At 45.0% G+C, this 230,686-nt stretch carries 181 protein-coding genes, 3 tRNA genes, 1 pseudogene and 1 CRISPR repeat array (2 of these 186 running past the window's edge); of the genes and pseudogenes, 95 read left to right on the top strand and 90 right to left on the bottom strand.

Annotated features, from left to right (window positions below):
- Nucleotides 1-1,930: the 5' portion of a TonB-dependent receptor family protein gene (locus tag HMPREF0663_RS07380; protein WP_187115886.1), read on the bottom strand. It extends 326 nt beyond the left edge of the window; 1,930 of the gene's 2,256 nt are visible here — the first part of the coding sequence; the start codon lies at nucleotides 1,928-1,930; the stop codon falls past the left edge of the window.
- A gap of 423 nt (nucleotides 1,931-2,353) precedes the next feature.
- On the opposite strand from HMPREF0663_RS07380, the gene HMPREF0663_RS07385 reads away from it, so the two are divergent.
- From HMPREF0663_RS07385 to HMPREF0663_RS07395, 3 genes are all read left to right on the top strand, one after another.
- Nucleotides 2,354-3,235 (top strand): hypothetical protein, encoded by an 882-nt coding sequence (locus tag HMPREF0663_RS07385; RefSeq protein ID WP_016665269.1) that lies wholly within the window; start codon nucleotides 2,354-2,356, stop codon nucleotides 3,233-3,235.
- Between the two features lie 5 nt (nucleotides 3,236-3,240).
- On the top strand, nucleotides 3,241-3,975 hold the full coding sequence (locus HMPREF0663_RS07390) for a hypothetical protein (protein ID WP_004369752.1): 735 nt from the start codon (nucleotides 3,241-3,243) through the stop codon (nucleotides 3,973-3,975).
- Between the two features lie 296 nt (nucleotides 3,976-4,271).
- Nucleotides 4,272-4,853 carry a DNA-methyltransferase gene (locus HMPREF0663_RS07395; RefSeq protein ID WP_004369753.1) on the top strand — a complete coding sequence of 194 codons (582 nt, stop codon included), beginning with the start codon at nucleotides 4,272-4,274 and terminating at the stop codon, nucleotides 4,851-4,853.
- Between the two features lie 92 nt (nucleotides 4,854-4,945).
- Here the strand turns inward: HMPREF0663_RS07395 and HMPREF0663_RS11930 are convergent, their stop codons facing one another.
- Nucleotides 4,946-5,107 carry a hypothetical protein gene (locus HMPREF0663_RS11930; RefSeq protein WP_004369754.1) on the bottom strand — a complete coding sequence of 54 codons (162 nt, stop codon included), beginning with the start codon at nucleotides 5,105-5,107 and terminating at the stop codon, nucleotides 4,946-4,948.
- Nucleotides 5,108-5,444: 337 nt separating this feature from the next.
- Here HMPREF0663_RS11930 and HMPREF0663_RS12200 point away from each other — a divergent pair, with 337 nt between their 5' ends.
- The 7 genes from HMPREF0663_RS12200 to HMPREF0663_RS07435 all read left to right on the top strand — a co-directional run bounded on the left by HMPREF0663_RS12200 (nucleotide 5,445) and on the right by HMPREF0663_RS07435 (nucleotide 18,335).
- On the top strand, nucleotides 5,445-5,651 hold the full coding sequence (locus HMPREF0663_RS12200) for a hypothetical protein (protein WP_231375153.1): 207 nt from the start codon (nucleotides 5,445-5,447) through the stop codon (nucleotides 5,649-5,651).
- 2 nt (nucleotides 5,652-5,653) lie between these two features.
- A complete protein-coding gene (locus HMPREF0663_RS07410; protein WP_004369756.1) occupies nucleotides 5,654-7,753 on the top strand; it encodes a hypothetical protein in 2,100 nt (699 codons plus the stop codon).
- 50 nt (nucleotides 7,754-7,803) lie between these two features.
- Complete coding sequence (locus tag HMPREF0663_RS07415) at nucleotides 7,804-9,660, top strand: hypothetical protein (protein WP_004369757.1); 1,857 nt, start codon at nucleotides 7,804-7,806, stop codon at nucleotides 9,658-9,660.
- Nucleotide 9,661: 1 nt separating this feature from the next.
- The gene (locus tag HMPREF0663_RS07420; RefSeq protein ID WP_004369758.1) at nucleotides 9,662-11,770 is read left to right on the top strand and encodes a hypothetical protein; all 2,109 of its coding nucleotides are present in this window, start codon (nucleotides 9,662-9,664) and stop codon (nucleotides 11,768-11,770) included.
- Between the two features lie 74 nt (nucleotides 11,771-11,844).
- Nucleotides 11,845-14,664: a hypothetical protein gene (locus HMPREF0663_RS07425; RefSeq protein ID WP_004369759.1), complete on the top strand. Its 2,820-nt coding sequence runs from the start codon at nucleotides 11,845-11,847 to the stop codon at nucleotides 14,662-14,664.
- A 58-nt stretch (nucleotides 14,665-14,722) separates the two neighbouring features.
- Nucleotides 14,723-15,880 carry a hypothetical protein gene (locus HMPREF0663_RS07430; protein WP_004369760.1) on the top strand — a complete coding sequence of 386 codons (1,158 nt, stop codon included), beginning with the start codon at nucleotides 14,723-14,725 and terminating at the stop codon, nucleotides 15,878-15,880.
- Nucleotides 15,881-15,956: 76 nt separating this feature from the next.
- Complete coding sequence (locus HMPREF0663_RS07435; RefSeq protein ID WP_004369761.1) at nucleotides 15,957-18,335, top strand: hypothetical protein; 2,379 nt, start codon at nucleotides 15,957-15,959, stop codon at nucleotides 18,333-18,335.
- Nucleotides 18,336-18,364: 29 nt separating this feature from the next.
- On the opposite strand, the gene HMPREF0663_RS07440 is transcribed toward HMPREF0663_RS07435, so the two are convergent.
- The 3 genes from HMPREF0663_RS07440 to HMPREF0663_RS07450 all read right to left on the bottom strand — a co-directional run bounded on the left by HMPREF0663_RS07440 (nucleotide 18,365) and on the right by HMPREF0663_RS07450 (nucleotide 19,875).
- Nucleotides 18,365-18,994, bottom strand: a complete 630-nt coding sequence (locus tag HMPREF0663_RS07440) for a hypothetical protein (RefSeq protein WP_016665264.1) — start codon at nucleotides 18,992-18,994, stop codon at nucleotides 18,365-18,367.
- A gap of 229 nt (nucleotides 18,995-19,223) precedes the next feature.
- Nucleotides 19,224-19,634: a type II toxin-antitoxin system HicB family antitoxin gene (locus HMPREF0663_RS07445; protein WP_004369763.1), complete on the bottom strand. Its 411-nt coding sequence runs from the start codon at nucleotides 19,632-19,634 to the stop codon at nucleotides 19,224-19,226.
- A 46-nt stretch (nucleotides 19,635-19,680) separates the two neighbouring features.
- The gene (locus HMPREF0663_RS07450; RefSeq protein ID WP_004369764.1) at nucleotides 19,681-19,875 is read right to left on the bottom strand and encodes a type II toxin-antitoxin system HicA family toxin; all 195 of its coding nucleotides are present in this window, start codon (nucleotides 19,873-19,875) and stop codon (nucleotides 19,681-19,683) included.
- A 218-nt stretch (nucleotides 19,876-20,093) separates the two neighbouring features.
- On the opposite strand from HMPREF0663_RS07450, the gene HMPREF0663_RS07455 reads away from it, so the two are divergent.
- Nucleotides 20,094-21,182 carry a type I restriction endonuclease gene (locus HMPREF0663_RS07455; protein ID WP_004369765.1) on the top strand — a complete coding sequence of 363 codons (1,089 nt, stop codon included), beginning with the start codon at nucleotides 20,094-20,096 and terminating at the stop codon, nucleotides 21,180-21,182.
- 251 nt (nucleotides 21,183-21,433) lie between these two features.
- Here the strand turns inward: HMPREF0663_RS07455 and HMPREF0663_RS07460 are convergent, their stop codons facing one another.
- Nucleotides 21,434-22,624, bottom strand: coding sequence for a tyrosine-type recombinase/integrase (locus HMPREF0663_RS07460; protein ID WP_004369766.1), 1,191 nt, complete (start codon nucleotides 22,622-22,624; stop codon nucleotides 21,434-21,436).
- A gap of 134 nt (nucleotides 22,625-22,758) precedes the next feature.
- A tRNA-Pro gene (locus HMPREF0663_RS07465) sits at nucleotides 22,759-22,834 on the bottom strand.
- Between the two features lie 418 nt (nucleotides 22,835-23,252).
- Between HMPREF0663_RS07465 and HMPREF0663_RS07470 the strand changes: the two genes are divergently transcribed.
- The 11 genes from HMPREF0663_RS07470 to HMPREF0663_RS07520 all read left to right on the top strand — a co-directional run bounded on the left by HMPREF0663_RS07470 (nucleotide 23,253) and on the right by HMPREF0663_RS07520 (nucleotide 38,187).
- Nucleotides 23,253-24,425 (top strand): zinc-dependent metalloproteinase lipoprotein, encoded by a 1,173-nt coding sequence (locus HMPREF0663_RS07470; RefSeq protein WP_004369767.1) that lies wholly within the window; start codon nucleotides 23,253-23,255, stop codon nucleotides 24,423-24,425.
- Nucleotides 24,426-24,444: 19 nt separating this feature from the next.
- A complete protein-coding gene (locus HMPREF0663_RS07475; protein WP_004369768.1) occupies nucleotides 24,445-25,689 on the top strand; it encodes a 3-phosphoshikimate 1-carboxyvinyltransferase in 1,245 nt (414 codons plus the stop codon).
- 4 nt (nucleotides 25,690-25,693) lie between these two features.
- Complete coding sequence (locus HMPREF0663_RS07480; RefSeq protein ID WP_004369769.1) at nucleotides 25,694-26,086, top strand: hypothetical protein; 393 nt, start codon at nucleotides 25,694-25,696, stop codon at nucleotides 26,084-26,086.
- Between the two features lies 1 nt (nucleotide 26,087).
- The gene (locus HMPREF0663_RS07485) at nucleotides 26,088-26,912 is read left to right on the top strand and encodes a metal ABC transporter permease (RefSeq protein ID WP_004369770.1); all 825 of its coding nucleotides are present in this window, start codon (nucleotides 26,088-26,090) and stop codon (nucleotides 26,910-26,912) included.
- Complete coding sequence (gene porW, locus HMPREF0663_RS07490) at nucleotides 26,899-30,342, top strand: type IX secretion system periplasmic lipoprotein PorW/SprE (protein ID WP_004369771.1); 3,444 nt, start codon at nucleotides 26,899-26,901, stop codon at nucleotides 30,340-30,342. Before HMPREF0663_RS07485 ends, porW begins: the two co-directional genes overlap by 14 nt.
- 3 nt (nucleotides 30,343-30,345) lie before the next feature.
- Nucleotides 30,346-31,899 (top strand): T9SS response regulator signal transducer PorX, encoded by a 1,554-nt coding sequence (gene porX, locus HMPREF0663_RS07495; protein ID WP_004369772.1) that lies wholly within the window; start codon nucleotides 30,346-30,348, stop codon nucleotides 31,897-31,899.
- A 9-nt stretch (nucleotides 31,900-31,908) separates the two neighbouring features.
- The gene (locus tag HMPREF0663_RS07500) at nucleotides 31,909-32,700 is read left to right on the top strand and encodes a hypothetical protein (protein ID WP_004369773.1); all 792 of its coding nucleotides are present in this window, start codon (nucleotides 31,909-31,911) and stop codon (nucleotides 32,698-32,700) included.
- Between the two features lie 18 nt (nucleotides 32,701-32,718).
- The gene (gene tsaE / locus HMPREF0663_RS07505; RefSeq protein ID WP_004369774.1) at nucleotides 32,719-33,132 is read left to right on the top strand and encodes a tRNA (adenosine(37)-N6)-threonylcarbamoyltransferase complex ATPase subunit type 1 TsaE; all 414 of its coding nucleotides are present in this window, start codon (nucleotides 32,719-32,721) and stop codon (nucleotides 33,130-33,132) included.
- Between the two features lie 1,396 nt (nucleotides 33,133-34,528).
- Entirely contained in the window at nucleotides 34,529-35,398 is an 870-nt protein-coding gene (locus HMPREF0663_RS07510) for an electron transfer flavoprotein subunit beta/FixA family protein (protein ID WP_004369777.1), read from the top strand.
- 33 nt (nucleotides 35,399-35,431) lie between these two features.
- Nucleotides 35,432-36,454, top strand: a complete 1,023-nt coding sequence (locus HMPREF0663_RS07515; protein ID WP_004369778.1) for an electron transfer flavoprotein subunit alpha/FixB family protein — start codon at nucleotides 35,432-35,434, stop codon at nucleotides 36,452-36,454.
- Nucleotides 36,455-36,459: 5 nt separating this feature from the next.
- The gene (locus HMPREF0663_RS07520; RefSeq protein WP_004369779.1) at nucleotides 36,460-38,187 is read left to right on the top strand and encodes an acyl-CoA dehydrogenase family protein; all 1,728 of its coding nucleotides are present in this window, start codon (nucleotides 36,460-36,462) and stop codon (nucleotides 38,185-38,187) included.
- A gap of 72 nt (nucleotides 38,188-38,259) precedes the next feature.
- Here HMPREF0663_RS07520 and HMPREF0663_RS11740 read toward each other — a convergent pair whose 3' ends face one another.
- Nucleotides 38,260-38,415 (bottom strand): DUF4357 domain-containing protein, encoded by a 156-nt coding sequence (locus HMPREF0663_RS11740; protein WP_081456984.1) that lies wholly within the window; start codon nucleotides 38,413-38,415, stop codon nucleotides 38,260-38,262.
- Nucleotides 38,416-38,445: 30 nt separating this feature from the next.
- Entirely contained in the window at nucleotides 38,446-38,604 is a 159-nt protein-coding gene (locus tag HMPREF0663_RS11935) for a hypothetical protein (protein ID WP_155802184.1), read from the bottom strand.
- Nucleotides 38,605-38,997: 393 nt separating this feature from the next.
- On the opposite strand from HMPREF0663_RS11935, the gene HMPREF0663_RS07525 reads away from it, so the two are divergent.
- Nucleotides 38,998-40,089, top strand: a complete 1,092-nt coding sequence (locus HMPREF0663_RS07525) for a metallophosphoesterase (protein ID WP_016665259.1) — start codon at nucleotides 38,998-39,000, stop codon at nucleotides 40,087-40,089.
- On the opposite strand, the gene HMPREF0663_RS11940 is transcribed toward HMPREF0663_RS07525, so the two are convergent.
- The 4 genes from HMPREF0663_RS11940 to cas9 all read right to left on the bottom strand — a co-directional run bounded on the left by HMPREF0663_RS11940 (nucleotide 39,976) and on the right by cas9 (nucleotide 48,310).
- Nucleotides 39,976-40,590 carry a hypothetical protein gene (locus tag HMPREF0663_RS11940; protein ID WP_004369783.1) on the bottom strand — a complete coding sequence of 205 codons (615 nt, stop codon included), beginning with the start codon at nucleotides 40,588-40,590 and terminating at the stop codon, nucleotides 39,976-39,978. The two genes, HMPREF0663_RS07525 and HMPREF0663_RS11940, sit on opposite strands and share 114 nt — an antisense overlap.
- A 35-nt stretch (nucleotides 40,591-40,625) precedes the next feature.
- Nucleotides 40,626-42,743: a CRISPR direct-repeat array (repeat unit 47 nt; unit sequence GTTGTGATTTGCTTTAAAATTACTATCTTTGCAATATCGGAAACATC).
- 111 nt (nucleotides 42,744-42,854) lie between these two features.
- Nucleotides 42,855-43,187 (bottom strand): CRISPR-associated endonuclease Cas2, encoded by a 333-nt coding sequence (gene cas2, locus HMPREF0663_RS07530; RefSeq protein WP_004369787.1) that lies wholly within the window; start codon nucleotides 43,185-43,187, stop codon nucleotides 42,855-42,857.
- Complete coding sequence (cas1, locus tag HMPREF0663_RS07535) at nucleotides 43,187-44,122, bottom strand: type II CRISPR-associated endonuclease Cas1 (protein WP_004369788.1); 936 nt, start codon at nucleotides 44,120-44,122, stop codon at nucleotides 43,187-43,189. The genes cas2 and cas1 overlap by 1 nt, the downstream gene beginning before the upstream one ends.
- Nucleotides 44,123-44,134: 12 nt before the next feature.
- Nucleotides 44,135-48,310 carry a type II CRISPR RNA-guided endonuclease Cas9 gene (gene cas9 / locus HMPREF0663_RS07540; RefSeq protein WP_004369789.1) on the bottom strand — a complete coding sequence of 1,392 codons (4,176 nt, stop codon included), beginning with the start codon at nucleotides 48,308-48,310 and terminating at the stop codon, nucleotides 44,135-44,137.
- A 217-nt stretch (nucleotides 48,311-48,527) separates the two neighbouring features.
- On the opposite strand from cas9, the gene HMPREF0663_RS07545 reads away from it, so the two are divergent.
- Nucleotides 48,528-49,175, top strand: coding sequence for a SprT-like domain-containing protein (locus HMPREF0663_RS07545; RefSeq protein ID WP_040560298.1), 648 nt, complete (start codon nucleotides 48,528-48,530; stop codon nucleotides 49,173-49,175).
- Between the two features lie 43 nt (nucleotides 49,176-49,218).
- Here HMPREF0663_RS07545 and HMPREF0663_RS07550 read toward each other — a convergent pair whose 3' ends face one another.
- A complete protein-coding gene (locus HMPREF0663_RS07550; RefSeq protein WP_016665257.1) occupies nucleotides 49,219-49,821 on the bottom strand; it encodes a glutathione peroxidase in 603 nt (200 codons plus the stop codon).
- Between the two features lie 436 nt (nucleotides 49,822-50,257).
- On the opposite strand from HMPREF0663_RS07550, the gene rbr reads away from it, so the two are divergent.
- The 4 genes from rbr to HMPREF0663_RS07565 all read left to right on the top strand — a co-directional run bounded on the left by rbr (nucleotide 50,258) and on the right by HMPREF0663_RS07565 (nucleotide 53,848).
- Nucleotides 50,258-50,911 (top strand): rubrerythrin, encoded by a 654-nt coding sequence (gene rbr / locus HMPREF0663_RS07555; RefSeq protein ID WP_004369792.1) that lies wholly within the window; start codon nucleotides 50,258-50,260, stop codon nucleotides 50,909-50,911.
- A 314-nt stretch (nucleotides 50,912-51,225) separates the two neighbouring features.
- Nucleotides 51,226-51,348, top strand: a complete 123-nt coding sequence (locus tag HMPREF0663_RS12265) for a hypothetical protein (RefSeq protein WP_016665256.1) — start codon at nucleotides 51,226-51,228, stop codon at nucleotides 51,346-51,348.
- A gap of 134 nt (nucleotides 51,349-51,482) precedes the next feature.
- Nucleotides 51,483-51,857 (top strand): hypothetical protein, encoded by a 375-nt coding sequence (locus HMPREF0663_RS07560; RefSeq protein ID WP_016665255.1) that lies wholly within the window; start codon nucleotides 51,483-51,485, stop codon nucleotides 51,855-51,857.
- Nucleotides 51,858-52,360: 503 nt separating this feature from the next.
- Nucleotides 52,361-53,848 (top strand): subtype B tannase, encoded by a 1,488-nt coding sequence (locus HMPREF0663_RS07565; protein WP_004369794.1) that lies wholly within the window; start codon nucleotides 52,361-52,363, stop codon nucleotides 53,846-53,848.
- Nucleotides 53,849-54,118: 270 nt separating this feature from the next.
- Here the strand turns inward: HMPREF0663_RS07565 and alaS are convergent, their stop codons facing one another.
- Nucleotides 54,119-56,740 carry an alanine--tRNA ligase gene (gene alaS, locus HMPREF0663_RS07570; RefSeq protein ID WP_004369795.1) on the bottom strand — a complete coding sequence of 874 codons (2,622 nt, stop codon included), beginning with the start codon at nucleotides 56,738-56,740 and terminating at the stop codon, nucleotides 54,119-54,121.
- A gap of 99 nt (nucleotides 56,741-56,839) precedes the next feature.
- Between alaS and HMPREF0663_RS07575 the strand changes: the two genes are divergently transcribed.
- Nucleotides 56,840-57,190, top strand: coding sequence for a MerR family transcriptional regulator (locus HMPREF0663_RS07575; protein WP_004369796.1), 351 nt, complete (start codon nucleotides 56,840-56,842; stop codon nucleotides 57,188-57,190).
- Nucleotides 57,191-57,867: 677 nt separating this feature from the next.
- On the top strand, nucleotides 57,868-60,222 hold the full coding sequence (locus HMPREF0663_RS07580) for a TonB-dependent receptor (RefSeq protein WP_004369797.1): 2,355 nt from the start codon (nucleotides 57,868-57,870) through the stop codon (nucleotides 60,220-60,222).
- A 73-nt stretch (nucleotides 60,223-60,295) separates the two neighbouring features.
- Here HMPREF0663_RS07580 and HMPREF0663_RS07585 read toward each other — a convergent pair whose 3' ends face one another.
- From HMPREF0663_RS07585 to rsfS, 3 genes are read right to left on the bottom strand one after another with little or no spacing between them, the layout of a single operon-like run.
- Nucleotides 60,296-61,162, bottom strand: coding sequence for a phosphatidate cytidylyltransferase (locus HMPREF0663_RS07585; protein WP_004369799.1), 867 nt, complete (start codon nucleotides 61,160-61,162; stop codon nucleotides 60,296-60,298).
- Between the two features lies 1 nt (nucleotide 61,163).
- A complete protein-coding gene (gene ftsH, locus HMPREF0663_RS07590; protein ID WP_004369800.1) occupies nucleotides 61,164-63,200 on the bottom strand; it encodes an ATP-dependent zinc metalloprotease FtsH in 2,037 nt (678 codons plus the stop codon).
- Between the two features lie 56 nt (nucleotides 63,201-63,256).
- The gene (rsfS, locus tag HMPREF0663_RS07595) at nucleotides 63,257-63,619 is read right to left on the bottom strand and encodes a ribosome silencing factor (protein WP_004369802.1); all 363 of its coding nucleotides are present in this window, start codon (nucleotides 63,617-63,619) and stop codon (nucleotides 63,257-63,259) included.
- A 175-nt stretch (nucleotides 63,620-63,794) separates the two neighbouring features.
- Here rsfS and HMPREF0663_RS07600 point away from each other — a divergent pair.
- A tRNA-Gln gene (locus HMPREF0663_RS07600) sits at nucleotides 63,795-63,865 on the top strand.
- A gap of 109 nt (nucleotides 63,866-63,974) precedes the next feature.
- On the opposite strand, the gene HMPREF0663_RS07605 is transcribed toward HMPREF0663_RS07600, so the two are convergent.
- The 7 genes from HMPREF0663_RS07605 to HMPREF0663_RS07635 form a co-directional block, all read right to left on the bottom strand.
- Nucleotides 63,975-65,843: a DUF349 domain-containing protein gene (locus tag HMPREF0663_RS07605; protein ID WP_004369804.1), complete on the bottom strand. Its 1,869-nt coding sequence runs from the start codon at nucleotides 65,841-65,843 to the stop codon at nucleotides 63,975-63,977.
- Between the two features lie 118 nt (nucleotides 65,844-65,961).
- Nucleotides 65,962-66,888 (bottom strand): magnesium transporter CorA family protein, encoded by a 927-nt coding sequence (locus HMPREF0663_RS07610; RefSeq protein ID WP_004369806.1) that lies wholly within the window; start codon nucleotides 66,886-66,888, stop codon nucleotides 65,962-65,964.
- 210 nt (nucleotides 66,889-67,098) lie between these two features.
- Nucleotides 67,099-69,612, bottom strand: coding sequence for a carboxypeptidase-like regulatory domain-containing protein (locus tag HMPREF0663_RS07615; protein WP_004369808.1), 2,514 nt, complete (start codon nucleotides 69,610-69,612; stop codon nucleotides 67,099-67,101).
- Between the two features lie 11 nt (nucleotides 69,613-69,623).
- Entirely contained in the window at nucleotides 69,624-70,262 is a 639-nt protein-coding gene (locus HMPREF0663_RS07620; protein ID WP_004369810.1) for a DUF4974 domain-containing protein, read from the bottom strand.
- Nucleotides 70,246-70,755: a sigma-70 family RNA polymerase sigma factor gene (locus HMPREF0663_RS07625; protein WP_004369812.1), complete on the bottom strand. Its 510-nt coding sequence runs from the start codon at nucleotides 70,753-70,755 to the stop codon at nucleotides 70,246-70,248. Before HMPREF0663_RS07625 ends, HMPREF0663_RS07620 begins: the two co-directional genes overlap by 17 nt.
- Before the next feature lie 248 nt (nucleotides 70,756-71,003).
- Nucleotides 71,004-72,461: an aminoacyl-histidine dipeptidase gene (locus HMPREF0663_RS07630; RefSeq protein WP_004369815.1), complete on the bottom strand. Its 1,458-nt coding sequence runs from the start codon at nucleotides 72,459-72,461 to the stop codon at nucleotides 71,004-71,006.
- A gap of 147 nt (nucleotides 72,462-72,608) precedes the next feature.
- Nucleotides 72,609-73,613: a lysylphosphatidylglycerol synthase transmembrane domain-containing protein gene (locus HMPREF0663_RS07635; RefSeq protein WP_004369817.1), complete on the bottom strand. Its 1,005-nt coding sequence runs from the start codon at nucleotides 73,611-73,613 to the stop codon at nucleotides 72,609-72,611.
- A gap of 448 nt (nucleotides 73,614-74,061) precedes the next feature.
- Here HMPREF0663_RS07635 and rsmA point away from each other — a divergent pair, with 448 nt between their 5' ends.
- From rsmA to rsgA, 4 genes are all read left to right on the top strand, one after another.
- On the top strand, nucleotides 74,062-74,871 hold the full coding sequence (rsmA, locus tag HMPREF0663_RS07640; RefSeq protein WP_004369819.1) for a 16S rRNA (adenine(1518)-N(6)/adenine(1519)-N(6))-dimethyltransferase RsmA: 810 nt from the start codon (nucleotides 74,062-74,064) through the stop codon (nucleotides 74,869-74,871).
- A gap of 124 nt (nucleotides 74,872-74,995) precedes the next feature.
- Nucleotides 74,996-75,469: a free L-methionine (R)-S-oxide reductase MsrC gene (msrC, locus tag HMPREF0663_RS07645; protein ID WP_004369820.1), complete on the top strand. Its 474-nt coding sequence runs from the start codon at nucleotides 74,996-74,998 to the stop codon at nucleotides 75,467-75,469.
- Between the two features lie 94 nt (nucleotides 75,470-75,563).
- Nucleotides 75,564-76,124, top strand: a complete 561-nt coding sequence (frr, locus tag HMPREF0663_RS07650; protein ID WP_004369821.1) for a ribosome recycling factor — start codon at nucleotides 75,564-75,566, stop codon at nucleotides 76,122-76,124.
- Between the two features lie 113 nt (nucleotides 76,125-76,237).
- Nucleotides 76,238-77,170: a ribosome small subunit-dependent GTPase A gene (gene rsgA / locus HMPREF0663_RS07655; RefSeq protein WP_004369822.1), complete on the top strand. Its 933-nt coding sequence runs from the start codon at nucleotides 76,238-76,240 to the stop codon at nucleotides 77,168-77,170.
- Nucleotides 77,171-77,219: 49 nt separating this feature from the next.
- Here the strand turns inward: rsgA and HMPREF0663_RS07660 are convergent, their stop codons facing one another.
- On the bottom strand, nucleotides 77,220-78,839 hold the full coding sequence (locus HMPREF0663_RS07660; protein WP_004369823.1) for a sialidase family protein: 1,620 nt from the start codon (nucleotides 78,837-78,839) through the stop codon (nucleotides 77,220-77,222).
- Nucleotides 78,840-79,150: 311 nt separating this feature from the next.
- On the opposite strand from HMPREF0663_RS07660, the gene HMPREF0663_RS07665 reads away from it, so the two are divergent.
- Complete coding sequence (locus tag HMPREF0663_RS07665) at nucleotides 79,151-84,760, top strand: alpha-2-macroglobulin family protein (protein ID WP_231375152.1); 5,610 nt, start codon at nucleotides 79,151-79,153, stop codon at nucleotides 84,758-84,760.
- 12 nt (nucleotides 84,761-84,772) lie between these two features.
- Here HMPREF0663_RS07665 and HMPREF0663_RS07670 read toward each other — a convergent pair whose 3' ends face one another.
- Complete coding sequence (locus HMPREF0663_RS07670; RefSeq protein WP_016665248.1) at nucleotides 84,773-85,699, bottom strand: hydrogen peroxide-inducible genes activator; 927 nt, start codon at nucleotides 85,697-85,699, stop codon at nucleotides 84,773-84,775.
- Nucleotides 85,700-86,090: 391 nt separating this feature from the next.
- Between HMPREF0663_RS07670 and HMPREF0663_RS07675 the strand changes: the two genes are divergently transcribed.
- The 9 genes from HMPREF0663_RS07675 to HMPREF0663_RS07715 all read left to right on the top strand — a co-directional run bounded on the left by HMPREF0663_RS07675 (nucleotide 86,091) and on the right by HMPREF0663_RS07715 (nucleotide 94,779).
- On the top strand, nucleotides 86,091-86,792 hold the full coding sequence (locus HMPREF0663_RS07675; protein WP_004369826.1) for a superoxide dismutase: 702 nt from the start codon (nucleotides 86,091-86,093) through the stop codon (nucleotides 86,790-86,792).
- A 56-nt stretch (nucleotides 86,793-86,848) separates the two neighbouring features.
- Nucleotides 86,849-87,415 carry an alkyl hydroperoxide reductase subunit C gene (gene ahpC, locus HMPREF0663_RS07680; RefSeq protein ID WP_004369827.1) on the top strand — a complete coding sequence of 189 codons (567 nt, stop codon included), beginning with the start codon at nucleotides 86,849-86,851 and terminating at the stop codon, nucleotides 87,413-87,415.
- 170 nt (nucleotides 87,416-87,585) lie between these two features.
- Nucleotides 87,586-89,145: an alkyl hydroperoxide reductase subunit F gene (gene ahpF, locus HMPREF0663_RS07685; protein WP_004369828.1), complete on the top strand. Its 1,560-nt coding sequence runs from the start codon at nucleotides 87,586-87,588 to the stop codon at nucleotides 89,143-89,145.
- 265 nt (nucleotides 89,146-89,410) lie between these two features.
- On the top strand, nucleotides 89,411-89,893 hold the full coding sequence (locus tag HMPREF0663_RS07690; RefSeq protein WP_016665246.1) for a Dps family protein: 483 nt from the start codon (nucleotides 89,411-89,413) through the stop codon (nucleotides 89,891-89,893).
- 304 nt (nucleotides 89,894-90,197) lie between these two features.
- Nucleotides 90,198-90,482 carry a hypothetical protein gene (locus HMPREF0663_RS07695; protein WP_234955600.1) on the top strand — a complete coding sequence of 95 codons (285 nt, stop codon included), beginning with the start codon at nucleotides 90,198-90,200 and terminating at the stop codon, nucleotides 90,480-90,482.
- Between the two features lie 230 nt (nucleotides 90,483-90,712).
- Nucleotides 90,713-92,887 (top strand): TonB-dependent receptor, encoded by a 2,175-nt coding sequence (locus HMPREF0663_RS07700; RefSeq protein WP_016665245.1) that lies wholly within the window; start codon nucleotides 90,713-90,715, stop codon nucleotides 92,885-92,887.
- 55 nt (nucleotides 92,888-92,942) lie between these two features.
- Nucleotides 92,943-93,698 (top strand): DUF4625 domain-containing protein, encoded by a 756-nt coding sequence (locus HMPREF0663_RS07705; protein WP_004369833.1) that lies wholly within the window; start codon nucleotides 92,943-92,945, stop codon nucleotides 93,696-93,698.
- 36 nt (nucleotides 93,699-93,734) lie between these two features.
- On the top strand, nucleotides 93,735-94,223 hold the full coding sequence (locus tag HMPREF0663_RS07710) for a DUF4625 domain-containing protein (protein WP_004369834.1): 489 nt from the start codon (nucleotides 93,735-93,737) through the stop codon (nucleotides 94,221-94,223).
- Nucleotides 94,224-94,320: 97 nt separating this feature from the next.
- Nucleotides 94,321-94,779, top strand: coding sequence for a copper resistance protein NlpE N-terminal domain-containing protein (locus HMPREF0663_RS07715; protein WP_004369835.1), 459 nt, complete (start codon nucleotides 94,321-94,323; stop codon nucleotides 94,777-94,779).
- A 162-nt stretch (nucleotides 94,780-94,941) separates the two neighbouring features.
- On the opposite strand, the gene HMPREF0663_RS07720 is transcribed toward HMPREF0663_RS07715, so the two are convergent.
- From HMPREF0663_RS07720 to HMPREF0663_RS07730, 3 genes are all read right to left on the bottom strand, one after another.
- Nucleotides 94,942-95,442, bottom strand: a complete 501-nt coding sequence (locus HMPREF0663_RS07720; protein ID WP_004369836.1) for a DUF1648 domain-containing protein — start codon at nucleotides 95,440-95,442, stop codon at nucleotides 94,942-94,944.
- A gap of 21 nt (nucleotides 95,443-95,463) precedes the next feature.
- Nucleotides 95,464-95,661, bottom strand: a complete 198-nt coding sequence (locus HMPREF0663_RS07725; RefSeq protein ID WP_004369837.1) for a type II toxin-antitoxin system antitoxin — start codon at nucleotides 95,659-95,661, stop codon at nucleotides 95,464-95,466.
- A gap of 63 nt (nucleotides 95,662-95,724) precedes the next feature.
- A complete protein-coding gene (locus HMPREF0663_RS07730) occupies nucleotides 95,725-96,663 on the bottom strand; it encodes an SPFH domain-containing protein (RefSeq protein WP_016665242.1) in 939 nt (312 codons plus the stop codon).
- A 494-nt stretch (nucleotides 96,664-97,157) separates the two neighbouring features.
- Between HMPREF0663_RS07730 and mnmA the strand changes: the two genes are divergently transcribed.
- Together mnmA and HMPREF0663_RS07740 are read left to right on the top strand one after the other, a co-directional pair.
- Nucleotides 97,158-98,237, top strand: coding sequence for a tRNA 2-thiouridine(34) synthase MnmA (gene mnmA / locus HMPREF0663_RS07735; protein WP_004369840.1), 1,080 nt, complete (start codon nucleotides 97,158-97,160; stop codon nucleotides 98,235-98,237).
- Nucleotides 98,238-98,341: 104 nt separating this feature from the next.
- On the top strand, nucleotides 98,342-98,719 hold the full coding sequence (locus tag HMPREF0663_RS07740; RefSeq protein ID WP_004369841.1) for a rhodanese-like domain-containing protein: 378 nt from the start codon (nucleotides 98,342-98,344) through the stop codon (nucleotides 98,717-98,719).
- Here the strand turns inward: HMPREF0663_RS07740 and HMPREF0663_RS07745 are convergent, their stop codons facing one another.
- Nucleotides 98,720-99,568: a patatin-like phospholipase family protein gene (locus HMPREF0663_RS07745; protein ID WP_004369842.1), complete on the bottom strand. Its 849-nt coding sequence runs from the start codon at nucleotides 99,566-99,568 to the stop codon at nucleotides 98,720-98,722.
- A gap of 101 nt (nucleotides 99,569-99,669) precedes the next feature.
- Between HMPREF0663_RS07745 and HMPREF0663_RS07750 the strand changes: the two genes are divergently transcribed.
- Complete coding sequence (locus tag HMPREF0663_RS07750) at nucleotides 99,670-99,987, top strand: heavy metal-binding domain-containing protein (protein ID WP_016665240.1); 318 nt, start codon at nucleotides 99,670-99,672, stop codon at nucleotides 99,985-99,987.
- A 215-nt stretch (nucleotides 99,988-100,202) separates the two neighbouring features.
- Here HMPREF0663_RS07750 and HMPREF0663_RS07755 read toward each other — a convergent pair whose 3' ends face one another.
- A complete protein-coding gene (locus tag HMPREF0663_RS07755) occupies nucleotides 100,203-101,030 on the bottom strand; it encodes a hypothetical protein (RefSeq protein ID WP_004369844.1) in 828 nt (275 codons plus the stop codon).
- A 253-nt stretch (nucleotides 101,031-101,283) separates the two neighbouring features.
- Between HMPREF0663_RS07755 and HMPREF0663_RS07760 the strand changes: the two genes are divergently transcribed.
- Complete coding sequence (locus tag HMPREF0663_RS07760) at nucleotides 101,284-102,579, top strand: retropepsin-like aspartic protease (RefSeq protein WP_004369845.1); 1,296 nt, start codon at nucleotides 101,284-101,286, stop codon at nucleotides 102,577-102,579.
- A gap of 58 nt (nucleotides 102,580-102,637) precedes the next feature.
- Here HMPREF0663_RS07760 and HMPREF0663_RS07765 read toward each other — a convergent pair whose 3' ends face one another.
- From HMPREF0663_RS07765 to lysS, 5 genes are all read right to left on the bottom strand, one after another.
- Nucleotides 102,638-103,492: a GYF domain-containing protein gene (locus HMPREF0663_RS07765; RefSeq protein ID WP_004369846.1), complete on the bottom strand. Its 855-nt coding sequence runs from the start codon at nucleotides 103,490-103,492 to the stop codon at nucleotides 102,638-102,640.
- A gap of 193 nt (nucleotides 103,493-103,685) precedes the next feature.
- Entirely contained in the window at nucleotides 103,686-104,423 is a 738-nt protein-coding gene (locus HMPREF0663_RS07770) for an inorganic diphosphatase (RefSeq protein ID WP_004369847.1), read from the bottom strand.
- A gap of 13 nt (nucleotides 104,424-104,436) precedes the next feature.
- On the bottom strand, nucleotides 104,437-105,792 hold the full coding sequence (locus HMPREF0663_RS07775) for a glucose-6-phosphate isomerase (protein ID WP_004369848.1): 1,356 nt from the start codon (nucleotides 105,790-105,792) through the stop codon (nucleotides 104,437-104,439).
- A gap of 60 nt (nucleotides 105,793-105,852) precedes the next feature.
- On the bottom strand, nucleotides 105,853-106,848 hold the full coding sequence (locus tag HMPREF0663_RS07780; protein ID WP_004369849.1) for an NAD(P)H-dependent glycerol-3-phosphate dehydrogenase: 996 nt from the start codon (nucleotides 106,846-106,848) through the stop codon (nucleotides 105,853-105,855).
- Between the two features lie 203 nt (nucleotides 106,849-107,051).
- Entirely contained in the window at nucleotides 107,052-108,788 is a 1,737-nt protein-coding gene (gene lysS / locus HMPREF0663_RS07785; RefSeq protein ID WP_004369850.1) for a lysine--tRNA ligase, read from the bottom strand.
- Nucleotides 108,789-109,056: 268 nt separating this feature from the next.
- Between lysS and HMPREF0663_RS07790 the strand changes: the two genes are divergently transcribed.
- Complete coding sequence (locus HMPREF0663_RS07790; RefSeq protein WP_004369852.1) at nucleotides 109,057-109,992, top strand: DMT family transporter; 936 nt, start codon at nucleotides 109,057-109,059, stop codon at nucleotides 109,990-109,992.
- 25 nt (nucleotides 109,993-110,017) lie between these two features.
- On the opposite strand, the gene HMPREF0663_RS07795 is transcribed toward HMPREF0663_RS07790, so the two are convergent.
- From HMPREF0663_RS07795 to HMPREF0663_RS07810, 4 genes are all read right to left on the bottom strand, one after another.
- Entirely contained in the window at nucleotides 110,018-110,302 is a 285-nt protein-coding gene (locus HMPREF0663_RS07795) for a hypothetical protein (protein ID WP_004369853.1), read from the bottom strand.
- 180 nt (nucleotides 110,303-110,482) lie between these two features.
- Nucleotides 110,483-111,025, bottom strand: coding sequence for an NUDIX hydrolase (locus HMPREF0663_RS07800; protein WP_004369854.1), 543 nt, complete (start codon nucleotides 111,023-111,025; stop codon nucleotides 110,483-110,485).
- Between the two features lie 19 nt (nucleotides 111,026-111,044).
- On the bottom strand, nucleotides 111,045-112,172 hold the full coding sequence (locus HMPREF0663_RS07805) for an AAA family ATPase (protein WP_036875454.1): 1,128 nt from the start codon (nucleotides 112,170-112,172) through the stop codon (nucleotides 111,045-111,047).
- A gap of 154 nt (nucleotides 112,173-112,326) precedes the next feature.
- Nucleotides 112,327-113,604: a BaiN/RdsA family NAD(P)/FAD-dependent oxidoreductase gene (locus HMPREF0663_RS07810; protein WP_004369856.1), complete on the bottom strand. Its 1,278-nt coding sequence runs from the start codon at nucleotides 113,602-113,604 to the stop codon at nucleotides 112,327-112,329.
- 324 nt (nucleotides 113,605-113,928) lie between these two features.
- Between HMPREF0663_RS07810 and HMPREF0663_RS07815 the strand changes: the two genes are divergently transcribed.
- From HMPREF0663_RS07815 to HMPREF0663_RS07840, 6 genes are all read left to right on the top strand, one after another.
- Nucleotides 113,929-114,348 carry a PaaI family thioesterase gene (locus HMPREF0663_RS07815; RefSeq protein WP_004369857.1) on the top strand — a complete coding sequence of 140 codons (420 nt, stop codon included), beginning with the start codon at nucleotides 113,929-113,931 and terminating at the stop codon, nucleotides 114,346-114,348.
- Nucleotides 114,341-115,387, top strand: a complete 1,047-nt coding sequence (locus tag HMPREF0663_RS07820) for a chorismate-binding protein (protein WP_004369858.1) — start codon at nucleotides 114,341-114,343, stop codon at nucleotides 115,385-115,387. Before HMPREF0663_RS07815 ends, HMPREF0663_RS07820 begins: the two co-directional genes overlap by 8 nt.
- Nucleotides 115,380-117,026 (top strand): 2-succinyl-5-enolpyruvyl-6-hydroxy-3-cyclohexene-1-carboxylic-acid synthase, encoded by a 1,647-nt coding sequence (gene menD / locus HMPREF0663_RS07825; protein ID WP_004369859.1) that lies wholly within the window; start codon nucleotides 115,380-115,382, stop codon nucleotides 117,024-117,026. The genes HMPREF0663_RS07820 and menD overlap by 8 nt, the downstream gene beginning before the upstream one ends.
- 74 nt (nucleotides 117,027-117,100) lie before the next feature.
- Entirely contained in the window at nucleotides 117,101-117,928 is an 828-nt protein-coding gene (gene menB / locus HMPREF0663_RS07830; protein ID WP_004369860.1) for a 1,4-dihydroxy-2-naphthoyl-CoA synthase, read from the top strand.
- A 34-nt stretch (nucleotides 117,929-117,962) separates the two neighbouring features.
- Nucleotides 117,963-119,000 (top strand): o-succinylbenzoate synthase, encoded by a 1,038-nt coding sequence (locus HMPREF0663_RS07835; protein WP_016665238.1) that lies wholly within the window; start codon nucleotides 117,963-117,965, stop codon nucleotides 118,998-119,000.
- Nucleotides 118,979-119,965, top strand: coding sequence for an AMP-binding protein (locus HMPREF0663_RS07840; RefSeq protein WP_004369862.1), 987 nt, complete (start codon nucleotides 118,979-118,981; stop codon nucleotides 119,963-119,965). The genes HMPREF0663_RS07835 and HMPREF0663_RS07840 overlap by 22 nt, the downstream gene beginning before the upstream one ends.
- 168 nt (nucleotides 119,966-120,133) lie before the next feature.
- On the opposite strand, the gene aroB is transcribed toward HMPREF0663_RS07840, so the two are convergent.
- Complete coding sequence (gene aroB / locus HMPREF0663_RS07845; protein ID WP_004369863.1) at nucleotides 120,134-121,183, bottom strand: 3-dehydroquinate synthase; 1,050 nt, start codon at nucleotides 121,181-121,183, stop codon at nucleotides 120,134-120,136.
- 240 nt (nucleotides 121,184-121,423) lie between these two features.
- Between aroB and HMPREF0663_RS07850 the strand changes: the two genes are divergently transcribed.
- Complete coding sequence (locus HMPREF0663_RS07850; RefSeq protein WP_004369865.1) at nucleotides 121,424-124,387, top strand: TonB-dependent receptor; 2,964 nt, start codon at nucleotides 121,424-121,426, stop codon at nucleotides 124,385-124,387.
- A 202-nt stretch (nucleotides 124,388-124,589) separates the two neighbouring features.
- Here HMPREF0663_RS07850 and HMPREF0663_RS07855 read toward each other — a convergent pair whose 3' ends face one another.
- The 4 genes from HMPREF0663_RS07855 to HMPREF0663_RS07870 form a co-directional block, all read right to left on the bottom strand.
- The gene (locus tag HMPREF0663_RS07855; RefSeq protein WP_016665237.1) at nucleotides 124,590-125,192 is read right to left on the bottom strand and encodes a porin family protein; all 603 of its coding nucleotides are present in this window, start codon (nucleotides 125,190-125,192) and stop codon (nucleotides 124,590-124,592) included.
- Nucleotides 125,193-125,319: 127 nt separating this feature from the next.
- Nucleotides 125,320-125,754 carry an RNA-binding S4 domain-containing protein gene (locus tag HMPREF0663_RS07860; protein WP_004369867.1) on the bottom strand — a complete coding sequence of 145 codons (435 nt, stop codon included), beginning with the start codon at nucleotides 125,752-125,754 and terminating at the stop codon, nucleotides 125,320-125,322.
- Complete coding sequence (gene pth / locus HMPREF0663_RS07865) at nucleotides 125,751-126,326, bottom strand: aminoacyl-tRNA hydrolase (protein WP_004369868.1); 576 nt, start codon at nucleotides 126,324-126,326, stop codon at nucleotides 125,751-125,753. The genes HMPREF0663_RS07860 and pth overlap by 4 nt, the downstream gene beginning before the upstream one ends.
- 65 nt (nucleotides 126,327-126,391) lie before the next feature.
- Nucleotides 126,392-127,021, bottom strand: coding sequence for a 50S ribosomal protein L25/general stress protein Ctc (locus tag HMPREF0663_RS07870; protein ID WP_004369869.1), 630 nt, complete (start codon nucleotides 127,019-127,021; stop codon nucleotides 126,392-126,394).
- 235 nt (nucleotides 127,022-127,256) lie between these two features.
- Here HMPREF0663_RS07870 and nusB point away from each other — a divergent pair, with 235 nt between their 5' ends.
- Genes nusB through HMPREF0663_RS12070 form a run of 5 tightly spaced genes read left to right on the top strand, consistent with a single transcriptional unit; the run spans nucleotide 127,257 to nucleotide 130,671 of the window.
- Nucleotides 127,257-128,246, top strand: a complete 990-nt coding sequence (gene nusB, locus HMPREF0663_RS07875) for a transcription antitermination factor NusB (protein ID WP_004369870.1) — start codon at nucleotides 127,257-127,259, stop codon at nucleotides 128,244-128,246.
- Between the two features lie 19 nt (nucleotides 128,247-128,265).
- Entirely contained in the window at nucleotides 128,266-128,589 is a 324-nt protein-coding gene (gene yajC / locus HMPREF0663_RS07880; protein WP_004369871.1) for a preprotein translocase subunit YajC, read from the top strand.
- Nucleotides 128,590-128,597: 8 nt separating this feature from the next.
- A complete protein-coding gene (locus HMPREF0663_RS07885; RefSeq protein WP_004369872.1) occupies nucleotides 128,598-129,581 on the top strand; it encodes a CdaR family protein in 984 nt (327 codons plus the stop codon).
- Between the two features lie 53 nt (nucleotides 129,582-129,634).
- Nucleotides 129,635-130,219, top strand: coding sequence for a dephospho-CoA kinase (gene coaE / locus HMPREF0663_RS12065; RefSeq protein WP_004369873.1), 585 nt, complete (start codon nucleotides 129,635-129,637; stop codon nucleotides 130,217-130,219).
- Between the two features lie 2 nt (nucleotides 130,220-130,221).
- Complete coding sequence (locus tag HMPREF0663_RS12070) at nucleotides 130,222-130,671, top strand: DUF5606 family protein (RefSeq protein WP_004369874.1); 450 nt, start codon at nucleotides 130,222-130,224, stop codon at nucleotides 130,669-130,671.
- A gap of 122 nt (nucleotides 130,672-130,793) precedes the next feature.
- Here the strand turns inward: HMPREF0663_RS12070 and HMPREF0663_RS07900 are convergent, their stop codons facing one another.
- Nucleotides 130,794-131,075, bottom strand: coding sequence for a hypothetical protein (locus HMPREF0663_RS07900; protein ID WP_004369875.1), 282 nt, complete (start codon nucleotides 131,073-131,075; stop codon nucleotides 130,794-130,796).
- A gap of 150 nt (nucleotides 131,076-131,225) precedes the next feature.
- Nucleotides 131,226-131,672: a NanQ anomerase/TabA/YiaL family protein gene (locus HMPREF0663_RS07905; protein WP_016665235.1), complete on the bottom strand. Its 447-nt coding sequence runs from the start codon at nucleotides 131,670-131,672 to the stop codon at nucleotides 131,226-131,228.
- 128 nt (nucleotides 131,673-131,800) lie between these two features.
- On the opposite strand from HMPREF0663_RS07905, the gene HMPREF0663_RS07910 reads away from it, so the two are divergent.
- The gene (locus HMPREF0663_RS07910; protein WP_004369877.1) at nucleotides 131,801-132,727 is read left to right on the top strand and encodes a calcium/sodium antiporter; all 927 of its coding nucleotides are present in this window, start codon (nucleotides 131,801-131,803) and stop codon (nucleotides 132,725-132,727) included.
- Nucleotides 132,728-133,037: 310 nt separating this feature from the next.
- On the opposite strand, the gene HMPREF0663_RS07915 is transcribed toward HMPREF0663_RS07910, so the two are convergent.
- A complete protein-coding gene (locus HMPREF0663_RS07915) occupies nucleotides 133,038-134,123 on the bottom strand; it encodes a TlpA disulfide reductase family protein (RefSeq protein ID WP_004369878.1) in 1,086 nt (361 codons plus the stop codon).
- A 139-nt stretch (nucleotides 134,124-134,262) separates the two neighbouring features.
- On the opposite strand from HMPREF0663_RS07915, the gene HMPREF0663_RS07920 reads away from it, so the two are divergent.
- From HMPREF0663_RS07920 to HMPREF0663_RS07945, 6 genes are all read left to right on the top strand, one after another.
- On the top strand, nucleotides 134,263-134,952 hold the full coding sequence (locus tag HMPREF0663_RS07920) for a queuosine precursor transporter (protein ID WP_004369879.1): 690 nt from the start codon (nucleotides 134,263-134,265) through the stop codon (nucleotides 134,950-134,952).
- 6 nt (nucleotides 134,953-134,958) lie between these two features.
- Nucleotides 134,959-135,429, top strand: a complete 471-nt coding sequence (queF, locus tag HMPREF0663_RS07925; RefSeq protein WP_004369880.1) for a preQ(1) synthase — start codon at nucleotides 134,959-134,961, stop codon at nucleotides 135,427-135,429.
- 80 nt (nucleotides 135,430-135,509) lie between these two features.
- Complete coding sequence (locus HMPREF0663_RS07930; protein ID WP_004369881.1) at nucleotides 135,510-137,741, top strand: patatin-like phospholipase family protein; 2,232 nt, start codon at nucleotides 135,510-135,512, stop codon at nucleotides 137,739-137,741.
- Between the two features lie 548 nt (nucleotides 137,742-138,289).
- Nucleotides 138,290-140,065, top strand: a complete 1,776-nt coding sequence (locus HMPREF0663_RS07935) for a hydroxymethylglutaryl-CoA lyase-like TIM-barrel protein (RefSeq protein ID WP_004369885.1) — start codon at nucleotides 138,290-138,292, stop codon at nucleotides 140,063-140,065.
- Nucleotides 140,066-140,154: 89 nt separating this feature from the next.
- Nucleotides 140,155-140,691 carry an HDIG domain-containing metalloprotein gene (locus tag HMPREF0663_RS07940; RefSeq protein WP_004369886.1) on the top strand — a complete coding sequence of 179 codons (537 nt, stop codon included), beginning with the start codon at nucleotides 140,155-140,157 and terminating at the stop codon, nucleotides 140,689-140,691.
- 110 nt (nucleotides 140,692-140,801) lie between these two features.
- Nucleotides 140,802-143,630 (top strand): putative LPS assembly protein LptD, encoded by a 2,829-nt coding sequence (locus tag HMPREF0663_RS07945; RefSeq protein WP_004369887.1) that lies wholly within the window; start codon nucleotides 140,802-140,804, stop codon nucleotides 143,628-143,630.
- A 45-nt stretch (nucleotides 143,631-143,675) separates the two neighbouring features.
- Here the strand turns inward: HMPREF0663_RS07945 and HMPREF0663_RS07950 are convergent, their stop codons facing one another.
- From HMPREF0663_RS07950 to HMPREF0663_RS07965, 5 genes are all read right to left on the bottom strand, one after another.
- Nucleotides 143,676-145,928, bottom strand: a complete 2,253-nt coding sequence (locus HMPREF0663_RS07950) for a cation:proton antiporter (RefSeq protein ID WP_004369889.1) — start codon at nucleotides 145,926-145,928, stop codon at nucleotides 143,676-143,678.
- A 105-nt stretch (nucleotides 145,929-146,033) separates the two neighbouring features.
- The gene (gene pepT, locus HMPREF0663_RS07955; RefSeq protein WP_004369892.1) at nucleotides 146,034-147,257 is read right to left on the bottom strand and encodes a peptidase T; all 1,224 of its coding nucleotides are present in this window, start codon (nucleotides 147,255-147,257) and stop codon (nucleotides 146,034-146,036) included.
- A gap of 38 nt (nucleotides 147,258-147,295) precedes the next feature.
- A tRNA-Arg gene (locus HMPREF0663_RS07960) sits at nucleotides 147,296-147,369 on the bottom strand.
- Nucleotides 147,370-147,470: 101 nt separating this feature from the next.
- Nucleotides 147,471-147,653: a hypothetical protein gene (locus HMPREF0663_RS11945; RefSeq protein WP_143150394.1), complete on the bottom strand. Its 183-nt coding sequence runs from the start codon at nucleotides 147,651-147,653 to the stop codon at nucleotides 147,471-147,473.
- Entirely contained in the window at nucleotides 147,650-149,164 is a 1,515-nt protein-coding gene (locus tag HMPREF0663_RS07965; RefSeq protein ID WP_004369894.1) for a M1 family aminopeptidase, read from the bottom strand. The genes HMPREF0663_RS11945 and HMPREF0663_RS07965 overlap by 4 nt, the downstream gene beginning before the upstream one ends.
- Nucleotides 149,165-149,582: 418 nt before the next feature.
- Here HMPREF0663_RS07965 and asnA point away from each other — a divergent pair, with 418 nt between their 5' ends.
- The gene (gene asnA, locus HMPREF0663_RS07970; protein ID WP_004369896.1) at nucleotides 149,583-150,620 is read left to right on the top strand and encodes an aspartate--ammonia ligase; all 1,038 of its coding nucleotides are present in this window, start codon (nucleotides 149,583-149,585) and stop codon (nucleotides 150,618-150,620) included.
- 56 nt (nucleotides 150,621-150,676) lie between these two features.
- On the opposite strand, the gene HMPREF0663_RS07975 is transcribed toward asnA, so the two are convergent.
- Nucleotides 150,677-152,470 (bottom strand): DNA polymerase III subunit gamma/tau, encoded by a 1,794-nt coding sequence (locus HMPREF0663_RS07975; RefSeq protein ID WP_004369899.1) that lies wholly within the window; start codon nucleotides 152,468-152,470, stop codon nucleotides 150,677-150,679.
- 154 nt (nucleotides 152,471-152,624) lie between these two features.
- Between HMPREF0663_RS07975 and HMPREF0663_RS07980 the strand changes: the two genes are divergently transcribed.
- The 9 genes from HMPREF0663_RS07980 to mfd all read left to right on the top strand — a co-directional run bounded on the left by HMPREF0663_RS07980 (nucleotide 152,625) and on the right by mfd (nucleotide 162,895).
- On the top strand, nucleotides 152,625-152,963 hold the full coding sequence (locus tag HMPREF0663_RS07980) for an FtsB family cell division protein (RefSeq protein ID WP_231375151.1): 339 nt from the start codon (nucleotides 152,625-152,627) through the stop codon (nucleotides 152,961-152,963).
- Entirely contained in the window at nucleotides 152,947-153,399 is a 453-nt protein-coding gene (locus HMPREF0663_RS07985) for a C-type lectin-like domain-containing protein (RefSeq protein ID WP_004369902.1), read from the top strand. The genes HMPREF0663_RS07980 and HMPREF0663_RS07985 overlap by 17 nt, the downstream gene beginning before the upstream one ends.
- A 68-nt stretch (nucleotides 153,400-153,467) precedes the next feature.
- Nucleotides 153,468-154,235, top strand: coding sequence for a DUF4369 domain-containing protein (locus HMPREF0663_RS07990; protein ID WP_036859035.1), 768 nt, complete (start codon nucleotides 153,468-153,470; stop codon nucleotides 154,233-154,235).
- Nucleotides 154,236-154,247: 12 nt separating this feature from the next.
- On the top strand, nucleotides 154,248-155,582 hold the full coding sequence (locus HMPREF0663_RS07995; RefSeq protein ID WP_004369904.1) for a dihydroorotase: 1,335 nt from the start codon (nucleotides 154,248-154,250) through the stop codon (nucleotides 155,580-155,582).
- On the top strand, nucleotides 155,579-156,391 hold the full coding sequence (locus HMPREF0663_RS08000) for a vitamin B12 dependent-methionine synthase activation domain-containing protein (protein WP_004369905.1): 813 nt from the start codon (nucleotides 155,579-155,581) through the stop codon (nucleotides 156,389-156,391). Before HMPREF0663_RS07995 ends, HMPREF0663_RS08000 begins: the two co-directional genes overlap by 4 nt.
- Nucleotides 156,388-157,560: a metallophosphoesterase gene (locus HMPREF0663_RS08005; RefSeq protein WP_004369906.1), complete on the top strand. Its 1,173-nt coding sequence runs from the start codon at nucleotides 156,388-156,390 to the stop codon at nucleotides 157,558-157,560. Before HMPREF0663_RS08000 ends, HMPREF0663_RS08005 begins: the two co-directional genes overlap by 4 nt.
- Nucleotides 157,557-158,315, top strand: coding sequence for a lysophospholipid acyltransferase family protein (locus tag HMPREF0663_RS08010; protein WP_004369907.1), 759 nt, complete (start codon nucleotides 157,557-157,559; stop codon nucleotides 158,313-158,315). The genes HMPREF0663_RS08005 and HMPREF0663_RS08010 overlap by 4 nt, the downstream gene beginning before the upstream one ends.
- A 140-nt stretch (nucleotides 158,316-158,455) precedes the next feature.
- Entirely contained in the window at nucleotides 158,456-159,253 is a 798-nt protein-coding gene (locus HMPREF0663_RS08015) for a polyprenol monophosphomannose synthase (RefSeq protein WP_004369908.1), read from the top strand.
- A gap of 108 nt (nucleotides 159,254-159,361) precedes the next feature.
- On the top strand, nucleotides 159,362-162,895 hold the full coding sequence (gene mfd / locus HMPREF0663_RS08020) for a transcription-repair coupling factor (RefSeq protein ID WP_004369909.1): 3,534 nt from the start codon (nucleotides 159,362-159,364) through the stop codon (nucleotides 162,893-162,895).
- Nucleotides 162,896-163,084: 189 nt separating this feature from the next.
- Here the strand turns inward: mfd and HMPREF0663_RS08025 are convergent, their stop codons facing one another.
- The 3 genes from HMPREF0663_RS08025 to HMPREF0663_RS08040 all read right to left on the bottom strand — a co-directional run bounded on the left by HMPREF0663_RS08025 (nucleotide 163,085) and on the right by HMPREF0663_RS08040 (nucleotide 168,633).
- Nucleotides 163,085-165,529 carry a DUF2339 domain-containing protein gene (locus HMPREF0663_RS08025; protein ID WP_004369911.1) on the bottom strand — a complete coding sequence of 815 codons (2,445 nt, stop codon included), beginning with the start codon at nucleotides 165,527-165,529 and terminating at the stop codon, nucleotides 163,085-163,087.
- A 194-nt stretch (nucleotides 165,530-165,723) separates the two neighbouring features.
- Nucleotides 165,724-166,611 carry a YwqG family protein gene (locus HMPREF0663_RS08030; RefSeq protein WP_004369912.1) on the bottom strand — a complete coding sequence of 296 codons (888 nt, stop codon included), beginning with the start codon at nucleotides 166,609-166,611 and terminating at the stop codon, nucleotides 165,724-165,726.
- 657 nt (nucleotides 166,612-167,268) lie between these two features.
- Nucleotides 167,269-168,633: a TrpB-like pyridoxal phosphate-dependent enzyme gene (locus HMPREF0663_RS08040; RefSeq protein ID WP_004369915.1), complete on the bottom strand. Its 1,365-nt coding sequence runs from the start codon at nucleotides 168,631-168,633 to the stop codon at nucleotides 167,269-167,271.
- A gap of 100 nt (nucleotides 168,634-168,733) precedes the next feature.
- Between HMPREF0663_RS08040 and HMPREF0663_RS08045 the strand changes: the two genes are divergently transcribed.
- Nucleotides 168,734-170,170 carry a sodium:solute symporter gene (locus HMPREF0663_RS08045; RefSeq protein ID WP_016665230.1) on the top strand — a complete coding sequence of 479 codons (1,437 nt, stop codon included), beginning with the start codon at nucleotides 168,734-168,736 and terminating at the stop codon, nucleotides 170,168-170,170.
- Between the two features lie 60 nt (nucleotides 170,171-170,230).
- On the opposite strand, the gene trxB is transcribed toward HMPREF0663_RS08045, so the two are convergent.
- Together trxB and HMPREF0663_RS08055 are read right to left on the bottom strand one after the other, a co-directional pair.
- Nucleotides 170,231-171,178, bottom strand: a complete 948-nt coding sequence (gene trxB / locus HMPREF0663_RS08050; protein ID WP_004369917.1) for a thioredoxin-disulfide reductase — start codon at nucleotides 171,176-171,178, stop codon at nucleotides 170,231-170,233.
- 249 nt (nucleotides 171,179-171,427) lie between these two features.
- On the bottom strand, nucleotides 171,428-171,979 hold the full coding sequence (locus HMPREF0663_RS08055; RefSeq protein ID WP_004369918.1) for a glutathione peroxidase: 552 nt from the start codon (nucleotides 171,977-171,979) through the stop codon (nucleotides 171,428-171,430).
- 319 nt (nucleotides 171,980-172,298) lie between these two features.
- Between HMPREF0663_RS08055 and HMPREF0663_RS08060 the strand changes: the two genes are divergently transcribed.
- A complete protein-coding gene (locus HMPREF0663_RS08060; protein WP_016665229.1) occupies nucleotides 172,299-172,925 on the top strand; it encodes a hypothetical protein in 627 nt (208 codons plus the stop codon).
- Between the two features lie 446 nt (nucleotides 172,926-173,371).
- Here the strand turns inward: HMPREF0663_RS08060 and HMPREF0663_RS08065 are convergent, their stop codons facing one another.
- The 5 genes from HMPREF0663_RS08065 to HMPREF0663_RS08085 all read right to left on the bottom strand — a co-directional run bounded on the left by HMPREF0663_RS08065 (nucleotide 173,372) and on the right by HMPREF0663_RS08085 (nucleotide 180,083).
- Nucleotides 173,372-174,298 (bottom strand): DNA/RNA non-specific endonuclease, encoded by a 927-nt coding sequence (locus HMPREF0663_RS08065; protein ID WP_004369922.1) that lies wholly within the window; start codon nucleotides 174,296-174,298, stop codon nucleotides 173,372-173,374.
- Nucleotides 174,299-174,394: 96 nt separating this feature from the next.
- On the bottom strand, nucleotides 174,395-174,646 hold the full coding sequence (locus HMPREF0663_RS08070) for a type B 50S ribosomal protein L31 (RefSeq protein WP_004369923.1): 252 nt from the start codon (nucleotides 174,644-174,646) through the stop codon (nucleotides 174,395-174,397).
- Between the two features lie 79 nt (nucleotides 174,647-174,725).
- On the bottom strand, nucleotides 174,726-176,144 hold the full coding sequence (locus tag HMPREF0663_RS08075; protein WP_004369924.1) for a DUF6359 domain-containing protein: 1,419 nt from the start codon (nucleotides 176,142-176,144) through the stop codon (nucleotides 174,726-174,728).
- A gap of 24 nt (nucleotides 176,145-176,168) precedes the next feature.
- A complete protein-coding gene (locus HMPREF0663_RS08080; RefSeq protein WP_004369925.1) occupies nucleotides 176,169-177,512 on the bottom strand; it encodes a DUF5689 domain-containing protein in 1,344 nt (447 codons plus the stop codon).
- A 12-nt stretch (nucleotides 177,513-177,524) separates the two neighbouring features.
- On the bottom strand, nucleotides 177,525-180,083 hold the full coding sequence (locus HMPREF0663_RS08085) for a TonB-dependent receptor (RefSeq protein WP_004369926.1): 2,559 nt from the start codon (nucleotides 180,081-180,083) through the stop codon (nucleotides 177,525-177,527).
- A gap of 191 nt (nucleotides 180,084-180,274) precedes the next feature.
- On the opposite strand from HMPREF0663_RS08085, the gene HMPREF0663_RS08090 reads away from it, so the two are divergent.
- The 4 genes from HMPREF0663_RS08090 to HMPREF0663_RS08105 all read left to right on the top strand — a co-directional run bounded on the left by HMPREF0663_RS08090 (nucleotide 180,275) and on the right by HMPREF0663_RS08105 (nucleotide 183,105).
- Entirely contained in the window at nucleotides 180,275-181,321 is a 1,047-nt protein-coding gene (locus HMPREF0663_RS08090; RefSeq protein WP_004369927.1) for an endonuclease/exonuclease/phosphatase family protein, read from the top strand.
- A complete protein-coding gene (locus tag HMPREF0663_RS08095) occupies nucleotides 181,318-181,893 on the top strand; it encodes a uracil-DNA glycosylase family protein (protein ID WP_004369928.1) in 576 nt (191 codons plus the stop codon). The genes HMPREF0663_RS08090 and HMPREF0663_RS08095 overlap by 4 nt, the downstream gene beginning before the upstream one ends.
- A gap of 8 nt (nucleotides 181,894-181,901) precedes the next feature.
- Nucleotides 181,902-182,540, top strand: a complete 639-nt coding sequence (gene udk / locus HMPREF0663_RS08100; protein WP_004369929.1) for a uridine kinase — start codon at nucleotides 181,902-181,904, stop codon at nucleotides 182,538-182,540.
- Nucleotides 182,541-182,682: 142 nt separating this feature from the next.
- Nucleotides 182,683-183,105 (top strand): hypothetical protein, encoded by a 423-nt coding sequence (locus HMPREF0663_RS08105; RefSeq protein ID WP_004369930.1) that lies wholly within the window; start codon nucleotides 182,683-182,685, stop codon nucleotides 183,103-183,105.
- Between the two features lie 322 nt (nucleotides 183,106-183,427).
- Here HMPREF0663_RS08105 and HMPREF0663_RS08110 read toward each other — a convergent pair whose 3' ends face one another.
- The 3 genes from HMPREF0663_RS08110 to HMPREF0663_RS08120 all read right to left on the bottom strand — a co-directional run bounded on the left by HMPREF0663_RS08110 (nucleotide 183,428) and on the right by HMPREF0663_RS08120 (nucleotide 188,584).
- Nucleotides 183,428-184,159: a nitroreductase family protein gene (locus HMPREF0663_RS08110; RefSeq protein WP_016665228.1), complete on the bottom strand. Its 732-nt coding sequence runs from the start codon at nucleotides 184,157-184,159 to the stop codon at nucleotides 183,428-183,430.
- 39 nt (nucleotides 184,160-184,198) lie between these two features.
- Complete coding sequence (locus tag HMPREF0663_RS08115; protein WP_004369932.1) at nucleotides 184,199-184,798, bottom strand: HdeD family acid-resistance protein; 600 nt, start codon at nucleotides 184,796-184,798, stop codon at nucleotides 184,199-184,201.
- Nucleotides 184,799-185,059: 261 nt separating this feature from the next.
- Entirely contained in the window at nucleotides 185,060-188,584 is a 3,525-nt protein-coding gene (locus HMPREF0663_RS08120) for a DEAD/DEAH box helicase (protein ID WP_004369933.1), read from the bottom strand.
- Between the two features lie 206 nt (nucleotides 188,585-188,790).
- Between HMPREF0663_RS08120 and HMPREF0663_RS08125 the strand changes: the two genes are divergently transcribed.
- Nucleotides 188,791-189,297, top strand: coding sequence for a histidine phosphatase family protein (locus HMPREF0663_RS08125; protein ID WP_004369935.1), 507 nt, complete (start codon nucleotides 188,791-188,793; stop codon nucleotides 189,295-189,297).
- Between the two features lie 167 nt (nucleotides 189,298-189,464).
- On the opposite strand, the gene HMPREF0663_RS08130 is transcribed toward HMPREF0663_RS08125, so the two are convergent.
- Together HMPREF0663_RS08130 and HMPREF0663_RS11955 are read right to left on the bottom strand one after the other, a co-directional pair.
- A complete protein-coding gene (locus HMPREF0663_RS08130; RefSeq protein ID WP_004369936.1) occupies nucleotides 189,465-190,691 on the bottom strand; it encodes a hypothetical protein in 1,227 nt (408 codons plus the stop codon).
- Between the two features lie 306 nt (nucleotides 190,692-190,997).
- Nucleotides 190,998-191,144 carry a hypothetical protein gene (locus HMPREF0663_RS11955; protein WP_155811932.1) on the bottom strand — a complete coding sequence of 49 codons (147 nt, stop codon included), beginning with the start codon at nucleotides 191,142-191,144 and terminating at the stop codon, nucleotides 190,998-191,000.
- 527 nt (nucleotides 191,145-191,671) lie between these two features.
- On the opposite strand from HMPREF0663_RS11955, the gene HMPREF0663_RS08135 reads away from it, so the two are divergent.
- Nucleotides 191,672-193,234, top strand: a complete 1,563-nt coding sequence (locus HMPREF0663_RS08135; protein ID WP_004369937.1) for a capsule assembly Wzi family protein — start codon at nucleotides 191,672-191,674, stop codon at nucleotides 193,232-193,234.
- 66 nt (nucleotides 193,235-193,300) lie between these two features.
- The gene (locus HMPREF0663_RS08140) at nucleotides 193,301-193,762 is read left to right on the top strand and encodes a lipocalin-like domain-containing protein (protein ID WP_004369938.1); all 462 of its coding nucleotides are present in this window, start codon (nucleotides 193,301-193,303) and stop codon (nucleotides 193,760-193,762) included.
- Between the two features lie 23 nt (nucleotides 193,763-193,785).
- On the opposite strand, the gene HMPREF0663_RS08145 is transcribed toward HMPREF0663_RS08140, so the two are convergent.
- From HMPREF0663_RS08145 to HMPREF0663_RS08235, 19 genes are all read right to left on the bottom strand, one after another.
- Nucleotides 193,786-194,361: a sugar transferase gene (locus tag HMPREF0663_RS08145; protein ID WP_004369939.1), complete on the bottom strand. Its 576-nt coding sequence runs from the start codon at nucleotides 194,359-194,361 to the stop codon at nucleotides 193,786-193,788.
- Entirely contained in the window at nucleotides 194,358-195,464 is a 1,107-nt protein-coding gene (locus HMPREF0663_RS08150) for an MraY family glycosyltransferase (protein WP_004369940.1), read from the bottom strand. Before HMPREF0663_RS08150 ends, HMPREF0663_RS08145 begins: the two co-directional genes overlap by 4 nt.
- A 199-nt stretch (nucleotides 195,465-195,663) precedes the next feature.
- A complete protein-coding gene (locus HMPREF0663_RS08155) occupies nucleotides 195,664-196,485 on the bottom strand; it encodes a glycosyltransferase (protein WP_004369941.1) in 822 nt (273 codons plus the stop codon).
- Nucleotides 196,469-197,041 carry an SIS domain-containing protein gene (locus HMPREF0663_RS08160; RefSeq protein ID WP_016665226.1) on the bottom strand — a complete coding sequence of 191 codons (573 nt, stop codon included), beginning with the start codon at nucleotides 197,039-197,041 and terminating at the stop codon, nucleotides 196,469-196,471. The genes HMPREF0663_RS08155 and HMPREF0663_RS08160 overlap by 17 nt, the downstream gene beginning before the upstream one ends.
- Before the next feature lie 10 nt (nucleotides 197,042-197,051).
- Complete coding sequence (locus HMPREF0663_RS08165; protein ID WP_004369943.1) at nucleotides 197,052-198,038, bottom strand: GHMP family kinase ATP-binding protein; 987 nt, start codon at nucleotides 198,036-198,038, stop codon at nucleotides 197,052-197,054.
- A 3-nt stretch (nucleotides 198,039-198,041) separates the two neighbouring features.
- On the bottom strand, nucleotides 198,042-199,292 hold the full coding sequence (gene gmhB / locus HMPREF0663_RS08170) for a D-glycero-beta-D-manno-heptose 1,7-bisphosphate 7-phosphatase (protein ID WP_004369944.1): 1,251 nt from the start codon (nucleotides 199,290-199,292) through the stop codon (nucleotides 198,042-198,044).
- Nucleotides 199,289-200,224 (bottom strand): NAD-dependent epimerase/dehydratase family protein, encoded by a 936-nt coding sequence (locus tag HMPREF0663_RS08175; protein ID WP_004369945.1) that lies wholly within the window; start codon nucleotides 200,222-200,224, stop codon nucleotides 199,289-199,291. Before HMPREF0663_RS08175 ends, gmhB begins: the two co-directional genes overlap by 4 nt.
- A 2-nt stretch (nucleotides 200,225-200,226) precedes the next feature.
- Entirely contained in the window at nucleotides 200,227-201,081 is an 855-nt protein-coding gene (locus tag HMPREF0663_RS08180) for a glycosyltransferase (protein WP_004369946.1), read from the bottom strand.
- Between the two features lie 54 nt (nucleotides 201,082-201,135).
- A complete protein-coding gene (locus HMPREF0663_RS08185) occupies nucleotides 201,136-202,341 on the bottom strand; it encodes an O-antigen polymerase (protein WP_004369947.1) in 1,206 nt (401 codons plus the stop codon).
- A 10-nt stretch (nucleotides 202,342-202,351) separates the two neighbouring features.
- Nucleotides 202,352-203,347: a GumC domain-containing protein gene (locus HMPREF0663_RS08190; protein ID WP_016665225.1), complete on the bottom strand. Its 996-nt coding sequence runs from the start codon at nucleotides 203,345-203,347 to the stop codon at nucleotides 202,352-202,354.
- Between the two features lie 13 nt (nucleotides 203,348-203,360).
- On the bottom strand, nucleotides 203,361-204,434 hold the full coding sequence (locus tag HMPREF0663_RS08195; protein ID WP_004369949.1) for a GumC domain-containing protein: 1,074 nt from the start codon (nucleotides 204,432-204,434) through the stop codon (nucleotides 203,361-203,363).
- A 16-nt stretch (nucleotides 204,435-204,450) separates the two neighbouring features.
- On the bottom strand, nucleotides 204,451-205,221 hold the full coding sequence (locus tag HMPREF0663_RS08200; protein ID WP_004369950.1) for a glycosyltransferase: 771 nt from the start codon (nucleotides 205,219-205,221) through the stop codon (nucleotides 204,451-204,453).
- The gene (locus tag HMPREF0663_RS08205; RefSeq protein ID WP_016665224.1) at nucleotides 205,209-206,507 is read right to left on the bottom strand and encodes an MATE family efflux transporter; all 1,299 of its coding nucleotides are present in this window, start codon (nucleotides 206,505-206,507) and stop codon (nucleotides 205,209-205,211) included. Before HMPREF0663_RS08205 ends, HMPREF0663_RS08200 begins: the two co-directional genes overlap by 13 nt.
- Before the next feature lie 162 nt (nucleotides 206,508-206,669).
- Nucleotides 206,670-209,207, bottom strand: coding sequence for an SLBB domain-containing protein (locus tag HMPREF0663_RS08210; protein ID WP_187115885.1), 2,538 nt, complete (start codon nucleotides 209,205-209,207; stop codon nucleotides 206,670-206,672).
- Between the two features lie 450 nt (nucleotides 209,208-209,657).
- Entirely contained in the window at nucleotides 209,658-211,727 is a 2,070-nt protein-coding gene (locus tag HMPREF0663_RS08215; RefSeq protein WP_004369954.1) for a glycoside hydrolase family protein, read from the bottom strand.
- A 158-nt stretch (nucleotides 211,728-211,885) separates the two neighbouring features.
- Nucleotides 211,886-214,444, bottom strand: a complete 2,559-nt coding sequence (locus HMPREF0663_RS08220; protein ID WP_004369955.1) for a TonB-dependent receptor domain-containing protein — start codon at nucleotides 214,442-214,444, stop codon at nucleotides 211,886-211,888.
- A gap of 14 nt (nucleotides 214,445-214,458) precedes the next feature.
- Nucleotides 214,459-215,064: a DUF4974 domain-containing protein gene (locus HMPREF0663_RS08225; protein WP_004369956.1), complete on the bottom strand. Its 606-nt coding sequence runs from the start codon at nucleotides 215,062-215,064 to the stop codon at nucleotides 214,459-214,461.
- A gap of 3 nt (nucleotides 215,065-215,067) precedes the next feature.
- Nucleotides 215,068-215,559 carry an RNA polymerase sigma factor gene (locus tag HMPREF0663_RS08230; protein WP_004369957.1) on the bottom strand — a complete coding sequence of 164 codons (492 nt, stop codon included), beginning with the start codon at nucleotides 215,557-215,559 and terminating at the stop codon, nucleotides 215,068-215,070.
- A gap of 167 nt (nucleotides 215,560-215,726) precedes the next feature.
- A complete protein-coding gene (locus HMPREF0663_RS08235; RefSeq protein WP_004369958.1) occupies nucleotides 215,727-216,620 on the bottom strand; it encodes a DUF6562 domain-containing protein in 894 nt (297 codons plus the stop codon).
- Between the two features lie 166 nt (nucleotides 216,621-216,786).
- Between HMPREF0663_RS08235 and HMPREF0663_RS08240 the strand changes: the two genes are divergently transcribed.
- Together HMPREF0663_RS08240 and HMPREF0663_RS08245 are read left to right on the top strand one after the other, a co-directional pair.
- Nucleotides 216,787-217,086 (top strand): hypothetical protein, encoded by a 300-nt coding sequence (locus HMPREF0663_RS08240; RefSeq protein ID WP_016665223.1) that lies wholly within the window; start codon nucleotides 216,787-216,789, stop codon nucleotides 217,084-217,086.
- A 123-nt stretch (nucleotides 217,087-217,209) separates the two neighbouring features.
- A pseudogene (locus HMPREF0663_RS08245) lies at nucleotides 217,210-217,740 on the top strand (hypothetical protein); the annotation flags it as partial.
- Nucleotides 217,741-218,148: 408 nt separating this feature from the next.
- Here the strand turns inward: HMPREF0663_RS08245 and HMPREF0663_RS08250 are convergent.
- Nucleotides 218,149-218,949 carry an alpha/beta hydrolase fold domain-containing protein gene (locus HMPREF0663_RS08250; RefSeq protein WP_004369961.1) on the bottom strand — a complete coding sequence of 267 codons (801 nt, stop codon included), beginning with the start codon at nucleotides 218,947-218,949 and terminating at the stop codon, nucleotides 218,149-218,151.
- A 357-nt stretch (nucleotides 218,950-219,306) separates the two neighbouring features.
- Between HMPREF0663_RS08250 and HMPREF0663_RS08255 the strand changes: the two genes are divergently transcribed.
- The 5 genes from HMPREF0663_RS08255 to HMPREF0663_RS08275 all read left to right on the top strand — a co-directional run.
- On the top strand, nucleotides 219,307-220,719 hold the full coding sequence (locus HMPREF0663_RS08255; protein WP_374188040.1) for a glycoside hydrolase family 125 protein: 1,413 nt from the start codon (nucleotides 219,307-219,309) through the stop codon (nucleotides 220,717-220,719).
- A 453-nt stretch (nucleotides 220,720-221,172) separates the two neighbouring features.
- The gene (locus tag HMPREF0663_RS08260; RefSeq protein WP_004369964.1) at nucleotides 221,173-223,683 is read left to right on the top strand and encodes a glutaminase family protein; all 2,511 of its coding nucleotides are present in this window, start codon (nucleotides 221,173-221,175) and stop codon (nucleotides 223,681-223,683) included.
- A 30-nt stretch (nucleotides 223,684-223,713) separates the two neighbouring features.
- On the top strand, nucleotides 223,714-225,393 hold the full coding sequence (locus HMPREF0663_RS08265; protein ID WP_004369965.1) for an IPT/TIG domain-containing protein: 1,680 nt from the start codon (nucleotides 223,714-223,716) through the stop codon (nucleotides 225,391-225,393).
- Nucleotides 225,394-225,412: 19 nt separating this feature from the next.
- Nucleotides 225,413-228,562, top strand: coding sequence for a SusC/RagA family TonB-linked outer membrane protein (locus HMPREF0663_RS08270; protein ID WP_004369966.1), 3,150 nt, complete (start codon nucleotides 225,413-225,415; stop codon nucleotides 228,560-228,562).
- A 13-nt stretch (nucleotides 228,563-228,575) separates the two neighbouring features.
- A protein-coding gene (locus HMPREF0663_RS08275; protein WP_016665221.1) for a RagB/SusD family nutrient uptake outer membrane protein crosses the window boundary here: on the top strand, nucleotides 228,576-230,686 show its 5' portion. The gene runs 37 nt beyond the window's last position; the window shows 2,111 of its 2,148 coding nt (coding positions 1-2,111); its start codon is at nucleotides 228,576-228,578; its stop codon lies off the right edge, out of view.

A 230,686-nucleotide genomic window follows, 5' to 3' on the forward strand; every position in this document is an offset into this window, starting at 1 on the left:
AAGCAACGTTACCCCATGCCGAACTTGTGAAAGCGTTCTTCATCTTGGTGTTGGTATAAGTATAAGAGAGTTGTATAGGAAGTTGCACCGCGAAACGCTTGGGTAATGGCAGATAATGCAACATCAATTCCAAACCGTTTACAACAGCTTTGCCCACATTAAACTGGTCAAGTGTGCCTTGACCGCCCTGTGCAGCCAAGTCGCTTCCCAACATATTGGAGTAATTGTTATTGAATATTATCGCTTCAAACTTCAACTTCTGCATCGTGAGGCGCAATCCGGTTTCCACGTTCACACTACTTTCGGCCTTTTGGTTGAGCGTGGCGCTGGGCGGGGCGAACCCTTTATGAATACCGCCGAATACTGAAAAGATGGGTAGCAGCCTCATATTGATGCCCAAACCCGGCAAAAGTGCCCGTGCATGATTAGGTGTTTCTATGCGTACTTTGCCTGTACGACGGGGATCGGCCTTGGTATAATCGCGTTTCAACAGCTTTACGTCTTCGTAACGCATGCCGGCCGTTACGGTAAAAATGCCTTTCGACCACTTTCCTAACCAATAACCAGACCAAGCATGAGCAGTGGTTATGCGGTTTGCATTACTGCCCGGAAGCCCTGCTAAGAACAGGCTCATACGGCCGTTTTGTATAGAATAACCGTCGTCTTGCTGAAATCTGTCTTCACTGTCGGCATGATATCGCACTCCTAACTCTGCAGTGAAATAGCCGCCGCCTAACATTGTACGGTATTCACCTTTCGACTGTACGCCACGCGAATGGTACACGCGATGGTTGGCACGCAACATCAGAGCCTCGCCAATATAATCTTTTTTACCCGTAACAATATCGAAATAATCTTTATTGGTTTCCGGATCAGCGAGCACATCATCAATCGATCGGCGCTCTGCCTTGGTAATGCCGGCGCGTACTTCGTTAAGTTTATACCAATTACGGAAGAAGTAATTGTAATATAGGTTTGTGGTTATTTTCAATTTGTTGCCGGCTTCAATCAGGTAAGTGGCAACCCATTGGGCGTGTCGAGTTCGAAGATTGTCTTTTTGAGCGCCTGCATAACGGAAGTAGGGGCGTGCAGCAAAATCGTTTTCCGATAGTCCTAAGTAAGTTTCATCGGAATTTTCGTTGGCAAAACCGAACTTCAATTCAAACAAGTGGTTTACTCCTTCAGTTTTGTTGGTTTGTGCTGAGAGTTTTACGATAAGGTCATTGCGTTTGAATCCTGTGCGTTCGTTTGGCTCATCCTTGCGGAATCCATCCGATTGATAGCGCAGATATTCTACTAAAAATCCCACATACTTGAATTTGTTTCCTACGCTTAAATATGATTTGAGCGTATTGTAGCTGCCGTAAGATGTGTTAAGTTTGGCAGTAAACTTATTAGGAATTGGCGTCGATACCATATTAATGGCGCCTCCGGTAGTAAACGGACCGTATTGCACCTGACTGCTTCCTTTCAATACCTCAATGGCATACATGCGTCCGGCATTAGGAAAATAATAGGCTGCCGGTGCAGCATAAGGGGCCGGAGCGGCTAACACGCCGTCTTCCATCAGCGAGATACGTTCGCTTCGTTCTGCTTTCGTGCCGCGTAAACTGATATTCGGGCGTAAGCCGAAGCCGTCTTCTTCATAGACATTTACGCCCGGTACGCTCTTTAGCATACGGTTGATATCGGTATAACCGAACCTTCCTATTTCTTGTGGAGAGATATAATAAGCCGATCCCGTGCGGTTACGAGCCTCGAACTTACTACCTAACATCTGATTGGAACGTACCACCACCTCAGTTATCCTGTGTACCGAATCTGTCATGGCGTTCTTTCTTTCGTCTTTTGAGCCTTCCTGTAATTGTGCATACATGCCTAATGGTGTCAGTGCAATGAGCAGGGGCAGCATTTTCATTCTATAACGCATAATCAAAAAAATCAAACTTATATGGCCTCTTTCCCGTCATCATACCCACGCCGGTACGATTGTTACAAACAAATAACGTTTGTCATAAAGCGAATAAGTTCACTCTTAAATAAATTATAAATTTCGCGGCAAAGGTAATTATTTTTGTTTATCTTCGCAATCATCATTTCTTAGTATTTTGTAAAAACACGCTATATTGACCGAGAGATACTTATTCTTTAGAGCCTTTCTCTTTTGTTATTATATCACTGTATGTTCTTTTCGTGTGGCTGTTTTTCTACATATTTTGTTTAATTACAATTTACTTTGCCGTTACATTGCCTATGTCTATCCGTTTTAGAAATACCGAATATAAAAAATATCTCTACCGTTTGTATGATATACATATATTGTCTACCTTTGTACCAAGTTAAAAATACCGCAATGAAGAGGTTTGCTTATTTACTGGGAATAGCTTTCTTGGCCGTTTCGTTTGCCGGTCTATGGTGGTTCGGAATGCAGCTTCCCTTGGGTTTTAATCCTCATAGTTTGGCCGATCTGGGCCGGATGGAGGTGGATGTAGATAGCTTTGTTACGAAAAGGATGCATGGAATACGCGAAATTCTTTATTTCGGACAACCGGAATGGGCCAATGTCAACATCGTTATTCGTACCACCGACGATCAGGAGAAATGCCGGATCACATACCCGAAAGACTTGATTAAGGTTACGAGAGTGGGCGGCATGCTGCGCTGTACCGTCACCAAGAAAGGCGCAGCCCTTGATACAAACGAGAAACATAAGCTCGTTCATAAGTATTCGGATGAAGATCTGCGTATATTGAGAGGATGGGACGAGGAGCATCCCCTCTATTCCCTTGACGACGAAAGAGAAATGCAAGAAGACTCAGGTGGGAATCTTTTCGTTTACATAACGGTGATGAACTCGCTTTGGGCCATAGAGATAGATGATAATTGTTCGGTGTATTTCATAGATGCCAAGCTGAAAAGTCTGGGGTGCTATAACAATGGAAATGTGCGATTTTACGGCAATACACAAATCGATTACCTCTATTCGTCATGGTATGGCTTTGATCTGGGACGGGCGCATATCAAGAAGATGGAAGTAGAGGCGAACGGATATGTGAGATTTGGCGATAGTCGGTGCAGGGTGGATAGTATGCTCTTTACCGGAAAAGGTAATATAGAAGAACTTACTTTCGCTTCTTACGGTAAGATAAAAGTCAAAGAGAAAGCCTATGGCGACCTGACCTATGGGGAAGACAGTCTTCCCCTTGCAAAAGTAATCAGGAACAAATATAAGTAAAGACGATGGAAATACAATATGATAATACATTCAACGTGTGCTTTGCGTCGTTGTGGAACACGCTGAAAAAGTTCAGAATAGCGTTTACGATCTGTGTGTTTATAGTGTTCTTTTTGGTCGATCTTTTCATAACGGCTATAAGTGGAATGGGCTCGCCCACGGGAAATTCCGGTCGCAGTGGGAGAGAAGTTGCCCTTTACCTTTTCCCCGTATTGTTGTTTGCCGGCACCGTTATCGCCTCTTTGGCAATGTGGGATGCCGGCGATGAGCACGGGGAGAACGGTCTGCATCGCAAAGTAAGCGTATTCATGGAATGGTTTGTGCGGTGGCTTATTTATGTGTTGCTGCCGTTTCTGTTCATGATATTCGGCATTTATTTTATGGATGCTTTCATTGCAGGCCGGTCCAACGAGTGTATAGCGATCGAAGGGTTCGGCTTCGATGATATGAGTAAGGCCTACGGTTTTCCTACCTACCTCTTCGTGGTGTCGCTTTACTTCCTTGGAGCCACCTATTTTAAAAGGTACGCCATTGTCGCTGTATCGCTGATTGCGGGTGTTTTAGGTTTCATATTATTACAGATATTGCCCAATAGAATATGGTACACTTCCGAACCGACCGTGCCTTCGTATGGCTTCATCGCCTTTCTTATCGGCATGTCGATATGTGCTTTCGTACTTTCTTATGTAAACCTAAGAATTTTACGGAGGCAAAATAGCGACAAACAAGTTGGTTCGTAAGGGCAGAAAGCAAACCGAAGTATGTTTGGAAAAGCCGAGTTTGCCTTATGCAGATGGCTTTATAAATATTGTTAGCGATTTAAAATGATCTGATACCAAACGTATACATTCAATAATGTATGCAAGATAAAATATACTTTATTTGGTATTTTAAAACGATAACAATTTAAGTATTTCTTTAGTTTTTGGAATGAAATACCCTGTAATTGGTAATTAACTATGCAATAAAATACTCCACCGACTTTTTATCGATTACCTTACTACCGATAAATAATTACCGACTGCAAGAAAAGGACATGATCGGTATTCCTTGGATGCTGGCCTTTTCTCTTCGCCCTCTCGGGTGTTATCTCCGGCAGGATATCATCTGGAACAAAACGAATGCTATGCCCGAATCCGTAAAGGACCGCTGCACGAGAAGCCATGAATATATATTTCTGCTATCGAAATCGAAAACGTATTATTTCGACCACGAGGCGATGCGGGAGCCGGCTGTTTATGGTCCGAAAGACAGTAAAAATATACTTTCGGCAAGATATGGAGGCAAAAAATACACGGCTATGCCGGAAAAGTTCTACCGAACCAAAGGCAAAAACGCTTACGCTTACACCGGTTATAAAAACAAGCGCGATGTATGGACGGTGAGCGTCCGTCCGTTCAGTAGCGCACATTTTGCGACTTTTCCCGAGAAGCTCATCACCCCCTGCATTCTTGCCGGCTGCCCCGAGGGCGGCATCGTCCTCGATCCTTTCATGGGCTCCGGCACGACGGCGAAAGTAGCCTTGGAACATAATCGTAATTTCATCGGCTTCGAGCTCAATCCATCTTACATTGACATTGCGAAAGAAAGACTGAGAGATAAAATACTCTTGAAATAATTTGTAAATGTCATTCGTAAATTTTATATTTGTAACGATTTAAATAAAAAATAATTATGCTACTTTTTTATCTTGTATATGCCGTATTTCTGTTACTCCTCTCCCCACGTATGGTTTCCGGTACGGGATGTACAGGTTTTCTGCTTTATTTTGTCGTAAGCATTGCGGTTCCATTTTTGGGTTGTATCGCATGGGCCTACCTCTTTGCTCCCAATAATCGTTCGCAAGCCTTTCGTGTAGCTTTTGCGAGCCATATACTTTTTGCTTCTCTCATTCTTATATATTTCCTTTCTCTCGCCTAAAGGCGTTTTCGCCCTGTCCTTTCATTACTTCTCCTCTCTTATTATATTTGCATCATTAATTTGCAAATATGATAACAGACAACCTTATTCGTAACAAATTCATTCACGAGACAGTTAAACGCGGAATAAACAAGATTTATTCCATCCAAGAGCAGGTTGTGCGTGACAATTATGAGTTGCGAACGGGACGTCTGATTGCATCTTTGTCTTCCCACACTTTCAGCGCTTCCGAGCAAGGTTTTACGCGCGTTTTTTTGTCCGAATTCTTCCTTATCTCCGCTTTCTCGATATGGCTTACAGGTTACGCAACGACCGAATCTCAAAGCATAGGCGTGCCAACCTTGCTCTCTATAATAGGGTTGTCTGGGGCGTTCTTTATCATGAGGTGTTCCCCGAACTTTCCTATGGCTTTACGGACGAAGTAAGAAATCAGGTTGGGAGAGAACTTAGAGATATTTTTGAAACGGACGTACGAACTCACTTTAAGGTTAATTGATTATGGCAAACAAACATCTCTCTGAAGACGAAATAAAATATGTCATCAGCGCCGAGACTTCAAAAGCGCAACAAGAGATACACAAACTCGGAAAAGAAACCGCCTCTTTACGCAAGGAGGAGAAAGCACGTCGGCAGGCAATGATTGAACTTGAAGCTGCCGGCAAGAAAAACTCCGAACAATACATCAAACTTAAGGAAGAATGTAAGGCTTATACCAAAGAAATTGCTGAGAACGAGAAAAAAATGAAAGATCTTAGATCCTCTCTCGATGTCTCGGTCTTGACTATGAATCAGCTCAAAAAGTACGCCAAGGAACTGAGAACTGAACTCGACAATACTTCAAAGGCGGCCAATCCCAAACAATATGCCGAGCTCGAAACTCGACTACAAGGCGTAGGTTCCCGAATGGAAGAATTAAAAGTCAATTCCAAAAGTTTGAGAGAAACTTTTATCAATGCCACCTCACTCAGCGTTATGGTCGGCAATGTCATGACAAAACTCGGCGAGCTTTTCGGATCGTGGCTTCATAAAATTTCCGGTTATATTTCCGACACAGTTTCCAAAAGTGTCGAACTGGCAGAATCTGCCGACGGTATCACTCATGCTTTTGAGAAGATAGATCGTCCCGGGTATCTCGAGAGTTTGCGAAAAGCTACTAAGGGAACGGTATCCGATATCGAGCTGATGAAAGCTGCTGTCAAGGCGAAAGATTTTCGTATTCCACTCGAAGACCTTGGCAAGTATCTTGCTTTCGCGCAGCTCAAGGCTCAGCAGACCGGTCAATCTCTTGACTATATGGTCGATTCTATCGTTACCGGACTTGGGCGGAAATCGCCCTTGATTCTCGACAATCTCGGTCTTTCGGCCGCCGAGATAGGAGAGAAAACCAAAAAGACGGGTGATTTTATGAAAGGTGTCGCCTCTATCGTTGAAAACCAACTGGCTGCCGCCGGCGAGACATATATCTCGGCTGCTGATCGTGCTGCGCAGCGTACTGTCGCCTTAAAAAATGCGCAAAAGTCTCTTGGCGATGCCCTTCTTCCGTTGCAAGAAGAATTTTCCGATCTTTACGGAAGAATTCAGTTGTCCATTATCAATGTTATCAAATATCTTGTACAGCATCGCGATACTTTGATTGCACTCGGCAAAGGCGTCGCCGTTCTTACAGCAACTTATCTCGCCTATGTCGCAGGGCAAAAAATGTCTTATTTATGGGGGCTTCGTGTCGTAGCTGTCAGTAAACTTAAAGCAGCCGCTGTTGCCGTCGAGAATGTCGTGCTCGAGCTTTCCGTTCTGCGTCACTCCGTACTCAATAAGACGATGACAAAGTCTATTGCCTTACAAAAAGCATTTAATGTCGTTCTTAAACTTAGTCCTTGGGGACTTATTCTCGGCAGCATCACGCTCGTTGTCGGTGCGCTGCTCATGTTCAATAAGCGTACTGATGCGGCCACTGTGGCACAGAAGAAACTCAAGGACATTCAGTCAGAAGCCAGTCGAAAGGTGGAGGAAGAGCGCATTAAGATAGAGATGCTCACCAAGCGCATCCATGACAATTCACTTTCCCTTGCCGAGCGTCAGGACGCTATTGCTGCCTTACAGAAGATAGTCCCCGATTACACGGCCAAACTTACTCGTGAAGGAAAAGTCTACGACGAAAACACACGCGCCTTGACACGTTATCTCAATGCCCTCAAAGAAAAGGCTTTGTTGGAGGGAGCGCAGTCTGCCATCAAAGACTTAGGCAAGCAAAAGGCAGAATTGATTATCAAACAGCGCCAACAGCAAAAAGAACTGGATGACCTTAAGAAGGAACAGTCCAACTTTGCGAAAAATAATGCCGGTCGTCCACAGACTTCTGGTGGTGCCGTTGCTCCTGGTTATGTCAATGCTGCAATTAGCTATTCAGGCAACGTATCAGCGATGTCACGTCAATTGCAAGATACAGCGGATAAAATAAAAGTCATAGACACCTCCCTTGATATTATTGGGAAGGAGTTTGGCAAAAAGCTATTTACAGCAGATGATGAAGGTAGTGGCAACTCCAGTACCAATATTGGCACGATCGGAGCTGCTCTCGATGCCATTAAAAAAAGATAGAAGCCCTGAAATCCAAAAGACTTACCATCAAGATTGGCGATACCAAGGGCTTGAAGGCTATCGATAGGCAGATTGCCCAACTGGAAGACAGGAAGGCTCGACTGGAGTATAAATCAGGGGGAGGCAAGAACAAGAAGAATAAAACATCCACCCCCGATGATACCGCTGCAAAACAATTCTCTCATGACCGCGAACAGGATTTGAGTGATGCCAAACGTGCTTATCAAGAAGACTTGAATGCCTTGCAGAAGGCGCTTGCCGAAAAGAAACTCACGCAACAGCAGTATAACGCTTTTGTTTCGGCACTTGCCATTGAGCATCAGAACAATCTTCTTGCCATTGAAACATCCTATCAGGAGCGCTCGCAAAACATACAGATAAAGGACGCTTCCAAAAAGAAATCCCTGCAGGAAAGTCAGGACAAGGCTGTCCTCGATCAGAAGCAGGCTGCAGCGAGCGCATACATAGAAGCGGAGAAACAGTATTATGGAAATCTGGATAAAATCAGGGAGATGTCAAAATCTTCCCAACCGCAGACGCTGCAGCAGGAACTCGATGCCAAGCTGCTCATCCTCGACGGATATTACAAGGCTTCTCTGCAATTGGCCAAGGATGACGGCGAGCGGCAGAAGCAGATAACGGAAGCCTACGAAAAGGCGAAGGCGCAAATCGTATCGGAATGGACGACGAAGACCGAAGAACATAAGTATCAAGTCCGTCAGCAATATGGTCTAACGACTTTTGATGAATATATTGCCAAAGAGAAACAAAGAAGGAAGAACGATTACGATAACGGTTCTCTCTCCGAGCAGCAGTATAAACAATCTGTTGTGAATCTCGAAAAGGATGCCGAGGAACACCGCCTCCAAATTCGCCAGCAGTACGGACTTGCGTCACAAAAGGAACTCTATAATGCGGAGCTTGCCCAGCTCAAGCAGCATCTCGATAACAAGGAGATATCCGAAGAAGAATATGAAGAAGCTGTCAAGCAGATGAAGATCGCCAAGTACAAAGAGATATTCGATTATTACAGCAATCTCTTCGGCGGGGCCATCCAGTCTCTCCAAGATGCCGAGGCAGCCAATGTCGATGCCAAATACGATGCGGAAATAGAGGCTGCCAAGAATGCCGGCAAGGATACTACCGAGCTGGAAAAGAAAAAGGCGAATGAAAAATTGAAGATACAAAAGAAGTATGCGGATGTCAACTTTGCTATCAAGGCGTCGCAGATTATCTCCGATACTGCCGTGTCGATCATGAAGGCTTACGGAGAGCTCGGTCCTATCGCCGGTTCGGTGGCGGCTGCTCTGATGGGCGTCACGGGCGCCGCACAACTCAAGGCTGCCAATGCCGAACGGCAGAAAGTCAAAAAAATGACGCTGAATGGTGCAGGGGGCTCTCAAACCGCCGCTCGTGTCGCCACGGGATTGGAGAGTGGCGGCAGCATCGATGTCGAGCGCGAGCAGGATGGCAAGCGCTTCCATGCAGCTTACGAGCCTATGAAGCGTGGTTTTGTGGATAAGCCTACCGTCATCGTCGGCGAAGGGGCGTACGGCCGAAGCCGTGAATGGGTTGCCTCCAATGCCGCCGTCGAGAACCCCACCGTTGCCCCGCTCATCGATATTATCGACCGTGCCCAGCGTGCCGGCACCATCCGCACGCTCGACATGAACAAATGGCTCATCCAGCAAGCGCAGGGACGCGTTTCCGGCGGTTTCGTCGGCGCGTCCTCTCCCATTGCAGGGCAGGGGCAAGGGAATGAATCTCGAAACGATAAGCTCCTTGCCCGCCTTGCCGACGCCATCGACCGGCTTTCCAATGATGGTATCCCTGCCTACGTAGGTATCGACGAGCTGGATGCCAAACAGAAAATCCGTGAACGATACCGTAATATAGGACGAAAGTAAGATGAAAATAACGAATCTTAAAAAAGGAGAGGATTACCAGCTCTCCGCCGATGCCAAGCTGGAAGTGGAGCGTGTCAATCCGTTTTTTAACGATTGGGGAGAAATGACGGTCCCTATGGATATGCCCGCCTCGGAGCATAACCGCCGCCTGCTCGACTACCCCGACATGTTCGGCCGGCGTGAAAAAATGATTGTGGCGGAAACGAGTATTCAGGATGGCGAGTACCACGCCCAGTGCCGGCAGGTCGTTATCTCCGCTACGCGCAAAGGAAGCATCTCTACATCTTTTTATATCAATGACGGCTCTTTCTATTCCCGTATCCGGAATGTCAAGCTGAAGGATATCTTCAAGAACGAATTCGTTCCGGACGTAGACACGGTGGAACAGGGCATAGAGTTCTGCCGTAAGCTGCGTGACGGCAGCCATCCGCGGTATGCGATATTCCCCGTGCTGGTCGACGATGATTCGGGCATCGACGGAGGGATGAACTACAAGGTTATCAATGCCTATGGCAAAGAAGATATATTGAAAAAACGGGAGGTGCAAATACCGGGCGGGGGTACCGGCTATTTCATCCTCGCACAGGCATTCTTTCCCAACGAGACGGGGGAAGGGTGCGACTTTTACAACGCCGTCGGGCGCACGGAATATGTCAACCAGATACCCGTCACGCTGCCGGCAGGGTATTATATAACCCCGTTCGTCAGGGCCAACTATGTATTGGAGCGTATCTTCCGATATTTCGGATATACGCTGAAAGATAATTTTTTCACGAAGACCGATCCTTTCAGGGACATGGTTATCCTTAACAACGTCATCGACGTGCTTGCAAACGGCAAGATTAAAGTTGCAGATCTGGTACCGGATATAACCTGCACGGACTTTCTTTCCGTTTTCCGTAAGAAATTCTGTTGCGAGTTCACTTCCGATGAAGGCTCGCGCACTGCCGATGTCATATTCCTGCGCGAGGCGCTTGGCAGCCGCCCTGTCGCCGATCTCACCCGCTCTTTGGTGGAAGAACCTACTATTTCATACAAGTCTTCCAAGGATTTTAAACGCATAGTATTGTCTTCCAAAGATGCCGTGTCACCCGAATCCACTGACAACTATGACGATCTGGGCGATATGTCGAAGTCGGCGCCCGACGCATACCTCGACATGGCAACCGGCGCTTTTTACAAAGACGGCTTTTCCGGCGACTACCGTGTCGTTACTAAAATCGGCGAGGCGTCGCAGTCTTACAATACGGGCGAAGATATGGATACGCAGGAAATAGAAGTGCCCGACTGTATCCCCGAGTTCCGCACGCTACAGTATTCGGGTCAGGTCGATGATACCGATTACATCTACACGATGGGCACGTTGCTTTATATCGGCAGTTACAGCACACTCAACTCCAAGATGGTAGTCGCGGAGGTGGACAATCAGGAGGCTTCCGATAAAACCGGCAAGCTCCTTCCCATGCTGGCGTTTGCGTATATGTCGGCAAGCGGCAAGCCGGCCGGCACCATATCGCCTTGCGACCTGCAGCTTGCCCACCACCCGCGTATTTTTGATTACGCCCTTTATTACAACGGCACCTACGGCATTTTTGAGAAATTCTACCGAGACTACGACACGCTGCTTCGTAACGCTTTGCAGGAAATGAAGATGAAGTTGCTGCTTTCGCAGTCGGAGAAACAGAACCTGCCGGCTCATGCCAAAGTAATCGTAAGAGGCGTACCTTTCTTTTTTAATAAACTGAAGTTCACCCTCGGCGGTAAGAACGAACCTATGGAGAGCGATCTGCGCACTGTCACGCTCTCTGAGCCCGTAGTAAGCTCTCCGTATATAAGCGATATCTTTCCGGCGATGTCTGCGGGTTACCAATGGGTGGGAAAGATCAGGCAGACGGAAGTCGGCAGTGGCGATTATGACAGTGCGGGCATCGATAAGGATAGAACCTTCCGCACCGTCTATCCTCCTATACCCTCTGCAAGCTGGGTGGGAAAACAATACGGAAAGCAGGTGTCCTACACATCGCAGCAGCTCAAGCACAGAACTTTCTTCCGACATTCGAAGTGGAAGTACACCAAGACGGAGGTATGGCTGGAGTGCGAAGCCAAGTAGTGTCCTTTTTCGATGCCTTCCGAATGCTTACTTTTGTATTGAAAGCCAATTATTAAGAATCATGAATTGATGATATGGATATATTGAAAAGTCCCGACGCTCTTAGTCTGTGCGGAAATATAAAACATTTTGTCATATCTTCCGAGCGGGAGGTATATTTTGCGCTGAAAGATATGTCGACGGGCGGCACGATCGTCGAGCATACTTATACGCCGAGCAACATCGGACGTATCGAAGTCGATGTGAGAGATATCATACTGCCGCTGCTGTCTTTCGATTTGCGGAACGTCTTGGAGCCGTATCGCCAGCCCGACATCGTCAGGACATTCGAGGTAGTCATTCAGGCTGCCGGCCTGTCCGCCCCGCAAGAACAGCCGTACCGCAAGGAATTTACCGTCATCAGGAGCGGTGTCGATGAACTTGCCGAGACGGCCGACAGCTTTTTAAAGCAAAATTTTCTCACTTGGCAGCCCAACGTGAAAGCGGTTACGTATTATACTCCGGAATATCTCACTTACTACGCCATCGCCGCCGTAACGGTAAAATGCAAGGCTCATCTCGATACGGAAGATAAAGAAATCGTGCTGGCGCAGTTCGGCGGGGGAGAATGCTGGACCATCCCCGTGCAGTATGCGGTTATTTCGGGCAAGGTCGGCGCGTTGCCCCAATATTACGATATATGGGTGGAAAACGCCGCCGGAGAGAGGCTGACGTATATCCAGAGGTATTATGCTTCCGACATGCGCTCGGAAGCGGAAGCGTGGATACTCTTCGAAAATTCCCTTGGCGGCATCGACACATTTCGTGCCTATGGGGAGAGCGAGAATACCGCCGAGCATACGCATAACGTGGCGGAGATAGAAGAGGTCGCTGAAGAATACCGTGTCGACACTACGCGAAAGTTCAAAAAGAATACGGGGTTTCTCGACAAAAAAGAACGTATATGGCTGCTGGATTTTTTCCCGTCGCTTGCCAAATACATATACACGGCATCCCATCTGCGGCGCATCGTCGTGACGGAAAGCGACGTCGATTATCAGGCGCTGGAGCTTCCCACCAATTACAATTTTACATATAAGTATGCCGATGCGAAACCGTATCTGAATATACCGCGTATCGACAAACCGTTAGAGGCTCTCTCCATTAAAGTGCCGGATGTCGGCTCTTTTACGGTCGCCCCTCGCTTGGCTGAGTTTCCCGCACTCCCGCTGAGCGAAGGGGCGCTCTTTCCTGTTCAGGATCCTTATTCGGAGGCATGGAATACGACTACCGCCGGCGCCTTGGCTTCGTTCATCGTAAAAATAATCGCCTCGGCTTATAAGGGAGGCGGGGCGATAGGGCATACTCATCCGAACATGAGCGTGCTCGACGCCCTGAGCTTCATGGGCGACTACCTGCTCAAAAATGCGAAAAAGATATCTGCAGGTTTCGCTGACACGGCGGGGACGGCCGATACGCTCGCCGCACTGAGCGATGACTGGAAGAAAATCCTGCGTAAAGATATTCCGGATGCCGCATTGAAGTTGATTACCTTTCTTGAAGGCGTCGGCTTCGGTGACAATGGACGGTATTCCATCGACGGGCAGGGCATCGCCGATCTTGCCGGCGCTGTCGTTTCGGATTTTTTAAAGTCATCGAATTACAACGCTTCCGCTCAGAAAGGATTCGGTTTCGATGCGGATGGACGCGGCGGCTACCGCCTTTCTTTAAAAGATTTGTTGGTGTGGGGCAAGGCGACTTTTCATAATCTGGAGCTTCGCACGATGTCGTATGTCGCAGGCAACTACCGTATTTCGGGCGCCGGATCGAAAATCGCATACGTGCGGTGGATGGATAAAAACGGGAAGACCACACAGGACGTTTCGCAGACGGTTGCTTTCCGTTGCTACATCCTTGCCGATGACGGTACCATGGCCACGCGTAATTTTTGGGAGGTGGACGATCAGGCGAAGGCGGAAGAATTCAATATTGAGCCGGGCGTCTATCAGGATGTTGCCAACCGGCAATATTGGCGCAAGGTGATAGCTGTATCTGCTGACAATGCAGCGATTATGAGCGACGAAGGTGCCGACCTGTTTCCCGGCAAGAAATTCGCATGGATAGACTTGAGCAAAGGTGACTGCACGGACATGGTCCGTAAGGCGGACGATCCTGTTCGTGACGATTATCCGAAAGCCGGCGACAGCATCGTGCAGTCGGGTAACCGCACCAAGCCGTCGCGGCAGGGATTTATCGATATCAATTCTACCGGCGAACATGGCGCCGGCATCGTCATCTACAAGGATGTCAATTCTTACACTTTGGATGGTAAGATTGTCGGCGACATGAGCAAGGACGGCTTTCTTTTCGAATCAAGATTTTTCAGACTCATCACATCCGGTGGCACCGTGCCTCTTCCTGTTGACCTTGGAGAATGGTACAGGGGAATGAAATGCGAATATTACAACCGCGTGTCGCATCTCGGTTCCCTTTGGCTGTGCATCGCCCCCGAAGGCGTTGTCGTTACCGAAGAGCCGAAAGACGGTTCTGCGGTATGGCAAAAGCAGGTGTCGCGCGGGGAGAAAGGCGATAAGGGCGATGCTGCCATCGAACTGCACCTCGACATTGTCAGGGGCGACATGTTTTACCGCGAGGGGCAGGGCTTTGTTGCCGAGCTCAAGGCGACCGTCATCCAAGGCGGCAAGGACCTCACGCCTACGCTGCACGCCTCGCAGATGGTATGGACACGCGAGAGCGAAGACGCTGCGGGCGACGAAGAGTGGAACGCCCGCCACCGCGGCATCGGCGACAGCGTCACCATTACGACGGATGACCTGACGGAGGTCACTGCCGTTGTGCTCACGCTTTATAACAAGGACGGTACCCTGTCGGCATCCGAAGCGGTGACGTTCTGACGGCATTCGAATAATAATAAAACAGCAATAAAATAACATTCAAATCAAAAAAATCATTATGGCAGAAGTAAGAGCTAAAAACAGAGTGGTATTCAAGCGCATCGTCGACGGGCGCACGTTGAATTTCGTGCTGAATCCTGACCGGTCGACAACGCAGGTGGTCTCCAAGGACCCCAAGGCTTTCAATCCCGATTTTTCGCAGCCGTCCACGCCGCTGTTTATCGCACCGGTACTCACCGTGAGCGGCGGTGGCGGAACGAACCAAGTGAAAGGCACGTGCAGCTGGTATGCCAACGGGGCGAAAATCACATCGGGACAGAACGGCTACACCGTCGAAACGAGCGGGCAGTACCGCCTGAAGCTGTCGGCCAACCCCTCTGTACCTACGACGCTCATCCGCTGCGAGTACGTCTACCGTGCCGCCGACAGCGGACTGGAAACCACCGTCAGCGCGAGCATCACCCTGCAGCAGGTAGAGAATGCCGGCACGGTAATCATGGCAGCTATCGACGCGCCGTCGCTCATTTTTCAGACAACCAATAACGAGGTGAAGAACCTTGCTTTCAAGGGACGCATGCTGCGCGGGGCGACCGACGATACGACGAACGTCGAATACCGGTGGGAGATTACCGGTGCGAACGGCAACTTTTATCCCATCGTCGCAGCCACGGCGCCGGCCGGCAGCGGGCTGCCCGCGGGCAACCTGTTCGGCGGGGTGAATACCCAGACGCTCACGGTGAGCTCGAAGGCCGTACTGAACGTGGCCACGATACGCCTGACAGTGAAAGATACCGACGCGTCGAGCTCCACGTTCGGCAAGACGGCGCAGGCGGTGGTAAGCGTGCTCGATGCCACCGATCCCTTCGAACTCAACATGGATTTGCCGCAGGGCGATGCCATGAGCAACGGCAGCGCCGGCCTGCCGATGATTTTCTCTCTGTGGCAGGGCGGCAAGGAGGTCGCCGACGCTTTCTATACAGGCAAGACCATCCGGTTCTGGCGCTGCACTGAAGCCGGTGCGAAAGATGCGACGTTTGCCCCTCCGGCAGGCGACTTCCCCGGATGGACGGTCGGCACGGCGGCAGCGGCCGGAGAAATATCGCAGAGCTTTGCTGCCGGCAAGTCGGCAAAGGCAAACCGTACTGTAACCATAAAGCCTGCGCACCTGCTTGCAGGGCAGCTGACGGCATTCGAGGCACAGGCGGAGTTCGATTAGGGATCAGGGATTAGAGATTAGGGATTAGGGATTAGAGATTAGAGATTAGAGTAAAACGATTAATGATAATTGAAAAATGAAAGTGCAGGCTAAAAGCAGGGTTGTTATCCGGCGGGCGCCGAAAGACGGCGAGGCGGGCATGACCTTGCAGCTCGTCCCCGACAGGCTCTTACTCGATACGGACACGGACGGCATCGTAAAAGATTTTACGAATGCCGCGTGTCTCGTGCAGGTGGTACAGGGCACTACGGTGTTGACACCGGCGGTCTTAAAAACACTGCAGGTACACTGTGCGGCGCTCGTAACGAATAACACCGTAAAGATAACGGGCATATCCGTAGATCCGGAAACAAATTATTCTTTTGGCAGCGGCTATGTCGATATCGTCGCCATAGTAAATGGAAAGTTTCTCAAAGGACGGCTGAACGTAGAGATTAACATCCATCGGGCGGTTGCTAAGTTGGAAAAATCCAGCAAGGAAATTGTTGCCGAAGTGGACACGCTCGATAAAAAGGTAACATCCCACAAGGAGAGTATCGCTCGGTTGGCTGTCAGGCAAGGAGAGATAGACCTGTCGGTAAAGGAGGCATCGGCACCGCGCAACCTGCTTACAGGCACGGCGTTTAGATTTGATAAAGACTTTGCGCAGAACAACGTGGATTACCCTTGCCATGTCAGCGAGACCGAAAGATACAAGGGTACCAATTCTGTAGTTATAGACATCAACGAAGCGAATGCCGTTTACAGCGGTATCATTCTAAAAAGCCTCGTGATTTCTCACGGAATATCATATACATTTTCTTTTTTGTCAAAAACGGTCGCTGGACACGAGCCAGATGTGTTCTATTATGAAGTCCAAGCGTTCAAAAAAGATGGATCGCAATCTGTAAAATATAGGCTTGCAGGAGGAAATATTCATAAATCGGAAGAGTGGGCGCGTACGACATCAACATTTGTTACTGCGGAAGATGTAAACTATATAAAAGTAATTATTTTTGTTAACAAATCTGGCAAGGCGTACATCGCTCGCCCGATGCTCGAGGAGGGAGACAAGTATACGGGGTGGACGCTATCCCCGAACGACGATATAAAGGCTATGCAAGGTGCCGGTGTAAACGTCAATAAGGAGCGCATAGAGCTCAACGGCAAGACGGTGTTTAAAAATGGCAATGCGTCGGAGGTACCCCTGTTTAACGAAGATGGGAAAGTAAATCCCAATCTCTCGGCGGCACAGTATCTGATGGAGATACTCAAAAGCATGGAGACGGTGATCGACGGAGGGCTCGTGATGGCGGGACTTATCGCCGCCAAAGACGGCGATGGCAACGTGACTTCGTACCTCAATGGGCTGCAGCAGAAGATGTACGCCTTGGCAGCCGGCGTAAAGAACTTTGGTAAAACAGACGAGACGAGTATGTCGCACATCGGCTTCGACGGCTCGGCCAAGTTCGGGCACCTCGGCATCGCTTCCGACGGCCGCGTGAGTATCATAGACAAAGACAGTAAGCCGCGTATCAACATCACGCCCGACGAGCTGCCGGAAGATGCCTCGCTGCTCAAAACGGCCGACAGCGACAGAGACTGGGCGCTGCCGAATATAACCATGCAGGAGGCAGAAAATTGGGACGGCAGAAAAATCGGTGGCTTTTTCGAGACGTATCACGATCACTGTGCCGTAACGCTGACAGGCGCGCTGCGGATGACAAGTATTATAAACAGCGACCTCGGTTACGGCATTGCGCAAAATGTAGCCTGTGCACTTAAAATCATGACGGACGTCACGTATTCGGCAGAGTATTACCTGCGGTATTACGGAGGCGGCAGCGTAGTTGTGTTCAATGGGCAGGCGCAGAACTCCGATTTTGCCTCGGGAAGCTATATCACCGAGCAGGCGGAGGTGTCGGTTACCGTTATCCTGCCGGCAGGGAGATGGCGGCTTGTGATGGAGCCGGATGGTGGGCGGTTCGTCGGTTACCGGAATATCGTGCTTTCCAACGTCAACATGCATGTATCTTACAAAAGCGGCATGCAGGCGCTGCACCTCGCGCACAATGGCATCGCCTCCGTGCAGAGCGCCGCGCAGGCGGCATACATCAGGAATGGGAAGCTCTGTGCCTTCGGCACAATGAACATTCCGGGGATATTGCTCGCAGGAACGGTGAGCAGGTATGGGCAGCTAAGCAATGCGTGGGGAGAGTTTGCGGCAGGAGCGGGTTTGATATATACTTCGTCCGGAGGTTTGCAGGTCATTCGGCTGACATTCAAAAACGCACTTCCTTGCGGTGCCAATTACGTGGCCATTGTCAACCCCAATGATGATACATCGCCGTACGGATGTATGCCGGTGGTTCGGAAGAAGACGGCAACCTATTGCGATTTCCGCGTGGTCAACGATAGTGGTGGCGATGTAACCAATGTTGGTTTAGACTTTATGATTATCGGGCGAAACAAATAAAAAAGCCCGCCGAATGGGCGGGCCTGTATTTAGTTCTTGTTTTCGGCTTTGAGTTTGCGCCACTGGGCGCCGGTGATGGGGATAAAGGTGTAGGCCTTTTCGAGTATTTGATAGCACTGGTCGTACTCTCCTCTTTCATAGGCTGCTCGCACGAGCTTCTCGGCAGCTTCGAGCTGCGCATTGGGCACATAGGCAATAGTGTCCATTACATTAGCGTAATGTGTAACGCCGCTGTAATCTTTGGCATATCCGCAGAAAGTGGTATCGCCATTCTCTATATGAAGACCACGCTCGAATACCACATCGCGGAGCGTCAGGAAGAAAGTCTCCAAGCGCGGCTTCTCCTCCTTGTAGACGGTGAAGATAACATCTTTCATGAGCAACTTAAGCGCAGGGTTAACGGTGTCACGCATCTCGGCGGAGAATAACTTTCCTCCTCCCTGCGTCGGTGAACCGTCAGGATAGATGCCTTTCATGCCCCAAGTCTGTTTTACCACGTCCTTGCCGGAGAGCAGGTTGCCATGAACATAAGCACGCGAGCCGGCAGCGGCGCGGATGGGTACAGGACGCAGAGCATCATAAGTAGAAGAATTGTCATCTTTCGAACAGGCGATGAATGCCACCGCCGCAACGAACAAAAGTAAAAATATCTTTTTCATAAGCAATAAGAATTTGATTTTTAATTGATTGCAAATATATAAAAACGTATTGATAAATACAAGGATATAAGCAAAATATCTTGAAAGAAAAGGTATTAATATTAATTTTGCTATAAAGACGATGCCACATAAATATCGTTCAGGCAGTTTTCGAATGACGTTAAAATACAAAAAAGGCCGGAGCATCATTGCCCCGGTCTACCATTGAAATTCTGTTGTCAAACAATAACTATACAACGGCTATAAGTTTCCTGCCAATTTCATGCAGCCCCTCCACAATACGCTTACGTTGCTGTGGTCGTGGCTTCTTGATGCCGTTGGCATAATGGCTCAGCTGCCGCTCGTTCACGCCCGATGCACGCGAAATAGCGGCGAGGCTTGCATACTGTTCGCACGAGCGGATAAGGGCTGCCGTATCGAGATGATAATCAAACTCGTATTCGCCATCCCGCAGCCATGCCGGTACGTCGTCGCCGTCGGCGATCATTCCTTCGACATGAAAACGCAACGTTTCGGGTATTTCTTTCATCAGTTCGTCGTATGTCTTGGCGGTAAGTGCCACTGCACCGGGCACGTTGTCGCCGAGGCAAGCTCCGAAATTGTGGTCATACCATTCAATATCTACTCTTATTTGCTCCATAACTATAATATTTAGATGTTTATATTTTGTGGAAAAGGGAGGATGATCATTTCCACCCTGCCTGCTTCCAAATGCTATTTAATAAAAACTGGCTCAAATCCTCGTTCTTGTGTCCTCTTACGGTCACCTTTCCGGGCTTCGTAGGATGCTTGAATTGTCGGTGGTCTCCGTTTATCGCCAGAAGTCTCCAACCGTCGGCTTCCAGCATTTTAATAACTTCCTTTACTTTGTATCTTTTCATCTGTTGTATATTATTATTGTTTGACGTTACAAAGGTAGTAAAAGTAATACTATCTATCAAGTGTTTAAATAATAAAAAGTAGTAATTTAAATACCTTTAACTATTTTACTCTTCGAAATATGAAGCGTCGGAAATTTTTTATATTATGCAGTGTAAATATTTTTACGTTATTTCATATATTTTTTATATCTTTGCGAAAACCTTAAACTTTATATAGTATGGACTTTAAAGATTCAATCAAACAACTTGCCGAAAAGGTGGCCCAACTAAAAGACGGTATTCTTACAGAGGAAGCTACCAAGAATGCGTTTATCATGCCTTTCATTAATGCATTGGGGTACGATGTGTTTAATCCGCTGGAAGTAATTCCCGAAATGGATTGCGATCTCGTCAAAAAGAAAGGAGAAAAGATCGACTATGCCATCATGAGAGATGGTGCACCTATCATTCTCATAGAATGTAAGCATTGGCAGCAAGATTTATCCCTACACGACACGCAGCTCAAAAAGTATTTTGTAGCATCGAAGGCTAAGTTTGGACTTTTGACAAATGGTATAAGATACCTCTTCTATACCGACCTCGAAGATCAGAACATTATGGACGATAAACCGTTTCTCGAGCTCGACATTACGGATGTTAAGGATTATCAACTCGAAGAATTGAAGAAGTTCCACAAATCCTATTTCGACATAGATAATATTCTTAACTCTGCCAGTGAACTTAAATACTCTAATGAATTGAAGAAAATTTTTGCGGAGGAAATAGTCAATCCGACACCTGAGATAGTGAAGTATTTCACGAAGAAAGTCTATAATGGTATCATCACGTCCAAGGTGCAGGAACAGTTCTCCGAGCTCGTCAAGCGATCCATTAGCAGCTATATAAATGAACTCATCTCTAAGCGACTGAAAACGGCACTGAGTTCCGAAGAACAGCGTGAAGCATCAGAAGTCGCTTCCGTGGGAGCTGATGGTGAGATAGGTGAAATACCGCCCGTCGATGAAGATGGTATTGTTACTACACAGGAGGAACTCGACGGCTTTAATATAGTAAAAGCCGTGGTTCGCAAGTCAGTCGATGTTTCCCGTATTGTTTATCGAGACGCTCTTTCTTATTTCGCTATCCTACTTGACGATAACAATCGTAAACCAATATGTCGGCTGTATTTTAACGGAAAAACAAAAAAGTATATTTCAACTTTCGATCGGGATAAAAAAGAAACTAAACATGAGATCGACGATCTCAATGACATCTTTAATTTCGAGAGTGAGTTGTGTGAAATTATTAAAGTGTATGATGAAAAATAATAAACAATGTCTCTCCCTATAGGGGAGGGAAGGGATGAAACCTCTCTCATCCCGATATAAGCATCTACGTGGACGCTCTGCGTAAGACTTTTCTGCTCTCCTGTCGGGGAGAGAAGAAGTTATTTTGAACATTTCTCAAATTTTTTATAGTTGGATGTTGCGCCGTGAGGCGCGGTATCCTTTTTTTCGTTACCAATTTTGTAGGATTGTAGGACTGTAGGACGCCAAAATACGAAAAAAGAATATAAGAATTAAAGAATTCCTTGGTAGTTCAGTATCAATTTATTTGCCTCTTTGATATCTTTGGGGGTATATATGTCCGTTATCAGAATAGATGAGTGTCGCGCTTGGTCTCTCACTGAAAGAATATCGGTATTCGCGCGGAGCATATTGGTAATACCGGTATCTTTTAATGAGTAGAATTTATAACGTTCCGTCATCTTTAGATTCTTTCTGACGCAACGTGTCCAGTAGTCCCTGAACTTCTTCTCACTTTTTCTTTCCGCCCCCGGCGCAAAATTATCGCTGAAAAGATAATAATCGCTTGGGCTGTCGAATATACGAAGGTCGATCATGAGTTTGAGTACATGGTCGGGCACTGTCAGTACTGCGTCATTATGATTTTTGGTATTGGTGCCATGAAGAACCAGTGTCTTTTTTCTGATGGAAAAGTCTCCTACCTTCAGGAAACTCATCTCCCTCGGCCGTACAAATAAATAATGTAAGATATAGCATGCCAGCAGATAATGCTTATTGTTTACTTCAAGCCACTCTTTAAGCTCTTTCAGCGCATCATCGGGGATGACGCCTCTGTTTTTAAGCTCGCCTTTGCGGTGTACGCAAGAGTATCCCTCCGTCGGATCGTGCGGAACGTACCCGCGTTCCAAAAGGTATTTACTGAAAGTCTTCAACCATGCCAAGTAATTATTCCTCGTTCTTATCGCATTATTTCGATCGATGAATACGTAATCGAGAAATTGTCCGACAACCTTACTGTTAAACTGGTAACTGTAAAACAAGTTGATGTTTTCTTCTTTTTTCCATTTCTTTAGCATGTGCAAGCGGCTGACGTAAGAGGTAATCGTTTCGTCCCTCATGTTGTTTTCCCGCAGCAGTTTAAACAGATATTCTTCATACTTCTGGCAAACTTCGTCGAAAGAGGAGTATTCGAGCGGCTGTGTGATTTCTATCCAAGGGTTCCACCCCTGCATCAATTTTTCAGTAAGTCTTTTTACGAGATCTTCTCCGTAGGATTTTTGATTTCGCTTACCTTTGATATGCCCGAGCATGATTTTTTTAAGACGCAGCTTTCCTGCTTCCGGATCGAATGCGGAAAAAGATACATAACATTCTGACGCCTGATGAAACTTAGGCGTTTTCCAACTGACAATCTCTTGAATTGCCGTTCTTCGTTTTTGAGAGGTAAAATTTTTTTTGGACATGTCTCCAAATTTTTGAGAGAAATGCCCTATTGTTAATAATTAAGTTTGTGGTGAAAAACTTCACCGATTTTTCGCCGACCATTTTACCCGCGACCACGCGAAAGTAATTGTAAATCAGCTTGTTGGCTTTGAAATGGTCGGGATTACTGGACTCGAACCAGCGACCTCGCGCCCCCCAGACGTGTGCGCTACCAACTGCGCCAAATCCCGAATATTGCCTTTCAGCGATTGCAAAGGTACATACTCTGCTGCAATCTACCAAATTTAACCGATACTTTTTACCTATTAAATCATATTTTTAAGGATGTAAGCCGGTCGGATGATGGAAACAAACTGTATAAACATGCTTTCTGTCGGCCGTACATTTATGTTGTATAAGGCATACACACTCATTGTATGAAAGATAAATATCGCTTTCTGTGGTCGGAAAAAGGTGTCCTGACAGAAGATTATTGTCATGCTTCCATACTCTGGATAATTATATTAGAATGATAACCAATTATTTATAAAGGTGCTGGTATATGTCAGAAAAAAGATAAATATTTGTTTTATTATATTCTTTTATTCCAAAATATCGTATAATCTATATTATTTCGTAACTTTGCATCATTAATTATAATGTAGAAAAATGAAGATATATCTGTATTTGTTATTAGCAACAACGTTGTTGGTTGCTTCTTGTAAAAGCGATGACAATCTCGAGGACGAAAAACAAGTACACAATACTGAATACGATCAGGATGAGGATAACACTACCCAAGAGATCAACGACAGCTATGTGTACAAGCTTCCTGTATTATTCCATGTAATTTATAACAATAGAACAAACTCTAAACAATACGTCTCGCAAAGCAGACTGGCAACCATTCTTTCTCGTGTGAACGAACTTTATAAAGGAAATATTTACGGAAAGAGCGAGAATATAAATGTTGAGTTTCAGCTTGCCACAAACGATGAGAAAGGAAATAAACTTGCGTCACCGGGTGTTGAATACATCGAATGGGATGAAGATTATCCAATCGATCCGTACAAAATCATGGGAAGCAAGGGAAGAGCATACACGAAATATATTTGGGATCCGAACGAATATATTAATATAATGGTGTACAATTTTGCTACAGATGAAGATACCGATGGCATTACTTTGGGCATCAGTCATATGCCTTATGTCATAAAGAATGATTCGGCTTTGGCCGGTTTGAGCGTTGTTAATCAGACTACACTGTCTAAGGAAAATCTGGGATACGCCTATTGCTCCTCCATCAATAGTCTGTATATCGACGAAGAGTCTACAAGATACGATGCCGATAAGGGAAAAAATTCTTATAATTACAATTCGTCTGACGTGATTGTTACGCTGGCTCATGAGCTAGGACATTACTTAGGACTCCATCATACATTCACACAACGAACCCAAGACCAAAGCTATGAAATGGTTGACTCGTGCGGAGATACCGATTTTTGTAAGGATACTCCAAGCTACAACCGTATTGCTTATCAAAGAGAATTGAAGAATTATCTGGCTTATTCTAAAGATGATATTGATATAAGATATCTTTTAAGAAGGAGCAATTGTAATGGTAGTGATTTCTATTCGGAAAATCTGATGGATTATTCCATCAGCTATAGCTTCAGTTTTTCGCCGGAGCAAAAGCAAAGAATTAGAAAAGTGTTGTATTACAGTCCGCTTATACCCGGCCCGAAACTACAGCCCGGCACCAATAGACGGCTGGTTACAACAAAGGGAACCGGTAAAGAAACCGACAAAGTGCTTGATTTGCCCATCGTATTCGTAAAATAGATTTATATTATTCGCAGATATGCAATATTCTATTTATGCTCCCGAATGTATTGACACCATTATTAAACTTCCTGCATCCAAAAGTATCAGTAATCGTGCGCTGATTATTTATGCGCTGACAGGTGGCAGTTTGTTGCCCGAAAACATCTCGGACTGCGACGATACGTCTGTGATTGTTCATGCATTGCGATATATGCCCGAAGTAATAGACATAAAAGCAGCCGGCACCGCTATGCGTTTCCTTACGGCTTATCTGGCAGCAACGGATGGGCATCATATCATAACCGGAACCGATCGCATGCAGCAGCGGCCTATCAAAATATTGGTGGAAGCGCTGAGATATCTGGGAGCCGATATCACTTATTTAGGCAAAGAAGGCTATCCGCCACTTGAAATAAAAGGGAGACAGCTCGATGGGGGGCACTTAGAGATAGCGGGCGACGTAAGTTCACAATATATTTCGGCATTGTTGATGATTGGTCCGGCATTGAAGAACGGGCTGGAATTGAAACTTAATGGCGAGATTGCTTCGCGTCCGTATATAGAACTAACGCTTTGGATGATGAAAGAATTCGGTGCTGATGCGGAGTGGAGTGATATCGATACTATCACTATTATGCCGAAATCCTACCAGAGCAGACCTTATACAATCGAAAGCGACTGGAGCGGGGCCTCGTATTGGTACGAGATAATGGCATTGGGTAACAAGGATGCAAAGATTAGATTGAGAGGCTTGACCGACGGCTCGAAACAAGGAGATTCCGTGGTGAAATATCTTTTCTCGCTGCTTGGTGTCAAGACAACCTTTGAAAATAGGAAAGAGAACCGTGCCTCCGATGTCATATTAACAAGACATGAAGGTGCCGTACCAAGATTAGATTACGATTTCATTAATTCTCCTGACCTCGCACAAACCTTTGTCGTATGCTGTGCACTTATGGAAATTCCGTTTCATTTTACAGGCCTTGCCAGCCTACGCATTAAGGAAACAGATCGTATAGAGGCGCTACGGAAAGAACTGAAAAAACTCGGATATTTAGTAAAGGAGAGTAACGGGAGTGAGTTGATATGGGCTGGTGAACACTGCACACCAACGCCGGAATCGATAGATACTTACGAAGATCACCGCATGGCACTGTCGTTTGCTCCGGCTGCGTATAGGTTTCCCGGTATAACGATTAACCATCCGCAGGTGGTAACCAAATCTTATCCCGCTTTTTGGAATGATATAAAAAGTGCCGGTTTCTCCATTCTCGAAAAATAAGAAGATGATCTATCTCGTTATCTCGTTGGTTGTGCTTGGCGTTATTTGCATACTCGCAGAGGTTCTTTCCAAACATAAAAATGGAAATGAAGAGAAAGTAATACCGTCGGTGCCTACCTGTGCTACTTGTACAGGAGAAGATGAGCGATGCGAACAGGAATGTATGATGGAGGCATCGCTGAAAGATATAGAATATTATAACGACGAAGAACTCGATATTTTTAAAGGTCGACCGTCTGATAGTTATACGGAGAAAGAGGTAGAACAATTTGCGGATGTACTTTACACAATGCGTCAAGACGAGGTGAAAGGATGGAATCGAAGTCTCATACTTCGTGGTATCAACCTGCCTAACCAACTGAAAGATGAGGTTATCATGATTATAGACAACAATTAAAATGGAGATATTGCAATATACTTTTTTCCAAAATGCGATCATAGGTTCGCTGTTGGCAAGCATTCTTTGCGGCTTTATAGGAACCTATATCGTTACAAGACGCTTGGTGTTCATAAGCGGTGGCATTACTCATGCATCGTTTGGAGGCATCGGCATTGGCGTGTTGTGCGGCATTAACCCCATCGCATCGGCTCTTATTTATGCCATCCTCAGCGCTTGCGGCATACAATGGATGTCACATAGAGGTAATGTTCGTGAAGATTCGGCCATAGCTCTATTCTGGACATTCGGTATGAGTATCGGTATTATATGTTGCTTTCTTACTCCCGGGTTTATGCCCGATCTTCCCTCATTCCTTTTCGGAAGCATTCTTACAATTACGCATCAAGACCTTTGGTTGCTCGCTGTAATAACGCTGCTCGTGATATTAACGTTCGTTCTGTTGTTCAGAACCATTCTTTGTATCGCTTTTGATAGCTGTTTTGCCCAGTCGCAGAGATTACCTGTAACGGTTGTGGAATATCTGATGATGATCCTCATAGCCATGACAATTGTTGCTACACTACGAATGGTAGGTATCGTGTTGGCCATTAGTCTGCTTACTATTCCCCACATGACTGCCAACATATTTACCGATAGTTTTAAAAGCATGATATTGATAAGCATACAGATAGGATGGATAGACTGTTTGTGCGGACTCGCCATCAGTTATTGGCTGAATGTGCCATCCGGTGCTGCAATCATCTTTATAAGTATCATCATTTATGCTTTGGCTAAGGCAATAAAAACAATACAAATGAAGTTTTATAAGAGTGAGATTGCTTGATAAGCAACATATAATCCCCCTGTTCCTATCTGTAGCCGTAATAATATTGCTGATAGGATGTTCTACGCAGAGAAATACTGCTAAAAATCGTTGGTGGCATTCTTTCAATGCACGGTATAATATATACTATAATGGTTCGCTTGCCTATATCGACGGTTCGCTTGAAAAGGAAAAAGGAAATAAAGATAACTTTACTGAATTGATCCCTCTCTATACTGTAGGAAATAAGAATAGTATAGGGTTAGGCAAGGGAAACTTTGATAGAACCATTGAAAAATGTGAGAAAGCAATCAAACTCCACAGTATTAAAAAGCGACCGGAATGGACAAAAAACAGACGAAAAACAGAGAGAGACATCGAATGGTTGAACCGCAAAGAGTATAATCCCTTTCTATGGAAAGCATGGCTTCTTATGGGACGTTCGCAATTTCATCAAGGTAAATTCGATGAAGCTGCTTCCACCTTTTCTTATATGAGTCGCCTCTATCAAACGCAACCGGCCATTTATGGTCGGGCACGTGCATGGCTTGCCAAGAGTTATATCGAACAAGGATGGCTGTACGATGCCGAAGATGTTATTCGAAACATGGAACGTGACTCCATTCATTGGCGTGCTCAAAAGGAATGGGACTATACCTATGCCGACTATTACATCCATACCGGCAACTACGAAAAAGCCATTCCTTATCTTCGGAAAGTGATCAGACATGAGATGCGAAGAAAGCAAAAAGCACGCGAATGGTATCTCATGGGACAGCTTGAGAATGCATTAGGACACCGAGAACTTGCTTATAAAGCATATAAACATGTCATCAGACTGGCTCCACCTTACGAGGTGGAGTTCAATGCCCGTATTGCCATGACCGAAGTAATGGCAGGTAGTCGGTCGAAACAGATGATCAATCGTCTGAAACGTATGGCTGTTTCAGACAATAACAAAGACTATCTCGACCAAGTATATTATGCTATAGGAAATATCTATCTGGCACAGAAAGATACTTCTAATGCTATATCTGCCTATGAAAAAGGCAATATAAAATCTACTCGTAATAGTATTGAGAAAGGTGTACTGCTACTGAAGTTGGGCGATCTGTATTGGATAAAAGAAAAGTTCAGCGATGCCCAACGCTGCTATAATACTGCTATTGGGCTGCTCGATAAGGAGAGAGACGATTACGAACAGTTGGAGAAGCGCTCTAAGGTGCTCGATAAATTGGTGCCGTATACCGATGCGGTGCATTTACAAGACTCATTGCAGGTTCTTGCAAAGATGAACGAGCATGATCGTAATGCCGCCATTGACCGAGTGATCGAGGCTTTAAAAAAGAAAGAAAAGGAAGAAGCCAATAGGTTGGCAGAGCAAAATTCGCAAGCAGTGCAGGCAGCCAATAGCGGTATGGGAGATATAAATAATCCGCAGAACAATACCAATCCATCGACACTCGGCATCAATAGTCAAAACGGAGAATGGTATTTCTATAATCAAATGGCGGTAAATCAGGGGAAAATCGCTTTTCAAAAGCTTTGGGGAAAGCGCGAAAATATCGATAATTGGCAACGCATTAACAAAACAGTTGTTGCTCATACCGGAGAAGTTGATGCCATGACGGATGCCATTCGTGACTCTCTAGCACGACAAGCTGAAATAGAAGACTCGTTGAAACAGTTGACAAACGATGCACAGAACGATCCTCATAAACGAGAATATTACCTTGCACAGATACCTTTTACCCAAGAACAGCTTCAGGCGAGTAACCTGATTATAGAAGATGGTCTTTACAATTCGGGCGTTATCTTTAAAGATTATCTTGATAATCTGAAGCTAAGTGAGAGAGCGTTGCGGCGACTTACCGAATCATATCCCGACTATGAACATACGGATAATGCTTATTATCACTTGTTCCTGCTATATTCGAGGCTTAATATGCCTTCATTGGCAGAAAGCTACATTCAGAAATTAAGGCAGCAATATCCCAAAAGCGAATGGACTGCCATACTTACCGATCCTTATTTCAAAGAAAATGCAGTTTTGGGAAAGCATATCGAAGACTCTCTTTACGCAGCTACCTATGCTGCTTTCAAAGCAGATCGATATTCGGAAGTAAGCGGAAATACACATATATCCGAAACGCGTTTCCCGCTTGGAAAGAACCGTGATAAGTTTATTTTTATCGATGGATTGAGCAAACTCAACAACGGGAATGCGAACGGATGTCTTGACAACATGAAAACAATCATAGAAAAATATCCTGAAAGTAAGTTGAGCGAGATGGCCGGCATGATTGTAAACGGTGTGAATGCAGGGAAGAAACTTCGGGGAGGCAGGTTCGATATCGACAACGTATGGCAGCGTCGTGTAGCCGTACTTAGCGACAGTGATTCCATTGCTGCACGCAAATTCTCCAACGAGCGTAATGCTGATTTTGTTTTCATGCTCGTGTATAATCCCGATTCTGTTAACGAGCATCAGCTTCTTTACGAAATTGCAAAGTACAATTTTACGAGCTATATGGTTAGAAGTTTCGGTATCGAAATAGAAGATGCCGACGGCCTGCATCGCATGCTGGTATCGGGTTTCCGCAGTTATGATGAGGCATTGCAGTACGGCAGGCAGCTGTCTAAACAGAAAGGTATTACCCAACGGCTGGGTAAAAGTCGTATGGTAATCATCAGCAATAAGAACCTTGAACTGCTGGGCGGACAATATAGCTATGATGATTACGATGCTTTCTACAACAAACACTTTGCTCCATTGAAAGTAAGTACTTTCCGGTTACTTTCTGAACCTGAGGAAATCGTGACAGAGAAGGAGCCGGCGAACAATGTACCTACGCAGCGTGACATTGATAATATGCTCGACGATGGTATTTTTATTGATAACGGACTTGATGTATCTCCTTCCGGCAACAGTTCGATTGTTATTCCCGATGAAGAAAAAGAAACACTTCCTGCAAACTCGGGCACGACAGTTATTCCTGATGAACCGCAAAATAATACGAGTACACAAAGGCAATCGGGAACTGTTGTTGTAAAAGAACCGGAGAGTAACAAGAAAGAACAAACGAACACGACTGTTGTTGAAGAAGGAACTATTGTTAAGCCGCAACCGGAGTCTGTAACTAAAATAAAGACTGATAACAGCCAGTCGGAAGCCTCCTCTGCTAATGTGCCGACTATACAGACAAACCCATCGACGACGGTGCCTGTTGCGCCGGTTAAACCGCAACCTAAGAAACAGCCGCAGAGTATATCGCATAAGAAAGAAGACACCGGCATATATTTCGACGACGGTTTGAGAACAAAGAACCGCAAGGACGGAACAAAAGATGCGAATAATAAGAAAAACAACGCGGAAAAAGAAGATAAGAAGCAAGATAAGAAAAAGCAATTCGATCTTGAAGACGAATATTATGATTTAGATGGATTTTAGAATATGAGCAACGGATTATTACTTTGGGTAGACGATGAGATAGAACTCTTGAAAAGTCATATTATCTTTTTAGAGAAGAAGGGATACGATGTAACGACGGTAAGCAATGGGACTGATGCCATTGAACAGTGTATGCAACGCACTTATGACCTCGTTCTATTAGACGAGATGATGCCCGGCCTCTCCGGATTGGAAACGTTGCAGCGCATTAAAGAAATCAGTCCGGCAACGCCCGTGGTAATGGTTACCAAGAGCGAGGAAGAGAATATCATGGATCAGGCTATTGGTTCTAAAATAGCCGATTACCTGATTAAACCCGTCAACCCTAACCAAATTCTGCTTACATTAAAGAAAAATATCCATCGTAAGGAGATAGTTACGGAGGTTACACAAAGCGGTTATCAACAGAATTTTCAAGATATTGCAACGAAAATAATGACCTGTCGATCTTTTCAAGATTGGGTAGATGTGTATAAACGTCTTGTGCATTGGGAACTCGAACTTAGTTCTGCCGACAGCAATATGACCGAAATGCTTAAGATGCAAAAAGAAGAAGCCAACAATGGATTTGCCAAATATATCAAACATAATTATTTGGATTGGGTGGATGAGGCGACACAAGAGCGTCCTTTAATGAGTCCCGACATCTTTAAGAAGAAGATTTTTCCATTGCTCAATGCCGGTAATAAGGTCTTTCTCATCGTTATCGACAACTTTCGCTACGACCAGTGGAGAATGCTTGCACAGGAAATTGGCGATATGTTCGATATCGAAGAAGATATCTACATGAGTATTCTTCCCACTGCAACCCAATATGCTCGTAATGCCATCTTTAGCGGATTGATGCCGAATAAAATAGCAGAGATGTTTTCTGACCTGTGGGTTGACGAAGATGAAGAAGAAGGTAAAAATCTCAACGAGGGCCCACTTATACAAACGCAGATAGAGCGTTTCAGGCGTCATGATACTTATAGTTATCACAAAGTCAACGATTCTACGGGGGCCGAAAAGTTCATGGAAAAACTGAATACCTTACAAAAAAATGATCTGAATGTATTGGTGATCAATTTTATAGACATGCTCTCTCATGCACGTACAGAATCTAAAATGGTACGCGAGCTGGCTAATAACGAATCTGCCTATCGCAGCATTACGCTCAGTTGGTTCCGTCATTCCGTGCTGTCGGAACTTTTTAAACAACTTTCACAATCCGACTACAAGATTATTATTACCACTGATCATGGCAGCATCAGAGTATCTAAGCCCATCAAGATTATAGGCGACCGTAACACTAATACCAACCTAAGATATAAATTGGGCAAAAATCTCAACTACGATTCTAAAGATGTCTTTACTATTAAGGAACCAAAGAAAGCGCAACTGCCGGCACCCAATCTCAGTACATCGTATGTATTCGCCTCGGGCGATATGTTCTTTGCTTACCCGAACAACTACAACTATTACGTTTCTTACTACAAAGACACTTTCCAGCACGGCGGTATCAGTATGGAAGAAATGCTCATTCCGTTGATAACAGTTACGCCGAGGAAGAGATAAATAAAACTGATGACATCGAATACTCTTATCGTTTTCTTTGCAGTAATCATAGAATTGCTGATTTTCGTTACATTGATATACCTCGTGTGGCGTATCATCAGCATACGTCGTTCGTGTATCCCGTTGCCGTTGCAAGGAGAGATAAATAAAACAATCGTTTGTCCTTATCCCGATAGTTTGTGGATATATCTCAAATTGATCTTTTTCAATCCCAAAGATATGCACTTTCGAACGCTTTTCGCCTTTATAGGTGTGTTGGGTGGGAGTACCATACATGTCGCCATAGGGCTGATAGCACTGCTCATAACTCTTTTCATATGTATCTTTAAACTCGTCAGGTTATCGTGGCAATTTAACTGTTCAAAAGAGAAATTCCCTGCAATAAAGCTCTCCGACAAAGGCGTATCGTTGATTTATGAATGGATAAGACCGGCAGAAATAGTGTACGAAACGCCGTGGCAGAATATTACACAAGTTTTTCTATACCGTAGTTATGCCAAAATTATAAGTAAAGAGCATACCTATTACACCTTTTATAATACGAGTGATATGGAAGTGAAAAATAAGATTGCGATGCACTTTTTATGTCACGACGATATAAAGGCGATCACAATTGCCGAGCAAGACAAAATATCATGGATACTACTTATAGTGTGCTTATTGTTCGGACCACCGGTCGGTATCTTATGCATGTTGCTTTTTTATAAATCTAAACCGAGGAGTGCGCATATCTATCTTTCCGCAAGTTTTGTTTTCTTAGTCATCGCATTGGTTATATACCTACTCAACACTTTAATATAACATATAAAAATTATCAATATGAAAATTAATATCAAATCTTTAGATAACATTCATGCTGCAGCTAAGCTGTTTCTTGAACACAAGGGCAACGGAACCGTTTTCGCCTTTTATGGAAAAATGGGTACAGGCAAAACTACATTCATCAAAGCTTTATGCGAATGCTTGGGAGTAGACGATGTAATCACATCGCCTACATTTGCCATCGTCAACGAATATAGTTGTCTTCAGAATAACGAGCATATTTATCATTTCGATTTCTACCGCATCAAAAAACTCGAAGAGGTGTACGATATGGGTTACGAGGATTATTTCTACAGCGGACATCTATGTTTTATCGAATGGCCGGAGCTGATTGAAGAGCTCTTGCCTGCAGATGCAACGAAGGTAACGATTACCACAAATAACGATGGTTCCAGAACCGTTGAGTTTTAGATGTTAAATCGGAAAGCGTAGAAATGAATACATTTCTACGCTTTTCGGTTCTATTCTGCTTTTTAGAAAGGATCGTATCTAATTTCACCAATAGTGAAAATGGAAGTTTTCTCATTTCTTTAAGACAGAATTCCTTACTATCGATATATTCTACCATTTTAGGGAATCGCTTGAACAGATGCTTAAAGTCTGCTTTTAAACTAACGACAATATCTATTTCCTGAATATAATAAGTCACGGCGATGCCATTTTCTTTCACACAATAGCTATATGGATTTGCTGTCTCTCTACTACTCTTGGTCTCCTGTTCTCGACATTCGGTTACCGTTATGGCATGCAATAAAATCGGTACAACTCAACGACTATTGTAAATAATCTTTGTTTCATTTCCATTATTTTTTGTATAAATACAATTAAATTTCTGCGAATAATAATCTTCAAATACAAAAATAAATAATTTAAATATTATCTGCATTTTTTATTATAATCTGCACAAATTATATTTTTTCTCATGAATTCAATGCTCTAATACTACGAAAACAATAATCCCGATCCTGTTCCCGTCATCACGACGGGTAAAGAAAATGGATCGGGATTTCATAGAGAGTTATAAAAGAAATAACTACTAAAAATGGAAAATGCGGACTTCGCAGTTGGCATTTACCTTCAATATTATTACAATAAAAGAACGATTTCCATTATACAGCAAAAGTGTTTTTTGCATTCATTTACTTTTTCTTAGAGATTTTCTCATTTTTTACATTGTTTAGAAGAAAAGAGAAAAAACAGCTTTTTACGCAGTAAGCTGCTTTATCTTTATTTCTTAGCACAATTTCAGCTACGTTGTATCGTTGATACAGGATAGACATATACTTATTATAAAGGGGATGTAAGGTTGAGAGAAACCGTGTTTAAGCTAAATTCTGCTGTCATGTAATCAGCTTTAACGACGCTGTAATTGTTTTATAATCAATGTCTATTTCTGGTATGGTAAAGTGATAAGAATAACAAGAACATACGTATTATGCATTTAAGAATGCCCTATTTATGAATTAAATGTTTGCATAAAAATGTCAGTTTGTCTAATATCGTTAAACTCGTATATCGTTTCATCTCCTCTCGCAGGAAGGAATATTACGTTTACCTTGTGTTGCAAATATTGGTCGCTATATTTATTTGCTAAAATTGAAAGTATTGCACAAAACATCTATTCTGTGCACATATAGCCTTGCTTTGTGCATTTTTAGAGATATTTCTTTGGCTGACAAGTAAAAAAGCACTAATTTTGCACGCTGGATTATGGTGCTTCGGCCGATAGAAAATAATAATTTAAATGAGTCGACCGGCTGGAACGAAAGATCGTATAAATGCAACTATCACAATTTATTAGTATTATATGAGTTTGAAAATTGTTGTACTTGCCAAGCAAGTACCTGACACAAGAAATGTGGGTAAGGATGCCATGACGGCAGAAGGTACCGTAAATCGTGCTGTACTTCCCGCAATCTTCAATCCTGAAGACTTGAATGCTTTGGAACAGGCTCTTCGTTTAAAGGAGCAAAACCCGGGCTCAACCGTTGGCGTACTCACTATGGGGCCTCCACGCGCTGGTGAAATTATCCGCCAAGGACTGTACCGCGGGGCTGATACTGGGTGGCTGCTCACCGACCGTCTGTTTGCCGGAGCCGACACACTGGCTACTTCTTATGCCTTGGCTACTGCAATTAAGAAGATCGGAAACGTGGATGTGGTGATCGGTGGCCGACAGGCTATCGACGGCGATACGGCACAGGTGGGGCCGCAGGTGGCTCAGAAATTGGGCTTGAACCAAGTAACTTATGCCGAAGAAATACTCAAAATAGAGAACGGTGTGGCTACCATTAGGCGCCATATCGATGGAGGTGTGGAGACTGTTGAGGCTCCGTTACCGGTGGTTATTACTGTAAATGGCAGTGCAGCTCCCGCACGTCCTTGCAATGCCAAGCTCGTAATGAAGTACAAGTATGCCACATGTCCGATGGAACGTAAGGGGGATGAGCCTTATAGTTCGCTCTATGAAGAGCGTCCGTATCTTACGCTGAACCAGTGGAGTGTGGCAGATGTAGACGGCGATCCGGCACAATGCGGACTGTCGGGTTCACCGACAAAGGTGAAAACAGTGCAGAACATCGTGTTTCAAGCCAAGGAAAGCAAGACGCTTACGAGCTCTGATGCTGATGTGGAGAGTATGGTAAAAGAATTGTTGGACGAAAAGATTATAGGGTAGGGGGTACTTGTTATCCCATTGCTCATTAGAAATATGAATAACGTATTTGTATATTGCGAGATCGAAGGCACACAGGTAGCCGAAGTATCTCAGGAATTGCTCACCAAAGGACGTAAGCTCGCCAACCAACTCGGAGTGCAACTTCATGCCGTAGTGGCAGGAACCGGCATAAAAGGAAAGGTTGAAAAGCAAATTCTTCCCTACGGTGTAGACAAATTGTTTGTGTTTGATGGCGAGGGACTTTTCCCTTATACATCAGCTCCTCACACGGATATTTTGGTCAATCTCTTCAAGGAAGAGCAGCCGCAGATTGCCCTGATGGGGGCGACGGTTATCGGTCGAGACCTCGGACCGCGTGTGTCTTCTTCGCTTACCAGCGGTCTTACAGCCGACTGTACACAGCTCGAAATTGGCGACTATGACGATAAGAAAGCAGGAAAACACTATGAAAATCTGCTTTATCAAATTCGTCCGGCATTCGGAGGTAACATTGTTGCAACGATTGTAAACCCCGATCATCGTCCGCAGATGGCTACTGTACGCAGCGGTGTGATGCAACGTGAGGTGATCGACGAGAATTATAAAGGCGAAGTACTCTATCCCGAAGTGGCCAAATATGTGCCTACTGTGGACTATGTAGTGAAGGTTATCGATCGTCATGTGGAGGCCGCAAAGAACAATCTGAAGGGTGCAGCCATTGTTGTTGCCGGCGGTTATGGCGTTGGGAGTAAGGAAGGTTTCGATCAACTTTTCCAGTTGGCGAAGGAACTTCATGGTGAAGTGGGCGCAAGCCGTGCTGCCGTGGATGCCGGTTGGATAGACCATGACCGACAGATAGGGCAGACAGGCATAACAGTTCATCCGAAAGTCTACATTGCCTGTGGTATTTCCGGACAAATTCAGCACATCGCAGGCATGCAGGATGCGGGTATTATCATCTCAGTAAATAGCGATCCCGATGCTCCGATCAACCAAATTGCCGACTATATCATCACCGGAACAGTGGAAGAGGTGGTGCCGAAGCTGATTAAATATTATAAACAGAATAGCAAGTAAACATCATGTCAAATTATTATACAGACCATCCGGAGATTGAATTTCATTTGAATCATCCGCTGATGAAACGCATAGTCGACCTCAAAGAGCGTAACTATGCTGACAAAGACAAGTTTGAGGATGCTCCCGTGAGCTATGAGGATGCCATCGAAAACTATAAGCGCATCCTCGATATTGCGGGAGATATCGCTGCTAACATAGTAGAACCCAACTCGGAGAGTGTAGATCTGGAAGGGCCGCACCTTGAGAATAACCGCATGATTTATGCCTCGAAAACATTTGAGAACCTCGACGCAACGCGAAAGGCAGGGCTGTGGGGTATCTCGATGCCGCGCCGTTATGGCGGCCTGAACCTACCTAATACGACGTTCTCCATGCTTTCCGAGGTGATTTCAGCCGCCGATTCGGGTTTTCAGAATATCTGGTCGTTGCAGTCGTGCATCGACACGCTTTACGAATTCGGCAATGAAGAACAGCGTCAGAAGTATATTCCGCGTATCTGTGCAGGCGAAACGATGTCGATGGACCTTACAGAACCCGATGCCGGATCGGACTTGCAGCGCGTTATGTTAAAGGCAACGTTCGACGAAAAAGAGAATTGTTGGCGCCTGAACGGTGTGAAGCGCTTTATTACCAACGGCGACTCTGACATCCATCTTGTGCTGGCACGTTCGGAAGAGGGTACGCACGATGGGCGTGGACTGTCGATGTTCATCTACGATAAGCGTAACGGTGGTGTAGATGTGCGTCATATAGAGAATAAACTCGGTATCCACGGCTCGCCTACTTGCGAGCTTGTCTATAAGAATGCCAAGGCTGAACTCTGCGGAAATACCCGCCTCGGGCTTATTAAATACGTGATGGCACTCATGAACGGTGCCCGTCTGGGCATTGCAGCACAGAGCGTTGGCGTGGAACAAGAGGCATACAACGAGGCTTTGGCTTATGCAAAAGAGCGCGCACAGTTCGGGCAGAAGATCATTAACTTCCCCGCTGTTTACGATATGCTCTCGCGTATGAAGGCGAAACTTGATGCTGGTCGTTCGCTTCTTTATCAGACTGCACGCTACGTAGACATCTATAAAGCGCTCGAAGATATACAGCGCGATACCAAACTCATTGCCGAAGAACGCGACGAACTCAAGAAATATACCCGTCTTGCCGACGCTTTTACGCCACTTGCCAAGGGTATGAACTCCGAATATGCGTCGCAGGCAGCCTATGATGCCATCTCCATTCACGGCGGTTCAGGCTTCATCATGGAGTACAAGAGCCAGCGTCTTTACCGCGATGCGCGTATCTTCTCTATCTACGAGGGTACTACGCAGCTGCAAGTAGTGGCCGCCATACGCTACATAACCAACGGCACTTACCTCGGTATCATCCGCGAAATGCTTGGCAATGAAGTGGTAGAAAGCCTCACACCGTTGCAGACTCGCGTGGCAAAACTCGCAGAACAGTACGAGGAAGTGCTTAATGAAGTGAAGGAAGAAGGTAATCAGGAGAAGCAAGACTTCGTTGCCCGCCGGCTGTTCAACATGACGGCAGACATCATAATGTCGCTGCTTATTCTCGATGATGCAACCCATTCGCCCGAACTCTTTGCCAAGAGTGCCAACGTGTTTGTGCGGCATGCCGAAGAAGAGGTGACAGGTCATTACGCATATATCAAGAACCTCTGTGCTGAAGACCTTGTAAATTTCCGTACTGCAGAGGTTGAAACTGCAGAATAAGAGCTTTGTTCAGACAGAATAGGTCAAAGGTGCATCTCCGAAAAGGGATGCACCTTTTATTATTTATTTATCCTACAGATAAACCGATAGCAGACGCTTGTCTTTATCGTGCCATTCCGTCTTCCCGTTTACTGCTCTTTCTAAACAGAAGTCGGCCGCCCCGCTCGGGGTGTTAAACCTCACATCCGTTTTCAAAACAAGTGCATCGTTTCGTTCTTCAGTATGTATTTTTAGTAATTTCGAGCGTTTGTCTTTATTCTAAAAACTGGGAGTTGTTTCTTTGATGATTATGCTTTCTTTCAGCACGGTAACAGGATTATCGGCTTTATCGAGCACTGCCTTGGCATTCAATCTACGAAGAGTTAGGTTAATAAACGCTAAACGGGGCAAACGTATCTTGTTTGCAAAAATACCCAAAGTTTAAGAATGAGTCAAACTTTCCGGAGTTTTTAATGTAAAAATAGATTTCGGCAATGTTTCTTTTGAAAGTAGTACGATTGTCGATTCCTTAAAAAGTAATTAGATTATATTGTCGGTGCCTCGGTATTATTCGGTATGTGTATCGTTGTTATTGGGCATTCCTGTTTCCGTCAAACAGACTGTCTGACGGACTTAAACTGTAATTCTATTCATATAATCTGTAAAATGATTAGTCGGTATGGGGATAATTCATTGTACTTTTGCCGCATGACTGACGGAGGAGTTCTGCGTAAGTGTTCGACTATATAGCGGTACTTTCCGATAACGGTTTATGAATTAAATGAGTATGAAACAAGGATTATTTAATAAATTCTCTGTAACTTTGCGCTTATGAAAATTTGGGCTATTCTGTTTTTTCTGCTGCCTCTTGTCGGGGTAGCGTATGTTTTGTGGCATGTGTGGCACTTGTTGCCGTTGACAATACCTTATAAAGTAACGATTGTGGGGGCAATGCTGCTGTCGGTAGCACTGCTTTTCGTCTCATTTTTGGCCAATATCGAGAATTGGCACATATCTGTTGCCACTTTCGTATATGAGGTGGGCACGTCGTCGCTTTTTATCCTTTTTTACATGGTCATGCTGTTTCTGTTGCTCGATTTGGGGCGGCTTGTGCATCTTGTGCCGTCCTCGTTCTTGCATAACAGCGTACACGGAAGCATTTTCGTGGGTGTACTCATCACGATTATCTTCGTGTATGGCAATCTTAATTATCGTAATAAAGTGCGCATGCCCATTGTACTGAAAACAGAGAAAGCGCTGCCGAAACCCATGAAGATAGTGATGATGAGCGATCTGCACCTCGGGTATCACAATCGCAGGGCGGAGTTTATGCGGTGGGTTGATATGGTTAATGCCGAACATGCCGACCTTATATTGATCGGGGGCGATATTATCGACCGCTACATGCGCCCGCTCATAGAGGAGAATGTGGCGCAAGAGTTTCATCGGCTCAATGCACCTGTTTACGCCTGCTTGGGCAATCACGAGTATTATGCGGGAAATACACAGGCACAGAAGTTCTATCACGATGCCGGCATTCATCTGCTTGTAGACAGTGTGGTTGTGGTTAACGGCATTAATATCGTGGGGCGCGACGATCGTACCAACGTGCATCGTAAATCGTTAAAAGACCTCATGGCAGCCGTAGACCACTCACGTTACACTATCGTGCTCGACCATCAGCCTTATCATTTGGAGGATGCCGAGCGACAAGGTACAGATTTTCAGTTGAGCGGGCATACGCACTATGGGCAGGTGTGGCCCATCTCGTGGATCGAAGATGCTATATACGAAGACGCTTATGGGCCGTTACAAAAGGGGCGGACGCAATATTTCGTGACGAGCGGCATAGGCATTTGGGGCGGTAAGTTCCGTATCGGCACGCAGTCGGAATACCTTGTGGCATCGCTCAGAAATGAATGAAATCTTTAAAAAGTAAAACTGTTCTTGTTCTTTTTGTGCTATTTGATTTGCCAAATTACGAGCTTTTGCCTCTGCAATCATCTGCCGACAATATGCCTCGCTGTTTTTGACAAGAGCGTCATACCATTCAGATACCTTTGAAAAGTATCCCATCGTCTCGCCGTAGGTGTCGTTCATTTCCTCGACGATTTTCTTTTCCTGCTGTTTTGTGCCGTGGAAATCCTTTAATTTAGCGATATTGATCTCAAGCGCAGCCCTTGCCTGTTTAACGGACTCCGTCTCGGTGTTATTGGCCGTGGCGTAGTCTTTCATTGTGGTTTCGGCCTTTTTCATTTCTGCAGTAGCATTCCCCGCTTTGTCGGAAAATGCCGATATAATAGCTGATACAGCCATTATAGCCAATCCTACACTAGTAACAGTCATCAGCCCCATAATAGCTACATGCATTGCCACCGCCTGAACAACAACCCCTTTGGCTCCGAAAGACCATGCAATTTGCATATGTACTCGTGTAATTCGTTGTACGCATTTTACCCGTTGTGATTTGCTTTAAAATTAGTATCTTTGCAATATTGGAAACATCTTTCATATCTCATTCAATTAAAAGCCCAACGTTGTGATTTGCTTTAAAATTAGTATCTTTGCAATATTGGAAACATCTTCCCACGTGTTCATCCAATCGTCCCACTCGTTGTGATTTGCTTTAAAATTAGTATCTTTGCAATATTGGAAACATCATCTTTGTCTTAGCCTTAATACGTGTTTATGTTGTGATTTGCTTTAAAATTAGTATCTTTGCAATATTGGAAACATCATATTCGCAATTATTCCAAGTACGATAAAGTTGTGATTTGCTTTAAAATTAGTATCTTTGCAATATTGGAAACATCTGTATCTCTTGATGATTATGTTTGTTTTATGTTGTGATTTGCTTTAAAATTACTATCTTTGCAATATTGGAAACATCTGTTATCCTGTGTGCGTCTTTTTATCTCCTGTTGTGATTTGCTTTAAAATTACTATCTTTGCAATATTGGAAACATCGAATTAAAAAGTAAGATTATAGCGCGAAAGTTGTGATTTGCTTTAAAATTACTATCTTTGCAATATTGGAAACATCGAATTAAAAAGTAAGATTATAGCGCGAAAGTTGTGATTTGCTTTAAAATTACTATCTTTGCAATATTGGAAACATCGAAGTCCGGCAAAGGTGAAAAATCGATGCAGTTGTGATTTGCTTTAAAATTACTATCTTTGCAATATTGGAAACATCGGATGCCCTCCAGGCGTTGATAAAGCCTTAGTTGTGATTTGCTTTAAAATTACTATCTTTGCAATATTGGAAACATCATATGACGATCATGAGACCATGGTAAAGGTGTTGTGATTTGCTTTAAAATTACTATCTTTGCAATATTGGAAACATCAGGATTACCAACATTTAAATCCCAAAACAGTTGTGATTTGCTTTAAAATTACTATCTTTGCAATATCGGAAACATCGTCGCAATGCTTATAAACAAGGGCTTTATAGTTGTGATTTGCTTTAAAATTACTATCTTTGCAATATCGGAAACATCGGAGTGCTGGCGGTTTTAATTGGTCATATGTTGTGATTTGCTTTAAAATTACTATCTTTGCAATATCGGAAACATCTTTACAGGCCGCGCGTATTACGGCAGCCGTGTTGTGATTTGCTTTAAAATTACTATCTTTGCAATATCGGAAACATCAAGCTGCTGAATAGGGTAAAAGAACTAATAGTTGTGATTTGCTTTAAAATTACTATCTTTGCAATATCGGAAACATCACCGCTTATAAATATATTACCGATTGCAAGTTGTGATTTGCTTTAAAATTACTATCTTTGCAATATCGGAAACATCATTATCGGTTTTTATCCGCGCAACATCAGGTTGTGATTTGCTTTAAAATTACTATCTTTGCAATATCGGAAACATCCGCCGCTTCAATACGAAGAAGGCAATGGAGTTGTGATTTGCTTTAAAATTACTATCTTTGCAATATCGGAAACATCCTTTATTGAATATCAACGAATTGTGTTTCAGTTGTGATTTGCTTTAAAATTACTATCTTTGCAATATCGGAAACATCGATGGTATCTCAATATATATAGGTGTATCGGTTGTGATTTGCTTTAAAATTACTATCTTTGCAATATCGGAAACATCTCTTCGGAGAAAGCGAATAGCGCGTGAGGTGTTGTGATTTGCTTTAAAATTACTATCTTTGCAATATCGGAAACATCTTTTATTGGCCACGGTGACGGCCACACGCTGTTGTGATTTGCTTTAAAATTACTATCTTTGCAATATCGGAAACATCAATGGTTACATAGAAGTAAGGGGAGAACTAGTTGTGATTTGCTTTAAAATTACTATCTTTGCAATATCGGAAACATCCCAATGAAAGCTGCAATTTCACCGAGGGTTGTTGTGATTTGCTTTAAAATTACTATCTTTGCAATATCGGAAACATCTATCGAGGAGTTCGGGCACAGCGATGATGTGTTGTGATTTGCTTTAAAATTACTATCTTTGCAATATCGGAAACATCAATTAGTACGCAAAATGCTTGGGCAATTGAGTTGTGATTTGCTTTAAAATTACTATCTTTGCAATATCGGAAACATCAGGAGTTACATAATATTGTGTGATTCAATGTTTTATAACGATATTGGAAAAAGAAAAAATGATGTTTCTTAGGGAGCGAATTCCATATTTTAAATGGAATTCGCTTTTGTATTAGAATAGTTCCAGTTGTTGACCGGGAGCATTTGGAGGTGTTGGTTTACTACCAAAGAACAATTCAATATTGCCAAACTGCTTGTCTGTGAGGCACACTATGCCTACTTTTCCAAACTCAGGCAGGAATGACTTTACTCGTTTTTTATGCACTTCCGCATTTTCCATACTTGCACAATGACGTACGTAGATGGAGAACTGAAACATAGTAAAGCCATCTTTTATTAGATTCTTCCTGAAAAGCGTGTAAGCCCGAAGGTCTTTCTTTGTATCTGTCGGCAAATCAAAAAGAACAAGTAACCACATAACTCTATATTCACTCAGTCTATCCATTATGATGTTATTTCAGGATAAGAAATCTTACGAAGTTCTCCGTTGAAGCACTTATTAAGCGAAGCTGCAGTTTGACCGGCAGCAATCATAAGCGGACTTCTTTTTCTTCCAATAATAACATCCAGAGTAGGAATTGTAAGTAATCTTGACTTAATGTCTTTTGTCAATTCCTCTTTCCCCGTCTCATGAAAGATATCATAGACTAATTTGTCAACATACGGACGATAAGGTTCCATGATATCGTCAGCCAAACAATAGGCATTGTATCGGTTATGATGATGAATACCTAAGGTTGGCAGCAAGCCGCTTGCCACTAAAGAGCGTGCAATTGTTGCTCTAAGAATGGCATACCCGTAATTAAGAAAATTATTGGGAGGAATTCCGTCGCGATCACGGGTAAAGTCTTCTATGTCTGCAAACAGAACCTTCCAATAATATGCTGCCGCTCTGGCTTCCATATTGTCAGGATCTCCGCTTCTTACTTCGTTGATCCAAGCCCGCATATTCTTATGAACGTGTCCCGTACACTGTGCCAATATAGCAGACTGATTATTGATTTTATACTGTACAGTTTGTTGCCAAAGCTGTTTTTTCAATGGCAGTGAAGCCTCAAGTTGTTGACGAAATCGTTCATTTTGCGTCGTGTTTCCGTACAAAGGGAGCAGAAGTCCTACAGGCATAGAACGGGAATCACATGTAATAACCGCACTGTTATTTTCCAGCAAAGCCTCTAATGCGCCGGATGTTACCGTTATCTGTTTGTTGTCGAGCACCAAAATACCGATATCTTCTATAGGTCTTGATACAACAGACTCATTTTTTATCGTTTCCGCAATATTATCCGGCTTCACAATTTCTGGGAACTTGATGATCAATTGCGAGTCTCGTAACGACAGATAAGCAGGGTTACCGAAATACAATGTCTTCTTTATCATACTGCAATAGATTTATTTATATTCGCCAACATCTACAATTCTTCCCAAATGATCGATACGTACTTTAACCGCACCTGTCAGATTATTTACTGCAGTTATACGTTTCCACGTTATATCTTTAAGCTGAAGGTTTGTATCAACATTCGTTTCAAGATGATGTCTAAAGACATAATAATAATGACTGAGTTTCTGAACTCTAAACAAATTCGGGCTTATCAATGCATAATTCTTTTCGTCTTTAAGGCTGATTTCAGATGGATTGAACCCCGTATTTGGATTAGGGAATACAAAATATTCATTCTGTTTCATGGAGAATAAAAACTTCCAATCTTTTTCAGAATTATAGTTTCTATCCACAATCGGCAAGTTCTGAATAGCTCTTGCCGTTGCTTCATAGAACGAAACGATATGTTCTTGCAGGTTTCCATCTTTATCTCGGAAGATAGCAACATGATGGTTATTACCGGTGTTCACATAATCATTCGCTACAGGATAGCCATTATTTCCGATAATAGTCTTACCGTGAATATCCTTTTTCACTCTGATTGCCGTTCCTTTTGCAATGCCTCGTATCTTAACACTTTTAATTGCAATTCCTTTATCTCTGTTGAACCATATCGGATTTTCATCAAGATTAGAGAATGCTTTCGATGCTTCACCGCCGAATTCATTCAATCTTTCTTGAAGAATACGGCGTATTTTAGAGTCGATAACCTTATCTATTTTAATATCCGGTGTGATGGCTTTTCTGATTGTAAATACATCTTCAAAGAACACGATTTTCACTTTCTCGGGCACATGTTTTGTATGCGAACCATTCAACCATATAGGGTGTTTCGATATATTTTGGAATGCTTTCTTTATATTGCCTCCGTATTCGGACAGTCTTTGCATCAACGCTTCCCTGATTTTCTTGTCGGCAACTTTCGCAATGAGTTCTTCTGTCAGTTTTGTGCCGACTTTTATCTCTTCTGTCTTGTAGGTTCTTATCTTGCCATATACAGTTTCAAGATGCAATTGCCCACGTGGAGTGAGCTGTACTTTTCTATTGGTACCACTCTTAGATTTCGTCTTATTTACATTCTTTGTAACGACCTTATTTTTTGCTTTAATAGAAATAAGAATATTACTTAAATGCTCTTTTGCCTGTTTCCTGAATATCTTGGGATCGATAGGAGGAATAAAAACAAGCTTGTTGTTCTCTCTTTCCAGTTCTTTTTGTTCTATTCCGTAGATCGAACCACCCCTGTTACTCCGCGCATTCAGATTATTCAAATACTGAATAAAGCTCGGTTTGGTAAATGCTATAGTGAGTGCATCCATAGCATGATGCCGATGATCGTTTCGTTTTGTCCAATCTTTGATGTGCCGTACAGTATTCCCGTCTTTGTCTTTATATTCTTCTGTCAAACCTAATTTATCATATTTTTCCCAATTAAGTTCTTTCATAACATTCACCAGTTTCCAGTCTTCGCGCAGTCTATTGGTAATAGAGCCGGTGGTAGCAGTTACTGTAGGAACGATTTCCCGCAACAGTTCATGTGCCTTTTTGGCGATATATTGCGAATCGTTCAAGTCTCTATTAAGAAAGTCAGACGGGATATCCGCCTCTCGCATAAGCAACTTTCTGCATTTGGTACCCGCTTGTTCATTGTTTTTCTTGAACTCTTCTACACGTTGTTCATACTTATAAAGGCCTTCTTCTCCATATTTCGACAATACAAAATCATATGCCGTCTGGTTACCTTTTTCGATATTGATGTCTCGAAGTTCGAGTGTTTTGTTTGAATACGAATCGTCGAACAGTCTTGCCTTGGGGATGATATGTTCGATATCGAACTTTTTACTGAATAAATCCTCACGTGGAATGTAAGTATTAGAGTATAAAGTCTTATATCCGTTGGGCTTTAATTCTTCGTAAAGTCGGTAACGAATGATATCGTTCCGCGTAACATGTTGTATTTTAAACTCTTGTTCGAGTATTCCCTTTATGCGTTCTGTCTCTTTCGTTGCTTTGCTGATGGCAAACGACATATCTTCTCTTTCGGGCTTGCTCTTTTTGAGTTCGCGCGCCATTTCTATTCTTATTTCGTCTATGTTGCTATAAGTGTCGATAACAGAGTTTACGACATTTACCATTTGGTTCAATATCTTTTCGACAATCGGATTACGTAAACTGTTACGTTTTATTTCGTCTAAATGCGTCTTATAGTTCTTCTTATTGATTTCTTCTTTTGTCAGAGAACTTGCAGAATGTCTATATCCCGCCTTGCTACACGCTTCGCTGTATTCATATCCGTCCTGCATGTAAGGAAGAATTTTGCGCATTGCTTTCGAACTTAGGTTACCGTAATCGGGTATAAACGATATATTGGCCAGTATGCGGGCATATTCCGGTTCGAAACCGCACAGCTCTTGAATTCTCTTTACCAATGCTTCGATGCCGGTTTTCGATTGGTCTCCCGCATACGAATAGAGCAAATGCCACAAACGATAAGCAGGTTGCCTCTCGAATTCTTTATCGTGCAGGCTCGCATCGAAGTGCAGGAAAGCCGTCTTGTAGCCCAGCCCACCGAAAATTTCTTCTACGGTTTTCTCTGCTTCTTCTGCCGGCATGGCTTGGAAGTCGAACTCTCCGTTTCCGGTCAAACTGATAATATCTTGAAACGCCCTATAAAGGTTTGCCATTGTAACGTTGCCGCTGATGACTTTATAATTAAGGTCTAACTCTTTATAATTCTCAAACAAGAGTTTCAAAGCGTCTTTCTTTTTGAGCTCTTTTTTGATGCTTAACTCTTTAAAAAGCGTCAGTTTCTCTTCCTCGTTCAGATATCTGCACGCCGTGTTCATATCTTCATCCGAGAATAGCGACGGCTCCTCATCTTTTTTCCTTTTGGCTTTTCTTCGGCTATTCAGCGGACTCACTTGCAGATTATTCAGTACCTGCCATATCTTGAACTCCTGAAACAGCGGCGAAGATTTGGGGCATGTTTTGCTTCCGATGGTTATTTTGCGCAGTTTTCCTTCGGGTGTCTTCACCTCGATTTCCTCATGTTCCAGCTCGCAGTAGTTAATAAGCCATTTACAACTCTTCAGCCCGCGTTGGTAAAAGATAATGTCTTTTACTTCTTTTTTCAGTTCCGGTGTCAGCTCTTTATGGTACGTAGCCTGACTATTCCATATATCATTGAATTCGTCTTCGTAATCTTGTCGATAGAATATGATATTTTTGAGTCCGGCATTCGGGTTTTCTTCTAATCTCTGCATCAGATATTGCCCGATTGTCTGATGGTTGAAATACAACAATTTGCTGCGATCGCTGATCATGCTTAGGCGTTGACTCGAACCGTTTACCTCGCCATTGATGCTGCAGATTACATATGCAACTTCGTCTATCGTAAGTTGTTTGCGCAGTGCATCCGTGCGCCATGTAAGTTCCTGCAGGCGCTTGTCTTTGCCGGCTATTTTGGCTGTCGACACCTTATACTTTGCATAGAAGATAGCCGACGACTGTGTGCGGCTCTTACCTTTCAGGTCTTCTTTTAATGCGTTGCATAGAATTTCCGGATAGAATGTGCGCTGAAAATCCCAAATGCGTTCCAATTCGGCTTTCAAGTCGGATAGGTAGAAGTCCGGACGAGTCTTTTTCCCTTTCTTGAACAGTCGCAGCAGATACTCTCCCGGGGTTATCTGTTCGTTATAGAGAAGTTTGGCCACGTCCATACCGTCTACCAGTGTGCCTTCGTCATCCGTATTCAATTTGCGACTGCTCTTATATCCGCGCTTCTTATTGATCATGAACAGCACGCGTACAAAGTCGTCCAAAGCTATCTTCTCGCATACGGCTTTGGCCCTGTTACTATAAGTTTTAAATATTATGCTGTTATTTGTTTCGCATAAAGGTGTTTCATCTGTCATCAGTCCATGCCGTTTCAGGCAGTCGGCAAGAGCCTCTCTCCGCAGTTTAAACCGTTGCAGATTTCGCCGTGCACTGCGGCATTTCGTGCGGTCGGCATTGGTAGTAATATCTTTTCCCTTTTCGAAATTCGACTTTTCATCTACCGTCAGAGGGTTTACCCTTACACCTAAACGAATAATAGACGACAGTTCTTCATTGTTTTCTTTTTCATTGACGAGAGCCCACCCAATGCTTGTGGTGCCAAGATCAAGGCCGAGTATTTTTTTCATGATGGTATAATATTAGTATTATTTTACAAAAATATGAAAAATATTCGGAAATGTTTTGCCGATATACAAATAAAACTGTATTTTTGTATTACTAATTTTAGCAAATCACAATAAGGATTATTCCGTTGTGAAAACATTAGGTTTGTCCATCGTCCTTAACGGTGGACTTTTTTGTAAACTCTGTTTGTGGGATAAATATAAAACCAACAGGATATTTATGCAGATAACCGTAGAGTGGATGGAGCGGTGGTTCGCGGAGTTCAACCGCGAGTATTTCGGCGGCGGACTGCCCGTGCCGCGCCTTTCTCTGTCGCGTTCACGCACCCGACTGGGCTCCATGACGTGCAAAAGACAACTTTCTTTCGGGCGCAAACGCTTCTATGATTACGCCATACACCTAAGCAATTACTACGACATGAGCGAGCGCGATTACCAGAATGTGCTGTTTCATGAGATGATACATTACTCGATTGCCTACACCGGATTGCGCGATACATCGCCCCACGGCACCGTGTTTCGCGGCATGATGGAGGCGCTGAACCGAAAACACGGGTGGAATATCAGCGTAAGCACACGGATGCAAGGAAAACAGGTGGCCGAACAGGCACGAAAGCCCAAGCGATATCTCGTGCTGGCCATTGCTCTGACCGACGGAAGGAGCATGCTTTCGGTGGTAAATCCGCGCTATGTAAATGTGCTGAACCGCCGAATACGCAGTATAGCCGAACTGAAACACTACGGTTGGTACACCACGCAGGATGACTATTTTTTCGGTTTCCCGCAGGTAAGAAGTCTGCGCGGGAAGCTCGTAACGGCCGATTTATACAACGAAAAGATACACACAATGACACCGTTCAGTTTTTAAACAGCGTCATTGTATATGCCATAAGAGCGTAATGTTGTAATTGTCAGAGCAGTTTTTCGACGGCTTTCTCTATTTCCGAAATGCTTTCCGTAGGCTCGAAACGCTGCACTACGTTGCCTTTACGGTTTACCAAGAACTTGGTGAAGTTCCATTTAATGCTGCTCTTCGTTGCATAATCCTTGTCTTGACCGAGCAACATCCGGTGCATGCCTTGTGCCTTCGGGCCATTGCCGAACCCTTTAAAGCCCTGTTTCTGTTTGAGCAACGTGTATAGAGGCGACTCCTCGGGGCCGTTGACGTCGATTTTCTGGAACTGCGGGAACTGTATGTCGAAATTAGCCGTGCAGAATTGGTGGATTTCCCTGTAGGTTCCGGGTGCCTGATTGCCGAACTGATTGCAGGGAAAGTCGAGGATTACCAACCCGCGGTCGCCATATTTCTCGTATAGAGCCTCGAGTTCTTTGTATTGCGGCGTAAATCCGCACTTGGTGGCCGTGTTCACAATGAGCAACACCTTGCCCTCGTATTGTTTCAAACTTACCTCTTTGTAGTCGGCATCTTTTACTTTTATGTCGTAAATACTGCTCTGTGCGGTCGCTCCGGCCACGATCAGTGCGGCCGTAAGCATCAGAATAATTCGTTTCATCATATAATTTTGTTAAACTGTTATGCGGCTGTAAAGATACAACTTTTTTCCGATACGGCGAATATTGGAGAAAAATGTCGGAGAGCATTGTGATGACAGTCGCAGGCAAACGGCGTATCTGTCGCAGATAGGCATACTGTGTAAAGTCGGTAGGAATATCGTTTGATAGTAATAGATAGCATTTCAATTTGCAGATGGCGTATGGTGTGGTACCATATACATATCCTTGCAATATACCGAAATTGATATAAAAAAGGTATTACCTTACCGTTTTGAAAATAATTACAAATATATTTTGCGTTTCTTCTTAAAATACCTATCTTTGTAACACTTAGGCAGAAGACGCTCCGAATGCACGGACAGGGATATGTGAATATCCCCGACTGCCGGATTAAGAAAGGATATCAGAGATTTTATTTAATTTATACAAAGCATTATGAAAAGAAAATTTATCTGTACCGTATGTGGGTACATCTACGATGGAACGGAGGCTCCGGCAGAATGTCCGGTATGCCATGCCAAATCAGACAAGTTCAAGGTTTTCGATCCGAAGGCGTTGAAGGGAACCAAGACGGAGAAAAATCTTCAGACAGCCTTTGCAGGCGAGAGTCAAGCTCACACCAAGTATCAGTTCTTTGCCTCGAAAGCAAAGAAAGAAGGCTATGAACAAATTGCCGACATCTTTATGGAAACGGCGCATAACGAGAAAGAACATGCCAAGTTATGGTTCAAGTTTCTGCACGAAGGCGATATACCTTCTACACCCGGATGCCTGCTCGAAGCTGCCAATGGTGAGAACTACGAGTGGACGGATATGTACGATCAGATGGCGAAAGATGCCATGGAAGAGGGATTTCCGGAGCTTGCTGTGAAATTCCGTACCGTGGGTGCCATCGAGAAACACCACGAAGAGCGCTATCGCAAACTGCTGAAAAACATCGAAGACGCCGTTGTTTTTGCCCGTGATGGCTCTTGTATCTGGCAATGTCGCAACTGCGGACATATCGTTGTGGGCAAGAAAGCGCCAGAAGTATGCCCCGTTTGTAACCATCCGCAGAGCTTCTTCCAGATAGAAGCCCAGAATTATTAAGCGGTTCTACAGGCATTCAAGACAAAACGTAATGAGAGAAAGGCTTCGGTCTTTCTCTTTTTTTATTTCTACCCGTTGGCGGAATAAAAAAGTTAATGCATTTACAATGCTGCAATATGTCCATTTTATTAATGGCAAACTCGTTGGGAAGGTCAAGCATGCACCGAATAAATTCCGCCAATAGGCTGTGTTAATATTTGCGAATATCCGTTTTTATATGTATAATTTTTTATAATATTTTTGAAGATTATAAGAACATTTTTCTATTTTTGTAGCAACGAATGATATTTCTATCTTTTTAATAAAATATTATTATGCAAACAAAATCGTTATTTAATCTATCGTTCGCGATGGTAATGTTGATGGGGGTAAATGCTTGTCAAAGTTCAGATGACGAAGTTGTATTGCTACACGTACAGCTGCAACAAATGATGTAGACAATGTGATATATGTAGCTGACTTCCCTGATGCCTGACGATAACGATTACCCTTGGATGGGCAAGGAGAAGACAAAATATAACCATCATGTGCGTATAATAAGATATGCCAAACCGATATAACAATTATGATTATGAAAAGAAATATATTAATTGCGTTTTTATTAGTTCCGCTTCTGCTGGCTTCATGTGATACTGAAAATAATTTCGGTTATCCTTCTAAAGTGACATTTGGAAGGGAAGGAGGAACTAAAATTTGTTCAGGAACAAGCAGTTGTTACAGTATAGAAGTTGCCAACTATAACGGTGAAGGGGCCGGCCCTCAAGGGGGTATCAAAGCTGACTCGTTAAAAGTTACTTATGAATGGTTGACAGTAAAATGTAAAAGATTTGTTGATACTCAATTAGAACTAATGGCTACTCCCAATCATACAGGGAAAAGACGTACGCTTTATGTATATGGATGGGTTAATGACCATTTCGCAGATATTAAGGTGGTGCAATATTAACTTAACGTAAGTGCATCGAATTTGTGTCTTATTAAGTTCTATATAAAAGGAAAGAATGGTCTTTCAAACTTTGAAAAGACTGGATTAAAGGTCTATAACAGAGATGGAAACGAAACTAAATAAACGGGAATCCATCAAATTCCCGTTTATTTTATATCCTGTAAACAAAGCGGTTTCCGTTTACATTTCTTTGTAACTCGACACTACAATTTATCTTTAATCCTTAAATTTACAAATATCTATAGTTCGTTGAATTCCCATTATTTTATTTTCTGTCCCCAATACAGTATAATAATACCTTTTTACCATGTAATCTGAATATAAGAAAAAGATGTTAAAATAAGGGTTTAACCATTAAACGAATAGGGGCTCTTGCCGTCTTATTCACAGAAGTTATGGTGGAATCATCCGCGCTGTGAAGTTCTAAAACAGTACTGATATGTAAATTGTATCCGGATGCCGTAAACATTGTTCCGCAAGGTGAAATTATATATAGTGGAAATATGAAGAAAAGAATTATTATGTTTGTTGTTGCTGCAACGTGCATATCGGGTGCCGTAACAGCAAAGAAAGTTGCACCGAAGTTGACGTTCGATGCCGGTAAAGGGCTGTCCGGAGAGCTTACCATGCCGCAAGGGCAGCAGTTGAAGTACACCGCATACACGAAACTCTATTTTGTTACCCAAGTAGAAGACTCCACCTATCAGTATCTCAACATCTTCGTACCTGAGGGAGCCACCCAGTCTTCACCCATTTTCATGCGCACCTATGTGGGCGGTTATATGGCTTCAGAGGCAGGATATCCGCAGGCTGGCGATGCCACGGGGCGGGCCTTGCAGGAGGGTTATGTGGTTGTAATACCCGGAAGTCGCGGGCGTAACTCCACTGTAAAGCGAGGTAAGAAGACCGTTTATACGGGACGTGCACCGAAGGCATTGCTCGATCTGAAGGCAGCAGTAAGGTATTTAAGATATTTCGATAAAGAAATCTCGGGCGATGCCGAGAAGATAATTACCGATGGCACAAGCGCCGGCGGCGCCATGTCGGCACTGTTGGGCGCCACGGGTAACAATCCGGCATACGAAAAGTATCTTGTTGAAATGGGTGCGGCGCCGGTTCGAGACGACGTGTTTGCCAGTGTGTGTTTCTGTCCGATTACGGATTTAGAGCATGCCGATATGGCTTATGAGTGGCTTTATGGGAACACGTCAAGCCGACAAGCACTTGCCAATATCACTGCAAAGCAGATTTCGGCGGAGCTTTCCGCGTTGTTTCCCGTTTATGTCAATAGTCTTACCCTGCATAAGCCCGACGGTACGCCGCTTACGGCCGACAACTATCTCGCATACATCAAACAGTTGCTTATTGAGAGTGCGCAATTTGCCAAGGATGCAGGGGCAGATATTCCCGACAGTATCGGCTTCCGTTTCAGCAATGAAGCCGGTTGGATGCCTCCGCTCAATGGTGGTGTAATGCCCAGTTTGCCTACAAAAGGGAATAAGATGCCGGCTATACAGAAGAAACAAGTAGGAGAGTATATCACCGATTTAGATATGTCGAAGTACCTGAATTATGTGTCTGACGTTACTGCATTGAAGGGGGTGCCGGCATTCGACAGCTATATGGTGGGCGGAGCTGCTGCAAGTGGCGAGAACGGAGAGTTCGGAGATGCCAGCGGGAGTAATGCTAATTTTACGGTGTTTGCGGCTTCTAAAACAGGAAAAGCCATCGCAGAGAACGTGAAAGAGAACGTGAGACTGCTGAACCCTATGAACTTTATCGGCGACGACCGGTCGACCGTGGCGCAACATTGGTATATCCGTCATGGTGCGAGAGACCGAGATACCGCCTTTTCCGTGCCTATCAACTTGGCGATGAAGTTGCAGAATGCGGGGAAAGATGTAAATTTCAAACTTCCTTGGAACCGCCCTCACAGCGGCGACTACGCACTTAACGAGCTCTTTGAGTGGTTAAATAGGCTTGTTAAGTAGGCAACTTCTTCCTTTCATCCCAAGGGAGGAGAACAGTAAGATATCATATATGACTCATATTATATTTCTATGTACTTTCACTTCCTAAGGCTTGATGAGAAGGAGATTGCCATAACAATTTATGTCAAATACCAACATTAATGGTATTTTTCAGATAAAACTCGATTTTATGAAAGGCTTCTTGCTGTTCATAGAAACCATATTGAAATAATAAATCGGTCGTATCTTTCTGAAGAGATACGACCGATTTATTTTGACAGATTATTTTGTTTACAAGTTTGCCAATGCTATTACCTTGTCGACAGCAGCATTAATTCCGTCGATATTTTTACCGCCTGCCTGCGCATAGTGGGGCTGTCCGCCACCGCCACCTTGTATGAGTTTGGCAGCTTCGCGGATCATCTGTCCGGCATTCAGGTGGTGTTCTTTTACCATATCATCGCTGAGCATGACGCTCAACAGTGGTTTGTCACCAACCGTGGAGCCTATGACACAGACGAGATTTTGCGGGATTGCCTCGCGAATTTTGAATACCAAATCCTTGGCAGCAGACGGTTCAATGGGCAGAATAGACCTTACCACCGTGGTTCCATTGACTATCGTAGCACGCTTGATAACCTCATCTTTAGTACGTTCCACAGTCTGTGCGTGGAATTTTTCTATATCTTTCTTCATCAAATCGTGCTCTTCGATATACTTACCGATAACGCCTCGCAGGTCTTTAGCATTGTTGAACAGCGTACGGATGTCTTTCAACGTATCTTCCAGTGCGTAGTAAGTTTCCTCACACATCTTGCCTGTCATAGCTTCAAAGCGCCGGATGCCGGCGGCAACACTGCTTTCAGAGATAATTTTGAACATACCTATGCGCCCCGTGCTCTTGGCATGAATGCCTCCACAGAACTCACACGACGGGCCAAAACGCACTACTCGAACTTTGTCGCCATACTTCTCTCCGAAGAGAGCCACCGCCCCCATCTTCTTTGCTTCCTCCACCGGAGTGTCTCGGTGCTCATCGAGAGGGAAGTCCTGACGGATCATTTCGTTGACCATCCGTTCTACCTGTCGTATTTCTTCGTCCGTAACTTTTTGGAAATGCGAAAAATCGAAGCGCAATGTATCGGGTGAAACATACGAACCTTTTTGCTCTACATGATCGCCAAGCACCTGCTTTAAGGCATAATCCAACAGGTGCGTTGCGGTATGGTTGGCCGCACTGGCATCACGTTTCTCGGTGTCTACACATGCCATGAAGTCTGCCGAGGGCTCTTTGGGCAATTGTTTGACGATATGAATGCTTTGGTTATTCTCTCGTTTGGTATCGATAATCTCCACTTTCTCGTTCCCGTTCACCAGCACACCTTGGTCGCCTACCTGTCCTCCCATTTCGCCATAGAACGGTGTATAGTCGAGTACAAGTTCGAAAAACGTATTCTTTTTCTGTGTCACCTGACGGTAGCGAAGAATGTGGCACTCGTGTTCTGTGTAGTCGTACCCCACGAATTGCTGTTCTCCTTTGCGTAACACAACCCAATCTCCGTTCTCAACGACGGCGGCATTACGCGCACGCGCTTTCTGTTTCTCCATCTCCTTATCGAACTGTTTCTCATCTACAGTGAAGCCGTTTTCACGACAAATGAGTTCGGTAAGGTCGAGCGGAAAGCCATAGGTATCGAACAGACGGAAAGCCTGCGCACCATCAAGGCAGTTTTTCCCTGCCGCTTTCAATTCGTTCATGGCTGCATTCAGCAGATTGATGCCCTTCTCCAAGGTACGTAGGAAGCTGTCTTCTTCCTCTTTCATTACCCGTGCAATTAGTTCTTGCTGTGCCGAAAGTTCAGGATAGGCGGCACCCATTTCACGAACCAGCACGGGCAATAACTTATACATGAATGCCTCTTTCTGGTCGAGGAACGTGTAGGAATAACGCACGGCACGGCGGAGAATGCGGCGAATAACATATCCGGCTTTGGCATTGCTCGGCAACTGACCGTCGGCAATGGAGAACGCTACCGCACGCAGATGGTCGGCCACCACGCGCATGGCCACATCGATATCTTCGTGCTCGCCATATTTCTTGCCCGACAGGCGCGATATCTCCCGAATGATGGGCTGGAAAATATCTGTGTCGTAATTGGAATGTTTGCCTTGAAGCATGCGCACCAACCGCTCGAAGCCCATTCCGGTATCGATGACATGCATGGGAAGCAGTTCAAGAGAGCCGTCTGCCTTGCGGTTGAATTGCATAAAAACCACGTTCCATATCTCTATCACCTGCGGATTGTCTTTATTCACAAGTTCTCTTCCGGGCACCTTTGCTTTCTCTTCCGGAGTACGCGAATCTACATGGATTTCAGTACATGGACCGCAGGGGCCTGTATCCCCCATTTCCCAAAAGTTATCGTGTTTGTTTCCCTCTATGATATGATCGGTCGGCAAATGTTTTGCCCAATATCGGGCTGCCTCATCGTCGCGCGGAATATTTTCTTCGGGAGAACCCTCGAAAATCGTTACATACAAGTCTTTTGGATCGAGATGCAGCACTTCTACAAGATATTCCCAAGCGTAATCGATGGCCCCTTCTTTGAAATAGTCGCCGAAACTCCAGTTGCCAAGCATCTCGAACATGGTATGATGGTATGTGTCGTGTCCTACTTCTTCCAAATCGTTATGCTTTCCACTTACGCGCAGACACTTCTGTGAGTCGGTGCGCCGACGCGGTTCGGGCTGCTTGGTTCCGAGGATAATATCTTTCCATTGATTCATACCTGCGTTCGTAAACATCAGCGTGGGATCGTCTTTAATCACCATAGGTGCCGATGGTACGATAACGTGTCCTTTCGATTCGAAGAACTTCTTGTACGAATCACGGATTTCGTTCGCTGTCATCATCTTTATTTCTGCTTTAATATTTAAATTTCATCTAAAAGTGTTGCAAAGATACTTTGTTTTCGTTATTTTTGCAAATAAATCAATAAAAAGCTACTGTCTATGGCGTTAAATGCAAATAAAAATACGAAGTTGTATTACTCGATACGCGAGGTGGCTCGAAAGTTCGATATTAACGAGAGCACGCTTAGGTATTGGGAAACGGAATTCCCACAACTCAAGCCGAAGACATCTGTCCAGAATAAAATCCGTCAATATACCGAAAAAGATATTGAACAAATAAGACTTATCTACAATTTGGTGAAGGTGCGCGGCTTTAAACTTGCTGCTGCAAGAAAAATGCTTAACGAAAATCGGCAGGGTGTAGATAAGAGTTCCGAGGTTTTGGAAACGTTGATATCTGTAAGAGATCAATTGCAAGATTTGAAAATACATCTGGATGGGCTTGTATAGAGTATCGTATACTGGATGTTCTCTCGTTACCGGATATTATTCGGATGGTATTTATTGTAATACCTGACAAGTTGTATTTTTTTACTGTCGTTTGCCTGTATTCTTGTAAAATGCTGTTCGCTAATAGGATATAAATATCATTTGTATGATGATATAAGGGTATTCTTGTCTTTTCGTGCATTTGATCGTCTGTTTAATTATTTATTCTTATTATTGCATTGTTGCGCGAATTTCTGTCGATATTCATGCATACGGGCATGTCGCAAGATGCCTTTATCTATATGAAACGTGTGTGCCGATTTAGTTGAGGCATATATTTATTCGATATAGATAGTGGTTCCAAAAGGGTTAGATGATATGTCCGGTGGGCGTAGGCAGCATGTGTAATACAGATAGGGGAGGCGTTCGTATGATCTGTGTTGCTTTACATGCCTACTTATGGGTAGTTTGTAAAACTGACAGAATGGCGGTTTGTAAAGCGTGTTGTAAAGGTAATAGTCTGTAAGACATAGAAATATGGTTTTTGCAAATACCATTTTTGTTTGTCAAAATTGTCTTTTGACGTTCTTATTTTTCCAAATCATGGCTTTTAGGTATTGCGGGAACAATCCACAGTGTGTAACTTTGCATGTGTGAAAGGCCTCATAGGCAGTAATTAATTTACTTAATTTTTATATATGAATAAATCTACTTTTTACATTTTATTATCATTATTCTTGTGTTTGCCGGGGACCCTATGGGCGGCAGACGACAATACGACCGACACAGGTACCGATGCCAATGTATTCGGGCATGTGGTGGATGCCAAAACAAATGAACATCTGCCTTACGTATATGTGGCGGTGAACGGCACTACACTTGAAACATCGACCGATGCGACGGGGCATTATTTTCTGAAACACCTGCCGATTGGTACGTGTACCATTGAGGTGAAACTGCTGGGTTACCGTACTTCAAAGCGCGAAATAACGACAGTTGCGGGTAAAACCTTAGAGCTTAACTTCGAACTGACTGCCGATGCAATATCGCTCGATGAGGTTGTAACCACGGCAAACCGTTCGCAAACATTGCGCAGAGAGGCCCCTGCACTGGTGAATGTGGTGGATACGAAAACTTTCGAGGTTACGAATTCTGCTTGTCTGTCGCACGGACTCAACTTTCAGCCGGGCGTAAGAACGGAGGATAACTGCCAGAATTGCGGTTTTTCACAGGTACGCATCAATGGATTAGACGGCCATTATTCGCAGATATTGATAGATTCTCGACCTGTTTTCAGTTCGCTCAACGGTATATATGGCTTAGAACAAATTCCGGCAAACATGATAGATCGCGTAGAAGTGGTACGTGGCGGAGGTTCGGCTCTCTATGGGGCATCGGCGATTGGCGGTACTATCAATGTGATTACCAAGGAGCCGTTGCGCAATTCGGCTGAACTTGCACATACGATAACCTCTATTAACGGCAAGGGTGGCTATGAGAACAATACCACCGCCAATGCATCTTTGGTGACAGAAGACGGTAAAGTGGGCTTTTATGTTTACGGGCAGCATCATTATCGACCGGGCTACGATCACGACGGAGATGGCTATACTGAGCTGCCGAACCTACGTAATCAGACGGTTGGTTTTAGCTCTTTCTATAAATTCAGTTCCTATTCGAAACTCACATTGCAGTATCATAATACAAGCGAATTCCGCAGGGGAGGCAATCGCCTCGAACTTGCTCCGCACGAGGCTAATATAGCTGAACAGGGCGACCACGAGGTAAATAGCGGAAACTTGGCCTACGATTTTATTTCGCATGATGCAAAAGATCGACTCAAGGCTTATTTCTCGTTTTCGAATACGTTGCGCAAGAGTTATTACGGCGGTATAGGTAAGGGTACTCCAGATGATGTGGAGACGGCCCGCAAGGCATACGGTCGTACGAAAGATTTTACGTATATCTTTGGTTCGCAGTATGTGCATAGCTTCGACAAACTGCTCATGATGCCGTCGGATCTCACTATAGGGGCGGAATATAGTTATGATGGGTTGCATGACCTGATTGTGGGTTACAATCATCTGCTCGATCAAAAGGTGCGTGTTGCCAGCGGTTATTTTCAAAACGAGTGGAAAAACCGGCGATGGAGTTTTCTTCTTGGCGGACGCTTCGATAAGCATAATCTGATCGGGCATGTTATCTTCAGTCCACGAGTGAATGTGCGGTGGAACCCGTCGGATAATGTTAATTTACGTGCAAGCTACTCCGGAGGATTTCGTGCACCGCAGGCATTTGACGAGGATCTACATGTAGGCTTCGCAGGCGGTGAACGTATCGTTACTCAACTGGCCTCCAATCTGAAAGAGGAACGCTCTCATAGCTTCAGTGTTTCGGCAGATATGTACAGAAACTTTGGTTCTGTGCAGACTAATTTCCTCATCGAAGCCTTTTACACATTGCTTACAGACAAATTCGCGCTCCGTACACTCGATCGTAAAGACGCGGAAGGCAACGATATACAGGAACGTTATAACAGCGGGGGTGCCAAAGTATTTGGATTGAACATGGAAGCTCGTGCCGCTCTTACGTCGTGGTTCTCGTTGCAAGCCGGTATCACTTTGCAGAAAAGTAGGTACGATCAGCCCGAAGAATGGAACGATAAGGCCCCCAAGGAGAGGAGAATACTGCGCACGCCGGATACATATGGGTATTTTACAGCTTCGTTTACGCCTGTTAGAAGTTTCTCTGCGTCCCTTACGGGTAACTATACAGGAAGCATGCTTGTAGGACATGCCGCCCATACATTGGAAAATGGCACGGATATATCGCCAATTGCCGTGAATACTCCTTCGTTCTTGTCGCTGAATATGAAGCTGGCATACGATATACCTATAACGAACTACGTAAAAATGCAGCTGAATGGCGGCATTCAAAACGTAACCAACGCTTATCAGAAAGACTTTGATAGAGGATGGGGACGCGACTCTGCTTATATTTATGGGCCCGGATTACCGCGTTGCTATTTCCTCGGACTAAAATTATCTTATTGATTTAAGCAGGCAGGTAGAAAACAATAAGGTGGACAATCTTATAGGATTGCCCACCTTATTATTATATATGATCTTATCGGAACAATGTAATTGTATAGATATAAATAACGGCAGCGGGGATTGCCATTAGCGAAGAGTCGAAACGGTCGAGCATACCGCCGTGGCCGGGTAGTATGTTCCCACTGTCTTTAATACCGAGTGTACGTTTGAAAAGCGACTCTACAAGGTCGCCCCATGTGCCGAAGAATACGACAACAAGGCCGAGTCCCAGCCATTGGACTATGTTGAGCGCATGCGTGTTTCCACCGCTGTTTGCGATATATCCAACAACTGCTGCAACTATCAGTACCGTAATGCCGCCTCCGATGGAGCCCTCCCAGCTTTTTCCGGGCGATATACGGGGGAAAAGTTTATGCTTGCCGAAAAGCGAACCGGCACAATAGGCGCCGGTGTCGTTCGTCCAAAGAAAGATGAACACGCTCAGCGGCAGTACGAAATCGTAATGTACCGCACCTGTTGCTTGCAACCGGAACGCCAATACGTTGATCATAGAGAACGGAAGGGCTATGTACATCTGCGAAAGCATGGTATAGGCCCAGTCGTGAATGGCATTCTTGTTTTTGGTATACAGCTCGCTGATAAACAGATAAACTACCGTAAGAAGGTAAGGAATGAAACCGGCAGAAGGAATAATTCCACTGCAATAACCTGCTACGGCAAGGAAAAAATACACGCCGGCCGCAGTAGTAATGAAGCGATTTACGGTAACATCCGGTAATTGGTTTACCAAATTGGTGTACTCCCAAATGGTCATACCCGTGATGGTTGCAAACAAAAGCATCATTACTTCGGGACGGAACGAGATGCCTGTAACCATGATGGCTACAAAGATAACACCGCTTATCGTTCGCGTAATTAGGTTCTTCAGTTTATCCGACATATTAATTTTCTTTGTTTTCGGTTTCTTTTTTCATCTTGTCATGAGCTTCCATGGCCTCTTTCACTTCCGGAAGTTCTTTCACTTTATCGTCTCTTAGTTTGGCATTGTCATCGAATATTTCCTGTGAACGGCTCACCCAAGGGCGCTTTCCGAAGATACGTTCCACATCTTCGGCAAAGATAACCTCACGAGTAATCAGCAAATTGGCAAGTTCTTCGTGCCCCTTTTGGTGTTCGGTAAGTATTCTTTTTGCACGATCATACTGCTCATTGATCATTTTCAACACCTCATCGTCCATGATTTTCGCCGTTGTTTCGGAATAAGGACGTTGGAATTGGTATTCCTGATTGTTGTAATAACAGATGTTGGGCAGTTTATCACTCATGCCAGCATAAGCGATCATGCCGAATGCACTTTTGGTAGCACGTTCGAGATCGTTCATTGCACCGGTCGAAATATGGCCGGTGAAGAGTTCTTCTGCTGCACGACCGCCAAGTAAAGCACACATCTCATCGAGCATTTGTTCCTTGGTTGTTATCTGTCGTTCTTCGGGTAAATACCACGCGGCGCCAAGTGCTTGCCCGCGAGGTACTATAGATACCTTGACAAGAGGGTTGGCATGTTCGCAGAACCAAGAGATTGTAGCGTGCCCGGCTTCATGAATAGCGATGGTACGTTTCTCGGTTGCCGTCATTACTTTTGTCTTCTTTTCGAGCCCGCCGATAATTCTGTCGACGGCATCTAAAAAGTCTTGCTTGCTTACCGTCTTGCTATCGTGCCGTGCAGCGATAAGTGCAGCCTCGTTACATACATTGGCTATATCTGCTCCGGAGAACCCGGGAGTTTGACGAGCCAAGAAATCTATATCCAATGAATTGTCGGTTTTGACGGGCTTCAGATGCACTTGGAAAATCTCTTTTCGTTCTTGCAAGTCGGGTAGGTCTACATTAATCTGGCGATCGAAGCGCCCTGCACGCAATAAAGCCTTATCTAACATATCGGCTCTATTAGTGGCTGCGAGCACGATTACACCACTGTTGGTGCCGAAACCATCCATTTCTGTAAGCAATGCGTTCAGCGTGTTTTCACGCTCATCATTGCCTCCCATCGATGGATTTTTACTACGTGCACGGCCTACGGCATCGATCTCGTCGATGAAAATAATGCATGGAGCTTTTTCTTTTGCTTGATGGAATACGTCTCTGACGCGGCTCGCGCCCACACCGACAAACATTTCAACAAAATCGGAGCCGCTCATTGAGAAGAACGGAACGCCCGCTTCGCCGGCAACGGCCTTGGCAAGAAGTGTCTTACCTGTTCCCGGAGGACCAACCAAGAGGGCTCCCTTGGGGATCTTTCCTCCCAACTCAGTATATTTCTTCGGGTTTTTCAGGAACTCTACAATCTCCTGAACCTCCTGTTTGGCACCGGCTTGTCCGGCAACGTCTTTAAATGTTATGCCAAGATCGTTGCCCTTTTCGTACATTCTTGCCTTACTCTTGCCTACGCTGAATACGCCGCCTCCTGTGGCTCCACCGCCCATACGTCGTAAAAACCACAGTGTAAGAAACAGAATGAATACCCAAGGTAACACGTTAAACAGCAAATGCGTCATGACACTGCTATCTTTGTTATCGTAGCTGAAGTCTACAAGTTTGCCTTGTTGTTGTGCTGAAGTGAGGTATCGTTCCAGTCCATCAACGGAACCGAACTCAACACTGACGTAGGGATTTTGCCCCACCTGTTTGGCATTCATGTGGAAAACATCCTGTATATTCTTCTCTTTAATGTACAATTTCAGTTTACTATCGTTCTTATTAATGACGACACTCTTGGCATATCCTTTGGCTACGTATTGCTTAAACTTGGTGTAGGTGGCTATCTGACTGCCGCCTCCGCCGGCCAAGGAGTCGCCATTTCCCATGTAAAAGAGAACAAGGGCGATGATAATTGCGATGCCATAAAACCAGTTCATGTTGAACCGAGGCATCTTAGGTTGCTCTTCGTTATTGTTAAAATGATTGTTGTTTTTGTCCATAATTCGATAAAAATGTTTATTATGGCTTACATTCAAAAGCTATGCCAATTATTTTTTTATTCCTCTGAATTAGGAATTCTCGTCAGTTTGGCGTCTTGCCAAAGGTTCTCCAAATCATAAAAAGTACGGATTTCCGGTTGAAATATGTGTACAAGCACATCTACATAGTCTAAGGCTACCCACTGGTTATTGCCCAAACCTGCCACATTTACCGGCTTTTCTCCGGTATCCTGTCTTACCGTGTCGCCTACGGATTCGGTAATAGCCTCTACTTGTGTAGGCGAATTTCCCTGACAAATAATAAAATAGTTGGCAATGGTGCCATCGATACCTTGTAGGTCTACGATGGTTATATCTTGTCCCTTCTTCTCTTGTATCCCCTTGGTAATTGTCTTAACCAATAGCTTTATTTGTTCCATTGATTTTTTAATGATCTACATATTAATATGCTACAAAGTTACAGTTAATTATCGGAATTTCGCGAAAAGCTATCCCTTATTTGCGTTTTTTGGGGTAAAAAAGTAGAGAAAACCATTGCCAATTCAAAAAAAAGAGCTAACTTTGCACTGCAAATCAGAAGGATTTGTTCTTAATTGGGATATGGTGTAATGGTAACACTACAGATTCTGGTCCTGTCATTCTTGGTTCGAGTCCGAGTATCCCAACTAAAGATAAAGAGGTTTCCTAAGGCATGGAGACCTCTTTTGTGTATATGATAACCGGTATAAAAAGAAAAGGTGTGAATACGGAATTCACACCTTTCTTAAAATATACTCATTCTGCATTTTGCCTGTCGATTGCTTTTATTTTTTGTTTTACCAATTCCAAGTCGTCTTTCAATTTCTGAACTTTATGATTCATTTCATCGATTAGGCTGTTTCCTTTCTTGCTTGAGGCATTCAAGAAACCGAGGTTATTCTCGTAAGTCTGTATTTCTTGTTTTAGTTGTTCGTATCTGCGCATCAGTTTCCCTCGCTCGTTGTCGAGTGCATCTTCACCGCGTTTTACTACATTCTTTAAGTTATTTTTAAAGTCGTCGAGACGTTTACGGGAGATGGAGATATGCAGTTTGTCGTATAGCTTGTCGAGTATATCGTGATATTCCTTATATATATTATCTTTATCCTTGAAAGGAACATGCCCTACCTTATTATATTCTTCAACCAAGGCCTGCACTCTTTCTTGGATATCATCTGCGGTATTCTCCGCTAATGCTTTCAGTTGTTCGATAATACTGCGCTTTGTTTCCAAGTTATTTCGCTCTTCACCGCGGGTACCTGCATTGGCTGTATTGCGTGCATTGAAGAAATAATTGCATGCTTCGAGGAAATCGTTCCACAATTGGTCGCCTTGTTTTTTCGGTACAATACCGATAGTTTTCCATTCTTTCTGCAAGGCAATCAATTTATCTGTGGTAGATTTCCAGTCTGTACTGTCTTTCAAAGCGCGGGCTTTCTCTATAAGAGCTTTCTTCTTTTCTGCATTTTCCGCGAATTTCTCCTTCATCTGTTTGAAGTATTCGGCTTTCCGAGTGAAGAAATCATCGCATGCTGCGCGGAAACGTTCGAATATCTTCACGTTCATTTTCTGTGGTGCAAAGCCGATAGTCTTCCATTGCGCCTGTAGTTCAATAATGGCTTTAGTGTGTTTTTCCCAATCGCCCGTACCTTTATTTTCTTCCTTTGCAATGGTTTCTACTTGCTCGCAAAGTGCAGTCTTCTTAGAAAGATTTTCTTCTTCCTGTGAGCGTAGTTGCTCAAAATGCTGCTGATGCCTCTTGTTGATAACGGTAGAAGCGGCTTTAAAGCGTGCCCATATCTGCTCGCGAAGGTCTTTTGCCACCGGTCCAATCTCACGATATTGCTGGTGGAGCTCCTGTAATTGGTGGAAGGCACTAATGATATCGCTCTCATCGGCAAGTTTTTCGGCTGCTTCACAGAGCTTCGTCTTCATTTCGAAGTTCTTCTTGAAGTCGTATTCACGTGCTTCACTGTTAAGTTTCAGCAAATCATAAAACTGTTCTACATACAGCTGATAGTTTCTCCACAGTTCGTTCGCTTTATCTGCCGGCACGTTCTTTATCTCTTTCCATTCTTGTTGCAATGCCTTAAACTCTTGGAAAGACTTGTTTGCTTCATCGGGAGAAGTGGCAATGGACTTAATTTTTTCGATGATTTCGAGCTTCTTTTTCAGGTTTTCTTTCTTCTCCTCTTCCTGTTGAAGGAACAGTTTGGCACGTTTTTCTTTAATGAGTCCCATCTCTGCCTTGAACACTTCTTCGTCTTCATCGGGCATGATTTGGTACTTATCCGGATCGCCGCCAGCATCAAGATATTCTTTCTGTTTGGCGTCTCGTTCGGCTATATGCAGTTTATAGAAAGTAGTTTTCAGCAGATCCAGTTCATCCTTTTTGGGATTTTCATCGTTTCTAACGATTTCTTTCAGGCGCTCTATTACCTCTTGTTTGGTCTTGTACGCCTTAGAAACAGCAACCGACTTGTCCTCACCGCTGTTTTCAGGCTCTTCAGACGGTATGTCGGTAGATTGTTCTTCCTGTATAGGCACAGCATTTGCTACAGCCTCAACCTGCTTATCATCATCTTTTCTTGCCTCTTCTTCTAAGGCATTCTCTTGAAAGTCCATTGTTTTGCCGTTTAAGTTTATGATTTGGGTTTTTCCAAAAGATATATTATAGACTGCAAACTTAAATAAAAAAAACGTAATTACCTAATTAAATAGGCTTTTTTTAATATCCGGATGATTAAAGTAGTCTTTTCGTTCTTAATATCCACCATGAAACTCCAGAGACGACAAACGATATTACCAATGCCATTATAAAGCCGAAGCGGCTGTGCTCCATGCCGTTGATAAGATTCATACCGAATAGGGATGCGATGAGTGTAGGGAACATCATGATGATACTGACCGATGTAAGAGTACGCATAACCGTATTCATATTGTTGTTAATAATGCTCGAATAAGTATCCATGGTAGATTCTAAAATATCGGAATAGATACTGGTTGTCTCGCGTGCCTGCGTCATTTCGATGTTCACATCCTCTATCATATCGGCATCAAGTTCGTCCACCTGCAGCTTGAATTTCAGCTTGGCAAGCAGATTTTCATTACCGCGGATAGAAGTTATGAAGTAGGTGAGCGAGTCTTGCAGACGGCTCAATCCGATCAAACTCTCATTATTTACTTCGTGATCAAGGTTATGCTTGGCTTTTTCTATCAGGTTGTTAATCTGTTTCAACCGCTTAAGATACCATACTGCAGACGACAGGAAGAGGCGGAAAATCATATCCACATAGTCGGTAAAGCCCACGCCTCGTTTCTGTTGATAGCTTACGAAGTCTATCATCATATTGGTTTCGTAGTAGCAAACCGTGATGGTTACGTCGCGTTTATGAATAATACCGATCGGCACGGTGGTATAAGGAGTGCGGCTGCGTATCTCCTTTACGTAAGGAATACGCAAGATAATGAGCATCCATCCGTCATCATATTCGTAACGGGCACGCTCGTCCGTATCGCTTATGTCCGACAGAAAGTAATCCGGTATGGCGAATTTATCTTCCAATTCCTGCTGATCTTCTTCAGTAGGACATGTAACTTGTATCCAGCAGTTAGGCTCCCATTCGTTGATAGCCTTAAGGTTTCCGTTGATATTCCAGTATGTTCTCATAATGATCTTAACCTTCCAAATGAATAAAAATAGGGCATGAAGGCCAGTTACATGAGAATACCGCCTCCATCAATCAGTTCTTATTTTCCGCGTGATAATCGTCCATAAATTCGTTGTGCTTTATGTTTTGCGGTGCAAAAGTAAACATTTTTTATTAAAAAACATCGGCAATAAGCATGTTTTTTCTTATTGCCGATAAATTTTTTCGTGCTATCTGTGTAAGATGGTCGAATTGGTTGTCTTGTCTACTTCTATGTCGTGGTGTTGCGACTTGCGTCCGAAATCGAAGTTATACGAACATTTTACATATATCATCTGTCCCATGTCGTCGTTGAAAATCCGGCGCTTATTAATATAATAAGGTGTAAATACACTTTCATGATAATAGGGATGTATTTCGAATATCCGCTTTACGCCAACTTCGGTGTAGAAACCTTTATGGCTCCACGAGGCCGAAAAGCCGTAGTCGGGGTGTTCTTTGTAAAATCTCATCTGCATTGTCAGCATCTTCGACTGGTAAGTGCAGTAACCCGAAAAGGCGAATTTTCCAAGGAAATACTGCACTTGTGTCCGAAGATGATATTCGGTGTTGCGGGCCGTTCTCATACCTGTATAGATATATCTCACGCCCTTTACGCCCATCAACAGTTGCAACGATTTGTTCAACAGTGTCATGGTTCCTCTTACACCAAGACTGAATGAATGAAGATTACCGTCGGAAGCGAACGAATGGATGAGAGTATTTCCTTCGGGATAGTATGCTTCTTTCATTATGTTATAAATCCCCTCGTAATCTAATTCGGTACGAAGAGAGAAGTCATCCAGCCCGAGCATATAGTATAAACCGCTCGATAAAAAGACTATTTTGCCCAGTTCAGGATTGCCTCTTAGCGTTTCATATCGGTTTATGGGTTGCTCGAGTTCGCTTGTGGTAGACGGATCGGGATAGTTATTTCCTAAATATAGTACGTTCGTAAGGTTGCTTTTACTGTCTAATTGGTATTTTATGCGGTAAGCAGCCCGTGAAGATAAGTGGCTTTGGCGATGGTTCTGCGTGCCCCATGTGGCAATGGAAAGACCGAGAGGACGTAGCATAACGCTCAGTTTTTTACCGAAAGTCTGGCTGTATTCGGGGAATATAAGCGTTTCGGACGAATAAAGAAGTTGATTCGATACGGTGGTTCCCGTGTAATAGTTGCGGTATCTGCTATAAACCTCGAGAACAGAAAGCGAGAATACATTGTTATGTTTGAACGCTTTGGTATAGTTTATCCAAAAAGAACTATTTAAGGATAATTCTCTTGTTTGCGACGAAATGGCATATCCTCCCGTCTCTCTGTAAGCTGTATTCAAGTGGTTGTTACCTATGGTAATGCCTGCATCGATGTTCAATTGCTGGCTTTTGGGTAAAATGAGTTGTGCATACACGCCTGCCGAATATTTTATATTCCGGCTGTCGTCCGTTGCTATAGATGCCTCATTGTTATCGATCGCACCTGTATAACGTATGTTCTCTGCCGTATGGTACAGCGGGATACGCTTCCAAACCAGCCCTATGTTGCCGCTTATGGTGAGGCTGTCGCTCCGATAGGCGATATTCAGCTGACCGTAAGGTGTTGTTTCTTTAATGTGCGCTTTTTGCTGTTCGGTGGCTTTGTCGTAGCTTATAGCGGTATTGAAGTGTTCTTGTTTCTCCTCATGATGCCGGCGCTGGTTGTTGTAATCGGTACCTGTAATGAAGCTGTATCTCATTCTTTTGCGGTCGAGCGACAGCTGTGTGGAGTAATGACCTTGGCTGTATAGAAATCGGGTGTCGCTTTTCAGTGCCACATATCCGCCGTAGTCGTAGTGTCGCATGATGATATTGAGTACTTCTTCCTTACCTGCAAATTTGCCTTGCGGTTGGTCTATGTATTCCACACGCAGTATGTCTTTCGGTCTGAGGCGCTCTATTTCTTCCTTATCTACAGGGCGATCGTCGATACAAAGCGTCAGACTGCGGCAACTGGCACTCTTTATATCGCCCGTCATACGGTTTACATCCAGCTGTGGAATCATCATGTTGGCCAGCAATCCGATACCTGAATTGGTAGCATTTCGCTGTTTACTGTTGGGAAGATATACATCTTTGTCGAGTTTTACGATATGGTTCTTACTCTTTACCACCACTTCACCGATATGAGCGATCGTGCTTGGGAGTTCTATCTGCCCTATGTCGCCCACTTCGCAGTGGCGGTAAATGGTTTCATAGCCTATGCATGATATTCTTATAACGACTTTTCCGGGCTTTACAGGTATCACGAAGCGCCCGTCTTCATTGCTCACGCCGCTGTTTACCGGTACGCTGTCGGTCGCATTAGTTACCGTAATGTTGGCATATTTTACGGGGTTCTTCTTTTTATCCACTATTCGTCCCGTAAGTTTTGTTTTCTCTTTCTGCAAACATTCTATAAAGATAAGGCTGTCGGCAGTACTTATCGAGACCGGATAAAAGCCCACTGCTTGGCGTATGGCATCGGGAATGCTGCTCCGGTAGATATGTTTAGATACTACAAAGTCTTCCAGTTCGTCGTATATGAAACTGATGCGGTACTGTTGCGAGGCGCGGTTCAGGTCGATAAGCACGTCGGATAAAGGTTTGTTACGGTAGGTGCGATTAACGATTTGTGCACCGATAACTGCCGGCAGGGTGCATAGTAAGAGTATCGTAAGGTACTTTTTCATAGTTCAACGGTTTATTCTACGGCAATCGTGCGGTCGTTCAACTGCAGGTTCACATGCCGGAAATGGTTAAGAACATCTACCACTTGTTCTACGCTGTCTGCCATGTTCCACTCGTAGAAGAGGCGAAGTTTGCGTGCAGATGCATTGTTGTAAACCACTTTCACATTATAATATTGTGCCATTTCGCCGAGCATATCTTCCAAAGGTGTATTCTCGAATGTTTTCGCTGCCACGTGTTCACGGTGTTGCATCGTGCTGTCTGCCATGTTGTTCGTGCCGGTTGGGGGTGTTGCATGCTGCTCCTGCTGTGCCGTTGTGGTAGACCGGCGGGCGCTTTTGCCGATAGGTAATACGATGGCAGCTACTGCCAATCCCGATACTAGGCACACGATGGCGGCGACAGCCGCCGTCTTTCGGCGTTTTGTACGGCCGGTTCGGGCGAAGTACATACGCTCGAAACGGCGCCATTCCTGCTCGGTCGATACCGTTGCATGTTGCATCTTGTGCCTGATATAGGCACGTTTTGTCTTTACCATCGTATCGTAAAGGGCACGATATTCATCGTCGCGAAGCATTTCCTGTAACTGTCTGTCGGTGTAAAGCTCGGGATGCTCCGTCATGTGGAGTAATAAATCAATCTTTTTCATCATCTGTATAGGGGCTAAAGTGGGTACGAAGTTTGCGTATAGCTTGTGCAAGATGCTTATATACAGCGGTACGACTGATGCCCGTTTCGGCAGCAATTTCGTGGTAACGCAGTCCGTGCGAGAAACGCAGATGCACGATGTTGCGCGTTTGGGGCGTCAGTTCGCGGTCTATATAGGCCAGCATTTCGTCGAGTTGCCGCCCTTCCTGTTCGGGCGGAGTGATATCTGCAGCGGTGTCGAGCGGCAGCAGTCTGCGCATGCGCTCTGCTGTTTTCTTGCGACTGATTATATTCATACACTTGTTGCGCACGCAGACAAGAAGAAAATTTCCGGCACTCTTTTCGTACAAGGGGGTACTGCTTTCGAGCATATCGGCAAACACTTCGCTTGCTGCATCGCGGCTCTCGTCCTCATCATGCAGTAATGTCATCGCCAAAAGGTACATCTTTTGGTAATGTGTATGGAAGAGATGTTCTATTTCTTTCTTATTCCGCATGTATTATTATCTTTCTTATAATACAGACAAAGCGTGTTTTTGCTAACCCCCGATGATATGAAAAATAGATTTATTTTACTTTTTTTCGATGATTGCACGGCACGACTATAGAATTTAGAACATAGGAGTATCGCTCATAGGCATGCCGTGTAATGGGCGTATGGCGTATATGTAATGCAGAAAGGCACGGGTATGGCTGTGCATTCCGTGCCTTTCTTCGGGTGTTGCATGCACTGTTATGCTGCGGTTTACTTTGCAGGTACGTCTTCAAGAACCTTTTTCATCAGTTCCCAGAACGGTGCTATAGTGCTTATGAGGCAACGCTCCGTGGTGGTATGAGGGCTGCGGATGGTGGGACCGAGCGACACTACGTCTAAGTTAGGATACTTGCCTAAGATGATCGAACACTCCAGTCCGGCATGGTCTACCTGCACGATAGCGTCTTCATGGAACAGTTCTTTGTAGGTTTTAAGTAACTGATGAAGTATTTCGCTGTCGGGGTTAGGATCCCAACCTCCATAACTTCCCGCCGTTGTAACCTTCATGCCGGCCATGTTGAAGCAGCTTTCGAGCGTCTTCACTATATAATCTTTCATGTCTTCACGCGAGCTTCGTGCCAGTATTTTGACCGTTGCCTTGCCGTTCTCTATATCTATAATGGCGAGATTAGATGAGGTTTCCACTACTTCGGGATAGGAGGGAATCATACGAACCACACCGTTATGGCAGGCATATATGGCATCTATCAGGTTGTCTTGTATCTCCGCGGGCACTTCGGTCTTGGGTGTATCTACTTCTTCCGCATAAAATTCCACCGTATTTTCTATGCCCTTGAACTCGTCGATGAAGTCTTCTTTCCAATCGTCAATGAGTTCTTTCACGCTCTGTACGTTCTCTTTAGGCATGGTAAGCACCACTTCTGCCTTGAACGGAATGGCGTTGCGCATGTTTCCGCCGTGCCATGTAGCGAGCCTTGCCTCGCATTCTTCGACGGCTTCGCGCACGAAACGTACCATAAGTTTGTTGGCATTGGCGCGGCCTTCGTGTATCTCTAAGCCCGAATGACCGCCACGCAGCCCCTTTAGAGTTACCTTTAAAGCGGCGTCTTCCTTATCTGTTTCGGCCTCTTTATAGTCGAGTTCCGCCGTTACATCTATGCCTCCGGCGCTTCCGATGACAAACTTACCCCATGTTTCCGAGTCAAGGTTCATCAGTATATCGCCATTCAGTTCGCCTACAGGTAAGTCATTAGCGCCATACATGCCCGTTTCTTCATCGGCAGTGATAACGGCTTCTATCGGTCCGTGCCTAAGGTCTTTGGCTTCCATCACCGCCATTATGGCGGCAACCCCTATGCCATCGTCGGCTCCGAGTGTGGTATTGCGGGCTTTTACCCACTCTCCGTCAATGTAAGGTTCTATGGGATCCGTCTCAAAGTTGTGCTTGCTTTCGGGCGACTTCTGCGGTACCATGTCCATATGTGCCTGCAGTAAGATCGTTTTTCGGCCTTCCATGCCTGCTGTAGCGGGCTTCTTCATCACGATGTTGTTACCTGAATCTTTGAAAGCCTGTACACCTGCCTGCTTTGCAAAGTCGAGTAAAAACTGCTGTATCTTATCCAAATGTCCGGAAGGACGTGGAACTTGCGTCAGCGCATAGAAGTTGCGCCAGATACATTCGGGCTTAAGATTTCTGATTTCGCTCATAGTTGTTGGTTTTAGGGGAGCGGGGAGTGAGGAACGGGGAGTATGAATTAATGCTTTCCGGCCTCTGTACGGTTCTTCATTCTTTGGCTCCTGTGTTAAACATTTATGTGGATTGTAACTTCTGCAAATAACTAATTTTTTCTTTTGCTATACAGTTTGCATGCTTTTTTCCGTCCGTTTTCGTGTCATAGAGAGTGCTATCCACGCATATACACCGAGCGCTACAACGAGCAAGGTCTGTATGGAATGTACGATAAGCACGAAGTAAAGGGCATCTGTTTCGGCTATGCCGTAGAGAATGAGCATGGTTTTAACGGCGAAATGCCATGGGCCTGCGCCGTTCGGAGTGGGCACAATCACCGCGATGCTGCCCACTATAAAGGTGACTAATGCACAAGATATGCTTAGATGAGAGGTTGCCTCGAAGCAGAAAAAGGTAAGGTAATAGTGTATAAAGTAGCTTCCCCAGATGGCTAAAGTAAAGAAAATAAAGAGCGGAATGTTCTTTATATTCCTTAAAGAGGCAATGCCTTGCCACAGTCCTTGCAGCGTATTCTTCACCTTATTATATAATGAGAGCCTGCGGAGCAGGTAAACTATCAGGCCTATAGCGGCAGTACCGCAGGCTAAGGTAACGATGTAACCGGTGGTAGTAAACCTATGTAAGATCGAATCCATGCTTGTTCCGGTCTTCTGGAAGAAGGTTGTAAAGACGCTGAACTGTGAAAGAAAGGTCAGTGCAGCAATCAACAACACGAGCAAGGAGTCGATGGCACGCTCGGTAACCACGGTGCCCAGCGCCTTCGGAAACGACACGTTGTCGTAACGTTTGAGCACTCCGCAACGGGCAAACTCGCCTATTCGAGGGATTAGGAGGCTCACCGCGTAGGAAAGAAAGATAGAATTGATGCGCACGGATGCACGGGAGTGTTCGCCTACAGGTTCCAATGTCTGGCGCCACCTCCAGCCTCTGAACATCTGAGCCAGTATGCCGAACGGGAACGAAAGCAGCATCCACGTCCAGTTCATCTCATGAAGAAGCACGTATTCTATGCGCTTAAAGTCGAACCCTCGATACATCCAATAGAGGATAATGCCTCCGAAAAGCAGTGAAAGTCCTATTTTTAAGGCATTATTCGCTATATTCTTCATTTGCGGTACTTGCTTTATATTCTTGCAAAGTTAATGTAATTTAGGCGTAATGCCAAAAATATATCGGGCTTTTTCTGCGTGTTTTCGTCCCGTTTCGTTGACATGTATCAATAAAAAGGCCATATTCCGGCCTTTTTATTTCATATTGTTTGCGCACACAGAAATATGTTGTACCTTTGCAACGTCAAAAGAATAATAAGGATAACAAGTAAAAGAAAGGTAATTAGATTATGGTAACATTAATGGTATTTGCCGTTGTAGCAATCATGATTGCACAGGCTATCAATTTGGGAAACAAGATTAACTTGGAAAACAAGTAATCTTAATCCCTCTTAAAAAGAGTATTTTTTAGGTTTAAATATAAGTGGCGGATCGATTAAATATCGGTTCGCCACTTTCTTTTTGCATATTATTTCGTACCTTTGCTGCCCGAATAGAAATATTGTTTATGAGAACCGTCAGGCCTAAGAAGAACCTCGGTCAGCATTTCCTGACCGATCTAAGCATCGCAAAACGCATTGCAGACACGGTAGACACCTGCCCTGATATCCCTATACTGGAGATCGGGCCGGGCATGGGAGTGCTTACACAGTTCTTGGTTACCAAGAATCGCGAGGTCAGAGCTGTGGAAATAGACCGCGAGTCGGTAGCTTTTCTGCACGAAAACTACCCGCAATTGCGCGATAAAATCATCGGAGAAGACTTTTTGCGCATGGATTTAAGTACGATATTCGGCGGCCATACGTTCGTTCTTACGGGCAACTATCCTTATGATATCTCCAGTCAAATCTTTTTTAAGATGCTTGAATATCGCCAATTCATACCTTGTTGCACAGGTATGATACAGCGCGAAGTGGCGCAGCGCATTGCTGCGTCGCCGGGAAACAAGCTCAACGGCATCCTTTCGATACTCATTCAGGCGTGGTACAATGTAGAATATCTGTTCACGGTCGATGAAAACGTGTTCGATCCACCGCCCAAAGTGAAGAGCGCGGTCATACGCATGACGCGCAATAACGTAACCGATTTGGGGTGTGATGAGGTGCTCTTCAAGCGGTTGGTCAAGGCTGTATTCAACCAACGCCGTAAGATGTTGCGTGTTAGTCTGCGTCAAATATTCAATCAGACCAAGCCTTCGGCGGTGTTCTATGCACAAGATGTGATGACCAAGCGCCCCGAACAGCTGGGTGTGGCGCAGTTCGTAGCGCTGACGAATATCGTGGCCGAGGAGCTTCAGCGGCTGGGATACAATCGGTAGAGCGGAGAAGTGCGGAAAACAGAGCGGGAAACGGAGCTGCATAACCCCTACTTCTGTCAGGCATAAACGGTGTATTTATTGCCGATAGACCATAGGCATAATAAAGATAAACAAGATATGTAACATGGATAAACAGGAAAAACAAGAAATTTATAATTTGCTTTTGTCGCAGATAAAAGCGCTTGTCGAGGGCGAAACAAACACTGTGGGTGTGCTTGCAAACGTATCTTCAGCGTTGCATCATGCCTTTGATACGTTCTTTTGGACGGGTTTTTATCTGCGACAGGGCGACACGCTGCGCTTGGGACCTTTCCAAGGTACCGTGGCTTGTTATACCATTCCGGTGGGCAAGGGCGTATGCGGAACGGCGTGCAAGGAAGCATCTACCATCGTCGTACCCGATGTAGAAAAGTTCGAGGGGCATATTGCGTGCAGCTCGCAGTCGCGTTCCGAGATTGTTGTTCCGCTGTTCGACGGCAACAGACAGGTAGTCTGTGTGCTCGATATAGACAGTACAGAGCCGGCAGCTTTCGATGATATCGACAGAGAGTGGCTTGAGAAAATCGCCGAAACGGTAGCTTTGTCGCTCTATCGGTAACCGTCTGTTCGCAGAATATTTTTAATTAAACTGTTGCATAGTTGCGGATTATTCTCTAAATTTGTACTTTAGAACCTAATAAAAACAAAGAAATATGATTGATGTTAAAGCAACATTGAACGACGCGGAGGAACGTATGCAGATGGCATCCATGTACTTGGATGAGTCTCTCTCGCGTATTCGTGCCGGACGTGCCAACGTGGCAATCCTCGATTCCGTAAGAGTTAGTTCCTATGGTTCCATGGTTCCGCTAAATCAGGTGGCCAACGTGTCGGTGCCCGATGCCCGCACTATTGCCATTCGTCCGTGGGACAAGAAAGCCATTAAGGATATTGAAAAGGGCATAATGGACAGCGATGTGGGCATTACACCCGAAAACAATGGCGAGATTATACGCCTTACGATCCCGCAACCTACCGAAGAACGGCGCAAAGAACTGGTAAAACAGTGCAACAAGATCGGCGAGAAAGTAAAGGTAGAGGTGCGCAACGTACGCTCTGAAATTAAGGAAAAGCTGAAGAAAGCCATCAAGGAAGGCCTTTCAGAGGATAATGAGAAGGATGCCGAAGACAGTCTCCAGAAAATTCATGATAAGTATATCAAGAACATAGATGCCCTGCTTGCAGAGAAAACAAAGGAGATAATGACGGTGTAGAGCTGTCAAGTGATAAAATCGGTATGTAGGTTAAGGAGTTAAACCGATAGTTTTCTTCTTGAGAACACAGGTGTCTTAACTCCTTAACTTCTTAATATCTTAACTCCTTATCCATGCATGGATTAGTAATCAAGAATACAGGTAGCTGGTACACAGTGCTCACCGACGACGGACAGATTATCGAAAGTAAGATCAAAGGCAACTTTCGTTTGAAAGGTATACGCAGTACCAATCCTGTTTCGGTGGGCGACTTAGTCACGCTAATTGTCAATCGAGAAGGCACAGCCTTTATTTCTTCTATCGACGAACGCCGCAATTATATCATACGGAAGTCGCAAAATCTGTCGAAACAGAGCCATATTATCGCTGCTAATGTAGACCAAGCGTTCCTGTTAGTTACGGTAAGTCATCCCGAAACATCTACCATGTTCATCGATCGTTTCTTGGCTTCGGCCGAGGCATACAGCGTGCCCGTTACGCTCGTGTTCAACAAGAAAGACCTTCTGACCGATGATGAACTGCGTTTACAGCAAATGTTGATGACGCTTTACGATACCGTGGGTTATCCGTGTTTCGCGGTTTCAGCAACGACAGGCGAGGGTATCGAGCCCGTCAGAGCGGCCTTACAGGGCAAGATAACCGTGCTTAGCGGTAACAGCGGAGTAGGGAAATCCACGCTTATCAATAGCATCTTGCCCCATGCGAAGCTACGTACAGCCGAGATATCCGATGCACACGACACCGGTATACATACCACCACGTTCAGCGAGATGCTGCCCCTGCCCGAGGGAGGTTATATCATCGACACGCCCGGAATTAAGGGTTTCGGCTCTTTCGATATGGAACCGGAAGAGATAGGCAGCTATTTTAAAGAGATTTTCAGCTTCTCCAAAGATTGTCGTTTCAATAATTGTACGCACACGCATGAGCCGGGTTGCGCCGTCAGACGTGCCGTGGAGGAGCATTATATTGCCGAGAGCCGCTATCAGAGCTACCTTAGTATGCTCGAAGACAAGGAAGGCAATAAATACAGAGAGGCCTACTGACAGCAGCAGGCCTCTCTCGTATATCTGTTATTCAATAGTGCTGTCAGCACTATTCATTTCCTATATTCCCGAAATTTTCTACCTGTTCTTTGGTCAGCACCACGAAGTTGATCGTATGTCCGCAGCCCTGATTTGAATTGTCTTCATAAAGTACGGCGAGCGAACCGTCGTTCAAAACCTCCATAGTAGAGTATGAAGCATCGCCGGGCTGTATGTTGAATACCTCTGTCCACGTGTTTCCTTCGTCGTGACTTTTATAAATAGTAAGGTTCTTGCGCCTTTCCGATTTCAGTATCGAGTGCAGCATCATGTCGTGTTTGCCGTTTCCGTCGATATTACGGGTATAATATATGATGTCTGCATTGCAATCTGCGCCCCATAGCGTATTGCTGCGCCACTGACGGTTCCACTGTCTACCGTCGGCAGAACCCTTGTTAAAGCCCCTGAACCCATGCTGTCGCACCGATGCAAGCAGCGTGCCGTCGTTCTTTTCTATGAGTTTAGCCTCGTTGGCACGGTCGTATACCAGCGTTGGACCGAGCTTCCAGCTGCGTCCTTCGTCCGTAGATTTCAATAAGAAATTCTTTTCGTGTCCGTTAGGTTCGGTTATGCAGTCGCATAGAAACATCACATCGCCCCGCCGTGTGGTCAGTCCTTTGCCCGAAGACACAAAGACTGCGTACATTCCCGTGCCGTTCTTCAGGTCGAAAACCGAGTCGGCAAAGTTGCCGGTCGTTATCTCTACCGGTGCTGTCTGCCACGTAATACCGTTATCAGAACTGCTTTGCATGGCTATATAACGCATACCCTCGAAGAACGATTTCTTGCCTGCACTCATCAAACAGAGTATCTTTCCGCCCGACGTACGTGCGAAAGAAGCGTCTCCGTAGCCATATCTGCCCTCGGTAAGACTGTCGCCTTGCGCTATAATCAGGGGCTCGCTCCACGTCTTTCCGTTATCCGTACTGCGGCGCACAGCCACGTCTATCTTATGATTACCCAAGTCGTTGCTCTGTTCGTAGCGCCGGTCGATGGCGGTAACGATACTTCCGTCTGCTGCTACAATCATGGCTGGTATGCGATAGTTCTTGCAGCCGAAGCTGTAAGGCGTGTATAGAAACTGCTGCAGGGCGAATATCTTCATGCCATAGTCGGGATCGCCGTCGGTGGGATATACCGTTTTCAGCCTGCCCGTCTGCGTGGTCCGATAGACTAAGGCCGTAATTTTTGCGTCGATATAGTCTTCCAGTGTGGCCCTTGGAGATACGTCTGCCGTGATCCAGAGATACGGTTTATCGCCCGCAGATCGGCATCCGTTAAGGTTAAGCGTCATTTTTCCCTTTTGCGGAAGCGCGGTGCAGAGCAATTGTCTGCGTTTTTTTTCGAGCGAATAAAACTCGGCTGTCGCCGTTTGATATACCTTCACGCGGTCGATGTTGCGATGCGTGTTGCCTTTCAGTACCATGTCTATTCGGCTTACCTGCGTATTCCGTGGCATCTTCCCCATGTCTATACATAGCATAACAGCATCCTTATTGCCCCGTCCGGTGGTATGGTAACCTTGTTTAACCGCGGGTTTCGATTTCTCTGTAGGGGCACCTTGTGTGGGCAATGTATAAACACAACCGCAGATAAATGCGGCAATCAGCAATGTTATAGGTTTGTTCATTAGTTTTTATATGTAAGCAGTTCTACGGTTACAAAGATACGGAAAAAGATTCGATTATGCCGTTTAATACGGCTAAAATCACAAAATCGGTTCTCTAAAATAGGGGGCTGCGGATGAAGGAATGGTGATGGAAAGCGGATAAGTGATAGCTGTGTTGCAAGGATATGGTACATCTGATGGTTTTAGGCATGCACTCTAACGGACTTAAACAGCCTATTTAAGAAAGCCGTTTATAATAAATGGTTTCGCAGGCATTGCCGTTTCGCCGAAAAAGACTATATTTGCAATATCTTTATCAAATGCTATTTATTATGAAAAAGGGCATTCTCATCGTTGTTATATCCTTTTTGTTGCCATCTTGTTTGCAGGCTCAATCGCTCAAAGCGTTATGGCGCGATGTGCACAGCAGCGCTTCTTTGCACCCGCAAACAGCTATGGCGAAACTCGAAAAGATAATTGATGCAGCCGAAAAGAAAGGTGCCTACCTCGAACTTTTAAGGGCGGATATTGCCTTAGCCGGCCTGAAAACCGACGTTGCCCCCGATAGTTTGTTGCCGCAACTCAACCGAATAAGGGCGCATGAACTGCTGGTTCGCGACCGTGAACCTGTGGTGGCGTCGCTCTACGAGGCCTATCTCGGCCTTACAGTACCCGATTCCGTGCCTTATTTGCGCATGGCCTTGGAGCGTAAGGAGGCCCTTGCACGGGCGAAAGCTGCCGATTACAGCAGCGTTGTTTGCTTGAAACAAGGCAGTAAATACTTCGGTAACGACATGTTGAGCGTGGTGGGTTATGCCGTTGGCGATGTGGCCTTGTTGCACGATTACTATGCTCTTCACGGCAATCGGGCGGCAACTATGCTCACCGCCCTCGATGTGTTGCGCGGTCGTTCGTCTGCTGTAGGCGGTTCAGGGCAACGGTCTGCTTATGTTGCATCGCTCGACTCGCTCCTGCATTTGTATGGCGATCTCGAGGTATCTGCCGAGGTTGCCATCGAAAAATATAATGTCTTGGTTCGCAATGTCGACTATACGCGAGCACAACGCGTGGCGTATATCGAAGAAATGTTGGCAAGATATCCGAAATACGAGCGCATGAATATCCTGCGAAATGCCTATCGGGAGCTTATAAACCCTTATGTCAACGTCGATATAAAGGATATCTTGCTCACCTCGAGGGATACTCTAACGCTGAAAGTGGCGCATCGTAACATCGAAAAATTGCGTATTAAGGTGGATCGGATAGACCGATCGACGGCGGAATTGAGCACTTTCGATACGGATTTCGAGGAGAATTGGGGCGATTTGAAGTACAAACGTCGGCATCGGATAGGCAATGTATCGCAGACGATTACATATTCCGTAACCGACAGAAGTAAGATCGAGCGCGATACGCTGCGCCTTTCGTCGTTGCCCGTAGGCATGTATATCATAGAAACAAGTACTTTCCCGAAGACCAAAAAGGCCCGCTGTCTGCTTCATGTAAGCGATATACGTCCCATAGTGGTATCGCTTCCCGATAGTACAGTGCGCATCGCGGTGGTGAATGCCATAACAAGTAAGCCGATAGGCGGTGCGAAAATAAAGATCGAAGACGGCGAAACGCTGTATTGCAATGCGCAAGGAGAGGTAACACATCGTGTAAAAGACGACGAATGTGCTTACGCCTATACCGATTACGACAGGGCTTGTACGTTCGTAAATCTCTCTGAAGCGCTGATAGATGATGGGGATGAAGAAGATACAACGTATGTAAAGAACGTGTTGACCGACCGTACAGTCTATCGCCCCGGGCAGACTGTCCATGCTGCAGCCACGGTTTTTCGGCGTAAAGGCGACCGTGTGGCGATAGATAGCGGTAAGGATATCACTTTCAGACTGCACGATCCGCAGCGCAAGGTTATCGATTCGCTTACGGTAAAAGTCGATTCGTATGGCACAGGCACGGCAGATTTCCGCCTTCCTGCACGCCTGTTGAACGGTAGTTATAGGGTTGAAGTAGACGGAGAGTCGTGCTATATTCGTGTAGAAGAGTACAAGCGTCCCACGTTCAGCGTAACCGTTCCCGATATAGAAACACGCTACAAGGCCGGCGACACGTTGCATTTGGCGTGCAAGGCTACCGCTCTGATGGGCGAAGGTTTGAGCGGTGCTGCCGTTGAATGCAAGGTGTCGTTCAATTCTTATTCCTATCCGTCGGACTTTCCCGATACTACTCTCGTGCTTACGACCGATGCCAAGGGCGTTTTCATGCTCGATCTGCCGCTGCCGAAGATAGTAAAAAAGGGTTCTGAAGGTTATTCTTTGCGCTTGAATGCAACGGTAACAGACCGTGCAGGCGAGAGCCAAACGGCAGATAAATATATCAGTGTGGGCTGTAAGGCTGTGCAGTTGTCGGCACCGTATGCCGACTATGTGCCCCGCGACAGCATGAAGCATCTGCCGTTCTTTGCACGAAATAACATGAAAAAAGAATTGGATGCCACCGTTAGATATTGGCTGAAAGGCTACGAGGAGCAGGTTTATACGGCAAAAAGCGGCAGGCCTGCGGGGTTTGTGATGCCCGCCTCGTTGCCTAACGGGCGATATACGTTTGTGATAACCTGCGAAGACGACACTATCGAACGGTCTTATATCGTTTATAATCCGGAGGATCGACGCCCGTCGGCCTATGTGGATAGCTGGGTTATATGCCCCTACAATGTGTTCGACAGGGAGGGAAAAGAACCGTTGAAAATACATTTCGGTACTTCTCAACGCGATGTGCACATGGTTTACACTGTAGCAACGGCCGACTCGGTGCTTGAGTGTAGCACCGTCGAATTGAGCGATAGCATCGTTACACGCGAGTTCTATTATCGCAAGGAGTACGGTCGGGGCCTCATGGTTTCGTGGGCTTGGTACAAAAACGGCGTGTTCTACCATGAACAGGCGGAGCTCATAAAACCGCTGCCCGATAGCTATTTGAACTTGAAGTGGAACACCTTCCGCGATCGTTTGCAGCCCGGAAGCAAGGAACAGTGGCAGCTTACTGTGACTACTGCCGACGGGAAACCGGCCCATGCGCGGCTCATAGCGGCGATGTACGATAAGTCTTTGGATTATATCGGCCGCAACGATTGGTACTTTAATACCGGTATAAGCCGAGAATTGCCGCAATATGAGTTTGCTACACCTAATAACTATAGTTGGCAAACTGTGGGCTCGTCGGTGATAAAAAGGTTCCCTGAGCCTGCTTTCAGGTCTGCCTGTCTCGATTTGGGAAACGGTTTGTGGGGCATGAAAGTGAGTGGTAAGGTGGTTACCGACGAGGAAGATCCCGTTATCGGGTGCAGTGTAAGAACCGAAGGCAGTGCCTCTTACGGCGTTGTTACCGATATCGACGGCAATTACACGATAACTGTACCTTTGGGAAAAAGGCTTGTTTACAGTTACATAGGTTACAAAAAAGAAGTGCGGATGGTTACTTCGAGGGTGATGAACGTAACGCTTACCGACGACGATCGGTCGCTCAATGAGGTGATAGTTACGGGGTATGGAACAGCAAAGAAGTGTGCCTTGACGGGCAGTGTGGCCGGTGTAACGGTTCGAGGTGCTGCATCTGTAGAATATACAGCGCCCGTTATCAAGAGGGATGCAGCCCTTTATGGCGCGCTGGCTCCCAAAGATGATTTCTTTATACCTGCGGATAACCGGAAACAGGCATCGGCTGCGTTGCTGCCGGTGCGTAAGAATATGGCCGAAACGGCTTTCTTCTATCCGCGACTAACCACCGACGAAAAGGGGCAAGTAGGTATTTCTTTCACCCTTCCGGAGAGCATCACGGCGTGGCGTTTTATGGGGCAAGCCCACACACGCGATATGAAAAACGGCTTTATAGAGGCCGAAGCGGTGGCGAAGAAAGCACTGATGGTGCAGCCAAACTTACCGCGTTTCGTGCGTACAACCGATAAACTGACCATACAGGCACGCCTTTTTAATACGACGGAAGTCGATCTGCGGGGCACAGGCACGCTGTTTTTACTCGATCCGGAGACCGAACGACCGATTTACAGCAGGCAGGTGTCGTTCCAAGCAGTGCCGGACAGCAGCGTTACACTAACCTTTCCGAGCATTGACATGGCCCGCATAGAGCCTTCGAAAGCATCGTTATACATCTGTAAAGTGATGGTTTCGGCGGGGAATATGAGTGATGGAGAGCAGCATTACCTGCCGGTTTTGCCCGACGTGGAGCAGGTATTGCGCACTATTCCGTTCACTCAAACGGCGAAAGGCACCGAACGTATCGACATCAGTCGGCTATTCCCGAGGGGTTCTACAGGCAGGAAACTAACCGTAGAATACGTGGATAATCCTGCTTGGATGATGCTCGAAGCCCTTCATGCCTATGCTCATCCGTACGATGATTGTGCTGTTTGCCAGAGTATAGCTTACTACTCGCAGTGCTTGGCAGGGCATATATTAGCGTCGTCTCCCGCGATTAAGGCCACTATAGAGACTTGCAGGCGCGATACATCGGCACTCCGCGGACTGAAGAGCAAACTTGCACAAAACGAAGAACTGAAGAGTATCATGCTCGAAGAGACTCCTTGGAACGTTTCGGCAGACACTGAAACGGAACAAAAGCGGCAGCTTGTCGACTTTTTCGATACCGAATTGCTTGCCGAAAAGATGAATACAGCCATCTCGAAGCTACTCCATTTGCAGAATACAGACGGCTCTTGGAGCTGGTTCAAAGGCATGAAAGGCAATCGATACATAACGGAAACCGTTACCGAAGTGCTTGTGCGTTTGAACAATATGGTGGGTATGCGCCCGCAAACCAAGCATATGATTGACCGAGCATTTGCCTATTTAAGCCGACAGGAGGCCGATATGGAATATCTGTACCTATGTGCTCTCGACGACAGAAAGCCTGCGGATAAGGGTAAGAAGGGCAAAAGAAAGTTGCTGAACGATGCGGAGAAGACCGCTGAAAGTATGACCATCTTGCAACGGGCGCTCACTGCAATCGTTATGCAGAAAGAAAATACGGCACATAGCAGGGCCGTGGCACGCCGTTTGGTGGAGAGTATAAAGCAGTATTCCGTATATGATAAGGCGAAAGGACGCTACTTCGATACCCGACGAGCGGGCTACTCGTGGCTCGATTACAAAATACCTACGCAGGTTGCAGCCATAGAAGCGCTGCGATTGATTACCCCTGAAGACACGCAAACCATTACGGAGATGCAGCTTTGGTTGTTGCAGGAAAAGCGTTCGCAGTACTGGCTGACGGCGATAAACAGTGCAGCTGCCGTGTACGCATTCCTCTCGGACAGTACTTCTTTCGTGCAACCGACGACGAAAGACGATGCCCCCGTGCTCCGCATAGATGGTAAGCAGCTGCGTATGCCGCAGGCAACAGCGGGCTTAGGATATGCAAAAATCATGGTTACACCTGCCGGAGAACGCCTGTTTACGGCCGAAAAGAAGACGAAGATTGTCTCTTGGGGAGCGTTATATGCACAGTATTTGCAAAAAATATCGGATATACAACGGTCGGGGAGCGAACTTTCGGTAACGCGACAGATTATACCTGTGAAGCCCGGACCATTGAAAGTGGGCAGCAAGGTGAGAGTAAGAATAACGTTAAAAGCGGCACGCGACCTCGACTTTGTGCAGGTGATAGACAAACGTGCGGCCTGCATGGAGCCCGTAGACCAAAGGAGCGGTTACGACGGAACCTATTATTGCAGCAACAAGGACTGTGCTACGGCATATTACATCAGCATGCTCAGCAAGGGTACTCACACGATAGAAAAGGAATATTACTTGGATAGGAGCGGCACATATACCCTCGGCAGCGTAACCGCCCAGTGTGCCTATGCCCCCGAGTATGCTGCTACGGAGCGGGCAGGCGCCATGATTACCGTAGAATAACATGGCGAACGATTACACCCGTTGCTGCGTCTGTTTCAGTTGAAGCATATCGGCAGGCACGGCTTGTTTTATCTCTTCGACGATCAGACCGAGCAACGAAGTGCGGATAAAGTTCTTTCCGGTAACCATAATTATCTCGCGCGTGGGGATCGGAAGGGCAAACGGTCGCACGAGTTTGCGCTGAACGTCGGTGAGTTGCAGTAGAGATAACTCCGGTATAAAGGTAACCCCTTTGCCGCTCTCTACCATTCTCATGAAGGTTTCGATACTGCCTAACGAGTATGCACGCTTACTCTGCATGGCTCCTTTAAGGTCGCAAAACCTCACAAGTTGGTCGCGCAAGCAGTGTCCTTCGTCGAGTAACCACAGATATTCGCCCTTCAGATCGGCGGTACGTATTGTTTTATTGTCGAATAGAGCATCGCCCTGTGCCACGTAGGCGAAGAACTGTTCGTAGAAAACGGTGGTACTGTCGAAGTCGCCAAGCCCGTCTACCTTTGCTATGATGCCCGCATCGATGTCGCCGTGGTGCAGTGCATGCTTGATATCCTCGGTCTTCATCTCCGTTACACGTACGTCCATATCGGGATATTTCTTCATCAACTGCGGGAAGAAGCGCGGAATAAGATAAGGAGCAATGGTGGGTAAGATGCCTATATTGAATGTTCCGAGCAGCGAGTGCTTAGTTTCTTCTACCGTTTCGCGCAGCTCTCGCGCCTCTACAAGTACCTTCCACGCCTGATCGATGATAAGTTTACCGGCGGGAGTCGGCAGTATAGGCTGCTTACGTCGGTCGAATATCTTCACTCCGAGTTCCTCCTCCAGCTTCTGTATCATAGAACTAAGCGTGGGTTGTGTTATGTTACAGTTGTCTGCAGCCTTGGCAAAATGCTTGTATCTGTATACTGCAATGACGTATTCCAATTGTTGTAGTGTCATGATGCTATAGAGTTTAGATGTAAAAATAGTACGAACGAGCACGATGGAAGCCATCTTTCGGATTGCCGGATGCGGTCTATTTTTTGCAAAGGTAGGCTTTTTTTGCCATATTCTCGCAATGTTCTTGTCGAATATTCCGCATATCTGTCCGGAACAGATGTATTGTCTGTCGTTGATATATATACCATCTGTCGGACATAGACGGGCTGTATAAAAAAATAATGCACGGCAGATTATTTTTACAGGACAATGTTCTTGAACCCCTTATGCTTACGGTTATTGTAGCGAGATGATAGATTTTTTCAATGAAGTTATAGTTTTTATCTGTTGCGGAAGGAAGATGTTCTGCCTATCTTTGCATCAGAAATCAGAACAACAAACATAAAACAGTATGATAATACAAATGCCCCCGATGCCTTACATGGAGCAGGCGACAGCGCCAAAAGGGGATTTTTATTTAATAAAAAAGGAAGATAACAGAGTTATTAATGCTAAATACGACAAGAATATGAAAGTAGAAATGCCAGTACTGCCTTATGCAGCAAACGCTTTAGAGCCCGTAATCAGCGAACAGACCATCAATTTTCATTACGGAAAACATCTGCAGAATTACGTTAACACCCTTGCCAATCTGGTGAAGGGCACAGAGTTTGAAGACAAAAGTGTAGAGGATATCGTGGTTAGTGCGCCCGATGGTCCCATCTTTAACAATGCCGGACAAACGCTGAACCATGCACTTTACTTCGGTCAGTTTATGGCTCCGCAGAAGAATAACGTACCTCAAGGCAAGATAGCCGAGGCGATTAATGCCGCTTTCGGTAGCTTCGATGAGTTCAAGAAGCAGTTTTCACAGGCGGCAGCCACACTCTTCGGCTCGGGTTGGGCATGGCTCTCGCAGGACAAGGAGGGCAAACTTGTTATCACGAAAGAACCGAATGCGGGCAATCCGTTGCGCCACGGAAACAATCCACTCTTAGGTCTTGACGTGTGGGAGCATGCATATTACTTGGATTACCAGAACCGACGTGTAGACCATATCGCAGCCGTATGGGACATAATCGATTGGAAGGTTGTGGAAAGCCGACTGAAATAAACAAACAACAAGCTACTTAATCAATTATAATTCATTTAATAATCATTCAATAGAATATGGAATCAATCATCAATGCACAGGTACCTGAGTTTAAAGTTCAGGCATTCCAAAACGGAAATTTCAAAACAGTATCGAACGAAGATATTAAAGGCAAATGGGCTATTTTCTTCTTCTATCCGGCAGACTTTACATTCGTGTGCCCCACAGAGTTGGAAGATTTGCAAGATAAATACGAGGAATTGAAGTCGATGGGCGTAGAAGTGTTCTCGGTAAGTTGCGACACTCACTTCGTTCACAAGGCATGGCACGACACTTCCGAGCGCATTAAAAAACTGCAATACACCATGCTTGCCGATCCTTTGGCGGTGCTGAGTCGCGGTTTCGGCGTATATAAAGAAGACGAAGGTCTATCATATCGCGGTACTTTCCTTGTAAACCCGGAGGGACAGATCAAGGTTGCAGAGGTGCAAGACAATAGCATTGGCCGCAATGCAGAGGAGCTTTTGCGCAAGGTGGCAGCCGCTCAATTCGTGGCATCTCATGAAGGTGAGGTCTGTCCGGCTAAGTGGAAGCAGGGCAAGGAAACGCTTAAACCGAGCATAGACCTTGTGGGCAAACTCTAAATCAATATAATTTATACAAAGCAGTTCCCTGTCATAGTGTTGTTATCAGCATTCGGGCGGGGAATTTTTTGTTATCTGTATGAACGATTTTTGTAGGCTGTACGGCCGGCAGACGGGAAGAATTGCCGTTACACAGGCTTCAAATTGAATTTATAAAGAGGAAATATAATATGTTAGAACATGATATTTTAGAGCAGGTGAAAGGCGTATTTGCAGACCTTTCCGCTACGTATGTGTTCGATGCCGCGTACAATCGTGGCAACGAGCATGCCGATGAATTTGTGTCGTTTCTTAGCGATGTGGCTTCTTGTTCGCCCAAACTCTCGTGCTATTTCGCCAAATCGGACGAACAGATGTTGGGTTTCAGGCTGCTGAAAGATGGGAACGATACGGGTATAAGGTTTCGCGGTATTCCTAATGGGCACGAGTTTACGTCGTTACTCCTTGCGGTTATCAATGCTGACGGTAAGGGGAAGAACCTTCCCGATGAGGCTATAAGGCGGCGAATTGGTGCGATTAAGGGCAACGTAGATATAAAAACCTACGTTTCTCTGACGTGTACGAACTGCCCGGATGTGGTGCAGGCGCTTAATATAATGGCACTCTACAACCCGAATATCAAACATGAAATGGTGGATGGTGCACTGTTTCAAGACGAAATAAGCAAGCTGAACATCCAAGGGGTGCCGTCTGTATTCGTCGATGGTGAACCGTTTCATACCGGTAGAGGCGATTTGGGAGAGCTTTTATCGGAGCTTGAAGAGCGGCAAGGCACGACTGCCGACGAGCACGCTGCGCCCGTGGAGTGTACTTACGACGTGGTGGTATTGGGCGGAGGCCCCGCAGGTACCGCCGCTGCAATATACTCCGCGCGCAAAGGTTTGCGCGTTGCAATGGTGGCAGAGCGTATAGGCGGACAGGTGAAAGATACCGTAGACATTGAAAACCTGATATCTGTTCCGCAGACGACCGGTGCGAAATTGGCCGACGACCTGAAGACTCATCTGGGCAATTACCCCGTTGAAGTGTTCGAAAACCGCAGGATCTCGGCCGTTAACCTGAAGGAGAAAATGAAACGCATCAGCGTAAAAGGAGGCGAAGAGTTTATGGCTCCCGCCGTTATCGTTGCCACCGGTGCCGGCTGGAGACGCCTGAATGTAGACGAAGAAGCACGGTATATCGGTCATGGAGTGCACTTCTGTCCGCATTGCGATGGCCCCTTTTACAAGAATAAGCGCGTTGCAGTGGTGGGAGGTGGTAATTCCGGCATCGAAGCAGCTATCGATTTGGCGGGCATTTGCAGTCGTGTAACGGTGCTGGAGTTTGCCGACGAGCTTCGTGCAGACAACGTGTTGCAGGAGAAAGCGCGCAGTATGAAGAACGTAGAGATATTTACTTCGCAGCAAACAACGCGCGTTATCGGTGACGAAACCAAGGTGACAGCACTGCAAGTGAAAGATCGTAAGACCGATAAAGAGCGCAAGATAGAGCTCGATGGGGTATTTGTACAGATAGGACTTGTGGCGAATACCGAACCTTTCAGCAACGAATTGCAGCTTACGGAGCGCAAGGAAATACCCGTAGACGAATACTGTAGAACCGCTATAAAGGGTGTTTATGCCGCCGGAGACGTCTCCGACGTGCCCTATAAGCAGATTGTAATTGCGATGGGTGAGGGAGCCAAGGCCGCTCTCTCGGCATTCGAAGACCGCATGCGCGGCATTATTTAACCGCGCAAACTTATAAACAGCCGGCAAAGGTAGGCTTTCCTGCGGGAAAAGACCTACCGGTTGCTTCCGCTACAGCGCAGAGAAAGATGCCCTTCCGGTATTGTCTGTTTATTGATAAGTATCTGTAAATCAACGTTAAAAGTACTAAAATAGATAAACTCTATACCGTTATAGTTTTTATCTGTTGTGCGGATACGAGAAAAATACTATCTTTGCATCAGAGATAACAATAAGAGTATTCATAAATAAAGAAAGGAAAAGAATTATGAAGAGTTTAGATTATTTGAACTTAGATGCAAACAAAGTTGCGGATGTAGTTAAGGGATTAAGCCGCTTGTTGGCCGATTTTCAAGTGTATTATGCTAATCTTCGCGGGTTTCATTGGAACATCAAAGGCGACGGTTTCTTTACTCTACATGCGAAATTCGAGGAACTTTACAACGATGCAGCTAATAAAGTAGACGAAATTGCGGAGCGTATATTACAGTTAGACGGCACACCCGAGCACCGCTACAGCAAATATCTATCGGTATCGACCGTGAAGGAAACCGATGTTATACATAGCGGACATAAGGCGGTGGCCCACATACTCGATACGCTTAAAGAGATTATCCGTCAGGAGCGTGCGTTAATTCAAACGGCGTCGGAGGCCAATGATGAGGTTACCGTAGCACTGCTCGACGACTATTTGAAAGGGCAGGAAAAGACGGTTTGGATGCTGGTTGCCTTTAACAGCGATCGTGCGTAGAACCGATAGAAGCAACATCTGACCGAGACAGACCTATGGTCTGATAGCGATAAGTCTATCGTTCAACGGGCGTAGATGTATGATATATCGAGCGGCGATGTACCGGATAACGGCGCATTGTCGCTCTTTCTTTTTAGATAGATAGCCAACTTTTAAATAAAATTAAAAACGTTCATTTTTGCAATTGATCCTTTGCATGCTCGAAGAAACTTATTAATTTTGTCCGTTGAATAGCTGTTCGATTATGTTAGAGTCTAAGCATACACGGAGAATTTTTATTTCTTGGTTGCTGTTGGCCGTATTTATGTTGCCGATAATAATCAAGGATTTTCATGTATGCCAGTATGATAACAGCATCGAATTAGCCTCTTCGAAAGCCTCGGGGAACCATTCCGGCGGGCATAATCCCGATAAGTGTTTTATTTGTCAGTTCTTTTTTTCTACTTTCGGCATTGCCGATACCATAGCCATAGCGGCGGTTGTTGCCGTGTTGATGGGCACTGTAGTATCGGTATGTGTGCAGAAAGTGGCGTGTAGAGCAGCTGAAGTCATCAGTCTGCGGGCGCCTCCGTGCGCCGTATTGGGATAATTCTTATCCTACACCAACATTAATCGTCCACTTTGTTTTTGCGGTGCAGAGGGGGAAGAGCATATTCTTTTGAACCCGTTATAGTGCGGCTTATCTGCCGAGGGCGCCCGTTTTTCTGCCGTGCAAGCAATATGCGTGGATAGGGTATGCCCCGTGTTCTGTGCCTGTAGTGCCGGCTTGTGTGCGCAATACCCGTCTTTTATTACAGATTTTTTTATATTCTTACGGTTATGAATAGATTTGCTTTGGCAATAATTCTATCGTTGTCGGCAGCGTGCATGTCGGGTGTTTTGCCCTTATGTGCTGCGCCTTGCGCCGCCATACCGCCATCTGTCGACACTACACGTATCGATACGGGCATCGTGTTGCACGATGTAACGGTGTATGGCAATGCGAAGAGAGACTATCAGATGAAGGCCTCGGTCAACGAGATAGAACTTGATCGCCGTTATTTACGGGGGAATTTCGCCGGTAGTTTGATGCAGAGTCTGCGCGGGGTGCCCGGTGTAAAGGCGATGAGCATAGGTTCCGGACAGTCGAAACCCGCCATCCGTGGTTTGGGTTTTAACCGTATGATCGTGTCGGAAGACGGTATTAAGCACGAAAGTCAGCAGTGGGGAGACGATCATGGGTTAGAGATAGACCAGTTTGCCATAGACAGAATAGAGATTATCAAGGGCCCTGCAGCCCTGTTATATGGTTCGGATGCCATCGGTGGAGTGATTAACCTCTACAGCAATTATGTGCCTGTAAAGCCATTAGAGGGCAGCGTTTCGCTTTTCAGCCGAACCAACAATGCATCGTTAGGCATATCGGCCAAGTTGCAAGGACGCAATAAGAAGTTTTTCTATAAGGCAAATATGACATGGATAGACTATGCCGATTATAAAGTTCCGACGGACAGTATTCAGTACTATTCATACTATATAAAGCTGAAAGACCGCACGCTTCGTAATACTGCAGGGCGCGAACGTGACGGCAGTTTTACGCTCGGATACCTCGGATACCGTTTCAGAACCGACCTTAAAGTATCGGACTCTTATGCCAAGAGCGGCTTTTTTGCCAACGCACACGGTTTGGAAGTGCGCCTTTCCGATATCGACTACGACGCCTCGCGGCGCGATATAGACCTCCCATATCAAACAGTAAATCATCTCAAAATTATGAGTCACTCGGTGTATCAGGCGGGAAATCTTGTGGTAGAAGGCAATCTGGCTTATCAAAACAACCTGCGTAAGGAGCTTTCGGAGCCTGTCTCGCATGGCTACATGCCTGTTCCGAGCGGCACGTTGGAACGACGTTTCAATAAAAGCACCTATACCGGAAACGTCGGTATGACGCTTTCGTTGGGCGAAAAGCATCAGCTTAACGCCGGCGTGAGTGCCGAATATCAGCACAACAGGCGCGGCGGATGGGGATTTATCATACCCGATTTCGAGTCTACAGCGTTGGGTGCCTACGTTTACGACCGCTATACGATCAATCCGAATCTCGTTCTGAATGCGGGAGTACGGTATGATAACGTGCATACATCTATCCATCGTTACAGCGACTGGTATAAAACACCGGTGAAAAACAGTACCGATTCGGTGTTTAAAGAGCGATCCGGCGAGCTTAGACGGGCATTCAACAGCCTTACTTGGTCGGCTGGAATAAACTATAATGTAGGACATTGGATTCTTAAAGCCAATGTCGGCAAGAGCTTTCGCGTACCTATACCGAAGGAATTGGGCGCGGATGGCGTGAATTATCATATTTTCCGTTACGAAAAGGGCAATCCTCTGCTCGATCCGGAAGAGTCGTATCAGGTCGATGCAGGTATCAACTGGAGCAACAAGGTGCTGGATATTCAGATCGATCCTTACCTGAATTACTTCCCTAATTATATCTATATGAACCCTACTTCGGAGTATTATGAGGGCCTACAGCTATATTATTACCGCCAAAGCCGCGTCATTCGTTACGGGTTCGAGGCACAACTGACGTGTAAAGTCATGCGTAATTTGGAAGCTGAACTGAAGGGAGAGTATCTTTATGCAGAACAACTGTCGGGCGAAAAGAAAGGCTTTACGCTGCCGTTTTCTACTCCTTGGTCGGTCGATACGGGGCTTAAATACACGTTCTTTGGCCGTCGACAGGGACAAGAAGGATATCTTACGTTTAACGTACATGTGGTGGGCGACCAGAATAATATCGTTCCACCGGAGAAACCCACTAAGGGTTACTGCACTATAAATATGTCTGCGGGGAAGGAGTTTGCCCTGAAAAGCTGCTCACTCCGTATAGGTATCAATGCTGAGAACCTGCTGAACCGCAGATATTACGACCATACAAGCTATTATAGACTAATCGATGTGCCCGAACCCGGGCGCAATGTAGCTGTGATGGTTGGCTTAGATTTTTAACTTAATACATTAATATAAACTTGAGACTCTATGAGTCTTGCAATTACAGACTATTATGAGAAAAGGAATGATTTGGGGAGCTATGACGGCTCTTGTTAGTGTTTTAACGCTGTGTTTGGCTTCCTGTAGCAACAACAACGATGATCCGGCGGAGACAAAGTTAGAGATTAATAAGCGTGAACTGGGCGAAGAGAACTCCAAAACGGCCGTTTTGGGCAAAGATCTGCACATTGAATGCGAGATATTGGCCGAGTCTAAGATCAAAAGCATTCGGGTGGAACTCATACAGGGGAACGCTGAAACCGTGTTGATGAAAGACTTTAACAGCAATAAGAACTATGTGGGTGTGATCAATGCGCACTTCCATGAGCACTTGGAACTTGACGGCAAGCTCGCTGCAGGTACTTACCGGTTCATCTTAACCGTTACTGATGAAAAAGGAAAAGAGGTGTCTTGGACCGATGAACTTACTTTGAAGGCTCCCGATCCTAATGCTCCGAAGATAGAAATCACCAGTCCTGATGCAAGTAACAATACGGCCGAAGCAGGCAGCAAGTTCACCGTAAAGGCCGAAGTTACCGTGAAGTCTGCCGTTAAGAGTATCGAACTCGAGTTCCACGGAGACAAGGAATATCCGATAGAAGTGAGCGATTATAACGGTAAGACCGGTACCTTCGAGTTCAATAAAGAGATTACAGTGCCCGCAGAAGCCGTGGCTGGCGAGTATCACCTGCACTTCACGGTGACCGATACCGACGGAAGAACGAACACAGAAGAGTTCGAAGGTTTCAAAATAACGGCCAAGAAGTAGGTCTGTAGCAGGAGTATATATATAATAAGGTATAAGATGATGAAGACTATAAAACTGTTTTTGCTTGCCTTTGTGCTTTGTTTGCTTGCCGCATGCAGCAGCAGTAGCGATGATAACGGTACGAAGGATAAAGAGAAGCCCGTTATTTCAGACAAGGATATTGTGGCAAGTCCCACAGATTGTCAGGTGTATAAGCGCGGCGAGACGATACCTGTAAGGTATCTGTTCAAGGATAATATGGAGCTCGGGAGTTTCAATATCGAGATACATAATAACTTTGATCATCACACGCACAGTACCTCTGCCGCCGATTGTCCGCTCGATGAAAAGAAGAGTGCGGTTAATCCATGGGTTTACAACGAGAGTTTCGACATTCCTGCAGGGCAGAAAGAGTACGCCTCTGCCGTGGATATAAAGATACCCGACAATATAGATACGGGCGATTACCACTTCATGTTGCGCCTTACAGATAAGGTTGGATGGCAGGAACTCAAGGCAGTTAGCATAAAAATTACCGCACAATAACGGTGCTGTTAAGGCATTTTTTCATTGAAATTTGGTGGTTTTATAAATAAAATACGTAATATTGCATTCGAATAATTAAAACAAATTCAAAGAGAAGATGAAAAAGTTAATGTTGATTGTTGCTGCATGTGCAGCAATGGTAGCTTGCAAACAGAGTGGCAAGACTGCCGAGAATATGAACGGAAACGACTCGGTTACCGATTCTGTAGTAGTAGATTCCATGGTTTATGAAGGTACTCTGCCGGCAGCAGACGGCCCGGGTATTCGTTACAGTTTGGCCCTTGCAGGCGATTCTACCAACGGTTATCACCTCACGATGACTTATCTTGAGGCCGAAAACGGTAAGGACAAAGCGTTCGATTACAACGGAGTAGCAGAGGTTGTTACCAAGACTGTCGGCGGTAAAGAGAAGAAAGCCTATAAATTCAGCCTTGGTGAAAAGGAAGCGCCGGCTTACTTCATGATCGTTGACGACTCTACCTTGCGTGCCGTTAACGACCAGTTAGAGGAAGCAGTTACTAAAGATTTGAACTACGATTTGAAGCTGAAGAAGTAATACAGCGTGCTTTCCCGACAAACATAAATATTCCCCGAGCCTCGCGGTTTCGGGGAATATTCGTTTTAGGCATTATGTGCAGCCCGCTTAGAAGTACGGTCTGTTCCTTTTGCGCGGTACTTCTATCGGGCTTATTTCTATGCTCTATGCCGGCGGGCAGGTCTATGTGTACTGTATTTTGTATATGTAGTACAGCCACACACCCAAGAAACAGCCTACAAAAGTGATACCTAAAATATTGCCGAAAGTATCGGATAACCTGCAATAACGGCTGATTGCGTCGGTTAGGAGTACCATCGACAGGCAGAAAGCAAGCTGTCTGTTGGCTCTGGAGGCCAGTTTCAGCTGGCGCATTTCGTGGGCGAAAGTGTCTAAATTGTACCGTTTCGGATAGTAAGATTTGTATAGAAAGAGCAGTACGACGAGGCTCAAAAGAACATTTGTGCGTACATCTCTCCATTTAGATACGTATTCCGTTACGTTTCCCGCTTCGTCGTAGGCCTTCGGAACCATATCCGGAGCGTGCCTGAACGCCCAGAACGTAAGGATCAGAGATACCGTAATTATGCAAAATACGATGCTTTCGAAGATTTTGGCTTCGATGTTTCTGTTGGGCAGGATATGGTTGTAATATTCGTTCCGGATGCTTTTGATAATGTTCATAGCTTCGTTTTTGTTTCTCGTTTATTCGCTGTCGTCTTCTTTTCCGTTGGCTTTACGCTTTTTCAGTCGGCCGTTTTTGCGCAATGCCTCGGTAATAATCCACTGCAATTGCCCGTTGATAGATCGGAAATCATCGGCAGCCCACTTCTCTATAGCATCCATCGTGCCGGCATCCACACGCAGGATAAAGCTCTTGTTTTTATTTTCTTTTTTCGTCATTACTGCGGTTTTCTGTCGCCATGCTCGTGCCCTATCCCCGAAAGAGGCAGGGAACGGGGCGCCTTACATATTCAAAGTGCCCGTGTTAACGACCGGTTGTGCGGTATCGTCTCCGCAGAGTACCACCATTAGATTGCTCACCATAGCGGCTTTCTTGTCGTCGTCGAGTTCTACAACCCCTTCGTCTGCCAGCTTTTCAAGTGCCATCTTCACCATCGAAACGGCCCCCTCGACGATCTTTTCGCGTGCTGTAATGATGGCATTTGCCTGCTGTCGTCGCAACATAACGGCTGCTATCTCGGGTGAATAGGCCAAATAATTGATACGGGCCTCTACTATATCGATGCCGGCCATGGCCAATCGTTCTGTCAAACGCTCCTCCAACTGCTTGTTGATGTCGTCTCCGCCATCGCGAAGTGTAAGTTCTTTAGCGTTTGTTTCGGTATCATCGTAGGCATATTGCCCTGCTACTTGTCGTAAAGCAGCCTCGCTTTGTATCTTTACAAAGTTCTCGAAAGCCCGCATAATGTTATTCACGTCTTTACCGATTGCGGCAGCTCCCGCCATTGTTTGGGCATCTATCTCGAACATAGCTTTATACGTATCTTTCAATTTCCATACAAGTACCAGCCCTATCATTACGGGATTGCCTATTTTGTCGTTCACTTTAATGGGCTCGGCATTTAGGTTTCTGGCCCTAAGAGAGAGCTTTTTCGTGTTTATAAATGGGTTTACCCAGAAGAAGCCTATATGTGTAAACGTGCCACGATACCTTCCAAAGAACATCATAACGCGAGCTTCGTTAGGTTCGAGCTGCATCAAGCCCTTGAAACAGAACAGGGTGGCAAGCATACAGGTAAGGGAAACGAAACTTAGAGGCGACTCCGCGTTGACATAAAAGCCGAACAAAGCGCCGAAAACTATTGCAAGTACGAGGAGTATTGCAAGCATTAAGAAACCGTTTACGGTAGTTCCTTTGAAACTGAATTCCTTATTTTCCATAATCGTAAGTATTTTATTGTTTTTATATGATATCATTTCGATATCACAAAAGTATATGTTTGTTTCAAACAAACCAAATGTTTTATCGGCTATTTTGTATAATTTAACGGATAAAAGACCATCTCCTTACGATAAAGAGGTCATCTCCTTATCATAAAAAGACCGTCTCCTTACGATAAAAAGGCCGTCTCCTTACGATAAAGAGACCATCTCTTTATGATGAAAAGGCCATCTCCTTACGATAAAGAGACCGTCTCCTTATTTTTCCAAGTTGCGCAATACGGCTCTGATAGGAGTAATGTTTAAGCCTTTCAGGCATACTGTGCAAGTAGCGTAGATATGGCATATAAACCGCATAGGCAGTGTACCCGATCCGTTAAACTCTGTGGAACGAGGGGCGATATTGCGAAAGATTTCGTAACTTTGTGCCGTGTTTATGCCCCACGGAAGGGGCACGAAGCGCAGATATAAGGTAAATCAAGAAAGGACGAAACGTGTTGAATGCAGAGGAACTCAAGGGGAAAAAGATCGCTGTATTGCTTTCCGGCGGTGTCGATAGCTCCGTTGTAGTGTACGAACTGGTACGGTTAGGGCTGCTTCCCGATTGCTTTTACATCAAAATAGGGCCCGAAGAACAGGAACAATGGGACTGTTCGTCGGAAGAAGACCTCGAGATGGCCACCGTTGTAGCGGCAAGATACGGCTGCCGTTTGGAGATCGTAGACTGCCATAAGGAGTATTGGAGCGAGGTAACCCGTTACACTATGGATAAAGTTCGCGCCGGATTTACGCCTAATCCCGATGTGATGTGCAACCGACTTATTAAGTTCGGCGCCTTTGATGATAAGGTGGGGCACCGTTACGACCTCATTGCAACGGGGCATTATGCACAAACCGAGATGATCGGAGGCAAGAAATGGCTCGTTACAAGCCCCGATCCGGTGAAAGATCAAACCGACTTTTTAGCGCAAATATATAACTGGCAATTGCGAAAGGCGTTATTTCCGATCGGGCATTACATGAAGGATGAGGTGCGCGAGATTGCCGAACATGAGCATTTAATCAATGCTAAACGCAAAGATTCTCAAGGCATTTGCTTCCTTGGGAAGATAAACTATAACGATTACATACGCCGTTTTCTCGGCGAAAATCCGGGGGATGTCATCGAATTAGAGACCGGACGTAAGATCGGGATGCACCGCGGATTATGGTTCCACACCATAGGTCAGCGCCACGGACTGGGCTTCGGCGGCGGTCCGTGGTACGCCATAAAGAAAGATGTGGCGCAGAACGTGCTTTACGTAAGTAAGGGATATGAGCCGCAGACGGCTTTTCAGCAGGATTTCAAGGTACATGATTTCCACTTTCTTACCGAACCTGTCGACATGAAACATGTCACTTTCAAGATACGCCATACCCCTGAATACCATTCGGCTCTGCTTGAAAAGACCGCCGAAGGGGCCTACACGGTTCATTCGACCGAGCAGATACAAGGCGTAGCCCCCGGACAATTCTGCGTTGTTTACGACGAACAGCACCACCGTTGTTTCGGTTCGGGCGAAATAACGCTGTAGGGCAGAAACGGAAAACAAGCTGTCTGCGGATGCTTGTTTACCTGTGGATGGGAGAATAACCGGAATTTTACCGGTATTATTATATCAACAAATCGAAGATAAAAATGAACAAAAGCTTAAAAACACTGCTTATGGGAATCTTGAGTTTGCTCTTCGGAGCGTGCACGCATCATGGCAATATCGAGTCTGTAGATGCCGAAACCTTTGCCAAGGCCATACGTGCAGAGCACGTACAACTACTGGATGTGCGCACTGAAGGGGAATATAACGCCGGTAGAATTGAATATGCCGTAAATGCAGACGTAATGCAACCCGACTTCTTGGACCGTGTATTGCCGCTATTTGTCAAAACAAAGAAGGTATATGTGTATTGTCGTTCCGGTAAACGCAGCATGAATGCCGCACGACAGCTCACGGCAAAGGGCTTCAAGGTGGTAAATCTTGCCGGCGGAATTATGGAATGGCAGAGCAAGAACCCCTGACTATCGGCTCAGGAACTTGCGGATAGCCGGCATATTCTCGGTGGCTATCCGTCTTCCCTCGCCGTATACCCGCTGCATTTCCGTAGGATCGTGGCTGGTATGCGATATCTTTATCTTGCTTTGGGGGCGTATTACTAAGGTGTTGCCTGCCCGTTCCTGCTGTTTTACGTAGGCCAGTTCTCGGTTGTACATGGCCGGTCTGTCGGCCATAGCCCGCAGAAAAGCAGGATACTTTCGCAACAATATCTTCATCAGCCACAGCAGAGAGCTCCGCTTTTTTACATATCCGTCGGGCTGAGTCAGCACTACTATGTTGCGTTCGTAGCCTATGTGTTGGAAGAATTCGAGCGGTATGGAGTCGGCAACTCCGCCGTCTAAAAGTTTCATATCCCTTATTTCGACCACATGCGATACCAATGGCATCGATGCAGAAGCACGTATCCATTCGTTACATTCGTAGGTATGTTGCATGAGTTTCTTATAAATAGGTCTGCCGGTCGTTACGTCTGTGCACACTGCATAGAACTCCATCGGGTTTGCATCGAATGTCTGTGAGTCGAATACATCCAGTTTATCGGGCAAATCATGGTAACAAAACTGCTTTCCGAACATGTCTCCCGTCAGCAAGAGCGACTTCCAGCTGCAATAGCGCCAGTCTTTAGCATAGCGTTTGTTATATCTTATCACCCTTCCGTGCTGCTTCGATTTGTAATTACAGCCGAATGCAGCGCCGGCCGACACGCCTATCAGACCGTCTGTCTGTACGTTGTTTTCCATCAATACATCGAGAATGCCGGCTGTAAAAAGCCCTCTCAATGCTCCTCCTTCGAGTACTAATCCGGTTTTCATGTTCTATTTTATAGTTGTTTTCGGGGCAAAAGTAAAATATTTTTCGTAGTTTTGTGCAGATTAAACAAAGTTTAAACATCAACTAAATAAAGCAAATGCGTATGATACTAACTACAACACCGACCATTGAAGGTTCGCAGATACGCGAATACAAGGGCATTGTAACGGGCGAAACCATAATAGGAGCCAACGTTATAAAGGACTTTTTTGCAGGTATACGCGATATTATCGGCGGACGGAGTGCCTCTTATGAGAAGGTATTGAGAGAGGCTAAGGATACTTCGTTACACGAAATGGAGGAACGGGCGGCCCAGTTGGGTGCCAATGCCGTGGTGGGTATCGATATTGATTATGAAACCGTGGGTAGCAATAGCAGTATGCTGATGGTAACAGTCAGCGGTACTGCCGTTGTTATTTAGTGCTCGTATCTGTGCAGTACCGATAACCTTTTTCTGCAATATGCATGTATGTTGCAAGACGTGTGAAATGCCTTGTAACAGTAAGCCGTATGCCTATGTCTGACAGGCGATACCTCTAACCGGCGTAGATATACGGTCTGTGTGTCTTAGAACGGGTATTCGTGGTGTGCAGAGCATGGAGAGAAGCGTGTTGAATGTTACATTTTAAAGCGTTATCAGTAGTTCTCCAAAGCCTTTTTCAACCGTTCTTTCTGCCGTATCTTTTTGCTCGATTGCAGATGAAAGAGCCTGCCGAAATCGAAAATCGGCATAACGGAGAACGATGTGTTCCATCTATGCATTACGGGATCGTAATACCTACTGATCATAGGTATTAGTGCAAACCACGAATTAACGCGTATCTTGGCGTACGCTCCATAACTGTTAGTGGGCGCAAATATCGATGTAGGACCGATATTCCTAACGTTCGGCACGAACGAACCCTGCACCCCGATGGCTATGCGGTTACTTATTTGATACTCGGCACCTGCATGGAATGCCGCCACATTGCTGTTCCAAATAAAATTCTGATACTTCCCAACCATGACGCCCCCGCTGAGTGTGAGGTTACTTTTATGGTAAATCAGGTCGAAGTTGGCCGTTATATTTTGCGATAACCCCAGCACTTGGTTGTACGAAGAGCCGGTAGAAAGGTTCAGGTTGGGGGCTATATGGTAAACGCCCAACTCATTTTTCAACGCTTCGGCATCGAAGTGAAAGGCGGGCGGCGGCGCTTTATCTTCCATAGGATTGGGAAGTGCGAACCGTTGAATGGCATAATCGTGGAAGTTTACCTCGGGAACATCTATCTTGAGCGGCTCGTTCTTCAGCCATTCTTGATACTCGCGGTCGAATTCCACGGCTGTAGAATCGTATTCGGATGGTACTGCTTTCCCATTTTCAGTGTGGAACTGTCTTCGTTGTTTGTCGATTTCCTGCGCCTGCACATAGTATGCAGGCAGGTAAAATGTGGCAATAATGTAAAATAACTTTGAGCAATGCATCTTCAATGGATGAGCTTTTGTTGGGCTGCAGCCTATCTTCTGCAATGGTAGAGCAAACCGAATGCAATGGAACTTGTTCCGTATTGCTGAGGTGCAGCCTATCTTCTGCAAAGTTAGATATTATCTTTATTGCGTATAGGTTACGGATGTTAATATTTTTTATTCGTGGTGTTATTTATTCCTACGGATTGTTTAATTGTGTAATAAATAACTTATCTTTGCGACGGTCTGCGTGTAAAACATGGGTTTATAGATGGTAAAGAAGTGTTATCGGTTGCTTTTGGCGTTGTTACTTACGGTATGGAGCCTCGGTGTATGTAGTCAGAATGCCGACATAACGGCCTCTGAACTGATTGCAGACGGCCGTTGGTTCGAGTTGAAACGGCATTTCGATGCGCATAAAGACAGTATGAGCGCCCCTTTAAGAGACTATGCAAAGGCGTGGGTGTATAGTGCTTTCGATAACAGGCGGGCGGCTTGTCGGGCTATCAGGTACTTGCTAAGGCACCGAGCCGATGCGTTGACGCCCGATACATACCTGCGATTGGTGCAGGAACTGGCCTGTGTGCTCCATCGGGATGGGCGCGATAAGCAGGCTGCAAAGGTTTTTCGGCGATACTGCAGGCAGGGAGTAGCGGGTGCAGACTCATCGGCTGTGGCTGATAACCGCCGTTATGAGGCATTGTACAAAGCCTATGCTGCCTGCCCGCAGAAAGTCTTCAAGTGCCACGGAGATGCGGTTATCCCGTTTCGGTTAGACTCTGTAGGCAGCGCGGGGCATGCATCTGTCGGCGTTATGATACCCGCCCGACTGAACGGAACGCTGCTTACGGCGTGCTTCGATACGGGTTCGAGCGCAAATGTGCTGTCGCTCCGTTTGGCACGGCGGTTGCACCTACGCCTTACGGATGTGCCTGTAAAGGTGGATGGGGCAAGCAGAATAGAGGGACGGATGGCCTTTGCCGACAGTTTGTCGATGGGAAATGTTGTGCTTAGGAATGTGCCGTTCTATGTGTTCGATACCCCTGTATCGGATGCAGAGAGTACTTATAACCTCGCTCATTTGCAGTTTATCTTGGGTATGCCGTGGATGGAAGCGCTCGGAACGGTGCATGTACGGCTGAAAGACCGTGTAATTGTTTCGCCTGCATGGCAGCCCTTGTGCTACGAGGAGCCCAACCTGTGTTATTCATTGTCGGCCCGCGTGTTGAACACCCGACTGCAGCATGCCGATTATACATTCGAGGCAGTGCCCGATTTCGGTGCTTCTCATACCGTTTGGGGGCGTGCTTTCATGGATTGTCACCGCGATTATGTGCTGGAATACGGTCGCCGTAAGAATGTTGTTTACGGCGGATTGGGCGGAATGAAAGAGGGTATGGAGTATGTATTGCATGGGTTCGATGTGCAATTAGGGTATCTGCGCCATACGTTCCCTGCGGTTCCGGTGTTCGAACAAGAGGCGGATAATTTGCTCGGGATGGATTTCTTCTGCTGCTACCGCGAGGTGGTGTTCGACTTGAAGAATATGCTTTTGTCGGTATATTGAACAAAATAAGACGCATACCTGTAGCTTTCAGGTATGCGCCTTGTGTAAGATACGAGTGTCAGTCGTTGCCTTTGATAAAATCGATGATGTCGTCTATCACCTTTCCGATGCCTTCCGAAGTGGTGCTGTCGGTCTGTTCGTCGACCTTATCTTTCACTATTTTGTCCACCGAGGTTACTATCTTGTCGCCCAAGCCATTGTCTTTATCGGCGGTTTCCGTATCGGCCGAGTCGTTTCCGCTGCCTTTCATGGCGCCTTGACGGGTACTTTTGCCGAAGAAATTACCCTGCTGTTTCTCCATCAGTTCTATCATATCGTCCGAATCGGCGGTAAACACGTGTCCCATAAAGCCATAAGATGTGGTGTACGAACGGCCGTTCCATCGGATTGAAGTAGTAGAACAAACAAGATAGTTGTGGTATTCGAGCAGGTTATTCATGGCGGTTTCTATCATTCCGCCTGCAATCAGCTTGTTGAACATGGCTATTCCAGCTGCGAAAATGTTGCTGTCTTCGCTTGTTTGATGGTCGATAACCTTTACCAATTGCTCCTTGATGATATCCTTATGTGTCTGCTTCGACGGGTTTGTAAATAAGCAAATCAGCAGTAAGATACCTAATAAAACGCCTGCAATTGTTATTTTTCTGTGGCGTCTGTGGTGCTTCTTGATGTCTTGTATGGGCATGGTTTGCAACTCAGACGGTGGTTCTACGGGCGGTCGATAGGGAGGTGGCACGGTTGTCTGGGCGGTATTGTAGAGAAATTGCTTAAGTTCGTCTACTTTCCATGCCGGAGTCCAGTCTGTCATACCCTCTGCCCAAACCAGCGTGTCGGAGGGTATATGCTTGTCGCGCAGTTCGTCTACCGAGAACGGACCTTGCTGTTCGTTGTTTTCAATGATAAAATATTTCATGTCGTTATTTATGAATGGTAGCTTCGTGCGGTGTTTCTGGCGAACGGGGAGCTATGCCTTAAAGCAGGCGTGGCTGCCGAGTGTGCCAGACAGATGTGCCGTTTAAGGCCGATAGGTATGCCGTTTAGGGCCGATAGATGTGCAGTATATGTTTAATGGAAAGCCGTCTGTCGGCAATAGGGCATGAGAAGAGCTACGATAAATCGAAATTTGCGGCCAATAGGTCCCATGCCTCTTTGAGGTCGGTCATCTTCTTAAAGAGGAGATTTGCACCTTCTGCGGTCAACGAGGCATCGGGTAAAGGACCGCTGTTTACGGCTATGGTGAAGATATTTGCCGATACGCCGGCCCTAACTCCCATAGGTGCGTTTTCTACCACTATGCCCTGCCACGGCTGCAGGTTGCCTGCTTTCTGCAAACCCATTAGGTATGGTTCTGGTGCAGGCTTTCCCTGTTGCACATCGTAGGCAGTTACGATGCAGTTCTCGTTTACAAATTCCTTGAAATCATGGGCCATCCGTTTGATGAGAGTGTGCTGTGCGCTGCCGGTAACGATGCCTATTTGCAGGCCTTTTTGCCTGATCTTGCGCATCAGTTCCGTTACTCCGGGCATGACAGGTGCCGTGGGCAGCAGGCCGAACACGCGTGCTTTCTCATCGTACATGCGCTGTGCTTCGGCTTCATCGATATCTTTGTTCTGCTGCTGTTTTACGAGTGTACGGATCGTATCCACGCCGCGCATGCCCTCCGTGGCGTATGCCTCGCGGGCCGACATGCGTATTCCGTAGCCTTTCATTGCCTGCTCCCACGCCGTTGCATGGTTGGGCATGGAGTCGTAGAGCACACCATCCATATCGAAAAGCACGACTTTTGGGGCAAACGTCTTGTAGTCGTGCTTTTCTAAATAGGCTGTTATTTCTCGGTTATACATGCGTTATAACGGATTATTCCTGTGCAAGTCGCTCTTTTATAGCCTTGCTTTCGGCCTCGTATCCCGGCTTGTCGAGCAGTGCAAACATATTCTTTTTGTATGCTTCTACGCCCGGCTGATTGAACGGATTGACGCCGAGAACGTTGCCGCTGATACCGCATGCGATCTCAAAGAAGTAGATCAACTGCCCGATATAGTACTCGTTAAGCTCGGGAACACTGATGCGTATGTTCGGTACACCGCCGTCTACATGGGCAAGACGTGTGCCCAATTCGGCCATTTTGTTCACTTCATCAACACGTTTCCCTGCAAGGAAGTTCAATCCGTCTAAGTTCTCGTCGTCGTGGGGGAACAACATGTTCCGGTTAGGGCGTTCTATGCTGATCACTGTTTCGTAGATGGAACGCTCTCCTTCCTGTATCCATTGGCCCATAGAGTGCAGGTCTGTCGTGAAATCACATGATGCCGGAAAGATTCCTTTGTGGTCTTTACCTTCGCTCTCTCCATACAATTGCTTCCACCACTCGCTCATGTAATGCAGCTTGGGCTGGTAGTTAACCATGATTTCTATCTTCTTTCCCGCCTGTGAATAGAGTGCATTCCGCACCGCGGCATACTGTGCAGCGATGTTATTCTCGAAAGATACGGCCGGCGAAGTGGCTTTTTCCATGTCTACAGCGCCTGTAATCAAGGCTTTGATATCATATCCGGCGCAGGCAATGGGTAGTAGTCCCACCGGTGTGAGCACCGAAAAGCGACCGCCGACATTATCGGGAATAACGAAACTCTTATAGCCTTCTTTGTCTGCACAGGTGCGTGCGGCGCCTTTTTTGGCGTCGGTAATGGCTACGATCACATCCTTTGCTTCTGCTTTACCGCGTTGCAATTCGCATTGTTTCTTCAATAAACGGAAGGTAAGAGCCGTTTCAGTGGTGGTACCCGACTTGGATATGTTGATTACACCGAACTTCTTGTCTTTCAAGAAGTCGGTAAGTTCGGCGAGATAGTCCTCTCCTATGTTGTTTCCGGCGAACATAATCGTCGGATTTCTCTTATCGTTAATGAGCCAAGAGAATGAATTTGCGAGCGCTTCTATTACCGCACGTGCCCCGAGATAGCTACCCCCGATGCCGGCAACCACTATCACTTCACACTTTTCACGCAGTGTTTTGGCGCATTCTTCTATCTCTTCGATGAAAGCGGGTGTAACGGATGACGGAAGATGAAGCCATCCCAAAAAGTCGTTACCCGGGCAAGTACCCCTCTCAAGTGCTTCTTGTGCGGCTTTTACCTGTGGTGCATAAGCCTTCACGGTGTCCTTTTTCAGGAATTGTGCGGCCTTTGTAATGTCTAAGCTGATACTTTTCATTGTTGTTGTTTATTTTAAATGTTTGACGTTCTTCTTATACCTGTTCCTGTTATACGGGCCTTATCGGAAAGAATCAGTCAGTAGTTTAATCTCTATTTCGGGGTTTATACGTTCGTAAAGAATATTGTATATCGCATCGAGGATGGGCATATTCACGTGCATGTGGCGGTTGATTTCCTTCATACACTTGGTACCGAAGTAGCCTTCGGCTATCATCTCCATCTCGATTTGGGCACTCTTAACGCTGTAACCCTTGCCGATCATCGTGCCGAAAGTGCGGTTACGACTGAAATTGCTGTAGCCTGTAACGAGTAAATCGCCAAGGTATACGCTGTCATAAACGCTCCTCTCGATGGGATGGATGGCCGTAAGAAAGCGAGACATCTCCTGAACTGCATTCGACATGAGTACTGCTTGAAAGTTGTCTCCGTACTTCAAACCGCTGCAAATGCCCGCGGCTATGGCATATACATTCTTCAATACGGAGGCGTATTCGATACCGATAACGTCGCTGGAAGTCTTTGTTTTGATGAAATCCGAGGAAAGTATGTCTGAAAAAGCCTGTGCCTTCTCCACGTCGGAGCAACCTATGGTAAGGTAAGAGAGTCTTTCGAGCGCCACTTCTTCTGCGTGTGAAGGGCCTCCGATGACGGCAAGATGGTCGTTAGGCACGTCGTATACCTGATGAAAATACTCGGAACAAACGAGGTTTTCATTAGGTACAATGCCCTTAATTGCCGTTATGATGAACTTATCGTGCAGGTCTGTCTTTAGTTTGTTGAGGTGGTTTTTCAGATAGGGCGACGGCGTAACGAATACAAGCGTTTGGTATGCGTCGACTATCTTGTTGATATCCGACGACATGAACAACTCTTCGATGTTGAAATGCACGCTTGTCAGGTAAGCCGGATTATGCCCCAAGCGCTTGAAGTCGGCTATCCTATCGTCGCGACGCATATACCATCCGAGGTGATGAGTGTACTTCACCACGATCTTGGCAATAGCTGTAGCCCAGCTGCCTCCTCCGATTATCGCTATTTTACCTATGTCGAACATCCTATTTATTAAAGGTAGAAGGGTGGAACCTTAAAGGTAAAAGGGTGAAAGGGCAAAGGGGTAAAAAGGTTTTTGCATATCTTTTCCAAGAATAGAGCGATAAACTTTTAAGGATAAAGTGCCTCTGAAACTCTTTTACTTTTCTATCTTTTTGCTCTTTAACCTTTTACCTCATCTCTTTACTCCTTTACTCTTTTACCTTTTCACCCTTTCTCTGTAGCCTTGTCGATCCATGTCTGGAACTCTTCTACCTTGGGGTTATCGTAGCCCAACTTATATTTTTTGTTGATTCCGCATACCTCCATCTGGAGTTTCTGCGCCTTTTCGTCTTTAATATCCGATACAAGATTGTAGCCTGCCTTATTGAAAACGGGCACCCATTTCTCGGGTATACCGATGGCTTTCCATTCTTCTACCGAGCTTTTGGGTATCTTCTTCTCCGGCTTCATCTGCGGGAAGAAGAGCACTTCCTGTATGGTTGTCTTGCCTGTCATGAGCATTACGAGGCGGTCGATGCCTATTCCGATGCCCGAAGTCGGTGGCATTCCGTACTGTAGAGCCCGCAAGAAGTCCTGATCGATCACCATTGCTTCGTCGTCGCCCTTATCGGCCAGCTTCATCTGTTCGACGAAACGTTCCTCCTGATCGATGGGATCGTTCAGCTCAGAGTATGCGTTTGCCAACTCTTTACCGTTCACCATCAATTCAAATCTCTCGGTAAGACCGGGCTTAGAGCGGTGCATTTTCGTCAACGGAGACATCTCCACGGGATAATCGGTGATGAATGTAGGCTGGATAAACGTGCCTTCGCAGAACTCTCCGAATATCTCATCGATGAGTTTTCCCTTGCCCATAGTGTCGTCGATACCGTCCATTTCGAGCTTTTTACAGATACTCCGTATTTCCTCTTCGGTCTTTCCGTTAAGATCGTAACCGGTTTTTTCTTTAATTGCATCGAGTATCGGCAACCGTCGGTAAGGCGCCTTAAAGCTCACGAGTTGCCCGTCTATCATCTGTTCAGGTTTGCCATTCACGGCGATGCAGATGGTTTCGAGCATCTTTTCTGTGAACTCCATCATCCAATTATAGTCCTTGTATTGCACATAGAGCTCGATACAGGTGAACTCGGGGTTATGTGTACGGTCCATACCCTCGTTGCGGAAGTTCTTTCCAATCTCGTAAACGCCCTCAAATCCGCCCACTATAAGGCGTTTAAGATAAAGCTCCGTGGCAATTCGCATGTACATATCCACGTTCAAGGCATTAAAATGAGTGATGAAAGGCCGTGCACTTGCGCCGCCTGCAATGTTCTGCAACGTGGGCGTTTCTACCTCTGTATAGCCGGCATCATCAAGTATTCGGCGCATTGTACGCAGTATAACGGCGCGTTTGAGGAACGTTTCTTTTACGCCATCGTTTACAACTAAGTCTACATAACGCTGCCTGTATCGCAGCTCGGGATCGTCGAAACGGTCGTAAGCCACACCGTCTTTATACTTTACAATGGGCAAAGGTTTGAGCGATTTGCTCAATACAGTAAGGCTTTTTGCATGCACTGATATCTCTCCGGTTTGTGTTTTGAACACGAATCCTTTCACTCCGATGAAGTCGCCAATATCGAGCAGTCGCTTAAAAACCGTATTGTATAGCTCCTTGTTGTCGCCCGGACAGATGTCGTCTCGTGTGATATACACCTGTATACGGCCCTTCGAGTCTTGCAATTCGGCAAAACTGGCCTTGCCCATCACACGTCTTGTCATCATTCTTCCGGCTATCACGACCTCACGTTCGTCGCCTTCTTTATACTCGTTCTTTATATCTGTGCTGAATGCATTCGTAGGATATTCGGCTGCGGGGTAGGGATCGATGCCCATAGCGCGTAATTCTTGGAGACTTTGGCGGCGCCCTATCTCCTGCTCACTAAGCTCTAAAACGTTCATATTTATTGTGTATATTTATCTTGATCGATGATGCAAAATTACGAAATTATTCCGAACAAGCCTATTATTTTCATATTTTTATAGGAACAGCGTCGGCAAGGAGCTCCGACAGACCTATGGTGTAAGGGGCATAGGGCAACGGTCTAAGCCGGACAGGTCTGTGGTGTAAGGCAAATAGATGTGCCATGCAAGACCGGCAGGGCAATGAAATAAACCGCATATTTATTTTGTCATTTTGTGGAGTTCGCGTAACTTTGCAGCCCGAAATATGGCATATTTAGGCGAAATAATATCCTTGGGTGTGGCTTTCTCGTGGACGATAGCTGCCCTATCCTGCGAGGTTGCGGCCAGAAAGCTGGGCGTTGTGGTAACCAATGTGTGGCGCATGCTGCTGGCACTTGTGCTTTCTATGTGTCTCATGTGGTGGGTTACGGGCTCTCCGATGCCCGTTTATGCGCAGTTGGAAGCATGGTTTTGGCTGCTTCTTTCGGGTGTAGTGGGCTATTTCTTCGGCGACTGGTGCCTCTTTAACAGTTATCTTACCATCGGTTCTCGGTACGGACAGCTCTTCATGACGCTTGCTCCGATGTTCACAGCCATTGCTGCTTGGGCCCTATTGGGGCAGCATCTGAATGCGGAAAGCATGGTGGCTATGGCCGTTACACTGTTGGGAATTGCCATATCGATACTTAGTCGTGGCGAGGGTAAACGTATGTCGTTGCAGCTTCCGGCCAAAGGTGTATTGTTCGGAATTGGTGCAGGTATCGGGCAAGGACTGGGCTTGGTGTTGAGCAAGATAGGGCTCGATCATTATACGGCCGATGTGCCTGTGGGCGTTCTTCCGCAGGTGGAACACATCTTGCCGTTCGGTGCAAACCTCATACGTTGCGTAGCCGGCCTTGTTTGTTTCGGCATCTGGCTCATTTTGAAGGGCGATGCAAAGCGTTTTGCCTGCGGGGGCGCCAACGGTAAAGCTATGGTTGCGCTTGTTATAGCGGTACTTTCGGGGCCGCTCATCGGTGTGGGTTTCTCGCTTATGGCGGTGCAATATACGGCTGCGGGCATAGCAAGTACGCTCATGGCTACCACGCCTATCATTATTTTGCTGCCCTCTTATTACATGTTCCATCAGAAGATAACACTCAAAGGCGTAGTAGGCGCGGTTATTTCTGTGGTGGGCGTGTCGCTTTTCTTCTTGCTTTAAAGAGCGAAAGAGCAGGGATGAATGATTAGCGAGGAATGGTTGTACCGTGGATATTTTGCCGAAGTACACCCTTTTCCCCGTATGCCAGATTGGTGTAGAAGCCGTGCATCCAAGTCTTAAGCAGTGAATAATAGACATGATTATCATCGGAGTTACGGGCGAAGCAGAGCATATAAGTACCGTCATTCATATTGTTATAATAGAATGTTTCGCCCTCGTATTCCCGACTTTCGTTGTTATTAAGAGGAATACCCACGGCGGTTAAGTCTTTCGGGGCTTCTCCATGTTGGGTTTTGTAAGCCTCTATCAAGGCGATGATACGGTTGCCTTTCGCTTTCGTGCGGGCTACCTATGTCATGTTCATGTAGGCGATATAGCCGACAGCTAAACCGATAAGCACGGCTATACTGATGAAGATTTTCCTTTTCATGAACGGTTGATGCAGTTTCTATGCATAATCTTCAGATCATTGCCGTGCGGTTTTGCAGCGTTATTTCGTTGTGGCGAAGTACTTCCACAGCGGGGCTACCATCAATGCCTGCCGGAACTCGCCGGCCTGCAGCATGGCAAGAACTTCGCTGCGTGGCGTGGGTATCACCTCTATGTCTTCGCTTTCGTCGAGATGTTGCCCCGAGACACGCTCCACACCCGTGGCAAGAAAGCAATGACAACGGTTGGTCATCAAGCCCGGATTGGGCATTATAGTCATGATATTTGTCCATTTACCGCCGCTATACCCCGTCTCTTCGAGCAGTTCACGCTTGGCCGCGTCGAGCGGTTCCTCACCTCTTTCGATCACACCTGCACAGATTTCTGTCGATACTTCGCCTGCCGCGTGGCGCCACTGATGTTCCAGAAGGATGTTGCCTTCACGGTCTTCGGCAATTACATTTACCCAATCGGGGAATTCCAATACATAAAATTCATCGAAAACCTTACCGTTCGGCAGCTCTACTTTGTCGCGTCGTGCCGTGAGCCAAGGCCGTTTAATGAGGTAATCCGACTGCAATGTCTTCCATTTCTTAATAGCCATATGGTGATATGTTGAATGATTATGCCTTTTCTTTGAGCCACAGACCGAAGAAACGGTCATAAACTATGTAGCCTTCCGGTTTATGATAAACCAGCTGTTTGTCGGTAAGAGCCTTCAAAGCCGTTCTGACTGAGCTCACCGCACGCAGCCTGTATTTCGATATAAACTCGTGTGCAAAGGGCGAATATACGCACTCTTCTTTGGCTATAGCCTGCAACAAAAGGGCTTGGAGCTCCGTCAACGAGGCATAGAAGCTCTGGAAAACGCTCTCTTGTTCATCGGTTAACTCGCGTATAAGTCGATCTACGAGCGTTGTGTCTATCGTTTCGTTGTCGTATTGGTAGGCTCTGTTAAGGATAGACTGTACGTACCACGTAATTCCGTCTACCTTATTATATAGATAGGCGAAGCATTCTTCGGAGATAGCCCTATGCTGTTTGCGGAAAAAACGGTTGGCGAATTCGCGGTATTCCGCACGGTCGACGCTGTCGAGGTGCATGATTTGCGAGCTTTGGAAGAACGGACGATTGGCCGAGGTGAACATTTCTTCCATGATATGTTGCATGCTTCCCGAAAACACAAAGTACACATTCGGCAGAAACTGTATGTAAGAACGAAGCTCGGCCTCTATGCCTTGGTCGGAATAATTGAGTATCTGTTGGAATTCATCGATAGCAACGTAGCACCTTTTCCCTGAAAGTTGCATGTATTCAAATATCTGCTTGAGTGTTTTGGTAGCCTCTGTAGGCTTGATATCCAGTGAAACCGAGGGTAATCCAGTTAGCTGATCGAACGAGATAACAGGCCTCCAACTGCCGAAAAACTCGGTGATTTTCCGCATTGCCCCTTGCGTATTCGTGTCGAGTCTGCCCAAGATAGTACGTGCAAACAGCTGTACCATCTGCCCTAGGTTCTTGGTTGAAAAGATGTCTATATAGAAACAACGGGCGGTAGGTTGCGATTTGGCGATCTTATCGAAAGCATGTAATATCAATCCGGTCTTGCCCATGCGGCGCTGGGCGATAAGTGTAACGTTCCTTTCGTTATAAAGTGCCGTGATCATTCGTTGGGTTTCGTCTACACGATCGCAGAAATAATCGGCGCCCTTGTAGCCGTATATCACGAACGGATTATTCAGTTCTTTCATACAAACATGGTGTATATTTACGTTGCGCAATTTACGCAATTTCTTTAAAAATACCAAATATTCCCGTTGTTTTCTCGTTTTGTTACGGTTATATACGTAAATAAGATGGGATAAAAAGTGTTTTCTTGGGCGATATGCTGCCTGCCCGAGTGGCTTATACCACTATGTTTTGCCCCACGACATAACCGGTTGTCCACGCTGCCTGCAGGTTGAAGCCGCCCGTGATGCCATCTATATCCAAGATTTCGCCTGCAAAGAACAGGTGCGCACAGTGCTTACTTTCGAGCGTGTTCATATCTATATTGCTCAAACTTATACCGCCGCACGTCACAAACTCATCGCGGGACGAGCCTTTGCCCGTTACTTCGTAAACGTCGTTTGTAAGCGCTTCCATCAATCGGTGGTTGTCTTTCTTGCCCAGTTCGCCCCATCTTTTGTCGGAAGCAATGGCGGTTCGTGCCAACAGATGTAGCCACAAGCGCGACGGGATGCCGAAAGGACGGATGGAAGACAGTTGCTTTTGTGCATTTCTGACGGCCGTTTCCTGCAGATATTCTTCTATTTCGTTCATGTTATATCTGCCGATCCAGTTCACCGAAAGCGGGAAACGATAGCCGCGTTCACTGATGATACGCGCGGCATACGACGAGAGTTTCAGTATTGCGGGGCCGCTCATGCCCCAATGGGTGATAAGAAGTTCGCCCGCGGTGCGCATCTTTGTCGACGGTATGGATACCGCCGCGTGCTCCACAACAGTGCCCATGAGATTGCGAAGTGCCTTGTCCGTTACATTGAAAGTAAACAAAGAGGGTACCGGCATTGCTATTTCGTGCCCCATATCGGCCAGATATTGCACACTCGAGAGGCGCGGAGAACCGCCCGTAGTGATGGCTATACGGTTGAAAACCAGTGGTTGTTGCTCCTTGAAATGCAGTTCGAAATCGCCGTTCCCGAGCTTTTTAAGTGCAGTGAGCGTGTGTTGTATGCGTATTTCTACGCCTAATTGTCGCGCTTGCGCGGTAAGACAGTCGGTTACGCTGTGCGAGTCTTGCGACCGCGGAAATACGCATTGGTCTTCTTGTGTGGTCAGTGCAACGCCGTTATCTTCGAACCATTGGTAGGTCGAAACATAGTCGAATGTCTTGAAGAGACGCTTCATCAGCCTAAAACCGCGCGGATATACCTGCTTCAGGTCGGTAACATCGGCAAACGAGTTGGTAAGGTTACAGCGCCCACCTCCCGAAACTTCCACCTTTGCAAGTACTTTCTTCGCCCGTTCGAATACCGTTACACGGGCTTCGGGCAGTCTGCGTTTGGCGGTTATGGCAGCAAAGAAACCTGCTGCGCCGCCACCGATAATTGCGATATCGAGCATGTATGAGTAGTGAATTTGTTGGAAATATATTTCCTGCAAATGTAGGCAAAAAGCCATAAATACACAAACATTTATGGTTGAAAGCACTGTTTTTTATTGCTTTTTCATGTAGCTATAAGCATCGGGTATACAGAGTCGGTAAGATAGATATATAATGTAAGCGCCTTACATTGTAAATTTAAGCCGCTTACATCTGCAGTCTATGGACGACAAATGGTATATATGTCTCATATAGGATGGCAAAAGTGCTGCAATAACTGGTATAAAAATGATTTGCAGAGGGTATGTATATTAAAATAAAATACTATCTTTGCAACAAATAGATGGCTCCTCGGCCCTCTGTAATAGGGTGGCAGGACGCTGATATTTAATTTAAAGACTATGAATGTAGATAGGATCAACGACCTGATAACACGGCAGGAAGGACTGTCGACCACGCTCGGTATGGAGTTTATTTCGACACCTGAAGACGATACATGTATGGCCCGTATGCGGGTGAACGAACGTAATCGCCAGCCGTTCGGCTTTCTTAGCGGCGGTGCATCGCTGGCCTTGGCGGAGAATTTGGCAGGTGTAGGCAGCATGTCGCTGTGTCCCGACAAGATTTGCGTGGGCATCAGTGTGAGCGGGAAGCACGTTAGAGCCGTGCTGGAAGGCGATACAGTGACGGCATATGGCAGACTTCAGTTCAAAGGACATACGCTCCACGAATGGCACATAGATATTAAAAACAGCAAAGACGAACTGATTTCCACCGTTCAGGTAACCAATTACGTCATTCATCAAGACAAAGATGAGTAGTTATGTGATGTTCCGACTGCCCGAAGCTGCGGAGTATTCCGTCGTCAGACTGGCTGCCGACGAGCCTGAAAAGTTGTATTCGGCGGGCGCGTTGAGCGGTAAGAGCGGTTTTGTTTTTGCTCCTTTCTTTCCTTCGCAAGAGCATCCGGTTCTGTTGTTTGCCACAGATGAAATCTCTATATTGCCGCTGCCGCCTGCTGAAATGCCCCAAGCAGGCCAGACAGAGATAGTATGCCGTAACGACGGGCGCAGGCAGTATGCCGCAGACTTTACCCGCTTTCATCGAGAATTAGCGGCAGGCAATTTCGCTAAGCTCGTGCTCTCGCGGTGTTGCGAGGTGGAAACAGCGGTCTCGTTATCGCCGGAAACCCTTTTCATGCGTGCCTGTCATCTCTATCCTTCCATGTTTGTGGCATTGATATCTGCCCCCGAAAGCGGCACTTGGTTAATGGCAACGCCGGAGATATTGGTAGAAACAGCAGGAACGGAATACCGCACCATCGCCCTTGCAGGTACCATGAAAGGCAAACGGGATGCGGTGGATTGGAGCCTTAAGAACCGCGAAGAACAGCGGTATGTGGCAGCTTATGTCCGCGAATGTCTAAAAGATATCGCCGCAGATATTACGGAGCAGGGGCCTCAGACGGTACGGGCGGCAGACCTGTTGCACCTGCGCAGCGACTTTACTTTCCGCCTGAACGACGGACAAACGATAGGAAGTCTGCTCGAAGCCTTACATCCTACGCCCGCCGTATGCGGACTTCCGAAGGATAAGGCGCGCCGTTTCATCCTTTCAAACGAGTCTGTAGCGCGTGAATATTATAGTGGTTTCGCCGGTATAACGGGTGTCTGCGGCACCACGCAGCTATATGTAACCCTGCGATGTATGCAGATCGACGGCCGTAAATGCAGGCTCTATGCCGGCGGCGGACTGCTTCCAAGCAGCACAGAGCAGCAGGAATGGGACGAAACAGAGGCCAAAATGCAAACGATGATGCGCTGCCTATGTGCGGAACAGAATACGGAAAACGATGTATAGCAATAAGGAAAACGTAAATATACTTACGGCATTGCTCGCCTGTCATGGCGTCAGAACGGCCGTGGTGTGCCCGGGTTCGCGCAATGCGCCTATCGTGCACAATCTGAACGAGTGCCCTCTGATAACCTGTTATGCCGTTACCGATGAACGTTCGGCGGGCTTCTATGCCCTCGGTATGGCACAGGTGCTGGCCATGCCCGTGGCGGTTTGCGTTACTTCGGGTACAGCCTTGCTCAATTTGTCGCCTGCCGTAGCCGAGGCATATTATCAGCATTTGCCCCTTATCGTTATCTCTGCCGACCGTCCGGAGACATGGATAGGTCAGCTTGACGGGCAGACTATGCCGCAAAGAGATGCCTTCGGGCGCTTTGTGTGCAAGGCTGTATCGCTGCCGGAACCGCAGAATAACGATGACAGATGGCTGTGTAACAGGCTTGTAAACGAGGCCTTGCTCGCCTCGATGCACCGTGGAGGCGGGCCGGTACATATCAATGTGCCCATCGGAAAGCCTTTGTTCGAGTTTACAACGTCCGAATTACCCCGACAGAGGGTAATAAAACGTATCGAAAGCGTAGCGGATACCGGCGCTATGGGCGATGTTGTTCGGGCTTTCAGTCATGCTCTGCGCCCGATGATCGTTATAGGTCAGCAAGACAGAGCGGCTGCCGATGCTTGCGAGGAGTTGCTTGTTGAACTGCAATCCTTGCTGCCTGTGCTTTACGAATGCTTGGGAATGCCCTCTTCTTCGTTGCTCGATCTGCACATAGAAGGCGCTTTGGATTTGATAAAAGGCAACGAAGAGCCCTATCTGCCCGACTTTGTTCTGTACATGGGCGATGCGCTCATCAGCAACAGACTGAAAAGTTTCTTGCGCAAGGGCAGAGGTCTGGAGGTGTGGGCGGTATCGCCCGACGGCGACATACACGATTCTTTCATGGCGCAGACGGGCGTTATCGAAGGCAAATCTTGGGAGGTTTTAAGCGTTATCCGTACCGCCTTGCAGTCGGATAAGTCGATCTGTCCCCATCAGGAACAAAGAGTATTTCTCGAACGTTGGAAGACTGTCTTGGACAAAGCCTATCTCCATGCGCATAACACGGCCTCTCCGTTCTCGGAACGCGGCGCTTTAGAGTGCTTCTTCGATGAACTTTATCTGCATACATCCATAGACTACGAACTTCAGGCGGGCAACAGCATGGCGGTGAGACTGGTGAATGAGTTTGCCGAGGAGCACGTTTGTTGCAATCGGGGAGTAAACGGAATAGAGGGAAGCCTGTCTACTGCGGCCGGTATGTCGGTGGTATCAGGGCGGATTGTGTTCTGTGTAATCGGCGATTTGAGCTTCTTTTACGACCAAAATGCACTGTGGAACGGCAATTTAAGGGGCAACCTGCGCGTGTTATTGCTGAACAACGGCCGCGGTGGAATATTCGACCGATTGCCCCATTTGGACGAAAGTGCGGCGAAAGAGCCGTATGTTGTCGGCGCTCACCATACCTCCGCGCAGGGCATTTGCATGCAAAATAACGTGACATACCTGCGGGCCGGCTCTTACAAAGAGATGGACGAGGCGCTGAAAACATTCATGCAACCGACGGCAGACCGTCCGATCGTGTTGGAAATATCGTTCGGCGGATAGAGACAAACTTATGGTATAACGCCGATAGGCCTATGGCATAACGTAAATAGACATACAGCATAATAGAAACAGATATGGCACATAGAGAATGGAAACCGATAGAAGGTTTCGACTTTAAGGAAATCCTGTTCGAGCAATACGGCCGTATTGCGAAGATTACAATCAACAGAGAACGTTACCGCAATGCCTTTACACCGCTCACGACATGGGAGATGAGCCGTGCTTTCTCGTATTGTCGAGAGGCGCAGGATGTAAGGGTAGTATTGCTGACCGGTGCCGGCGACAAGGCTTTTTGTGCCGGAGGCGACATGCATGTGAAAGGTAGAGGCGGCTATGTGGGTACGGATGGCGTGCCCAGATTGAACGTGTTGGACGTACAGATGCAGATACGACGCCTGCCGAAACCCGTTATAGCTATGGTAAACGGCTATGCTATCGGCGGCGGGCACGTGCTTCACGTGATGTGCGACCTTACGATAGCGAGCGAAAATGCCGTCTTCGGGCAGACCGGACCTAAGGTGGGTTCGTTCGATGCAGGCTTCGGAGCGTCGTATCTGGCACGTATCGTCGGTCAAAAGAAGGCGAGGGAAATATGGTTCATGTGCCGTCAATATACGGCACACGAGGCAGAGAGCATGGGTATGGTAAACAAAGTAGTGCCGTATAAGGACTTGGAAGACGAATGCGTGGCATGGGCAGAGACGATGATCGAACGGAGTCCGCTTGCTCTGCGTATGATCAAAGCCGGACTGAATGCCGAGTTAGACGGACAGGCCGGCATACAGGAGCTTGCCGGAGATGCCACCATGCTTTATTATACCATGGACGAAGCACAGGAAGGCGGCAGGGCTTTCTTGGAAAAACGTAAGCCCGATTTCGACCAATACCCGCAGTTTCCATAGATAAACATTTGGTACGGAGCTTATAGAAATGCCGATGAATTACGATATATCCGTTTCGGAACGCACGTTCCACTTCAAACAACCGGCGGGAACCTCGCGGGGTGTGTACACTACACGCCACAGCTGGTTCTTGGAGATGACCTCTCCGCAGCTGCCGCAGGTAAGAGGTATCGGCGAATGTGCGCCCCTTCTGCAGTTGAGTTGCGATGATATACCGGAATATGAACGTATATTGAAAGACGTCTGCGGCATGGTTTGCCGGACCGGAAAGATAAGCGTAAGCATGCTGCGCCCATATCCTTCGATGCTTTTCGGGCTGGAAACGGCGTGGCAGAGCCTGCATGCAGGTGGCACGAAACTGTTCGATACCCCTTTCGGTCGCGGCGAAGAAGGCATTCCCATCAACGGTCTGGTATGGATGGGCACATACGACGAGATGCTTGCACGCATCGAAGAAAAGCTGCGGATGGGCTTCCGTTGCATTAAAATGAAGATTGGAGCGATAGAATTCGATAAGGAAATGGCACTTATCCGCCACATACGCGAGCGTTACACTAAGGAACAAATAGAATTGCGTGTGGATGCCAACGGCGGTTTTACGCCCGACGAGGCCTTGAAAAAGCTCGAATTGTTGGCCCGATACGATATTCATTCCATCGAACAACCCATCCGTCAGCACCGGTGGAACGACATGGCAAGGCTGTGCAGAGAGTCGCCTTTGCCCGTTGCCTTGGACGAAGAACTCATCGGAGTGAACCTTCCGGCGATGAAAGAAGCACTGCTCGACACCATCAGGCCGGCTTTCATCGTGTTGAAGCCCTCGCTTCACGGAGGCATGTACGGTACGGAAGAGTGGATCAGAATAGCGAGGGAACGAGGCATAGGTTCATGGATAACGAGCGCGCTCGAAAGCAATGTGGGGCTTAATGCCGTCGCCCATCTGGCCGCCAAGTTGTATGGACCGGCGATAAACCTGCCGCAGGGCTTGGGTACAGGGGCGCTTTTTACTGACAATATAGAAATGCCGATTGCGATAAAAGGCGATAAATTATGGTTCTCAGCGAGTTCTTAGACGAATGGAACGACCGTTCGGCAACGTTGCTTGTGCATACAAGCGGTTCTACCGGTAAGCCCAAACCCATACGGGTGGAGAAGAAACGCATGGAAGAGAGTGCGCGCATCACCTGTAGCTTCTTGGGATTGCAGCCCGACGATACGGCGCTGTTGTGCCTGCCGTTAGACTATATCGCCGGAAAGATGATGGTTGTGCGGGCTTTGACGTGCGGTCTGAAGCTGATAGAAGTACCCCCTGCGGGCCATCCGCTGGCGTGCTTGGTGGGCAAGGGGCGGCACATAGACTTTGCAGCTATGGTTCCTATGCAGGTATATAATAGCTTGCAGGTGCCCGAGGAGCGCAAACTGTTGCTGACAATACGCCATCTGATCATCGGAGGCGGTGCGATAGACGACGCTATGGAGCAGCAGTTACGTACGTTTCCGAACGCTGTATGGAGCACATACGGCATGACCGAAACACTTTCGCATATCGCCCTGCGACGGTTGAGCGGTGCGGAAGCAAGCCTGTGGTACACGCCTTTCGAGAGTGTAAGGGTGGGTTTGAACAAAGATAATTGCTTGGTGATAGACGCACCACGGGTATGCAACGCCGTTCTGACGACCAACGATGTTGCCGAGATGGCCGAAGACGGGCGACATTTCCGTATCATAGGGCGGAAAGATAACGTGATCGACAGCGGCGGCATTAAAATTCAAGCTGAAGAGGTGGAGCGTCTGTTGCGCCCATACATGCCGGAACCATATTTAATAACCAAGCGGCATGACGGCGAGTTCGGCGAGGCGGTAGTGCTGCTTGTGCAATCTGCCGGCGTTGAACGGGTGCGTGAGGTGTGCCGGAGGGTGCTTCCGAAATACTGGCAGCCGCGCTGTATCTTGTCTGTAAGTGCCATTCCCATGACACAGACGGGCAAGCCCGACCGCGCGCGAGCGGAACGTATGGCCTCTCGAGGGGAGGAGTAAGGACGATGATCCCCCTCTAACTCTCCCCTGTAGAGGGATTTGGAGGATGGCTGATATTGCAAATACCTTTCTTACATTGCCTATCTATGCCCGATAGGATGCCTGTCTGAGTTCGACGGGTGCACGGTTTACGGGAATTACGTATGGAAAGCGTTTGCGGAAGGCACACTATTCGCCCTCGCGATAGAAGTCGAATGTCTCTTTTATTTCGTCTTCCGTGGCCGTTTGATCGATTTTTATTTCTCCGATATCGCTTAGCAGTGTGAAGTTGATAGAGCCCGTTGTGTTCTTCTTATCGTGGTGCATCAGTTCGATAAGTTCGGCATAGTCGTCGCACGTAAAGTCTAACTTACCGTAATATTCCTTGATAAAATTAACGGTCTGTCGCATTTTATCGGTGGGAAAGCCGGCTTTTACAGCGCTTAGATACAACTCGCAAACCAGTCCGTAGGCCACCGCGTAGCCGTGGAGTATAGGTCTACGACGGAGAGACCACGCCTCAAAGGCATGTCCGAAGGTATGTCCGAGATTTAATGCCTTACGGATACCCTTTTCGAGCGGATCTTCTGTTACTATTGTTTCCTTAACTTTTACCGATTCGGCAACCATCTGTTGCAGTTGTTCGAGGTCTCTGTCGGCGATATCGAAGCCTATCAGCTGCGCCCACATGGCTTGATTGCTGATGAGTGCGTGCTTGATCATTTCGGCATATCCGCTGTATATGTTCTTATGATCGAGCGTTTGCAGGAATTCAGTATTCAGAATAACAAAGCGAGCATTGCAGAATGTTCCGATTTCGTTCTTCAGCCCGTTGAAGTTGATGCCGGTTTTTCCGCCCACAGAGGCATCGACCATGGCCAGCAGGGTGGTGGGGATGTTGATGAAATCGATGCCCCTTTTGAAGGTAGAGGCTGCAAATCCGCCCAGATCGGTTACCATGCCGCCACCCAAGTTGATAAGACAAGAGTGGCGGGTTGCACCGCCTTCGGCAAGCGCCTGCCATACCTGCGCGAGCGATTGCAGGTCTTTGTGCGTGTCGGTGGCGCCGATTACGATTGGCAGGGCGTTCTTCAGTACGAAGAAATTACATACTGCGGGCCAGCATTTCTTGTAAGTTACGGTGTCTGTAAGCACGAAAATACGGTCGTGTTCGCATTCCGAAATGGCAACGGCAAGGTCTTGTTGAAGATTTGGGGAAATAAGGATATTCTGCTTCATAATCGTTCGAACGTAAGAAAATACGATGACAAATATACGAAAAAGATGCTTTCGTGGAACATAAATGGCAGGTTTTCTGCAATATTTCCTTACAGATTGCGCACATAAGACTGCAAATGTGCAAAAAAATGAGATGCAGATAGAAAAAATATTCGTCGTAAATATTTTTATCGTGCGGTTTAAACTATTCCGACGTTCAGCCATCTAATAAAATGTGGATATAGGAAATTTCGACATAAAATGAAAAGAACGCTCCTCTTTGCGGTGCTGTTCGCGATGGCATTCGTAGCGGTGTCGGCGCAGAACAGACAGATTACGGGTACGCTTGTTGACAAAGATACTAAAGACGCAATGGTGCAGTCGACCGTGCAGTTGCTGAAAACAGACAGCACGTTCGTAACCGGTGCCATCTCTGATGAGAACGGGAAATTCAGGATAACGGCACCAGAGAACGGCAAATATCTGCTGAAGATATCGAGTGTAGGCTATTCTACCACGGTTAAACAGATAGAATTGGCGGCCGATAAAGACCTTTCGTTGGGCACGATAGATATGAAGGTCGATGCTGTGATGCTGAAAGGAGCTACCGTGATGGGGCAGGCAATGAAAGTAACGGTAAAAGAAGACACCTTTATATATAATGCCTCGGCCTACAGGACGCCCGAAGGATCGGTGGTGGAAGAACTTGTAAAGCGGCTACCCGGTGCACAGATAGACGATAACGGCAAGATAACGGTGAACGGCAAGGAGGTGAAAAAGATATTAGTTGATGGGAAAGAGTTCATGACAGGCGATACCCAGACGGCACTGAAGAACCTTCCGACATCGATTGTAGACAGGATAAAAGCCTATGATGAGAAAAGCGACTTGTCGAAAGTGACGGGTATAGACGACGGAAACGAGCAGACCGTGCTCGATTTCGGATTGAAACGGGGCATGAACCACGGTACTTTTTCGAACGTAGACCTCGCTTTAGGCACGAAAAACCGCTATGCCGAACGGCTTATGGGGGCTTATTTCAACAGCAAGTTCCGCGTGATGCTCTTCGGAGGAGGCAATAATACCGGCGATATGGGGTTCGGCGGACGAGGCGGAGGGTTCGGTCGAGGACGCAATGGGCTCAATGCAAGCAAGATGATCGGTACGAATTTCAACTATGAAGAGAAAGACAAGCTGAAGATTGACGGCAGTGTAAGGTGGAATCATTCTGATGGCGATGTAAGTACAAAGCGTTCTTCGGAGAACTTTGTCAGCACGGTAGGTTCGTTTTCTAACGGTCTTAATCAGAGTTATACCCGCGGAAACCGGTGGAATGCGCAGATGAGATTGGAGTGGCAACCCGACAGTATGACCGATATTATGTTCCGTCCGACGGCGAGTTACAGTACTAACGATGGCAGCGGATGGGGTATGTCGGCTTCGTATAACGCCGATCCGTACCTCTATGTTGCCGATCCGCTCTCGGTAGCATCTATAAACAGGTTGGCTGCCGATAGTCTGATGGTGAACTTGCGTAGCAATAATTCCGTTACTTACAGCAGTAACAAGCAGTTCGGGGGGATGCTGCAATACAATCGCAAATTTGGAAATATGGGAAGAAACGTTACGTTGAGGCTTGATGGGAGTTACAGTGAGAGCAACAGTAAGAGCTTTTCGGCGAGCAATGTGCACCTGTATCAGGTGAAAGACAGGCTGGGCAACGATTCTACTTATCAGACCAACCGCTACAATCTTATGCCCGTGAAGAGTTGGAACTACAGTGCGAAGGCTACTTATAGCGAGCCTTTGTGGCGCGCAACATTCCTTCAATTCAGCTATCAGTTTGCCTATAGCTACAGAAAGAGTGACCGCTCGACATACGCTTTCAGCAATCTGGGCGAACAGTTTTTTGCCGGTATCAGTCCTGCTTACCGTAACTGGGACGGGTACCTCTCGCGTCTGCCCCGTCCGTATGAGAGTTATCTCGATACTGATTTGAGTCGTTATTCGGAATACAAAAACTACACGCACGAACTGGAAGTGATGTTCAGAATGATTCGAGAGAGATTTAATTTCAATATAGGTGTGATGTTGCAGCCGCAGAAGTCGCATTTTATACAGAATTACCAAGGTGTTAGCGTAGATACTACGCGTACCGTAGCCAACTTTACGCCTACCCTCGACTTCCGTTACCGTTTCTCTGAGGTGAGTAATCTGCGCATCAATTATCGCGGAACCACATCGCAACCCGACATGACACAACTGCTCGACATTACCGATGATAGTGATCCGTTGAATATTTCGAAGGGTAATCCGGGGCTGAAACCATCGTTTACCAACACTTTCCGTTTCTTTTACAATAACTATACCCAAAACCACGCACGGTCTATGATGGCACATCTCAATTTCAGTACCACTCGTAATAGCATTAGCAATAAGGTGACATACGACGAGACCACGGGTGGACGTACTACGCAGCCCGAAAATATCAACGGTAACTGGGACTTGAACGGCGCATTCATGTTCAACACGTCTGTAGATTCTGCCGGCTATTGGAATGTCAATACTTTTACTAATCTGGGCTATAACAACTATGTAGGTTATTTAAGTATTGATCGCACGGCCGGTTCACAGAAAAACGTCACCCGTTCATTGACCATCGGTGAGCGTTTGGCAGGCAGCTTTCGCACCGCATGGTTAGAGGTTGAATTAGATGGAGGATTGAATTATGTGCACTCTCGCAACCAGTTGCAGAGCTCGAGCAATCTCGATACGTGGCAATTTTCTTACGGATTGAACATCAACCTGACGGCTCCGTGGGGTACAAGTCTTACAACAGACATTCACGAAAACAGCCGCCGAGGTTATAACGACCGTTCGTTAAACACTAATGAACTTGTGTGGAATGCCCAATTTTCGCAGGCCTTCCTGCGCAGCAAAGCCCTTACATTGAGTTTGCAATTTTATGATATCTTACGCCGACAGAGCAATTTAAGTCGTACGATCGATGCCATGCAGCGCAGCGATACCGAATATAACAGTATCAATAGCTACGCCATGCTGCACGTTATTTACCGTCTGAATATCTTCGGTGGCAAGAGTGGAGGAGAACATCGTCCTGATTTCGGTCCTCCTGATGGCAGGCGTGGCGGACGCAGGGGCGGTCCGGGTGGCTTCGGTGGGGGAAGACCGCCGCGCGGAGGCTTTTGCGGGCCGATGATGTAGCTTATTCTATTGTACGAATTTACTGTCATATCATCAACAAAAATATACTTTAACCATTTGATATTTAATTGTTCTCTTCTGTTTTTAATGGTATGACGGTAAAGTAAAGAAAACATTAAATTAACGTGAATTGATGAACTCACGTTAATTTATAATTCCTTATTGTACGTTGTACAATAATTCTTAATTTAGGATTTCTAATTTATAATTTGAATTTATATCCCACGGTAAATTGGAATACGCTGTTCTTGCTGTCTGTGTCTTCCACAACTTCCGTGAGTCCGAGATTGTAACGACCGTCGATGACGATGTTGTTAAATTCATAAGAAATACCGACCGGAAGCGATAGATCGAAACTTTTCGACTCTAATCCTACCTTTGATAGATCCATTTCAGCGGACATACCGTTGGCTGTAACCTTTATTTTATCTGTGGTGTTGAAACCGGGTTGCAATCCTACTTTTACTGCGAAGTTCTTGGCTACATATACATTTGCAAGGATGGGAATATTGATGTAATCCATTTTGACGGTTCCCTTAGCTTTTGTTCCTTCAATGGTTACGTCGGCCTTAGCGCCTTGCATCGAATAGAGAAGTCCTGCTGAGATGCTGATGAGATCGGATGCCTGATATTCGAATTCGGCTCCGGCTGCCATGCCAAATCTTGGATCTGCGCCTTCTGAATTGGTAAAGTTGGCAATGTTTAGGCCCACTTTAGGCTGAATAGTGAGGCTACCCGTTTCGTGTTGTGCGAATGTTGTTACGGACGAAAGCAGCATGGCGATCATAAAAATAATCTTTTTCATATTTGAAATTATTAAGTTTAACATTCGGATTTCTCATTGGGAAATCCGGTCTTCTGTAATTCTATCGGCTACAAAAATAGAAAGAAATATATGAAAAGCAAAATATTTCGCGAAATATTACCCGTTTTTACAGGGGGTATTCGTCGTTTTCATTGGGATCAGGTAGCTCTTCGAAGCCGAACATTGTGGGTTCTATGAAAGCATCGATAGCACGACGGTCTTTCTTAGTAGGTCGCCCTGTGCCCCTTGCACGGGCTACGAAACCGCTGATGCGGCTCATTTCTAAGAGCTCGTATTGCTTGGGATCGGTTACGTTTTCGTATATCTCAGGAATGAGTTTGGCACCAACGCGCTGTTCGATGGGCTGTAGTATTTTAAACGAATAAGTAATCGGCGGTTTCTTAACAGACACGATTTCGCCGGCTTTTACGGTGTGGCTCGGCTTTACATTTATGCCGCCGACGGTTACTCTGCCGTTCTTACAGGCATTGGCAGCTACAGACCGTGTTTTAAAAATACGCGCTGCCCATAGCCATTTATCTATTCTGGCTTCTTTATTCATTGCTTTTTGCCAATCTTGTTGAATTGATTCATGGTAATGTCGGTACCTGCCAACACGAAACTCTTGATGATTTCTACGGCTATATCGATACTCGGATGGAGTGTTTTCACATCTTCTTCACTGTATCGGCCGAGCACCCAGTTTGTTTGTCCGCCTTTGAGATAATCGTTGCCGATACCCATTCTGAGGCGTGCGAAGTCTTGTCCGATAAGTTGTTGAATATGTCCGAGCCCGTTATGTCCGCCATTGCTGCCATTCGATTTTAATCGGAAAGCTCCTAAAGGGAGTGCAACGTCATCGGAAATTATAAGCAATCTCTTTTGATCTATGTTTTCTTTTGTGAGCCAATAGCGTACGGCATTGCCGCTGAGGTTCATGAATGTGGTGGGTTTCAGCAGGATTATCTTTCGCCCTTTGAGGCTTGTTTCTGCGACGAAACCATAACGTTTGTCCTCAAAAACAATATTGGACGCCTTCGCAAAAGCGTCCAATACCATGAAACCTGTATTGTGTCGGGTACCTACATATTCGTCTCCCGGGTTTCCCAATCCACAAATCAAATATTTATCCATCTATTTTACAGACTGTTGATAAACGATGCAGACCGATATATTTTGTATAACGGTCTGCATTTATATTATTCGGCCGATGCTTCTTCTTTTTCTTCTTCAGAGTCCACTGCCTCAGTTACAGTGGTTGTAGCGGCCTGACGTGTCATTTTGATAGAACAAACAACAACATCTTTTCCTGTAGCTAATTCCAATCCTTCGTAGCTCAGTTCTCCCACCTTGATACTTTTACCGATGGTAAGTTTGGTAACATCGATATCAAGATGCTCCGGAATTTGTTGATAGGGAGCCGTTACGTTGATCTTACGGATAGAAAGATTCATGCGACCGCCATCGCGTACACCCTGTGCAAGACCTACCAGTTTAACAGGTATTCCGATAGTGATAGGCTTCTGGTCGTTTACTTCAAAAAAGTCGACATGCAACAAAGCATCTGTTACCGGATGGAACTGCAGCTCTTTGAGTATAGCGGTATGCTCTTCACCATCGATGATAAGTCTGATTACATAGATATGGGGTGTGTAAACGATCTTACGAAGTTCGCTCATAGGAGAAGCAAACGCCAATGCTACCGGCTTGCCGTCTTGCTTTGCTTCGCCATAAAGATTACACGGAACCAATCCTTCTTTACGAAGTACTTTAGAAGCTTTCTTTCCAAGGTCCTCACGCTTCTGACCTGAAACATTAATCTCTTTCATAATGTGTTACTCTAAATTAAGTTTATTAATATTCAATTTGCCTTAATTCACCATCACACAGAGAAACGACTCTACATTGATGTGCTTAAAAGCGATGCAAAGTTAAATGATTTTATCGGATTGTGCAAAGTTTCCCTTAAAAAACGTATAAATCGCTTATGTTTTCTTGGATATTCGATTGAAAACAACTATTTTTGCAGGGTAATTACATTATTAAAACACAAATTATTGGAGAATGATTAATCGTGAGTTAATACGTATAAAGATAGTTCAGTTAACCTATGCATACTATCAGAATGGGAGTAAAAACATGGATAATGCCGAGAAGGAACTTCTTTTCAGCCTTTCTAAGTCATACGATCTATATAATTATCTACTCGAACTTATTATTGCCATCACGAAAGAAGAGCGTTTGCGTATAGAGGTGGCTACTCAACGGGCAGAACGTGAGGGAACCGAGATGCCTAATGCAAAGTTTGCGTTCAATAAGTTTGCTGTTCAATTGGAAGAAAACAAAATGTTGAATGAATTTATCGAGAACCAGAAGTTAACGTGGGATAACGATAAGGAGTTTATTCGCAAGCTGTGTAACCAAATTGAACAGAGCTCTGCTTACAATGAATATATGGCTTCAGAAGAAAATTCTTTTGAAGCCGACCGAGAAATTTGGCGCAAACTTTATAAACAATTGATACAGGAGAACGAGGAAATAGACTCGATTCTCGAAGAGAAAAACCTCTATTGGAACGATGACAAGGAAATTGTAGATACGTTCGTATTGAAAACCATTAAGCGTTTTGATCCCAAAAACAAGTCGAAGCAGGAGCTCCTTCCGGAATATAAGGATATGGAAGATAAGGATTTTGCATGCAAATTGTTCCGTGCTACTATCCTCAATGCCGACCAATACCAGCATTATATGAGCGAAACATCGCGTAACTGGGATTTTTCGCGCTTGGCTTATATGGACGTGGTCATTATGCAGATTGCCATTGCAGAGATGCTTACGTTTCCCAATATACCCGTAAGTGTAACGATAAACGAGTATGTCGATCTGGCTAAACTATACAGTACGCCGAAAAGTGGGGGCTATATAAATGGCATGCTCGACTCAATTGCTCGTTATCTAATAGATTCCGGCAAGATGATGAAAGCGATGGAAGCCCAACGTCAGGCACATGTGGCGGTACCGAAACCGGAGAATAATGAAAGTAATCAGAAATAATTAATCAAACAGATAAATAATGAGTACAATGTTATTGGCAGCACAAGGCGCTGCAGGAGGCGGAGGCATGGGTATGTTAATCATGATTGTGGCAATGTTTGTCATTATGTGGTTCTTCATGATACGTCCTCAACAAAAGAAACAGAAAGAAATCCGTAACTTCCAGAATTCGCTTCAGGAAGGTTCATCGGTTGTTACCAACGGCGGTATTTACGGTAAAGTGAAGCATATCGACTTGAGTACAAACAAGGTAGAAGTAGAAATTGCCCGCGGTGTGGTAATTGAAGTAGACAAAAACTACATCTTTGCAGACGCATCGTCTCAGGCACCTAATAAGGCATAGAAGTTCGAATGAAAGCTGAATTGAGACGGGCCATATTACTTGTAAGGAACTTCTTGTTCAGTTCTGTGAACAAGGAGTTTCTCGTTTTTTTGTTCTTTCTCGCGCTCAGCGGGGCCTTTTGGCTGTCGATGACGCTCGATGAAAGCTACGAAAAGGAAGTTGCCGTCCCCATCAAATTAGTCAACATTCCGAAGAATGCCGTCATTACGACAGAGATAGAGGATACCGTACGCGTAACCATACGTGATAAAGGTTTCGCTTTTCTGCCCTATCTTTACGGAGAAGGCATCCGTCCGGTTACGATAAACTTTGCTTCTTACGCCAATAAAAACTCAGGCAGAGGTGTTGTTCCTATTGCCGATGTACAAAAAATGATCTATCAACGGCTGTCGGGTTCATCGCGTATCACGGGTATCAAACCCGATCGTTTAGACTTTTATTTCAATTTCGGACTGTCAAAACAGGTTCCTGTGCGTATTTCCGGTGGCATTTTACCCGCCAAGAACTACTATCTGGCTTCTGTAAATATCGCTCCGGAAGTGGTAACTATTTATGCGAGCAAGGATATACTCGACAGCGTAAGGTATATATCTACCGAAGAAGTCAACATAACCAATTTCGAAGATACCGTTGTCCGGAAAGTTCATCTCAAGAAAATACGCGGTGTAAAGGCAGTCCCCGCCATAGTTTCCATCCGTCTTTCGCCCGATATTCTAACGGAGGAGAGCTATGATGTGCCTATAACTGCTATCAATATGCCCCAAGGAAAAGTACTCCGCACGTTCCCTCGGCGCGTTGCAGTGAAATTCAATGTCGGAGCCAGCGCTTTTCGGTATATCAAATTCAACGAATTTCGTGTAATAGCAGATTATAAAGAGTTGGAAAATCATCCGTCTGATAAGTGTACAATTTATCTGAACAGCGTACCTCATAACGTGAGAAATGCACGACTTTCCGTAACAAAAGTAGACTATGTCGTTGAACAGCAGTAGCACATAGTACTGTTATATGATTTTATAATTCCTAACAAATATATGCCGTTATTGTGGTAAATAGTCCGAAAGTCGCAATTACCGGAGGTATCGGTAGCGGCAAAACGCATGTGTGCCGACTGCTCGAAGAGCGGGGTATCCGTGTTTACGACTGCGATGAGGCAGCCAAGAGGCTTATGCAGACATCGGTAGAGTTGCAGCGCAAGCTCAAAAATCTTGTAGGCAGCGGTGTATATATAAATAAGGTGTTACAGAAATCGGTATTGGCCAAGTTTCTTTTGGCATCGAACCAGAACAAACAGGCAGTCAATGATATTGTGCATCCTGCCGTGGCCAGTGACTTCGAAACATCTGGATATTGTTGGTTAGAGAGTGCTATACTCTTCGAATCCGGCTTTTTCAGACGCACGCATTTCGATTTTGCGGTTTGCATTACGGCTCCTTTAGAGACCAGAGTGGCACGTGTAATGGCACGAGACGGTATTTCTCGCACTCGGGCATTGGCATGGATCAACAGCCAGATGGCACAGGAAGAAATGCTGAAACTTTCTGATTTCGAAATCGTAAATAACGGCGAGAGCGACGTGAATATTCAAATAAGCAATATATTGAAACAGATAAACAATACAAATCATTAAGAATGGAAACAATACTTTCAATTGCCGGCAAGCCCGGATTGTATAGATTAGTGTCGAGAGGTAAAATGAATCTTATTGTAGAATCTTTGGATGAGGCCCGTAAACGTATGCCCGCATTCGCTACAGACCGTGTGACGAGCTTGGGAGACATTGCCATTTACACCGATGCCGACGATGTTCCTTTGTGGCAGGTGCTCAAGAAATTGGGTGAAAAGGAACTGTCTAAAGAGGCTACATTTAATTATAAGAAAGCAAGCAGCAAGGAATTGCGCAAATATTTTGCCGAAGTGTTGCCCGATTTCGATCAAGATCGGGTACACGACAGCGATATCAAGAAACTGTTGCAATGGTATAATATTCTTGTAAAGAACGGTATTACCGATTTTGAAGCTGCGCTTGCGCCGACCGAGGGCGACAATGTACAAGACCGGCTTGATACTTCTGATAAGTAAACAGCTATCAAGTTAGGAGTCAGGATGCTATATAATAGAGGCATCAAGTAAATGGTTGTGTTGTTTGAGGTACACTAAGTGCTCAAACAACACAACCATTTATTCTATGTCTTAATGTTTTCTCATTTCGCTGCCTCGTCCTGTTTCCATTCGTTTTTATTGGCAGCGAGCCACAAACGCCCGCGCTCTCGCAGTATCGAGTCGGCTTTTTCCTGACTGTTTACCACCACTGTAGGCGAGGTTCTTACAAAGAACCATTGCATTTTAGCCATCATTTGTTGTTCACTCTTGGTTGCTGTGTGAGGTTTGCTACCATTGTGCGGTGCAGCTACAAATACCAATATTGCTATCATTCCTATGGCAACTATAATCTTGGTTGCACTTTCTGTTATCAATCTTTTCATATCCTATCGTTTTTTAAGTTCATCGGCAAAGATAACAAACTTTTCTCCGTAAAGCAATACTCCTTTGCGTGTTGACACGAAAGAGAAAGGTTATGTTGTTGATAAATAGAAAGTTATAAGATGGTAAACGCGTCGTTTTGACACAACGTCTTATAGTTTTATTTTGGCAATAAGCTTGCGTTGTATGCCCGAGCCGATGATCGGAGCATGAGCATCTTCCGGAAAGAAGATGGTAAACTCGCCCGGATTTACGGTGAAGTAGACCGATGCAGGAGTGGTGTATAGTGCATAATCGTTTTCCGAATCGAACGGACGGTCGGGCTCTTGCAATGATTTTAGCGGGCTCCATCCCATCACTTCGGGCCGAAGCAGCGGTATCTGCACGTCTAAATAGCGGCGGTGTACTTCAAGAGGTTGTATTTCTTTCGGTTTCAGTTCTATTTCGCTTACGTTGATGAACAATTCGTTGCCGGCAATATCGATCCTGCCTGTCGGCGCATCTTGCAGGTTGTGTGTCTCCAAAAAGTCGAATAACACTTTCAATAGCGGGTGTGCATGTTCGTAACGTTTGCGGTCTTCTAATCTTGCAAGTATCATTTTGCTGAGTGATTTGTTATTGCAAATGTACTCAAATTTCTTGGATTGTACAAGCATCAATGTTTGTAATATCGATAATTCCACGCGTTGACGTCTGCAGTTCAGAGCCTTTTTCGTAACTTTGCATCATGATTGTTTTAAATATTGTGTTGGTTGTAGCCGGCATTGTGCTGGTGTTGTGGGGGGCGGATCGCCTGACCGATGGTGCCGTAGGGCTTGCCGAAAAGATGAATATGCCACAAGTAATCATCGGACTTACCGTTGTTGCGATGGGTACTTCGATGCCTGAGTTCTGTGTGAGTCTCGTTTCGGCCATCAAGGGTACGCCCGATCTGGCCGTAGGCAATGTGGTGGGTTCCAATATTTTTAATACCTTGCTCATTGTGGGTATGGCTGCAGTGGTGGCACCCATAACCATATTGCGTTCTACGGTAAAGAAAGACGTACCTTTTGCACTGCTTTCGTCGGTACTGCTATTGCTGTTTTGTTTCGATGGAAGTCTGTCTCGGACGGATGCAGCTATACTCTTCGGCGTTTTTATCGTGTTTATGTATGTTACGCTGCGGGGAGCTAAAAGTGGTACAAATATCGATGAAAGCCTGAAAAAGAACTATTCGATGTTGAAATCCGTATTGTTTTTATTGCTCGGATTAGCCTGTTTGATTTTTGGGAGCAATATCTTCGTAGATGGAGCCGTTAAGATAGCTCGTACACTCGGTGTGAGCGATGCCGTTATAGGGCTTACGATTGTGGCCGGAGGTACGTCTTTACCCGAGCTTGCCACCAGTGTCGTCTCTGCTAAAAAGGGGCAAAGCGGCATTGCCATCGGTAATGTACTTGGCTCAAACGTATTCAATATTCTTTTTATTTTGGGCATTACCGGCCTTATTACCCCGATGCAGATAGAAGGCATAACGAGTATAGACCTTACGATGATGATACTTTCCGTGTTGCTGTTATGGCTTTTCTCGTTTACCAAGTACACTCTGTCGCGGTGTGAGGGTGCGGTCCTCATCGTTCTTTTTATCGGCTATATCGGCTATTTGGTGGTTTAACCTTTCTCTTGCTTTCTCTTTGTGTGAAATGTAAAGTACATGGATTGCCGGCGATAGAAAGAAAGAGAGTTTACGATGGGGGGATGAAAAGGTCGAAAATATATGAAATATCTTTGATAGAAATACTGTCTATGCCGTATAGATGGTGTGTATAATAACGATATTTGTTAAGGATAATTGGAGCAACAGAAATTTTTCGGCTATGTGTGCAATCGTTATTTCCGAAATATAGATTGCATTTATGAATGCTGTTTGATAAAAGCGCGGAAGATCGTAAAGTGGTCTTCCGCGCTCCTGTGTATGGTTCGGTTTAGTAACCGTATATCTCTTTCAGTTTTGCAGCGAGCCCTTCGCCGCGTAAGTCAGAGGCTACAATCTTGCCTTGTGGATCGACCAATATGTTCGAAGGTATGCCATTGATGCCGTATGTTGTTTGTGCGGCACTCTTCCATCCCTTTAAATCCGACATTTGGTGCCACTCCATGCCGAGGTCTTTTACGCCTTTTTTCCAAGCATCTCTTTGCGAGTCGAACGATACACCTACCACATCGAAGCCCTTGGCGGCGTGATAGCGCTTATAGGCATCTACTACGTTGGGCATTTCCATACGGCATGGTCCGCACCATGAGGCCCAGAAGTCTACCAACACATAGTTTCCTTTGCCCACCCAGTTACTGAGTTTCACGGGATTTCCGTCCATATCTTCCATGGAGAGATCGGTGAAAGCACTACCGGGACGACGTTTTGCGAGTGCTTGTTTTAATGCAATGACCTGTTGCATCAACGGGTGATGGTAATAAGCCGTTGTGTTATCGAGCACTGAATTAAGCTGGTCGTAGTCAAGGGAGTTTGCTATTTGGCTCAAATAGAATGCAGGAGCCACGCTATTACTGTGCGTCTTGGCAAATTTCAGTATGGTTTCTATTTGTCCGAACTGTATGTCATCCATCTGTTTCTCAAGTGTTTTCTTCTTGGTTTGAGCCTCTATAGTCTCGTCTTTTCTCGCTTTTTGCCAATCAGAATATAGTTCTGCAAGCTTTGCATCCTGCTTCTGTTGTTCTTTCTGCAGGTCTACGAATTGTACGTTCTGCACAGAACCCGTTACAAAATTGTTTTTTAAGTTGATTGTAATGGGGGTATAGTCGTTGATAACCGTAGCCATGTGTTCGCGATCGTAGCCTATCGTGATGAACGAATTGACCGGTTTCTTGCCCGATAGCTGGAATTTTCCGCCATTGACAGCCACGCTGTCTTGCTGATCAAAGTTAAGATTGGTGATAACATACACCTTTTTAATGCTGTCGGGTGTGGTACCTGAGATTACATAATCGGCATTTTGAGCCTGTATGGAAACAGCCATTGTTGCGGCTGCCATGATAGAAAAAAGTCTTTTCATATAATGCTGTTAATTTAAACTGTGAGGAGCAAAATTAATGTTTTTCCGTAAAACGGCATTTAAATGTCATAAAAATTAAGTATCTTTGCATACTTTTTAGTGAATAGAGTGCTTGGTAAACCTCTTTAAAAACAAGAAAATGGAAAAAAACAAACAGAATGTAAGTGTGCTGTTCATGCTTTTCAGCATTCTTTTTTGCGTTTGCCTCATTGCTGCAAACGTACTTGAAACAAAGCAAATCGCAGTAGGTCCCGTCAGTCTTACGGGCGGATTGATCGTGTTCCCCGTATCTTATATTATCAATGATTGCGTGTGTGAGGTGTGGGGATACCGCAAAGCGCGCCTATTGATATGGACTGGATTTGCGATGAACTTCTTTTTCGTGGCCTTGGGAGCCATCTGTGATGCTATTCCCGGGGCCTCTTATTGGACGAATGATGCCGGTTTCCACGCCGTATTCGGACTTGCACCGCGCATAGCCTTGGCTTCTTTCGTGGCTTTTCTTGCGGGTTCGTTTGCCAATGCCTACGTGATGAGCAAGATGAAGATAGCATCTAAAGGTAAAAACTTCTCTGCACGTGCCATTTTAAGCACCGTTGCAGGCGAGAGTATAGACTCTCTGATCTTCTTTCCCTTGGCGCTTTCGGGCGTTGTTCCTGCCGGTGAACTGCCTTTGTTGATGCTTTGGCAGGTGGTATTGAAGACGGTTTACGAGATTATAGTATTGCCTGTTACCATCAGGGTGGTGCATGCACTGAAGAAACACGAGGGAGAAGATGTGTACGACGAGGGCATTAATTACAACGTGTTGCGTATTTTTAATATCTGACAGCGTATGGATGAAGCAAGAAAAGACGAAGGATTGCAGGCTTTGGGAGCCGAGACGACGTACCGAACAGACTATGCTCCCGAGGTTTTAGAGACCTTTTTGAACAAACATCCCGACAATGATTATTGGGTACAGTTCAACTGTCCCGAGTTTACATCGCTCTGTCCGATTACCGGGCAACCCGATTTTGCGGAGATACGTATTTCGTATATTCCCGGCGAACGGATGGTTGAGAGCAAGAGTCTGAAGCTCTATCTCTTCAGTTTCCGTAATCATGGCGACTTCCACGAAGATTGTGTGAACATCATTATGAAGGACTTAATACGGTTGATGCAGCCTAAATATATAGAAGTAACGGGATATTTCACGCCGAGGGGCGGCATCAGTATTTATCCTTATGCCAATTTCGGCCGCACGGGAACAAAGTATGAGGAGCTTGCCAAGCATAGGCTGATGAACCATAGCATAGAGAAATAACCGTTAGCCGTTCTGCCTGTCTTGTACAAACTGTTTGCACGAGGCAGGCAGAATGCTTTTATTTACGGATTGGATTTTTTATGAAAGGAAGAAATTGTCTTGTTACGTTGTCTGTGGCAGCACTGTTAACAATCTCTGCAACGGCACAGCAAATGCCACGTAAAAAGGTGGCAGTGGTATTGAGCGGCGGCGGTGCCAAAGGCATGGCGCACATCGGTGCATTGAAGGTAATAGAGAAAGCCGGCATACCGGTAGATATCGTTACGGGCACAAGTATGGGTTCTATTGTTGGCGGATTGTATGCAATAGGTTATGATGCCACATGTTTAGACTCTATGGTGCACATGCAAGACTGGTCTTTCCTGCTTTCGGATAAGACAGATCCTATCCATCAAAGCCTTGCCGACCGTAAACGGCAGAATACTTATTTCCTTTCGAGAGACCTTTCGATTGCCAATAATACAGTTAAAATGGCAGGAGGCATCATCGAAGGTAAAAACCTTGCCCGCTTGTTTGCCAAACTTACGGCCGGTTATCGCGACTCTGTGGATTTTAATTTGTTGCCTGTTCCGTTTGCATGTGTGGCGACAGATATTGTTGATAATACCGAATATGTTTTCCATAGCGGCGTGCTTGCCGAAGCCATGCGTGCCAGTATGTCTATTCCGGGGGCATTCTCGCCGGTACGGAAAGGAGATATGGTGCTTGTAGACGGCGGACTGCGCAATAATTTCCCTGTGGACGTGGCCCGACAGATGGGTGCCGATGTGGTGATAGGTGTTGTGGTTCAGGGAGCTCCCAAGACTGCCGACGAACTGAACAGCGGCAGTGCAATTCTCGGACAAATAGTAGATGTGAACTGTAAAAATAAATATAGCGAGAATATAGCTAATACCGATGTGCTCATACATGCCGATACGCATGGATATTCTGCAGCAAGTTTCAGCGTTGCGGCCATCGATACGTTGATACGCAGGGGCGAAGAAGCGGCCATGAAGCATTGGGACGAGTTGGTCGCTCTGAAGAAACAGTTGGGCTATGAGTTAGATTTCATGCCTCCGAAAATAGCATTGCGACATGAGAAACCGTTTGCCGATAAGGTAAAATTGCATAGTATAAGTTTTGTAAACGTAGCTCCTGCAGACGAAAAGTTATTGAAGAAGAAATATCGTTTGGCTGAACGGGACAGTATTTCGCCGGCAGAAATGGACCAAATGGTAACCTCTATGCATGACGACCTGTTCTATAGCGATGCCGACTATGTGTATAATGCGTATGAAAAAGGCTACGATGTAATTGTTACGGCTAAGGAAAAAAGACGAAATCAGGTAGCTCTCGGGGTACGTTTCGATACGGAAGAGATGGTTGCATTGCAGGTCAATTCGGAGTTTTTGTTAAAAACACGCATGCCGATGTATACCGATGTGACGTTAAGACTGGGCAAACGTATCATGTTTAAGGCCCATCTGAACTTCTGTCCTTGGGCTTTGGGAAAAATGTCTGTAGGGTATATCTTCCGTCATAACGATATCAATGTGAACGAAAAGGGGAAACGTCAGGCGAATATTACCTATAATCAGCACACGGCCGACCTTGTACCTCTCGAGTTCAATATACGCAACTTTAATATAAAATTAGGATTGCGGTGGGATTATTACCATTTCAGTAATATACTGCTCGATGTCGGCAGCGGAGAATGGAATGCCGATAGGGGATTGGACGATGCCCATTATCTGACGTATCGGGCGGATGTAGACTATAATTCGGAAAATAAATGGAATTTCCCTGTACGAGGAGCTAAGTTTCATGCCGGCTACGGTTATTATACAGATAACTTTATCAAGTACAATCATCATGCGGGTATTCACGCCGTTAATGCCATGTGGCGCATGTGTTTTCCGCTTTTTTCGCGACTTACTTTACAACCTATGGTTTACGGCCGGCTGGTTTTCGGCAATAATGCACCGGCACCGGTCAAAACGGTAATAGGGGGCGAGTGGTTCGGCCATTATCTCGACTGTCGGCATTTGCCTTTTGCAGGCGTAGGTTATATAGAACGTGTGGAAGATAAGTTTATGGCTTTGCAGCTGACTTTGCAGGAAAGACTGACCGAAAACAACTATGTACTTCTGAAATTGGCGGGGTATGAAGACGGTAAAGCATTGAAGAACCTTTTCGGTCATGGACCGAAAGCAGGTATGCAGTTGTCGTATTATTACGATAGCATGCTCGGTCCGCTGGGTGCAACATTGGGTTGGTCGAGCAAAACCAAACGACTTTGTTTCTATATAAATTTGGGATTTGAGTTCTGATACCGTTTTATTAATGCAGAATATCTTCTTTCTACGCCCGCCAGAGTGGTTTCTTTATTTTGCTGTCGTATCATCATAATAGAAGGAGATTGCCGATTATTAAAGGATTATTGGCATATTTTAGCTGATGATATGAAAGAAAAATCATGCATGTTTTTCTTTCATATCTTTCTTACATCTATTTTCTATGATGCATACACCATCGTGCTATGAAGCATAGGTGATATTTCCAAGAGATGAATGTGTAGGCTTTATTGTTATTTAATGTCATGCCGTCGTGTTAAATACAGATATATTTCGTTGGTTAACAGTGCTTTGCAATGATGAGGAGAGGCGGTTGTGAATATATGAATATTTATTTTCTTTGCGCTTTTATATGCGGTTGCAGTGAAATATAAAAATGGGGTTGCAGCTATATCCATATCATTTTCTTGTTTTGAACTTAGGTTTTTAAATCATAAAAAAAGATATGTATGGGGAGAATTTCGGATTTTTTTGTCTAATTTTGCAGGCGGTTATTATGCGAAGAAATAAAAAATAATTACGATATGAAGAAGAAAATTCAGTTCAGTCTCGTATATCGGGACATGTGGCAGAGCTCGGGTAAGTTTCAACCTCGTAAGGATCAGTTGGAACGCATTGCTCCGGTAATTATCGATATGGGATGTTTTGCCCGTGTGGAGACTAACGGCGGGGCTTTCGAACAGGTAAACTTGTTGGCGGGAGAGAACCCTAACGATGCAGTAAGAGCTTTTTGCAAGCCTTTCAATGAGGTAGGGATAAAGACGCATATGCTCGACCGCGGTTTGAATGCACTGCGTATGTATCCGGTTCCGGACGACGTTCGGGCTATGATGTACAGGGTAAAGCATGCCCAAGGAGTGGATATTCCGCGTATCTTCGACGGGCTTAACGATGTGCGTAATATTATTCCAAGTATCAAATGGGCCAAAGAGGCAGGGATGACACCGCAGGGAACTCTCTGTATTACGACCTCTCCGGTGCACACTTTGGAATATTATGCGAAGATTGCAGATCAGGAAATAGAGGCTGGTGCGGAGGAAATCTGTCTGAAAGACATGGCCGGAATAGGTCAGCCGGCATTTCTGGGTAAACTTACCAAAATGATTAAGGAGAAGCATCCGGATATTATTATCGAGTATCATGGACATTCGGGCCCCGGGCTTTCTATGGCAAGTATTCTCGAAGTATGCAATAATGGTGCCGATATTATAGATACGGCTATGGAACCGCTGTCGTGGGGTAAGGTGCATCCGGATATCATATCTGTGCTGAGTATGCTGAAGAACGAAGGCTTCGATGTGCCCGAAATCAATATGAATGCTTATATGAAAGCACGCGCACTTACGCAGGAATTCATCGATGAGTGGCTGGGTTATTTCATTAATCCGGGTAATAAAATAATGTCGTCGCTGCTCCTTGGTTGCGGATTACCGGGCGGTATGATGGGCAGTATGATGTCTGATCTGGGACCAATCAAGAATACTATCAACAATCTGCGTAAGAAGAAAGGCGAGGAGGAGCTGTCGATGGATGATATGCTCGTGAAACTTTTCGATGAAGTAACTTATGTTTGGCCTCGCGTGGGCTATCCTCCATTGGTAACGCCTTTCTCTCAATATACCAAGAACATTGCCCTGATGAACCTCCTTACCATGGAACAAGGCAAGGGAAGGTTCGTAATGATGGACGACTCTATGTGGGGAATGATTTTAGGAAAGAGCGGTAAGGTGCCCGGTACAATTGCGCCCGAGCTTGTGGAGCTTGCCAAACAACAAGGACGAGAATTTACGGATGCCGATCCTCATACGCTGCTCAAGAATGCTCTCGATGACTTCAGAAAAGAGATGGACGAGAATGGTTGGGAGTACGGACAGGATGACGAAGAGCTCTTCGAGCTTGCCATGCATCCCGAACAGTATCGTAATTATAAGAGCGGACAGGCCAAGAAAAACTTCCTTGCCGACCTGCAAAAGGCTAAAGACGAGAAACTTGGCAGTAAACTGTCGCCCGAACAACTTGCCGCTTTCAAGCATGCAAAGGCCGATGCGATAGTGGCTCCCGTGAAGGGACAGCTGTTCTGGGAGTTCAATGGCGAGGGTGAATGTGCGCCGTCTGTAGAGCCTTTCATCGGTAAGGAGTATAAGGAAGGCGATGTGTTCTGCTATATTCAGGCGCCGTGGGGCGAGTTTGTGGAAATTCCTGCGGCTTTGGGAGGCAAACTTGTGGAGATTAATGCCAAACAGGGATCGAAAGTAAGCAAGGGAGATACTATTGCTTATATCGAGAGAGAGCAGAATTAATTGACCGGACATGATATGAAGTGCACAGTAACAATGCCATGAATATGCATTGTTTACTGTGCATTTTTTGTTTTTTACCGATAACAAAAATGGATTATCAGGCGATTATCGATAAATATTACGATAAAAATACGCAGTTGCGTAATATTCTTGTTGCCCACAGTAGTGCGGTGTGCAACAAGGCATTGGATATTGTAGATAGACATCCCGAACTGCATGCCGACCGTAGATTTGTGGAAGAGGCGGCTATGCTCCACGATATTGGCATCGTTAGATGTAATGCGCCGAGCATACAATGCTTCGGAACAGTGCCGTATATCTGTCATGGCAGGATTGGTGCAGAGATGCTTCGCAGCGAAAGATACGAACGGCATGCACGGGTATGTGAACGGCATACCGGAGCCGGTATCACCAAAGAGCAGATTGAACAGCAAAATCTACCTCTTCCGCATCAGGATTTTCTGCCCGAAACAATTGAGGAACAGATTATCTGCTATGCCGATAAATTTTTCTCGAAGACACATCTTGACCGTGAAAAGACGATGGAGGAGGCGCTGAAAAGTATATCGAAATTCGGAGAAGACGGTGTAGCCCGTTTCAGAAAATGGGCAGAAATGTTTGAATAACGATTATTTTCAGTGGAAATTCGGTATGGAAGAAAGGGGATTTTACATAAAAGTTAAAATAAAGAAATCGCTCGCTAATTACCTTTTAATTAAGTAATTTTGCACACTATATGAGAAGTAAATCGGTCATATTTTTGCTGTTGTTCGCCATTGTCTTTGTGGTGGCAGATGCAAATGTACCTTTTTTCAAGAAAAAACGTAAGGTACATACCTCTATCAGAAACGACAGCATCGCACCGGATTCTATGGAAAGACCGGCGGTAGATACAATGACGATGGACTCTCTTCAGCTCGCTATTTTCCGACATAACAAGCAGATAGACGACTCCATCCGCTTGGATTCCCTTAACAGACTTAAGGCAAACGGATTGGAGGCACCGGTGGAATATGCGTCGAACGACTCGATGATTTACGATGCCAAGACGAGAACGGCGTATCTTTACGGCGATGCAAGCGTGAAATACGAACAGATGGATTTGAAAAGCGAGAAAATCTATATCAATCTCGACAGTAATATAGTGTACGCAACAGGTGCTATTAAAGACACTGCATCGAGAAAATTGGAAGGTACACCGCAGTTCAAGATGGGGAAGGATAGCTATGAAAGCGACACGATGGCATTTAATTTCAAGACTAAAAAGGGATTGATTAAAAATGTTTATACCGAACAACAGGATGGTTTCTTAAGCAGTCAGTTGTCGAAGCGTAATGCGGATGGCGATATATTCCTGCAACATGGTCGATACACCACTTGCGACAAGAAGCATCCCGATTTTTATATCGCGCTTTCAAGAGCTAAAGTGCGCCCGGGAAAGGATGTTGTGTTCGGGCCTGCCTATTTGGTTGTCGCCGATGTACCGTTGCCCTTGGCTATCCCTTACGGCTTTTTTCCGTTCACAAAGAGCTATTCGAGCGGTTTTATCATGCCTACTTACGGCGATGAACAGGATAGGGGATTTTATTTGCGCGATGGCGGTTACTACTTTGCTATGAGCGACAAATGGGATTTAAAGCTCCTCGGAGAGATTTACACCAAAGGTTCGTGGGGCTTATCTGCCGCATCTAATTACAATAAACGGTACAGGTACAGCGGTAGTTTCTTATTCAGTTATCAAGATACCAAAACGGGTGACAAAGGATTACCCGATTACAGTCGGCAGAAGAGTATCAAGTTACAGTGGAGTCATCGGCAGGATGCCAAGGCTAATCCTTACAGTTCTTTCTCGGCAAGTGTAAATTATGCATCGTCGAGTTATGAACGTAACAACCTTTCGAGTTTGTACAATCCACAGACTATGACGCAGAGTACGCGAACATCCTCGGTAAGTTGGAGCACTACATTTTCCAGTATCGGCATGTCGCTTAGCAGTACAGCCAACTTATCTCAAAATATGCGCGACTCTTCTCTTGCAATGACGCTGCCTGATCTGAATATCAGTATTAGTCGATTCTATCCGTTTAAGCGTAAACATGCTGCGGGGAACGAACGTTGGTATGAAAAGATTTCGGTGAGTTATACCGGACAATTCTCCAATTCTATTAGTACAAAGGAGGATCGTTTCCTGCATTCAAATCTTATAAAAGATTGGCGTAACGGGTTTCAACATCGTATTCCGTTGAGCGGAAACTTCACCTTGTTCAATTATATTAATGTTACTCCGAGCTTCAACTTTACCGATCGCATGTATACGAATAAGATCAAACGTTCGTGGGATGCCGCCCGTCAGGTTGAATTGGCAGATACTACATACGGATTTCATAACATTTATAATTGGGACCTCAGCCTTTCCATGTCGACTAAATTCTATGGATTCTGGACGCCTAACCGTAAGATTTTCGGTGATAAAATACAAGCTATACGCCATGTTATAACTCCGCAAGTAAGTTTCAGTTATGCTCCGGATTTCGGTGCACGGCGCTATGGATATTATGATACATATATGAAAACAGATGCCGATGGCAATGTATCGCTTGTTGAGTATTCTCCTTATCGAAGCGGACTGTATGGTGTTCCGGGGCGCGGGCGTACCGGAAGCGTATCGTTCAGTATCGATAACAATATTGAAATGAAGGTGAGATCGGATAAGGATTCTACCGGATTTAAGAAAATCAGTATTATCGATAATCTCGGTATGGCAATGTCGTATAATATGGCGGCAAAAGAAAAGCCATGGAGCGACCTCAGTATGAACATTCGCCTGAAGTGGTGGAAGAATTATACCTTTAATATGAATGCCGTGTTTGCTACTTATGCTTACGAAGTAGGGGCAGACGGAGTACCGTATGTGGGCAACCGAACCGAATGGAGCTATGGGCGTTTCGGGCGTTTCCTAGGCATGTCGCAGAATATATCGTTCACACTAACGCCGGAAAAACTCAAGAAACTGTTCGGTGGCAGTACTGCCGAAGACGATAGCAATAAGAAACGTAATCGCAAAGACGAAGAAGGGGTTGACACAGATATTGAGAGCAACGTAGACGAGGATATGATAGAAGGTCAACGCGGTGCCAAGAAAAAGAGCGGAGGAGGAAAGGCCGAAACCGATGATGACGGCTACATGAAGTTCTCCATGCCGTGGTCTTTGACAATCGGTTACGGCATTACGATGCGTGAGAATACCGATGTACGCAAATTCAACTACGACAAAATGCGCTATCCTTATAAGTTTACGCAAACGCTTAACGTTAGTGGAAACCTGCGTATTAGTGATGGATGGAACATTAGTTTCTCATCCGGTTACGATTTCGAGAACCATGCAATGAGCATGACCACGGCATCTCTTCAGCGCGACCTGCACTGCTTCAATATGAGCTGTCAGGTTGTACTTGCGCCTTACACAAGCTATAATTTTACTTTCCGATGCAATGCGGCAACATTGACCGATGCTTTGAAATACGATAAACGCAGCGGTTACAGCAATGCTGTGCAGTGGTATTAATGCCGAAATTGCCGAATATGCAGCTTTCCGAGTAAGAATGTCGGCTTAAGAGATACCTAAGGCGGCTAATGATTGCTCTTCTCCTACCACCCAAATGATATCTCCTTTTTCGAATTTTCGTGAAGGTGTAATCATTGTAAGGTTCTCCTGACCTTCTTCCACGCCCACTACCATACAGTTGTATTTATCACGGATGCCGCTCTCGCCAAGTGTCTTACCGATAAAAGGACTATCGCTTTTGATAATCATCTGCCTGAGTTTCATCTCTCTCTTTTCTATTTCCGGATCGTCGGGATAGATGTCATTGCTCAAAGATTTACTGAATGTCGTGAGTTGTTCGTCATTACCGATGGCTTCAATCCTATCGAAAGGGAAGATAACGGTATCTCCATTAGGAATATTAAGTCGCTGTTTTCCTCTGAGAATGCTGCTTATATGTACCCTGAAACGGCTTCTTAGATTGAGTTCCTTTAACGTTTTACCACCCCACGTGCTGTTTTCGGGCACTTCGAATTCGGCTATATGCACGTCTCGATCAAGTAGACGAGTGGCATATAATGGCCGTCGATGTCCCAAAACTGTAGCGGCTATTTCCTTTGAATGGAGATTTTGTATGAATATACGTTCTATCTTGATGCTTCGTTTCTTCAAACTCCTCGATAAAATCATGGGGATGATAGCTCCGATGGCAATACTTGTTATCAGTGCAAGCGACAGATTGCTCAGATAATTTAATATGTAAAAGATAAAACCTATCGCAATAAAAGTGCGTATTACGATGGTAAATACGAGTGTAGGACGGTTCTTCAGGCTCTTTCCCCATAGATATTTAAACTCTTTGCTGTGATTTTTCTTTACGATAATGGCCCTTAGGAAGGGGGCAATGAGGAACAATGTGAGCAGTCCGGTTACGATATTGGCCCATTCACGAGATAGTAAATGCCGTGCAAACGGTAAGAAGAAAGAAAACATCATTACTATCGCGGCAATGGTGAGCACGATATAGATGGCTGTCTGCCGTACCATCGGAACGAGCAGGTTACGCCAGTAATTATTGCTGTTCGTATCGTTTTCCTCGCCCATTGTCTGCCGGTTCAGCAGCTTGATCCATCGTTTTGGCAGTCGTTGTTCTATGAAGTTATAGCAAGGGATGGATGCTTTGATAACGTAAGGGGTAAAGAATGTCGTGATTGCAGAGCTTACAACGATTACGGGATACATAAATTCTCCGATAACGCCCAGCGAGAGTCCCAATGATACGATGATGAAAGGAAACTCACCGATCTGCGCCATAGAAAAGCTACACTGCATGGCTGTTTTCAGCGACTGTCCGCTCAACAGGAAAGCAAACGTACCGAAAATGGCCTGTCCTACGATAATCAGTATCACGATAATCAGTATCGGCAGAGCATATTGTATGAGTACATGCGGATCGACAAGCATACCTACCGATACGAAAAACACTGCCCCGAATAGGTCTTTCAGCGGATCTACCACCTTAATTATCTTACCTCCTTCTACTGTTTCGGCCAAAATGGAACCCATGATAAAAGCGCCGAAAGCACTGCTAAAGCCGACTTTCGACGATAGAATGGCCATAAAGAAGCACAAGGCCAACGAAACAATGAGCAATATTTCATTGGTAAGGAGCTTTCGCATCTTACGGAGAAGCAACGGAATGAGGAATATACCTACGACAAACCATAGCACAATGAAAAATACAATCTTCAAAATGATGGCTAATATCTCGCTTCCTTCCATATCTTTGCCTGTGGCAAGAGCCGAAAGCATTACCATCAGAACAATCGAAATTACGTCTTCGAGCACCAGCACCGTAAGAACGATGTTCGCAAAGCGTTGTTGTTTAAGTTTTAGGTCGGTCAGCGTCTTATATATAATGGTAGTACTGCTGCAAATGGCAAATATGGCTCCGAGGAAAATCGCCTCCATGTGAGACCACCCGAAGCAGGTGGCTGCAGCGTAACCCAGTATGGGCATCGTCAACAGAATAGTGGTTACGGCAATGAAAGGCGACATGCCCAGCTTGGTAATTTTCTTGAATGAAAAGTCGAGGCCCATGGAGAACAGCAGAAATATCACGCCAATGTCGGCCCAAGTCTGTATGTCTTTCTTATCGACAACCGACATAAGGTAGGGCATGTTGGGCGATACGAGGAAACCGGCCACTATATATCCGAGTACAAGAGGCTGCTTGAGCTTCTTGAATATCAATGTAACAGCACCGGCAACTACCAGTATCAGTGCCAAATCTTTAATCAAGTTAGGGAGGTCTGCCATATTGAGAAAGGACCTCTCCCTGCCTTCTCCCAAAGAGATAGAGTAAGCCTATACATAACAAGCCGAGTTCCTTTCTTCAGGAGAGGACGGGAGGAGAAATGCTATTTAGTCTTCGTAATCTGCCGTTATCTCACAAATTTTTATGATAACGTCTACTGCTTTCTCCATTACCTGCACGGAAACGAACTCGTGGGGGCCGTGGAAATTTACGCCGCCTGCAAAGATATTGGGGCACGGAAGTCCGCGGAAGCTCAGTTGTGCGCCATCTGTACCGCCGCGAATAGGTTCTACTTTCGGCGATATGCCGATTTCTTGCATGGCTTGCAGCACAATCTCTATCACGTGCATGTTCGGATCAATCTTCTCTTTCATATTGTAGTATTGATCTTTCAGTTCCACCTTCACCGTTCCTTCGCCATACCTATCGTTCATCTTCTTAGCACATTCCTCGATAAAGTCCTTGCGGTCTTCGAATTTCTCGCGGTCATGATCGCGGATAATATAGCTAAGTTTGGCCTCTTCTGTGCGACTTTCTATGCCGAGCAGGTGGTAAAATCCCTGATAGCCTTCGGTTGTTTCGGGGATATCCGTTTCGGGTATCATCGCATTGAACTCGCATGCGAGGCGATTGGCATTGAGCATTTTGCCCTTGGCATAGCCGGTATGCACGCTTACACCTTTTATATATACTTTCGCACCGGCAGCGTTAAAGTTCTCGTATTCCAAGTCTCCGAGGTCTCCACCGTCCATCGTGTAGGCCCATTGGCACCCGAATTTCTCCACATCGAAGTGGTGTGCGCCTCTTCCTATTTCCTCATCGGGGTTGAAGCCCACGCGTATATCGCCGTGTTTTATCTCGTCATGGTCGCGCAGATAGCACATCGCCTGCACGATTTCGGCTATTCCGGCCTTGTCGTCTGCACCGAGCAGCGTATGTCCGTCGGTCACGATAAGGTCTTCGCCCACGTGTTCTTTCAACTCGGGGAATTTGCTTGTCGACGATACAATACCTTCCGACAGCACGATGTCGTTACCGTCGTAGTTCTTAATGATACGTGCTTTAACGTTTGCACCGCTGCAATCGGGGCTCGTGTCGTAGTGAGAAATGAAGCCGATTGTAGGGATATCTTTCTTTGTATTGGCTTTCAGCGTGGCATAGATATAGCCCATCTCGTCCATTTCTACGTCAGACAAGCCTTCATGTTCCAGTTCCTCTTTCAGGAATTTGGCAAAAATAAGTTGTTTCGGGGTACTTGGTACGCTCTCTGAGTCTTCCGCAGACTGCGTATCGAACTTAGTATAATTAATAAAGCGCTCGGTAATTTCCATAATCGAATCGAACAATTACAGTTAATAGACATGAATAGTGATCCCGTTGGGATTCAAACCCAAGACCTTCAGAACCGGAATCTGACGCTCTATTCAGCTAAGCTACGGGACCATAAAAACCGGATGCAAATGTAATGAAAATAATTGAAAACAACAAATTGCGTGCATTATTTTTGCGCAATAGGCCATCCTTTGCTGTCGTAGAAGTTTCGTTTAATCGCGATAAGCAGTATCTCTACAGAACATAGAAGTGGGGTATAAGTACGATAGGTGCGGTATGTGATACGAGAGATAATTGGGTATGGCGGGCGTGGGCGGAGCAAGCGGATGCCTTGCCCTTTTCGGATGTGTGGAGAATGGGGTAGGAGAATTACCGCCCACCCGTTGGTAAATCATTGTTTCAACCGTTCCATAATCCACCCGCTCCATTGTTTCCCTAAAATCAGGTCGGCTTGTTGTATCAGCTGTTCGTTGTTGCTTACATGCCTGTCTGCCACCGATTGCATGAACAGAAAGAATGTCTTGCTGCCTACTTGCTGCCAAAGATCGTAGAGTATCAGTGCGCCTTTCTGGTAAAAAATGGCATGCGAACCCTCCGCATTACGGTCGAGATTATAAATAGGACACTGCTTGCGGGTTGTTTCTCTATACGAACAGATGTAATCTTTGAGCACTGTGTCGCCGTAATCATGCCCGATCAGACATAGTTTACTGAACTCTGCAAAGCTTTCATTCAGCCAGTCGTTCCAATTATCCGTTGGTGCAGAGTGCCACCAAAAGTGTCCTATCTCGTGTCCGAGTAGGTTATGAAGCCATTCATTGTAAGAGGTAGCATAAGCAGTTATGAAGTTTTTACGGCTGAAAGCCCCGTCGTAGCCGTTCAATATGATAAGTTTCAGCAGCTTGCTATCCGGAGCTGCGCCGAACAGCCGACTGTAATAATCGAATGCTGCGTTGCAGCAATCGGCAACAGAATCTGCATCTGTTTCAGGAAAATCGGTATAGTCGATTTCTATTGTGCGGTCTTTGTTTTCTATAATCTTTCTTTTCAAATGGGGCGAAGCGGCCACAGTGAAGTCGTATCCTGCCCAAGGTTGTTTCATGAACCAAGTGTTTCCATGCCTTGTAACAATGCCCGAACCGGTCAATATATAGCCTTTATCTATCGTAATTCTCAAGTTACCGGTCGTATGTTCGGAGTGTGTGTTCAGCGGATACCATGCCATGTAGTATCCCAACTGTACCCAAGAGGTGTCGCATGCACTCATCCAAGAGTCCAGACTGTCGAGATTGCAGGTATAGGCAAAGGATATTCGCCGGTAAACTCCTCTTTCCGGAGCATATACACGTAGCCTTCCGGCCTGCTCGATCCATGTTGTAGCGCTGTCGGCATCGAACACGTAGCGGGCTCGGGTGTGCCTGTTATAGGTAATATAGTTGATGTTTGAATACTTCCACAGGGCGAAGTCCATAAAACGTTTTCCGTGAAAATCTACGTCAACTGTGGCTTTTACGGAAAGTAGTTTGCGGCTTACGTCGATATCGAGGTCGATTTCGTAGTGCGAAGCCTTAGGCTCATCGTGCCTTATGGCGGCGGGTTTCTGGGGACAATCCTGTGTGATATTATCTTCAACCGAATGCTTACGGATAAGCAGACTATCCATCAGCACGCCCCATCTGTCGTCTGTATGCAGAGAACGGAATGTAGGGTTGATCATCAGACTGGCATACAAACCGGTGTCTTCGTTGCCATATTTTGAAACAAGGGTACCGAGCAGATTTAACGCACAGTCTTTCTTTCCTTTCCACATGGACTTCTGTGCGGCGTAGTAAAGCGAGTCTTCGCTTTGAGCAACGGCACCCGATGAAATTATGCAAAGGAACAAAAGGCTTAATAGTTTCTTCATACGATGAATGTTTAGCTCTGTCGATGCAAAGATACGAAAAATATGTATGCCGTGTTCGTTCTTTCTATAGAAATCGGCCGCTGTTATCGGAAAATCAATGTGGAGAGAGTAAAATAGACAGATGCACTGTTTACTTTTCTTAGATACATTCTCTATGTCGGATAGATGGTTCTCCTGTCTGCCGTAGGCTTGCAGTCTGTGGGTGACAGATGTGCCATGTTATATTGAAAGGTGCGAGGAAGAATGTTGGCATATTGTGTTTTGAGCAGAAACGGAATGTGTCAAAAAGACAATGATAGGGGGCGTTTTACTTTCTTTTTGGAAATAAATATACCCGTTTGTTGCAGTGTTATCTATTAATTGTTTATCTTTGCACGAAAATTGAAACGAAGAAACAAGGTTAGAAGACAATAGAATTATGAGTAATATAATAAGGCCAATCGGCTATCGTGCATTATTGGATATGAGGCAAACGGAGCAGGGCATCAAGCTGATAAAGGATTTCTTTCAGCAAAATCTATCCACTGAACTCCGCTTACGTCGTGTAACTGCGCCGCTTTTCGTATTGCAAGGACTGGGCATCAACGACGATCTGAACGGGGTAGAGCGTGCCGTTACGTTTCCTATCAAGGATTTGAATGACGCCAAGGCAGAGGTGGTACACTCGCTTGCCAAGTGGAAAAGGCTTACTTTAGCGGAATACAACATAGAACCCGGGTATGGTGTATATACCGATATGAATGCCATTCGTGCCGACGAGGAGCTCGATAATCTGCATTCGCTTTATGTGGATCAATGGGATTGGGAGGCTGTTATCACCGAACGGCAACGCAATCTGTCGTTTCTGAAAAGCGTTGTAGAGCGCATATATGCCGCAATCTTGCGCACCGAATACCTTGTTTGTGAGACTTATCCGCAAATCGAGCCGTTCTTACCCGAAGAGATACGCTTCATACATAGTGAGGATTTGTTGCAAATGTATCCCGACAAGTCGCCGAAGGAGCGCGAAGATGCAATCTGTAAACGTTATGGTGCCGTGTTTATAATAGGCATCGGCGGCCGGTTGAGCGATGGAAAAAAGCACGATGGGCGTGCACCCGATTACGACGACTGGTCTACCGTGGGCGAGAATGGCAAGGAAGGACTCAACGGAGATATACTGATTTGGTATCCCGTATTGGGCAGATCGTTCGAATTGTCGTCTATGGGAATAAGGGTAGACGGGGAGAGTATGCGCCGTCAGTTGAAGATAGAAGGCAAAGAAGACCGCAAAGAACTGTACTTCCATAGGCAGCTTTTGGCCGGCAAACTGCCGTTGAGCATCGGTGGAGGTATCGGTCAGAGCCGTCTTTGCATGGTGCTGCTTCACAAAGGTCATATAGGCGAGATACAAGCAAGTATCTGGCCCGACGATATGAGGGCCGAGTGTTTGAAAGAAGGCATGCCGCTTATTTAAGATAAGAGCTGCCGGCCGCAGCGCCGTATGTTATAAAAAGGACTGCGGTCGATGGCTTATGAAAGTTCCAAGCCTAATATGTTGCGCAGCTTTTCGATGGCCGGATTGTTCTTGCGCAGTTCGTCGAAAAGCTCTCTTTTGGTCAACACCTTGCCTACTTCTTCGGGTTTGGCAAGGCGAAAGTTTATTTGTAGATTGCCGTTATGCAGGTCTCGTGCCAAGGTGGCATGTATTCTATGCTTGATAGCCGTAATCTGATCGAGCAGTATCTTATTGTCGATTACGATTTCCACCTGCGGGAAATTGATGATTTTAGGCCGCATATTTTTCATTCTTGCGGCCATTCCGGTGAACTCTTGCGGCATTCTGTTGCACATCATACGCCACTGTAGGTCTAATTCATCTTGTGAAAACGGGGCGTTTTCGTCTTTGTTGACGACTTCTAATTCCGCTTCTTCCTCCTTTTTCTTGGCTCCATTGTTGCGTAAATCGGCAAAAGTCATGCCGAGATTGCCCAGTTTAAGTCTGGTTTTCGGTGCATTTACCGTTGTTGCGGGTGCACTTTCGGGGTGCTGCATCTGCGGTGAAGGCGCGGTGGTGTCTGCCTTATGCTGCGTTGCCTTCGTAATACGTTGCATAGGTTTGGCGTTCTCGGCTACCTGCATGGCCGGTTTAGGTTGAACGGACGACACGATATTCTTGAACAGGGATTTCAATCTTGTAGGGCAACGCCCCGCACCGGCGGCATCGTCTTCAGATTGTGTGAGCTGTGCCACCTGTATCAGTGTGAGTTCTACAAGCAGTCTTTTGTTGCTGCTTTGGCGGTAATTGATGTCACATTGGTTAAGTATTTTAAGGGCATTGTATAGAAATGCGGTGGGTGCTTTTACCGCCTGTTCCCTGAATTTGTCGCGTTGTTGCCTGCTAACCTCAAGCAATGGCAGCGTTTGTTCGTCTTTTGCCATGAGTACATTGCGGATGTGAGCGGCCAATCCGTTAATGAGATGCCCCCCGTCGAAACCTTTCGAGATGATTGAATTGAGCAATACCATGATTTCCGCTACCTTGTTTTGCAGCGATAAGTCCACGATATTGAAGTAATTCTCGGCATCCAGCACGTTCAAGTCTTCGATCACCTTTTTATAAGTAATATTTCCTTGGCAGAAACTTGCCGCCTGATCGAAGATCGAAAGAGCGTCGCGCATGCCTCCGTCGGCCTTTTCGGCGATGATGGAAAGTGCTTGGTCTTCATACGTAATGCCCTCCTTGTCGGCCACCATCTTAAGATGATCTACGATACCCTGCACGCTCATGCGCTCGAAGTCGTATATCTGGCAGCGCGAGATGATGGTAGGAAGTATCTTATGCTTTTCGGTTGTGGCAAGAATGAATATGACATGTGCGGGCGGTTCCTCAAGTGTTTTAAGGAAAGCATTAAAGGCTGAGGTAGATAGCATGTGCACCTCGTCGATGATAAACACCTTGTATTTGCCCACTTGAGGCGGTATGCGCGTTTGTTCCATCAATGCTTTAATGTTCTCAACCGAGTTGTTACTCGCCGCATCAAGTTCGAATATGTTGTACGATCTTTGCTCATTAAAAGCCTTACAGCTTTCGCATTCGTTGCATGCCTCGCCTGTTTCGGTGGGGTTTTGGCAGTTGATAGCCTTGGCAAAGATACGTGCACAGGTGGTTTTACCTACGCCTCGCGGGCCGCAGAACAAGTACGCATGTGCCAACTTTCCACTCTTTACGGCGTTTTTAAGTGTCGTTGTAAGGGCCGATTGCCCCACTACAGAGTCGAAAGTCATAGGTCTGTACTTACGTGCAGATACAATATAATCTTCCATTTCGATTTTTCTAAATCAGGGTTATGTTTGTTGCAAAGGTAATAAAAAGAAACTGCAGAAGCGGTAGTTTCATGTATATTTTAATTTAATTATGAATTGTAGCTTGTATATTTCGGATTAAATTGCTTACTTTTGCAGTCACATTTATTTGGAAATGAGTCGTCTGAATGTAATATGGAGTATGCTCTGTCACTATAAGTACATCATAGTGAGTGTGGTAGGCATCCTGATTGTCGGTGTAGTTGACGACAACAGTTTCCGTAAGTTTATAGAACTGGAGCTCCAAATAGATGATCTTAAATCGGAAATCAAGAAGTACAATTCGCAAAACGAGGCTGATACGAAACAGTTGCGAGAACTGAAACGCAATCCTAAAGCCATAGAAAAGATAGCCCGTGAGCGCTATTTCATGAAGGCAGACGATGAAGATATTTATGTTTTAAGCACTGATGAAAAGAAACCTGATGAACGGAAAAATGAGACAACTGAATAAACTGCAAAGCACAGTCTTCCTTGCCGGCGGCGCTCTAATGGTAATAGGTGCCGGCTGTTTTTCCCTGATGTGGCAGCAACACATTGTATGTTGGCTGTTTCTACTGGGCGCCATTATGTTTTCGGTGATGCAGTCGATGCAGATATACGAAGGAAATTCGTTCGTTGTGAAGCGCCTGAAGCGCATACAGGCAGTAGCAAGTATCTTCTTTCTGATATCGGGTATTCTTATGATAGATACCGTACATCACTTTTTGTTGTCGTTGTTTCAGAATGCCGGAAGCAACGGATACCAAAATTACCTTGCCTATGTGTATAACAAATGGGTGGTGCTTCTGCTTGTTGCAGCTATTTTAGAACTCTATACAACCCACCGAATAGGAACGGAATTACAAAAAGAAAAAAACTATAAAAGTACAGGTAATACCTTTAAATAGCATAAATTTATTTTAAAGCACCAACAATACGTGTTATCTTTGTGAATAAAGAACAAGAACAGTTGTTTATGAAAATAGTCTTATACGCACTTTTAACTCTGATGACTTTCACCTCTTGTGTGAACTCTTACAATATACAAGGTTCTTCAAACGTATCTAATTTAGACGGTAGGATGTTATACTTGAAAGTTTTGAAGAACAATGATTTCGTGAATATCGACTCGTGTGACGTGGTTCATGGGCAGTTCCATTTCTCGGGGAACCTCGATTCGGTGCGCATGGCCAATATTTTTATGGATGATGAAAGCGTGCTCCCGCTCGTGTTGGAGAGCGGTGATATAACGATAAAGATAGACAATACACAGCAAACAGTAAGCGGAACGCCGCTCAATGATAAGCTTTTTAAATTCTTCAACAGGTACAATCAGCTAAAAAATCAAGAGGCCGAACTCGTTCACAAGCACGATCAGGCAATTATGAACGGTAGCAACATGGATATTGTTACCGCCAAACTCAGTGCCGAAGCCGAGCGTTTGAGCCAGCAAGAAGACCATCTTGTGACTTCTTTTGTAACCGAAAACTTCGATAATGTGCTTGGTCCGGGTATCTTTTTTATGGTAACCATTACCGAAAAATATCCGCAACTTACCCCGTGGATCGAGGATATAATGAGCAAGGCCACCGATAATTTCAAGAACGATCCGTATGTGAAGGATTATTATCAGAAGGCTCAAGAGAACGAACAAATTATGAACGGCATGAAAGAAGCGCCCACCGCACCGCCTGTTCCATTGCCTGCACCTACTCCGAACGAACTTGCCAAACCTTCAGAATGATAAGACCGTCGCATGAGCAATATTCTGATAAAAGGCGGAAAGATAGTTAATGAGGGCAGAATATTCGATGCCTCGATAGTCGTAGAAGACGGTCAAATAGCCGATATTCCGGAACCTGCCGCAACTCCCCGTGGCATCTACGAACAGGAAGTAGATGCCACGGGGTGCTTTGTTTTACCCGGTATCATCGATGAACATGTGCACTTCCGTGATCCGGGGGCCATCGAGAAGGCCGACATCGACAGTGAAAGCCGCGCAGCCGCATACGGTGGCGTTACTACATATTTTGAAATGCCGAACACCGTGCCGCAGACAACGACGATAGAGGCTCTGAACGAGAAGTTCGAAACGGCACGGCGTAAAAGTCATGTGAACTATAGTTTCTTCTTCGGCGCCACGAATAGCAACGTAAAACTGTTCTCTCAATTGGATCGGCACCGCATTCCGGGTGTCAAACTCTTTATGGGATCGTCTACCGGAAACATGCTTGTAGACCGTAGAGAGGCACTCGAACAGGTGTTCAGTGCCTGTGCATCGCTGCAATTTCCCGTTATGACGCATTGCGAAGATACGACCATCATCGACAGGAATATGACCGAAGCGAAACAGAGATACGGAGATGATCCGCCGGTTGTCCTTCATCCGCAGATACGTTCCGCAGAGGCTTGCTATAACTCTACCCGTTTGGCCGTGCAGTTGGCGCATACGTTCGGCACACATCTCCATGTGGCGCACGTGTCTACGGCACGCGAGCTCGATTTCTTCGGCAAATATCCCAATATAACGGGCGAGGCAGTGATTGCGCACCTATACTTTAGCGATAGCGATTATAAGGAGTTGGGTACCTTGATTAAGTGCAATCCGGCGATAAAGACCGCGGCCGACCGCGACGCTTTGCGTTCTGCGCTGACCGACGGGCGTATCTATACCGTTGGGACCGACCATGCACCCCACTTGCTTGCCGATAAAAGGGGCGGTGCATCGAGGTCTGCTTCGGGTATGCCGATGGTGCAGTTCTCGTTGCCGGTCATGATGGAGCTTGTAGATAGCGGCGTGCTTACCGTCGAACGCGTGGTGGAGCTGATGTGCCACCATCCCGCATCGCTCTTCAGAGTACGCGGCCGCGGATATATACGTAAGGGGTATCAGGCCGACATAGTACTTCTAAGGCCGTCGGAAGCATGGTCTGTCACGGATAGGTCTATCATGTATAAATGCAAGTGGAGCCCCCTGATGGGGCATAGCTTCAGGTGGAAGGTTCTCACCACGATATGCAACGGCCACATTATATACAATAACGGCCAGTTCGACGAGGCATATAGGGGAGAAGAAATCAGTTTCAGATGAAGATAAGTTACGAGATTGCAGATATAGAACCCTACATCAACTGGCTTTATTTCTACCATGCTTGGGGCTTGAACGGGAAGCCGGCGGAGGAAAAGCGTAAACTTCGTGCCGATGCCACGGCTATGTTAAACGAATGGAAAGGGCGTTTTCATACGTATGCTCTATTCGATATTCTCGATGCCAACAGCGATGGCGACGATTTGATGCTCGGTGGAGTGAGAATACCCATGCTGCGTCAGCAGCATTCTACAGACTCCTCGCAGCCCAATCTGTGCCTTACAGACTTTGTAAGACCGCTGTCTTCGGGCATCAAAGACCGTGCCGGCGTGTTCGCAACCACGGTAGATGCGGGCATGGAAACAGATTATAAGGACGATACTTTTAAGCGGATACTCTCGCAGACGCTTGCTGATCGGCTGGCAGAAGGCACTGCAGAGCGCATGCACGAGCAGGTTAGGAAGGCTTATTGGGGCTATTCGCCCCACGAGAAGCTAACGATGGAGCAGATACACCGTGAGGATTACCAAGGCATACGGCCGGCTGTGGGCTATCCCTCGTTGCCCGATACGAGTTTGAACTTTATTCTATCGGAACTGCTGGGCATGAAGAAGATCGGCATTCGGCTGACTGAGAGCGGTATGATGATGCCCCATGCCAGCGTTTCGGGCTTTATGTTTGCGCATCCACAGGCAAGATATTTCGATTTAGGGCGCATCGGAGAAGATCAGTTGGCAGATTATGCCCGTCGACGAGGTATTCCTATGGAGCTGATGCGGCGCTTTTTACAAAGTAGTTTATTGAAAAGATGATTGCAAGGATATTCGTTTTGTTGCTGTTGTTGATCGTGCTGCCCGATTTATATATCGGCCTTCGGTATTTTGTGCACCGCCTGAAGTCGGCATGGTGGTGCTGCCTGTTGTGGTGGCTGCAGTGCTTCGGCATGGTTGCATATACCGTTTGTCTGGCTTCTCTGCGTAATTTCGTGCCCGACGATCTCGTTTGGATAGACGTATATCTGCTGTTTATCGGCATTTGGGTAGTTCCTAAGGCCGTTTTCGCGCTGTGTTCATCGTTAGGATTGCTGTATTGCAGGCTCCGTCGGTGCCGTAGAAACGTTGGCAGTTTAGTAGGTCTGGCAGCGGGAATTATTGCTGCCGTTCTTTATGTTTACGGCACAACAGTCGGGTTCAGTCGCCTTGAAATAAGGCATGTGGATATTTATATGAAAGACTTGCCCGCCGCTTTCAATGGATATAAAATCGTTCAATTCTCCGATGCCCATGTGGGTACGTTCTATGGAAGTCGTTTTGCATTGCTTAAACGCGACGTGGACAGCATCAATGCGCAAAAAGCAGACGCCATATTCTTTACTGGCGACCTGCAGAATATACAACCCTCGGAGCTCCGTCCGCACGCTCGCTCGCTGGCAAGTCTGCAGGCCAAAGACGGTGTGTATAGTGTCTTGGGCAACCACGACTACAGCGAATACATCAAAGCCGATGCGGCTATTAAGGATGCCAATGAAAAAGATATGGTGAACAGGCAACGGCAAATGGGATGGAAGTTGCTGCGGAATGAGCACATTTCTATTCATCGCGGCAAAGATTCTATCGTTGTTGTGGGCACAGAGAACGACGGCAGACCGCCTTTTCCGCAGAAAGCCGATCTTAGGAAGGCGCTTCGAGGCATCGAAGAGCCCGGGGTGTTCAAGATATTGCTACAGCACGATCCCTCTTCGTGGGACAGACATGTGCTGCCCCAGAGCAATATACAACTCACGCTGTGCGGACATACCCATGCCGGACAGCTAAGCATCTTCGGTTGGCGCCCCACGGAATTGAGATATAAGCAAGACTATGGGCTTTACAGGCAGGGCGATCGTTATCTCTATGTTACTGCCGGAATAGGCGGAGTTGTACCTTTCCGCCTCGGTTCCTCGGCAGAAATCGCAGTAATAACCTTACATAAAACAAAATGAAATACCTTTACAGACTTTATCAGTTGTGCGTTGTATTGCCCGTAGTTGTCGTTGCATCCGTAATAACCTCTATTGTTACGGTGTGCGGATGCCTGCTCGGGAACGGACACTTCTGGGGATATTATCCGGGAAAATGGTGGTCTTGGATCATCGTTCGCGTGCTCTTGCTGCCTGTTAAGGTAGAAGGACGCGAAAACCTTGAGCCACATCAGTCGTATGTTTTCGTATCCAACCATCAGGGGGCGTTCGATATATTTCTGATATACGGTTTCTTGGGGCGTAATTTCAAGTGGATGATGAAGCGGTCGCTCAAGAATGTACCTTTCGTAGGTGTAGCCTGTCAGGCTGCTCACCATATCTTTGTAGACAAACGCGGGCCCAGTAAAATAAAGGAAACCTATGCAAAGGCACGCGAAACATTGCAGGACGGCATGTCGTTGGTGGTATTTCCGGAGGGCGCGCGCACGTTTTCCGGACATATGGGAGTATTCCTTCGTGGCGCTTTCATGCTTGCCGATGAGCTGCAATTGCCCGTTGTACCGCTCACAATCAATGGCTCTTTCGACGTTATGCCGCGCACTCGCGACTGCAAATGGGCCGTTTGGCATCCGCTGCGGCTTACCATCCATCGGCCTATCCCCCCGAAAGGTAAGGGCTTGGAATACGAAAAACAAACTATGGACGAGGCTTACCGTACGGTGATGAACGGGTTGGAACCCGAATATCAGGGCTTTGTAGAAAATCCGGATCAGTGAAGTTTCGGCTTTTCCTGCATTTTATAAGGAAGATAAAGGTCTCGGAGAAAAGATGAACTTATGGAATATGGACATGATAATGACCATAGTTATTAAAATTTTTCAGTAAATTTGCACATTATATTATAACTGCATAGACTATGAATCAGAGCGACAGTATCGTAATTATTCCCACTTATAACGAAAAAGAGAATATAGAAAAGATCATTCGTGCGGTATTCTCGTTGGAGAAATGTTTTCATATTCTCGTCATTGATGATGGCAGTCCGGACGGCACGGCACATATTGTACACCGGTTGATCGATAGTGAATTTGCCGATAGGCTGTTTATTATCGAGCGTCAGGGTAAATTGGGATTGGGCACGGCTTATATTACCGGCTTCCGTTGGGCATTGGAACGGGAGTACGAATATATCTTTGAAATGGATGCAGATTTTAGTCATGATCCTAACGACTTGCCCCGTTTGTACGCCGCATGCCATGATGAAGGCTTTGATCTTGCAATAGGTTCTCGCTATGTGAGTGGGGTGAATGTGGTGAATTGGCCTATAGGACGCGTGCTGATGAGTTATTTCGCATCGAAATATGTACGCTTCGTAACGGGCTTTAAAGTGCATGATACCACCGCCGGTTTTAAGTGCTATAAGCGTAGGGTGCTCCAAACGATACCTTTGGATGAAATCAGATTTAAGGGTTATGGCTTCCAAATAGAAATGAAATACACTGCGTATAAGATCGGTTTCAAGATAAAGGAAGTGCCCGTGATATTCGTCAATCGTCGCGAAGGTGTGAGCAAGATGAGCGGTGGAATATTTGGTGAAGCGTTTTTCGGTGTGATGCGATTGCGGTTAGATGGATGGTTGAGGAAATATCCGGCAATCATTTCTCCCGATAGTCCGGCCTCTGTATCTTCTTCGGAAAGGGAAGAAAGCAGATAATATTGTTATCTGTTGCTCTATAACTAATATTGGCTATTATCAATTTTCATAATTCCTGTATGTCCCGTTGAATTTATCTTTTTTAGAAAGGGGAAAGGGAAAGACATTATGAATATGCAACATATTCGACAATTCTATGCTTCGTTGCCACAGGCAGGGGCATTTGAAAAGCTGTTGGAAGATAGATCTGTAAGAAACATTTTCCTACAGGGACTAATGGCGTCTGCTACACCTATGTTCTTTGCTTCTATTGCAAAACAGATTAACCGGACGGTTGTATTTGTTCTCAACGATGCTGATGAGGCCGGATATTTCTACCATGATTTGGTGCAGATGATGGGTGCAGAGCAGGTACTTTTTCTGCCTTCTTCGTATCGTCGTGCTGTAAAATACGGTCAGCGGGATGCTGCCAATGAAATACTTCGTACCGAAGTGCTTGCTCGTATTAGCTCCTTTCCCTTGGATAAAGAACAGGAAAAGGCTCCTCTTTATATAGTTACCTATCCTGAAGCGCTTGCAGAACTTGTTGTAAGCAAGCAAAGACTTGATGAACGAATACTGAAATTGCAGGTCGGGCAGACGGTCGATGTCATACAAATAGAGAAACAACTGCGTGAGTTCGGCTTTAATGAAGTAGATTATGTATATGAACCCGGGCAGTTTGCCTTACGTGGAAGCATACTCGATGTTTATTCTTTCTCGTGCGAATTGCCGTTTCGTATCGACTTCTTCGGCGATGAAATAGACACGATCCGTACCTTTACGGTGCAAGACCAGTTGTCGAAAGATAAGAAGAACGTAATAGAAATCGTACCGGAACTTGCTGCTTTAGTTTCCGATAAGGTGTCGTTTCTCAGTTTCATGCCACAGAATGCTTTGCTTGTGGCAAAAGATATCGCTTATATCCGCGATACCATCGCGGGCATTTATGCCGAAGGATTCTCGTCGCAAGCGTTGGCTGAACGCTTGGAGGGGGCCACGGAAGTGGAGCAGGCACAGATTATGCGTGACATGCGTACAGAGAGTACGCTTTGTACAGGTGCCCGTTTTATGAGTGATGCCGAGAATTTATGCATCGTAGAGTTCGGACCTAATGCCGGTGAACATACTATACAGTCAGATAATTTGGCGAAACACACGCAGTTCTCCGTTCTGCATTTCCACGTAACAGCACAACCTTTGTTCCATAAAAACTTTACTCTCCTTAGACAGACATTAGAAGATTATCGCTTGCGCGGTTATAAGAATTATATTTTAGCCGATAGCAAGAAGCAACAGGAGAGGTTGAAAGAGATATTGGCAGCCTCCCGTAGTCTTCCTCAAAGTAGCGATTTTTCTACTCAAGAGATATATGCAAACACTTCTTCCCCACAATCAGAGGGGCAGGAAGAGGCCGCTAAGGCTTCCATTCCATTGGATGGAATGGGGGATATAGCGCTTCATGAGGGATTTATCGATAATGATTTGCGCGTATGTTTCTTTACAGATCATCAAATATTCGACCGCTTTCATAAGTATAGTCTTAAGTCTGACGGTGCCCGGGCAGGCAAAATAGCGCTCACAATGAAAGAACTTCAAGAGATGGAACCGGGCGATTATATCGTTCATGTGGACTTCGGTATCGGCAAGTTCGGCGGACTGGTACGCGTACCAAGTGGGAACAGTTATCAAGAAGTTATCCGCATCATCTATCAGAACAACGACAAGGTAGACGTAAGCATCCACTCTTTATACAAAATCAGCAAGTACCGTCGGCAGAATACAGGTGAACCACCGCGCTTATCTGCACTCGGTACGGGCGCATGGGAGCGTTTGAAAGAACGTACAAAGAAGCGGATAAAGGATATAGCGCGCGATCTAATCAAGTTATATGCCAAACGTCGCCATGAAAAAGGCTTTGCCTTCAGCGCCGATTCGTTCATGCAACATGAGCTGGAAGCCAGTTTTCTTTACGAAGATACACCGGATCAGCTGAAAGCAACGCAGGAGGTGAAGGCCGACATGGAGAGTTTACGCCCGATGGATCGACTTGTATGCGGCGATGTAGGCTTCGGTAAGACCGAAGTAGCGGTGCGTGCGGCCTTCAAGGCAGCATGTGATGGAAAGCAAGTTGCCGTACTCGTGCCCACTACAGTACTCGCCTTTCAGCACTATCAAACGTTTCGCAACCGGTTAAAAGACTTTCCCGTGCGTGTAGATTACCTCTCCCGTGCCCGCAGTGTCAAGCAGACAAAGCAGATTCTTGCCGATCTTGAAACCGGAAAAATAGATATCCTCGTGGGAACCCATAAGCTCATAGGAAAGACGGTAAAATGGCATGACCTCGGTTTACTTATCATCGACGAGGAACAGAAGTTCGGTGTATCCACGAAAGAAAGACTTCGTAAGCTGCAAAGCAATGTAGATACGCTCACCATGTCGGCCACCCCGATCCCGCGCACGTTGCAGTTTTCGCTTATGGGGGCACGCGATATGAGCATTATGCGCACGCCTCCGCCCAATCGTTATCCTATCCATACCGAATTGTCTACCTATGGCCACGAGGTTATTGCCGATGCCATCAACTTCGAGATGAGCCGTAACGGGCAGGTATTCTTTGTGAACGATCGCATCAGCGGTCTGCCCGAAATAGCTTATCTTATTCATGAACACGTGCCTGATTGCCGTGTTGCCATCGCTCATGGGCAGATGTCGCCCGATGAACTGGAACGTATAATCATGGGATTCATTAACTATGATTACGACGTATTGCTTTCTACCACAATCGTAGAGAACGGTATCGATATTCCGAATGCCAATACGATTATCATAAACGATGCACATCGTTTCGGTTTAAGTGATCTCCATCAGATGCGGGGGCGCGTCGGACGCTCCAATCGCAAGGCTTTTTGTTATCTTCTTGCGCCGCCCAAGAGCGTTCTCACGCCCGAAGCCCGCCGCCGTTTAGAGGCTCTTGAAACGTTCTCCGACTTGGGCAGCGGCTTCAACCTCGCCATGCAAGACCTCGATATACGCGGTGCAGGCAATTTACTTGGTGCGGAACAAAGCGGATTTATGGAAGACTTGGGTTACGAAACATATCAGAAAATATTAAATCAGGCGGTAACCGAGTTGAAAAACGACGAATTCCAAGACATGTATGCCGAGGAGATAGCGCAGGGAAAAGAACTTACGGGCGATGATTTCGTAGAGGATTGTGCCGTAGAGAGCGACCTTGATATGTATTTTCCCGATACTTATGTGCCCGGGAGCAGTGAGCGGATGTTGCTTTACAGAGAACTCGACAACATAGAAAACGATACGGAGCTCGACGCTTATCGGCATAGATTGATCGATCGTTTCGGCAATGTACCGCACGAAGGTGAAGAACTGATGAACGTAGTTGCCCTGCGTAGGTTAGGCAAACGCTTGGGTTGCGAGAAAATCATGTTGCGTCAGGGGCGCATGAGCATGCAATTTGTGAGCAACACCGAGAGCATTTATTATCGAAGTACGGCCTTCGAGAAAGTATTGAACTACGTTGCAAGAAATCCGCGTCGTTGCGATTTGAAAGAAACAAAAGGGCGTCGTCTTATGCATGTGAACGATGTAACGAGCGTGGAAGAGGCCGTCAGGGTGCTTCGTGATATGGAACAAAATTAATAAAGGGCGTACATCTCGTGATTTTTGTTGTTCTGTCGATACACAAGGAGGCAAAAGCGTATTTCATTTCCGCGGCACACGGTTGCGGAAGATAATGGCTCTTGGGCGCACGGGAAACAGGAGTATATGAGAAAACCGTAGGCTCGTGCGCCATTTCTTCTGCATTCTAAATATTTTTCCTGTACTTTTTCATACGTCTTTATGGTGTTCTTCTTTCTCTTCCGGCTCCTCCCCGAAGAGCACATTCTTGAGTTTCTGATACAGAAAAGACAAGGTGAGGAGGATGACTCCGAGACTGATAAAGACGATAATCTTGCCCACCGCCTGCATCGTCCATACGTCTATGAGCACCAGTTTTGCCAATACGATGCCGAATTCCGCAAGACTCACGATGCGGATCGGTTTGCTGTGAATGCGCATGCCGAGACACATAAGGATGAAAGCCGCTGTGCCTAACGACAACGAGAAGCCTGCACTGAAGCTGTAGGAGCCGAGCGAAAGAAGCAAAAACTTTGCTGCCGATACCCATACAAGTGTGGCAAGCACAGAGAAATAGGCATATAATTCGTTGCGATACCAGTCTATTTTCAAAAATCCGCGTATAATATACCACAGGTTGAATACGATAACAGCGGTTGTCAACCAAAGCAGAAAAGTCGACGTGTATTCTCTTTTTTCAGGAAACAGCCATATACAATACATATATAACAATGTGATAAAGCCGCCCATGACAACGTACCATTCCTTGAAATCGGCAAGTTTAAAGCGGTTACGCAGTGCTACCGTACTCGCGGCAAATATCGTGGAGGTGGCTAAGAAGTCGGCCGCAATAGCTGTATCTCCATTCAATCGGGCTCCGAACTCGTTGATAAATGCATTGATTGCAATAAAGATACCTGCGCCGAACATAATCGCATTATAAGGCGTGTAGACGAGGAAGCGGCTCTGCTCGGCAAAGATATTCTTGAAACGATGCATAAGTATGGCAAATACGAGTATCGCCAGACTTACGAAGATACTTGTAGAAAAGTCGGCATTCAGGAACAGTGGTACGGTTGTACCTTCTGCCGAGCCGTACTCATATGTACCGGAAGTGAAATAATACAGTAGTGTAAGGGCTGCCATTACCATAGCCCCTACCTCGTAAACCCTACTCTTAGCCTTGATATAAAGCCATAAAAGTACCACAGACTCGGCTGCCCAGATGATTAGGAAAGTGGAACCGCGGAATAGAACGGGCGGAGTAATGGAGATGAACGTAATGGTTAAGGCCAATAGAGTACTGTTCAAAGGGGCGTAAACATTGGGCTTGATGCGCAGATACAGATACAACGCGAGGTTTACTGCTGCTATGAAAAGGTTCACAAGAGCCCCTGCTTCGAAGTCGAACAGTAAGCCATGTACGAAAAAATTGCCGAAAAGAAAGTAAAGAAAACTATTGCCAACAATCACACACATAAGCCATTTGTTCATCCGAGGTGTGCTCTCAGACTTCAATATGTAGAATACGGGTAGCTGGAATATCAGGAAAAACAGCGTTGTGAAGCACGTCATCTGTGCCGGCAGAGACGGTGTGGGGTTAGCGGTTCCATCGTTGAGTACCGTCAGGCCTATGATAATATAAGTGAATGCAAACGCAATGACGGGCAAACCGCCCCACTTTTTGTACATTGCGAGGGCGAACATGCCGAGATTGAGAATACTTATATAGGTGTAAAGCGTAACGATATCGCTCGTTCCGGTGCTGATAATGAACGGCGCAATGAACCCTCCGACGAGCGCAGTAACGGCAAGTTCGCTCCTGTCGTATAGGATAGAAACGCCCGACATGAACAGCGTGATGCAGATAAGCGTAACGAATGCCGACGTTTGAGAGAACAGATGATAGTAATGGAAAGCGATCGCAACGGTAAGATAGAACACTCCAAAGGCACCGCCTGCCAGCAACGAGCTGAATGCACGGTAGCGTTTGTGCAGACGTTCGGCCAGAATAAGCATGCCGCATCCCGTTGCAAAGCCCAGAACAGTGCGGGCTACCTCGTTTATCCAGTTTTTGTCGATGGCGTATTTCACAAAAAAACCTATGCCGATGATAAAGACCAAGATGCCTATTTTGCCGAAAAGATTCTCGCCGATGAACTTTTCGTAATTGAAATTGCGGGTTTCTTTTTCGTATATCGGTTCGCTGTATGCAAACTTCTCGGGCTTTTCGGCTGTCGCAGGCTCTGCTTCTGCAGCCGTTCCTGTGCTTTGCAGTACGGCCTTTTCCTGTAATTCTTCTTTAACAGGTACAGGCTCTTCCGTTGTTTCTGCGTGTTCTTCGGCAATTTGCGTTACGGGTATTTTAACCACAGGCTCGTGCACTTCTTCTGCTTGAACCACGGGAACAACCGCTTCTGTCGGCTTCTCTTCAGGCTTAGGCTCATCAATTGTCGGTGCCGGATGCTTTTCTTGTCGAGGCTCTGCGGTCTCTTTATTCTGCATATTTTCGAGTAATTTCTTTAATTTGCGCTGCCTGTAGTCCAACAATTCCAAGCTCTCGATGATCTTGTTAAAACGACTTTCAAGACGAAGCCACAACAAAAGGGGCACTCCGAAGAGTAAAAGAACGAATATGCCGATAAAAGATTCCATAAATATAAATTATATGTTCGGTTGCAAAATTAATGATTATTTAAGTATCGGGCAATGTTTCAGTCCGGAAAAATGTACTTGCTGCAGGCGCATGAGCAACCGTAGAACGTAGCATTGCGTTGTGAATATCTATTATAACGGGCAGGCATCGGGGTGCAATACCGGCGCTGTATCATGGTTGCCGGTGCTGCACATTATCCGCAGTCCCACGTATAAAGTACCTTAGAGAAGTCTTTTCGGCGCAATGCCTCGCTGTTGATAAAGAAATTACCGATACCTGCATCGCCCCACATCATATTGGCTGCATCGTCTGAAACGAGCTGCAAGAGCAGTGTGTCGTAATATTCAAGGTCTTCGCGCGGATCGTATTGCGTAAACGAGGGGTAGCCCAAAAGCAGATGGTTCTCGTTGTAAAAGGCATCGAAGAAATAATCCGTGCATTTTTCATCATCGCCGAAATACTCGCTTATAATGCTTATTCCGTCTTCATCCTGCGTGTCTATCTGCTCTCCATACAGGTCTTTCACCGCTTGTGCGAACGCGGTAACGAAGCGTTTGTCGTCTGTCGTCATGCTCATGTGTGCCGGCTTGATGTTCAAGGCAACCTCTTTATCGCAGGGAGTATATTCAACCACGTTTGCTTGAGTGTTCACCGGAAAGCCCAAGGCCGAAACCTTGTCGGGCGTAATGCTGTTGTCTACGTGCTCATGGTATATCACTTTAAAATCTTTCTGTACGTCCGGACAATCGAAATCTGCCCCGTAATACTTGTTTGAAGTGGATAAGAACACCTGCAAAATGCCTTGTTCGGGCAGGATAGAGCGGGTAGGTATCTGCCCGAAGTTGATTTGTATGAGCAAGAACATCCGGCGCCCTTCCTCGTCTGTGGGGTAGTCTTTCGTGTTGTCCCAATAGGGCAAACCGCCCAATTTGCTATCGGCCAATGTCGGTGTACGGCTCTTATCTACGGTTATTTTATAGCAGTCGACGGCCGTACGTCTTTTGATTTCATCGACAATAGCGTGCATCTTATTTTTCAAAGATGTCTTTTTCGAGAACTTATCGAACCAAAATAATTTCATGGCTTCCTGTTTTTAAAGTCGTTAAAAGGTGATAGCAGGCAGGCTGAAAGATGCTCTTATGTATAATAGCCGGATGAGAGAGGTCTGCACTTTCTTATCGGTATCACCGATATTTACGCTTACAAATATAGTAATAAAAATGATATGTTGTAAAATCTTGGGAATAAAAAAGCGCTTATGGCCTGTTTTCGTTTGTGATAGGGATATGTGGGGGAGGCCTCCCCCTGCCCCTCCGAAGGAGGGGAGTGCCTTGCGGAAATCGGATAAATATACTTCCTTGCAATCTTCTCCAAAGTATATCTTCCCCCTACAGGAGGGAGGTAGAGAGGTACCGCGCATCTCTTTCCAAGGAGAGGAGTATGATGTTGTATTTCTGCTTGCAACCTTTTGATTACAAGTGTGTTATTACTAATGATAAAGAATGAATCGTTTAAACTCCTTAGACAGACGGTCTATGGCGGTTGGGTATGCTATCTGAACGAGACAGACCTATGGTGTAAGGAAGCGGTTTGTATAATCTTGCTTAAGCAGGGGGCATAAAATAAGGACTTAGGCAAGCCAAGTCCTTACGATGTAGCTATCGGGTGTTTCTCTTTCTTCTTTCCTTTTTCATCCTTGGGAGGGGTATGAGGAGGTTCTTCCTTCCCTTCTTTCTCCTCATAGAATATGCGGAATGTCCTTCAAGCTCTTTTGTATGTCATCGTCGGTCAGCGTATAATTGCGCAGATCGCCGTTGATATAGTTGTCGTAGGCCGTCATGTCGATAAGGCCATGTCCGCTGAGATTGAACAGTATCACCTTTTCCTGTCCCTCTTCTTTGCACTTCTGCGCCTCACGGATGGTAGCTGCAATGGCATGACAGCTTTCGGGTGCAGGAATAATACCCTCGGTACGGGCAAAGAGCATGCCTGCTTCAAAGGTCTCAAGTTGCGGAATATCGACGCCATGCATCATCTTGTCTTTGATTAATTGGCTAATGATAACGCCGGCGCCATGGTAACGCAATCCGCCTGCATGGATGTTCGCGGGCTTGAAGTCGTGCCCCAGCGTGTACATAGGCAGTAGGGGTGTGTAGCCTGCTTCGTCGCCGAAGTCGTATTGAAACACGCCTCTGGTGAGCTTAGGACAGCTCGACGGCTCTGCTGCAATGAATTCTGTTGCCTTTCCATCTAATATATTGTGGCGCATGAAGGGGAATGCAATGCCGCCGAAGTTACTGCCTCCGCCGAAACAAGCTATTACCTTGTCGGGATATTCGCCTGCCATTTCCATTTGTTTTTCGGCCTCTAAGCCGATTATGGTTTGGTGCAATGCCACATGGTTCAATACGGAACCGAGCGTATATTTGCAGTGTGGCGTGGTTGTGGCAAGCTCTATGGCCTCCGAAATGGCCGTTCCGAGCGAGCCGGGATGCGTGGGATCGCGGGTTATAATATCCTTTCCGGCACGGGTAGACATAGAGGGCGAGCCCGTTACCTCGGCCCCGAAGGTGCGCATGATGCTGCTTCTGTAAGGCTTTTGCTGCATGCTTATCTTTACTTGATATACGGCTGCGGAGAGTCCGAATACGCTTGCAGCGTAGCTTAATGCCGCCCCCCACTGGCCTGCACCGGTCTCTGTGGTTACGTTGGTGGTACCTTCTCGCTTGCAATAGTAGCACTGCGGGATGGCTGAATTGATTTTATGCGAGCCTAAAGGGTTGGTGCTTTCGTTCTTGAAGTAGATGTGAGCGGGCGTATTCAGTGCTTCTTCCAGTGCAAAAGCGCGAACGAGCGGCGTTGAACGGTAGTATTTGTACTTGTCGAGCACCTCTTCGGGGATGTCGATCCATGCATGTTCGGTGTCGAGTTCTTGTTTTGAGCACTCTTCATTGAAGATGTGAGACAGGTCTTCGGCCGTAAGAGGTTGGCGAGTTGCAGGATTTAATGGCGGTAAAGGCTTGTTTACCATGTCTGCCTGTATATTGTACCATTGCGTAGGCAGTTCGTTTTCTTGCAGTATGAATTTCTTTTGTCTGCTCATTTTAATCGGTTTTAAAGTTATAAATCCTGCTTGCAAAGGTACGAAAAAACTCTAACGGCGGCAGATTAATCGGTATATTTTTGTTATTTTTGCAACCGTTATGGTGATAATTACTACTGTTTTGGTTTATTTTTGCTTACTGTTGTTATTCAGTAAGCTAACTTCTCGCAGGGCTAACAATGATACCTTTTACCGTGCGAACCGTCGTTCACCGTGGTATATGGTGGCGTTCGGCATGATTGGAGCGTCTGTTTCGGGCGTTACTTTCGTATCTGTACCCGGCATGGTACTGAAAACAGACATGACATACATGCAGACCTGCATCGGTTTTATATTCGGTTATTTCGCCGTAGCGTTCTTTCTGTTGCCGGTATATTATCGGCTCAACCTTACTACCATTTACTCTTATTTGCAGAAAAGGCTCGGACACCGGTCGTACAAGACGGGTGCATCGTTCTTTCTGCTATCGAAAATGACGGGTGCAGCAGCCCGTTTCTACATCGTATGTATCATTCTACAGCGTTTTGTGTTCGATGGTATCGGCGTTCCTTTCCCCGTTACGGTGGTCGGCATGGTAACTCTGATATGGCTATACACGCGGAAAGGCGGTATTAAAACGCTTGTTTGGACGGATTCTTTTCAAACCTTTTGCATGTTTACGGCACTTATATTGATCATATTCCATGTGATCGATGCGCTCGGAATGAGTTTCGGCGAGGCTATAGATACGGTGAGAGCGCAGTCGTACAGCCGTATGTTCGTGTTCGACGATTGGTTTTCGCGTCAAAACTTTTGGAAACAATTCTTCAGCGGTATATTTATTGTAATCGTAATGACGGGGTTAGATCAGGATATGATGCAGAAAAACCTCACTTGCAAGTCGCTCCGCGAGGCGCAAAAGGATATGTGTACTTACGGTTTTGCATTCGCTCCGGCCAATTTGTTGTTCATGGTATTAGGTGTATTGCTTCTGCTTTTGGCGCAAAAGCAGGGTATCGATCCGTTTTCTATGCAGGGAGATGATTTGTTGCCTATGTTTGCCGCCACCGGTAGGTTGGGCAACATCGTGGTTATCTTCTTTACTATAGGCATCGTAGCAGCATCGTTTTCGAGCGCCGATTCGGCTCTTACCGCGCTTACAACAAGCTATTGTGTGGACTTGCGCGAACGTGCAGACGATGAAAAACTGCGCAAACGAGCGCATATAGGCATGGCCTTGGTATTCGTTCTCTTCATTCTGTTGTTCAGAATGATTAATTCTACAAGCGTTATCGATGCCATTTATATTATGTGTTCTTATACTTACGGGCCGTTGCTCGGATTGTTTGCCTTCGGATTGTTGACCAAACATGAGGCGAATGATGGCTTTGTACCTTACATAGCTGTGGCTTCGCCGCTGATATGTTATGCTATCGACACGGCTACATCGGCGCTCACGGGCTACAAGTTCGGCTATGAATTGCTGATGCTCAACGGATTTCTGACGTTTGCAGGGCTGTTCCTGACACGAAAAAGCCAAGCACAACGGGCGATATGATGCCGTGCCGATGTGCTTGGCGTATAAGTTTCAAGGCCCGAAGCGGGCGATGTGAAACTGCTATTTTCCGATAGTTCCCAAGTAACGTTCTGCCTCTAAGGCTGCCATACAGCCGCTTCCGGCTGCGACGATGGCCTGCCTGTAAACAGGATCGGCACAATCTCCGGCTGCAAAAACGCCTTTGATCTTGGTACGGGGGGTACCGTTTTCGGTCTTGATGTAGCCGGTTTCGTCGAGATCGAGCCACTCTTTGAACACGTCGGTGTTGGGTTTATGACCGATGGCAAGAAAAAATCCGTCTATCGGAAGGTCGTATTTCTGCTCATCGGCCTCGCCTTTACGTTTGACAAGGTGTGCGCCTTCCACGCCATTCTCGCCATAAAGACCGAGCGTATTGTGCTCGTATAAGATTTCTATATTGTCTTTGTTTTCCACCCGTTGGCGCATTACGTCGGAAGCACGCAGGTAGTTTTTGCGCACTATCATGTACACCTTTTTGCAGAGGTTTGCCAAATAGAGCGCCTCTTCGCATGCCGTATCGCCGCCGCCCACCACGGCCACGGTCTTTTTGCGATAGAAAAATCCGTCGCAGGTGGCACATGCGCTGACGCCTTGTCCGTTGTATTTCTTCTCGTCTTCTAAGCCGAGATACTTTGCCGAGGCCCCTGTAGCGATGATAACCGTATCGGCTTCGATCTGTGTACCGCGATCTGTGGTGAGCACATAGGGCGACTTGCTGAAGTCGGCCTTAACTATTTCGCCGTCGCGCACGTCGGTTCCGAAGCGTTCAGCCTGCTCGCGAAGATCCGCCATCATCCGGTTACCGTCGATACCTTGCGGGTATCCCGGGAAATTCTCTACTTCCGTGGTCTGCGTGAGCTGCCCTCCGGGCTGAATACCGCAGTATTCTATCGGCTTCAGATTGGCTCTTCCGGCATATATGGCCGCTGTGTAACCGGCCGGTCCGCTGCCTATAATGAGGCAACGGGTATATTCTTTGTCAGACATGTTTCTTTAATTTTGAGTTTTGAATTAAGAATTACGCATTATGCCTGCGGCATTTGCGAATGATGAATTAGAAATTTTGAATGGCGAATTATGCCTTGCATTATGAATGAATGATTATGATTGAAGAGCTAAACGATTTGACGATTAACATTATTAATACCTAAAGCATTAATCAAAGCTCCTAAATTCTAAATCAACATTCATAATGTCGGCAGGCATAATTCGTCATTCACCCCCCCAAAATCCTGATTATTTCAGCAGTTCTTCTATCTGCTTTTCGATGTTTGCAATCTTTTCGGTGGGCTCGAAGCGTGCCACTACCTGCCCTTTCTTGTTAATCAAGAACTTGGTGAAGTTCCATTTGATTTCGGCATTTTCCTTGTAATTCGGATCTGCCTCGCTAAGCATCTTGTCGAGAATGGGGTATATGGGGTGGCTTTTGTCCCAGCCTGCAAAGCCTTTTTGTTCTTTCAAGAACTTATAGAGAGGTGCTGCTTCGTCGCCGTTTACCTTGATTTTCTTGAATTGAGGGAACTCTGTGCCGTAGTTCAGCTTACAAAATTCGTGGATACTTTCATCGGTTCCCGGGGCTTGTTGGCCGAACTGATTGCAAGGGAAGTCGAGAATTTCGAACCCCTGTGCGTGGTATTTCTTGTAAAGAGCCTCCAGTTCTTCGTATTGCGGGGTAAATCCGCATTTGGTAGCCGTGTTTACTATGAGGAGCACCTCGTTGGCATACTCTTTCAAAGATACGTCGTTTCCCTTTCTGTCTTTGACAGTAAATTCGTATACTGTTTTCATCTTTTTGGTTTATTGGGTTTTGTTGTTTATAAATATTTCTATAGATATTATTATCCGTAATTGTAATTATTGCAAGCAAACACTGTGCCAATATTATATGGGCCCACTCTGTGTGCTGCTATCTACAAAGGTATATAAATAATATGACATGCAAAAGCCGAAAAAACATAAATAAACTAAATAAACCGTTTTTCCCTACCAACGAATAGGGAAACCCCTACTTACAAATATAGATTTTATCATTGCAGACAAGAGACGGATAGTATATCTTTGCAATACCGATTAGATGAATAAACAACAATATAAAAAATATAAGATTATGAAAAGGATGTATAAACTTTTACCAATGGCAATAATGGTTGGATTGCTGGCAACTTTCACCTCTTGCGACAGCGATCCGTGGTACGGAGACTATGATTATTACGACTATTACGGTAGTTGGTACGACAGCTACGATTGGTATAACCGGCCGTTTAATTATGGCACTGATGCGCTTAACGAGGAGGCGCAAATGCTTCGCGGTATATGGGGAGGTACGCTTGTTGCACAATATACGGAGAACGGACAGCGAGTTACGCAAAATCTGGACGTGGAATTTATCTTCGATCAGTATAATTCGAAATCGCTGAATGGTCGTGGCAGGGAGTACGATTATTATAGTGAAGGTACGGATGTGTTGAGTTTTTCGTGGTACATCGATCCGCGTACGGGCGATATTTATCTTGAATACGATCCTAACCAGTACGGAAAGAAGCGTGTTATGAGGCTGGATGCCCATAGCGTAAGCAATGGGTTCTATCTCGACAGCAGCAAGTTTAACGGAGTAATGATAGGACAGAATACCGATGAAGTGGATGAGTTTAATCTGGAGAGGAAGACTCTTGCAAAGGCGATGACCAGAGGTACGAAGATTAATTCGGTTCCCATCAACTCGCATGCCAAGTAATTGCAGGTAATAGTGTGAATAAATAATTTCGAAAATCATGGGCTGCATCTCTTATGAGGTGCGGCTCTTTTTTCTGTGTGCCGGCTTTTGGTAACACGCAGGCGGTATGTTTGTTTGCCTTAGAGGTAGGGTGTAAGGCTGTTAAAAAGGCGGTGTGTCGGGAATAGGGATGAGAGATAAGCGATTGGGGATGAGTGTTTGACAGTTGTGCGGTAGGGACTTAGGTTGTCTAAATCTTTTTAAGAAAGTAATCGGGGTGCTGTTCTTTTGTCTTTGAAGACTATGACGGGGATAGACAAAATAAATTTTTGTAATCTCTTCTTTTGGGAAGAAATGGGCAGGGATTATCTATGTTTCGATATTGAAATAAACCGCATCGAACTGCAAGATGGCAGTTTGGTGCGGTTTATCGTTGTGGATGCAGATTGCAGAACGGCGGTGTAAAATTAAAATCCCCAAGCACGTTTTACGTTGTCTATATCGAGCGTTTCTACTTGTTTTTCTATGTCGTCGGGCAAATTGCAGAAGAAATCGATGCCGGTTTTCTTTTCCAAGTCTGCTATGTTCACGGCATAAATGCCCAGTTTGTCGTTGCTGTGGTCTTCGTTAAGATGTTCTACCCAGAAACCTATGGCCTTGTAGCCTAATTTGTTCTTGGCAAGCAATGCCATAAAGAAGTAGCGCGGCACGATAAAACGGCTGCGAGTGTAACCCAATATCTGCTCGCTGTTGTCGATGGTTCCGCCTTTGCATACGAATAAAGTATCAGTATTCAGGGCTAACGTGCGCACTCTTTCTTCCAATTTTGCCCATATTTTGCCGTTAAAGTTGCCTACTTGCGGCATCATGTTCGTCATATAGAACGTTTGTTCGTTGGCATCTTTCGAATAAACACGGTCTTCCGAGGCGCATATATGGCCCCGCTGATAATAGGATTTCCCTCCATCAGGGTAATAACTCCCGCTGAATTCTCCTCTTACAGGTGGTTGTTCGTTCTTGGGGACCTTGGGATCGAGCTGGAAAGGATCGCCTCCCCAAGAAGTCGAATTCCATTTATAGCGCGACCAGTTCTTCACTCTGTTGGCAGTAGTTATCTCGAAACACGTCCATCTTTGTGCGCGTTTCGTGTGGTCCCATTCGAGTGCATACGTCATACCGTATTGCGTTGTCGAGTGTACAATGACTTCGCTGCTGCCTCCTTTTACTTTCGGAAACTCCAAATGCGTAATTTCAGCAGGCATATTTGCCGTAGCTATGTTTTTATTAGCATTGGTTTCGGCCTTGTTGCCTCCGTTATCTTCGCTGTCATTGCCGCATGCCGATAAGGCTACCGCCGCAATTATAGCCATCGATATGGCTTTCCATCCGTTCATAGATACATGTTTAAATAAAAAAAGTGCGTGCTAACGTATGTGCAATTACGTTAGGACGCACCTCTTTCAATTATATTCTAAAAGCTGATTGATATATTATTTCTTCAACTTGCCGTAGCGGTTCATGAAGCGGTCTACACGACCTGCTGTGTCGACAAGCTTGCTCTTACCTGTATAGAATGGGTGAGAGGTGCTTGAAATTTCCACTTTTACCACCGGATAAGTTTCGCCTTCAAACTCTACAGTATCATTTGTTTTGCATGTAGACTTGGTAAGGAACATATCGCCGTTGGACATATCTTTGAATACAACGGGGCGATAGTTTTCGGGATGAATACCTTTTTTCATTTTAATATGTATTTATAATAATCGTTGTTTGGGCTGCAAAATTACGAAGAATTTCGTAATCAGCCAAATATAAGATATATTATTTTACGATTAGGTTTCTTAGTTGCCATGTACCGGCAGTTGTTGTGGTTGACTTATATTCAAAGGCTATGCGTACGTTTGCCTTGCCTACGAAGGCTTGCAGATCGGCTGTTGTGGCGACGAAAGTAAAGTCTTTGTTTGTTACTGTTGCGCTTAATGTGAGCGGTGTCCATGTTGCAGTAGACGGTTTCCCGCTGTTATAGTCGGTAGAAACGAGTACCTTGATTTCATCGGCCACGGTTCCGAAGTATCTACCTGCCTGTTCAAACGAGAGCGTAGCTTTGGTAACGCTGCTTAAATCCAATGCCGGAGAGATGAGCCAGCTATCGCTTGTCACTCTTACTTTATTGATGTATGCGGTTGCTTTGGCGCATTTATATTTAGTATCTGCCTGCCATACGGTTGTTCCTGCTGCAAGATCGACTTCGTTGGCAACGGTGAATTTTCCTAAACTTGTAGCAAATGTCTCATTGAGAATGGCATCAGAAGCTGCTCCGGGCTTAGTTCCGGCGGTCTTGCCGTCGATTTCTGCATAGGTTACAGATTTAATGCCGGGCTGTCCGTAGTACTTTGTAATCTCTCCGTAGAGAAGCACTTCTTTACCCAAATGAGTCTTGTTGTCTTTCAGATTGACCGCAGTACGGACGGCATTTGCCGGCAATTGTACCGGCATACATTTGGTAATGTCTTTTTCGGTAGCCGTCGCAGCAATCAAGACATTGGATGTTACCGTGCATGTATCGGAGGAGAAACGGGCTCCGTCTTTAGCTGTTTTGCCGTAAATATAACCTACGATGAAGCCTTTTGTATATACATTCGAGGCCGTGCCCTTGGCAATGGCCGCCGTAACATTATAGGGTGAAGCCTCCGTTCCGTCGCCCTTGGCCTCTACAGAAGGCGTGGTGCCGCCGCCGTTTTCATCTTTTTTGCCGTTGAGCGAGTAGATGTAAGTTTGGCCTTTGCCTACTGTTTCGGGGGTATTGCCATTATAGTTTACGAACGGACCATAGATAACAACCTCGTCGCCCACCTTGATTTGATCTTCGGCCGTAAATTTTTTGTTGCCGAGATAATAGCCCTGATAGATGTAAAGCTGATTTTTTGCTGTACCGTCATCAGAGATGTAATAGGTTGCATTGCCGTAGGTTTGAGTTTCAACACTCTTGATTGAGACAATTTTACCTTTAACGTAAATCGGTTCTGAGTTCACGTTTGCAGCGAGAGCCTTAATCTTTTGCAAGGCTGCCGCTACGTTGTAAGGATCGGCCTCCGTACCGCTACCTGCAGGAGTAATCTCTGTTGTCGTACCGCCACCGTTATTGTTAGGATCGTTGTAAGGTGCCGGAACATCTTCACAACTTGTAAATGTCGTGGCTGCCATAGCCAAAACGAGTAATGAATAGAATAGCTTTTTCATCTTGTTTTATATCTTTATTTTTGTTTATTCTACGGTAAAGTTTTTTACTTCCCAAGTAGGAGCGCATGCAGAAGTACTCTTATAATGGAAAGCAATGCGTATTTTCTTTCCCTTATAGGTGTTCAGAGAGGTCGTACCCGTAACGAATTTCCAATCGCTGCCGGCAGGATATTGGGAAAGAGTGAGTGGTGTCCACGTAGCAGAAGCCGGATCTCCACTCTGATAATCGGTACTGATTGTAACTTGAGCGAAGTTGCTAAGCGTGTTCCCTTGTAGGAAATTCAACGCCTGATCTACAGAGAGTGAGGCTGTTGCGGCCTTTGTAAGATCGATAGACGGACTGATGAGCCAGCTTTCTGCTGCCACATTGGCGTGAGAGGCTGTCACGTATGCCGTCGCCTTCATACCGAAATTGGCAGATACCCAGCTCCATACGTTGGCAAGTTCTGTAGGAAGAGTGGTGTTGAAAATGGTGAAGTCTCCTTGACTTTCTGCGAAACTTTGCTGATAAATGGCTTTCGGAGCCTCTTCGATATCACCAGTACTGCGTATCAGGATTTGCCATGTGTCGCGGAAGCGCGTAAAGATACCGGTGATATTCAGTACTTCTGTCGGCATTACCATATTGGCGAAATCGGCATAGGTACTGGTTCTAACCACGATGTTGTTATGCCCTTGTATAGCGCGGTTTACGTTGTTGGCGGTGAGTTGCACGCTTCCGTCGTTGGGAGCGAATACGGCTTTGCCGTCTGCATCTTTCAGTTTCACCTTTTTGAGCGTCATTAATTTACCGCAATTTTCTGCTAAATAGGTTTGATCACCTATCTTACTCAAGTCGAAGTCTGTCGGTTTGACTTTCGAAGCATCGGGAGTTCCAAGTATTTTATGGTGCGTACTCCATGCGTAGCGGTTCATTCTGCCTACTGACTGTGTACCGTTTTTGTTCGTATAAACGGCTCCTATCTGCGGCTGCATGCCGTAGCCACCGATGACCAACCCCTTGAGTGATACAAGTATTTGTTGACCTACGGGCAATGAACCGTGTAGTCCGCCCTGTCCGATGGAGATGATAATGGCGCCGGTTTCATCTTGCAGAGCAATGCTGTTATAGATATTGCCCTCGATATCGTTGCCTGTAACATAACCTTTTATCTGGATATCTTCGCTTATCTGTTCCATGCCGTTCGATGAAATAGTACTGGCATATTTGGTTTTCAGAGCAGCTATGGAAACGACATTGGTTTCTTGCAGTTCGTTATTGCCGTAAGGAGGCATGCCGTTTCCCTGCGGATCGGCATAATCTTCGCCCATACAAGATACGAAGAGCGTACAGATAAGCACGAACAGAATATATTTCAAATCTTTCATTTCGATAAACTTTTAGAATTTATATGCTATGTTGATCATGCCGTTTGTGCCGAATGCGTGATACACTTTCGGGTTACGAGAGAACTTATAAGAACGGTAATTGCTTAACGTTCCGTCGTTGTTGGTCGTATAGTCGCTTCTGCTTTGTTCGTAACCTCCTGTAACAATCTTCTGATTATTCAGTATGTTGGTCACCATGAGGTTAATGGAGAGTGAACCATGCTTTAGGTATATGTTCTTTCCGATACTGCCATCGAGCATGAAACCGCCGTGCCCTTTCATCTGTTCGGGTACGATGTAATTGCCCAAGTTGTCTACCTGACCGCTGATTTTCAGTGAACTTTCGAAGCGATAATTGGGTACATACGACAGATAGATGCGGTCGTAATAGTTGCCGTTCAGGTCGATGAACCAGCCTTTCTGGTGGTAACTCAGTCCCAGACTTGCCGTAGTAAGCGGCGTACCCGACTCGCGCATGTTCTTATTATATACCTTTTCGTCTACATAAACACCTTTTGTAGAAACCAAATAGCGTGCCTGTGCATTATTTATGTTTTTGGCTTCATTCCACGAACCGATAGCTTTAAGATCTAAGAACGAAGTAAGTTTGAACCTCAAGCCCAGCTCTACGCCGTAGTATTCTTTCTTGATACCGGTCATAGATACATAGGAGAATGCATTTACATCGTCGTAGTAGAAGTTCTGCCACTCCGTGATGTGGTCTACATAACTATAATATGCGTTCAAATTGGCATGCAGCCAAGGACTCTGGTACTGATAACCGAAATCGCTGCTGAACACATGTTCGTCTTTTAGATTATTCACAAAGTCGTTGTTCATTTCGGGAGATACGAACGCTGCATTGGCATTCGGTGCACGCCATTCATAGCCGGCACCCAATGAAAACGTATTTCCTGCGCCTGCATTAAATATCATGCTTGCCTTTCCGCCGGCCTCTCCGAACCTTGCATAACCGCTCTTTCCGAAAGAATTGTTAGCAAACAAGCCGTTGCGCATGTTGCCTCTGCGTGCCATGTCCGTAGCCCCGAACTTTCCGGCAGCCATCAAATGCCAGCGACCGGTATTTACTGCATAGTTAGTCCACACAAGGCCTTTATGCACAAGAATATCGTAATCGTAGCCGAACTTGTCGCCTTCGTAAACAAGACGCCCGAGGTTATTGGGCCCTGCAGTATTCAAATCGTACTGAATACGCGGATCGTTAGCGCTGTAAGTTCCCAGTGCATACGTGTTTATGTTATGGAAAGAAGATGCTCCCAGCATATCTTCCATGGTCTGATAGTGGTGCCCTTTGTTCTGTCCGAGCATGAAACCTAAGTTCCATACGGCATTCTTGTTGAGTTGAGTCGTCAGTGTCGAGGCCAAATTAAAGCGCAGGTTGTCGATATGTTTTGCCTGAATAAAATACAAAGCGTCGCTGCCATTGAGGGCTGCCTGCTTGTTGGCGTAGTAGAGTTGATCCCAGTTGATCTGGCGATTGGCCTTGCTTGCTTTCCAAAAGTTGTATGCCGAGTTCCAGTCTGCCAATGCTTGAGCGGTGCGATACCGTGTATCCGTTGCATCCCACACGTCGTAGTACGAACTCGGCAACGCCTTCCAATAGTCGGGTTGCGGGTTCTCTGAGTTGTTATAATTGAGCTTCGTACTCTTATACATGCTATAAGAACCGAACAAAGTCGTTGTAAGTTTCATATCTTTATTGATGTCCCAATCCCATGTGAATAGGGCGGAAGGCGCGAAATCATTAACAACTCTCGAGTTTCTTTTATGCCCATTCTGGTATCCCCAATAAGGGTTATAGTAATAATCATTGGCAAGCCAGTACGCTTCTTCGGTCGAAGCACCCTGCGTGGAGCGCTCTGTAGGATTGCCCCATGTAGAGAATGAGAGGCTGTGACCGTTGTTCCACTTCTTCTGAACGCCGAAGAAATAAGACAAAGCATTATAGAATGTGCCTTCTACATAGCCTCTGTTGGCCCATCGGTAAGTAATGTTGGCGGCGATAGCCCAGCCTTTATTGTTAAATCCGGAGGCGTATGTGTACATGCCCCGGAGGGTATAATTGCGGTTTGCTCCGCTTAAAGTAAGGCGATGCCCTGCCGCCATATTTCCCGCACGGAAGTTATAATTGTTGCTTCCAGCCATGCCCGGAATAGCGAAGTTGTTACTTTCGAAAGGCAAAGCGAAGTCGATATTTCGTGTTTGTTGGTTCAGACCGCCCACCAAGGAGTAACGAAATTGACCGGATTCCATATCGTTCATGGGTGCTCCATTGATGTAAACGTCGTTATATTTCTGGTTGAAAGCACGATATCGGAAACGTAATGGGGAAAACAGATATCCCACTTCGGAAGCATAAACATTGGTGTTGGAGTTCATGATCGTGACATTTTGCGACATATTATCGTCTTCTCCCAACTGTGCTTCTGTAAAAGTAAATGCCGATTCGTCTATTGTTTTAGCTTTCTGTCCGTCGGTTTCGCCTTTTTGGGCAAAGACTAAAGGGGAATAACATAAAGCTATCACAGCTAATTTCAGCTTGTTCTGCATAGTCGATTAATTAATAGATATTACACATTTGGTGCAAAGTAACGAAATATATTTTAAAAAAGAGAACCTTTTTATTTAATTTTTCACGAAACATTCTATTTTGTCATATTAATTACCGATATTTGCAAAACTTTATAAACATGTTGATTTAGCGTGCTTTTTAGCATGGTACTTAAAAACAAATGAAGTAAATGAGAAAACAACTTATTATCTTTGTAGCTTTATTATTGATAACTTTCTCGGTGTCAGCGCAAAAGAAATTTTCGGTATATGCCGTAGGTTTCTATAATCAAGAGAACCTTTTCGATACTTGTCACGATGCAGGAAAGAACGATTATGAGTTCCTTCCGTCGGGTTCTTATCATTGGGACGGGCTGAAATATTCGCATAAACTTCATAATATGGCACGGGCTTTGGCCGATATGGCTACAGACAAATTGCCCAATATAGGTTGTGCAATCATCGGACTTAGCGAAGTTGAGAACGCAAAGGTGCTCGATGATCTTACCGCCCAGCCCGAATTGAAAGCGCGGGGATATAAATATGTACACGTAGAGGGGCCTGATCGGCGCGGTATAGACTGTGCTTTGCTTTACAATCCTTCGCTTTTCGCGGTGCGAAATGTAAAATTAGTGCCTTATGTCCAGCGCCTTGAGAAAGACAGTGCATATAAATCGCGTGGTTTTCTTACCGTGAGCGGGACGATGGCCGGCGAGCATGTCGCAGCTATCGTGTGCCACTGGCCGAGCCGTTTCAGCGGTTCGTTCTATCGAGAGATAGCGGGCGAGCAGGTTAAAGCGGTAAAAGACTCGCTTTTGAAAGCCGATCCGGCCTGTAAAGTTTTCGTTATGGGCGACATGAACGATGATCCTGTCGACAGGAGTATGCACGAGAAACTTTCGGCAAAGGCAGAGATAAATCAGGTAGGAGTAGGAGATATGTACAATCCATGGTACAATGTCTTGGTAAAGAAGGGCACCGGAACGCTGATGTATAACGGTGCATGGAACTTGTTCGACCAAATCGTAATGACTCCCAATCTGCTCAATAAAGACGGTTCGAAAGACTTTTCTACCTTAAAGTATTGGAGTTGCCAAATTCAGCGGATGCCCTATCTCTTTCAAACCGAAGGCAAATATAAAGGCAGTCCTAAACGTACCACGGCCGGAGGGGTATGGCAGGATGGTTATTCTGACCATCTACCGGTTGTAGTTTACCTGTTAAAGGAACTTAGATGATAGGTATAGAAACGCATCCCTTTGTGCCTTTTATGCCAAGAGATGCACGCTTGCTCATGTTGGGCACCTTTCCGCCGGCTCGCAAGCGTTGGTGTATGGAGTTTTATTATCCCAACTTTCAGAACGATATGTGGCGTATTTTCGGCTACATCTACTTCGACGATAAAAATCATTTCGTCGTTCAGGGCAAAAGGACATTCGATGTAGCTGCGCTGAAAGCGTTTCTTACGGCCAAAAGAGTGGCTATTTCAGACACCGCATTGCGCGTTCGGCGTACAAAAAACACAGCTTCCGACAAAGATTTAGAGATTGTAGAACCCGCCGACCTTGATGCTCTGTTGCGCTCATTGCCCCAATGTAGAGGCGTTTTAACCGCCGGTCAGCTGGCTACAAACGTATTTACAAAGCACTATGGTATTGCCGTTCCTGCAATGGGAGGTTATACCGAGTTTCCTTTCGAGGGCAGAAACTTACGGTTGTACCGCATGCCGAGTAGTTCGAGGGCATATCCTATGCGTGTTGAGGATAAAGCCAAACGCTATCGCATCATGTTCAACGACATTCTAGAGTAAATATATTTATGGAGAACTTTCAAGAGAAAGTAACGATTATCGGTATTGCCGGAGGCACAGGATCTGGCAAATCGACCGTTGTAAAACGTATTGTAGAAACCCTGCCCCCACACTATGTGGCCGTTGTACCGCTCGATTCTTATTACAACGATACCTCTTCAATGACCGAAGAGGAGCGTCATGCCATCAATTTCGATCATCCCGATGCTTTCGATTGGAAACTCCTGATACAGCAAGTTAATGATCTTCGCAACGGTATAGCCATCGAACAGCCTACTTACTCCTATCTTCAATGTAACCGATTACCCGAGACTATTCATGTAGAGCCCAAGCCCGTAATCATCATAGAAGGCATTATGACGCTGCTCAACAAGAAGCTCCGTGAGATGATGGACTTAAAGATTTACGTGGATTGCGACTCTGACGAGCGCCTTATCCGTAATATCCAGCGCGATATTATGGACCGTGGGCGTACCGTTTCAATGGTTGTCGATCGATATCTTAAGGTGCTCAAGCCCATGCATGAACAGTTCATAGAGCCCACAAAGCGTTATGCCGACCTTATCATTCCGCAAGGAGGAGAGAATGTGCGAGGAATAGCCATCCTTTGCAAGTATATCGAAGGACTGATGTCCGCGGTTGTTTAGTAAGAAGGCTTTTGATAAACGTCAATAATAACACTTGAAATATATATTTTATGTTTGTTTTTGTTGTGGAAATGTTATAATATTCTTAAATTTGCAGTGAAGTATTTATAAAAGGATTGTACTAATTAAAATCAACAAGGTTATGAAAAAAATGTTATGCGCATCTTTGATGCTACTTTTCTTAGGAATAAATAGTGTGGTTGCAGGTTCTCCAGATGTTGAAAATCTTAAACTTCAGAAAGAAGTACTGAAACTCAATACCCAATTAACGAACTTGCGATTAAAGTACGACAAAGCACTTACAGTCCATCAAGAATTATGTAAAAAGGCTTCTGATATCAATGCCGAGGCGAGTTCTGAGGCTGTTTCGTCTTATACAATAATGGATGCATCAGCATCGGCAAAGGCCGCCAAAGAGCGTGCAAAGGTTTTAGATAAGGTGGAGAACGCAAATAAGAAGGTGGTGAAGAGCCAGAAAAAACTCGATAAACTACAGAAGAATATAGAAAAAGTACAGCGTCGTTTAGACGATTTGAACAAAAGAGTAGTATTTATTACCCAGTAGTTTATCAGTTGGACAGACTACTGCCATAAAAAAGAAAAAGCCTGAAAGAACTTGATCCTTTCAGGCTTCTTGTATTATATTCTCATATTATATTTCCATATTTTTGATTATTGCATTTCCGATAAGAGAAAAATTTCGATGCCAAACTCTAAAGGTTATGCATTTGTACACGAGTTGTGAAATAGTAAAAGGCGGCATGTTTAAAGAAGATGAAAAGCATCTTTATCGGCGGCAGATGTAATGCCTGTTTTTCTTTATCTTGTATTGTGCAACGCTTAGATGTAACTCTGCAGTTCGTTTCATATCTTATCGACCGAAGTTTCTAATCGCCAATTCTGCGGTACATTTCATCGAACGGCAGGCGAAAACGGTCTCCCTGTACGCCTTCGGGTTTACGAATACCGCAGGCGATAATCATGTTTATCTCACCTGTATGGGGCAAATGCAGGGCCTTTTTCACTAAATAGCTGTCAAAGCCCTCAAGAGGACAGGTGTCATATCCCACTTCGCTCATGGCCAGCATGAAGGTTTGTACTACCAAAGCACAGCTTTTATGCACCACAATGCGTGCATCGCCTTCCGACATTTGGCGCGGAATGGGACGAAACAACCCCACGCATTGGATAAGAGCCTTGCGCACCAATCCCCATAGGCCTATAAAACGCGAGTATTGAAAAGGCATCAGCTTGCCATAGTATTGCTGCATGAGCTTGATACGATGGGGTTGTCTTTCTGTCGGACTGTTGTGCCGAATGTTATCTATATTGGCTTCGAGTACCTTGCGTGCATGGTCTTTGTAGCGATCTTGACGTGTTACGAAAACTACCATCTGCTGTGCAGAGGTGGCAGAGCGCTGTCCCAAGCATGCTGTTGCAAGCTTATGAAGCATATTCTTATCGGTAATGTGATAACATTCCCATAGTTGCATGTTCGAACTTGTGGGTGCAAGTGTGGCCAATTCTATGCAGTGGCGCACGCTTTCCACATCCAATGGCTTCGACGAATCGAAGAGTCTCACGGCACGTCTGTGCTCAAGAATTTCCTGTAAAGTCATGGTTAGCGATGTTTTTTGCTGCATCGGGTTATGTTGCAGTTATTGTTTTATTTCTTCAATGCCGTCGTTTTTGTTCGCACGGTTAAGGTTATGGAGCTTCAAGGCATTGATACATTCGGTAACGCCGTAAAGCAACATGCACCATCCGATGATAAAGAGCGGCGCCGAAGCGATAGCTGTAGGGTAGACGATGGCTATAATACCGATGAGTAGAATGACGGACGGCACGATCCAGAAGTAAAATCCGATGCGTCCGTATTTGGTGGCCGATGCCAACATAACAAACTGACTGACGGCTCCCAATATAAGAATAGCGGCGAGAATATATACCAGTCCGTTGATAAAAGTATCGGGCATCAGGGCGAGTATTACGCCCAGAATAAGGCTGCCCAGTCCTACTATCGGGAACGTAGGCTTAATACCGGTAAGCTGGTTGCCGTCGGCGTCGTAGACAATCGTGTCGCTCGTCTGCTTCCTTGTGCTGTAATAGGTGGCGCAGGATATAACGCCGGAAAGAAAAAACAGTACTCCTATGCAAATCGTGAGCCACGTAACGGTCTGCTCTCTGTATTTGATAAGCAGCACACCCACGATGATTGCGCAGATTGCGCGGAACAATGAACTTTGTATTACCTTCATAATTTCAATGTTTAATGTTGCAAAGATAGTATTTAATTCTGAAAACAAAGTGCAAAAGCAAGGGAATTATTCGGAAGCGTAAAGAGCTTACGATGGCTTTGTTTGGCGTTTGAAAGATTGCGATAACGTAACGGCTGTGTGCATGCATGCTATGTTTATGAACTACAGACCGTAGGCATATCGTTTCAATATGTGCCGTATAAGGAGTTTATACGGTATATATATCTGCTATTTGCAGTGTGCAGAGTGCCCGCCGTTCGGTTATGTTGGTTTCGTTTCTGCTTCCTTTACGGGCGTCAGGGTAAACTCACTGCGGCAATAGACATGGGGGGCGATGTCGAAAAAGCTCTGTCTGTTGCGTATAAATGCAATGAGCTGGGCAAATGTGCGGTTATCCTGAAGCAGCAGGGCATTGCCGATAAGGATGAGATGTTCGCGGGCTCGCGTCATTGCCACGTTGAGTTTGCGGTCGATAACGGCGCCGTCTTCCTCAAACACATTGTTGCACAAGAAGTCTAACTGGTAGCGTTTGCTTACGGTAAAGCCGTAGATGATAATGTCGCGTTGGCTTCCCTGATAACGTTCCACGGTATCGATAGTGATGTCGTGCAGGCACTTTATGCCGTATCGGTCTATGGCATTGCGCACCGTGGCTATCTGGTTGCGGTAGGGAACAATAATGCCTATCGTGTGCGCCACGCTGAAATTGTGTGCATGCAGGCGGTAGGCAGCCACCGTAGTAGCGGCGATCATCTCCGCTTCTGCCTTGTTGGTCTTGTCGGATACGGCGCTTTCGTCCTCCATGGCAGGGGCGTTCAGGAAGGCTATGCGGCGAGTCAGCAGGAGCGCTTCTATGCCCTTTGCGCCTTGGAGGACGGGGGCAAGGACTCTTTCCTGATGGGGTAGAGGCACTGTCTGCAGCGCATTCCCGTAGAATGCTTGGCTGGGAAAGCGGGCGATGTCGCGATGCATGCGTCCTTGACGGGTGAGCATGTAGACTACGGAGGCATTGTTACGGTACGTTTTCAGCAGACGTTCGAACAGTGAGAGCCGGCAGTCGGTAAGATGGATGGCGTGTAGTTCGGGCTCGTCCGTGCGCGATTCTTCCGTTGTTTGCTGCACCACGGCCGGCAATTGCTTATGGTCGCCTATCATCACAAAGCGCCCTATGCTCTCTTTGCCGCCACATTGAGCGCAGAGCAGGCCGATGATATGCGGTTCGAGTATCTGCGATGCTTCGTCTATAACGGCAAGATCGAAGCGTTTCATAGTAAGCAATGCAATGTTGGCATTAAGGGCCGATGTGGTTGCACATACCACACGCGTGCGGGCAATGAGCTCTTTAACGTCGCTCACCGTATCGCATTGCTGTACTCTTTCTTCCAACAAATGCCCTCGATAGCGCTCTTCACAGTTCAAAGACGAACCTATACGGAGGAAATCAATGCCTGCCTCGCACAGTTTGCTGCATATTTCGTCGACCGCACGATTGGTGTATGCCGTCAGCAGAATGGCGGATGAGGGCGATAAGAGTTCCTCCTTGAGCACGTTGAGCAGCCCGAAAGAGGTCTTGCCCGTACCGGGTGGGCCTATTATGAGGAAGAAGTCGCGTGCCTGTTTGGCTCTTAGAACGAGTTCGTTGAACGCACCGTAATCGCCTTGCAGGGCAAGATGTGTGTCTTGTTGCGGTGCTCTTTGTGCAAGAATAAGGTCTTTTCGTGCCTGTGAAGCCGACAGAAAGGTGTGCAACCCGCGGTAGAGAGCCCCGAAAGACGACTCGAAGAAATCGTGTTCTACGGTCCATCTGTCGGTTTGCGGACGCAGGAAAGCCCGCTTATCTGTTTGCGGATGACGCAGTGCGAGGCGTATGCAGTTGGTTTGTATGTCGGTGATGGTGGCACGAAACACCATCGTTTGCCGTGCATCCGGTTCGCTGTGGATTGGGTAGGGATACAATATCACGATGTCGCCCGTGCGGAAGTTCGACATATCGGTCTGCATCTGTCGGGCAAAGAGTAACGTAACGGTGCCGACTTCCTTACCTTCCGATGCGATCGGAGCCAACGACAGATTGTCGTAGATGTTGCCTGCCTGCCGCTTTTCTTCCACGGAATCGTTCCATACGGCGGCAAAACCGGAACCCTCTTTGGTTTTGTTGCCAACCTTGGCCAGCAGGTGTTCGGTTTCTATGAATGCCATGAAGCGCAGATAATACGCTCGTTGCAGAGGCGTTGCCGTATGGATGGGCTGCAACAGAGCGTTCAGTTGCGGACGGATGTATTGCTCCCAAAGACGTCCTGAAGCATGCGATATGTTTAGATTTTCGGGCGTCAACCGCTCCAAAAGACGCATGCCGTCGGTGGTGGCATATTGCTGTTCGAGGAACACCAGTTCGTTTCGAATGCGGAAGGCCTCGAACAAAAGCCGCGGAGCATTGCCCAATTCGAGCAGACTATTGGCATACTTGGAGTAAAGAAGGAAGGTGTAAATCCTCTTAAGTGCCTTGTCTTCCTTGTTTTGTTTGCCGAAGTTGTAGTGCAACAGGGCGCGATAAAGCAGTAATTGCACGTAATGTCGTTCCTGATGTCGCGGCGTATTGGGATCGGGATCGGGCGGGAAAGCGCCCTTACCCGCCTTCTGTTCGATAAGTACCTGATAATCGGATTGCAGGAAGTCCATGCGTCCTTGTATGCCGAGCAGCTCGCAGAAGAAAGACGGCTCGAGCAAAAGACGTTGCGAATCGAAGCTGCCGACTTCCTCGGGTAGCACCTCTTTGAGCGCATGGCGTATGTTCCGTTTCTGCTGTTTGGCGTTCTCGTGGAACTGTTTGTCCAGTGTATCGCAGGCCGCCATGCCGAGTGCATTGCGTTTGAAGAAACTCTTGATGCTCTGCGCATAGGTTTTATTTTCGGAATGCACCTCCTCATCGAGCAGTTGGCCGGCGAAATTTCCCAGCAATATGGCATCGGTACTCACGCTGGGTTTTATTTTATTGAGCAGGTGGATGCGCGCATCGTGGGCATAAGTTTCGAAACAAGCGGCTACAGACGATATGTCTACCAAGTAATCAGGTTCGTAGATGAGCAATTCGGGATACACGATACCGTCATTCTCGCGCGGGTTTACTACGTTGAGTTGCGTGCCGTTGCGCAGTAAGGAGCGCAGGTAAGACCAGTCGCCCATGCCGTATTCGCTGTCGAAACGGTAGCAGAGTTTGATTTGCTCGCCGCTTTCTTCGGCAATGCCGTATATGTATTCGTCGTCCCAAGAGCCCACGGCAACTCGCAATCTGTTGCCCATGAGTCGCCGAGGGGGCACGGTTGTCAGTCTGTCTTCGGGGAAGAATTTGGCTAAGAAGGCAGGAATAGCAGTGTCGGGATAGAGTTCATGAATAAATTCGCATATTGCTTTCAGGTCGTAGCGGCAGGCTTTTCGGAGTTCGTCCGGCGCTGTCGATGCCACATTTCTTATTCTGTTTCGGGCACCGTTGATATCGATAGCGAGCTGAGACGTAATGCGGAACTCTTTTACCAAGTAATCTATCTTGGCAAACATGCCCGCAAAATGAATTTTATTGTGGCGGAGTTTGCGGTCTACAGCCAGCCGCAGCACCTGTTCGAACACATGATAAATGCGCCCGACCGGCGGTTGCGGCAGTCGTACAACCGGTCGCAATGCCTCGTAGAAATCTTTCTCGGTATCGGGAACATAGCCGTATAGCGCCTCTTCCGTGGCGGGAGAAAGTGATGTTTTGCGGCTGTTGTTTATAACAGATCGTTTTTCCATGCTGTTTATTCCGCATACAAAGATACGATAGAAAAACGAAACAGCACAAGAAAAGATTTGTTTTTGGTAACAGATTTTACTATATGTAAGCACGATAGACAGTATTTCTTTCGTGCATAGCATGGCCCCCTGTTTGCAATACACCTGCGGTATATTCCGTTTGCACAGAGTTTTTTTGTACTTTTGCAGGATAAAATATATTGGATATGACAACATTGTATTTGGTGCGCCACGGCGAAACGGTGGACAATGCAGCACAGATTTTGCAAGGACAACAGCAGGGAGAATTGAACGAGAATGGCATCAGACAGGCGGAAGAGGTGCGCGACAGGCTGGCCGATGAGGATATAGATGCTTTCGTGGCAAGCGATCTGAAGCGTTCGGTCGATACTTGCAGGATTATTGCGCAACCGCATCATAAGGATGTGGAGACTACTCCGTTGCTGCGAGAACGCGATTGGGGCGACTTTACCGGTGCGTTTATCCCTGATCTGAAAGACAAAGAGTGGCCCGAAAACGTAGAGTCGATAGAAAAACTGAAGTCGCGTGCGCAGAATTTTCTTACCTTCATTAAGGTGAACTATCCCGATAAAAAAGTGCTTGCCGTGGGGCACGGCATTATTAATAAGGCCATTCAGAGCGTTTATTTTAAACTGCCGATGAACGAAGTGCAGAAGATGACGAACGCAGAAGTGCGGATCCTAATACTTTAGAACCCGCACATTCCCAATTTAATTATAACTCTCTAATTTTGTTACCTAAAAATAATCCTTTTTTATAACTCTATAATTTCGGTCCTTCAAACAAATCTTTTACCTTGCAGAACTTACCTTTGAAGTTCTTGCCTATATGAGTTTTTACATTAAATTGCTTTGTTTTCCTATCTTCGACTGCCGAAGTGAGCGCCTCCGCTGTTCTGACTCGGGCTGGTGCTGCCGCCTCCTCCGCCGAATGAAGAGCCTCCCATGCTTCGACTACCGGAACCAAAAGAACCGGAATTGCTACGTGCTCCTCCGCCAAAAGAGCCTGTATTGCTGCGAGTGCTCGGTGAGAAAGAGCCGGAACTGCTCATACCTCCGTCGAACGAACCTCCCATGCTCCGGCTGCCGGAACCGAATGAACGGGAACCGCTGTGCGGACTTGTCTCGAACGAACCGCTGTTGCTGCGGGTACTTGGCGAGTATGAACCGCTGTTACTGCGTGAACCTGAGCCGAACGTACCCGTGCTGCGTGATGTGGAACCGAACGAAGATTCTGATGATGAGCGGGGCGAAGTGGAGCGACTCGGCGAGAATGTATTGTTGGGAGGAGATACATATCCGTTAGACAGGCTGCCGTTGCTCCTTGAACCGAAATGGCTGTAACCGCTACCGGATGTTTCGGGGCGTGTAACTGTAGAGCGTGTGCTGCTCTGACGGTTGCCGAAACTACCGTTGCCAAAAGTCGAATTGTTGCGGGTAGACGGAACACCATTGCCGAACGAACCTCTGTTCTGTCGCGGATAACTTTGGCTGCCGAATGAATTTCTGCCGCTTCCGTTGCTGCGATCTATACCGTTTCCGAACACTCTATTGCTGCCCCGTCCGTAATCTCCGCGGTTAAAACCGTCGCGCATGCCTATTCCTTCGTAGCCCGGACGCGGTCCGAAACGCCGTCCGTTGTACCAAGAACGTCCTCCGTTTACGCTCCAACTGTGGCTACCCCGGTAAACTCCGTAGAAATCAGGGCGCCCAAAGAAGAAATAGTCGCGGTGGGGATAACGTGCATAAATACCGAAGTGCCAGTAACCGCCGCTCCAATAAAGCGGACGATAGAAGTAAGTAGCGTTGATATAGGCACGATATTGCCAGTCGAGAAGTATGTAACTCAGGTCGATATTGCGCTGCTGCCAGTAAGCACCGTACAGATCGCTGTAGTCGCTGATACTCATCAGATAGTCGAGGTTGATCTCGTAAGCCGCCTCGTATTGGTCATCGGTCAGATTAAGCTCATAAGCCATCTTGTCTGTAAGGAACAAAGCTTGCTGACGGGCCTGCTCATAACTCATGGCGCTTGCCGAAACTGTTATGGTCAACAGTGCTGTAAGGGCTAATATAAACTTTTTCATAATCGTATATTTTTACTTGTTGATATTCTCTTTGTGAGTGATTTAACTGCTGTAGTTTCTTCATCTTCACGCTGCAAAGAAACGAAGAATAGTTTGAACTTGGAAAGGATTTTCCCTAAACTGCAGGGGAAAATCCCTAAAGGTTCTTTTCTCTATTTCTCAGCTTTGTAGTGCCTTCTGTTTCGAGGTTTTGGTGTCATGCGGTTCGAATTATTGCTGTAAAGATAACAACAGTTTGTTCTTTTGTCGCTATATATCGATCATAGTTCTTTATGTTGTATTGTTTATCGTTGTTAGAGGTGTCGTTTAGGGGCGATAGGCATTAGGGGTGAAGAAGGTAGAGCATACTCCTGTAGTGCTTGTGGAAGGGGGATTTCTGCTTCGATAGTTTGCTGTGAATAGACGAAGAGTTAAAGACGGGATGTAAATTCCGAGAGTCTTCCACTGTTCCATCGTCTGTTTGTTGATTTCATTTTTACAAACTGTGAAAAGAAGAAATCGGTGACGATCGAATGATTTTCTTTCTTCGACGAAGTTATTTTCTATCTATTATCTTCTGTCTTATTATCTTTCCTATCTTCTATATATAGGAACAGGTGCTGATTTTTAATAAATTATAAGCGCAAAGTTGCAACTAAATTACAACTAAGTTGAACGATCAAGAATTGTTAACATAACTTTTGTGCAACTTTCTTCTTGTTTTTTCTCTGTGTTTTTGTAATAATTCAGTCGTATTTTCAGGGGTGTTATTTATCGGAAACATAGAGTTTTTTATGATTATAATTTGATAAATGATGTGTTTCATATAGAGGAAGGTTAATATTATATTATAATCTTTCTGCTATATACATGAAATTTTGCGCAATATAAAGAATATATCAGCGTTATTACAGACAATGGGCAGCTGTTACGAAAGGGGCGGCCATTGGTTGGAAAAATAAACAGTAAGTTACCACTATTTGAAAGATAAGAATAGAATAATGAAAAAACTCATCACGTTGTCCTTGGCATTTGTCGCCACAACCACGGTCTTTGCACAAGCATGGACAGACGTAGATCATGCCGAAAAGCTCGATCCGATAAAGGAAATCGGCTATCGGGTAGAGATACAGGGATCGTTTTCCGATGGGAAGACGCCTTTGTGGCTCAATGCCAACAAGTATGGACTGAGTTCGTTGGATAAAACTAACGGATATGTGCGCGGCGCCATTATTAGACAAATCAATACGGATTCGGCCCGACGATGGGGCATCGGCTACGGTATAGACGTGGCGGTGCCGTTACATTATACAAGTAAATTTGTGGTACAGCAGGCCTTTGTGGAGGCTCGATGGCTCCATGGTGTGTTGAGTTTGGGTAGTAAAGAATATCCCATGCAGCTGAAGAATAATCTTCTGAGCAGTGGTTCGCAGACTTTAGGCATTAATGCACGACCGGTACCGCAGGTGCGTTTGGCTCTGCCGGATTATTGGCGACTTCCTTTCGGCAAGGGGTGGCTCCATTTAAAAGGTCACATTGCTTACGGTATGATGACCGATGATAACTGGCAACACGACTTCACGGCGAAACAGCACCGCTATGCCGACAACGTGCTCTACCATAGTAAGGCCGGTTATCTTATGATCGGAAATCCCGATAGATTTATGCCTATGTCGTTGGAGTTGGGCTTGGAAATGGCATGTACTTTCGGTGGAGAGGCTCATTTGGTGAATGGTACGAAAGACCGGATTATAAAGGGAGGAACGAGTTTTAAGGACTTTTGGCATGCATTCTTACCGGGTGGGCAGGACGAAACGGATGGATTATACGGCAATATCGCCGGAAACCAGCTGGGAAGTTGGGTGATGAGGCTGAATTATGATGCTGATACATGGGCTGCACACGTTTATGCCGACCATTATTTCGAAGATCACAGCCAGATGTTTATGGTAGATTACAATGGTTATGGTACGGGCGAGGAGTGGAATGTGAAAAAGAAAAGGCGTTTCTTTCTGTATAATTTGAAAGATATCATGCTCGGTACGGAGATTAATCTGAAGTATGGATCGTGGCTGCGAGATATTGTTTTCGAGTATATTTATACCAAATATCAAAGCGGTCCGTATAACCACGACCGCACGAAGAACATTCCCGACCACATCGCGGGTATGGACAATTATTACAATCATGGCAATTATACCGGCTGGCAGCATTGGGGGCAGGTGTTAGGAAATCCGCTCTATCGGTCGCCTATCTATAATGAAGACGGGACAATTCGAGTGAGCAACAATCGTTTTATAGCGTTCCATGCCGGTGTAGACGGCAATCCGACGGAACATATCGGCTATCGCATGCTTGCTACCTATCAGAAAGGGTGGGGCACTTATTATGATCCTTATACGAAAGTGCACCACAATGTGAGTTTTCTTTTAGAGGCATCTTACCGTTTCAAGCATGATTGGAGGGTAAAAGGTGCTTATGCTATGGACTTCGGAGGAATACTCGGACGCAATACGGGGTTTCAGCTTACGTTGTCGAAAAGCGGGTTTTTCGGAATCAGATGATGCCCCTATCGCCCGTACACATACTTTACAAGCATATTAAATGTACTCTATAAAGAATATATACGAATGAAATATACAGAGAAAAATTTTATTGTAGCAGCGGTGTTTGCGGCAATGTTCGCAAGTTGTACTATCGAAACGAGTAGGAATGGCAAACTTGATGGCTTCTGGCATCTTGTGCGTATAGATACTTTAGATACCGGAAAAAGCAGGGATCTGTCGCGGCAACGCATCTTCTGGGGTGTGCAGTATAAGCTAATTAATGTGAAAGATGCCGACCGCAACGAACAAGGATATTATTTGCGCTTCGAGCGGGTGAAAGACAGCTTGTTCGTACACACCCCTTATGCCAACCATTTACATCAGGATCAGGGAGCGGATGGCGGAGATATTCCCATAGATGATGCCAAGTTATTGGCGCCTTTTGGCATTAATCGCTTAGAGGAACATTTTAAAACAGAGGCATTAGATGGAAGCAAAATGATACTTAAATCTTCCCGATTGCGGTTGTATTTCGATAGTTTCTGACGGAAGCGCAGGTGTTTCTTCTTTTAGAAAATCTTGCCGAAAGCGATATTGATGAAAGTTTTGACCAGTATTTTAGTGTCGAACCACCATGAGCGGTGTTCCAGATAATACAGGTCGAGTTCCAGTCGGTGCAGCATTTTCTCCATCGTGTCGGTATATCCGTTGTAGAGAGTGGCGTAAGACGTTACGCCCGGACGTATCTGGTAAAGGAAAGTGTAGCGCGGATCGTGCTTCATAATTTGGTCGATATAGAACTTTCGTTCGGGCCTCGGGCCGATGAAAGCCATATCTCCTTTGATGACATTCCACAATTGCGGCAGTTCATCAAGATGGTGTAATCGCAGAAAACGCCCGATGCGCGTGAGACGAGTGTCTTTATCTTTTTCGTGTAATTGCGGCTCTCCATATTCTTCTGCATCTATTCGCATACTTCTGAATTTATAAATTAAAAAGGTTTTCCCATATCTTCCAATCCTTTCTTGGCTATAGATAATTGGAAATCCATCTTCTATGCAAATGGCAAGAGCACAAAGAAAGAATAATGGACAAAACACAATTAAGCACAAGATGGCAATGATACAGTCGATAAATCTTTTCATATAATTTCTTTTTTCCTTCTTTTACCGATGTAATAGTTAAGTATAAGATGAAAAAGAGTGTAAATAAAAATATCAAGTAAGAAGATTATGGTAAATCCTAATTTGGGATATAGTAATATATTAATTACGACAAAAGCTATATCGATAATAAGAATTATGATGAGTGTGTTATGCATGGAAATCCCTATCCTCATGAGTTTATGGTGAATATGATTTTTATCGGCATCGAAAATTGGGCGATGATTACGTATGCGATACAGTATAATTCTTACAACATCGAATGTTGGAATTATTAATAGCGAGTAGCCTATAGGCATGCGACTAAGGTAGAAATGCATCACGTTCGGATTATCCATGGAGTATTTAATGAAAAGGACACTAAGGATAAATCCGAGAGTTAAACTTCCGCTATCTCCCATAAAAATCTTTCTGTTGTTCTCTACTTTGCCAAATAGATTAAAGTATAGATATGGAATAAGAACCCCTATCATGCCGGCAATCATAATGCAGTAAACTTCTAAACCTTCGGTGTAAAATCCTATCATAAATCCTATTAATGCAATGATAGAGATACTTGCACATAATCCGTCAATACCATCTATTAGATTCATGGCATTGTCTATAAAGACAATAATAAAAACGGTAAGAGGAACACCTACCCAAAAAGGTATGTCGTGTATTCCGAATAGTCCATATAAATTGTTGATATATAAACCGGATAGTGGTATTATGGTTGCAGCTATAGATTGGACTGTAAATTTTATACTTGCATTCAGGCCGATAAGATCGTCGATAAGGCCAACTATATAGATAATGAACAGACTGATGAGAAAATACAATGACCAAAGATTAATTTGTGTATTGTGTCCATCACTATTTTTGTTAAGGACAAATAGAGCAATAATAACAGCAATAAGCATACTGGGCATAAAAGATATTCCTCCTAAACGCGGAACAGGTATTTTATGCATTTTGCGGGAGTTGGGGGCATCGTAAAGTTTCTCTTTCTTACAATAATTAAGAATGAGAGGAATTGATAGAAAACCGCATATCATGCTAAGTAAAAGGGCACCAATAATAATTATTATGTCTATGTTCGTCATACGCGCCGACTTGTATATTCTTCTTTTATAATTTAAACATAATTTTACTGGAAATATTGTATATACTGATCAATAGTATGTATAGAAAATAATTGTTATCCAATAAACCTCATAAACGATAATATTTTCGCTTATCTAATTATCCGTATCCTTATTCTTTAAAGGACATGGTTACATGATTGCCATCAATTATTAGATCTTAGGATATTTTGTTATTCTCCTTTCTGTAGTATCTTGCAACAAAAGTATTTGGAATATGTTTGTATGTCCAAGAAATAACGAAAGAGGCAATACTAAAAAAAGGTTTTCGTAATATGAATTTTTTCCGTGCTTTATGATTGAAAATCCACTGTTCTCTATTACGTTTCTCCTGCAAATCGTTTGGAACTCGATAGTTTAAAAGTTTATCTTTTAGATTGCCAAATTTATATCCATGTTTGTATAGGCGTATGAAAAAGTCTATATCTTCAGCTTTTTTATAAAAAGGATTATAAAAGAAACCTGTATCAATTATTTTACGGCGGAACATGATTGTCGGATGTGCAAATGGGGAACGGAAAACAAACATGATTTGGATGCTTAGAGATGAGGTGGGATAGTACCTTTCTGATATAATTTTGTCATTTCCGTCAATGATATTTATACTTCCTCCAAACACATCGATGGTTGGATTATTTAATGCATAATTTACTTGTTTGGTAATTCTATCAGGTAGTGCCACATCATCTCCATCCATTCTTGCTATCAAAGAGCCCTTTGCTTCTCTTAAGGCATAATTTAAGGCAGGTACAAATCCCATCTTATTGCCTTTACGTATAATTTTTACGCGATTATTCTCGTTTGCAATAGAATTTATAACCTCTATCGTTTCAATATTAGTACTATCATCAGCAATAAGTAGTTCTATATTTGAGTAATCTTGATTTAGAATACTATGTATGGATTTCTTTATGAGCAAAGTTGGCTCATTATAAGTTGCCATAATTATTGATACAAGCGGATAGTTATCTGTTTTCGCCATTTTTACATAGAATATTCATCATACAATGATCAAGCATTATGTGGAGGTCTTCCGATATTTGCATATCTTTAACAGGTATATGAACGTTATATTGACAGATTTTTTTGATAATGCCCCCGTCATATCCGGTAATACCAATGGATATGCCATTGTGTTCATTTGCGTATTGAAGTGCTTTAATTACGTTAGAAGAATTTCCGGAACCGCTGATACCTATAACATAATCTCCTTCTTTAAAAAGATTACGAAGTGGACCAACAAATATTTCTTCCCAACTATAATCGTTAGCATAGGCCATCATAGACGGAATATTGTCACTTAGACATATAAATCGGAACTTGCTTTTCTGATTATTGGATATGCCTTTATTAAAATCACAACAGTAGTGTGAAGCTGTTGCAGCAGAGCCTCCATTACCGCAAATAAAAACGAAATGCTGTTCATCACGGGCTTTATTCAATAAATTGAGTAACGTGTTAATATCATCTTTTGAAATCTGATCTATAATCTCTTTTTCCCGTTCAAAATATGCCGTTATATCTTTTCTATAATCCATATTTTTATATTTAAATGAATTTATCACCAACGTAGATGACCTGCGAACCGAAATTATCAAAACCGAAAGTTATTTCTTCGAAATCGGTCATGCATTTTCGGAAAGAGTCTTGTTTTTCCTTAGGGCAGTAAAATAATATAAATCCAGCTCCACCTGCGCCAAGAAGTTTTCCTCCCAAAGCTCCTGCCTCAATACCTTTGTTATAGATGTGATCAATATTGTTATTGGATATTCCCGATACAAGTGAACGCTTGAGTTTCCATCCCTCATCCAATATTCTTCCAAAGTCGTCTATCTGATCTTCTTGAATCGATTTGCGTAAATCATCTGCCAAAATAACCATTCTCTTTTGAATTTGAAATTTCTCTTGTGCATCGATTGCTTTAGATTGACTTTTGAGAATATCATTAGCAGAATGTTCACCACCAATATATATAAGAACAAGATTCTCTTCTAATTGCTTTTTAGTGGTTGATTTCATTAAGACTTTTTCGACTTTCACCGTGTCATCGGGATAGAATATGATATAGTTCATTCCTCCATATGCTGCAGCATATTGGTCTTGTTTGCCTATGGGGCTCCCTATTTTTGTGATTTCTGTTTCGCAGGCAAGGGAGGCTAACTTGTCTGCACTGGAATACTTGCCAAGATATGCTCTTACAGCATTAAGTAGACCTACAGTAAAAGAACTGCTGGATCCCATCCCCGTTCCGGCTGGAATATCTGCAATGGAATTTATATCGACGCCTACAAGATTATACATGCTGAGTACCTCCCTGAAGATAGGGTGTTGGATATCTTTTATCTGTCCAACGAGCTCTGTCTTTGAATATTTAAGTTGGATTTTATTTTTATTGAAAAAAGGATGAATAACTAAATACATATATTTGTCAATAGTTGTACTTAGTACCGCTCCTTGCTCTTTATGAAAGAAAGCAGGTAAATCAGAACCACCGCCGGCAAAGGATATTCTAAAAGGTGTCTTTGTTATGATCATTTTCTAAATTTCTTTTTTCAATGCTGTCAAAAGAGCACCGGGGATATTAGTCGGAATTAAGATTGAGCGCTTTACATGTGCATTAGTTCCTGCAGAAATATCACTTTCTCTATCTCCAATCATAATAGATTCTGCCAAGTTGATATTTAATTCTTTTGCAGCTTTTAGAAGAAGCCCAGGAGCAGGTTTGCGACATTCACATTGAATTTTATATTCTTTTCGTTCTTCTGGATAACCACTGTCCGGGTGATGTGGACAGAAGTATAGAGCATCAATATATGTATGCTTTTTACCTAATAACGTTTCCATTTTTGCATTTATTGTGTCAAGTTCATTGAAAGTACAAAGATTTCTTGCAATGACAGATTGATTAGTGACTATAATAGCAAGATAACCTTTTTGATGAATATAGTTAAGCCCTTTTTCTACTTGTTCTATAAGTTCCATTTTATCAAGTGTGAAGACTAAACCATTGTCAATATTGAGCACACCATCTCTATCAAGAAATACAGCTTTACGTTTATGGTCCATATTCAATGCCTGTACTCTTCCAGTTTCCCAATCATGGCATACGGCATAATAACGCTTTGGGGTTCCCATATCTTTTACATATTCAGAAGAGACATATCCATAAAGTTTCATGTTTTTTTTTATACATTTTGGAAAAATATCCTTTTCTATATGAGTCTTTTTCCCGCGTTCTATGAGATTGATAATTTTTTTATTAAAAATGAAAAGTGCAGCATTAACGATATTATGACTAATAAAATTCTTAGAATGGGGTTTATGTGCAAAGTTCTTAATGCGATTATCCTTACCAAGGATAACTATATCTGAATCGAAAGGATGATCGTTGGGATGCACAAATAGAGTTGCGTCGGCATGATGTGAAAAATGGTAATCCAGCATTCGATTCATATCGATATCCATAATAGTATCACCGTAGAAAATAAAGAAATCGTTTGACAATAAATCTTTTATTTCTGCTAATGCTCCTGCTGTACCTAAAGGTCTATTTTCATGATAGTAATCTATATGGATATTCCATTTGCTACCATCACCAAAATATTCCTGTATCTGATTTCCCAAATAACCAATTAGAAAAATAAATTCAGAATAACCATACTTTTTGGCCATTTCTATTTGACGTTCTAATACAGGTTTTCCACATACAGGAATCATGGCTTTCGGTATTTCTTTATTGACAGATGCTATACGAGTACCTTGTCCGCCAGCTATAATAATGACTTTCATTTGCCTAAACCTTTTTGAATAGCTATTCTGACAGCCTCATTGGAAGTCTTAGGATTCTCCCATCCTAAAGCATTGACTTTAGAAACATCATATCTGAATTCTGGAACATCGCCTGTCCACCCACGGTCTCCGCCAGTGTATTTTATTGTAGCATTCAATCCCATTTCCTCAATAACCATCGCAGCTATTTCTTTGACTTTAGTACGACTTTCAGAGCCAAGATTGTAAACGTTGTATCCTTTATTAGAATGATGGATAATGAACTGAATGCCATCTATAAGATCCCTAACGTAAATGTATGGTTTACATTGTTCTCCATTTCCTAGAACTTCGAGTTCATTTGGATTATTGTGGAGTTTTTTTATAAAGTCGAATATCACGCCATGTGTAAATCTTTCACCGACAACGTTTGGAAAACGAGCAATCCATGTTTGAATATTATAAGTATTACTGAAAGCACTGATAAATGCTTCACTTGCTAGTTTCCCAGCACCATAATTGGAAACAGGATTCAGTGGACCGAAATTCTCATCTAATTTACCTGTAGTTTCACCAAATATGGCCGAAGTGGAGGCAAAAAAAAGTTTTTTTACTTTAAACTCTTTCATGAGTAAAAGCAGATGGAAAGTTGTATTAAAGGTAAGATTATAATCAACAAGAGGATCATCCCCTCCTTTTTGGATATCAGAATTTGCAGCAAGATGATAAACCATGTCAAATTCATATTCTTTAAATATATGTCGCATTGTCTCTGTATGGAGAATGTCAACTTTAAAGAATTTGAAGTTTTTATCTTTTAATAGATGAATAATATTTTCTTTTTTTCCTAATACGAGATTATCTATGGCTATAATCATATTATCCTCAGATATGAGTCTGTCACATAGATGAGAACCTATAAATCCCGCTCCTCCGGTGATTAGTATTTTCATTATTATTTGGTTTTAATTCCTTTGTTTATGCCTAATAAAATATTTATTAAATTTTTGAATCTTGGGGTTACAAATATTGGATAATAAAATAATTTAATGATATATTTTCCACCATTGTAAAGTAACCATTTTTTAGGTACATATTTTTTTTTAAAAAGCCATAAATAATTTCTATATTGATAAAATAGCCTATTAGAAGAACCGATAGATATTGACCTCTTTCCAATTTTTCTGCTTGATTTGCCTAATTTATGATAAATAATAACTTCTCTGTCTTGGTAGAAATGAACATCTTTTTTGCTTGTTGCTCGCCAGCACCATTCACAATCAACATCATCTATAAAAAGTGATTCGCACATCAGACCAACCTCCTCAAAAAGTTTTGCAGGAATTAGTGATATAGAATTCATTAAATAGGTTAGTTGATAAACTTTGAAGTGAGAAATTCTCCTAATAAGATTTGGATAGGTTGAAATTGGTCTGCCAGTTAAAAGATCAAATGCAGAAGAGCCGATGCCACCAATTTCATTATCCCATTCTTTAAGTAATAAATACTTGTTAGTAAGTGCCTTTATAGCATTGTCGGGAATAGAACTATCAGGATCGGCAAAGGCGATAAGATCGGGTTTTTCCGCCAGTGCATACTTCAATCCTATATTTTGGGCAGTAGCGATACCAAGATTCTTATGCTGTGGTAAATATATGACATTTTCCCATTTACAGAATCTCTCTTCATATGAATTTGCAGAATTGTCAATTAAGTAGATTCTGTCTACCTGTTTAGAAAGTTTTGTGATATTATTTTCTGCTTCTTGGGTATTGTCGTTGTATAGTACTACAATAGCTATCGTTGCCATAAATATCTTTTTATTCTTTGCAAAAATACTAATTTTTAATGATTAAACCAAAGATTATGATGGACTTTTTGGCAACAAGGTTATTGTAGTTTGTGATATTATAATGATCAAAAGAGTGTATTGTACGAAAGTCGCTATGCTCATAATAAAATCTTCGTGATAAAATTGTACAAAAAGGACTTTTACAATGAAAGCATAGATGCATCCTGCGATAAAACTACCGCTTTTGAATTTATGATATATATACCCAAACATTGTACCATATGTAATACCGAAATAAGCGATGCCAATATATCCGAAATCTTCATAAAAGGGCATAAAAATGGTGTATACATTTGTTGGTAAAGGAACCCAAACCCATTCTTGGAGTCTTTGATATACAATAAAATTTCCAATATCAAGATTATGTAAAATACCATAAAAGTATTCAAATGTATGAGCTCCGAATTGATTGGATAAATCTTCTGTTACATATTCAAAAGCTACTGCAGGTGACAATATATATACACCAATAAAATCAATGAAAGACATACTCTCAACTGTCACGTCCGATTTTATTTCTTTTGAAAAGTTAATTAAGAAAAATAGAATTACAATAGCCCCTAATGTCGTAATTATTGAGCGTGGCTTTATGATTTTTTTCTCAAAAAGTATGAATAGAGTAGATATTACTAACATGAATATTCCATTTTTTTCCATTAGGGCGAATTGCCCCATGAGGTAAGCAATTAATATGAGTGTAATTTGCCATAAAGGAATCCGAGGATATTTCCATAATGCGATAACAAAAAGAGCTTGATTTAGAATGTAAGTATATTTTATTATTCCGAAATCGTATTCTTGTGAAGTTGCCAATATACGTAAATTATACAATAAATCTGTCGAGTCAAACATTGTAACTACCTTTAGGATTTGGTATAGATATAATGGCGTAGCTATTAATGTTAGAAAAAATAATATATAGAAAAGTGTATAATTGATATCTATAGTACCAATTTTAGAGGCTTTCTTTCTATATTGAGTTGGGAGAAGAACATATGTCGTAATTGAAGAGAAACAGAAAATTGGCACCCAAATCAGCAAACAAGTGTAGAAATGCTTTCCTATAGGATATAATAATCCATTCTCGAATTGAAACATGGACATAATCCCAAACCAGACAAGTGTGGTTATAAACCATGGAGAAAAATAATCGCCTATTTTGAAATAGTGAAATAAAACGAGTAAAAAAACTAAGAATATAATTATAATCCAGTCCATTATTCACTTTTTATTGGTTCGTTCTTTTATATTTTAATTTTTCTAATAAAAGAATTTTCCATGTAGTTATTATAAATCCGACACTTAAAATCGTGAAAAAATAGGGAATAGGTTTGGGGGATATTGGTTTTAATGGGATATATGGTTTTCTTATTATAGAGAAAGTAGGAGTATTTTTTATTGATAAGAATTTGTATCGTTGTTCTTTAGTGCACGCCTTTTGATATAGTTCAAAAGCATGGTCCCTTTCTTCTCTCAATTGATTTAATTTTGTGATTATACTTGGGAGTGTCGGATCGGTGTTTGTCTCTATTAAGTTCGCATATGATTTTTGGAGACGATGGTATATTATGCCAGCATCTTTGCGTTCTCTGGTTGCGTTAATTAACCTTTTTTTATTGAGATCGTATTTTTGATCAGCCAGTCTTTTTTGAAGTTGCTTTTGTATAGATATGACTATTGTATAAGCTACAATCGGGTTTTTATCGGTGTATTGGATAGTGATTGTATGATTAAATGGAGTTATAGAATATTTTATATTATTTTGTATTATTTTTATGATTCTCATATAATCATTTATTTCCGTTCCCATAATTTTTTCGTAGAACCATTCTATTATTGTCGCTTTATGAGTTTTTTTTATATGGTAAAACAAATTGTAATTATATTTTTTTATATTAGTCTGGGAAATCTTAATTGCAAATTCTTGAGATGAAAGAAAATAAGGATAAACTTCAGGATTATTTATACCTTTCTCTTGTAAGGAAGGAATTACTCCCTTATTAACCAAAGCAGCAAAATTGCTTAATCCGATAAGGATATCTGTTTCTTTTGGTTCATCCGAAATTTTAATTTGGGATGCATACATTTTAGGCATGGAAAGACATAAAATAATATCAATTAATATGCATAGTGCTATAGTTATGAAATATGAAGTTTTGTTTTTTTTTAATATACTCCATAAACTTGTTGAATTGTTCTTTTGAAAGGTATTCTCTTTATCCATCGACTTGTTGATTTTAGAAACAGTTCGCATCTTTTTGGAAAAGTTCTTCTCTTTTCTTATACAGTAGAATGCTAATTCTTAGGCAAAATCCGATAAATATGAATTCAAGCAGAATGAGTATTTTCGGTTTATTGCTATGTTTAATAGGAACTGTAGCAGACTGAAGTACTGTAAAAACAGGTGTTTTCTCTTGTACTTTTGCTTTAGATAATTGGAGTTGCTGTACTACTTGTGTGTAAATATTATAGCGTAGTTGCATTTCATTTTCCAAATCCTCCTGCTTACTTTTATAGCTTTGAAGAAGTAGATCTTCGTTTGCATCTGAGTAAGAAGCATATTGCAATCTTGCCTGAGTATATTGCATTTTGGCTTCCTTGTAAAGTTGTTCCATATATGCTAAGTCGTTACGCGCCTTATTTGTCCGATATTGGGTGATAAAAGATTTTAATTTTTCTTTTACAGAATCTGCAAGTATAGCTGAAATGAGTGGATCTTGGGCTGTTACTTCTATAGTAATAACATTTGTCTTTTTATCAACTTGGCAATTAATGTCTTTTTCGATAGATGTCGCAATATCGTATTGTTCTTTAGAAGGTTCAAAAGCATTATTCTGATATGTTTTTTTATCCTTTGAAGTCCCCTTGTTATTAAAAAGAGATTGAAACCATTTGAGAGGGTAATACCACCATGAAATCTTTTGGAATTTCAATTTGTAGTTATAATATGAAGAATTTATTGTTCCGTCAATAGTATGTACTTGGATAGGGAATAAGCTGAATAAGAAATCCATAGATCCCATCAAATCCGGATATATTTCTGGATAGATGGCATCGTTTGCATTACCAAAATTCATGTCCATACCAATCATAGAGGCAAGCGATGACATATTTGAAGTAAGATTACTTGTATTGGGTATCTCTGGGGCCAGCATAACTTTAGCTTTATATATCTTTGGTATACTGAAAGAAATAATAATACCTACGATTGCGAAAGCGATAATGAATTGGATCATTTTTTTTTGATCGCTTTTTATAATGTACAGTATATTGGAAATACTGATATTCGATTTATGTGTTTTATCTTCCATTTGTATCAATTTTAAACTAAGATTCTATTTTTATAAACTCACGTCTAAGTATAATTTGTTTTATTAAACGTTTAATTTTATACGGTATTGCATTTTTTATTACAGCTTTATGATAATTAAAAAAGGCATGATTCATACTTTCTATTCTGAATGCAACTTTTAACCCTTGTGAACATTCATCGCACCAAGTATTATTTTGTGAGACTCCTCCACAAGCGTTTATGGAGATAGGAAACGGTGCCTTGAAATATTCTTCATTAGGTATCATTAATAGGAATTGTAAATCTGAGCAAATATAGGGCTTTGTAACAAGATAGAGTCCATACTGCGCATGGAGTTTTTTTCTATAAATACAGGATTGGTGCATGAGTGTTCCCTTAGAGCGATCCATGTAACAAATATATTTGAAACCATCATAAGTCTTTGCCCAATAGTCGGAATAGATAACAGAGATAGAGGCAGGAATATTTTCTTTAAATATATTTTCTAAAACGTATTTATCTGTGAAAGTATCTCCGGCATTCATACATATGATCCATTCTCCTGTAGCTTTTGAGATACCTTTGTTGATGGCATCATATATGCCATTGTCAGGTTCGCTTACAAATATATCTATAAATTCTTGGTAATTATCTATAAGGTCGGTACTTCCGTCCCTACTTCCTCCATCAATAATGATAAATTCTTTACTATTATATATCTGGGAACCTACACTTCTTATGGTTTGCTCCAATCCACTTTTATTGTTATAGCAAATTGTGATAATTGATATTTTTATTTTTTCCATATTCCTTTAGCTGTTCTATGGGATATTTTGTAGAATTGCACTCTATTGCAAACCAAGCTGGGCAAGTTTGAGACACATAACGAAATAATAATAATTAATGCATCGTTGAAGACTTCTTTTAGTGTGAAAACTAATATGAAGAATAATGCTGCACCGGTAAGTGTACAAAAAAGCTGTATGTTCAGTGCACCTATACCATTCAGGAAATAACAATATGCAAGGCAGTAAATGGTAATCATCATATATAGTGCCATCCCGATACTGAATGCTATTGGGATATCTACTTGATTACCGATCCAGACGGAATATATTGGTCGGGATAAGATAAGTAATAGAATAATAACAGCAAAACTTCCCAATATGATTTTCTTTATTTTCTTTGAGGCATCTAAAATCCATTCAAAATCTTTGCGCTCATAAGCATCTGTCGTAGCTGACCAATACGGGCTGCAAATAATGGTAAAAGCATGCAATATTATACTGAAATATCTATATGTAATTTGATAAGGAGTTACAAGAATAGGAGAAAAAAGTTTTTCCATTAGAAGACTTGATGTAAGAAATACGAAAGACGAAGACATCTGTAATAAAAAAAATTTTATTCCGATTTTAAATAAATTGGCTGCTACTCGAAAGTTTAAATCCTTCAGTTTTGGCCTTAATTGTGGATATCTGATAAAAAATGTATAAGGATAACTAATAAGATATACGATGAGGGGAGATGCCGTATTTATTATGGCTATATTCCATAAAGTTCCATGATGAATAACATAGAGAATATATGTACCCACAAAAGATAGGGTATATCCACAGCACACCAGCAAGTTACTGACTGCTGGCAATTGTAATCCGAGATATAGATTTCCTATAAATTTAAAAATAAACGTGCTACATACAAATATTAATGCAGTGATGATGATTTTATCAAGATTGAGCACCAACTTGTGATCAATATTTAAAAAAGTATAAATATCAGTGTGGGTAATTAAAAATATAAGTAGCAGTAGAGTCGGAACTATTATAAATATAAGCATGAAGAAAGTATTGGAAACAAATTGACGAGCTTGCCTTGTTTCACCATGGGCAATACAGGATGCAAGGTTGTTCCGTAATCCGTTTCCGAGTCCGATATCCATGTTATCGATCCAAATCAATAGGGCACTGATAGTAAGCCATAAACCATTTTCATATTCTCCAAGACACTTTAAGGTTATAGGCACAATAAGTAGATATATTAATCCTGTCCATCCTTTGATTAGAAAAGAAGCTAATATATTCTTTCGCATTAATGCGGTTCGTTTGTTATTGCCTAATATTTGTAGAATATTCATTAAACCATCTAACTTATTAATACGTGGTTAATCCTGTAACAAATGGATATTTAAAAAGAAAATAATTTACTAAAGTCTTGGTATGTGTGCTGCCGTCGGTGCTCTTTTATACAGTTTCTATTTCTTTATCAAATTTGCGATGGTGGCAATCATGGTGGCTATGCTGGCTACAGAGGTGCCGATGGTGAGCCACTGACCGAGAGTGTTGCCCGTAGGCTTAGGTTTGCTCGGCACTATAATCTCGCTGCCGGGCAGAACTTTTGCGTTATGACTGATCTTAGCCACCGTGCCGTTCATATATACAATGATGGCACGACTTTTCTTGGCACGGTTTCCCCAGCCGCCGGCTTGGTCTATATAGTAAGACGCTTTCTTACCCTTTTCGTAAGCTACGGCATTCGGATAAACCACATCGCCACTAATCTTTACGGTTCCGTTATATTCCGGAATAATAAGTTTGTCGCCTTCGCGGAGCACAAGGTCAGCATCTCCGTTGGGTTTCTCTAATGCCTTGTCCAACTCTATCCCCACATAGTAGGTGTCGCCAAGCTGTTGCTTGCTGATGTCTATGCTGTCTTTCTCTCCTGCCTGTGCCTGCAGAAGTTTCATTACCGTTTGCATTTTCAGACGTTCTTCGGGAGTTATGCGGCGTTCCAAGCGTGCACCTTTCACATAGGCGAGATCGGTTACGCCACCGGCTTTTCTTACCAAATCGCTCAGTTTTTCATTCTTGTTCGAGAGGGTATAGGTTCCTGCAAACATAGCCTGCCCTTCTATGGTTACGTTTTGTTGAGTTACGTAGCCCGGACTCTTGCGCACATACACTTCATCGAAAGGCATAAGTTTGAAACCCGGTGTGCCATCGATCACGAAACCGTCTTTCAACGAGAGGGTGTAGGTTTTGGCAATGATGCTGTCTGTGGTGAATGCTTTGGGATTATCCACGCGCCGAGCCACGTCTACCTTTACCGTCGATGCCCTATCAGTAAGTCCGCCTGCCTGTAGGATAAAGTCTTCAATGGTTTCATTGTCGGCATATTTGTAGATGCCCGGATATTGTACTTCGCCATGAATGATGATCGTACGCTGTGTCATCCTCTCTGTTTTGGTGGGAATGAATAGCACATCGTTTTCTTTCAACGGTATGTCTGCCACGTTTCCGCTTAGAATACCGGCCACGTCTACCGGTACTACTTCAAGCGTGCGGTCGCTCTTCATGCGGTGCATCACGGCATGAGCGCTGAAAGCCTCTTCGGTGAGTCCTTCCGCATGCTCTATCAACGAGCGCACGCTGTTGATTTCACCGCTCAAATTATACATCCCCGGGCGGAATACCGCTCCTTTTATTTCTACCGTGTTCGCATAGCGAGGTAGTATAGAGTCTACGCTTACCGAGTCGCCATCGGCAATATGGAAGCTGTTCATATCGAATTCACCAATATTGAATACGGAATATTCGCGCCCTGTCTTACGGTTCAGTCGCACCGATTTCTTATAGGCGTCGCCCGTAAAACCGCCCGAGTATTTCAGCAGCGTGCCCACACTCTCGTTCTTTTTCATTTCGTAATACATCGGTCTTTTTACCTTACCGCTGATGTTTACAAGGCAATCGTAAGGGCCGACTACTATCACATCGCCATCTGCCAAGCGCACATTGCCCGTCATTTTTCCGTTCAGAATATAGTCGTAAATATCGCATACGCTGACGAGGCGGTTGCTACGATATATTTTGATATTGCGTAGAGTTCCGATATCATTGGTGCCCCCCGCCATATAAAGAGCCTGAAACACAGTAGAGAAGGCCGATAGAGTGTAAGTGCCCGGTGCTTTTACTTCGCCCATTACGTTAACCGTTATCGTGCGTGTCTGCCCCAAAGAAATCTTGATACGGCTGCTGGTGTAGCGTGCGCCGAGCTGCGACCGAATACGGGCATTGGCTTCGCTCACGGTAAGTCCGCTAACTTGAATCGGTCCGAAGCCTTCTATCACGATATCTCCGTCGGGAGAAACGGTAGAATTGATAGATTTCTGAGAAGCGCCGTAAACATCTATGATTACCGCATCGCCCGGGCCGAGGCGATAGTTCTGCGGTGTAGCGATGTTCATGCTCGGTTCGAACGTAAGATTTTTATTGTTGAAGATGTTACGTCCGAATACCTGCCGCTTCGATTTCTCGCGTTCTGCCAGCAATTGTTTTACGAGTTGGGCTGTATCTGCGGGCAATATCTGTTCGAGTTCGGTCTGTATAGACAAGAATTCTTCACCGTTTTTGTCATATTCTTGTTGCCAACCGGCGTTACTTTGTATTCGGTTAGTTGTGGTAGCACCTCTTTTCAGGTTATCTTCGTTATCGTATTCTTTGGTTTTTCCGTTATTCTTGCGCATGCGACTTTCCACATCCGCCTGCGTTTTATCGGCCATATTACCGAGTCCGCTTTGCTTGATTTGTCGCTCGTATTTACTCCTTACGCGACGTATTTGCTGGATATCTACGCCCCTTTGCATCAGTTTGGTAACGATTTGCGCATTGGATGTGCCTGCTTCGTGTTCCTTGGCTGCAAATTGCATAACTTGTTCGTCGGTCATAGACGACTGTGCCATCGTGACTACGGGGCAAAGCATTGTCAGCATAAGATATATGATCAGCTTTTTCATTTCCATTTTGAATTTCTTACTTATTTTGTGTTCCGTACTTTCTTTTTGCTGTTGTCTGAATTTACAAGAGGTTGTATTATACCTATTTTATAAACTCGTTTTTTGCTATTTTGTTGCAAAGGTAATGAAAAATGTAGGAATTTTGTCGCATTTATCTGAAAGAACAACTTATTTAACCATAAAATATTTTTCTTTCTTGGAATAATCGTTCTATGGAAAGATAGAAAATGTAGAGAAAAAACGGAGTTCCTTTTTCCGTTCTTTCTAAGAAAGTGAATTGTAAGTGGCAATATCTGCTTGTCCTAAGTATTCTGACGAGCAGGCCTGCAATTCTCTTTCGTGTCAGTAATCTTGTCGAGGCAGATTTAAGAGATAGCCCTTTTAACGCCGATAGGGCATGTGTCTATCAGCGTTAAAAGGGCGCTTTATCGCCGTTAGGGCGTCTGTTTGTCAATCTTTTATCCAAGTGCGTTTGGTAACGGGAAACATGGTTACGTGGAACTTTGTGCAGCTGTAGGGCACGAGGGTGATTGTTTTGTCGGCACCGCCCGTTACGGGTTGCTGCGGAAGCGGGGCGGTGATGCTCGGTTTCCACTCCGTTTCGCGGGCTTTTACCTGCAACTTTATGGGCGCTTTGTCTATCTTCCATCGCCAGCGGACGGGCATCTGCGAGCGTTGCACGCGTACTTCGCTTGCGAGACGCGCGGGATGTATGTCGAGCGCATAGTTGAATTTCTGACCTCGGACGACTTTGTTTTCATCTACATCGTAAAGCGGCAGGGCAAACAGCAACGGGCCGTAGTTCACGTATTCGTAGGGCTGGTTGGCCACAGTGTCCTTGTATGCCGGCGTCGGAGCGCCGAACCCCCCGTTGAAGTAGTGCGCTCTGGGGTAGGGAGTTTCTCTGCCTTGGGTTACCGAAACGTGCATGGGGAAGCGGAGTTCTATCTTATCGCCGTCGGTCCACGTGCGGTCTATGCGTGCAAAACCGTCTACAGGACGAGCCGAAACCAGCCTGCCGTTCACCTTGATTGCCGGTTTCGTACACCATGAAGGCAGGCGGAAATAGAGCGGCATGTTTATGCTGTGCGTGGTATTGAAGGTAATATCGAGCTTTTCGCCATACGGATAGTCGGTGTTGCAGACTATTCTGACGTCGGCACCGTTCAGATGTTTCGTTACCGTACACGGCCCGTAGAGCGTGAAGGCCAGCCCGCCGTCTATGGTAGCCATCCACATATTGCTGATATAGTTAGGGATTATCCAGTTACAACTGCCCACACAACACAGCACTTCGTAACCGAAAGGCGTGAATTTCTGGTCGCCCGGGCCCGGAATAGAGGGATCCTCGGGCAGGTCTTCGCTAAACCTGTTGGGCGTCTGATAGTAACTCATCGTCTTGAAATCGCGAGCTATCGAGCCTGCACCGGCATTGAAGAACACGTTCTCTATGCGGTCGCCCCAGCTCTTTTCCCCTGTAATGCGCATAAGCCATGTGTATGTCCACATCGAAGCGGGCACAATACAGGTTTCTATATGGTGCATACTGCCCGCACCCGACAGCCATTCCTGTGCCGAAGTGAGCCCGTAGGGCATTTCGTTGTAGCGCAATCCCCAGTCGATGAAGTTCTTTGTGGCATCCATTTCCCATTGCTTGCCCGTCCATATAGACATGATGGCCGGCACACGGCTTGTTTCGTAAAAAGTTACACCGTGGAGCGACTCGAAACCTCTGCCGCTTCTGTCGGTCATAGCGCATAGTTTCCGGTTCAGTTTTTCTACATTGTCGTGGTTGCTGTAGGCTATGATAGAGTCCATAATGGTGCGGTTTCCCGTGGATAAAAAGGTTTCTGTCATGGCATCTACGTTGGTGGCACCTCTTATAAGAGCGGTGTCGAGCGTCAGCATGTCGCGGTCTGAAGGGGCAATCATGCGGTATTCTGTGTACACTTTTTCTAATGCCTGAAGTATCTTGGGGTTATGGGTGGCCTGATAATACGATACCAATGCGCGCCCCATAATGCCGTGCCCCCAGTTGTTGAAACCGTCTTTAACGATCGTATCCGGTTTCCAATAAATGAACGTGGAGGCCCCTCTAAGTACGCCGTTTACTACAAGATCGAGGCGTTCCGATGTCTTTTGTATCAGACGTTCGTCGTTGAGAATGTAGCCAAGTTTTACACCTCCGTCTAACCAATAGCTGCACTGTTCTATCGGCCACCCCGTTCCGTCGCGCTCATCCGCACCGCGCGCTTTAAATCCGAAGCCTCTCCAGCCGTTGCCGTACACCGGTTCGTATTCGTCGAGATGACCGGTTATGCCCGCTGCAGCATCTTTTGCCCAGTCTAAGAGCCAGCCTGTGGGACGTATTTCGCCTATTTCGAGCGGAACGAAGTGTACTTGGTTCTTGGCATTCGCCTTGCAGACAGCTATTTTCTTTGCCGTGTAATCGATGTTTTGCGCCTGCACCTGCGAGCCTAACAGCCCCAAAGCAAGCACGGTTGATATGGTTCCTTTCATACGGAATGGTGTTGAATGTATTTCTTTAAGCAGTTTTTATTGTCGCAAATATACAAAATAAACCGGCATTACACAAGAAAAGAAATACAAAAACCGCCATCGCCTATGGTTTAGGGGAAGCATAAAAAGCAAAACCGAAGCACCTGCCTACCGCTGTTTCACAGACGGCGTTTCTCCTCATTACCGGCACCTGTTCCCTTGTATTTGCTGCGTGTAGTGTTGAAATTATAGCTTACGGTGAGGTTTATATTGCGCTCGTAATTATAGCAGTCTTTGCTTAAATTGGCGTTTATTCCGTAGAGCGTCCAGTGTTCTTTGTCGGTTTTCAGCAGATCATTTACGGAGAGATTAACGGTAAGAGCCTTGTTGAAGAACGTATTTATGATGCCCAAATTGATGTAACCGTTGTGTTTCGAAACCATGAAATCGGTGGTTTGGTCGGTTTTATACTGCATATTGAGGAAGGCGAAGCAGGTTTTATCGAACACGATTTTATTTTTCAGCGCAAATGTCCACTGCGGTTTGGCGGCCGGACGGGTACTGCCATACTTCGCAGCATTGAAGAACATGTGCACGAAATCGACTTCATACGTGGGCTGATACCACCTGAATTTGGGCGAAGCCACTACAGATATGTAGACATTTTGGCTGTGATTGAAGTTCAAGTTGCGCAGGAAAGCAATCTCCTGCCCGTTGTATAAAGTCGGTGTCCATACGATAGCATCCTTTATGTAAGTATATCCGGCACTGACGCTAAGCCACTTTCGCGTTGCTCCGAATTCTATGTTGTGGTTTCGGGCAGATCGCAGATAAGGGTTGCCGCCCTCGTATAAGTAGCGATTATCGTACTGAACCTCGTTACGGAGCGAATTGTAAGAGGGGCGTTTGGTTTTGTTTACGTAGTTCAGCTGCAGCTCCCACGAGCCTTTCGCCCACGAAACAGAGAGATTAGGAAACCAGTTATTGTGCCGCAGACTGGGATTTTGCATCCACGAACCGAACGAATAATAGCCGGTCTTTACATGTTCGAAGCGTAAACCTGCACGAATATTGAAGTCTCCCAACGGCATCTGGAACTCGGCGAAGGCAGCTGTATTGCTTTCGTGAATATCGGTTTCCGACGCCGGAATGTATCCCTCTTCGTTCTTATACGTACTTTCAGTGTTGGTATGCGACAGTTCAGAGCCCATACTTAGTTCGCCTTTGGCTACCGGATAGCGAAGTACGAGCTTTCCGGCAACCAGCCGATTGTGTTTGATTGTCTGTGTATTGATGTTACGGCTCTGTATCGTGGTGCTTACTTCGCGTTCGTGCATCCTCATTTCCGATTTGTTCCACATGTAGGTGCCGTTGAAGTCGATGCCGAGGCGCCCTGCTTTCCCTGTATAATACACGTTCCATTCGTGTTCGGGGGCGCCGGTTGCAGTGCGCTTCATATCTTGTACGACTTCTCCCTCCAACACCCCGTTGCGATAGATGGTCTGTGTACCGCCGTTCATCCATGCGTTGAAAAAGAGTTGTTTGCTCACTGTGTACGATACGCCCGCGGAGTTGTTGTCGTCGATATCGTAGCTGGCGCCAATATTTCCGTATAGATAAGAGCTTCTCGCGTCTGTATCGACATACTGTCTGATGTTGACATGGTTGTTGTTGGCATAGATATCTGCTCCCATATGGTTATCTTCGCCATAATAGTTATTATTCCAATAGAGGTTGCCCGATAGCTCGAAACCGTTCAGCCGGTAGGTCAGAAAGGCATCTTCGTACCCTCTCCATTTATGAGAGTACTTGATATTCGCGTCTGAACGAAAGCTGAAGCCTTCGCCCTGCTTACGTTTGGTCTTGATACGGATAACGGCCTCTACCGTTGCATCGTACTGCGCACCCGGACTGGTGATAAGGTCGACGGACTTGATGTCGGCAGATTTCAGCCGTAGCAGTTCGCTGTTGTCGCGCACCAGCTTACTGTTGATGTAGATTTGAGGCTTGCCTTTGGCAAATACATCGATGGTGCCGTCGTTTTTTACCGTTATCCGAGGCAGCTGAACCAGTACGTCTTGGCCTGTTCCCATCTGCGAAAGAAGCGAATGTTCCACATCTACAGTCATGCCGCCACTGGTCATTTTGTACTGTGGACGTTCGCTCTTTACCTCCACTCCGTTAACGAAATAAGCTTTATTTGCCATGTGTATGACGCCTACATGTGCGGTGTAAGCCCGATGGAAGCACTGTTTGTAGCCGATACATGTTACTTTTACGAGCACGTTAGATACGTTGCAGGGGATTACGAAGTCGCCGTTTTCGTTGGTAACGCCGCCGTTGATGAACGACGAGTCGCGCGGAGAAAGCAGCGAAACATTGGCAAATTCGATGGGATTGTTACCGTTATCCGCCACTTTACCGGTAATCTTTTGCGCCATGTTCTGCGTACATTCCACGTAAATGCGGTCGTTATCGAACGTTATCTTGATGGGGTAGAGCCCGCACACGGTGCGTACGGCATCGGGAACGCTCAGGTTTTTGAACGATTCTGTTACGGTGAAATCTTCCAACTCGTTGTAGATAAAGTTAACGGTGTAGCGGTCTGTCGCCTTTCCCAAGTCTTCCAGAACCTTTGAGAGCGATACGGCGTGATAGCTGCGTGTAAGCTGCTGCGCCGACACGGTACCTGCAAGACAGCACAATATCAGCAAAATAAGGATATTATTGTTTTTCATCTGTGTGCATAGTGTTATTCGACGATGAGCGTATTGCCCTCGAGTCGCAGACTTACACGGTCGAAATGATTGAGGTCTTCTACCACATTTTCTATTGAATTACCTTGTTGCCATTTGTAAAAAAGGCGCAGATGGCGGGCTTCGGGCGTGCGGAAATCTACGGAAACATGGTAGAACGTTGCCATTGCAGATAATATTTCGGGCAGCGGTTTATCGGAGAAAACCACGGTGGCCGGCGTTTTTTCGTTTGCTGCGGATGAGGGGTACGCCCCTTGAGTATCGTCTGCGGTTGTCTTTTGCATGGCGGCCGACGGTGTTGCCTGCCTGCTCTCGTGCCTCGATGACTGTATGCGATAGGCGGCAAATGCCACACCCGCCAGCAGTACGAAGCCGATACAGGCCGCCGCAACCTTATGCCATGCGCCGAAATGCGACTGCTGCATGCCCCCCGTATGGTTGGCTTTAGGCAGCAGAAAAGCCTCTTCGCTCCATCTCATCATCTCGTATATCTGCCTGCAATCTTCGTTGTTGAGCAGTTGTTGCAGCTGTTCTTCCGTGTAATTTTCGGGATGTTCCTGCATTTTCAGAAGCAACTCGATGCTTTCTTCCTTTGTTTTCATTGTCTAAGGATTAAAATGTTTCTTTAATTTCAGCAGTGCCTGTGCCAAATGTTTGTAAACGGCAGCCTCGCTGATGCGCAGTTGTTCGGCTATTTTCTTGTAGGATAAGTGCTGTTCGTAGCGCATCCTGAAGATCCTGTAGGTCTGTTTAGTAAACTCGTTGCTGCTGTATTCGAGCACCATTTGCAGGCGGTCTGTCTGCTCCTCGAACGGTATCATTTCCACAGAGTCGCCGATGGGGAGCAGCTTTCGTACTTTTTCTTTCAGTTGCATGCTGCGAATTGCTTTCAAACATTGGTTGCGCACGCACGTCAAGAGGTAGCTTTCCGCCCGTTCGGGCTGTATTTCGGTGCCGTTGCCTACGATGTGCATAAACACTTCGCTTACCGCATCTTGTGCTTCAGCAGCATCGTGCAGCATGATTAGAGCCAGCACATACATCTTGTTGCGATGCGTATTGAAAAGCGTTTCTGCCGTTGCTTTGTCTGTTTGCATAACCTTGCTGTTTACTTATAATATCCTCGGAACAACGATTTCCCAACCCCAAAAGTACAAAAAATGGCGGTTTAAGGGCAGAAAAGTCGTATGAATACGAAAAAAGTTTACACCGTTTGATTGCCGAAACGATATAAACTTTTTCCGTAATGAATTGGTGATACGTGTTAATGTGTATATTCCTGCTGTTCCCATTCATCGTTGACGACGAACGAAAAAGTATTGTTGTTGGTGTTTACAGGCGTACCGAAGAAGTTTTCTTTGCACAGACTTATGCGGTTTTTCGTAATAGGTACGTGTTCGAAAAGCTGTTCTTTTACCAGCATATCCGATGCATTGAGAGCCGTTACGGTAACTTTTAGCTCGCCTTTACCGTCGCGTGGAAAGGTATAAACCCCGAACTCGGCATTGCCGGAGCGCTGCTCTTCCTTTACATTTCGTTCCTCTGTCTGGCGCGAGGCAACGCTTCCGTTTCCGTTAATGGCATCGAACGTAGAGCTTCCGCCGGTATAGAAGAACTTCATTTTCTTCACTTCGTCGGGGATGGCATCCTCTACTATCAGTTTGAATTGGGCAACGCATCGCCGCAATTCCAACTGATAAGAGGCGGCGGCATCTACGTTTATCTCTTCACAATAATAGAAAGTGTCGGTAATTTTGTTATCGGGAAACTTGATTTTCGAAAGGTTTGTAATCGTTGCATTACCCGTACAATTGTGGGCAAGTACCAAGAAACGATAGGTACCGGCCGGTAACGATACGGATATCTTTCCGAAATTCTTGTCTGAAGAAGTCTGGTTAACCGATGCAATCTTGGTATCATCGTTAAATACGGCAAAGTTGAGTCGTGTGCACACCTGCCTGATATCCTTTGAACGTGAATAGGCTATGGCATTGGCGAAAGGTATTTGTTCGAATTGCGCTATATCGAATGTCAGATTAAACTTATCGGATGTTTTCTCTTCTTCTTTTGTATTCTCTTCGAATACCGGCTTTTCGCATGAGCAGAAGGTTAATGCAATGCTGCATAAAATGCAAAATGACAAAAGTTTGGTCTTCATGATAATTATATTTGATATGGTTCTTGATTTTCTTTTGTGGGCATTCTAACCCATAAATGCAAAGGTATAAAAAATGATAAAATTAAAAAAGATATTTCATATTTATTTCTGTTTTCAAAGATGAATTATGTATTTTTGTGTGGTGCTTATATATAAAATAATGTGTATGAGAAAGATATTGGTGATGTTATTGTTAGTCTTTTCTGCTCATTGTGTACTCTTTGCGCAAACGAAAACAGAACAATTTCCGAAAGAGGTTAAAGACTCATTGGCAATGAAAAGTCAAGCTAAGGTTGTAACAGATACCACACATCTCAGATCGGTGGTCTGTAATGCCCCCACGTATTCAACCTCTGTGGAGCATAACATCAACAAAGACGCTTTCAAAATGCCCAAATACGACGCTTTCTGGGAAAAGATGAAGAAGCCATGGTTGGGTGATGTCATAAGAAGTTTACTTAGATAGCGGAGATACAGTTTTTGTTATTAAGTGCAGTCGGTTATTTATATTATTCCCGAACATCGTTTGGACTTATCTTTAAAAACGATTTTATGCATATTGCGATCAGCTTTTCTGCTCTATTCTTTCTCTGTGCTTTTGTCTTATGTCTATTTTCTGTTTTTATTCGGAAGCCTTGACGAAGTGGAAAGCGTGCGTTTCGATTTGAAGAAGAGCGAGATTTCAGAACTCGAACGCATGGGACTTGTGCCTATGGTCAATGAGTACAGCAAGGTTATGGCTTTCTCTGCAAAGACTCTTTTCAATGGCGATAACCTCGGTCTTCAGACTTATTCTGTCGTACGTGTGTTCGATTATATCTCCAAGGTGCTGTTCGATTTCCTCAACAGGAGGGCTTTCGAGAACTGGACAACACGTACAGAAGCCGATTTGAGAAGTCAGATCGTGAAATTTCTTGATAGCATACAGGGGCCGACACGTTTGATTGAAAAATTCAAAGTTATTAGGATAGAGCAAGATCCGAAGCAGAAAGACCGGGTTTTGCTTGATATCCATCTTACTCCATACTTCCCTGCAAAGAGTTTCGTTATTCAGTTGGAAGGAAGAAAGGGTGACGCGCCAGAAGAGGCGAACTGGGAAAGTCAGTATAACCAAGAATAAAAGTTAGACATTGGGAACAATAGAATGCGGCAGACAGGTTGCATTCCAATTTTAATTAAAATGGCAGGAAAAGGAAATTCCTGTCATTTTTTGTTTTTCACGCGATAACCTAATCGTAAAATAATTTGTTTTAAATGTATTCCATAAAGTATCGATACAGACGGTGAGCATACCAGTTATTCAACAGATGATAAATATGACAATATAGAATATAGCCAAGTTGCTTGAGGTCATAATCTTTCCGGTATCGGTAACAGAGAGTTGCATAGCTGGTACATAACCGGCTGGGGTATATATAAATATGGCAGACTATACATAATCGTATGTAAAGCGTATGTGCTTTTTATATGTTAAGTGTTGATGCGAGGTACCTATTCCGTTTGCTGTAAATATAATAAATTCTCGGGCTTAAAGTTTCATCAGATATTCTTTAATGAGCAGTCCGGCGGGACGGAGTACACCGCCATGATCAAATCCGCTAAGCTCATGAAGGGGAATTTCTTTATTACCAATTCCTTCGAGTACTGCTTTCAGATAGAGATTTTCTTCATAACGTGCCATTTGTTCCAAGTGTCTGTCACCCGTGATGAGAACCAACCGTGTAGACAACTTGCGTACATTGTTGAGTGGGGCATACCGGTCTACGAAGGGAGAGCTGAAAGACAATCCCCGTTCCTTGCGTATAGTATAGTGTGTAGCCGTCTGTCCACTAACGGAAAAATAGCCTTTTACGGCATCTGCATCTATGTTTTCTGCATTTAGGTAGGCCTTGTCTAAGGCGAGCATCAATGTTAGATAACCGCCGGCCGAATGACCTCCCATGTATATCTGTAATGGATCGCCCCCGTATTCCTCGATATGATGAAATACCCAAGCCACGGCAGTTGCGGCATCTTGTGTATATTGCGGATTTTTGCAGTATGGATACAGCCGGTAATTGGGCGACACTATGGCGATGCCCGCATTCAGCAGCTCATCGCGAAATTCCTTATTACCGCCTTCCAAGCCGCCTCCGTGGAACCAAATTATAGTTTTATAATCCTTTTTCGTGGCAGGATAATAGATATCGAGCTTACACCTTTCCTTACGGTAAGTCGAAGTGTCACCGGCAGACACATAAGGAATGTCTTTGATTATCTTGTATTTGTCTTGTCCTCTTGCACCTGTAGCAAGCGCGAGTATAAAGAGTAGAATAAATAACTGTTTCATATCGTTCTATTATAATAATGTAAGTTAATGTACAAAAATAATATTTATTTTTTATAGAATGGCTGTTTGTTGCCGTTATATTCCCCATTTAATTCGATTATTTGGTTATAATAATCCGGTTATATCATCCATTTAACGCAATTTACGAAATGGATATTTGGCAATAAATATTATTTTCGTTAATTTTGCCGGCAATAATAACCTCACGAAAATCGAACGAAAACACAACTTAACTATAATGTTTGTCTTTGCTTCGTTGTAAGAGGGGGCGGAAGAAATCGGAATTTTATTACTGTTAAATGATATATCATGAATAGAAAAATTGAATTTTTAGCTGGAGTAGCCATAATGTTCGGCATGTCTGCCAACACCGTGTCGGCGAAAAATAACAATGCCTTATCGGAGATACAAGTGGTAGCTCAAGACAATACAAAGCTGAAAACCAACCGTCCACCTATGGAGAAACGCCTGTTTGTGTCGGATGCAGTGGAGAAAAAAATCAAAGAAGTGAAGAAACTCCTAAAAGATAATCCCTATCTTGCATGGATGTTCGAGAACTGTTTCCCGAATACGATGGACACGACCGTGCATTTCGACGGCAAAGACGACACCTTTGTGTACACCGGCGATATACATGCAATGTGGTTGCGCGACTCGGGTGCACAGGTCTGGCCTTATGTACGCTTCGCCAATCAGGATGCCAAACTCAAGAAAATGCTGCGGGGTGTCATCCTCAGACAGTTGAAGTGCATCAATATCGATCCCTATGCAAACGCTTTCAACATGGGGCCTACGGGGAGCGAATTCGATAAAGACATTACCGACATGAAGCCCGAATTGCACGAACGCAAGTACGAGATCGACTCGCTTTGTTACCCCTTGCGCCTTGCCTACTACTATTGGCAGGTCACGGGCGATACATCGGTGTTCGGAGAAGAATGGATGCAGGCGATGAAGAACATTCTAAAAGTATTCCATGATCAGCAACGTAAAAGCGGTTACGGGCCTTATAAGTTCGAAAGATGGACTACTCGTACAACCGAAACCATGGCCAATGGCGGATTAGGAACGCCGGTGAAGCCCGTCGGACTGATTGCATCGGCATTCCGTCCGTCTGATGATGCAACCACATTCCTCTTCCTTATTCCTTCTAACTTTATGGCTGTAAGCTCGTTGCGTAAGGCTGCAGAGATATTGAATAAGGTGAACGGTAATGCTGCACTGGCCGGTCAGTGCACAACTTTGGCCGATGAAGTGGCGGCAGCACTGAAAAAATATGCCGTTTACGACCATCCCAAATACGGCAAAATATATGCTTTCGAGGTAGACGGTTATGGAAGTCAGCTGCTTATGGACGATGCCAATGTGCCGAGCCTGTTGGGTATGGCTTATTTAGGAGACGTAGATGCGAACGATCCCATTTATCAGAATACCCGTCGTTTCGTTTGGAGCGACGACAATCCCTACTTCTTCAAGGGGAAAGCAGGGCAAGGTATTGGCGGTCCGCATACGGGCTACAACATGATTTGGCCCATGACGATTATGATGAAAGCCTTTACAAGCACCGATGATGCGGAGATTAAGCAGTGTATAGAGGCATTGCAGCGCACGGATGCAGGCACCGGATTTATGCATGAATCGTTCAATAAAGACGACGCCGCGAACTTTACCCGCTCGTGGTTCGCATGGCAAAACACACTGTTCGGCGAACTGATACTGAAACTGATAGACGATGGGAAGATCGACTTGCTCGTTCAAGCCAAACGATAATTAAATATAGATTTTTTATTTTTGGGGTTTACGGTCGTTATGTAGACTGTAAACCTCTTGCGTATGGTTGTATCTATAGGCGTAAATCGACGTGTAAATCGTTGAAATACAATGATTTCCATAGGTTGGTGATAAATAGTGATAAAAATATGTTTTTTGTTTTTGCACCTTATTTATCTCAAATCTGTGCGTAATATGACTGATTGCGGAAAATATCTTATATGTATATGATTCGGATGCTGTATGTCTGCTTCTTGAATATTTTCGTATTTTTATCGGTATTTTTTGATAATTTGAAGCATATTTTCTTTTTTTATGAAAAAAGTTATATCTTTGTAGCACCTTAACTGAAATACATAAAGAAGTGACTTCTTTTGATCAATATCATCCTTTTAGGTGATAAAGATCGTAGACTATGTGTTAAATTAGATTAACTAAGAACGTAAAACTTGAATGAAAAGAATTTTTATGCTTGCTGTTGCATGCGTTTTAACTATGTATATAGTGGCGCAAACAGCAGAGGTTTTTAAGCCTTATAAGGCTACAAACCTGCGTTTGCCATCGGTACCTTTGGTGGTTTCGGATCCTTATTTCTCTGTTTGGTCGCCTTACGACAAGCTAACCGACGGAACAACACGGCATTGGACGAACGATGAAAAGCCGTTAGACGGACTGCTTCGGGTAGATGGAGTGACTTATCGTTTTATGGGTGCGGTGCAGGAATATATTCTTGAACCGATTGCACCTATGGCAGATGAGACGGCGTGGAGTGCATCTGTTACCCGTAAAAAACCGGAAATGGGGTGGCAGACCGTAAACTTCGATGCGAATGGATGGAAAGATGAACAGGGCGCTTTCGGTTCGCAGGAGTATCCGGATGTAAGAACACGCTGGACAGAGGAGCATTCCGATATCTATGTGCGCCGTACAATCGAGCTGAATAATGCGGATGCAGACGCCGATTTGTATCTGATTTATTCTCATGATGACGTTTTCGAATTGTATATTAACGGCACAAAAGTGGTCGATACGGGCGAGACGTGGAAAACAGGCGAGATACTTCACCTTGATGGAAAGTTGAAAGGGCTGTTGAAATCGGGCCGTAATCTGATTGCAGCACACTGTCATAACACTGCCGGAGGGGCTTATTTGGACTTTGGAGTGTTCAAAAACGTGAAGAAGAAGGGTGCCGAAGTGAAGACTGCTGTGCAGAAGAGTGTCGACGTACTTGCCACGAACACCTATTATACTTTTAAGTGCGGGCCGGTAGAGCTTGATGTTGTGTTTACCGCACCGATGTTGATCGATAATTTAGACCTGCTGTCTACACCTATTAATTATATATCCTATCAGGTTCGTTCTACGGATAAGAAAGCGCACAATGTGCAGTTCTACCTCGGTGCCTCGCCGCTAATGGCCGTAAACAAGGCTAATCAACCAACAATGTCTACGCATGAAAGCAAAGACGGAATCGATTTTCTGAAGACCGGAACCATCGATCAGCCGATACTGGCCAAGACGGGCGACGGTATTTGTATAGACTGGGGCTACCTGTATCTGCCTGCGGTGAATGGCGAAGTGAGCCTTGCACCGGTGCAAGAGATGGAGAATAGTTTTGTTTCTTCAGGTAAATTAGCGCCTTCGCAGAAAAAGATTGTGAGCTATAAGGCATCCCAAATGCCTGCATTGGCGTATGTACACGACTTCGGAACAATGCAGACGGGGGCGAGCTTCGCCATGCTTGGCTACGACGAAATATACGATATCGAGTACATGTATCATCGTTATAAAGGTTATTGGGCACGCAATGGTAAGACCATTTTCCAAGCTTTCAACGAACTGAAGCAGGAATATGAACGGATAATGGGCGAATGTCGTGCGTTCGACAAGCGTATCTACGACGACGGGCTGGCCGCCGGAAATGCAAAATATGCCGAAATACTTTCGGGCTCTTATCGACATGTCATCGCTGCACACAAGCTCTTCCGCGATAATGAGGGAAATCTGCTCTTCTTCTCCAAGGAGAATAACTCCAACGGGTGCGTAAATACAGTAGACCTTACCTATCCAAGTGCGCCGCTGTTCCTTATATATAATCCCGAATTACAAAAGGGAATGATGACGAGTATCTTCGAGTATAGCCGTTCGGGACGATGGACGAAACCTTTCGCTGCGCACGATTTAGGGACTTATCCGCGGGCAAACGGACAGGTGTATGGCGGCGATATGCCGCTCGAGGAGGCAGGCAATATGCTTACCCTTGCTGCGATACTTACCGACCTTGATGGAAATGTGAATTATGTAAGCAAATATTGGGACATTATGCAGACGTGGGCAGACTATTTGGCCGAGAACGGACAGAATCCGTCTAACCAACTATGTACCGACGATTTCGCCGGACATTGGGCACACAATTGCAACCTTTCCATCAAAGCCATTATGGGTGTGGCCGGATTTGCAAAGATGGCACGCATGAAAGGAGATATTACAACGGCAGACAAGTATATGGACAAGGCTAAAGAAATGGCGGCCAAATGGGAGCAGGATGCCCGCGAAGGCGATCATTATCGGCTGGCTTTCGACCGTACAGGCACATGGAGCCAGAAATATAATATGGTGTGGGACAAGCTGTGGGCCACGAATATCTTCCCCAACGATGCCATGAACCGCGAAATCAAGTATTATCTCGGCCGGCAGAATAAGTACGGTTTGCCACTCGACAGCCGTAAGGATTATACCAAGAGCGACTGGATTATGTGGACTGCAGCCATGTCTAACGATAACAAGACGTTCCTCAAGTTCGTCGATCCTTTGTATACATATATTGAAGAGACACCCTCGAGAGTGCCTATTAGCGACTGGCATGACACTAAGACCGCCAAGATGATAGGTTTTAAAGCGCGTTCCGTAATCGGTGGCTATTGGATGAAAGTGCTTGCCGATAAACTTGCAAAGAAACGATAAAACTTTGATAATAACTTAATAACTATAATTATGAATAGAAACCTTAAAACTATGCGCTTTATTCCGTTAGGGATTTTCGCAGCGTTGTTGATGCTGTTTGTAATGACGAGTTGTAACGATTCTACAACTGTACAGAACTATGTCGGAGTACAGAGTTCTGATCCATATGATCCTTCCAAGCCGGTAAGCATCTCCGAGTTCACTCCGGAGTCTGGCGGTGTAGGGCAGCAACTTGTTATTTATGGTAGCAATTTCGGAAACGATACCTCTAAAGTGAAGGTTAATATAGGAGGAAAGGCGGCCCGACTTGTCAGTGTAAAAGGTAATTGTTTGTATTGCTACGTGCCTTCAGGAGCTTTTACTGGAAAAATAGCCGTTACCGTGGGCGATGCTTCTGTAGGAACTCAAACCGCAGAGGCCTCTAAGAATTTTGACTATTTGCGGAAGATGGTGGTCGGTAAGTTGTGCGGATACAAGAACGAACGCGACGATCAAGGGTGGAACGACGGGCCTTTTGAAACCTGTTCCGGTTTCCGTAATTACGGTGTTATGCAGTTCTCGCCTTATAATCATGATCAGCTGTTTATTGTTTATGACCAAGAACCTTACTATGGAAGTGTTGCGCATGGTATCCAATTACTCGATTTAAAAGAGAAGAATGTAAAAACCATATTGCCTTTAAGTATGTTTAGCAACGAACGCCTGCGTACGATCGATTTTGCTGTCGATCCGTTCAAGTACGATGACAGCGGCACGATTTTAGGACGTAGCGATGATGCGTGGCTCGCAAGTGCTACTGCCGAACAAAAGCGTTGGCGTGAACATCTTATCATCTCTGCCGATAATGACGATAATAACTATCAAGCCCACTCTGTGTATATCGTAGACCGTGATGCAAATGGAGAGTTCAGCAGCACTTCTCCTCATCGTCTTCTTGCTTGCTATCGTCAATGTAATGGTGCCTCGCTACATCCTGTAAACGGCGAACTCTATTTTACCAGCTACACCAATGGCGAGGTTTTACGCCTTGATATGGAAAAGTATTGGGAGTCTGTTGAGGCATCGACAGCATGGGATCCTTATGCTAATGATAATTTGTATGACTCTGCGAGCGGTTCTTCTACAGGAACGGGTGCTTTTGAAAAACTATTCACTATCCAAGATACGGCTTGGGAATTTCAAATAGACATCCATCCTTCTGGCAAGTATGCTTATATTGTCGTTATCAATCGGAATTATATTCTCCGTACTGATTATGATGAGCGTACCAAACGGTTCTCTCCTCCTTATCAAGTTGCAGGCCAGATGAAAGTGGGCGGTTTTGCCGATGGAGTAGGAAAGAATGTACTGATGAATCATCCTTATCAGGGAACTTTCGTTAAGAACGATGAATATGTAAAAGAAGGACGCGATGATGTGTACGACTTTTATTTTTGCGATAGTTATAATAATGCAATCAGGTATCTTACTCCGGAGGGTATTGTCAGAACTTATGCCGGAGGAAGTGCTGCAACTCATGCCGATGGTAAGACGGAAGGAAATGAAAATGGAGAGCTTCGTAGTGTTGCACGTTTCAATAATCCTACAGGATTGGTAAATGATTTCCATAGGGATGCTATTACAGGAGAGAATACGCTTATATTCTATATTTTGGATTCTCGAAACTGTACTATTAGAACAATTACGATGGAAGAAAATACAAGTAATTAAGTAAAACTTGTTAATATCTATGAATATGAAAAAATATTTAGTAATGTTGATTGTGCTGTTGGGTATAACTATTAATGCCTTGGCACAAGAACGGCTTGAAATTACCGGTACCGTATCCGATGCGCAGGGAGATCCGATCATCGGTGTTAATGTAACCGTTAAAGACGCTACAGGACTTGGTGTAATTACAGATGTTGACGGTCACTATAAAATAAAGGTAGAACCTTATAAGACATTGGTATTTTCTTACATCGGTTTTAAGAATGTAGAAGTCTTGATAAAAGGTGATAAGCATGTTATTGACGTAACATTGAGTGAAGAGAAAATCAATGCAGTCGACGAAGTGGTGGTTACAGGTATGGGAACCCAAAAGAAACTTACGGTAACGGGAGCTGTTACGAATGTAGACGTGGATAATTTAAAACATTATTCCACCTCTAATTTTACGAATGCCCTTGCCGGAAATGTCCCGGGTATCATGGCCTTCCAAACATCTGGACAGCCCGGTAGGAATACATCGGAATTCTGGATTCGCGGTATTTCTACTTTCGGTGCAGGTAAATCTGCTTACATTCTTGTAGACGGTTTCGAACGTGAGAATATTAATGATATCAACATCGAGGATATAGAATCTTTCTCGGTTTTGAAAGATGCTTCGGCAACGGCTATTTATGGTTCCAAAGGTGCTAATGGCGTTATCTTGATTACCACCAAGCACGGTAAAGCCGGAAAGATCAATATTAGTGGAAAAGTAGAAACTTCTTATAACACACGTACGATAACTCCGGAGTTCGAAAACGGAGAAAGATATGCCAATTTAATTAATGAGGCGCGTATCACACGTAACTACGGTGTGCTTTACAGACCGGAAGAAATAGAACTTATCAAGTCGGGACTTGATCCTGATATGTATCCTAATGTAGACTGGAAAGATTTGTTATTGAAAGACGGAGCTTTCAGTTATCGTGCCAATCTGAACCTTAGTGGCGGCGGCGAAACATCACGTTACTATGCTTCTATGTCGTATACCGAAGATCAAGGTATGTATAAGACCGATGAAACTTTAAAAAAGAAGTACGATACAAATGCCAATTATAAGCGTTGGAACTATCGTTTAAACGTGGATATCGATATAACTAAGACAACAGTATTGAAACTTGGTATCTCCGGCGACTTATCTAAACGCAACAGTCCGGGGCTTGGCGATGATCAAGTATGGGGACAGATACTCGGTTATAATCCTTTGTATTCTCCTGTATTGTATTCTAACGGATACGTACCGTCGAGAGGGTATAAGGATAATGATGGGAACCTTCAAGTTGCTTATGTTAATCCGTGGGTGTCTGCAACGCAAACAGGATATAATCAAAATTGGGAGAATAATATTCAGACGAATGTAACCTTGGAACAGAATTTGGACTTCATAACAAAAGGATTACATTTTACCGGCCGCTTTGGCTATGATACCTATAACAAGAATAATATTCATCATCGTCGTATTCCTGCTCTGTATTCGGCAACTAAACGCGATACCGATACGGGCGAGATAATATTCGAGAAGATGTTAGATGCTCGTGATATGTATCAGTTTACGGAGAACGACGGCTCACGTCGCGAATTCTTGGATTTGCTCTTGCACTGGGATCGCCAGTTTGCCAAGGCTCATAATTTGGGTGTAAACGTAAAGTTTACCCAAGATGAGGACATCACTACGCAAAATCTTGGTACCGATATAAAGAATTCCGTCTCAAGAAAGAATATGGGATTGGCCAGTCAGTTCACCTATAATTATAAGAATCGTTATTTCTTGGATTATAACTTTGGTTATAATGGTTCCGAGAACTTTGCCGACGGACATCGTTGGGGCTTTTTCCCGGCATGGTCTGTGGCGTGGAATATTGGTGAAGAACCTATCGTTCAAAAGGTGGCTCCTTGGTTGAACATGTTCAAGGTACGTTATTCGCATGGTAAGGTGGGGAATGATGATATGAGAAGAGGAGATGAGAGAATCCGCTTCCCCTATCTTTATAACATCGGGAGTACCGGAGATGCAATACAATATAATTTTGGCTTGGCCGGTAGTACATGGTCTTGGTATCGCGGATTGCATTATACACAGATGGCTTCGAACAATGTTACTTGGGAAGTTGCACACAAGAATGATGTCGGTATAGACCTTGTTTTGTTCGATAATAAGTTCTCTCTGACTATGGATTACTTTAATGAAAAGCGTACCGGTATTTATACAGAACGTAAATATCTGCCGGGAATAACAGGTCTTGAACTTAATAGTAACAACTACCCAAGAGCCAATGTGGGTGCTGTAAGGTCTCGTGGCTTCGACGGCAACTTCAAATACGAGCAAAATATCGGAAAGGTAGGCGTAACCGTGCGAGGCAATGTTACTTACAGCAAGAACGAGATACTTGAATACGATGAGGAGAATAATGTTTATCCTTACCAAAATCAGAAAGGCTACCGTGTGGATCAAGTGCGCGGACTCGTAGCTCTCGGATTGTTCAAAGACTATGATGATATCCGCAACAGTCCAACGCAACAGTTCGGAACCGTACAGCCCGGTGATATCAAGTACAAGGATGTCAATGGCGATGGTGTTGTTAATAGTGGCGATGAAGTGGCGATCGGTGCTACAAGCAGACCGAACTTGATTTATGGCCTCGGCTTTTCTGTACAGTGGAAAAGTTTCGACTTCAATATGCACTTCCAAGGTGCGGGCAAGTCTACGTTCCTGATTTATGGTAAGTGCGTTTATGCATTCAGCGAAGGACAATGGGGCAATATCTTCAAGGGTATGCTCGATGACCGTTGGATTTCTTCTGATATTTCAGGGACCACGGCTACCGAGAACCCCAATGCATCTTATCCGCGTTTGAGTTACGGAGGCAATAATAATAATTATCGCGCTTCTACCTATTGGCTTCGCGATGGCCGTTATCTCCGTTTGAAGAATCTTGATTTTGGTTATACCTTGCCCAAAACGTTGGTAACCAAACTCCATTTTACGAATATTCGCTTCTATGTATCGGGAAGTAATTTGCTTTTCTTGTCCAAGAAGTTCGATACATGGGATCCTGAATCGCTCCAGCCACGTGGTGAGGATTATCCTATCACAAAGGCAATAACGGCAGGTGTGCAATTAAGTCTTTAAAAATATGATGATTATGAATAAGAAATTTTCTATATTCTTGATGTCGATTATCGGTGCAGGAGCTCTTCTCAACTCATGTGTAGACCTCGACTCAGACAAATATTTCGAGGATCGTAAAACGCTCGAATCTGTATTTTCCGAAAAAACACAGTCGGAGGAGTGGCTTGCATACGCCTATTCGTTCCTCAAAGGTGTGAATGCAGAAGTAGGAACAAAGGGCGGAACCGGTGGCGGTGGCGGGGCATTTAATCCTTTCTGCTTCGACGATGATATGTATTATGGTGACCGTGATAATACGTATGGCGATAGTAAAGACGGCAATTTCGCTTCTTACAATGCATTTCATGAAGGCAGGTATGACGAGAATGTGGGACAAGATGCATGGTATAATTGCTACAAGGGCATCTTCCAAGCATCTGTATTCATCCATAATATTTACCGTAATAAAGAGATGACGCCCGAACAGATCGAAGATTATCGGGGGCAAGCCCGTTTTGTACGTGCTTATTATTATTGGTTATTGCTCCGTAAATACGGTCCTGTTCCAATTATTCCTGATGATGGCATAGACTACACACAGAGCTATGATGACATTGCAACGCCACGCAGTACCTATGAAGAGGTAGCCAACTATATTTCTTCAGAGATGATACAGGCTGCCAAAGAGATAAAGTACACCAAGCGTGATGAGGGAAATGCAGCTCGTCCGACTAAGGGGGCTTGCTTGGCAACGCGTGCTATTGCTTATATTTATGCGGCGAGTCCGTTGGCAAATGGGCAATTGGCAAACGGCAGTCATCCTGCCGGTGTGACGGATGCCGCAGCCAAACAGTTGGTTAATTACGATGGTACACCCTTGCTCACCATGCAGTACGATGAAGCTAAATGGGCACGTGCTGCAGCGGCTTGTAAAGATGTAATGAATCTCGGTGTGTATGACTTGTATCATGCGAGCTATCGCAATTCGGCCACAGATGATGCTCCGGTTACAATAACTCCTCCTGATGACGGTAATTTCTCTACGAAGAATTGGCCTAATGGCTGGAAAGATATCGATCCGTATTTGTCTTATCGTAGCTTGTTCGATGGAGTTGTAAATGCTGCAGAAAATCCCGAATTGATTTTCTCACGTGTCAGCAACATCTCAACAAGCGATAATGAGTTCGGTATTGGTGCGTTGGTTGTGCATGAAATGCCCGTAAGTCTTGGCGGATGGAATACTCACGGACTGACACAAAAGATGGTAGATGCCTACTATATGAACGACGGAACAGATGTTCCCGGTAAAGACAGCGAGATGAATGGTGGCGACGGTTCCGAGCGCGTAACGGGGTGGACTACTCGTGCCGATATCCGTAACGGACTTTATCCGGAGCTTTCGGCCAGCGTTTCGAAAGGCGGAATAAACGTATCTTTGCAATATGTCAAGCGTGAACCTCGTTTCTATGCCTCTGTAGCATTCAACGGTTCTGTTTGGGAGTGCCTTGGTGATCCCTCGGTAGCTAAACGCAATAAACAGATTTTCTATTATCGTGCAGGCGGTAACGGATATCTGAATGCGTTCTCTTATCTGCGTACCGGTATCGGTTGCAGGAAATGGTATAACCCTTACGACTATATTTCGAATACAAGCGATCGTTATTCTACAATTCGTGAAAAAGTAGAAACCGCTATTCGTTATGCAGATATCCTGTTGATGTATGCCGAAGCATTGAACGAACTCAACGGTACTTACCAGATCGCTTCATGGGATGGCTCTACTACTTATACCATCGGCCGTGATGTGGAAGAGATGAAAAAGGGCATCAATCCCGTTCGTATTCGTGCCGGATTGCCCGACTACACAAGTGCAGAATATTCAGATAAGGATGTACTGCGTACCAAAATCAAACGTGAGCGCATGATAGAATTTATGGGAGAAGGCAAGCGTTACTTCGATCTTCGCCGTTGGATGGATGCTCCGATCGAGGAGTCGAAAAGAGTGTATGGTCTAAACGTGTTCCAAACACAGGCCAAACGAGACGAATTCCAGAAGGTAATTCCTACCTATAACCTATCGGCAACTTTCTCTGACAGAATGTATTTCTGGCCGATTTCTCATAGCGAATTGAAACGTAACAAGAA

Source organism: Hoylesella oralis ATCC 33269, from assembly GCF_000185145.2.
In the GTDB taxonomy this organism is placed as follows: Bacteria; Bacteroidota; Bacteroidia; order Bacteroidales; family Bacteroidaceae; genus Prevotella; species Prevotella phocaeensis.

Coding starts and splice junctions, on each gene's coding strand:
- HMPREF0663_RS07385 (WP_016665269.1), top strand. CDS start 2,354: ATGAAGAGGTTTGCTTATTTACTGGGAATAGCTTTCTTGGCCGTTTCG.
- HMPREF0663_RS07390 (WP_004369752.1), top strand. CDS start 3,241: ATGGAAATACAATATGATAATACATTCAACGTGTGCTTTGCGTCGTTG.
- HMPREF0663_RS07395 (WP_004369753.1), top strand. CDS start 4,272: ATGATCGGTATTCCTTGGATGCTGGCCTTTTCTCTTCGCCCTCTCGGG.
- HMPREF0663_RS11930 (WP_004369754.1), bottom strand. CDS start 5,107: ATGGCTCGCAAAAGCTACACGAAAGGCTTGCGAACGATTATTGGGAGC.
- HMPREF0663_RS12200 (WP_231375153.1), top strand. CDS start 5,445: ATGGCTTACAGGTTACGCAACGACCGAATCTCAAAGCATAGGCGTGCC.
- HMPREF0663_RS07410 (WP_004369756.1), top strand. CDS start 5,654: ATGGCAAACAAACATCTCTCTGAAGACGAAATAAAATATGTCATCAGC.
- HMPREF0663_RS07420 (WP_004369758.1), top strand. CDS start 9,662: ATGAAAATAACGAATCTTAAAAAAGGAGAGGATTACCAGCTCTCCGCC.
- HMPREF0663_RS07425 (WP_004369759.1), top strand. CDS start 11,845: ATGGATATATTGAAAAGTCCCGACGCTCTTAGTCTGTGCGGAAATATA.
- HMPREF0663_RS07430 (WP_004369760.1), top strand. CDS start 14,723: ATGGCAGAAGTAAGAGCTAAAAACAGAGTGGTATTCAAGCGCATCGTC.
- HMPREF0663_RS07435 (WP_004369761.1), top strand. CDS start 15,957: ATGAAAGTGCAGGCTAAAAGCAGGGTTGTTATCCGGCGGGCGCCGAAA.
- HMPREF0663_RS07440 (WP_016665264.1), bottom strand. CDS start 18,994: ATGAAAAAGATATTTTTACTTTTGTTCGTTGCGGCGGTGGCATTCATC.
- HMPREF0663_RS07445 (WP_004369763.1), bottom strand. CDS start 19,634: ATGGAGCAAATAAGAGTAGATATTGAATGGTATGACCACAATTTCGGA.
- HMPREF0663_RS07450 (WP_004369764.1), bottom strand. CDS start 19,875: ATGAAAAGATACAAAGTAAAGGAAGTTATTAAAATGCTGGAAGCCGAC.
- HMPREF0663_RS07455 (WP_004369765.1), top strand. CDS start 20,094: ATGGACTTTAAAGATTCAATCAAACAACTTGCCGAAAAGGTGGCCCAA.
- HMPREF0663_RS07460 (WP_004369766.1), bottom strand. CDS start 22,624: ATGTCCAAAAAAAATTTTACCTCTCAAAAACGAAGAACGGCAATTCAA.
- HMPREF0663_RS07470 (WP_004369767.1), top strand. CDS start 23,253: ATGAAGATATATCTGTATTTGTTATTAGCAACAACGTTGTTGGTTGCT.
- HMPREF0663_RS07475 (WP_004369768.1), top strand. CDS start 24,445: ATGCAATATTCTATTTATGCTCCCGAATGTATTGACACCATTATTAAA.
- HMPREF0663_RS07480 (WP_004369769.1), top strand. CDS start 25,694: ATGATCTATCTCGTTATCTCGTTGGTTGTGCTTGGCGTTATTTGCATA.
- HMPREF0663_RS07485 (WP_004369770.1), top strand. CDS start 26,088: ATGGAGATATTGCAATATACTTTTTTCCAAAATGCGATCATAGGTTCG.
- porX (WP_004369772.1), top strand. CDS start 30,346: ATGAGCAACGGATTATTACTTTGGGTAGACGATGAGATAGAACTCTTG.
- HMPREF0663_RS07500 (WP_004369773.1), top strand. CDS start 31,909: ATGACATCGAATACTCTTATCGTTTTCTTTGCAGTAATCATAGAATTG.
- tsaE (WP_004369774.1), top strand. CDS start 32,719: ATGAAAATTAATATCAAATCTTTAGATAACATTCATGCTGCAGCTAAG.
- HMPREF0663_RS07510 (WP_004369777.1), top strand. CDS start 34,529: ATGAGTTTGAAAATTGTTGTACTTGCCAAGCAAGTACCTGACACAAGA.
- HMPREF0663_RS07515 (WP_004369778.1), top strand. CDS start 35,432: ATGAATAACGTATTTGTATATTGCGAGATCGAAGGCACACAGGTAGCC.
- HMPREF0663_RS07520 (WP_004369779.1), top strand. CDS start 36,460: ATGTCAAATTATTATACAGACCATCCGGAGATTGAATTTCATTTGAAT.
- HMPREF0663_RS07525 (WP_016665259.1), top strand. CDS start 38,998: ATGAAAATTTGGGCTATTCTGTTTTTTCTGCTGCCTCTTGTCGGGGTA.
- HMPREF0663_RS11940 (WP_004369783.1), bottom strand. CDS start 40,590: ATGCAAATTGCATGGTCTTTCGGAGCCAAAGGGGTTGTTGTTCAGGCG.
- cas2 (WP_004369787.1), bottom strand. CDS start 43,187: ATGGATAGACTGAGTGAATATAGAGTTATGTGGTTACTTGTTCTTTTT.
- cas1 (WP_004369788.1), bottom strand. CDS start 44,122: ATGATAAAGAAGACATTGTATTTCGGTAACCCTGCTTATCTGTCGTTA.
- cas9 (WP_004369789.1), bottom strand. CDS start 48,310: ATGAAAAAAATACTCGGCCTTGATCTTGGCACCACAAGCATTGGGTGG.
- HMPREF0663_RS07545 (WP_040560298.1), top strand. CDS start 48,528: ATGCAGATAACCGTAGAGTGGATGGAGCGGTGGTTCGCGGAGTTCAAC.
- HMPREF0663_RS07550 (WP_016665257.1), bottom strand. CDS start 49,821: ATGAAACGAATTATTCTGATGCTTACGGCCGCACTGATCGTGGCCGGA.
- rbr (WP_004369792.1), top strand. CDS start 50,258: ATGAAAAGAAAATTTATCTGTACCGTATGTGGGTACATCTACGATGGA.
- HMPREF0663_RS12265 (WP_016665256.1), top strand. CDS start 51,226: ATGCAAACAAAATCGTTATTTAATCTATCGTTCGCGATGGTAATGTTG.
- HMPREF0663_RS07560 (WP_016665255.1), top strand. CDS start 51,483: ATGAAAAGAAATATATTAATTGCGTTTTTATTAGTTCCGCTTCTGCTG.
- HMPREF0663_RS07565 (WP_004369794.1), top strand. CDS start 52,361: ATGAAGAAAAGAATTATTATGTTTGTTGTTGCTGCAACGTGCATATCG.
- alaS (WP_004369795.1), bottom strand. CDS start 56,740: ATGATGACAGCGAACGAAATCCGTGATTCGTACAAGAAGTTCTTCGAA.
- HMPREF0663_RS07575 (WP_004369796.1), top strand. CDS start 56,840: ATGGCGTTAAATGCAAATAAAAATACGAAGTTGTATTACTCGATACGC.
- HMPREF0663_RS07580 (WP_004369797.1), top strand. CDS start 57,868: ATGAATAAATCTACTTTTTACATTTTATTATCATTATTCTTGTGTTTG.
- HMPREF0663_RS07585 (WP_004369799.1), bottom strand. CDS start 61,162: ATGTCGGATAAACTGAAGAACCTAATTACGCGAACGATAAGCGGTGTT.
- ftsH (WP_004369800.1), bottom strand. CDS start 63,200: ATGGACAAAAACAACAATCATTTTAACAATAACGAAGAGCAACCTAAG.
- rsfS (WP_004369802.1), bottom strand. CDS start 63,619: ATGGAACAAATAAAGCTATTGGTTAAGACAATTACCAAGGGGATACAA.
- HMPREF0663_RS07605 (WP_004369804.1), bottom strand. CDS start 65,843: ATGGACTTTCAAGAGAATGCCTTAGAAGAAGAGGCAAGAAAAGATGAT.
- HMPREF0663_RS07610 (WP_004369806.1), bottom strand. CDS start 66,888: ATGAGAACATACTGGAATATCAACGGAAACCTTAAGGCTATCAACGAA.
- HMPREF0663_RS07615 (WP_004369808.1), bottom strand. CDS start 69,612: ATGAAAAAGTACCTTACGATACTCTTACTATGCACCCTGCCGGCAGTT.
- HMPREF0663_RS07620 (WP_004369810.1), bottom strand. CDS start 70,262: ATGATGAAAAAGATTGATTTATTACTCCACATGACGGAGCATCCCGAG.
- HMPREF0663_RS07625 (WP_004369812.1), bottom strand. CDS start 70,755: ATGCGGAATAAGAAAGAAATAGAACATCTCTTCCATACACATTACCAA.
- HMPREF0663_RS07630 (WP_004369815.1), bottom strand. CDS start 72,461: ATGAGCGAAATCAGAAATCTTAAGCCCGAATGTATCTGGCGCAACTTC.
- HMPREF0663_RS07635 (WP_004369817.1), bottom strand. CDS start 73,613: ATGAAGAATATAGCGAATAATGCCTTAAAAATAGGACTTTCACTGCTT.
- rsmA (WP_004369819.1), top strand. CDS start 74,062: ATGAGAACCGTCAGGCCTAAGAAGAACCTCGGTCAGCATTTCCTGACC.
- msrC (WP_004369820.1), top strand. CDS start 74,996: ATGGATAAACAGGAAAAACAAGAAATTTATAATTTGCTTTTGTCGCAG.
- frr (WP_004369821.1), top strand. CDS start 75,564: ATGATTGATGTTAAAGCAACATTGAACGACGCGGAGGAACGTATGCAG.
- rsgA (WP_004369822.1), top strand. CDS start 76,238: ATGCATGGATTAGTAATCAAGAATACAGGTAGCTGGTACACAGTGCTC.
- HMPREF0663_RS07660 (WP_004369823.1), bottom strand. CDS start 78,839: ATGAACAAACCTATAACATTGCTGATTGCCGCATTTATCTGCGGTTGT.
- HMPREF0663_RS07665 (WP_231375152.1), top strand. CDS start 79,151: ATGAAAAAGGGCATTCTCATCGTTGTTATATCCTTTTTGTTGCCATCT.
- HMPREF0663_RS07670 (WP_016665248.1), bottom strand. CDS start 85,699: ATGACACTACAACAATTGGAATACGTCATTGCAGTATACAGATACAAG.
- HMPREF0663_RS07675 (WP_004369826.1), top strand. CDS start 86,091: ATGATAATACAAATGCCCCCGATGCCTTACATGGAGCAGGCGACAGCG.
- ahpC (WP_004369827.1), top strand. CDS start 86,849: ATGGAATCAATCATCAATGCACAGGTACCTGAGTTTAAAGTTCAGGCA.
- ahpF (WP_004369828.1), top strand. CDS start 87,586: ATGTTAGAACATGATATTTTAGAGCAGGTGAAAGGCGTATTTGCAGAC.
- HMPREF0663_RS07690 (WP_016665246.1), top strand. CDS start 89,411: ATGAAGAGTTTAGATTATTTGAACTTAGATGCAAACAAAGTTGCGGAT.
- HMPREF0663_RS07695 (WP_234955600.1), top strand. CDS start 90,198: ATGTTGCCGATAATAATCAAGGATTTTCATGTATGCCAGTATGATAAC.
- HMPREF0663_RS07700 (WP_016665245.1), top strand. CDS start 90,713: ATGAATAGATTTGCTTTGGCAATAATTCTATCGTTGTCGGCAGCGTGC.
- HMPREF0663_RS07705 (WP_004369833.1), top strand. CDS start 92,943: ATGAGAAAAGGAATGATTTGGGGAGCTATGACGGCTCTTGTTAGTGTT.
- HMPREF0663_RS07710 (WP_004369834.1), top strand. CDS start 93,735: ATGATGAAGACTATAAAACTGTTTTTGCTTGCCTTTGTGCTTTGTTTG.
- HMPREF0663_RS07715 (WP_004369835.1), top strand. CDS start 94,321: ATGAAAAAGTTAATGTTGATTGTTGCTGCATGTGCAGCAATGGTAGCT.
- HMPREF0663_RS07720 (WP_004369836.1), bottom strand. CDS start 95,442: ATGAACATTATCAAAAGCATCCGGAACGAATATTACAACCATATCCTG.
- HMPREF0663_RS07725 (WP_004369837.1), bottom strand. CDS start 95,661: ATGACGAAAAAAGAAAATAAAAACAAGAGCTTTATCCTGCGTGTGGAT.
- HMPREF0663_RS07730 (WP_016665242.1), bottom strand. CDS start 96,663: ATGGAAAATAAGGAATTCAGTTTCAAAGGAACTACCGTAAACGGTTTC.
- HMPREF0663_RS07740 (WP_004369841.1), top strand. CDS start 98,342: ATGAACAAAAGCTTAAAAACACTGCTTATGGGAATCTTGAGTTTGCTC.
- HMPREF0663_RS07745 (WP_004369842.1), bottom strand. CDS start 99,568: ATGAAAACCGGATTAGTACTCGAAGGAGGAGCATTGAGAGGGCTTTTT.
- HMPREF0663_RS07750 (WP_016665240.1), top strand. CDS start 99,670: ATGATACTAACTACAACACCGACCATTGAAGGTTCGCAGATACGCGAA.
- HMPREF0663_RS07755 (WP_004369844.1), bottom strand. CDS start 101,030: ATGCATTGCTCAAAGTTATTTTACATTATTGCCACATTTTACCTGCCT.
- HMPREF0663_RS07760 (WP_004369845.1), top strand. CDS start 101,284: ATGGTAAAGAAGTGTTATCGGTTGCTTTTGGCGTTGTTACTTACGGTA.
- HMPREF0663_RS07765 (WP_004369846.1), bottom strand. CDS start 103,492: ATGAAATATTTTATCATTGAAAACAACGAACAGCAAGGTCCGTTCTCG.
- HMPREF0663_RS07770 (WP_004369847.1), bottom strand. CDS start 104,423: ATGTATAACCGAGAAATAACAGCCTATTTAGAAAAGCACGACTACAAG.
- HMPREF0663_RS07775 (WP_004369848.1), bottom strand. CDS start 105,792: ATGAAAAGTATCAGCTTAGACATTACAAAGGCCGCACAATTCCTGAAA.
- HMPREF0663_RS07780 (WP_004369849.1), bottom strand. CDS start 106,848: ATGTTCGACATAGGTAAAATAGCGATAATCGGAGGAGGCAGCTGGGCT.
- lysS (WP_004369850.1), bottom strand. CDS start 108,788: ATGAACGTTTTAGAGCTTAGTGAGCAGGAGATAGGGCGCCGCCAAAGT.
- HMPREF0663_RS07790 (WP_004369852.1), top strand. CDS start 109,057: ATGGCATATTTAGGCGAAATAATATCCTTGGGTGTGGCTTTCTCGTGG.
- HMPREF0663_RS07800 (WP_004369854.1), bottom strand. CDS start 111,025: ATGGCTATTAAGAAATGGAAGACATTGCAGTCGGATTACCTCATTAAA.
- HMPREF0663_RS07805 (WP_036875454.1), bottom strand. CDS start 112,172: ATGAAAGAACTGAATAATCCGTTCGTGATATACGGCTACAAGGGCGCC.
- HMPREF0663_RS07810 (WP_004369856.1), bottom strand. CDS start 113,604: ATGGCTTTTTGCCTACATTTGCAGGAAATATATTTCCAACAAATTCAC.
- HMPREF0663_RS07815 (WP_004369857.1), top strand. CDS start 113,929: ATGAATGTAGATAGGATCAACGACCTGATAACACGGCAGGAAGGACTG.
- HMPREF0663_RS07820 (WP_004369858.1), top strand. CDS start 114,341: ATGAGTAGTTATGTGATGTTCCGACTGCCCGAAGCTGCGGAGTATTCC.
- menD (WP_004369859.1), top strand. CDS start 115,380: ATGTATAGCAATAAGGAAAACGTAAATATACTTACGGCATTGCTCGCC.
- menB (WP_004369860.1), top strand. CDS start 117,101: ATGGCACATAGAGAATGGAAACCGATAGAAGGTTTCGACTTTAAGGAA.
- HMPREF0663_RS07835 (WP_016665238.1), top strand. CDS start 117,963: ATGAATTACGATATATCCGTTTCGGAACGCACGTTCCACTTCAAACAA.
- HMPREF0663_RS07840 (WP_004369862.1), top strand. CDS start 118,979: ATGGTTCTCAGCGAGTTCTTAGACGAATGGAACGACCGTTCGGCAACG.
- aroB (WP_004369863.1), bottom strand. CDS start 121,183: ATGAAGCAGAATATCCTTATTTCCCCAAATCTTCAACAAGACCTTGCC.
- HMPREF0663_RS07850 (WP_004369865.1), top strand. CDS start 121,424: ATGAAAAGAACGCTCCTCTTTGCGGTGCTGTTCGCGATGGCATTCGTA.
- HMPREF0663_RS07855 (WP_016665237.1), bottom strand. CDS start 125,192: ATGAAAAAGATTATTTTTATGATCGCCATGCTGCTTTCGTCCGTAACA.
- HMPREF0663_RS07860 (WP_004369867.1), bottom strand. CDS start 125,754: ATGAATAAAGAAGCCAGAATAGATAAATGGCTATGGGCAGCGCGTATT.
- pth (WP_004369868.1), bottom strand. CDS start 126,326: ATGGATAAATATTTGATTTGTGGATTGGGAAACCCGGGAGACGAATAT.
- HMPREF0663_RS07870 (WP_004369869.1), bottom strand. CDS start 127,021: ATGAAAGAGATTAATGTTTCAGGTCAGAAGCGTGAGGACCTTGGAAAG.
- nusB (WP_004369870.1), top strand. CDS start 127,257: ATGATTAATCGTGAGTTAATACGTATAAAGATAGTTCAGTTAACCTAT.
- yajC (WP_004369871.1), top strand. CDS start 128,266: ATGAGTACAATGTTATTGGCAGCACAAGGCGCTGCAGGAGGCGGAGGC.
- HMPREF0663_RS07885 (WP_004369872.1), top strand. CDS start 128,598: ATGAAAGCTGAATTGAGACGGGCCATATTACTTGTAAGGAACTTCTTG.
- HMPREF0663_RS12070 (WP_004369874.1), top strand. CDS start 130,222: ATGGAAACAATACTTTCAATTGCCGGCAAGCCCGGATTGTATAGATTA.
- HMPREF0663_RS07900 (WP_004369875.1), bottom strand. CDS start 131,075: ATGAAAAGATTGATAACAGAAAGTGCAACCAAGATTATAGTTGCCATA.
- HMPREF0663_RS07905 (WP_016665235.1), bottom strand. CDS start 131,672: ATGATACTTGCAAGATTAGAAGACCGCAAACGTTACGAACATGCACAC.
- HMPREF0663_RS07910 (WP_004369877.1), top strand. CDS start 131,801: ATGATTGTTTTAAATATTGTGTTGGTTGTAGCCGGCATTGTGCTGGTG.
- HMPREF0663_RS07915 (WP_004369878.1), bottom strand. CDS start 134,123: ATGAAAAGACTTTTTTCTATCATGGCAGCCGCAACAATGGCTGTTTCC.
- HMPREF0663_RS07920 (WP_004369879.1), top strand. CDS start 134,263: ATGGAAAAAAACAAACAGAATGTAAGTGTGCTGTTCATGCTTTTCAGC.
- queF (WP_004369880.1), top strand. CDS start 134,959: ATGGATGAAGCAAGAAAAGACGAAGGATTGCAGGCTTTGGGAGCCGAG.
- HMPREF0663_RS07930 (WP_004369881.1), top strand. CDS start 135,510: ATGAAAGGAAGAAATTGTCTTGTTACGTTGTCTGTGGCAGCACTGTTA.
- HMPREF0663_RS07935 (WP_004369885.1), top strand. CDS start 138,290: ATGAAGAAGAAAATTCAGTTCAGTCTCGTATATCGGGACATGTGGCAG.
- HMPREF0663_RS07940 (WP_004369886.1), top strand. CDS start 140,155: ATGGATTATCAGGCGATTATCGATAAATATTACGATAAAAATACGCAG.
- HMPREF0663_RS07945 (WP_004369887.1), top strand. CDS start 140,802: ATGAGAAGTAAATCGGTCATATTTTTGCTGTTGTTCGCCATTGTCTTT.
- HMPREF0663_RS07950 (WP_004369889.1), bottom strand. CDS start 145,928: ATGGCAGACCTCCCTAACTTGATTAAAGATTTGGCACTGATACTGGTA.
- pepT (WP_004369892.1), bottom strand. CDS start 147,257: ATGGAAATTACCGAGCGCTTTATTAATTATACTAAGTTCGATACGCAG.
- HMPREF0663_RS11945 (WP_143150394.1), bottom strand. CDS start 147,653: ATGATTTACCAACGGGTGGGCGGTAATTCTCCTACCCCATTCTCCACA.
- HMPREF0663_RS07965 (WP_004369894.1), bottom strand. CDS start 149,164: ATGAAGAAACTATTAAGCCTTTTGTTCCTTTGCATAATTTCATCGGGT.
- asnA (WP_004369896.1), top strand. CDS start 149,583: ATGAGTAATATAATAAGGCCAATCGGCTATCGTGCATTATTGGATATG.
- HMPREF0663_RS07975 (WP_004369899.1), bottom strand. CDS start 152,470: ATGGAAGATTATATTGTATCTGCACGTAAGTACAGACCTATGACTTTC.
- HMPREF0663_RS07980 (WP_231375151.1), top strand. CDS start 152,625: ATGAGTCGTCTGAATGTAATATGGAGTATGCTCTGTCACTATAAGTAC.
- HMPREF0663_RS07985 (WP_004369902.1), top strand. CDS start 152,947: ATGAGACAACTGAATAAACTGCAAAGCACAGTCTTCCTTGCCGGCGGC.
- HMPREF0663_RS07990 (WP_036859035.1), top strand. CDS start 153,468: ATGAAAATAGTCTTATACGCACTTTTAACTCTGATGACTTTCACCTCT.
- HMPREF0663_RS07995 (WP_004369904.1), top strand. CDS start 154,248: ATGAGCAATATTCTGATAAAAGGCGGAAAGATAGTTAATGAGGGCAGA.
- HMPREF0663_RS08000 (WP_004369905.1), top strand. CDS start 155,579: ATGAAGATAAGTTACGAGATTGCAGATATAGAACCCTACATCAACTGG.
- HMPREF0663_RS08005 (WP_004369906.1), top strand. CDS start 156,388: ATGATTGCAAGGATATTCGTTTTGTTGCTGTTGTTGATCGTGCTGCCC.
- HMPREF0663_RS08010 (WP_004369907.1), top strand. CDS start 157,557: ATGAAATACCTTTACAGACTTTATCAGTTGTGCGTTGTATTGCCCGTA.
- HMPREF0663_RS08015 (WP_004369908.1), top strand. CDS start 158,456: ATGAATCAGAGCGACAGTATCGTAATTATTCCCACTTATAACGAAAAA.
- mfd (WP_004369909.1), top strand. CDS start 159,362: ATGAATATGCAACATATTCGACAATTCTATGCTTCGTTGCCACAGGCA.
- HMPREF0663_RS08025 (WP_004369911.1), bottom strand. CDS start 165,529: ATGGAATCTTTTATCGGCATATTCGTTCTTTTACTCTTCGGAGTGCCC.
- HMPREF0663_RS08030 (WP_004369912.1), bottom strand. CDS start 166,611: ATGAAATTATTTTGGTTCGATAAGTTCTCGAAAAAGACATCTTTGAAA.
- HMPREF0663_RS08040 (WP_004369915.1), bottom strand. CDS start 168,633: ATGAGCAGACAAAAGAAATTCATACTGCAAGAAAACGAACTGCCTACG.
- HMPREF0663_RS08045 (WP_016665230.1), top strand. CDS start 168,734: ATGGTGATAATTACTACTGTTTTGGTTTATTTTTGCTTACTGTTGTTA.
- trxB (WP_004369917.1), bottom strand. CDS start 171,178: ATGTCTGACAAAGAATATACCCGTTGCCTCATTATAGGCAGCGGACCG.
- HMPREF0663_RS08055 (WP_004369918.1), bottom strand. CDS start 171,979: ATGAAAACAGTATACGAATTTACTGTCAAAGACAGAAAGGGAAACGAC.
- HMPREF0663_RS08060 (WP_016665229.1), top strand. CDS start 172,299: ATGAAAAGGATGTATAAACTTTTACCAATGGCAATAATGGTTGGATTG.
- HMPREF0663_RS08065 (WP_004369922.1), bottom strand. CDS start 174,298: ATGAACGGATGGAAAGCCATATCGATGGCTATAATTGCGGCGGTAGCC.
- HMPREF0663_RS08070 (WP_004369923.1), bottom strand. CDS start 174,646: ATGAAAAAAGGTATTCATCCCGAAAACTATCGCCCCGTTGTATTCAAA.
- HMPREF0663_RS08075 (WP_004369924.1), bottom strand. CDS start 176,144: ATGAAAAAGCTATTCTATTCATTACTCGTTTTGGCTATGGCAGCCACG.
- HMPREF0663_RS08080 (WP_004369925.1), bottom strand. CDS start 177,512: ATGAAAGATTTGAAATATATTCTGTTCGTGCTTATCTGTACGCTCTTC.
- HMPREF0663_RS08085 (WP_004369926.1), bottom strand. CDS start 180,083: ATGCAGAACAAGCTGAAATTAGCTGTGATAGCTTTATGTTATTCCCCT.
- HMPREF0663_RS08090 (WP_004369927.1), top strand. CDS start 180,275: ATGAGAAAACAACTTATTATCTTTGTAGCTTTATTATTGATAACTTTC.
- HMPREF0663_RS08095 (WP_004369928.1), top strand. CDS start 181,318: ATGATAGGTATAGAAACGCATCCCTTTGTGCCTTTTATGCCAAGAGAT.
- udk (WP_004369929.1), top strand. CDS start 181,902: ATGGAGAACTTTCAAGAGAAAGTAACGATTATCGGTATTGCCGGAGGC.
- HMPREF0663_RS08105 (WP_004369930.1), top strand. CDS start 182,683: ATGAAAAAAATGTTATGCGCATCTTTGATGCTACTTTTCTTAGGAATA.
- HMPREF0663_RS08110 (WP_016665228.1), bottom strand. CDS start 184,159: ATGACTTTACAGGAAATTCTTGAGCACAGACGTGCCGTGAGACTCTTC.
- HMPREF0663_RS08115 (WP_004369932.1), bottom strand. CDS start 184,798: ATGAAGGTAATACAAAGTTCATTGTTCCGCGCAATCTGCGCAATCATC.
- HMPREF0663_RS08120 (WP_004369933.1), bottom strand. CDS start 188,584: ATGGAAAAACGATCTGTTATAAACAACAGCCGCAAAACATCACTTTCT.
- HMPREF0663_RS08125 (WP_004369935.1), top strand. CDS start 188,791: ATGACAACATTGTATTTGGTGCGCCACGGCGAAACGGTGGACAATGCA.
- HMPREF0663_RS08130 (WP_004369936.1), bottom strand. CDS start 190,691: ATGAAAAAGTTTATATTAGCCCTTACAGCACTGTTGACCATAACAGTT.
- HMPREF0663_RS11955 (WP_155811932.1), bottom strand. CDS start 191,144: ATGGAACAGTGGAAGACTCTCGGAATTTACATCCCGTCTTTAACTCTT.
- HMPREF0663_RS08135 (WP_004369937.1), top strand. CDS start 191,672: ATGAAAAAACTCATCACGTTGTCCTTGGCATTTGTCGCCACAACCACG.
- HMPREF0663_RS08140 (WP_004369938.1), top strand. CDS start 193,301: ATGAAATATACAGAGAAAAATTTTATTGTAGCAGCGGTGTTTGCGGCA.
- HMPREF0663_RS08145 (WP_004369939.1), bottom strand. CDS start 194,361: ATGAAAAGATTTATCGACTGTATCATTGCCATCTTGTGCTTAATTGTG.
- HMPREF0663_RS08150 (WP_004369940.1), bottom strand. CDS start 195,464: ATGACGAACATAGACATAATAATTATTATTGGTGCCCTTTTACTTAGC.
- HMPREF0663_RS08155 (WP_004369941.1), bottom strand. CDS start 196,485: ATGGCGAAAACAGATAACTATCCGCTTGTATCAATAATTATGGCAACT.
- HMPREF0663_RS08160 (WP_016665226.1), bottom strand. CDS start 197,041: ATGGATTATAGAAAAGATATAACGGCATATTTTGAACGGGAAAAAGAG.
- HMPREF0663_RS08165 (WP_004369943.1), bottom strand. CDS start 198,038: ATGATCATAACAAAGACACCTTTTAGAATATCCTTTGCCGGCGGTGGT.
- gmhB (WP_004369944.1), bottom strand. CDS start 199,292: ATGAAAGTCATTATTATAGCTGGCGGACAAGGTACTCGTATAGCATCT.
- HMPREF0663_RS08175 (WP_004369945.1), bottom strand. CDS start 200,224: ATGAAAATACTAATCACCGGAGGAGCGGGATTTATAGGTTCTCATCTA.
- HMPREF0663_RS08180 (WP_004369946.1), bottom strand. CDS start 201,081: ATGGCAACGATAGCTATTGTAGTACTATACAACGACAATACCCAAGAA.
- HMPREF0663_RS08185 (WP_004369947.1), bottom strand. CDS start 202,341: ATGGACTGGATTATAATTATATTCTTAGTTTTTTTACTCGTTTTATTT.
- HMPREF0663_RS08190 (WP_016665225.1), bottom strand. CDS start 203,347: ATGGATAAAGAGAATACCTTTCAAAAGAACAATTCAACAAGTTTATGG.
- HMPREF0663_RS08195 (WP_004369949.1), bottom strand. CDS start 204,434: ATGGAAGATAAAACACATAAATCGAATATCAGTATTTCCAATATACTG.
- HMPREF0663_RS08200 (WP_004369950.1), bottom strand. CDS start 205,221: ATGGAAAAAATAAAAATATCAATTATCACAATTTGCTATAACAATAAA.
- HMPREF0663_RS08205 (WP_016665224.1), bottom strand. CDS start 206,507: ATGCGAAAGAATATATTAGCTTCTTTTCTAATCAAAGGATGGACAGGA.
- HMPREF0663_RS08210 (WP_187115885.1), bottom strand. CDS start 209,207: ATGAAAAAGCTGATCATATATCTTATGCTGACAATGCTTTGCCCCGTA.
- HMPREF0663_RS08215 (WP_004369954.1), bottom strand. CDS start 211,727: ATGAAAGGAACCATATCAACCGTGCTTGCTTTGGGGCTGTTAGGCTCG.
- HMPREF0663_RS08220 (WP_004369955.1), bottom strand. CDS start 214,444: ATGAAAAACAATAATATCCTTATTTTGCTGATATTGTGCTGTCTTGCA.
- HMPREF0663_RS08225 (WP_004369956.1), bottom strand. CDS start 215,064: ATGAAAACAAAGGAAGAAAGCATCGAGTTGCTTCTGAAAATGCAGGAA.
- HMPREF0663_RS08230 (WP_004369957.1), bottom strand. CDS start 215,559: ATGCAAACAGACAAAGCAACGGCAGAAACGCTTTTCAATACGCATCGC.
- HMPREF0663_RS08235 (WP_004369958.1), bottom strand. CDS start 216,620: ATGAAGACCAAACTTTTGTCATTTTGCATTTTATGCAGCATTGCATTA.
- HMPREF0663_RS08240 (WP_016665223.1), top strand. CDS start 216,787: ATGAGAAAGATATTGGTGATGTTATTGTTAGTCTTTTCTGCTCATTGT.
- HMPREF0663_RS08250 (WP_004369961.1), bottom strand. CDS start 218,949: ATGAAACAGTTATTTATTCTACTCTTTATACTCGCGCTTGCTACAGGT.
- HMPREF0663_RS08255 (WP_374188040.1), top strand. CDS start 219,307: ATGTCTGCCAACACCGTGTCGGCGAAAAATAACAATGCCTTATCGGAG.
- HMPREF0663_RS08260 (WP_004369964.1), top strand. CDS start 221,173: ATGAAAAGAATTTTTATGCTTGCTGTTGCATGCGTTTTAACTATGTAT.
- HMPREF0663_RS08265 (WP_004369965.1), top strand. CDS start 223,714: ATGAATAGAAACCTTAAAACTATGCGCTTTATTCCGTTAGGGATTTTC.
- HMPREF0663_RS08270 (WP_004369966.1), top strand. CDS start 225,413: ATGAATATGAAAAAATATTTAGTAATGTTGATTGTGCTGTTGGGTATA.